Here is a 168118-nt window from a genome sequence, read left to right as displayed (position 1 = left end):
GCCAGGTAGGGGCAGCGCCCCCGCCCCCCAACGGCAAAATAGGCGCTGGTACTGAAACGCCCGATCAGGGAACAAACCGGGGGGCTACCCGCCCCTCCCCGGCTTACAAGATACCTTCAAGCCCTGCATTATCCTGGCAGCCCATCTCCCAAAGGGGGCTTCCAGCCCCGCCCCGGAAGGCAAAGTAATGCGGTGATGCGGCAAGGGCCCAGCAGGAGAAGCTTTTTCAGGAAACCGGAACCCCCGGGGACATACGCCCCCTTCCCCACAATGGCAATATATCCGCATATCCTGAAACTTCCTGGCAACCAGGATTCTAACGGGCCAGCTAACTGTACTGTTCAAAGCTGACGGTCATCGGGAGGATTGGAACACAATCCCGCTTCATGCTGACATTGGGGGGAAAGGCAGCCGGTGCAGGAGACCCGCATGAAAATCAAAAAGTGCCAGGGATCCTGATAATCTTTATTCCTCAGTTGTACCTTTGCCCACAAAAGGGGATAAATACGACCAACATGGCCCTCAAGAAGTGGAAAATCAGTTATAGGGAGGAGGAACACTGGAATACCGGGACCCATCTGTTGGGGATCCTATTGGGGATCCTGGGAGGAATTTTCATGATTCAGAAAGTTGAGGGAACCGATGCTCTGACGCGGCTTTCCGTATGGATTTACAGCGCCTCTGTAATCATCCTGTTTGCTGCATCCACCATTTATCACGCGGTGGCCCACCCACGGATCAAGCGCAGACTCCGGGTCCTGGATCATATTAGCATCTACCTGCTTATTGCCGGCACGTATACGCCCGTTGCCCTGATAACCCTTAGGGACGGAAGCGGGTGGTGGCTGTTCGGTGCCGTATGGGGAATGGCTTTGTTCGGCACAATCCTGAAATTATTTTTCACGGGCCGTTTCGAAATTTTTTCCCTGCTCCTGTATCTGCTAATGGGTTGGTTGGTGGTAATCGACCTGCGGGACCTCCTGGCTCACCTGAATCCGGAGGGCAAGTACCTCCTCATGGCGGGCGGGGCCTTTTATACCGTAGGGATATTATTCTACGCGATCCGAAAAATACCCTTCAACCATATGATCTGGCATTTTTTCGTGTTGGGCGGTGCCATCTGCCATTGGTGGTTTATTTACCTGGATATCCTTCCTTAGCCATATCCTTAAAGGAGGTAAGCCAGGATCATCCCCAGTGCGATAGCCCCTAGTTTCTTGAGGTTTACCGCATGTTCCCGGGAACTTTCAAAAAGGATGATGGTAGATACATGAAGGATCATACCGATCACCAGGGCCAGGAGGTAATTATAAATTCCTGAAATGACCTCGAAGCTTCCCACCCATGTGCCCAATGGGGTCATCAGGGCGAAAGCCAGGATAAAGCCCCATGCGGCCTTCCCCGACAGGCCTGACCGCAGCAAAAAGCCGCCCAGGATAAGGGCAACGGGAATTTTGTGGACAACTATTCCCCAGACTACAGGTTGGTTTTCCGACAGGGGGATCCCTTCCAGAAAGGCGTGCAGGCCAAGGCTGATGAATAGCGGCCAGGGGAAGTACTCCTGCCGGCGCTCCCCATGCACATGGCCGTGTTCGGCACCTTTCGAGAAAAACTCCAGAATGATTTGCACCAGGATGCCCAGGGCGATGAATACCCCGGTCAGCTTCGTATCCGCGGTCGTATAGACCTCAGGGAAAAGTTCAAAAAGGGTAACGGAAAGCAGGAAAGCCCCGCTAAAAGAGAGCAGTAACCTGTGGTCTTTCAATCGAAGCCCTGGCAGCAAGAGCAGCATTAGAAAGCTCAGGAGCACGGCCAGAGCCGGCAGGATCAGTTCAGGGGAAAACGGGGTTAATGGCATCATCGGATAGCGGTGGGCTAATTTAATGTATTTTTGGGGTTTCAAATGAGATTGCCATGGCGGAAAACTTCAAAATGCTTGCCAAGACCATGTATGGCCTCGAATCCGTGCTGGCTTCGGAACTTCGTTCCCTTGGGGCGGGTAAGGTTAATGAGGGGGTCCGCTCTGTCTTCTTCGAAGGGGACCAGGGGTTTATGTACAAGGCGAATCTTTGCCTGCGTACCGCCTTGCGCATCCTGAAACCCATACATACCTTTCAGATAAAGCGCCCGGAGGATTTATATACCAGGATCCAGGAGGTTGACTGGTCGCGGTATCTCGATCCGGGAATGTCCTTTGCCGTGGATACGGTATTGCTTAGCGACTATTTTACGCACTCCCTTTTTGTGTCCCAGAAGACAAAAGACGCCATTGTCGACCAGATCCGTAAGCAAACCGGCACCCGTCCAAATGTTTCCCTCTCAAACCCGGATGTGCGTATCCACCTGCATCTTCAGGGAAACACAGGACACCTTTCCCTGGATAGTTCCGGGGAATCGCTTCACCGTCGGGGGTATCGGACCGCCACAAACAAGGCCCCCATAAACGAGGTTCTGGCCGCAGGAATCCTGTTGCTGGCCGGCTGGAACGGACAATCGGATTTCCTTGACCCCATGTGTGGCAGCGGTACCCTGCTGGTTGAGGGCGCTATGATTGCCTGCAACATCCCGGCGAATCTCCACCGGAAACACTTTGGATTCCAGGGGTGGAAGGACTATGACCCAAACCTCTTTAAAACCATTTACGAGGCCTCCCTGGGACGCACCAGGGATTTCCCGCATACCCTTGTTGGATACGACAAAGCTCCCTCAGCGGTGCTTAAAGCGCAGGAGAATGTAAGCGGGGCGAACTTATCCGATTTTATCAGCATCATGCAGGAAGATTTCTTCAAAACTTCCAGGGACAGGGAAGCCCCCCTCTTCCTGGTATGCAACCCTCCCTATGGGGAACGGCTACCTGTAGAAACGGAACAATTTTACGCCCAGTTCGGGGATACCCTTAAACAGGGGTACCCTGACACCCGGGCCTGGCTGTTTACCGGGAACCTCGAGGCCATGAAGTGGGTCGGGTTGCGGCCATCGAGGAAAATAAAACTCTTCAATGGCAGCATTGAGTCCAGACTGCTCCTCTATGAAATATACGCGGGAAGCAAAAAGGGAAAATTCCAGTAGGCAAAGGGCCTATTTAGGGGGTGGGGCCGTTTTCTCCCGCGCTTTCCTGTATAGGGGCAGGAAGTAGCTCAGCGTGTAGTTAAAGCCTAACCCGAAACGACTCCCGTCCGTCTTACGGTTAAACCCGGGGATCCAAAGGTTAGACATTACCTCCGACTCCTTGTTGGTGATCAATACTCCAAGCCGTACACTGGCACCCAGGTAAAAATTGGCAAACAATTCGGCTTTAGCCCCCAGGACCAGTTCCAGCCAGGAGGCGTTCAGCCCGGAATATTCCCCCAGGGCCTCAGAACCGGGAACAAACCCCTCGGGGGTCCAATAACGGTTGCTGTCGTAGAGGGAGTAGTTATTGAGTGTTTTGGTAAAGGTGGAAAACGCATAGCGGGCCCCCACAAAAAGACTGTTGTTCATCCCATACCAGTTCTCGTAGGTATTGTAGTCGACCCCAACCTTGGCATAACTCCCTGAGCTGGTGAAGTCATACAGGGTGAGGACATTCACCTTGGGTTCATTGTCCAGAAGTTCCTCCACCGTCCGAGATTCATTCCCCAGTTCAGCCGCGAGGAACAGCCGTTGCCCGATCCGGAAATCCCCCGTGATTTCGATGCCCTGGTACTGGTCGTTAAGGGCCGAAATCAGTGGTCGGCTCAGGTCCACGCCTACCCGGAGCCCGTATTTCTCCGATTTTTTCAGGCTGTCGCGAGCCGCCTGCTGCCCATACCCCTGGAAGGCCAGGATAGTGCAGCAGAGCACCAGCAATTTAATGGAATACGAATACATGGGGTTGCAGGGTTTGTACGGTAGGGTTGACCACCTCAACGCTTTGGATCCAGTTTCCGTCCCCGGTTTGCACTTCGGCCCCCAGCTCATCATATTGGGCAACGAAGCCACACGCCCGGGAGATGAAGACCTCGCGGGTCTGGTAGTTGAAACGGACCGTGTCGGCATTCCCCGTTTCGCCCCCTTCCCCGTCCTGGGAGTTGAAAATAAGGATAAAGGTAGTCTCCGGTTCCCCGGGTCGCAGGGGTAGGGCAATGGAATCGCGGTTGGAGCGGTCTGCAAAGGTGTTTACAGGAGCATCCTGGCCGAGGCCGATCACGCGAAGCCTGGTTACGGCCTTTGAAGTTTCGGGTGATGCATTGTCAAAGAACCGCAGGACGAGCAGGGCGGTATCCCCATCCACGCAGATGTCGTCCTTTTCACAGGACCAGAAAGCGCCCAGCAAAAACAGGAAACAAAGCCCTGTGACCAGGAAAGCCCTGAAAAATCGGAAGGGGAGTCGTAGCATGAAGGGCAAATTACGGATTATTCTTCCGTTGTAAAAGTACAATATTTTCCACGTGGTGGGTCTGAGGAAACATGTCTACCGGTTGTACGCGGGTTACCCGGTACAGGCCTTTCATCAGTTCCAGGTCGCGGGCCTGGGTCGCGCTGTTGCAGCTCACATAGACGATCCTTTCCGGAGCAATGGCCAGGATCTGCGCCACCACTTCCCGATGCATCCCATCCCTGGGGGGGTCGGTAATGATCACATCAGGGGTTCCATGGGCGGAAAGGAAATCATCGGTAAACAAAGCTTTCATGTCGCCGGCAAAAAACGAGACATTTTCAATCCCATTATCCCGGGCATTGTTTTTTGCCGCTTCAATGGCTTCCGGCACCGCTTCGATCCCCACTACCTTCCCGGCCTGCCGGGCGATAAACTGTGCAATGGTGCCCAGTCCCGTATACAGGTCATATACCAGTTCATGCCCCTGCAAGGCTGCAAATTCCCTGACCTTGCGGTACAGCTCCAGGGCCTGGGCACTATTGGTCTGATAAAACGATTTTGGGGTGATCCGGAATTGAAGGTCTTCTATGTATTCGGTAATATAGGGTTTGCCGGAGTAGCAGACCAATTCCTGGTCATAGAGGGTATCGTTCTTCTTTTGGTTGATCACGTAATAAAGGGACGTTATTTCAGGGAATTTCCCTTTGAGATAGTCGAGCAGGACCTCCCTTTCAGCGGGTTGGTCGTCAAAAAACTGCAGCAGGACCATAAGTTCCCCGCCCAGGGTATTGCGGAGCATCAGGTTCCTGAGCATGCCCTCCTGCCGGCGCGGGTCAAAGAAGGAAAGGCCGTGTTTTTCAGCAAATTCCTTCACGGCCAATCGTATCGCTTCAGATGGGGGCGCCATCAGGTGACATTCCTTGAGGTCCAGGACCTTATCCCACATTCCCGGGATATGGAGCCCCAGGGCATTGCGGTTTTCAATGGCTTTCCCGCCTTCCAATTCCGCCGGTTCGAGCCACCGGTTGTTTGAAAAGGAGAATTCCATTTTGTTGCGGTAGCCAAATTGTTCGGCCGATCCCAGGATGGGTGAAATTTCAGGCAGTTCCAGCTTTCCGATGCGCTGCAGGTTATTTACGACTTCCTTTTCTTTGAATTTGAGTTGGGCCGGGTACCCCATATTCTGCCATTTGCAACCGCCACAGGTGCCGAAATGGAGGCAACGGGGTTCAATGCGCAATGTGGAAGGTTCCAGCAATTCCGTCACAAACCCCTCGTAATATCCTTTTCGTTTTTTGGTCACCTGTACCGAAACCCGGTCGCCCGGGACGGCATTCTTAAGGAAGACCACCCGGCCATCGGGGGCTTTGGCCACAGCCTTGCCCTTTGCCCCGGCATCTATGACTTCAAGGCCATGAAAAACCGGATTTTCTTTTCGTCGTGCCATAGCGCAAAAGTACTTCCTTTTCCCCAATCGGGTGGAGGAATTCACCATTGGAGGATCGGGCCGCCCAGCTCCCTGCAGGATGCCGATTTGAGGGCATTTTCTTGTACTCCGGAGGGAATAATTTGTACTTTTATCCCACTTCGCGGATGATTTCTCTCCCAAAGCAGGAATGGTAAACGGTTAATCTTAAATCTACGATTTCATGTCAGTAATGGAACAACTCAGCACGAAGGAGGCGATGGCCCTTGAGGCGAAGTATGGCGCGCAAAATTACCATCCATTGCCCGTGGTCCTGAGCAGGGGAGAAGGGGTCTTTGTCTGGGATGTGGAGGGCCGAAGGTATTACGACTTCCTGTCAGCCTATTCCGCAGTCAACCAGGGACACTGCCACCCGCACATCATTGGGGCCCTGAAGGCCCAGGCCGAAACCCTTACCCTAACTTCCAGGGCCTTTTACAACGACCAGTTGGGGCAGTACGAAAAATACATCACCGAATATTTTGGCTTCGATAAGGTCCTGCCCATGAACACCGGGGCAGAAGCCGTGGAGACCGCCATCAAACTGGCCCGGAAATGGGGGTACGAAAAAAAAGGCATTCCCGCTAACAAAGCCAGGATCGTGGTGTGTCAGAATAATTTTCACGGGCGTACCATTACCATTATTTCCGCTTCGAACGACCCGATCGCAACTGAGAATTTCGGGCCATTTACCCCTGGGATCATCGCGGTACGGTATAATGACCTCAGCGCCCTTGAGGAAGTCATGTCTGAGGATGTGGCCGCTTTTTTGGTGGAACCCATACAGGGCGAAGCCGGGGTATATGTACCCGACGAGAATTACCTGAAGGAAGCTTACCGTATCTGTAAGGAGCACAATGTGCTGTTTATTGCCGATGAAGTCCAGACAGGCATTGCCCGCACCGGCAGGCTGCTGGCCAGCTGCGGGAACTGCAGCTGCCCCGATAGGAACTGTTCGGGGACCCCGGAAGTAAAGCCCGATATCCTGATCCTGGGGAAAGCCCTTTCGGGAGGGGTATTCCCGGTTTCTGCCGTGCTGGCCAACAATGAAATCATGGAAGTCATCCGCCCGGGGAACCACGGGTCCACATTCGGGGGAAATCCAATTGCCTGTGCAGTAGCCATGGCGGCCCTGGAGGTGGTGCGCGAGGAGCGCCTGGCAGATAGGGCGGAGCGCCTGGGTAAAATCTTCAGGGAAAAGATGGAAGAAGTAATCGGGGAAACCGACCTGGTAACCCTGGTCAGGGGCAAGGGGCTGCTTAATGCCATTGTGATCAATGATACGGAAGACAGCTCCACCGCCTGGGACATTTGCATGGCCCTGAAGGAAAATGGCCTTTTGGCCAAGCCAACCCATGGGAACATCATCCGATTTGCACCCCCGTTGGTAATGACGGAGGAACAAATCCTGGATTGCGTGGGCATCATCAGGAAAACCCTCCTGGAATTCAGAGTTGATTAAAACAAAAAACCCCGAAGGAGCTCCTTCGGGGTTTGTTTTTTTTAGTTACGCTTAGGAACGTACTTCCTTGATCCGGGCTTTCTTCCCGGTCAGGCCTCGGAAATAGAAAATCCGGGCGCGACGCACCTTTCCGCGCTTGTTGATCTCAACCTTCTGGAGGGCGGGCATGTTGATCGGGAAAATCCGCTCGACCCCAACGGTACCACTCATTTTGCGGATGGTAAACGTTTCGGTGGCTCCGGAACCCCGACGCTGGATGACAACCCCGCGAAAGAACTGGGTCCGGGTTTTTTCCCCTTCCTTGATTTCGTAATACACGGTGATGGTATCTCCGGCAGAGAACTCCGGAAAATCCTTTTTGGCAACAAATTCGTTTTCAATAAAACTGACTAAGGATTCCATGGCATGGCTTTAAGTTTCCTCGAACCAACGTTCACGAGTTTCGTCAGAGGTTGATCCAAAATCGTGTGCAAAAATAATGCAATAATCGCAATTGGCAAGGAAAATCATTCCATTTTTGACCCATCCGGGAGGTTCAGCAAATCGGGCCGCCTTTCCATGGTCCTTCGGTAGGCCTGTTCTTCCCTCCAGTCCTCGATTTTATTAAAATCCCCGCCAAGGAGTACTTCAGGAACCTTTAAGCCTTTGAATTCCCTTGGGCGCGTATATACCGGTGGCGCCAGGAGGTTGTCCTGGAAGGTGTCTGTGAGGGCCGAGGTTTCGTCGTTCAATACCCCGGGGAGCAGCCTTATGACGGCATCGCAGAGTACTGCTGCAGCCAGTTCGCCGCCTGACAGGACATAATCCCCGATGGAAATCTCACGGGTGACCCAGAGGTCGCGGATCCGCTGGTCGATTCCTTTGTAGTGCCCACAGAGGATGAGCAGGTTTCGTTTCAGGGATAACCCGTTGGCCATGGCTTGTTTCAATGGATGGCCATCCGGGGTCATGTAGATTACCTCGTCGTATTCCCGCTCGCTGGTAAGGGCCTGCAAACAGCGGTCCAGGGGGCCTGGCATCAGGACCATTCCGGCCCCTCCGCCAAAAGCATAATCGTCCACCTGTTTGTACCGGTTGGAAGCATAGTCCCTGAGGTTATGCAGGTGTACCTCGACCAGGCCTTTTTCAATAGCGCGCTTAAGGATCGAGGCTTCGAAAGGACTCCTAAGGAGTTCGGGCAATACGGTAACGATGTCTATACGCATGGGAACTCGACTGGCTTCAGGCCCCGGGGCCGTGAACGATGGAAAACCCGGCCAAAGGCAGGAACAAGACCCCGGGGATTGGGGCTCCGGAAATCATCCGGGTTATCCCTCTCACCTGGGAACGCGCCCTCAGGGCTTCCCTTTTTTGTATTTGTTGATCTCGTCCTGTAACTGCCTGCTGATCCGCTGCTCCCGTTCCAGGGCCTTTCTGCGGTGCTCCTCATACTCGGCTTCCAGGTCGCCCAGTTTTATCTTGGCTTCCTGTGTCAGGACATTGCTCCTGTTGAATTTATAGACGAACAGCAACAGGAACAGCCCCAGGACCAAAATAATAGTCCAAAGGACCAGGTTATAAGTCGTCTTAGATACCTGGGCGCCGAAGAAGGACATACTGTCTTTTTCCCCGGTGACTTCCTCCAGCTGTTTTGTGGTATTTTCCAGTTTGCCATTGAGGTCTTCTATGGTACCCAATTGCCTGTCGATGGTGGCCTTGAGTTCGCCTACCCGGGTCCCATAGGCGCTTAGGCTATCCAGGATGTTTCCCTTTATTTTATCCAGATAGATCCGGCGCACCACCTCGTAGCTCACGCCCTCGGCATTGTAATTCCCCGACTTGGTATACAGGTATTCGAACTGGCTTTCAATGGGTCCCCCATCGAGAGAGGGCTCATCGGGTGTTTCCTGCCCGCGGGTGAGGGCGGCCCCGATCAGGGCACAGGCGAGGATGACTCTTTTTAGTGGCGTCATGTTAGTCTGTCATTAAGTCAATAAAGATTCAAGGAACTCCAAAAGTACTCCAAAGCCGGGGAATATTAAAGGTACCCCACCGGTTCTTACCTATATACGGCCGAAACCGCCATGTGGTTCACCGCAGGGGTTCAACTTTTAGTAGTATGTAAACCGGCGTACCCGGGCAATATACTTGGCCAGGCGGATGACCTGATGGGCATATCCGTATTCGTTGTCGTACCAGATATAGAGTACGATGTTTTTCCCGTCAGGGGAAATGATGGTGGCCCGGCTGTCGTAAATGGCAGGGGCCGAAGTCCCTATGATGTCCGACGAAACCAGTTCGTTGCTCAGGGAATATTTGATTTGTTCCACCAGGTCGCCCTCCAGGGCGTATTTTTTCAGGATGGTGTTAATTCCCTCCAGGGTGGTCTTGTTCTGGAGTTCCAGGTTCAGGATGGCCAGGGACCCGTTGGGCACGGGCACCCGGATGGCATTGGAGGTCAGTTTCCCCTCAAGGGCGGGAAGCGCCTTGGCTACGGCTTCCCCCGCCCCGGTTTCCGTGATGACCATATTCAGGGCCGCCGCCCGCCCCCTGCGGTATTTGGAATGGATGTTATCGACCAGGTTTTGGTCATTGGTGTAGGCATGGATGGTTTCAATATGCCCTCTTTCAATGCCCAGGCTGTCTTCCACCACCTTCAGCACGGGGGTTATGGCATTGGTAGTGCAGGAGGCGGCGGAGTAGAGGTTTACCTTTCCCGGATCGAATTCCCTGTGGTTGACCCCGTGGACAATGTTCGGTACGTCTTTACCCGGAGCCGTGAGCAATACCTTTGACGCCCCTTTGGACTTCAGGTGCCTCCCAAGGGCGGTTTTGTCCCTGAAAGCTCCGGTATTGTCTATGACCAGGGCGTCTTTTATGCCAAAGGCAGTGTAGTCTATTTCTTCAGGCGTATTGGCCGCAATCATGTGTACGGTGGTCCCGTTGATCACCAGGGCCATTTTATCGGGGTCTGCCTCGACCGTACCGCTGAACTGGCCGTGGACGGAATCGGTCCGCAAAAGGGCAGCCCGTTTTTCAAGGATCTCAGGGGTGAGCTTTCCCCGGGTAACCACAGCCCTCAGTCGAAGCTGGTTTCCCTTCCCTGTCTTGGCCATCAACTCCCTGGCCAGCAGCCTCCCGATACGGCCAAACCCATAGAGCACCACATCCTTGGGTTCAATACCCGGATAGGATTGTGCATCCCTTAGTTTATCCAGTATAAAGGCCTTTACATTGTGGTACACATTATGATGGTCGGAATGGTACTCAAAGGTCAGCTTTCCGATATCAAGCTTGGAGGGGGGCAGGGGGATATCGTTGATGGCGCGCAGCAGTTCCACGGAGTCAAAAATGGAAATGGGCTTCTGTACAAACTGTCCGGCGTATTCGTGCAGGTTGATGATATCGCTGACATTCCGATCTATGATCTGGTTCTTGAACAACACGACCTCGATGGATTTATCGTACCACAGGTCGCTGATGATCTTGATGAATTCGGTGGTGGCTTTCCTGCGGTCGGCCTGAAAGGCCAGTTCTTTCTCGTAGGTATTGTTGCTCATGGAACGGGTTTTAAGAATACTGCAAAAGTATATGTTTCAAACGTTCTCGCCATGCGAATTAGTGTACAAAAAACCCCACCGGTTCAGGGGTGGGGTCAGGTTTTTTTCAGGATGGGATTACTGGAAGATGAGCCGTTCCTTTTCACCCTTCTCGTCCATCAGGGTAATGCTGGTTTGCCCGTAGCGCGAAATTTCCCCAAAGTATTTGCCGGCGTCCTTTACATCCCTTATCGCCTGTCCGTCCACCGCCAAAATGACCTTGCCCACCAACCCGTATTTCTCGGAACTCGGCGGGACCGCCAGGATTTTCACCCCCTGATCGGTCTTGAATTTTTTGCGGTCGGCTTCAGAGAGATTCTTCACAGTAAAGCCCAACAGGGGTAGCTGCAGGGTTTGTCGTTCCCGGACCTCCACGGGTACGGAAACAGATTCCCCACCCCGCTCCAGGCGGACTTCAACCCTGTCCCCAGGGCTCTTGGAGGCAATATACCCGGTAAGGTCCGTAAAGGTCCTGATTTTGACCCCGTCGACCTGTTTGATGATGTCCCCTTGTCTGAGCCCGGCCTGCTCCGCGCCGGAGTCTTCCTCCACGCTTTCCACATAAACGCCTTCTACGGCGTCAATGCCCCTTTCCTTAACCAGGTCGGGCCGCAGGGTTTGTACCCCAAGCACGCCTTTGATGACACTTCCGTATTCCAGCAGGTCCTGCACCACCTTCCGGGCGATATTGCTCGGGACGGCGAAAGAATACCCGATATAGGAACCGGTCTGGGAAGTGATGGCGGTGTTGATACCGACCAGGTCGCCGCGGATATTGACCAAAGCCCCGCCGCTGTTACCGGGGTTTACCGCAGCATCGGTTTGGAGGAAGGACTGGTTCCTGCCCAGGTTCCGGGCCTTGGCACTGACAATCCCGGCCGTAACCGTGGAGGTGAGGTTGAAGGGGTTCCCCACGGCCAGGACCCATTCCCCCACTTTCACCTGGTCGGAATCGCCAAAGGCGAGGTAGGGCAGGCCCTCTTCTTCAATTTTCAGCAAGGCGATATCCGTGGTTGGGTCCGTCCCCACCACAGTGGCCTCATAGGTCTTGTTGTTGTTCAGGGTTACCATGAGCTGGTTTGCCTGGGCAATCACGTGGTTGTTGGTCACCACGTACCCGTCCGGGGAAATAATCACCCCGGAACCTGTACCCACCTGCGGGCGTGCCCGTTCCTCATATCCATAGAAGAACTCGAGGAGGCTGGGTCCCCGGCTCAGGGTAATGTTTTTGACGTGTACTACGGCATTGACGGTGTTTTCCGCCGCAAGGGTAAAATCGACGCCTTCAATGGCTGCCCCGGCGGGGTAGACCGGCAGGTTGCTGGTCTGGAAAACCGGCAGTTCCTGTCCGGAGGAAATACCGTGTGCAGAAGGATTCTCAAAAAGGAGTTTATAGGCTCCCAAGGTAAGGGTTCCCGCCAGCAAAGCGACGAGAAACAAGCTTCCGGTTCGCTTCATAATCTTGGTTTTTGAATGGTAAAGGTAACGGTTTTTGAAGGCATCCTATTTTCGTTTAACGACATTTTAACGGCTTGGGGGCATATGATAAAATGTATCTTTGCAGGGAACCCGAACGATGCAAATGACGTTTTACAAATACCAGGCAACGGGGAACGATTTCATCCTCATCGACAACCGTGAGGGCCTATTCCCAGGGGAAGACAGCGGCCTCATAGCGCGCCTGTGCCACAGGCGTTTCGGGATAGGGGCCGACGGCCTTATCTTGCTTGAAAGCCATGACTCGGCAGATTTCCGGATGGTCTATTTCAATTCCGATGGCAACGTGGGCAGCATGTGTGGCAATGGTGGTCGTTGCATTGTCGCTTTTGCCGGGCTGCTGGGCCTTACAGGAGATACCTGCAGGTTTATGGCAGTGGACGGACCCCACCTGGCCCGGGTCGAAAACGGAACCGTTTCCCTTCAGATGTCCGATGTAACCGAAGTCCATGCTACCCCCAGATACTTGTGGCTCGACACCGGGTCGCCCCACCATGTGCAGCTTTGGGAACATTGGGAGGAACTGGACGTACAGCGCGAAGGCAGGCGCCTTCGCTATGGCCTTTACGGCGCTTCGGGGAGCAATATTAATTTTGTGCAGGCCCTGGGTGGGAACCGCTTCCGCGTGCGCACCTACGAGAGGGGGGTGGAAGACGAAACGTATTCCTGCGGCACGGGGGTTACAGCGGTGGCCCTGGCCATGCATTATCTGGGCAAGCTTGCCGCTTCCCCGGCAAGGATAGATACCCCGGGAGGGGAACTCGAGGTGCGTTTTGTCGCTACGGGCGGCGGCTATTCGGATATCTGGCTCAAAGGTCCGGCCCAACTGGTCTTTAAAGGCGAATGGAAATGAACTACCTGCAGGGCGACACCGTATTGCTTAGGGCGTTGGAGCCGGGAGACCTGGAATTTCTCTATGCCATGGAGAATGACCCTGGCATTTGGGGGGTCAGTGGCACCCTGGCCCCGTATTCCAGGAAAGTCCTTAAGGACTACCTCGACAGGGCACACCTTGATATTTATGAAGCCCGTCAATTGCGGCTGGCCATCAATTCCCGCCGGGAAAGCCACCTTGTGGGCCTGGTGGATTTATATGATTTTGACCCGGTGAACCTCAAGGCAGGAGTGGGGATCCTCATCTCCGCCCGCCACCGGGGCCACGGCTTTGGGAGCCAGGCCCTAAGGGTGTTGTGCGATTATGCTTTCGGGGTGCTTCAGTTGCACCAGGTCTATGCCAGCGTGGGGGTTTCCAATGCCCCAAGCCTCGGGCTGTTTCGAAAGGCGGGATTCCGGGAAACCGGCATCCGCCTGCATTGGCTCCGGACCCCCGAAGGATTTGAAAATGAAGTTTTTTTTCAAAAATTCAGGGAAAATGTATCTTAAACGGATCCTGTTGTTTGTGGTATTCCTGGGCCTGCTGCTCGGTGGGCTGTTTGCGGCCATGGTGTACCGTACGTTTTTCAGCCCGAACACCGCTTTTTCGAATGAAGTCGCCTATATCTACCTGCCTTCGGATGCCGATTTTGCACAGGTAATGGAGCAGGTTGGCCCGTTGCTCAAAGACCCTGACGCCTTTGCAGCCGTGGCCCGGAGAAAACAGTATGCCACCCGCATAAAGGGCGGGCGGTACCCCATTGAAAAGGGGATGAACAACAACGAAATCGTCAACTCCCTCAGGAGCCGGAACACCCCGGTGAAGGTTTCCTTCAATAACCAGGAGACCCCGTCCCTGCTGGCCGGGAGGATTGCCAGCCAGCTTGAGGCCGATAGCGCCTCCCTGTACCAGGCGATTACGGACCCGGAATTCCTGAGGGCCAACGGATGGAGCCAGGACCAGGCCCTGTTGCCCTATATCCCGAACAGCTACGAATTTTACTGGAACACCCCGTCGCTTGAATTCCGCGAGCGTATGCTGAAGGAATACCAGCGTTTCTGGTCGGGGGAACGCCTGGAAAAGGCGCAGTCGCAGGGCCTGAGCCCGGAAGAAGTCATCGCGCTGGCGTCCATTGTCCACAAGGAAACCGCGCGGGTGGAGGAACGGCCCAGGGTGGCCGGGGTGTACCTGAACCGCCTGCGCGGGGGCATGCTCCTGCAGGCCGACCCCACGGTAATTTTCGCCCTGAAGAAATCAACAGGGAACTGGGATACCGTCATAAGGAGGGTGCTGTATCGCGACCTGGAGATCGATTCCCCCTTTAATACCTATAAATATGCGGGGATCCCCCCGGGACCTATTGCCATGCCCGACATTTCGGCTATCGACGCGGTATTAAACCCGGAAAAGCACCAATACCTGTACTTTGTGGCAGATACCTCCAGGCCCGGCTTTCACCTGTTTGCGCAGACCCTTGCACAGCACAACCGGAACAGGGAGCAGTACGTCCGTTGGATCAACGCCCAGGATATCCGCAGATAAGCAGATACCCTACGGTTTTGGGTAGTTCACCCGGGATTTTGCCCGTTTTAAGAAAAAATTGGGCTTTTCAGGCAAAAGAGGCCGTATCTTTGCCCCGAGAACGTTAAGCAGGACCGTCATGGTCCGTAAGTCTTAAGAAAGCCACTATATGAGAAGAAGGATTCGCCTTTTAGGTCCTTTTATCATGATCTTTGTTTTAGCGAGTTTTGACTCAGAATCCGGGGAGCATACTGCTGTCCGGGTACCTGAATCGCTGAAGGTTTTAGATCCCGTTGCCGTACTGCAACCCGCCCTACCCGTAGCTCAGCAATCCTCTATCATACATCCGCCCTTCCTGGGCACCTCGGTGATCGGCTTCCGCGAGGCCCTGGCCTTTAAGGAATCCAGGGGAGATTATTTCAGCACCAATACCCTGGGTTATTTGGGCAAGTACCAGTTTGGGATAGGGACCCTCCAGCTGATGGGGGTTTATAATGCCACCAAATTCCTGGCGAACCCCGAACTGCAGGAACGGGTATTTGAATCTAACCTGGCCAGGAACAAATGGATTTTGCGAAAAGATATCCCCCGCTTTGTCGGCAGGCGGATCAATGGGGTGGAGATTACTGAATCCGGAATTTTGGCCGCCGCCCACCTGTCGGGGCCGGGGAATGTGAAAAAATTCCTGAGGTCCAACGGGGCCCATGACGTTTCGGATGCCTTTGGGACTTCCATTACGCATTACCTGAAAAAATTCAAGGGATACGACACCTCCTCCATCCCCCCCGAGAAGAACCCCAGGGTACTACATTAGATTTCCTGCCTCCCTTCAGGCCTGAAGGGCAAAAATCGCGGGCCTTTTATGCAGGTCGGGGATTTCCCCGGGCCACTCCGATACCCTTAGCGTTCGGATCGTTTCGCTTTTAAGGGTAAGGTCTGCCGCCACACAGAGCAAGGTGTCGCGGTGCAGGGTTCGCAGGAGTTCCGAAAAAAGTTTGTCGTTGCGGTACGGGGTTTCCATGAAGAGTTGGGTTTGCCCGCTCTCCCTCGATTTCTTTTCAAGGGATTTCAGCGTTTTTTTACGCTCCGCCGGTTCGATCGGCAGGTAGCCGTTAAAGGCGAAGTTCTGCCCGTTCAACCCACTGGCCATGAGGGCGAGGATAATAGAGGACGGACCCACAAGGGGGACCACCCGGATCCCTTTCCCATGGGCCAGCCTTACGATATCCGCCCCGGGGTCGGCAATAGTGGGACACCCGGCTTCCGAAAGGACACCCACCGACTCCCCTTGCAGGCAGGGTTCCAGGAACCCTGGGATGGATGCGGGTTCCGTGTATTTATTCAGGAGGTAAAGTTTCAGGGAGGGCTGCGGTTTTCGCGGCGCTATTTTTTTGATGAACCTCCTGGCGCTTTTTTCGTTCTCCACGATGAAATGGGTGCAGCCTTCCACCACCTGCTTAACGATAAAGGGCAGGACCTCAAGGGGCTCGGTGTCCCCCAGGGGGGTTGGGATCAGGTAAAGTTTCCCGTATGCGGAATGTTCATTTTCCATAAGCTGTCTTTAGGGCAACAGGGCAGGCAGGAGGCGGTCACAGGCCTGATCGATCATCCGGAATACCGCTTCAAAACCCTCTTCACCCCCATAGTACGGATCGGGGACTTCCCCTTCCCGGATCCCGGAGGCCTCCAGGAGCAGGGCGGTCTTGGCCCGGTCCGATGGATTGCGCGCTAACTGGCGCAAGTGTCGTAAATTTTCCAGGTCCATGGCAAAAATATAGTCAAACCGGTCAAAATCGGATACTGTGAACCTCCTGCAGCGCTGGGCGCTTATATCTATGCCGTGTAGTGCCGCCACAGCCACCGACCTGGGGTCCGGTGGGTTTCCGATGTGGTACCCGGCGGTCCCCGCGGAATCCACTACGATATGGCCCGGGTCGGTTTTTGATGCCAGGATGCCTTCTGCCAGGGGAGATCGACAGATGTTACCCAGGCAAACCATCAGCACGCGTACCTGCATTATGGATCAGGAAAATTTCTTGTTGAGGTCGTCGATGTATTTTCGGAACTGCTTGTCCGTCTCCGCCAGATTGTCTACGGTTTTGCAGGCATGCAATACGGTGGCGTGGTCGCGTTTCCCGATTTGGGAACCGATGCTGGCCAGGGAGGCCTTGGTGTATTTTTTGGCAAAGAACATGGCCAGCTGCCTGGCCTGTACGATATGCCTCTTTCGGGTTTTGGACTGGAGGGTGGCCACATCCATTTCAAAGTAATCGGACACCACCTTCTGGATGTAGTCGATGGAGACCTCCCGCTTGGTGTTCTTCACGAATTTTTCTACCACCTGCTGGGCCAGTTCCAGGGTTACCTCCCTTTTGTTGAAGGACGACTGGGCGATGAGCGAAATAATCGCTCCTTCCAGTTCCCTGATATTCGACTTGATGTGTTTGGCCACGTAGTCGATGATTTCGTCTGGCATTTCCACCCCGTCGCGGTAGAGCTTGTTTTTGAGGATGCTGATGCGGGTCTCGTAATCCGGGCTTTGCAATTCCGCCGAAAGCCCCCACTTAAAGCGAGAGAGCAGGCGCTGCTCGATGTCCTGCATGTCCACGGGGGCTTTGTCGGAGGTCAGGATCACCTGCTTGCCGTTTTGGTGCAGGTGGTTGAAAATGTGGAAAAAGACATCCTGGGTCCCCGATTTCCCGGAGAGGAACTGCACATCGTCAATAATCAGGACGTCGATGAGCTGGTAGAAATGGATGAAATCATTCCGGGTATTTTTCTTGACTGATTCGATATACTGCTGGGTAAACTTCTCGGCAGAAATATAGAGGACGGTCCTTTCCGGGTATTTGTCTTTGATCTCCACCCCAATGGCGTGCGCCAGGTGGGTCTTCCCAAGGCCTACCCCACCGAAGATAAGCAGGGGGTTGAACGAAGTGCCCCCCGGCTTGTTGGCAACGGCAAGGCCTGCGGATCGCGCCAGCCGGTTGGAGTCGCCTTCCAGGAAGTTCTCGAAGTTGTACCCCGGGTTGAGCTGCGATTCTATCTTGATGTTCCGGATCCCGGGGATCACAAACGGGTTTTTGAGTTCCGGGTTTTTGGATTTAATGGGTACGTCCATCTCCTGGGGCATGAGCTGCCCCCTGTTGGCGCTGGGGATTTTTTCCGTAAAGGGTTCGCGGTTCCCGTAGGTATTCTCCATTTTGATCACGTAGACCAGTTTGGCCCCCTCACCAAGTTCCCGGGTGAGGGCTACCTTGAGCAATTTGATGTAATGCTCCTCGAGCCACTCATAGAAAAATTTACTGGGGACCTGGATGCTCAGGGATTTCTCAGAAAGCCGAACAGGCTTAATGGGCTCAAACCAAGTCTTGAATGCCTGCGGCTGGATGTTGTCTTTTATAAAAGCCAAACAATTTTCCCATACGGAATTCGCAGAAACATTCATTAGTAAGCTAATCTTGTATTGGTTAGTTGACGCTTAGTTGGTATAAAAAAAGACAGTAGATCTGTCTGGCTAGAGCGAGACAAATATGTGAACAAAAAACCTAAAAAAAAAATCAGAACAGGGTTGAAATTCTCCTTTTTTTTTCGCAAGTTCTAAAGCGTTCCAACATCATTTAAATATATCAAATTTCACCCGTCTTTTATGCATTCTCACCAGATTTCTTTCAGGGTCCGCTATGGGGAAACCGACCAGATGGGAGTGGTCTACCATGGCAATTACCCGCAATTCCTGGAGATGGGCCGGGTAGAGTGGTTACGCAGCTTCGGAATTTCCTACAAAAGCATGGAAGAAAACGGATGCATGCTGCCGGTAATTTCCTTAGAAATGCAGTTTAAAAAATCTGCCGTTTACGACGAGGTCATTACGGTGCATACCCGGTTACGGGAATTACCAGGGGTGCGGATCTCTTTTGACTATGAAATCCGGGGGGAAGACGGCTCCCTCCTGGTCACGGCCCAGACCGATCTTGCCTTTGTGGATATGCGTACCAAACGGCCCGTAAGGTGTCCGTCCTACCTTATGGAACGATTACAATAAGGGCCCGTTAGTCCCGGGTTCCGTGTATTTTGATCGTCAATGGCCCCAGCGACCGCAACCCTTCCAGGACGCGGTCCAGATCAGCCGGGGGCACCGCCAGCTCAAGGGCGCAGTCGAGTGCCATCTGCTGGGAACGAAGCTCCAGCTGGTTTTGGGCTATAAAGCGCATTACAGCGTCCAGGCGCTCATATTCGAATAGCAGGCCAAGCACTTCCACCGGTTCCACTTCCAGGACCACCGCGTTCTCAAGGGCCAGGCCAGCCGCATTCCGGTAGGCCTGAATCAGCCCCCCAACCCCGAGTTTGGTGCCCCCGTAATAGCGCACTACGCAAACGAGCACATCGGTAAGGCCTGAAGACTCGATTTTTCCAAGGATTGGGGCTCCTGCGCTGTAGGCGGGTTCCCCGTCATCGCTGACCCGCACCGCTCCGGGTAGGGGCCCGATCCGGTACGCATAGCACACATGGGTAGCCCCGTGGTGTTCTTTTTTCAATGCGGTCAGGGATGCCTCGGCCTCCTCCCGGGTTTTGGCCGGGAAGGCATAGCCCATGAATTTGCTCTTTTTTTCCCGCAGGGGAAACGGCCCGGATGGCCCGGCAAGGGTTTTATGGGTTTGGCCGCCTTCCGACATCAGAACAGACTGATTACAACAATACTCAGGACTGCCAGCGCGACGCCCATCCAGTTTTTGGGACTCATGGTTTCACGGAACAGCAGAATCCCCAGGAGGGTAGTCAGCATCACAATGGTCACGTTGTTTAGGGTGAACACCGAGGCACTGTTCAACCCGCCATGCTGCAAGGCCCTGAGCAGGAAATAGATCGAAAAGTAGTTGGGTACTCCAAGCACAATGCCCCCCAGCAGGTTCGCCGGCCGCCACCGGAGAAGGTCTGCCGGGCTCCTCAAGAGGAGCACCCCCAGCCCGGTAAGGGCGGCAAAGCCAAAAATAGTGGCGGAGAAAATGGGGTATTCCGCTTCCGGGACCTGTGTGGCCTGAAGGTATTTGATGCTGGTGTCGATAACGCCGGACCCCAGGAAGACGAAGAAAGGCAGGTAAAGCGCCCGCCGGCTGAACCGGAACTTTTCGTTTTTCAGGGAGGCAAAATACACGGCTACCAGGGCCATAAGGATCCCCAGGACCTTCATGGCGCTGAGGTGTTCCCCATAAAGCAGGAGACCCGCAATTACCGGGATCACCAGGGACATTTTGGTGGCGATGGAGGCGACGGAAACACCCAGCCTTTGCGAGGTCCGCGCCATCAGGTTGAAAATAAGGATAAAAATACCCCCCAGTATTGCGGCCCCTGCCAGCCAGGGTTGCTGTGGCAGTTCTGAGGGCCCGAGGCTTCCCCCGTAAAGGGCGAGCCCGGTAAGAAGGGCTGTGAGGTAATTGGCCACTATGGCGTGGAAGGTAGCGACCCTGTAGGTGTCGAAAAGTTTAAAGACCACAAAAATGAGGCTCGAGCATAGGATGCTCAGAAACAAATCCAACATTTACAGCAGTTTTTTTTCCAGTTCCAGGATGGAATCGACCCCTACCCGGAAATGCCAGGTGTGGATGCCCAGGCTGGCAGCGCCCAGGGTGTGTTCCAGGGTATCGTCGATAAAGAGGGTTTCCCCTGCCTGCAGCCCGTGCCTGTCAAGGACATACTCGAATATTTCCCGGTCCGGTTTGCGCATGCCCAATTCATGGGAGAGGTAAAACCCCTCAAAACAATTGCGAAACGCTACGAAACGGTCGGTGCCCATAATGCTTTCCACAGCTTCCATGTGGAGGGCATTGGTGTTGCTCAGCAGGAACATCCGATGCGATCCGGCAGCCTTCAACCTGCTGATGAATTCCTGCCTTTCGGGGGGGAAGTCTGCCACGGTGCCGTTCCAGATCTGCTGTACCTGGTCCCTCCCGATCCCCGGGAGTGCCTGCTGCACCCCTTTTAGGAAGCCCTGGGTGCTTACCATGCCTTTTTCGTATTGCCGGGCCAGGGGCAGGAGTTCCCCGGCCGCCCCGTGCCGGTTGAAAGTGCTGAGGCCCCTCGGAACCGATTCCATATCGAGGTTGATCAACACCCCCCCAAAATCAAAAATAAGGTTCTTAATCATGGCTGAAGATTTTGACGCGGTCCTGCCCGGCGGCGAATTCCCCGATCAGGGTTCCTCCCGACCGGGGCGCGGGCAGGCCGCCCCCAAGGGAACGGGGGCTTTCGATTACACGGGCCTCATCCCAAAGCCCCGCCTTGATAAACCCCCGGAGGGTTTCGGCCCCCCCTTCCACGATCAGGCTCAAAACCTGCTTTTCCCAAAGGAGGTGCATCAGATCCGGTAGGGGATCCCCCTCGAAATCCAGGGCCTGGTAGGTAATCCGCCCATTGGGTTCCCTCACCTGGTCTGGGGCACAACAAACCAGCGTGTCTGCCTGCCCGTCGAAAACCCGGTAGCCTGCAGGCACGCGCAGCGTGCGATCGAGCAGCACCCGCAAGGGGTTCCTGCCTTTCCATTCCCGGGTGGTGAGGGCCGGGTTGTCTTCAATGGCCGTGCGGGTGCCTACCAAAATCGCCTGTTCCTCGCTGCGCCACTGGTGGGCGAGTTGCCGGGCGCGAGGGCCTGAGATCCAGTAAGGGCGTGCTTCCCTGTCGCGCAGACCTTTTTCAGGGGCAAAGAACCCATCGGCGCTTTGTGCCCATTTTAAAATCACGTAGGGCCGACGCTTTTCATGAAAGGTGAGAAAGCGTTTGAGGTGTTCCCGGCATGCGGCCTCCAAAACCCCGGTCAGGACTTCGCACCCGCCTTCCCGGAGCTTTGCAATGCCCTTCCCGCCTACCTTGGTGTGGGGATCGGGAATGCCCAATACCACTTTAGGGATGCCTTTTTCCAGGATGAGATCGGTACAGGGCGGGGTTTTCCCATAGTGGCAACAAGGCTCCAGGCTTACATACAGGGTGGCTTCTTTCAGCAGGGACTGGTCTTTCACAGAGGCGATGGCGCGCACTTCGGCATGGGGCCCCCCGTAAGGGCTGGTGAAGCCTTCCCCGATGACCCGGTCCCCATGGACCACCACGGCCCCTACCATGGGGTTCGGCGCCGTGTTTCCAAGGCCGTTTTTGGCGATCTGCAGGCAACGGGAAAGGTATTTTTCGTGTATCTTCACCCCGCAAAAATAGCACATTGCCCATGAATCCCGACGGCCTTCTGATCCGCCCGGTTTTTCCGGAAGACAACCAGATGCTGGCTTCCCTCATCAGGGAAGTTCTCGTTGAACTGGGAGTGCCCAGGGTAGGCACGGCCTATGCCGATTCCGCCGTGGACCGGATGTATGAAACCTATCAGGCCCCCCGTTCGGCCTACTGGGTGGTGGCCGGCGGCTCCGGGGTATGGGGCGGGGGAGGCATAGCCCCCCTGGAAGGGGCTGAAAGGGGCATTTGCGAATTGCAGAAGATGTATTTCAGGAGTGCCCTGCGCGGCAAGGGCTGGGGAGACCGGTTACTCACCCGTGCCCTGGAAGAGGCCGTCCGGCTGGGCTTCGAAAAATGCTACCTGGAAACCATGCCCTACATGGAAGCCGCCCAGAAGCTATACCAGCGCCATGGCTTCGGCTATCGCGACCGGCCCCTTGGGCAAACCGGGCATACTTCCTGTACGGTCTGGATGGAAAAGGAACTTGTATAGCCTTTGCGATTGAAGGGTCTCAGACAGATACGGCAAGACTATCGGGAGCGACTAAAGGCCCAGTACCCGCCCGAGGAAATCGACCACGTGTTCAACATCCTCCTGGAACACTTCCTCGGATTGCCCAGGATTACCCTGGCCATGGAACCGGGCAAAACCCTTTCCGAAAAGCAGGCCCAACCCCTGCTGGATGCCCTTGACGCCCTTAAGGCGTACCAACCGGTCCAATACATAACGGGCAGGGCCCCGTTTATGGGAATGGACCTCAGGGTAACCCCTGAGGTACTGATCCCCAGGCCTGAAACCGAAGAACTGGTCCTTTGGATCCTTGAATCCCCGGGGTTTTTTCCCCGGGAATGCCGCTTTATGGATGTGGGAACGGGAAGCGGATGCATTGCCCTGGCCCTTAAGCAGGCCCTGCCCGCTGCAGAGGGCCACGCCATGGATATATCGGGGAACGCATTGGAAATAGCGCGATCAAACGCCATGGCACAGGAGGTGGAACTGGCATTCCACCAAACCGACCTGCGCCTCCCGGAGGGGGAGTGGCCCGAGTTTGACCTGCTGGTCTCCAACCCACCTTATGTTCCCCTGTCCGAAAAGGACCGGATGATGCCCCGCGTGGCCCTGTCAGAACCCCATACGGCCCTGTTTGTTCCAGATACAGATCCGCTTTTGATGTATCGACACCTCGCCCGTTTTGGTTCGGCACACCTCAAAACAGGGGGGTGGCTGTATCTTGAGGTCCATGAAGCATTTGGAAAAGGGGTGGCCGGCCTGCTGGAAGGGGAAGGTTTTGCCCATGTTATCCTGAAAAAGGATATTTTTGGCAAAGACCGTTTTGTAAGAGGCCAATGGCAGGGCTGGAGGCCTGCGGTGCCTGCCGGCGGGGGGAACACAAAATCAGACGATTAGGTTATGGCGCATCCGGAACAGGAGATAAAGGCCCTCAGGGAGGAATTGCAGCAGCACAACCACCGGTATTACGTTTTGGATCGCCCGGTGATTTCAGACTTCGAGTTTGACATGAAACTGAAGCGCCTGCAGGAACTTGAGCGGGCACACCCGGAATTTTATGATCCGACTTCCCCAACCCAGCGGGTAGGCGGCGGGGTCACCAAAAATTTTGAGACGGTACGGCATGATTTCCCCATGTATTCCCTCGACAATTCCTATTCCAGGGAAGAGCTCCTGGAATGGGAACAACGCATACAGCGCATCCTGGGGCAGGTAGACCTGACCTTTACGTGTGAACTTAAATACGACGGGGCTTCCATCAGCCTCACCTACGAGCACAACCAGCTTCAAAGGGCTGTTACCCGGGGCGACGGGGTGCAGGGAGACGATGTGACCCTGAATGTGAAAACCATCCGGTCAGTCCCCCTGAAGCTCCGGGAGCCCTACCCGGGTCGCTTTGAGGTACGGGGCGAAATCATCATGCCCCTGAAGGGATTCGAAAAAATGAACCGGGAACGGTTGGAAAGCGGAGACGACCCCTTTATGAACCCCAGGAATACGGCCTCGGGCAGCCTCAAGTTGCAGGACAGCGCCGTAGTGGCCGAACGACCCCTCGATTGCCTGGTCTATGGCATGTCAGGCAACGGCCTGGGACTGCCCACGCAATTCGAGATGCTGCAAACGGCGCGGAGGCTTGGGTTTAAAGTCCCCGATACCGCCCAGGTATGCCATAGTATGGAGGAGGTCCTCAACTTCCTTGAATTCTGGGAAACCCGGCGAAGAGACCTTCCCTATGAAACCGACGGGGTGGTGATCAAGGTCAATGAGGTGGTCTATCAGGAGGAGCTGGGGTATACGGCCAAATCACCCCGATGGGCCATTGCCTATAAGTTTAAATCGGAACAGGCCCTGACCCGGCTGCATTCCATACAATATCAGGTTGGCCGTACCGGGGCGATTACCCCGGTGGCGAACCTGGAACCCGTGCTGCTGGCCGGGACCACTGTCAAAAGGGCCAGCCTGCACAACGCCGACCAGATCGCCCGGCTCGATATCCGGGTAGGGGATATGGTCTTTGTCGAAAAAGGGGGGGAAATCATCCCCAAAATTACCGGGGTAGACCTCAGCCAGCGGCCCCCGGGAAGCCAGCCGACCCGGTATATTACCCATTGCCCGGAATGCGGCACCCCCCTGGTGCGCCAGGAAGGGGAGGCCCTCCATTTCTGTCCGAACGACACGGGTTGCCCCCCGCAGATCACTGGGCGGATACAGCATTTTATCAGCCGTAAGGCCATGGACATCGAAGGGATGGGCGGGGAGACGGTGGAACTCTTGTTTCAGCAGGGCCTGATCCACAATTACGCAGACCTGTATACCCTCACCCGCGAACAACTCCTCCCCCTGGAGCGGATAGCCGATAAATCGGCTTCCAACCTGCTCGCCGGAATTGAGGCCTCAAAGGAAATCCCCTTCGAAAAAGTACTGTTTGCCCTTGGGATACGCTATGTGGGGGAGACTGTGGCGAAAAAGCTCGCCCGGGCCTACCGGAATATTGACACCCTGATGGAGGCTACCCCTGAAGCGCTCATGCAGGTGGATGAAATCGGGGAGCGGATCGCCCAAAGTGTGGTGGCTTTTTTTTCCGATCCCCTGAAACGGGAGCTGGTCGAGCGGTTGAAGGCCTATGGGCTGCAATTTGCAATCAGCGAAGCCCATCTCGAAGGGCAAACCGAATTGCTGAAGGGCAAAACCTTCGTGGTCTCCGGGGTATTTCCGACCCTGGAACGCAACGAACTCAAAAAGCTTATTGAGGATAATGGGGGCAAGGTGGCCTCGTCCGTTTCCTCCAAAACCACTTTCCTGCTGGCTGGCGACAACATGGGGCCTAGCAAGCGCCAGAAGGCGGAGCAATTGGGGGTCCCGATCATCAGCGAAAAGGAATTCCTCGATTTGCTGGGATGAAAGAGAGACCATCACCCCCCGAAAACGGCCCTTCTTTAAACCCTGATTCCGCGGAAAGCTTCCGGAAAACATTGGGGGGTACCTCCCCTCCCGGCGGCTGGGATGCCCCATTCCGGGCCCTGTGGTGGGATGCCCGGGGCGACTGGGAGGCTGCCCATGCGATTGCGCAGGAGCTGCCATCGACCTGGGGATACAGGATGCATGCCTACCTGCACCGCAAGGAGGGCGACTCCTGGAATGCCGGATACTGGTACCGGATGGCAGGTATCCATCCCTGCACGGACCCCCTCGAAACAGAATTCGAACGCCTGCTCAGGGAACTCCTGTGACTTCCCCCCGGGGATCAGACCCGGATGGAACGACTGTCGGCACCACGACTTCCGTCGGGGTGAAAGTAAAAGTCGACCCTGCCGAGGTTTACCCCGTAACATCCGACCTGGTGGATCAGCACCGGCTCCCCGGCCCGGTTTGTGGTGATCTCCGCTTTTTCCATAAATGTGTGGGTGTGCCCGCCCAGGATCAGGTCGATCCCTTCTGTGGCTGCGGCCAGGGACTGGTCGCTTACCCTGTTGGCTTCCCTGTACCGGTAGCCCAGGTGCGAAAGGCAAACCACCAGGTCGCAGGCTTCCTGGCCCCGGAGGATTCCAGAGAATTCCTGTGCTGTTTCCACCGGGTCCAGGTATGCGGTCTCCCCGTAAAGTTCCCCGGGTACAAGGCCTTTCAGCTCAATCCCAAGCCCGAAGATCCCCACCCGGATCCCGTCCGCCACAAAAACCTCATAGGGTTTAATATACCCATCCAGTACCGTATTGGAAAAATCGTAATTCGCGGAGAGGAAGGGGAATCGGGCATGGGGCAGCTGCGCCAGCAGCCCGTCCAGCCCGTTGTCGAAATCGTGGTTGCCCAGGGTGGCGGCCTGGTACCCCATTTTGCTCATCAGCCGGAATTCCAGTTCACCCCCGTAAAAGTTGAAATACGGGGTGCCCTGGAAGATATCCCCGGCATCCAGCAGGAGGGTGTTGGGGTTTTCGCTGCGGATCTGCGCGATCAGGGAGGCCCTTCTGGCCACCCCGCCCAGGTTGGGAAACCGGGCATCCGTGGGGGGGAAGGGATCGATGTGGCTGTGTACGTCGTTGGTATGCAGGATGGTAAGCTGCCTTGGGGTTTTCCGGTAACAACCTTGCAAGGCAAGGCTTCCGGCCCCGAGGGCTGCCCCCCCGACAAATGAGGTTTTGAGGAATTTTCTTCTTCTCATGGTTGCAATGCCTGAACAAATCTCTGATCCACCGTTGCCCTGAGGGTGTCGGTTTCCTTAAAGTAATCCACCATGGCGTTGCGGATGGTATACCCGGTGGCGAAAACGGCTTCGTTTTTCCCCAGGAAATCCATATGGTCCCCACCGCCCAGAAGGTAATCGGAAGTAGCTACATAATAGGTGCGCGATGCTTCCAAAGGTTTCCCCTGTACCAGCAGGGTATCGAGGTTTCCTTCGGAATCGAGGGCGATCCGCAGGCCGGCCACCGGGTGGGGTTCCCCCGCCTGCCTCAGGAATTCCACCATTTCGCGGATCACACTGCCCTTTAAGGCCACTACAACCAGTTGGTTTTCAAAGGGCATTACCTGGTAGGCGGTTCGTTCCGTAACGGGGCCCCCGGAGATGGTGCTGCGGATCCCACCGTGGTTCATCAGGGCCATATCAACGGGAAGGCCTTCGCGCCGGCCGAGGACCACGGAGGCCCTTTCGAGGAGGATGTCGGCCATCAAATTCCCCAGGGAGGTATTTAGGTGGCCGTCTTCCTTGGTGAGAGGTTTCGGGGCGTAACAAAGCTGGGAATCGAGCACCGCGTTAAGGTGCTCCCTGTAGGGTGCTATGAAGGCGCGAAGGGAATCATCTTCGGCAAGGGTGCTGTCGATACGGACCTGGCTCACGGCAATACCCTGCACTTGGGGTTTGCCCTCCCGGCAACCCAGGGCCCAACCTAATGTTATAAATGCAACAAAAAGTTTTAAAAATTGCAAACGCATGGAATTACCTTTGGTTCGGGTTGGCCGGATTTCGATTAACTTTGCGCAAAATGCATTGCCACATGTCTCTGAAGGGGCTGAAAAGCAAATTTAAACACAAATCCGCTGAAAAATACCTCCGCCAGGAATTAAAGGGGTTTCCCCCTCCCTGGAAGCGCAAAGGGCCCATTGCTACTGTGGGTATTATCGTGGACCTGGAACGTTTTACCCGGGAGGAACGCTTCCATAGCCTCGTGGATATGCTTGGCCTTCGGCCCAATGCCATACGGATTATTGGCTACAGGGCGCAGTACGACAAAAATTCCCCCTATGCCACCCCGGTCTTTTCCGACAAGGACCTTGGATGGAAGGGGGCCATTGAGAACAGCTACGTGCTGGAGTTTTTGAGCCGTGAATACGACTTGCTGATTAATTATTTTGACGAGCCCCGACTCATGTTGCAGCTGCTGAGCCTGAAAACGCGCGCAGGGATGCGAATCGGTTTTCCCGGGATCAACCCCGTCTTTAATGACCTGATCCTGGAATGCTCCCTGGCCGATTTTGAAGTCGTCAGGGAGGAGATACTGAAGTACCTCACATTGCTTAAAAAATTGAAATGAACGAGCGGATCAAGGGAACCGGGGTGGCGCTGGTCACTCCCTTTACCCGGGACCTGGAGCCTGACCTGGAAGCCCTTTCGAAACTGGTGGAACACGTAGTCTCGGGAGGGGTCGATTACCTGGTGGTCCTGGGCACCACAGGGGAATCGGCAACCCTTGGGCGGGCTGAAAAGCAGGAAATTTTCAGGGCCGTGGCCAGGGCCAACAGGGGTCGGCTGCCCCTGGTAGCCGGGATCGGGGGAAACCATACCGCAGCGGTGGTCGCCGACCTGGCCGAAACCAACCTCGAAGGGTATGAGGCCATCCTTTCGGTATCCCCTTACTACAACCGCCCTACCCAGGAGGGTATTTTCAGGCATTTTAAAACGCTTTCGGAAAACAGCCCTCTCCCGTTAATCCTCTATAATGTCCCTTCCCGGACTGCAAGCAACGTGTTGCCCGAAACCGTCCTGCGGCTGGCCGCCTCTTGCGGGAACCTCCTCGGGATCAAGGAAGCCAGCGGCGACATGGCGCAAATAGAGGCACTGATCCGGGAAGCCCCGGAAGGTTTTATGGTGATCTCCGGCGACGACCTCACGGCTGTACCAACGGTGCTGGCGGGGGGTGCAGGGGTCATTTCGGTCCTGGCACAGGGAATTCCGGGCCCCTTCTCCCGGATGATCCGTCTGGCCATGCAGGGTGGGGCCCGCGAGGCGCTGGAAGCGCACCATCGCATCGAACCCCTTGTGGAAATGCTCTTCCGGGAAGGAAACCCGGCGGGCATCAAGGCATTGCTGTCCGTTCAGCAGATATGCCAGCCATGGGTCCGGTTGCCTTTGGTCCCGGCCGGCAAAGCCCTGCAGGATGACCTGGAGGCTTTCCTGCACAGGATCCTTAGTGGTAAAGGATAGTTAAAACATTCCCTGGCTCCCTGGGGGGATCACCGGATTGTGTACTTTAGGCCCGATTTTACCGTTTTATATTCCGTGAAATATCGCTACTTTTGCCCAATGTTTTGGAAAATAGCCCGATACGCCCTCTCTCTTGGTCTGGCCCTGGCCATCCTGTCCTGCAGTGAGTACCAGAAGGTCCTGAAGGAAACGGATATAGCCAAGAAGTATGAATTTGCCGAACGGCTATACGGCGAGGGCGATTACAAGAGGGCCAACAGACTCCTGGAGCAGGTGGCTCCCCAGTTTGTGGGCAAGCCGCAGGGGGAGCGGGTGCAGTTCTTTCTGGCAGACAGTTACTTCAAGATAGGGGACTACAATTTTGCGGGATATCAGTTTGAACGCTTTTTGAAGTCCTACCCGAAGAGCGACAAGGCGGCCGAAGCCTCCTTCCTCGGTGCCAAGAGCTACTACATGCTATCGCCCCGGTATTCCCTCGACCAGACCGACACGGACAAGGCCCTGACCAAGTTGCAGCTCTTTATCAACTCCTACCCGGAGTCGGAATTCCAGCAGGAAGCCAATGCCATGGCCCAGGAGCTTACGACCAAAAAGGAAAAGAAGGCCTTTGAAATTGCCAGGCAGTTTGTAAAGCTTGGGGAATATTTTATCCTGGATTACAATTTGTCGGCCATCGCGGCCCTTGACAACTTCATTTCGGACCACCCCGGGTCAGTGTTCAGGGAGGAAGCGTATTTTCTGAAATTCAAGGCAGCTACAAACCTGGCCATCAACAGTACCTTCCAGAAGAAAAAAGAACGGCTCGATGCCGCCCTGGCGGCCTATAACAACCTCCTGCGCAACTTCCCGGAAACCAGTTTTTCGGATGAGGCGGAGAAACTAATGAGTACCCTGCAAAAGGAAATTGACGCTTACAAGGAATTAGAAATATTGGCAAAATGACTATGAACGACCTGAAAAATTCTAAAGCCCCGGTGACCACGGTCACAGTCAACCGGGACGAATTCGACCAAAAGACCGGAAATATTTATGAAGCCCTCTCTATCGTAGCCAAAAGGGCTTCCCAGATCAATTCTGAGATCAAGAAGGAACTTCTTGAAAAACTCGAGGAGTTTGCCACCTACAGCGACAGCCTGGAAGAGGTATTTGAAAACAAGGAGCAAATAGAGGTCTCCAAGTTTTACGAAAAGCTGCCCAAGCCCCATTCCCTTGCCATCCAGGAATGGCTGGAAGACAAGATTTACTACAGGAACACGGAGAAAGACCCGGAATAGGATGCTGGCAGGAAAGCGCGTCCTTTTGGGGGTAACCGGGGGAATCGCTGCCTATAAAACTACTTTTCTCACCCGTTTGCTGATCCGGGCCGGGGCGGAGGTCAGGGTCGTGATGACGCCCAGTGCGTCAGACTTTGTCACCCCACTCACCCTGGCTACCCTTTCCAGAAACGAGGTCCTCCAGGATTTTGTCAGGGAAGAGGAGGGGAGTACCAACTGGAACAACCATGTGGAGCTCGCGCTATGGGCTGACCTGATGCTGGTGGCCCCGGCTACGGCCAACACCCTTTCCAAAATGGCCTCAGGCACCTGCGACAACCTGCTCCTGGCCTGCTACCTTTCCGCTAAATGCCCTGTTTTTGTGGCCCCGGCCATGGACCTGGACATGTATCGCCATCCGACCACTCGTAAAGCCCTCGATACCCTTCTTGGTTTCGGAAACCTGGTGATCCCGGCCGGGGAGGGGGAACTGGCCAGCGGGCTACGCGGGGAAGGCCGTATGGCCGAACCGGAGCAGATCATGGCCTTTCTGGAAGACCACCTTCGTGCCGGCCAGCCCTTTAACGGGATGAAATTCCTGATCACCGCCGGGCCCACCTATGAGCCGATCGACCCCGTCCGGTTTATCGGAAACTACTCCTCCGGGAAAATGGGATATGCCCTCGCAGAGGCTGCCGCGGCAATGGGGGCGGAGGTCACCCTGTTGAGCGGCCCTACCCACCTCCGGATAACAAACCCGCAAATCAGGCTGGTTCGGGTGAAAACCGCCCTGGAGATGTATTCGCATGCCCTTAACGCGTTTCCTTCTATGGATGTTGTGATCGGGGCTGCTGCAGTGGCCGATTACCGTCCCGAATCAAGGGCGCCTGAAAAATTGAAAAAGGACGGCGACACCATGTCGCTCCATCTGGTGCGGAACCCGGATATTATTGCCTCCCTGGGGGAGCGGAAAACCACCCAGTATATGGTGGGCTTCGCCCTGGAGACTGAAAGGGAACTGGACTATGCCCGGAAGAAGTTAAAGGAAAAGCACCTGGACGCCATTGTGCTGAATTCCCTCCGTGACCCGGGGGCCGGGTTTGCCTCCGACACCAATAAAGTGGCCTTCATAGACAAGAATTCGGAGATTACGCCGTTTGAATTAAAAACCAAGGGCGAGGTGGCCCTGGACCTTCTCCATGAAATACGGAAACGCCTTGCGAAATAACGGTATGGCCCTCTTGTTGGGCCTGCTGCTGTGCGCTCCCCTGAGGGGACAGGAGCTCAATTGCACGGTTACCGTAAATGCCGACCAGGTTTCCCAGACCAACCAGCAGGTGATCACCACCCTGGAGCGCTCCCTAACCGAATTTGTCAACAAGACGCGGTGGACCAACCGGGTATTCCGGGAAAATGAACGGATCAACTGCCGTATGTTTATCACGGTAACCAATTTTGAGTCAAGCCGTTTTCAGGCCACCATACAGGTGCAGTCTTCCCGCCCGGTGTACAATACCTCCTATGAAACTCAGGTCTTCAACTACAAGGATGACCAGTTCAATTTTGAATACATCGAATTCCAGCCCCTGGTATTCAATGAAAATGTCTTCAACTCCAACCTGGTGGGGGTGATCTCCTATTATGCCTACATGATCCTCGGCCTGGATGCAGACACCTTTGCCCTGGAAGGGGGCACGGAGTATTATAAAACAGCCCAGGGGATCGTCACCCAGGCCCAGGGGGGCAATTATGGAGGGTGGGGGCAAACTGCGGCCGACAACCGCACCCGGTTCCAGCTGGTGGACAACCTGCTTTCCAATACCTTCAGGGAATACCGCATAGCCCTTTACAATTACCACCGCAAGGGATTGGATATCCTGGCCGACAACAACAGTACGGGGAAACAGGTGATCGCCGGTACCCTACGGCTGTTCGAAACCCTTATCCAGCGGAGGCCCAATGCCTTTTTGATTCAGACGTTCTTCGACGCGAAGGCGGAAGAAATCCAGAATGTATTTTCCGACGGCCCGAAGATCGACATCGTGCAGCTAAAAGAAACCCTGAACCGCGTGGCCCCGTTCTACGCCAGTACCTGGAGCCAAATTACCTACTGACCGCATTTTTTTACAGGGGGAACCTGTATCTTTACGCTGCGCAAAATCCACAGACAGGTGCTTACCCGCTTAGCCATAAAGAACTATGCCCTGATTGACGACCTAAAGGTTTCCTTTAAGGAGGGCCTGACCACTATTACAGGCGAAACAGGGGCGGGCAAGTCTATTTTGCTGGAGAGCCTTTCCCTGGTCCTCGGAAAGCGTGCCGACCGGTCGGCCCTGAGGGACCAGGACCAGAAATGCGTGGTAGAAGCCGAATTTGACCTGCAGCGGTACCCGGCCCTCCTGGTTTTTTTCAGGGAACAGGACCTCGACTACGACCCGCGGACCATCCTCAGGCGTGAGATCCAGCCCAGCGGCAAATCAAGGGCTTTTGTCAATGACAGCCCGGTGACCCTCGACATCCTCTCAGACCTCGGCAAGCGCCTGATAGACGTACATTCCCAGCACCAGACCCTGGAACTTACCGAACAGGAATTCCAGCTGCGCGTGGTGGATGCCCTGGCCGGCAACGGGGAATTGCTCGCAGCCTACGGGAGTGAAAGGCAGGCCTACCTCGAAGCCAGCCACCGTTTGGAAACGCTAAGAAAGCAACGCGAAGAAGCGTTCAGGGAACAGGATTACAATGAATTCCTGCTCGATGAACTCGATAAGGCGGCCCTGAAACCGGGGATGCAGGAAGACCTGGAAACGCGGTTCAACACGCTGAGCAATGCGGAGGAAATCCTGGAAACCCTGGCCAGTGCCAACCGGTTGATGCAGGAAGACGATTATGGCCTGCTGTCCCTGCAGGCGCAACTGCGCCAGCTCACCGCGCGCCTGTCCGATTTTGGCCCCCGATTTTCCGAATTGCACCAGCGCGTGCAGTCCCTTTACATAGAGGCAGACGACCTGGCAGGAGAGTTGCAGGACCTGGTTGCCGCGCAGGAGGCCGACCCGGGGCAACTGGAAGAAGTGAACGCAGGGCTGCAACTGCTCTATGCCCTGCAAAAGAAACACGGGGTTGGCACCGTGGAGGAATTGGTCCAAATCCGGGAATCCCTCAGGGTAAAGGTAGACCAGACGGCAGACCTGGACCTTGAAATGGAACGTCTGGAAGCGCAGGTAACTGCGCGGCGGGCTGCCCTTGAGGACCTTGCCGGGAAATTGCGCCGGGAACGGGAAGCCGTCCTGCCCGGTTTCACCCGGGCCCTGGAGCAGCAACTCGGGGCCCTGGGAATGCCCAATGCCTCTTTCCAATGGCGGCTTTTGCCAACCGAGAACTTTACCCGTTCCGGCCGCGATTCCCTCGAGCTGTTGTTTACCGCCAATAAAGGGGGGCAGCATGGGTTGCTCAAAAAAACGGCTTCCGGGGGGGAGCTTTCCCGGATCATGCTGACCATCAAGGCGATCCTGGCGGCCTATGAACCCCTGCCCACGATGATGTTCGACGAGATCGATACCGGGGTATCCGGGGAGATCTCTGTCCGCATGGCCGAGATCATGCAGCAGATGTCCGGCCATATGCAGGTATTTGCCATCACCCACCTCCCGCAGGTCGCTTCCAAGGGCCACCGGCAATACAAGGTATACAAGGAAGTAAGCGCCGGCCGCACCCATACCCGGATCAAGGAACTCACCCAGGAGGAACGTATTATAGAACTGGCACAGATGCTTGGGGGCAGCGGGCTTTCCGATTCCGCCATCACGCATGCCCGGGAATTGTTGAATTGAAGTTTTGCCACCACCCTTTTGGCCGGCTTCTGCAACCGGGTTTATTCCCTATTTTTTAAATATCTTTGAGGCGTGCAACTTTAACAACACACCATGGCCTATAATCTATTGAAGGGTAAAAAGGGGATCATCTTCGGGGCCCTTGATGAATTTTCCATTGCCTGGAAAACGGCAGAACGCGTCCACGAGGAAGGGGGAACCTTTGTGCTGACCAACGCCCCCATCGCCATGCGGATGGGGAAAATAAACGAACTTGCCGAAAAAACAGGATCGGTTATCATTCCGGCCGATGCCACCAGCGAGGAAGACCTCGACGCCCTGGTTGCACAGGCCATGGAAACCCTGGGGGGCAAACTGGATTTTGTGCTCCATTCCATCGGCATGTCGATCAACGTCAGGAAGGGCAGGTCGTACACCGACCAGAAGTACGATTTCACCACCAAGGGATGGGATGTCTCCGCCCTCTCCTTCCACAAAGTCATGCAGTCGCTCTACAAGGCCGATGCCATGAACCCCTGGGGCAGCATCGTGGCCCTCACCTATATGGCGGCCCAGAGGACCTTCCCCGATTATAACGACATGGCCGACAACAAAGCCTACCTCGAGTCCGTGGCGCGAAGCTTCGGATACTTTTTCGGGAAAGAAAAGAAAGTGCGGGTCAATACCATTTCCCAGTCGCCTACCCCGACCACGGCAGGCAAAGGGGTCAAGGGCTTCGACGGTTTTATCGCCTACGCTGAGAAAATGTCGCCCCTGGGCAATGCAACCGCCCTGGAATGCGCCAATTACACGGTAAGCCTGTTTTCGGACCTGACCCGGAAAGTGACCATGCAGAACCTGTTCCACGATGGAGGGTTTTCCTCTACCGGGGTCAGCCAGGAGGTTATTGACGGGTTTACGGAATAGGAAGATATTTTTCTGTTGAAAAGCCATCCCGCCCGCGGATGGCTTTTTTATAAGCGTGTATGGAACGGTTTTATTCCTTTGTCATCCCGGTGTACAACCGGCCCGAAGAAACCCGGGAACTCCTCGGGAGTCTGGCCTTACAGGTGTTCCCGCGCCCCTTTGAGGTCGTAATCGTGGAAGACGGTTCGAGCCTGACGTCTGAAAAGGTGGTTTCGGAGTTCCGCGACCGGCTGGAGCTGTCTTATTTCTGCAAAGAAAATACCGGGCCGGGCGATTCCCGGAATTACGGCATGAAAAAGGCAAAAGGGACGTATTATATCCTGGTGGATTCCGATTGCCTCCTGCCCCCGGGCTATCTGGAAGCGGTCGATAAAGCCCTCAAAAAGGAATACGCCGATTGCTTCGGGGGTCCCGATGATGCGCATCCGTCCTTTAACGCCCTGCAACAGGCCATCAGTTATACCATGACTTCCGTTTTGACCACAGGCGGGATCCGGGGCAGGCGAATAGCCCGCAGGAACTTCCAGCCCCGAAGTTTCAATATGGGCCTTTCCCGGGAGGCATTCGCGGCCAGCGGGGGGTTTGGCAATATCCACCCCGGGGAAGACCCGGACCTTAGCCTTCGCCTTAAAAAACTGGGGTTTTCAATACGCCTGATCGAAGGGGCCAGGGTATACCACAAGCGAAGGGTCACCCTTCGCTCCTTTTACCGTCAGGTTTTTAAATTTGGGATGGCCCGCCCGGTCTTAAACCGGTGGCACCCGGAATCTTCCAGGCTGGTATACTGGCTGCCTGCCCTTTTTCTGGGAGGGCTGGCCGGCGCAATCCTGTTGCCCTTTTTCCGGGCAACCCCCCTGGCCTGGCTTCCCCTTTCCATGGCCTGCGCCTACCTTCTGGCGACAGGGGTGGGGGCCGGACTGAAGGCCGGGAGCCTTGCAGCGGCGGCTTTGGCTCCGGTAGCCTTGCTGGTGCAGTTTTGCGGGTACGGACTCGGTTTTCTTAAATCCACCATCTTGCTTACCTTTAGTAGGAAGAAACCGGAAGAACTGTTTCCCCGGTTGTTTTTCAAAACCTGACCCTTGATCAAGCGACTACAATCCGGAATGAAGCACAGGAAAGTTAGGGTTTTCCTGATTTTCCTTGCTTTTTCCTTTACTGCCTGGTTCATCAGCCGGCTTTCCCAGTCTTACAGCCACACGGTAAAGGTCCGCCTCGAATACGCACACCTGCCCCGGGAAATGGTACTTATGCAAGCCCCGCCCGAGGCGGTGGGTGTCCGTTTGAGGGCCAGCGGCTTTCAGCTCCTGCGGTACCAACTCAGCCCAAAAACCATTGCGATTGACCTGAGGGAAGCCCAGCAGGGCAGTCGGGGGTTTTACATCAGCCCCGCAGCCTACTGGGGACAGATTGAAGCGCAATTGGGAGAATCGGCCAGCCTGCTGCAGGCCCCTGGCGATACCCTGTTTGTGGATTTCCAGAAAGTGATTTCCAAAACCGTACCGGTCCGGGTCGAGGCTTCCCTCGACTTTGCCCAGAACCACATGCTCGACGGGGAGCTGGTCATTTCCCCCGAAACGGTTGAGGTCCTGGGCCCGCCCGCTGAAATTGACAGCCTGTATGAGCTGAGGACCGTTCCGCTGGCATTGGAGCAGATAAAGGAAGACTTTGAGCACACCCTTGCCCTGGCCGGCCGGGAGCACTTTCCGCATACCCGCTTTTCCGCAGAGCGCATTTCGGTGTCGGCAAAGGTGTTCCGGTTTTCGGAAGCCGTGGTGGAAGTCCCCGTGGAAGTGGTTAATGCCCCTGAAGACCTTCAAATTCAAATGTTTCCGAAAATCGTCGGGGTACTGTGCAGGGGAAGGATTGCAACGCTCAAGGACCTGAAGCCCGAAGATTTTCGGTTGGTGGCCGACTATGCCTCTTCGCAGGTGGAATCGGGCAGGCTGCAATTATCCCTGGAAAAGCAGCCCGGCGAGGTTTACGAGGCTCAGCCCCTGGAGACTTCCGTGGAATTTATCATCAAGCGAGAATGATGCGGGTCGGACTTACCGGGGGTATCGGGAGCGGGAAAAGTACGGTTGCCAATGCACTGCGTCAACTGGGGGTGCCGGTGTACGATTCCGACCGCAGGGCCAGGGATTTGATGGAAGGGGAAGATGGCCTTAGGGCAGCGATTACGGAATTGCTCGGACCCGGGGCATATGAAGGGAAAACGCTTAACCGGCCTTTTATCGCCTCCAGGGTTTTTGACGACCCCTCCATGCTCGAAGCCCTCAATGCCCTGGTTCACCCCGTGGTGAGGGCTGATTTTGAGTCCTGGGCAGAGGGGCAATCGGCCCCGTATGTCGTGCAGGAAGCGGCGGTCCTGTTCGAAAACGGCGGATACAGGGGGCTGGACCGGATGGTCCTGGTAACTGCCCCTGAAGATGAGCGGATCCGCAGGGTAATGCTCCGCGACGGGGTTTCCCGGGAGGCGGTGCGCTCCCGTATGCGGAACCAGTGGGGGGATGCAAAAAAAATCCCATTGGCTGATTTTGTAATCCGGAACACGGAACTTCAACAAACCCTCCGGGATACCCGGAAGGTACACCGGGAACTCCTCCAACTCGCTGGGAATGCGCTTAATTCCTAGTGTTAAGGTTAGGTTAAACCCCCCAGTCCCTAAATGTTAAATTTTTACTTTTACGTAGACGATGAATAGGAGGTTATTTGCGCTGCTGGTCACCCTGATGAGCCTTTCCCTGGTAGGGATCATCGCTGTTCAGCTCTACTGGATCCGCAGTTCGGTCGAAGACCGGGAAGAGCAGTTTTCCAATACGGTGACCGAAGTGCTGACCAGGGTTGCTGAAAAAATTGAAGAACGGGAAATGAAGGAGTATTCCGAACGTTTCCTGGACCTCAAGGACAGCGTGGGAGAGCTCAAGAGTTCCCACCTCAGCAATATTTTTTTCGTCGACCGAGATTTGAACTCCAATGAAATCCTGTTTTATTCCCATGGTATTTTAGAGGAGGATTACAATATCGCATCCACGTTCTTTGACAGCGAGGCCCCTTCGGATTCCTCCACCATTAAAAATTATACGAGCCGGCGGACGCGGACGATTTTCAGGGAAGAATACGGCCTGGACGGTACCACCTACCGGTTGAGCCCCGTGGAGAAATGGGAAAAAGTAGGGGGGATTTCCGCCATGGAAAAAGCCATGTTCGACGATGTTTATCGGGTTTACGCCAGCCGGGTGCCCATCCACGAGCGGGTGGGGAGGGAGGAAATCGAATTGCTCCTGGACCAGGAGCTAAAGGCCAGGAACCTTGACCTCGACTTTGAATATGGGGTCTACAGCCGCGGGCTGCCGACCAGGGTGAAGTCCATGAAATTCCGTTTTGAGAAAGACGGGCACTACCAGGCCCCTATTTTCAGGGACAGCGAGGGTAATACCGAATTTGCCCTGCTCATTTCCTTTCCGAGGAAAAAGAAATTCCTGCTGAACTCCGTACTGGGGATGACCGCCCTTTCTTTGCTCTTTACCCTTATCATCATGATCGCCTATGCGAGCGCCATCTATCAGCTGATCAGGCAGAAGCAGATTTCTGAGATCAAGTCTGATTTCATCAACAACATGACCCATGAGTTCAAAACCCCGATAGCCACCATAAACCTGGCCGTTGAGGCCATCAAGAACCCGAAGATCATGGAAGACCGCGACAAGACCCTGCGGTACCTGCAGATGATCCGGGATGAAAACAAACGGATGCACGCCCAGGTCGAAAACGTGCTGAGGATTTCCAAATTGGAAAAAAACCAGCTCGATATCAGTAAGGAACGGGTGGATGCACACGAACTAATCCAAAAGTCCATCAACCACGTGGAGCTCATCGTACAGGACCGGGGCGGATATGTAAAGGCCCACCTGGATGCTGAACGATCCGAGGTGCTGGCCAATGAAACCCATTTTGGGAATGTTATCGTAAACATCCTGGACAATGCGATAAAGTACTCCCCGGATGCCCCGAAAATTGACGTGTTCACCGAAGTGGCCAAGAATTTCCTGATTATCCGGGTCCAGGACCAGGGGGCGGGAATGTCAAAAGTGGTGCTGAAGCGGATTTTTGAAAAGTTTTACCGGGAGCATACCGGTGACATTCACAACGTCAAGGGCCACGGCCTGGGCCTTGCCTATGTCAAAAAAATTGTTGAAGACCACCAGGGAGAGGTCTATGCAGAAAGCGAGAAAGGAAAAGGAAGTACTTTCTATATCAAGCTCCCTTTAATTTGAAATAGTATGGAAACAGAAAATAAGAAAATATTGCTGGTAGAGGACGACCCGAATTTCGGGATTGTGCTTAAGGACTACCTTTCTATGAACGATTTTGAGGTCACGCTGGCCAAAAATGGGATGGAAGGGTTTGAAAAATTTAAAAAGGAGCATTTTGATGTCTGTATCCTGGATGTGATGATGCCCTATAAGGATGGCTTTACCCTGGCCAGGGAAATCAGGGAGAAAAATGAAAACATCCCGATCGTTTTCCTTACGGCAAAGACCATGAAGGAAGACGTTTTGAAAGGCTATAAGGCCGGGGCCGACGATTACCTGAACAAGCCCTTTGATTCCGAAGTGCTCCTGGCCAAGCTCAGGGCCATCCTGCAACGGAAGGAGTCCAGCAACCTGGCGGAAAGCAAGCAGCACGAATTCCAGATTGGGAATTTCCACCTGAATTCCAAACTGCGGTTCCTCAAATACAAAGAAGAGGAGCCCATAAAGCTTTCCCCCAAGGAGAATGAATTGCTGCGGTTGCTCGCCCTGCACCAGAACGACCTGATGCCCCGTGAACTGGCCCTGACCAAAATCTGGAGGGACGACAATTATTTCACCTCCCGCAGTATGGATGTGTACATTGCCAAGCTCCGCAAGTACCTGAAACGGGATGACAGCGTGGAAATCCTCAACATCCATGGGGAAGGGTTCCGCCTGGTGGTTAAAACGGATTCCGAAAAATAGGGTGTGCTAACCCGGTCGGCCTCCCTGGGCCAGTTGCGCCCTGAGGCTTTGCAGGGCTTCCTCCACGGAAGCGGATACCGGAATCACAATCGCCCGGGCTGGCGGCTGCAAGTCGTCAAATTGGGAACGAAGCAGGGAAGGGGGCATATAATGCCCCTTTCTATTTTTCAACCGTTCTGAAATTTCATCATAGGTTCCCTTGAGGAAGATCCAGACGACCTGCCTTTCAACCCCCTGGGCGAGCAGGTCCCGATAGTGTTCCTTAAGGGCCGAACAGGCGATCACCGCCCCCCTGGCCGTATGCTCCCCTGCCAGGGCGTTAAGCCGGCGCAGCCATCCTTCCCGGTCGGCATCCTGCAGGGGGATGCCCCGCGACATCCTGGCGATGTTCTCCGCAGGGTGGAAATCATCCCCATCGAAAAACGGGATTTTCAGCCTTTGGGCAAGTGCCTTTCCCAGGGTGGTCTTTCCACTGCCCGAGACCCCCATAACAAAGTAAATCTTCGCTTCTTCAACCATGGTTCGGGGCTTTCATTCGGATGTCGAGGTAATCGGTGGCCTCCCTGGTCGGGGCATCATAGGGCACCCAGTGGATTTCCGGGTGCTTTCGCAGCCAGGTCCCTTGCCTCCTGGCAAACCGCCGCGTATTTTTCTTTATTTCCGCAACGGCCGTAGCCAGGTCCCACCGGCCTTCAAGGTAGGCAAAGAGCTCCTGGTAGCCCACCGTTTGAAGGGCGGTTAGGTCCCGGGAGGGGTATAGCCTTTCGGCTTCTTCCAGAAGGCCTGCTGCCATCATCAGGTCGACCCGCTGGTCGATCCTGCGATAGACGATTTCCCTGGGGGCCTGTATGCCCAGGGGCAGGTGCGTGAAAAAGTCGGGGGCAGCCTTTTTCCCCCGGAAGGAACTGTAAGGTTGTCCGGAGGCCAGGCAGACTTCAAGGGCCCGGATCAGGCGCCTGGGGTTTTGTGTATCCACAATGCCGAAGTATTTCGGGTCGTGTTCCTGCAGCAGTTGCTGCAGGGCCGCTATTCCTTCGCGTTTAAGGAGGTCCTGAAGGTTTTCCCGGACCTCCGCGGGTACCTCCGGGAACTCATCCAGGCCGCCGGTTACGGCATCCAGGTAGAGCCCGCTCCCCCCGACCATGATCACTGCGTTCCGGGTAGCGAACAGCTCCCTGAGCTTTTGGAGGGCTTCCCGTTGAAAATCGCCTACCGAATAGGGCTCAGAAATCGAGCGGTGCTGTATGAAAAAGTGCGGGGCCTGCTCCAGTTCCGCTATTGAGGGAACGGCTGTCCCTATTCGCATTTCCCTGTAGAACTGCCTGGAATCTGCGGAGAGGATGCTGGTGTTGTAATGGCGGGCCAGGCGGATAGCCCAGTCGGTTTTTCCAATCGCGGTTGGGCCACTTACGGAGATCAGGTAGCGGCCTTCCATCAGAGTTTCGCCCCGCATTGATAACAGAAGGAGGCGTCGTCCCGGTGGCCTCCCACCCCGCAATGTGGGCAGGCCTGGGTGTTGGTATGTACCGGGGGATAGCCTTCCGGCCTGGACCCTTTGTTTTTTTCCTGTTTGGAAAATTCCACGGTAACGATCCCGGTTGGGACCGCAATGATCCCATAGCCCATGATCATCACCACTGTGGCGATGAGTTGCCCAAGGGTGGTCTGGGGGGCAATATCCCCGTACCCCACCGTGGTCAGGGTCACAATGGTCCAGTAAATACTGCGCGGGATGCTCGTAAAGCCTGCCTCATCACTCTCGATCAGATACATCAGGGTTCCCATCAAAATGGACAGAATCAGCACGGTATAAATAAAGACAGCGATCTTGGTCCGGCTGGCTCTAAGGGCTTCCCGCAGCATTGAAGCCTCCCCCAGAAATTGCACGAGCTTGAGGATCCGGAAAATCCTGAGCAGCCGCAGGGCCCGCAAGGCCAGGAGTACCTGTGACCCGGCTACGACGTAGGAAAGGTAGAGCGGGATAGTCGATAAAAGGTCGATGATCCCGTAAAAGCTGAAAATGTAGTGGGCTGGTTTTCGGATGCTGATAATGCGGGCGATATATTCCAGGGTAAAAAGCACGGTTACCACCCATTCCAGGGCCAACAGGGTCCTGTGGTACCTGGCATCTATGGTATCCACGCTTTCAAGCATCACCAGCACGACGCTGAAGAGGATCAGCGCGATCAGGACCAGGTCGAACCACTTACCCGCGGGGGTATCGGCCTCATAGATGATTTCATGAAGCCGGTCTTTCCAGTTTTCGCTTTTCGCTTTTTTTCCCAAAGCCCGGGGTTTAAAGTTCGATGACCTTCATAATCTTCTTTTCGCGCAGGAAATCCGCGATGAGTTCCAAAGCCCCGTCCTGCTTTTCCAGGGGGGTCAGCAGCGTTTCCAGGATTGGGAGGTTGCGCACCTGGTGGTTCAGGGAGAAATACCCCATGCCACGCACCTGCGTCCCGCTGAGCCAGATGGCGGCGCGTTCCCCCTTGTCGCGTCCATGGTCCACCAGGAGCAGGTCCCTGCCCTCCAGGGGATAGGGATCCCCATTGATATAAAGCGGGGTGCGGGCCTTCGCGGCCTTCCGCCTGGGCAGGCGGTTGTGCGAGGGCCGGTTCTGCAGGACCTCCACAAATGATTTCAGGCGGGCCATGAGTTCGCTGCCGGTTTGTTCGAACTGCACCTCCCGTATATCCTTCCGCAGCCGGCGCCCAGCCTGGTCCTGCCGGGTAAAGTGCTGGTTTACGGCAGCCCGCATGTTGCGGCTGTAATCGAGGTAAATCAATTCCCGGTCCCGGTTGAAGAGGTAGTACACGCCTGTTTGGTCGGGTACCGATTCCACAAGCTGCAACTGGCGCGAAGAAAGCTCCCCGTGCGCCTCAGATCGGATAACTTCCCTCAGGATGCCTTTTTCAGTGTCGCGGTCCAGGAGCACCTGGAGCAACTTCAGGGTGGCGAGGGCATCCCCGTTGGCCCGGTGGCGGTCGCTCAGGGGGATGCCCAGGGCTTTGACCAGTTTTCCGAGGCTGTGGGATTCCGCCTCCGGGATCAGGCGTTTGGAGAGGTCTACCGTGCAAAGGGTCTTCCGCTGGAACTCATATCCGAGCCGCTGGAATTCAGTCCTGAGGATGCGGTAATCAAACTGGGCGTTGTGGGCAACCAATACCGATCCTTCCGTAATCTCCACGATACGCTTGGCCACCTGGAAGAATTTGGGCGCGGAGCGCACCATCTGGGGGCTGATCCCGGTGAGCTTCTGGACATAGGGCTGGATGTCGCGCTCCGGGTTAACCAGGCTGATAAACGTATCCACCACCTGGTGCCCGTCAAACAGGTGGATGGCAATTTCCGTGATGCCTTCCTCCCCGAATCTCCCCCCGGTGGTTTCTATATCCAGTACAGCGTACACTGCGTTTTTGTTAATTTAAGGGTAATTCCTTTCCCCAAAGATACTACTTCCTATGCGGACCATGGTACTTCCCTCGCCAATGGCGATCCGATAATCGCCGCTCATCCCCATGGAGAGGATGTCGGCATGCTCCCGGCCGGCCATTAACCGGTCGAACAGGGATTTCAAGTACCGGAATTCAGAAGCCACCAGCTCCGGGTCATCACTGAAGGTGGCCATCCCCATCAGCCCCCGTATGCGGACATTCGGGAGGGACGATAAGACCCCTTCCTGCAGGACTCCTTCCAGTTCTTTTTCGTCAAAACCGAACTTTGAGGATTCCCGGGCAATATGGACCTGTAACAGGCAGTCGACGACCCTGTTGTGGGCGCCGGCCCGTTTGTCGATTTCCTCCAGCAGGCGTTGGCTGTCGACCCCGTGGATCAGGGATACGAACCCAGCAAGGTACTTTACCTTGTTGCGCTGCAGGTGGCCGATCATGTGCCATTCGATGTCTTTGGGGAGTGCCTCCCATTTGCCCACCAGTTCCTGGACCTTGTTTTCCCCGAAGGCCCGCTGCCCCGCATGGTAGGCTTCCATAATCTCCGATTCGCCATGCGTCTTGGAGACGGCCACCAGGGTGACCTGCGGGGGTAGGGATTCCTCAATTTTTTTCAGGTTTTCGGCAATGCTCATGACGGGTGGTTTTGAAAATCGTACAGGGTGAGCCCGCTGGGGAGTTTCGGTTCGATAAAGGTGCTTTTTGGGGGCATGGTTTGGCCTGCATCGGCCACAGCCTTCAGTTCTTCCATAGTGACGGGTTTCATCCCGAACCCAACTGCACAGGCGCCCCGGTCAATCAATTGACGCATTTCGGCCCCGCCGTGCCGATCGTGAAGATAGCGCACCCTCGGGTCATTTCTGGGGTCCGATACCCCAAAAACCGGTTTCAGGATGTTTTCGTACAGCAGCTGGGTATCGAGCCGGCCCAGGGGGTCTTTGGAAGCCTTGGGTTGCCGTCGGAGGTAGAGGGCAAAAAACTCCCCTTCGAGGTACATCGAAAACTGGTGCTTTTCCGTGGGCTCAAAATGGGCGGGGCCCATGTCATGGATTCGGAAATAATGGTCAAGGCGCACCAGGAGCTCATTTTTTGAAAGCCCGTTCATGGTGGTCAGCAGGCGGTAAAAGGAGTGTATCCTCAACTGGGATTCAGGGATCAGGTATGCCATGAAATAGCGGAAGGATTTATCCTGCTCCTTTCCACCGGGCAGGGTTTCCGTGCGCCGGGCCAGGAGGTCCGAGGAAGCACAGCGGTGGTGCCCGTCGGCGATATAGAGGGAATCCATGGTCCTGAAGGCTTCACGGATGGCGGCCACGCGTCCCTGCTGCCGGATCACCCAGAGGCGGTGGGTAACCCGGTCCGGGGTGGTGAAAAAATATTCCGGGGCCTCCTGCATGATTTCCCCAAACAGGGCTTCTAGGTTTTGCTGGTCGGGATAAGCCATCAGCACGGGTTCCGCATTGAAGCGGACTTTTTCCAGATAGTCGGCAAACAACTCCTCCCGTCGCAACAGGGTGTCTTCATGCCTTTTGATGAGGTTGCTCCGGTAGTCTTCCGTGCTGGCGGCACAGAATACCCCATAGGCCGAATCTGCCCCGCTCCGGGTATGGTACAGGTAGAAGGCGGGTTCCTGATCGCGGATGAGGATGCCTTCTTCCAGGAACTCCAGGTACCGGTTACGGACCATTTCAAAGCGCCTGGCCCCGCTGAATTCCCGGTGGAACTTAAACCCCGGCCTGATGATGTGGAGGAAGGAAAACGGGTTGTGCTTCATCAGGGCCTTGCGTTCCTTTCGCCCGTATTCCTCGTAAGACCGCGACACCACGTGTGCCACCTTGTCAGGGGCCGGGCGGGTGGCCGGGAAAGGGATCAGATCCGCCATGGGCCTCAGCTGAATTGTGCAGCCACTTTTTCGGCTTTTGCGGATTGGGAATAATCGTAAAAACCTTCGCCGGATTTCACCCCGAGCTTCCCGGCGGCAACCATCTTCACCAACAGCGGGCAGGGCGCGTACTTGGGGTTTTTGAAGCCTTCATGCATCACCTCCAGGATCGACAGGCACACGTCCAGCCCTATAAAGTCAGCCAGTTGGAGGGGCCCCATCGGATGCCCCATGCCCAGCTTCATCACGGTGTCGATTTCCGATACCCCGGCGATCCCGTGGAACAGGCTTTCGATGGCTTCGTTGATCATGGGCATCAGGATGCGGTTGGCGATAAAACCCGGGTAATCGTTCACCTCGGTGGGGGTTTTCCCCAGTTTTCGCGAAAGTTCCAGGATGGTACGGGTTACTTCTGCCGAGGTACTGTAGCCCCGTATCACCTCCACCAGTTTCATCACCGGTACCGGGTTCATGAAGTGCATCCCGATGACGTTTTCGGGCCTGCCTGTTGCCGCCCCGATTTCCGTAATGGAGATGGAGGAGGTGTTGGTGGCCAGGATGGCCCCTGCCCGGCAGTGGGCGTCCATTTCGCGGAAGATCTTTTTTTTGAGCTCGCGGTCTTCGGTGGCAGCCTCCACCACCAGGTCGGCCTGTGATACCCCGGTTGCCAGGTGGGTAGTGGTCGTTATGTTGCCAAGGGTGGTCTGTACTGCTTCCGGGTCGAGTACCCCTTTTCCGACCATGCGCTGGAGGTTCTTTTCTATGGTTGCCACCCCCTTCTTCAGGTTGTCAGGGGAAATGTCGACCAGGGTTACCTTGAACTGGTGCTGGGCAAATACGTGGGCGATCCCGTTACCCATGGTACCGGCCCCAATTACCGTTACGTTTGCGATCATTTTTTTGTTCTGGTATGTTTCGTTTACTTCGGTTACAGGGAATTGCCCCGCCCAAATGCTTCTATGATTTTAAGGGCCACATCCAGGGCCCGGGCCCCGGCCCCAAGTGGTACCGCCGGCTCCAGGTCCTTTTCAATCGCATCGGCAAACTGCTCGAGCTCGTCCAGGATGGGGTTGTTCGCTTTGATTTCCGGGTTTTCGAAATAAATCTGTTTCTGTTCCCCTTCGGCATTCTGGAGGATCATGTCGAATTCCCCCGGGGTGGCCGGGGCGTCCTTCATCCGAACGACTTCCACCTTCCGGTCGAGGAAATCGACGGAGATATAGGCATCGCGTTGGAAAAACCGCGATTTCCGCATGTTTTTCAGGGAAATCCGGCTGGCCGTGAGGTTGGCTACACAGCCGTTTTCAAAAGCGATACGGGCATTGGCAATATCGGGGGAACTGCTGATCACCGATACCCCGCTGGCCTGGATGTCGCGTACTTCGGAATCTACCACGCTGAGGATGATATCGATGTCGTGGATCATCAAATCGAGGACCACGGGTACGTCGGTACCCCTGGGGTTGAACTCGGCTAAACGGTGGGCCTCTATGAACATGGGGGTTCCGATCAGCCCCCTCACTGCCTGAAAGGCCGGGTTAAAGCGTTCCACGTGCCCCACCTGCCCTTTGAGCCCTGTTTTACGGAGCAGTTCCATCAGCAGGGCGGCCTCCTCGAAGGTATGGGTTACCGGTTTTTCGATAAACACGTGCCTTCCGGCCTCAATGGCTTTTTTTGCACAGTCGAAATGGGAAAGGGTGGGGGTTACGATATCCACCACGTCGACGGCCGCGATCAGGGCGTTCATGTTGTCGAAGTACGGAATGCCGAATTCTTCGGAAACCTTTTTTCCCTGTATGCTATCGGGATCGTAAAACCCCACCAGGTCGTACCTGGGGGATTCCCTGAGCAACCTCAGGTGTATTTTTCCCAGGTGGCCTGCACCCAGTACGCCGGCTTTTAACATATTCGAGGAGTTGGATTAGGATTCAAAAATAATCATACTTTGTGAGTTGACCTTCCGGGGGCCGAAGAACTTCTCGCCTTTCGAAGGGCGATGGCCCGTTCGGGGGCATTTTTCGCCGTTGGGGGCTACTGTGCCCAAGTTTTTCTAAATTCGCGAAAACATCACCGCCTTGAGGGATACGTTAAAGCACCAGGGAAAAAGGAACCAGCTGGCCGAGTTGCTCGAGGGAAAGGGCATTACCAGCAAGGCCGTGCTCGACGCCATCCGGTCCGTGCCACGGCACCTGTTCATGGACAGTGGGTTCGAGGACCACGCCTACCAGGATAAAGCCTTCCCCATAGCAGCCGGGCAGACCATATCCCAACCGTATACGGTGGCCTACCAGAGCGAACTGCTGGAGGTCAGCCCCGGCGACAAAATCCTGGAAATCGGCACCGGCAGCGGGTATCAGACAGCCGTATTGCTCAAACTCGGCGCCCGGGTTTACACGGTGGAGCGCCAGTTGTCCCTGTTTAAAAAAACCAGCCTGTTCTTCAAAAAAATGGGCTATCGCCCCAAACGCTATGTCTTTGGTGACGGGTACAAAGGCTTGCCGGAGGAAGCTCCCTTCGACAGCATCATTGTCACTGCGGGCGCCCCCATGATCCCAAAGCCCCTAATGTCTCAGCTGAAAGTGGGGGGGAGGCTCGTCATTCCCGTGGGCGGGGAAGAACAAACCATGCTGCTCATCCGCCGTACAGGTGAGCGGGAATTTGAACGCCGGGAATGCGGCAGTTTTCGTTTTGTCCCGTTGCTGGAAGATAAAAAAGGCTAGGGCAAACCCTCAGGCATTAAACTGTTTCTTTACCCGGTCCAGGTGCCTTTTGGTTTCCCGTGTTTTAATGGTTTCCCTTTTGTCGTACTGTTTCTTTCCCCGGGCCAGGGCAATCTTCATTTTCGCCAGGCCACGGTCGTTGATGAAGAGGTTCAGTGGCACGATGGTGTTTCCGCTGGTTTTGACCTCCTTGAAGAGTTTTTTGAGTTCCTGCCGGTGGAGCAGCAGTTTCCGGGCGGCTTTGGGCTGGTGGTTGTAATGTGTGCCATGGCTGTAAGGATCCACCTGCATGTTGATGACAAAAAGCTCACCCTGTTCGTTGAATTCGCAAAAGCTCTCCGCAATGGATGCCTTGCCCTCGCGTATGGACTTGATTTCCGTACCCGACAGCACGATCCCCGCCACAAAGGTGTCCAGGAATTCATAATCGAAGCGAGCCCGCTTGTTCTTTATGTTTATCTGCTTCTGCATCGCTGCAAAAGTAGCACAAAATCCGGGGTATCCCCGGGAATTTTCCCAACGGCCGTAAGGTTTTGGGCAAAAACCCCACCTTTGTACCAAATGTGTACAACATGAGAAAAGCCATTGTTTTTATCCTGATACTGCTGTCTGTCGGTTGCGGGGAAAAGCGACCTGAAACCCTGTCGGCCCAGGCCATCGTCGACCGGGCTATCGAAGCTGCCGGGGGCGACCTGTATGAGGGGAGCCGGGTCCGGTTTACGTTCCGGGACCGGCAATACGGGTATTACCGGGAAAATGGGCAGCGGGTGCTCATGCGGATCACTCCCACAGATACTGCCCGCATCGAAGATGTCCTTAGGGGAGGGACCTTTGAGCGCAAAATAGACGGGCAGCCCGTAACCCTGGCCGATTCCACGCAAAAAGCCGTTTCCGAAGCCGTGAATTCCGTGCATTATTTTGCCTATCTGCCGTATGGCCTGAACGATGCCGCCGTCAGGAAGGAATACCTGGGCAAGGTGCGCCTAAAGGGCTCCGAGTACCATAAAGTGAGGGTTACCTTCCGGGAGGAAGGCGGGGGGACCGATTTTGAAGATGTATTCGTCTACTGGTTCCATACCGGGAGCTTCCTGCCCGAATACCTGGCCTATGAATACCATACGAACGGGGGCGGCAAACGTTTTCGGGAGGCCTACAACGAGCGCCGTGCGGGGGGTATCCGCTTTGTGGACTACAAAAATTACAAGTACGAAGGTCCTTTGCCGGTAACGGCACTCGACAGCCTTTTTGAGAGGGGGGAACTGGAACTGCTTTCCCTGATCGAACTCCTGGACCTGGAAGTTATTCCGGGCAATTACAATTGAAATGCAGCCTGGTGACCGAGGGGTGCGAACCGACCAGGGTCACGATAAAAAGGCTTCCGTTGTCCTGGTCGTCCATGGAAGGGAAGCGCTCCTCCCCCAGGAGGCGGTTTACCAGTTCAGGGGTGGAATTGCTATGGCCCACCACGAGCACGTTTTTACCCCGGTTTTCCGCAAGGAAGGCCCCGGTGTCAAGCGTGGCCGGGTCGTAATACTGCACGGTAATGTCCTGTTTGACGGCTACCGGGGCCGCTGTCATGCTGGTCCTTTCGAAGTCGGTGGCATAGATGGCGTCCAAGCTGACCTCATCCAGAATCTCTGCCCAGTGCATGGCCCTTCCCAGTCCTTTCTGGTTCAATTCCGGATCAGAGTCCTCCGGATTCGTCCGGTCCTTTTCCGCATGCCGGATAAAATAAAAAGTGGTGACATCCGGGGAAGCCTCCTCAATCGTGACCGCGGGCTCCTCTTTGCAGGAGATAAGTGTTAACAGGCATATTCCGAAAAAAAAGGAGGGAAAAATTTTCATAGTTTTGTGCTTTACGTACATTACCCCACCCGAACGGGAAGCGGTCGCAAAGCAAATATAGCATTTCAAACCATTGTTTTAAAAAACCGGATATGGGCAAAAAAAGTTTTGCCGGTTTATTTTTTCTATTCGCTTCCGCGGCCTTTTCCCAGGCTTTGGACCTGCCGCCTGATTTTCGTCAGCACAACCTTACCGATTACAATGCCAACCTGTTCAGCCCCGTGCTTTCCCTCACTCAGGACCAGCAGCAGCGCCTGGCCCTTTGGACCCGATGGCAATGGCAATCGGTAGATGCAGACCCAACTACCCTTTACCTGAGTTACCTGCGACGGGAAAACAATGTGGCTTTCGGGGGCGGGTTCTTCCAGCATAATACAGGGTTGTTCCAGCAAAACGGGGGCGTCCTGAATTTCGCTTACCGGATCCCGGTGGGGGAAGGGTTTGGTATTGCCTTCGGACTTAACCTTTTCGGATACCAGCAGGAACTGGCCGATGACCGCCTGAACCCTTCGGATCCGATTCTGCCAATAGATAGGACCGTAAACGATTTTATCGTGCAAATGGCGCCTGCTTTGGAAGTCACCATCGAGCGCTTTGCCCTGGGCGTAGTGGCGGAAAACCTCTTTGACTACAACTTTACGGAAAGCCAGGCCGTGACCGAATCGGACCAGAAAACCGTTACCCTCATGGGGCGCTATGCCTTTCAGGTAGCTGAAAATGCGGCAGGCCAGGTCACAACCCTTGAACCCAGGGCGTATTATCGCCGAATCCCGGGTTTTGACAATCAGGTCGGTCTGAATGCTCTGTGGGCCGCGCCGACCTATTGGGCGCAGGCCGGATATAACAGTTACTATGGCCTCTCTGCAGGGGCCGGCATACGCCTGTTCCAGAAGGTATCCCTGGGCGGGCTTGTGGAGTTTGGTTCGGATGAGAGCCCCCTGGAAAGCGATACCTCCTTTGAGGTGGTGCTGGCCTTTTCCTTTGGCGGGAAGCAACCGGAGGCCCCGAAAGAAGCACCGCGGGAGGAACTTATCGTGAAGGGTGAGGACGACGCGGAAAAGGCCCGGGTGGCTGCCCAAATAGATGCCCAGGAAGAGGCTATCCGGCAGGCTGCCCTGCAAAGGGATTCCCTGGATGCCCGCGCCCGGGAGCAGGAGCTTGTGCTCCGGCAACGCCGGGATTCCATCAGGCAAATGCAGGAGGCAGCCCTCGCCCTGCGCCGCAATGAGGATTCCCTCCGTCAGCAGGCCGAAGCAGCCCTTGCCATGGAGCGCCGTAAAGACTCCCTCGATAAGGCAGCGGCGGCCCTCGCAGGGCGGGAGGCGAAAGTGGTCCCTGAGAAAGGCGAGAAGTATCAGGAAGTCAGCCGGGAAGAGGGACTGGAGCCAGGATTCTACCTGATAACCAATGTGTTCGGAACCAAAAAATACTACGACCTCTTTATGGAAAGGTTACAGGGTCGCGGGTTGGAACCCAAATCCTTCTACCGGAGCGCAAACCGGTTCAACTACGTTTACCTGGAGCGCTATGATACCATAGAGGAGGCCAGAAGGGCACGCGACAGCAAATTCAATGGAAGGTACCAGGGCGAACTCTGGATCTTCAGGGTCCGGTAAAGCCTGCCTTTATTTTTTGATTTCCCTTCGGATCAGGACCTCAAGGTATGCCATGGTGTTGTGCAGGTATTTGCGGTCAGTCATAATGCTGGCCATGGCTACAGCCCCCTGGATCATGGTGTAAAGTTGTCTGGCAAATTGCAGGGGGGGCACAGGCACCTTCATTTCCCCCTGCTTCACGCCGGTTTCCAGGACAAGCGCGATTTTTCCCTCGATGGTACGTGCCGTTTCCCGCGCAGCCGCAGAGAGGGTCCGGTGGTTGTGCAGGGCATCCATGCCGACATTCAGGACGGGGCATCCGCCCATATCCCTGGTAAAATGGTCGTAATGCCGGTAGAAATCCAGGAGGCGAAACAGCTTTTCCAGGGCGGTGCCTTCCCCTACCAACACGTCATCCAGGGCGCTGAGCAACCGGGTGCTGTTGTACTGGAAAGCGGCCAGGGCCAGGGCGTCCTTATTTTCAAAATTCCCGTATAAAGCCCCTTTGGTAAGGCCTGTGGCCCCGGTCAGGTCACTCATGCTGGTGCCCACGTACCCGTGGCGGTTGAACAGGGGGGCTACGGTTTCAATAATGTAGGCGGTGGTGCGTTCGGCCTTGGTGGTCATCAGGGGTGGATTTTTTACGAAGATAAAAAATAAGATACTGTGCGGTATAAGCGCCGGCAAAAAAGAACCCCGGGCCGCAAACGGCACCGGGGTTTTCAAGTTTTGCAAGGGCAGGCTTATTCCACCAGTTCATCCTGGTTCCTGAACACCAGTTCGTCATCGAAGCAATCGATCAGCACGATGCTCTCCGGATGGATGCTGCCACTGAGGATTTCTTTTGAAAGGGCGTTGAGCACCTCCCGTTGCAGCGTCCGCTTGATCGGGCGGGCCCCATATTGGGGATCAAATCCTTTTTTCGCCAGGTACCCAATGGCCTCTTCCGTGGCATCGATGGTGATATGCTGGCGGGCCAGCATCTTTTTCAGCGACTCCAGTTGCAGGCGCACCACTTCTCGGATGGCCTCCCGGTCGAGGGGGGTGAACATGATGATATCGTCGATCCGGTTCAGGAACTCAGGGCGGATCGACTTGCGCAGCAAGGCCAGTACCTCGTCCCGTGCCGCTTCGGAGGCCTGCTCCATATCGTTATATTCCTCGAATTTTTCCTGGATGATATGGCTGCCCATATTGCTGGTCATAATGATGATCGTATTCTTGAAATCGGCCAGCCTGCCTTTGTTGTCCGTCAGGCGTCCCTCATCGAGCACCTGCAGGAGGATGTTGAAGGTATCGGGGTGGGCTTTTTCGATTTCATCGAGCAGCACTACGGAATAGGGCTTGCGCCGCACAGCTTCGGTCAGCTGGCCGCCTTCGTCATACCCCACGTATCCCGGAGGGGCCCCAACCAGGCGGCTTACAGCGTGGCGTTCCTGGTATTCGCTCATATCAATCCGGGTAAGGGCGTTTTCATCGTCAAAAAGGTAGGCCGCAAGGGTTTTGGCCAACTCGGTCTTCCCCACCCCGGTAGTCCCCAGGAAAAGGAACGAACCAATAGGCTTTTTCGGGTCCTGCAGCCCGGCCCTGCTTCGCCGGATGGCATCGGAAACCGCCTGAATGGCCTCTTCCTGGCCCACGACCCTCTGGTGGAGCACATCCTCGAGCTTCAGCAGTTTTTCCCGCTCGCTCTGCAGCATTTTGTTCACCGGGATCCCGGTCCATTTGGCCACCACCTCTGCAATATCCTCTGCGGTTACTTCTTCCTTTATCAGGGTACCGGTCCGCTGTTGCTCGGCCAGTTCCCCCTGCAGTTTTTCAAGCCTTGCCTGGGCTTCTTTTATCTTTCCATAGCGCAACTCAGCCACCGTGCCGTAATCGCCATTGCGCTCTGCCCGCTCTGCCTCGAGCTTAAAGTCCTCAATATCTTGTTTCGTCTTCTGGATGGCATCCACCACCCCTTTTTCACTTTCCCACTGGGCAAAGATGGAGGCACGCTCTTCCTTGAGGTTCGCCAGGTCCACATTTAGCGCCTTCAGCTTGGTGTGGTCGTTTTCCCTTTTGATGGCCTCTATCTCAATCTCCAGTTGCATGATTTTCCGATCCAGCATGTCGAGTTCTTCCGGTTTGGAATTGATTTCCATCCGCAACCTGGCCGCTGCTTCATCCATCAGGTCAATGGCCTTGTCGGGGAGGAACCGGTTGGTGATGTAGCGTTGGGATAGTTCCACCGCCGCAATCACGGCTTCATCCTTGATCTGTACCTTGTGGTGGGTTTCGTACTTTTCCTTCAGGCCCCTCAGGATCGAAATGGCGCTCTCCGTATCGGGTTCATCCACGGTGATCTTCTGGAACCGGCGCTCCAGGGCCTTGTCCTGTTCAAAATATTTCTGGTATTCATCGAGCGTAGTGGCCCCTATGGCTCTGAGTTCCCCGCGGGCCAGGGCAGGTTTCAGGATGTTTGCGGCATCCATCGCCCCCTGTCCTCCGCCAGCCCCGACCAGGGTATGGATCTCGTCGATGAAAAGGACGATATTCCCCTCTGAGGACGTCACCTCCTTGATCACGGATTTCAGCCGTTCCTCGAACTCCCCCTTATATTTAGCCCCGGCAATCAGGGCTCCCATATCCAGGGAATAAATGACTTTGTCCCTGAGGTTTTCCGGTACGTCCCCCTGGATGATACGGTGGGCCAGGCCCTCCGCAATGGCGGTTTTCCCGGTACCGGGTTCCCCCACCAGCATCGGGTTGTTTTTGGTGCGCCTCGATAAGATCTGGAGGATCCTTCGGATTTCCTCATCCCGCCCGATTACCGGGTCCAGCTTTCCGCTGTCTGCCAGTTTGTTCAGGTTCCGGGCATACTTCTCCAGGGCATTGTAGGTTTCTTCCGCACTCTGGGAAGTTACCCTGTCCCCCTTCCGGAGGGCCTGGATGGCGGCCTTCAGGTCCTTTTCGGTCACCCCCTGGTCCTTGAGGATCCTGGCAATCCTGCTTTTGGAATTAAAAATCGCCAAAAGCAGATGCTCAATGGAAACAAAGTCATCGGACATGTTCCGGGCAACGATGGAGGCCTCGTTGAGCGTCTTCCCGGCCTCGCTCGAAAACATGAGATTTCCACCCGAGACCTTCGGGAAACTCTGGAATTCCTTTTCAAGGATTTGCCCCACAAGGGCTTCATTCACGTTCAGTTTTTTGAGCAGGAACGGCAATACGTTCTCGTCCACCATGGAAATCGCCTTGTAAAGGTGTTCGTTTTCCACCTGGGCATGACCGAGCTCCTGGGCGAGTTGCTGTGCCTGTTGCAGGGCTTCCTGCGCCTTAATGGTAAAATTATTGATGTTCATGACCCCTTAGTTTTTTATCTTTGGATATGCACTTTTATCCAATTCGGTCAATAACCTTACCAAGCTGCGGGGACAGACAACCTGGCAGCAAAATCCCTAAAAAACAAGACAATACGTCAGAGAAAATTAAGAGCAACCGCTTATGATCCAACACCTCCAATCCCTGTTTGGTGGCAGGGAACCCAATAGGCAATCGGCCCGCCAGGAGTTTCCCTGGAAGCCGCTTGAGGCTTCCCAAACCCTCGAAAACCTTATGGAATCGAGCCACGTGCGGCCCCAGGTGATTTTTAAGCATTCCACTTCCTGTGGGTTGAGCGCCATGATGCTGAAGCGGTTTGAAAACCAGTGGGACCAGGCCAGGGACCGGGCCGATTTTTATTTCCTGGACCTGATCCGGTACAGGGGGGTCTCAAACCTGGTAGCCGACCGGCTCAATGTATGGCACCAGTCGCCCCAGGTGCTGCTCCTGGAAGGGGGGGAAGTACGGCTCGCGGCCTCCCATGGGGAAATCGGAGACGTGGTGCCGGGCGAGGGACTAAAAAACCCGGCCTGAGCCGGGTTTTACATCAGTTGAACCGTTGACGGGTCATGATATTTTTTAGCCGGTTTTTGAGGTCTTCCCCGGCAAGGAAGACCATTTCTTCATTGGAAGGGAAGGGCACGGCTGCCAGGTCCAGCAAGGCGACCAGGTCATTGTCCAGGGCGCGCCGGTCCCCGTCAAAGTTGGCATAAACATGCTGGAATACGTATTGGCTCGACAGGGGGTACTGGTTAAGGGGCTGACGGCTCCGCAGGTCCACAAAATTGACGGTTCCCATTACCTCCACCATTTTTTGCTGGGTAAACTGGTAGAAATTGCAGCGCACCGTCCTTAACCGGTCTACTTCAATGCGGTTCCCCAGGCTGTCGCGCACTACATTCCCATCCCGGTCGCGCAGGAATTCGGTTCCGTCTGCAACCTGGCGCTCCTTGATCAGCTGCTTTTCCGAAACCTGCTCCGGTGAAATGAGGATCTCCCGGAAGGCCAGTTGCATCTCATAGTCGTAATCTACCTCATCCAGGGGGTTGGTGTGGTATTCGGTCCAAAGGTCGTTCAGGCCATAGGTATTGAAATTCAGCAGGTCGGCTTCGAGGCGTTCGGGAATGATCTGACGGGTATCGTTGATCATCTGCACCCGCACGTAGTCTAATCCGTTGCGGTAGGCCCGGTCCATCTGCTCCCTGGTATCGGCATACCCCGGGTTGATTTCATTCAGATAGCGGAAATCTTCGTATGCCTTGCGGAACTCCCCTTTTTGGGTGGCCTGTTCCAGCAGGTTGGAGGCATTGTCATAAAGGTAGGCCGACAGGTCCTGCTTTACCGACAGGATTTCCCGGTCGTATTCCCGGAAGGCGAAACGGGCTTCCCGGTTTTCTTCATATACCGGCAGCGGAAGCAAGGGGCGGATGCGGTTTTGCACCTCCTTCAGGCCGGTGTATTTGCGGTAGATGCGCTCCAGGTTCGCCGGGTTGCCCTCTTTTTCGAGGAAATTGATTTCCCGGAGTTCCGATTCCACAAATTTTCCATAGGCATCCTCCAGCAACACCACATAAGGCTGGTTGCCCCTTTTGGTTTTGTTGCCGGCCAGTTCCCGGATGGACTTGTCTATGGCTTGTCCGAAATTCCCCGTATTCAGGGCTTCCTGCGTTTTCTTTACCCCCCCGCACGAGATGAGCAAGGCCAGGGCGAGGGCTTGAAGGAATGCGTTTTTCATGGTTGATCACTTTAGGGGTTTGGCATAACCCATCCAACGGATGTGCCAAAACCGATCACCACTAAAACGAAAATCGACCGGATATCGTATATCCCCGACCAAATGCAAAGGGTTATCCCGGGAACGTTTCCGCTGGGAGGGCGGGCAGGAGTTGGGTGCTCACCTCCCCGAAACCGATGCGAAGCCCGTCCTTTTTACAATGCCCTTTCATCACAACCGTATCCCTGTCTTCCACAAAGGTACGGCGCTCACCGCCCTCCAAAACCAGGGGCTTGCTGCCCATCCAGGCGAGTTCCAGGAGGGAGCCATAGGAATCAGGCGTGGGCCCGGAGATGGTACCGCTTCCCATCATATCGCCGCTGTTGACTTTGCAGCCATTTACGGTATGGTGGGCCAATTGCTGGGCCATGGTCCAGTACATGTATTTGAAGTTGGAACGCGAAATGGTGTTTGCGGCCCCGCCTTCGGGGATCAGCTCCACCTCAAGATGGATATCGAAGCTTCCCGGACCCGGTTGCCTCAGGTAGGGCAGGGGCAGGGGATCCTGCTTCGGGCTTGGGACCCGGAAGGGTTCCAGGGCGTCCAGGGTTACGATCCAGGGGGAAACGGAAGAGGCAAAATTCTTTGCCAGAAAGGGCCCCAGGGGCACGTATTCCCACTTTTGGATATCGCGGGCACTCCAGTCATTGAAAAGGATAAGTCCAAAGATGTATTCTTCAGCCTCCGCAATCGGGATCGGTTCCCCGAGTTTATTGGCGTCCGTGGTAATGAAGGCCATTTCCAGCTCAAAGTCCACCCTTTTCGAAGGGCCGAAGACCGGGGTTCCGGATTCCCCCGGGTGGGTTTGGCCGTAGGGCCGTCGGATGGGGGTGCCGCTGGGCACGATGCTTGAACTCCTTCCGTGGTATCCTACAGGGATGTGGAGCCAGTTCGGGAGCAGCGCATTTTCCGGGTCGCGGAACATTTTTCCCACGTTGGTGGCGTGCTCCCTGCTCGAGTAAAAATCTGTATAATCCCCTATTTGTACGGGCAGCTGCATCTCGATTTCATCGAGGTCAAAAAGGATGATTTTTTTGTGTTCCTCGTGGTGCTGCAGTTCCCGGTTGTTGCGGTCGAAGAGCTCGGCGATCCGGTTCCGCACCAGCCTCCAGGTCTTTTTTCCGTCGGAGATGAAATCGTTAAGGGAATCCTGAAGGAAAATATCATCAGTCAGCGGGATTTCGTTGAAATACCCCAGTTGGTGGAGGGCCCCAAGGTCAATGGCCGTATTCCCGATACGGGTCCCGATAGTGATTACATCGTCCCGGGTCAGGAATACCCCGAAAGGGATGTTTTGTATGGGAAAATCAGATTCCGGCGGTACCGGAAGCCATGACTTCCGGCTGGGATCATTGGCTTTTATGGACATGGAATTTGTTAATTGACGTTTGATAAAATCCTGACCAAATATATCATTTTATCTGGTTTAACCCGAGGCAATTTGTACTTTTACCCGACTTAAAACCCGTCCGCAAGCATGGAAAGAGACCATCAGATATTTGACCTGATCGAAGCCGAAAAACAACGCCAGATCAATGGCGTTGAACTTATTGCCTCTGAAAATTTTGCAAGCCCGCAGGTTATGGAGGCCTCAGGTTCCGTGCTGACCAACAAATATGCGGAGGGGTACCCGGGTAAGCGGTATTACGGTGGCTGTGAAGTGGTGGACCAGGTGGAACAGATAGCCATTGACCGGGCCAAGGCGCTCTTTGGGGCCGTGTATGCCAATGTGCAGCCCCATTCCGGGTCCCAGGCCAATGCCGCCGTGTATCAGGCCATCCTCAAGCCCGGGGATACCATCCTTGGATTCGACCTTTCCCATGGGGGCCACCTAACCCACGGCTCCCCGGTAAACTTTTCCGGAAAGCTTTACAGGCCTGTCTTTTACGGGGTCGACCGGCAAACCGGGCGCCTCGATTACGACCAGATTGAGGCCCTGGCCAAAAAGGAAAACCCCAGACTGATCATTGCAGGGGCCTCGGCCTATTCCAGGGATATCGATTACCGCCGGTTCAGGGAAATCGCGGACCGGGCCGGTGCCTTCCTGCTGGCCGATATCGCCCACCCGGCCGGGCTGATCGCCAAGGGTATCCTGAATGACCCGGTGCCCCATTGCCATTTTGTAACCACCACCACCCACAAAACCCTTAGGGGCCCAAGGGGAGGGTTGATCCTGATGGGGGAGGATTTTGAAAACCCCTTTGGGCAGCGCCTGAAGTCCGGGGCCCTGAAGCGCATGTCGTCCCTGATTGACCTGGCGGTCTTTCCCGGGAACCAGGGCGGCCCCCTGGAGCATATCATTGCGGCCAAGGCAATTGCCTTTGGGGAGGCCCTTACGGATGGATTCCTGCATTATATGGTGCAGGTTCAGAAAAATGCCGCTGCGATGGCCCGGGCCTTTGTCGACCGGGGCTACCACATCATCTCCGGGGGTACCGACAACCACATGATGCTGATCGATCTCAGGAACAAGGGGATTACCGGGAAAGAGGCCGAAAAGGTCCTGGTAAGGGCAGACATTACTGCTAACAAAAACATGGTGCCTTTCGACGACCAATCGCCCTTTGTTACCTCGGGCATCCGTTTCGGGGTGGCAGCCGTAACCACCCGCGGGTTAAAGGAAGGGGATATGGCGAAGATCGTCACATGGATAGACCGCATTTTGCAGGATCCGGATTCGGAGGCAGCCGCTGCCGAGGTCAGGAAGGAAGTAAACGCCTTCATGGGCGGGCTTCCCCTGTTTGCGGGCTAAGCCCCCTGCCGGGCGCAACCCGGTTGGTGCCTCAGCCGAGGTTAAGGCTTAGGTCGCCCTCTACTTCCCGCATCAGGCATGAATCAAAAATCAGGGGTTCTTCCTTTTTTTCGCAATATATGGCCCAATAGCGAATGGGGTCATCTGAAAGCCCGGGGGTGTTTTTTCGATTGGCCAACCGTACCGGGGCATATATTTCAACAGGCCTTCCTTCAGCGCGGTCCCAAACCCTGGCATCCTGCAGGCCGAGGAGATGCAAGAGGGGGTAGAAGTCCTTTTGGACCCCTTCGGCCCGAATCTTTTGCAATACCAGGAGGGTGTCTGCACATTGTAATGAAAGCTCCTCCATTACGAGTTTAAGGCCACTCCGCTGTTCCAGCTCCCGGTGGAGGGACCCAAGGTTCCTGCATTCGGCCCCGTTTCCACCTTCGATCCGCTGATGCCCCCAGCAGCCGTTGCCATAGGCATCCAGCACCTCCCTTATGCTCAGGGGGCATTCAAGGGAGATGGTAAAGCTTGCGGACGACTTGCTTATGGCGGTACACTCCACCCGGGCCCGGGCATAAAACAGGCGCTCCAGGGAGCGGGTGAATTCATCCAGCCCATGAAGGTGGAGGGGGGTCCGTATGCCTGGTGCAAGAAGCCTTGGGAACATGAGGGAATCGCGCATAGCCTTCAGGATTAGCAATCTTTATTCAAAATTAGGCCTAATCCGGAAGGCGGGGTTATAGGAAAACCATAAAAGTTTTATGGTTTTTGTAAGAATTTACTTAAAATATCCCCGGGACTACGGGGCCGGTTTCAGAGGAATCCCCGCCTGCGCGCCTCTGCAATCAGGGCCTGGTCGTTTTGCTTTTCGATGCCGAAGAGCGCTTTTATCTGTCGTTTCCGATTTTCAATCGAGGGCAGGGAAAGGGAAATATGTTCCACCATGTCTTTGGTTTTGGTACCCTGGGAAAGGCAATACAGTATTTTCTTGTCGTTCTCATCGAGGTGGATGGTATTGGCCATTCGCTTCCGAATTGCGGTGAGTGCCCTTTGGGTATAGTAGGGTGGCGATTCCAGGACGGTTTCCACCATGGCCTGGAGCGAAGGCTGGTCGATTTCGGATTTCACCATATACCCTTCCGGGTCCACGCTTTGCATTACGCTGTTGATCCGGTAGTTATCGCTGAAGGAAGACATAAACACAATTCGCGTGTTCGGGGTGATTTTCCGCGCCAGGATTCCCAGTTCCTCACCGGATTTGGTGGGTCCGCTTTCTCCCTGCGACAACTGGATGTCGAGCAGGAGGATGCGGTAGGGAAGCCCGCGGGTACTCTGCTCCAGTTTGGTTTTGGCTTCCTCAAAGGTTTTTGCGGTATCGAGGTCGACCCGAAACCCCTTGAAAGCAGTGTCTTCCAGGATATACTTATACCCCAGGGTGGTCATCTCGTGGTCATCCACAGCAAGTATCCGTACTATTTGATCCGTCTCCATCATCCCGTTTCAAGTGTTTCAGTATTCCTGTATTTCCAGGAAGGATGGCTGCCTGCCAGGGGGTTTGCTCCCGGCCATGGCAGCAGCACCGAAAGCGTTGTCCCCTTTCCGGGTGCTGACGATACCTTCAGCTTGCCTCCGATGGCCCTAACCCGCGACTGGATATTTTTTAGGCCTATGCCCTTTCTGGCCAGCCTCGGGTTGAAGCCTTTGCCATCGTCCCTGACATGGATCTCCAGATGGGTGCTGTCGCCTTCCATCTGGAGGGTCACTTCCGAGGCGCTGGCGTGCTTTACCACGTTCTGCAGGCTTTCCTGGATTACCCGGTACAGGTTGATCTTCACCTCGCCAGGAAGGGCGTCCCAGTCAACATCCTGGTTGTACTGGCAATTAAAGTGCAGGCCCGATCCCAGGGAAATTTCTTCTGCCAACTCAGTAAGCGAATGGGTAAAATTATGGATTTTACGGTAAACCGCATTGCTCAACTCGTGGGATATCCCCCGAATATCCTCCTGCAGGCCCTGAAGCTTTTCTATGGCTTTGGTCCTCATGGAGAGGGAAGCCGGGTCTGATTTCCCGTTAAGCCCCAGGAGCACCATCCGTATGCCGTTCAATTCCCCCAGGACCCCGTCGTGCAACTCTTCGGATATGCGTTTTTGCACCTTTTGTTTTTCCTGTTCGATTTTCTCATTCTGGGCCAGCATCAGGTTGAAAATTTCCTGGTTTACCGCCTGTTGCTGCTGCTGGAACCGCAGTTTCTGGTTCCGGATGCGCTGCAGGATAATCACCACGGCCGCTGCCCCGAGCAGGAAAACCCCCAGGGCGATGCCCACCCACAGGAGGAGCTGTTGCTCCAGGGCCTCATTCTGGGCGATGTATTGTTCGGTATTGTAGCGGATACGGGCAAACCGGTTTCTTTCGTCCCTTTCATTTTCCAGTAATTCCTGGTTCAGGGCTGCATACTGTTGAAAAAAATAGGGCGCCTCCTGAGGAACGATTTGGGCGGCAAGCGGATAGAGCTCCAGCAGCCGTTCCGGGCTATTGCTGGCTTCCGCATATCCAAGGGCCTGTTCCAGGTGGTTTTCAGCAAGGGAATCCCTGCCTTCGCCCTGGTATAGACGGGCCAGGTAGTAATGGGACGAAGCCAGATCCACAGCATTCCCTCCGGATTGCCTGATCGCCAGGGCCTCCAGGTAGGCCTTTTCAGCTTCCTGTATTCGACCCAAAGCATAGAGCGCCGTCGCCAGGTTGGTTTTGTAAAGGCTGAATTCACGCGGGTTTTTGTATTCTAAACTGTCATTTTCAATGGCTTGCCGATAGTATTCCGCCGCCAGTTGATAATTCCCTGAAGCCCGGTACACGTTCCCAAGGTTGTTGTAGAAGGCATACCATTCATTGGGACCTCCGTCAATTTCCCGGAGGTATCCCCTGGCCCGTTCAAAATAGTCCAGGGCCTCCGGGTACAACCCCTGGTCTTTCAGGTTGGTGCCTAACATGTGGTAACTGCGGAAGAGCCCTCTCTTATCCTCCTCAATACCCGAAATTCTGATGGCCTCCACCAGGTTGGCCTCCGCCCCGGCGTAATCCTTTAAGAGGTTCTGCATCGAGGCCATCTTCCGGTAGAGGGAAGCCGTGGAGGCGAGGTCTCCCCGGGCCTGGAGGAGGTCTTTGGCCAGGAAGTAATAGTAGTAGGCGCTGTCGCGCTGCAGGGTTTTTTCATGGTACCAGCCCAGGTCCCAGTAGGCGCTGCCCAGGGCCAGGGTATCCCGGAAGGAGCGGGCCACCAAACGGGCCTCGCGGTTGATGGCGAGAAAGAGGGAGTCATCCGTTAGGTCCACGGCGTGGTAGGAAAGCCGGGCCAGAACATGCGGGAACAGGGTGTCGGGCCAGAGGTGGTCCCGGTTGTCGAAAATCCGGCCGATCAGCTCCCTTTTGACCCTGTCTTCGGTGGAGGGGCGTTCAAGGCTGTCCTTCCACACCAGCAGTTGGCGCGATATCCCGGGTCCGGGCTGCTGGGCATGCGCAAAAAAGAAGGCAAGGCTTGCGGTAAGGATGTGGACCACTCTACCCATGGCACGCTGTATTTTACCTTTAAGATATAAAAAAGCCCCGAAGTCTGGGGCTCTTTTAAATAGGAATATCCCTTAAAAAAGTTATCCATTCCGACCATTTACTTGATGGTTATCATCTTCACCGGCCTGTACTTCCAGGTTGTACAGGGCTTCGGTATCCTCTACGGAAGTTTCGGCCTCGCAGGAGGCAAAGGTTCCGGCAAACAACAGGCAAATCGCGGCAATAGGGACTAATTTTTTCATCTTCATCAGGGTTTTGGTTGAACATTAACTGGTCCTAAACTACAATCCTTCAGAAGGTTTATTGCATGATTTCCAACGCGTTTAGCCAATGGTGCGCCTCTGCGAGGATTTGACAGGGTTTTGGGAGAATCTGGTCATGAATGCCCCAGGTAGGCTTTCTGGGTGAGGAGTTCCTTCAGGGCATCCACATTTTTCCGGTAACCCCGCGAGAACGGGAGCTCCGTACGGCCGCCCCGGAGGGTACACCGGTTTTTGCCATAGTGGATGCGCGAAACGTAATCGCAGTTCAGGATGTAGCTCTGGTGGATCCGCACAAAGTTTGGCGGGAGTTGCCCTTCAAAACTCTTCAGGGTTTTATAGGCACTTACCCGGCGCCCGTCGGCCAGCACAAAATCAGTAGCATTGTTGTCGGCTTGCAGGTAGAGGATATCGCGGGTGTTCAGGTACTGGTAATCCTTGTAAGACTGCAGGCAGATGGTAGTGGGCACTTCAGGCCTGGGCAGGCGTTTCTGGAGTTTCAATAGGGTCTTCCTGATTTCAAATTCCTCAAGGGGGAGGATCCAGTAATCGAAGAACTGGCTTTTAAGGGCATCATAGGCGTAGCTGTTGGTCGACGCCAGGGCCACCCCTGCCGGGAGTGCCTCGAGGTATTGTGCCAGTTCCCCCCACATCCGGAAGCATTCGGCAGCCTGCCCGTCGAGGTCCACAAAGACCACATCGGGCTTGAATTTCAGCAGGTTTTTCATGCCTTCCCCGGCGGTGGGGTCTACGGATACGCAATAGAAGGCATCGTGCTCTTGCATGAAATGCTGGAGTTGCAGGCTTGTGGCCGCATTGGAGGATATGATGCCATAGGCGTATTCCACAGGGTGCTGAAATATCTCCCAAGGTAGTGATCCCCTGTATTTTGCGGCTATATAAAAACCATAGAATATTTATGGTTTTCCTCATTCGCGCCTGTCCCCGCTGCAAGCGGGTATGCCCTGAAGGGGGTAGGTACCTATGTAAAAGCAAGCCGGATCTCCTCCGGCATGCGAACGGGCCTGTTGCCGGCCCGGTCGAGCAGGACCCATTCGGTGGAACAATCTGCAAGGCAAACCCCCGTAGCTTTCTCTGCGACCTCCACTACCCGGCGGCACAGGGCACCACGGGCTTCCGGCACAAAGGTGGATAGCCGCAGCACCATTCCTTCCAGGGCAGGGCGGTGGTAGGCAATGGAATGGCTTTTCACCACCCAAAGGTATTTTTCGTCCCACCCGGGAAGGGCGAGTTGCTCCCAGTGCTCCCCGGAGACCTCCTGCACCCACTCGAGGTACCGCACATTGTTTACATGTTGCAGCGCATCGAGGTCCCCTGCAGTTACCACCAGGTCTTTATGGTATTTTTTCATTCCCCTTTTTTCACGATCCTGACTTCGAAAAGCTTGTCCCAGTGCTTGCCCGTCACAAAGAAGGTCCCCCGTTGCCGATGGTAGGCAACCCCGTTGAAAACATCCAGTTCCCGGTGAGGGGTTACCTGGTCGCGGAGCCCCCCGAAGTTCACTACCCCCTCAATGGCCCCGGTTTGCGGATCGATGATCATCATGCTTTCTTTTTGCCAGACATTGGCATAGATCTTTCCCCCCGCGTATTCGAGCTCATTGGCTTTATTGAATATAGAACGGTCCGTTACGGTCTGAATAAAGCCTTCTTCCCTGAGGGTAACCGGGTTTAGGCGCCATATTTTCTCGGTACCGTCACTTTTGTAGATGCTTTGCCCGTCGTTGCAGAGCCCCCATCCTTCGCGACTTTGCCCGTAAGAAAAGGACCCTATGGGTTCCAGGCTTTCCCGGTCGTACAGGAAACCAATGCCTTCCTTCCAGGTGAGCATGGCAATGGTGTCTTTCCAGATGGTAATCCCCTCCCCGAAGTACTGTTTGTCGAGCGCGACCGACTTCAGAACCCTTCCGCTTCGGTAATCTACCTTCCTTAGGGTAGAAGCCCCCTTGCGTCCCGTGCTTTCGTAGAGCGTATCGCCATGGAATTCCAGTCCCTGTGTAAAGGCCCCCCGGTCGTGGGGGTATGTAGCTAAAACCTCATAGGAATAAACCTCCGGTTTCGTGTTCGCGAGCAGGAGGATGTCCTTTTCGAGCGTAATCCATTTTCCCCCGGAGCGGAACCGGGCCTGCAGGGTTTTGCTGCCCAGGGTTTGGGACGCAAGGGTGACCCGGTTACCCTCGGCCCGGAGGGGGGTGCCTTCCAGGAAGTAACTGAGGGAATCCACGCCAAGGCCCTCCAGGTTCTCGAGGCGCACGCCAATCTGCGCCCCGGCGGTAAACTTCCCCCCGCCTTCGTCGAGGACCAGGGAGAACTGCTTCGACGGGTCGGTTTCCCCGCAAGCCAGGAACAAATTTAAGAATGCCAATGCCACTGATGATTTCCAAAGACCCATTTGCCTGTTTTTTTTGCCTTGCCCGATGTAACGCAAACCGGGCTATTTGGTGCTTTGCTAAATTAAGGAGGTATTCGCTTTGTCCCAAACCCAAAAAAGGTCTTATATTTGCACGCGGCAAGTCCTACACGACCAGCTCCTGCAGAATCCCCCAGGGCGGGAACGCAGCAAGGGTAAGCGGTCGTAGCGGTGCGATGTAGGTAGCTTGCCGTTTTTTTTACCCCATTCTCAGAGGTACCCCTCCTGGCAGGCAGCAAAAACGCTGCTTTTTTCATTTCTTTGCAGGTATGGCGCATCACAGTGAAGTTGTTCTGATCACGGGCGGGGCTTCCGGCCTGGGAAAGGCCACGGGCCAGTACCTGGCTTCGCGCGGTTACCGGGTTTATGGAACTGCGCGCAGCCCTGAAAAATATCCCGGTTTTGACCTGTTCCCCCTGCTTCAGATGGATGTGCGGCAAAGCTCCTCCGTCGAGGCGGCTATTGCGGAACTTATCGGGCGGGAAGGCCGTGTCGATATACTGATCAACAATGCCGGAGTCGGTATTACGGGCCCGATCGAGGAGACTCCCGGGGAGGCTGTGGGGGATGCCTTCGAAACAAACTTTCACGGCCCGCTAAGGGTAATCCGCGCGGTTTTACCGCACATGCGTCAGCACCGGAAGGGCTTCATCCTGAATATCACCTCTGTGGCGGGCTACATGGGCCTTCCTTACCGGGGGTTTTATTCGGCCTCAAAAGGGGCCCTGGGGATCATTACCGAGGCCTACCGGATGGAAATCCGGGAATTCGGCATACGGATGGCTAACCTTGCCCCGGGGGACTTTGCTACCAACATTGCCGCCGGCAGATACCATTGCCCGATGCTCCAGGGCTCCCCTTACCGGGAGCCCTACGGGCGCACCCTCGACCTCATGGACCAACACGTGGCCTCGGGGAAAGACCCCGTGGTACTTGCCCGAAAAGTATACCAGATTCTGCAGCAGCGCCACCCGAAAGTGCATTATACGGCCGGCAGTTTCCTGCAGCGTCTGTCGTTGGTTCTGAAAAAAATCCTCCCCGACAAAATCTACGAACGCCTGTTGCTGAACCATTATAAATTGTAGTTTTGCCCGGGGAACGCTCGTTTTTCCAGCTCATTCAAACCACATTTATCCATGAAATTCTTTATCGATACCGCGAACATAGACCAAATCCGTGAAGCCCAGGAACTCGGCGTCCTGGATGGGGTAACCACCAACCCTTCCCTTATGGCCAAGGAGGGGATTACCGGAAGGAACAACATTTTGAAGCATTATGTGGATATCTGCAACATTGTGGAGGGTGACGTTTCCGCTGAGGTGATTGGCACGACCTTCGACCAGATGGTGCGTGAGGGGGAAGAATTGGCTGACCTCCACGAACAGATCGTGGTAAAGGTCCCGATGATCCGCGACGGGGTAAAGGCCCTGCGGTATTTTTCCGAAAAAGGGATCCGCACCAACTGTACCCTGGTTTTTTCTGCAGGCCAGGCCCTGGTGGCCGCCAAGGCAGGCGCAAGTTATGTTTCCCCCTTCATCGGGCGGCTCGATGATATCTCCACCGACGGGCTGAACCTGATTGCGGAAATCCGGGAGATCTACGACAACTACGAGTTTGAAACGGAAATCCTGGCTGCTTCCATCCGCCATACGATGCACATCATTGCCTGTGCGAAGCTCGGGGCCGATGTCATGACCGGGCCCCTTTCCTCAATTGAGGGCCTGCTTAAGCACCCCCTCACCGATATCGGTCTTGAAAAGTTCCTGGAAGATTATCGCAAAGGAAATTCCTGAAGCGACCGCTTGTCCGGGCAAGCGATCCCCCGGTTAATGCGCATCTGAGAAAACTGCCTAGAATGAGGTATTCAGGTTGGCAAACCCGTCGATGATACGGCCGTCCTTGGTAAGGATACTTTTGAAGGGGTGGTAGACCACCAGCGTATGGGCGAAACTTTGGAAATCCCCGGTCCAGAACTGGTCTTCTTCTTTGAGCCCATGGTTCCCAAGTAGGGTTTTCCACCGGTCACGGCTGGTTCGCAGGCAAATCCCCACAAATCGGGTATCGGGATGTTTTTCGCTCAGGTCATGTACCCTGCGGGTGATGTTGACCAGGTGTCGCGGTTCTGGCCCCGACCAGAAATAGAAGACTACTTTTCCCCTGGAGGCGATATCCTTCAGGCTGAGGTTTTCCCCTTCGGTGTTTTCCACCAGAAGGGCGGGCAACTCCACATTGGGCCTGAGGTTGCGGATGGACTCGCTTAGATGGTTGATTTCCTCCAGGTGCCTGTTTTCGCCGGAGCGGGCATGGAAATCCTCCATGAAAATCTCGAAATTCTCTTCCGTGTCATTTTTTAGCAGGTATTCAAAGGCTACGGTCCGGAAAAGGTTATCCCGCAAGTCCTGACCGGTAACGAGGCTGTCGATCAGCTGGAGCTGGTGCTGGTTGAAGTGCAGCTGGTTCCTGATCTTTGCCTGATCCATATCACAGGATTTCTGGCATCCCATAAAGGCGAGGTTACCTATATGGTAGAGCATGAAATCGTAGTACGGTTTCAGGAAAGTCAGGTTCGGGTTGTCGTAGGAAACCTGGCTGCGGTAGTCGTAGAAATCGGCCGGAAGGTCGTGAAGGACACCTTCACCAATGACCTGCCGGTGCCAAAAGGGATACTTCTCCTTGTAATAGAAATTTTTATACAAAATACTGGCAAGGGCCAGTTCGTATCCGTTTTCTGAAAGGGTAAAGTCGTTGTGGAGTGATTCCAAACGACTGATTTTATTTGATTTAAGCGAATCAAGCTTTGCGCTGAAGGCCTGGGGTTCCAGGGGGACAAAGGAATGGCGGATCAACCCTTCCTCGCTTTCGGTTTCCAGGTAAAGGTCGATCAGGAAATTATTGAGGGTTTCGCCCCGGCCTGAAAAAACCAGGGATTCATCAAAGGAAACTGTATTGAGGCGGATCTGGAGGCTATCCCCTTTTTCCAGGTAGACATACTGAAACTCGGGTCGGTGGTAAAAATTGTACAACCCCTCCTCCAGGGAATCCAGTTCCATGAAGAAGCGGTTGTCGGCATCCAAAAGGGCCGAGTCCACGGGCTCTTCCCCTTTGTAAAGGATCACATAGGAGTCCGTTGGGTTCACGATTTCACCGGCGAAGTAGATCGCACCGGATGACTCCTGCTTTTGATTACAGCCAAATATCCCTATCAGTAAAAAAGCGAGTAGCGCTCGGTTCATAAAGTCTTTCGGCATCGGATCAGGACAAATCTAAACAAAGCCCTATTCCCGCTTTGTTAATGGGGAGTTAAAAAATGGAAATCAGGAGGTTACAGCCCGGGGTTTTAACAAAGCGTTATACTGGCCCCCCCGGGGTTATTTTTGTACTTTTGCCGAAATTTTAAAATTAAGGCCATGCTTTCTGTTTCCAACCTTTCCGTGCAATTTGGCAAAAGGGTTTTGTTTGACGAGGTTAACGTCACCTTCACCGCAGGCAATTGCTACGGGGTCATCGGGGCCAACGGGGCCGGAAAGTCGACGTTTTTGAAAATCCTATCCGGGGACGTCGACCCCACCTCGGGCAGGGTGCACCTTGAACCGGGCAAGCGCATGTCGGTGCTGGAGCAGAACCATAACGCCTACGACCCCTATCCGGTGCTGGAAGCCGTCCTGATGGGCAATAAGCCCCTTTTTGAGATCAAAACCGAAATGGATTCCCTCTATGCCGACTACAGCGATGCCAATGCCGACCGAATCGGGGAACTCCAGGTGGCCTTTGAGGAAATGAATGGCTGGAACGCGGAAAGCGATGCAGCCGCCCTGCTTTCGAGCCTTGGGATCCCCGAAAGCCTTCACTACAGCCCCATGTCGGATTTGGATTCCAAAGTCAAGGTAAGGGTACTGTTGGCCCAGGCCCTCTTTGGGAATCCTGATGTGTTGGTGATGGACGAACCGACGAACGACCTCGATTACGATACCATCCAGTGGCTGGAGGATTTTCTCGCTGCTTATGAAAACCTGGTGATCGTGGTTTCCCACGACCGTCATTTCCTCGATGCGGTTTGTACCCACGTGGCCGATATCGACTTCGGCAAAATAAACCTGTATTCCGGAAATTACACATTCTGGTATGAGAGCAGCCAGCTGGCTGCAAGGCAGCGGGCCCAGCAGAACAGGAAGGCAGAGGAAAAGGCCAGGGAATTGCAGGAATTCATCCAGCGATTCAGCGCCAACGTTGCCAAAAGCAAGCAGGCTACTTCCCGAAAGAAAATGCTCGATAAGCTCAAGATTGAAGACATCAAACCTTCGAGCCGCAGGTACCCGGCCATTATTTTCGACCGGGAACGCGAAGCCGGAGACCAGATCCTGCATGTGGAAGGCCTGGGCGCCCGGAGTGAGGAAGGGGAGTGGCTGTTCCGCAAAGGAGAACTAAACCTGGCCAAGGGCGATAAAGTCGCCCTGATTTCCAGGGATTCGCGGGCAACCACTGCATTTTACGAAACCATCACCGGGAACCGGCAGCCTGCGGAAGGTTCCTTTTCCTGGGGGGTCACCACTTCGGTTTCTTACCTCCCTGCAGATAACAGCAGCTTTTTCCAGGACGACATCAACCTGGTAGACTGGCTCCGGCAATGGGCGAAGACCCAGGAGGAAAAGGAAGAGGTATACCTGAGGGGATTTCTCGGGAAGATGCTTTTCAGCGGGGAGGAAGCCCTGAAAAAATGCACGGTGCTCTCCGGGGGCGAAAAGGTGCGCTGCATGCTGAGCCGGATGATGATGCTGCGGGCGAACATCCTCCTGCTCGATGAACCTACCAACCACCTCGACCTGGAAAGCATTACCGCCTTCAACAACTCCCTCAAGCAATTCAAGGGTACCGTGATCTTCACCACCCACGACCACCAGTTTGCGCAGACCGTGGCCAACCGCATCGTGGAGCTCACCCCTGGGCACACTATCGATCGCTACCTCTCGTTCGACGAGTACATGTCAGACCCTGCCATCCGGGAACAGCGCGACAAACTCTACCAGGTCACCGCCTGAAGCACGCAGGGGCAACCAGGCAAACCGGCTGCCGTCCCCGGGAGCGGGAACCTGATCAGGCATTAAAATACTTGCTATTCCAGATGGCGGGGTTGAAATTCTTGCCCAGGGCAAAGCCGTAGAAAATAGTTACTGCTGCCAGGGATTTAAACATAAAGAAGAAGATGATCCAGAATTCAGCCGAACTGTTGCTCCTGGAAAAAAGGCCTTCCGGAACCAGCAGGGTCAGAAAATAGCTGAGAACCACCACGAGCAGGGTGAGGTTCACCAGGCTTTTAAATGGCCAAACCATCCATCTTCTTAAGGGGTGCAGGTCGTTGCCCCATTGGTGGATAAGGTAAAAATACCCGTTCCCCATGGGGGCAAAAAGGAGGGGGTCATCTTTATCCTCCAGTTTGAAAAGCCGGGAGGGGGCAATGATTTTCAGCCCCTCCAACTGCGTCTGGTGTGTCCTTTCCAATTCGGAAACCGCCTTGCGGGCTTCTTCAGGCACCTCAGGTTTGAAATATGCAAGGTCCAGGAATCGAAGCCTGTAATCGATGCAGATTTTACGGATCTGATCGAGGTGGTATATCCGCGAAGTGTCGAGCAGGTCGAATTCGAACTGGTTTACGGGCAAGGGGCCACCCGACCCGGGATGGGGATTTAACAGGGCTTCCAGCCACTGGTCCAACGATACCTCAGCCAGCGCGGTTTCACGCACTCTCTGAAGTTCTTTTGCGATATTGGTCCTGTTGATCATTTCCTTTTCTTTAGCAATTGCTCAAAATTAACGAATGACAGGCATCATGCAAAGCCCATCAACGACCGCTTGATTGTTAAAGTATTGTTAAAAAAATAAGGTGTGCGTCTGAGGATTTCCTGAGGATTGTCATAAAACGGTATCTTATCGGGCTTTTTCGACATTTTGTCGAGAAGGCGGGCAACCGGTAATTCCACCTCCTTATGCGCCTTAGACTACTAATCCTTTGCCTTGGCCTCTCTGCCTCTGCCCCCACACTCAGGGGACAGGTGGTTGCTGAGGAAGGGTCATTGATGCCGATCCCGGGGCCCTATGAAACCCTGTCAAAAGCCATCGCCCTTTCTGAATTTAAGCAGGTATTGGAAGTCAGCGGGCCCTTTACCGTCTTTGCGCCTTCCGATACGGCTTTCCTCAAACTCGAAGGTTCCGGGTCCGCCCACCTCATGGACCCGGAGAACCGCGGGCAACTGAAAAGCCTTGTAGGGTACCATATCGTGGCGGGGGAGCTTACGGCTTCCCGGATCCTCAGGGCCCTCTCCCGTGGAAGCGGTACCGCCCTGTTCACCACCGTGCAGGGGGAACCCCTGCTCGCATCCCTTGAAGGTTCCGATATAGTCCTGACGGATTGTAGCGGAGCACAGGCCCGAATCGTGCATGCAGACCGCACCGTGGAGAACCTGGTATTACATGAAATAGACGCGGTGGTATCGCCCGAATCGCGGCCGCGTTAACGAAGCTCTGCGCCCAGGTCTTTCTCGAACCGGACCCGCAAGCGCTGCATCACCGCATCAATGCCTTTATCGGTAAGCGTTTTCCCGGGGTCCTGCAGGGTGAAGCTCACGGCGTAGGACTTTTTCCCAGGGGGGAGTTTATCCCCGGTATACACATCGAAAAGCTGGACTTTTTGCAACAATTTCCGCTCCTCGGCAAAAGCCAGATGGTGGAGTTGGGCAAACGTCACGTGCTGATCCAGCAGGAGGGCAAAATCGCGCTTCACTTCCGGGAACTTTGGGATTTCACGATACAGAAAGCTGCGGTCAGCAGCGGCATTTACCAGCTCCATCCATCGGATATCAGCATAAAAAACCGGCTGCCTGATATCCATCTCGCGCAGGATCCCCGGGTGGACCAGCCCGAAGTCTGCAAGGGTCCGGCCTTCGCGCACTGCCTTAAGCCCTTCCCCAAACCTCATGTCCGCCAGCGGTTCCTCCTGGTAGGGGCCCATGCCCACCCGGTCGAAAAGTTGGCAGATAACTCCTTTTAAGTGGAAAAACCCCAGGTCTTCCCCTGTACCGGTCCAGTGGTCTGCGTGCTTTTTTCCGGTGAGCAAAAGGGAAAGCCTTTCTTCTTCACGGAACGCATCCGCCCCACGGTGGTAAACCTTCCCAAATTCGAAGAGTTTTTGGTCCGGCTGCCTTCGGTTCAGGTTATGACGGACCGTTTCCAACCCACTGAACAAAAGGTCCATCCGAAGGGCCGATAACTCCTTGCTGAGCGGGTTCAGCAGGGTAACCTGCAACTCCGCCCCGGAGAGGGCCCTCTGATGGTCGGGGTTGGTAAGGCTGTTCCCGAGGATTTCAAAGAACCCGTTGGAGGTCAGCAGGCTTCCTGCGACTTCCTCAACCCGGTGGGGCTCCACGGGGGGAGGGGGCAAAATGGAGGCCGTAAGCTTTTCCTTATTGGGGATGTTGTTGTATCCGTATACCCTCAGGATTTCCTCAATCACGTCTACCTCCCGCCTTACGTCGGAGCGATAGAACGGGATAATCAGGCCGAGGCCAGACTCCGTAACGCTTTTCACCTGGATATCCAGGGAAGCCAGGATGGATTTGATGGAATCCCTTGGGATTTGATACCCGATCAGGGAATCGATTTTTTCGAAGGTCAGGAAGACCTGGAAATCTTCCCTTTTAACGGGGTACAGGTCGGTGACATCTGAACTGATGTCCCCCCCCGTAAGCTCCCGGATCAGGATGGCCGCCCGTATCAGGGCATATTCCACATTATTGATGTCCACCCCCCTTTCGAACCGGAAGGAGGCGTCTGTGCTCAGGCCGTGCCGCCTGGCGGTCTTTCGGATCGAAATCGGGTCGAAATAAGCACTTTCCAGGAAAATTGACCGGGTGTCTTCGGTAACCCCCGTATTGATGCCCCCGAAAACCCCGGCAATGCACATGGGTTTTTCGCCATCGCAGATCATGAGGTCTTCCTCGTGGAGGATTCGCTCTTCTCCGTCGAGGGTCATGAACGGCGTTCCCGCTTCCACGGTCTTAACGATCACCTTTTTTCCGAAAATGCGGTTGGCATCGAAGGCATGAAGGGGTTGCCCCAACTCGTGCATCACGTAATTGGTGGCATCCACCACGTTGTTTATGGGGTTCAGCCCTATGGCCCTCAACCGGTTTTTGAGCCAGTCAGGGGAAGGTTGTACGATCAGGTTGGTCAGGGTGATCCCGCAATACCGCGGGGCAAGCTGGTGGTCTTCCACCGATACCTCGATCCGCAGGGAACGGTTGTTGACGTTGAAAGAACTCACCGAAGGGGTTCGCAGTTCCTTGTTTATCTTCAACTGCTTCAACCCCGCCCTGAGGTCACGGGCCACGCCGAAATGGCTCATGGCATCGGACCGGTTCGGGGTGAGCCCGATCTCGAAGACCTGGTCGTCTTCCACGTTAAAGAGGGCATTCAGGGGCGTTCCGTTCGGTGCCTCGGTTTCCAGCACCATGATGCCGGCGTGGCTTTCTCCCAGGCCGATTTCATCCTCTGCACAGATCATGCCGTGGCTTTCCTCCCCGCGGATCTTCCCTTTTTTTATTTTCCAGGGTTTCCCCGCGGAATCGTACAGGGTTGTCCCTATGGTCGCCACGGGAACTTTTTGGCCTTTGGCCACGTTCGGCGCGCCGCAAACAATGGACACCGGTTCCGAAAGGCCGATAGCTACAGAGCAAACCTTCAGTTTGTCGGCATTGGGGTGTTTCTTTACCTCCAGTACTTCGCCTACCACGACGCCGTTAAGCCCCCCTTTTACCGACTCAAACCGGGAAATGCCCTCCACTTCGAGGCCAAGGTCGGTCAGGAGTTCTGCGGTTTTGGCGGGCTCCCAGTCAATTTCCAGGAATTGTTTCAACCAGTTATAGGAAATATTCATGCTGCCCCTTTAAGCGCTCAAAGATAACATAATGTCCCAAGATTTCCATAGTCCCCGGCCAGAATGGCCTAACCAAAAAACCCCCGGGGTCCGGAGGTTTTTGCAGTCATTTCAAAATCGGGAATCAAATGATGGTCGATTTGCCCAAACCGATATTTTCCTTGTTCAGTCCGCGATAATCCTCGCCGTCTGCGATATGGGTCGCAACGAAGTGGCCCACGTCATCCGTCCCGTATTTGGACTTCGGGTCCAGGTCGGGGGTAACGATCCCTTCCCTGAGCGACCGGTCCACGGCCTTGGATACAGCATCGGCTTCTTCCCTGAGCCCGAAATGTTCCAGCAGCATGGCGGCCGAAAGGATGCTGGCAAGGGGGTTGGCGATATTTTTGCCCGTAGCCTGCGGATACGAACCGTGGATTGGTTCGAACATCGAATAGCGTTCGCCCACGGAGGCCGAGGGAAGCAGTCCGATCGACCCGCCGATGACGCTCCCTTCATCGGAAAGGATGTCCCCGAACATGTTTTCCGTAAGGATGACATCGAACTGCCCCGGGTTCAGGATCAGTTGCATGGCAGCGTTATCCACAAACAGGGTATTTAAGGCCACCTCCGGGTAGCTTTCCGCAATTTTGGTAACCACCCTGCGCCACAGGCGCGAAGATTCGAGGACATTGGCCTTGTCTACCAAAGTGAGTTTCTTCCTGCGGTTTTTGGCCGCTTTGAAGGCCAGGTGGGCTATCCGGCTGATTTCATCCTCCGTATAGAGGCAGAGGTCCGAGGCCGAGGTGCCATCCGGGCTCAGGGTTTTCTCCCCGAAGTAAATGCCCCCGGTAAGTTCCCGGTAGATGACAAAGTCGGTATGCTCAACGATCTCCCGGCGAAGGGGAGAGTTCCCGATGAGGGTAGGGAAGACCTTTACCGGCCTGATGTTGCTGAAGAGCCCCAGTTCTTTCCTCAGTTTTAACAACCCCTGTTCAGGGCGGACCTTGGAGTCCGGGTTATTGTCAAACTTCGGGTCCCCGATGGCCCCGAACAGTACGGCGTCAGAGCGTTTGCAAAGGGCCAGGGTGTCTTCGGGGAGCGGGTCCCCGGTTTCCGCTATGGCCACAGCCCCAACGGAGGCACTGGCAAAAATAAATTCGTGCCCGAAAGTCTCCTCTACGGCCTGCAGGCAGGAAACCGCCTGGGCTGTGACTTCGGGTCCTATCCCGTCACCCGGGAGCAAAGCAATTTTAAGTTTCATCAGGCGATGCTTTCGATGTTGATGGCCGAGGCTTCCACAATCTGGTGGATGTCCTGGTCAAGGATTTCTTTTTTGCAGTCGGCAAATTTCAGGAATTGTTCGTACACGGCGTCCAGCTGTACCTTGGTCAGCTCATAGCCTACTTTTTTGGCCCGGTAAGCCAGTGCGGCCCTGCCGCTTCGTGCCGTAAGGACGATGGAGGATTCGGTGACCCCCACTTCTGCCGGGTCGATGATTTCGTAGGTCTCGCGGTTTTTGATGACCCCGTCCTGGTGGATCCCCGAGCTGTGCGCAAAGGCATTGGAACCCACAATAGCCTTGTTGGGCTGCACGGGCATCCCCATTTTCTGGGAGACCATCTGGCTGGTACTGTAGAGCAATTTGCTGTTAATGCCTGTATCCAGGTTCAGGTACGGATGCTGGCGGAGGATCATCACCACTTCCTCCAGGGAGGTATTCCCCGCCCTTTCGCCTATCCCGTTGATGGTGCATTCGATCTGCCGGGCCCCGTTGATTACCCCGGCAATGGAGTTCGCCGTGGCCAGCCCCAGGTCGTTGTGGCAATGGCAGGAAAGGATGGCCTTCTCAATCCCCCTGACATTCTCCTTCAGGTATTTCATTTTGGCGCCGTATTCCTCCGGCAGGCAATACCCCGTGGTATCGGGGATATTCAGGACGGTGGCCCCGGCTTTGATCACAGCCTCGCAGACCCGGGCCAGGTATTCGTTGTCGGTTCGTCCGGCGTCCTCCGCGTAAAATTCCACATCCTCCACAAAGCGCTTTGCGTATTTCACCGCAGCCACAGCCCGCTCCAGTATTTCTTCCCGGGTGGCTTTGAATTTGTGCTGGATATGGGAATCGGAGGTGCCGATCCCCGTGTGAATCCTGGGCCGCTTAGCGTGTTTCAACGCTTCGGCGGCCACCTCGATGTCTTTCTGCACCGAGCGGGTCAGGCCACAGACCGTGGCATTGACCACGATTTTCGCAATTTCCGAGACCGACTGGAAATCTCCCGGGCTTGAAATGGGAAAGCCAGCCTCTATCACGTCCACCCCCAACTGGTCAAGGCGCTCGGCGATAACCAGTTTCTGGGCGGTGTCGAGCTTGCAGCCTGGCACCTGTTCCCCGTCCCTCAGGGTTGTATCAAAAATCTGAACTTTCTCCTTGCTCATTGTAGAATTGCGTACTTTTAAACCTTGTACGAAGGTAACCTGACCTTTGGGATAGGAAGGGGTCGGTCGGGGCCATTTACAACGTTAACCCGCGGGAACCTTTATTTAAATGGTTGTAAATCAACAATATAAATTGTATTTTTTACGATGACAAGTGCCCAGAAAGACACTTTGTTTGTTTTGGTTAAATCGCTTTCCAAATCGGAGAAAAGGCAGTTTAAACTCTATGTGGGGCGTCTTGGGGTCAATACCGATGCCAAGTTCCTGGCCCTGTTCAACTTGCTGGACAAGCTGAGGGCCTATGATGAAGAAGCCATCCTGGCCAGTGGGATTGTGAAGAAATCGCAGCTTTCCAACCTCAAGGCCCATTTGTACAAGCAGATCCTGATCAGCCTGCGCCTGAACCCCGTGAACCAGAACATAAGGGTACAACTCCGGGAACAGCTCGACTTCGCCACTATCCTGTACCAGAAGGGGCTCTACCGGCAGAGCCTAAAAATCCTTGACAAGGTAAAAGCCACTGCCATTGCCAACGAGGAAAAGAACATTGCCTATGAAATCGTGGAGCTTGAGAAGATTATTGAGTCGCAGTACATCACCAGGAGCCTGCCCGACCGGGCAGGGGAGTTGTCCGATCAGTCGCGTTGGCTGTCGGAACTGAATGCCACTGCGAGCAAGCTCTCCAACCTTTCCCTGCAGCTCTATGGGATGATGCTGAAAATGGGCTATGTCCGCAGTGATGCCGACTACCGGAAGGTGACCGATTTTTTTGAAAGCAACCTTCCGCAATACCGGATGGAGGACCTGGGGTTTCGCGAAAAGCTTTGGCTTTACAAAACCTATCTCTGGTACAGTTTCCTGACGCAGGATTTCCTTTCATGCTACAAGTATTCCAGCAAGTGGGTGGATTTGTTTTACGACAACCCCGAAATGATCGACCTGAACCCGGTATTTTTCCTCAAGGGGAACAATTACCTCCTGGAATCCCTTTTTTTTGTCAAATACAGCTCCCAGTTCCGCGCTACCCTGGAAAAGCTGGAGCAGGTGATCGCCCGTGCGGAATTCCCGAAGAACGATAACGTCGCTTCCCTGTCTTTCCTCTACATCAATGCCAACAAGCTCAACCTGCACTTTATGGAGGGGACCTTTGAAAAGGGCCTGTACCTGGTGAAGGTGGTGGAGTACGGCATCGGCAAGCACAGGGACCGGATTGACCAGCACCATGTGATGCTGTTTTATTACAAGATCGCCTGTTTGTACTTTGGCATCGGCGACCACAAGGCCTGCATCCACTACCTCAATAAAATCATCCGCAACAAGACCCTCAAAGTCAGGGAAGACCTGATGTGCTTTGCCCGGGTGCTTTCCCTGGTGGCCCACTACGAGGCCGGGATGGACTACCACCTTGAGGTACAGTTGAAAAGCACCTACAAGTTCCTCCTCAAAATGAATGAACTCCACGCCGTGCAGCGGGAGATGATCAAATTCCTGAGGAAAATGGGCTCCATTTATCCGCAGGACCTCAAAGCGGCTTTCCAGGAGCTTTACGAGCGCCTGAAGCCCTACGAAAACCACCCCTATGAGAAACGGGCCTTCCTCTACCTCGATATCCTTTCGTGGCTGGAGAGCCATTTGCAGGGGAGGCCTGTGGCGGAAATCATCAGGGAAAAAGCCCTGGCGTTGACAAGGTAGACGGGTAGCCTGCAATGGCCATGCAGGTTCGGGGCAAACGTCTTTTTGAAGAAGGAGGGCCAAACCTTCCCGGGGGGATTTTAAGGATGGGGCCTAAGGGTACCCCGTCCATAAACAGGGAGAACATGATACAATTCTTTCGGAGGATTCGCCAAAAACTCCTTGGCGGCAACCGGCCTTACCAGGACAGGAGGGAAGGCAGGGCCAGCAGGTATGCCCTCTACGCCATGGGTGAAATCCTGCTTGTGGTTATCGGGATCCTGATTGCACTCTATATCAACAATATCAATGAATACAGGAAAGAGCGCGAACAGGAACAGGTGCTATTGAAACAATTGCGGTCCGAATTCAACAGCAATTTGCAGCAATTGGATCAAAAGATTGCTTTGAGGAACGAAATGATGGAGGCGGCCAAACAGTTTTTTGAACTGATAGACCATCCCAACCGCAGGGACAAGGATAGCATAGACCTCCTCATCGCAAAGACATTGCCTTATACCACCTTTGACCCCATTGAGAATGACCTGGCGAGTTCCGGGGAATTGATGTTGATCAAAAACATCGAATTAAAACAGTCACTTACGCGCTGGAGTTCCAATATCAGGGATGTAATGGAAGAGGAGGAAATTTGGAAATATTACCGCAATGAACTCTACATGCCCTTTCTGATACAACACTATCAGTTCAGGACCCTCAGGAACAAGGCCTTTAAATCCAACGTCCTGGGGCAATTTTCCATTGACCAGGACAAAGGCACCTTCCTTTATGCGGATGACGATATTGGATCGTCACGTCATAAAGAGGATTTCAATGCCCTTTTGGACCACCCGGACCTGGAAGATCATTTGTCTAGGTGTTACAGCATCAATCAATGGGCAAATATCCAGTCCCTGATCCTGAGGAAACGTATTGTTGAGATCCTCAGCCTGGTCGAAGGCGAAATTAGTTCAGAATAAATACCTCCCCTTTGGTTACAGGCACGCATTCCATAGCGGATCTGCGGGCGGGTCTGCCACGAGCTGCACCGGTTCTTTCCGGACCGGGTGGATGAATTCCAGGCTCCTGGCATGAAGGTGGATGCCCCCGTCGGGGTTGCTTCTGGGAGCCCCGTATTTCAGGTCGCCTTTGATGCTGCAGCCAATCGCGGCCAGCTGGGCGCGGATCTGGTGGTGGCGCCCGGTCTCCAGTTCGATTTCCAGCAGGGAATACCGGTCCAGCTGTTTCAGCAACCGGTAGCGCAGGGAGGCTTTTTTGCGCCCGGGGGCATCGGTCGGGTGGGCGTAGGATTTGTTCTGTTTGGGGTTGCGCTGCATGTAATGGACCAGCCGGCCTTCAGGTTCGGGTGGCGGCTCGTTTACCACGGCCCAGTAGGTCTTGCGGGTTTCCCGTGAGGCAAAGAGGGCATTCATGCGCTCCAGCGCTTTGGAAGTGCGCGCGAAGACAATAAGGCCGGTGGTGGGCCGGTCGAGCCGGTGCACCAAGCCCAGGAATACCTCCCCGGGCTTCCCGTACTTCTTTTTGATATATAGCTTCACGATCCCGCTGAGCGGGATATCGCCGGTCCTGTCGCCCTGTACGATATCCCCGGCCCTTTTGTTGACGGCGATCAGGTGGTTGTCTTCATAGAGCACCTGCAGGTTCTCGGGGGTACTGTGCGCGTCGGGTTTCACGTAAGCAAAGGTCTTGGCGGGGCGGGGTAAACCCGGTTACGGGTTAATACTGTTCCTGGGCGTTGGGGAAGTCACGGCGTTTAACATCGTCCACATACTGCCCGATGGCCTGGCTCATGTCGTCATACAGGTTCATATACCGCCTTAGGAATCGCGGATTGAATTCATGGGTCATCCCCAGCAGGTCGTGGATTACCAGCACCTGCCCGTCGGCATGTACCCCGGCCCCGATCCCGATGGTGGGGATGGTCAGGTTTTTGGAGACCTTTTCGGTGAGGCTGGCCGGGATTTTTTCCAGCACCAAGGCAAAACACCCGAGTTTTTCGAGCATCCGGGCATCTTGCATCAGTTTTTCTGCTTCCTTCTCCTCCCGGGCCCTTACGGTGTAGGTCCCGAACTTGTATATGCTCTGGGGGGTAAGGCCAAGGTGCCCCATCACCGGGATCCCCGCGTTGAGGATACGCTTGACGGATTCCCTGATTTCTTCCCCTCCCTCCAGCTTTACGGCATGGGCCCCGCTTTCCTTCATGATCCGGATCGCCGAGCGCAGGGCCTCCTTCGGGTCGCTCTGGTAACTCCCGAAAGGCAGGTCGACCACCACCAGCGCCCTTTTTACGGCCCGGATCACGCCGCTGGCGTGGTAGATCATCTGGTCTAGGGTTATGGGGAGCGTGGTTTCATGGCCTGCCATGGTGTTGCTGGCCGAATCCCCCACCAGGATGGCATCCACCCCGGCGGCATCCACAATTTTTGCCATGGAATAGTCGTAGGCCGTGAGCATGGATATTTTTTCCCCCTGCTGTTTCATTTCAATGAGGGATTTTACAGTGATGCGCTTGTATTCTTTTTTGGCGGTTGACATGAGGATCGGATTAGCCGGCTAAAGGTACATATTTTGAGGGGGAACGCGCCGTATTTTGAGGCAACTTTCGTCGCTGGTCCGCAGAATTGCCGTATCTTTTTCGGGTCGAAATGCAGTATGCCAATGAAAATACAATCGCTCCTGTTCAGTCTGTTTATCCTCGGTGCAACCCACGCCCAGTCCCCTGAAGAAGGGGAGGTACGGCAAACCATCGACCGGTTTTTTGAAGGGTTTCACGCCCGGGATACGGCGATGATGCGAAGCACCCTGGGCCAGGATGTGCTTTTGCAGACCATTGTCCGGGATGCCTCCGGGTCCCCGATGTTGCGAAATGAATCTATGGAGGATTTTTTGCGGTCCATGGCATCCCTCCCCGACACCCTGAAAATCGAGGAACGCCTCCTGGCCTACCATATCCGGACCGACGCCGACATGGCCCACGCCTGGACCCCGTATGAATTCCGCGTGCAGGGCGAACTGCGGCACTGCGGGGTGAATTCTTTCCAACTGTTTTACGACGGCACGGCCTGGAAAATCATTTACCTGGCCGACACCCGGCGCCGGGAAGGCTGCAGGCCCTGACCCGCTTTAGCAATCGCTGAGGTTCACCCCGACGGCCAGCCCGCCCTGGGAAGTTTCCTTGTATTTGGAGTTCATGTCCCTGGCCGTTTCCCACATGGTTTGCACTACTTTGTCAAAGGGGACTTTCAGCTGGGTGGGGTCCGACTCCAGGGCCAGTTCCGCGGCATTGATGGCCTTGATGGCCCCCATGGAATTCCGCTCGATGCAGGGCACCTGCACCAGCCCGCCGATAGGGTCGCAGGTCAGCCCCAGGTGGTGTTCCATGGCGATTTCCGCCGCGCAAAGCACCTGTTCGGGGGTGCCCCCCATAAGTTCCGTAAGCGCCCCGGCGGCCATGGCCGAAGAAACCCCGATTTCGGCCTGGCATCCCCCCATGGCCGCTGAAATGGTGGCTCCCTTCTTGAAAAGGCTCCCGATTTCCCCGGCCACCAGCAGGAACTTCCGGATGTGTTCAAACCCTGCCTGGTGGTTTTCGATGACCAGGTAGTACATCAGCACGGCCGGCACCACGCCAGCGCTGCCGTTTGTGGGTGAGGTCACGATGCGCCCGAGGGCGGCATTCACCTCATTGACGCTGATGGCGAAACAACTCACCCATTTGAGGATTTGCCGGAATTTAACCTCGGTTTTCCGGATCGATTCGATCCATTGCCCGGGGGTTTCGTACGCCACCGGCCCCCTGAGGTTGTTGTAAATGTCCGGTGCCCTTCGCCTCACCTTCAGGCCCCCGGGGAGCTCGCCTCCCGTGTGGCAGCCGTCGTACATGCTGGCGAGCATGGTGTCCCAGATCCGTTGCAGGCCGCGATCGATTTCCTCAGGGGTGCGGATGGAGCACTCGTTGGCCCAAACCACCTCTGAAACAGGCTTGCCCAGTTCATGGCAATAGGCCAGAAGTTCCTTTCCGGTTTGGATGGGGTAGGGGAAGGTTTGGAAGATAGCGGCTTTTTTGCGCGCCGACACCCTTTCCTTTTTGACTACAAACCCCCCTCCAATGGAGTAGTAGGTTTCCCGAAGCAGCCGGTCTTCCCCGCATTTGGCTTCAAAGGTCAGGGCGTTGGCGTGGAAGGGGAGGAATTTCTTCAGGAATACCAGGTGCTCCGATTCCACAAAGGGGACGGTCACTTCCCCACCCAGGAGCAGGGTCCCCTGGTCGCGGATTCTCGCAATGGTACGGGGGATCTCGTCCACCGGGATCCGCTCCGGATCGGCACCTGACAACCCCATCAGGATGGCCAGGTCGGTGGCATGCCCCTTGCCGGTGAGCGAAAGGGACCCGTAAACCAGTACCCTGATCCCGGTCACCTGCCCGAGGCGGCCGCAGGAAGACAGCTCCCGCAGGAAGCGTTCGGCCGCCCTCCAGGGCCCAAGGGTATGCGAGCTGGAGGGGCCTACCCCGATTTTGAGCATGTCGAAGACACTAATACATTCCATATTCTCTCACCAGGTGTTATCCCGGCTAAAATACAAATCCAAACCCCATTGCCGCAGCAGGCGGAAGGAATATTTTTCGTTCGGTTTTCGCGAAAACCCATCCCCCCGTGTTTCTCCAAAATGACAGTCTGTCAGTTTTGCTTGCTTGGCATGTTGTTTGTCCTTTAAAAGGCGACTGAAAAACCGAAACGCTAATTATAAAGTAAATAGGATGAGCAAAATTATCGGCATAGACCTGGGTACCACCAACTCCTGTGTTTCCGTGATGGAAGGGAATGAGCCCGTGGTAATCCCAAACGCAGAAGGCAAGCGGACGACCCCTTCAGTTATCGCCTTTGTAGAGGGCGGTGAGATCAAAGTGGGAGATCCGGCAAAAAGGCAGGCAGTAACCAACCCCGAAAAAACCATATATTCCATCAAGCGGTTTATGGGGAACAAATATTCCGAATCCAAAAAGGAAGCCGAAAGGGTATCCTATAAAGTAGAAAAGGGCGATAACGATACCCCGAGGGTGTCCATTGATGGCCGCCTGTACACCCCCCAGGAACTTTCGGCCATGATCCTCCAGAAAATGAAGAAGACGGCCGAGGACTACCTGGGGCAGTCGGTTACCCGGGCGGTGATCACCGTACCGGCGTATTTTAACGACTCCCAGCGCCAGGCGACCAAGGAAGCCGGCGAGATTGCCGGGCTCAAGGTCGAGCGGATCATCAATGAGCCCACGGCCGCATCCCTGGCCTACGGCCTGGATAAAAAGCACAAGGATCAGAAGATTGTGGTTTTTGACTTCGGGGGCGGTACCCACGACGTTTCCATCCTCGAACTGGGCGATGGGGTCTTTGAAGTACTGGCCACCGACGGGGATACCCACCTTGGCGGGGATGATGTGGATGAAAAAATTATAGACTGGCTTTCTGACGAATTCAAAAGCGAGGAAGGCATTGACCTGAGGAAGGACCCGATGGCCCTGCAGCGCCTTCGGGAAGCTGCCGAAAAGGCGAAGATCGAGCTTTCCTCCACCTCCCAGACCGAGATCAACCTGCCGTACATTACGGCGACAGCAAGCGGGCCGAAGCACCTGGTGCGGAGCCTCAGCCGTTCCAAATTTGAGCAACTGATCGAGGACCTGGTCAAGCGGACCATTGCCCCTTGCGAGTCAGCGCTGAAATCGGCCGGGCTTTCCAAAAGCGACATCGATGAAATCATTCTGGTTGGGGGGTCTACGCGGATCCCGGCAGTGCAGGAAGCCGTAGAGAAATTCTTTGGCAAAAAACCATCGAAGGGCGTGAACCCCGATGAGGTAGTGGCCATTGGCGCTGCCATTCAGGGCGGGGTGCTCACCGGGGATGTAAAGGATGTCCTCCTGCTCGATGTAACCCCACTTTCCCTGGGTATTGAAACCATGGGCGGGGTGCTGACCAGGCTGATCGAGGCCAATACCACCATCCCCACGAAGAAGTCCCAGATCTTCTCCACGGCTGCCGACAACCAGCCTTCGGTGGAAATCCATGTATTGCAGGGAGAGCGGCCCATGGCTGCAGACAACAAGACCATTGGCAGGTTCCACCTCGACGGAATCCCGCCGGCACCGCGCGGAACGCCCCAGATCGAGGTTACCTTTGATATCGATGCCAACGGGATCATCAAGGTATCGGCCACAGATAAGGCTACCGGCAAGTCGCAGGATATCCGTATCGAAGCTTCTTCGGGGTTGACCGAGGAGGAAATCAAGCGGATGAAATCCGAAGCGGAAGCCAACGCCGAGGCTGACAAGAAGGCCCGGGAGAAAGCTGAAAAGCTCAACGAAGCCGACAGCATGATCTTCCAGACCGAGAAACAGCTCAAGGAATTTGGCGAAAAGCTTTCAGCCGATAAAAAACAGCCGATTGAAACGGCCCTTGAGGAACTGAAGAAGGCCTACGAGAGCAAGGATGCCGAGGTAATCCAACCCGCGCTTGACAAAATCAACGAGGCGTGGAAAGCGGCATCCGAAGAGATGTACAAGGCGCAGGCCCAGGGCGGGGACGCCGGGGCCACTGCCGGACAGGAGGCCTCAGGAGCGGATACCCGGGAGGGTGATAACGTGGAAGACGTTGACTTCGAGGAAGTCAAGTAATCCGTAAACGATACCCCCATGAAGGGCAAAAGGGCAGAGCAATCTGCCCTTTTTTTTGTATTGCGGGCCTTTCCTTTTCTTCGCAGAATGGGCTACCTTTACCCTATGAAGTACCTTGCCCTGACGTTTTTCCTCTTCCTGCAACCCGGCTGCGCCTGGGTTTTGAGCGGGCAACCGGAAGTCTTTACCCGCAGGGATTTCGAACTCAGGGGCCCGGTTAAGGCGAGCACCATTCTAACGGACTACGGGGAAGAACTTTTTGAATTTGACCGAAAGGGCCGGCTGCTCAAATCGGTGACCCGGTATAGCGACACCGACTATGACGTCACCTATTACCGCTATGAAGGGGGAAAGCTGGGCGAACGCCGCGATGAGGTCTACCGCGGGAGCACCTTTGAAAAACAGACTTCCTTCGCCCGGTTTTATGAGCGGGATACCCTCAAGGGGACCCGGGTGATTGAAAAGATACTCTCTTACGACCAGCAGATCCAGGAGCAGGTAACCTATCACTACGGCCGGGATTCCCTCTTGCACCGGATTATCCGGATCCATGAAGAAGGGATTGATGAAACCCTGCTGGAATATGCGCAGGGAGGAAAGGAAGAAACCACCAGTTACTACCTGAACGGGCAGCTTCAGAAGTCCGTCAGGAAGTCTGTCGAGGGGTCAGGGGCGGATGCCCGCACCATAAGCCTGGTCAGGGAATATTTTAAGGGGACCCCCCAGAGGGCGGTGGAACAGACCCGCGATGCGAGCGGAAAGCTGTTGATCGAGACCAGGTTCACCTATGATGCGGCCAGAGAAACCTTCCGAAAGGAGGAATCCTGTGAGTACACGTATAATCCGGAGGGCCTTGTCGGACAGCAATCCACGACCTCCTGGACCCCAACCGGAAAACCCAGGGTGCAGGAAAAGGCATTCCTCTACCAGATGGATGGCCGCGATCCGGGAAACTGGATCAAAAAAATCGTCACCCCCGAAAACACCTACATCACCCGGAAGCTTACCTATTATCCGGAAGAAACAGCCCCCCGGAAAAACTAATTGGATAGCCCTGCTTCCGGCCTGAATCGGGGGAGGGCCAACCTGGAAGGCATCCCTGCCGGGCTATGCCCTGATGTAATCCCTGAGGAGTTCGTGACCCCCTTCATATTCCGTGAGGACCAAATTCCCTGGGAACAGGGTTTCCAGGCGGTCGTATTCGCCGGTGCGATTGTTCTCCAGGAAGGGGTCTGACCTGCCCGCAAAGGCCTCCACCCGGGTTTCCCGCCCCAGGTGGCTGAAATCAGCCGGGGTGAGTTCCCGGGGCACTTTTCCGGCATAAAGGACCAGCCGGGAACACCGGACCTTTTTCAGGGCAACCCACCGGCAGAGCACGGAGACCCCCTGGGAATATCCCATTAGGATCAGGTTTGGAGCGGTGTCAAGGGATTCGCCCAGGGAAAGGACATCGAGGTAATTCAGAAGGTTCGCCATGTGCTCGCGGGTGTGCTCGCGCGTGAGCCAGCTGGCCCCGACATTCCTGTACTCTGCATCCAGGTAATACAAAGACGGCGCCTGGGGGGCAATCACATAGTTTTCCTTCGGGTCCAGGTGGGTGAAGTACCTGAGGAAATAGCGCGAAAGGAAGCCAATGCCGTGAAAAACCACCCATACATTCCGGGTTTGCGGGGTTCGCGCAAAAAGGGTTTCATACGGATGGGTGGCGGGGTAGGTCAGCCATTTTTCACGGGTATTTTCGGGCGGAGTGGATTTCATGGGATGTTGCGGGAATGTTTACCTTTACAAAAATGTACAATGCATGGAGGAATACAAAGAAAAAATACTCCGGGTCTGCAACGGGGTGAGTAAAAATACCCTAATGGAAACCCTGCAGATCGAGTACATTGATGTGGGGGAGAATTTCCTCGTGGCCCGGATGCCTGTAACCCCGAGGGTACACCAGCCCGACGGGGTACTCCACGGGGGGGCTACCGTGGCCCTCGCTGAAAGCGTGGCCAGCGCAGCCTCTTATATTTTTATCGATGCCCAAAATTTTATGGTTCGCGGGATAGAAATTGCCGCCAACCATGTAAGGGGGGTTCGGGAGGGCTTTGTGTACGCAAAGGCTTCCCTGGTCCATAAAGGGCGGACAACCCAGTTATGGGAAATACGTGTAACCAATACAGCGGACGAATTGGTTTCCCTGTGCAAACTGACAACGATTGCCCTCCCCAAAAAATAAGAAATCCGGAAAATTCCTCCAGATTGCTGCGGACCAGCTCAGCGAAGACCTCCCTTTTGTCCTGTACAAAAAACCCGGGGCCTCAAAAGTCATGGCCGTCCTGCAGGACGATCCGGCATTGATCCCTGCCCTGGAAGACAATTCCCCGGGATTCCTTATGGTACCTTTCCACCGCGAGGAGGCCAGGCCTGTCATGCTTCGGGCCGACAGGCAATACCAAACCAGTTTCCAGGGTGTCAGGCTGCACAAGGTGCCTGCCCGGGCCATCCGGAACGCCGTGGCCCGGGAAATCCATCAGGAGTTGGTTGCCCGGGCCGTTACCGCTTTAAAAAATGGGAGCCTCGAAAAAGTGGTCGTGGCCCGCAGGTTTTCGGTGGAGGCCCCGGAAGACCTGCTCTCGGCTTATTTTGAACTCCTCCGCTGGTACCCTGACGCCTTCGGGTACTTCTGGCACCACCCGGAAATTGGCACCTGGATGGGCGCCAGCCCGGAACTCCTGCTCCGTTACGATTCCGGAGTGGCCGAAACCATTGCCTTGGCCGGGACCCGGCCGGCAGACCCGGATGAAGCCCTGCCCCGATGGACCGGAAAGGAACGCCACGAGCAGCAGCTGGTAACAGATTTTATCGTCAGTAAAATGACGGCCCTCGGGATACAACCCCAAACCGGGCAGGTCCGCAATGTACGGGCGGGAAGCCTGTGGCACCTTGGGACTTCCATCCGGGCCGGAACAGGGCTTTCCGGGGCGCTCAGATTACTGGCTGACCTCCACCCTTCCCCGGCGGTATGCGGCCTTCCCAGGGAAGCCGCCTATGACTTTATCCGCAAGAACGAAAATTTCAACAGGGAATACTACTGCGGCTTCCTTGGGGAAGTGGGCCTGGAGCAGGCAGACACCTTTGAATTCTTTGTAAACCTCAGGTGCCTGCAGTTCCGCAATGGCAAGGCCTTTCTCTACGTGGGCGGTGGCATCACCCCCGACTCAGACCCCGAAGCGGAATGGGAGGAAACGCAGCAAAAGAGCACCACCATGTTATCTATGCTGAAGAATTCCGGTTGACGGATTAGGGAGTGATCCCCCGGCTTCATACTTTTGTAGTCGCAATGAACTATTCCACAATCCCCCTGGCGCATACCCTGGTTTTTTTGTGCAGGTCTTTCGGCATCCGGCAGGTGGTGATCTCGCCCGGTTCGCGAAATGCGCCCCTGATCCTTGGATTTACCTCCGACCCTTTTTTTGAGTGCTTTAGCATCGTGGATGAACGCAGCGCCGGGTTTTTCGCCCTGGGCCTCAGCCAGCAGAGCGGGGAGCCCACCGCCCTGGTCTGCACCTCCGGCAGTGCCCTGCTCAATTATTATCCGGCCGTGGCTGAGGCCTATTACAGCCGGGTCCCTTTGGTAGTCCTTTCGGCAGACCGCCCCCCGTACAAGGTCGACATCGGCGACGGGCAGACCATTCGCCAGGAAGGGGTATTCGAAAAGCATATCGGGTTCCAGGCCAACCTGCTACAGGATGTTTCCCATGCCGTGGACTCCTATCGCTGGAAGGAAGGCGAGAGGCCTGAGGAGGCTGAAGGGCTCCTGGCATTGCAGGCTGAGAGGCAGGCCCTAAATGAACGGGAGATCAGCCGGGGCCTCCACCTCGCCCGCCGCGACCGGTTGCCCGTGCACTTCAACGCCCCCTTTGAAGAACCGTTATACGGGACTTCCGACACCCCGGTAGTGGCCCCGGTAGTCCACCGGGAGGAAACCCTGCCGGAATCAGAACCGGATTGGGAAGCCCTGGGGAAAAAGTGGCGGTCTTACCGCAGGAAAATCGTCCTTATCGGGGCGCTCCCGCCCGGGGGCGTGGGCGAAGAGGCGCTGGCTTTCCTTGCAGGGGATCCTTCGGTGGTGGTCTTTACCGAAACCACCTCCAATGTTCACCACCCTTCTTTTTTTCCAAGCATCGATACCATCCTCGCCCCGCTGGAGCGTTCTGAAAGCAGGGCTGACTTTTTTGAAGCCCTGCGTCCCGATCTGTTGCTGACTATTGGGGGGATGGTCGTTTCCAAGAAAATCAAGCAGTTCCTGCGCAGCTTCCCGCCTTTGGAGCACTGGCATGCAGACCCGTACCAGGCTTTTGACACCTTTTACGTCCTCACGGACCACTTCGGCATCGGGGCTGACCGCTTCCTGAAGGCCCTGGGGTCCGGGGTGCAGCCGGGGAGCAGTTCGTACCGCAAGCCCTGGGAGGCCTTCAGGGAGGCCTGCAGGAAGCAGCGGCAGGCCTACCTGAACCAGATTCCCTTCTCCGATATGGTGGCTTTCCAGGATATCCTGGCCAGGATTCCCCAGGGGGCACAGGTGCAACTGGCCAACAGTTCCACGGTCCGGTATGCCCAGCTCTTTGACATGCACCCCACCAACCCGGTTTTCTGCAACCGGGGGACCAGCGGCATCGAGGGGAGCACCTCCACGGCCGTTGGCGCCTCCGTGGGGTCTGGAAACCAGGTGGTCCTCCTCAGCGGGGACCTGAGTTTCCTCTATGATCGGAATGGCCTGTGGAATTCCTATCTTCGAGCCGATTTTCGCGTTATCGTGATCAATAACCAGGGAGGGGGCATTTTCCGCATCCTGCCCGGGAAGGAAGACAGTGCCGCCTTTGAAACCTATTTTGAAACCGTGCAGGACAGCCCTTTGGCTCCGGTGTGCGAGAGCCACGGCCTGGAGTATCGCTGCGCGGCCTCCAGGGAGGATTTGCAGAAGGCCCTGGAGGATTTTTTTTCACCCTCTGCAAAGCCCAGGCTCCTTGAGGTCAAAACTCCGAGGAAACTCAATGACCGGGTTTTGCTGGGCTACTTTGATTTTTTAACTTCGGCTATACCAGAATCACTTTAAAACCCCCAGAACCATGAGCAAAAGCAAAGAAGAACTACTCGAGAACTACGCGGAGCACATCCGCGAAAAGTTTAAAGAAACCCCCGACATGGAATTCCTTGACCTGGTAACCGTGGGCCTGGGACCGGCCATTTACAACAGGGATTCATCCCTGGTCTCCGGGACGGATGAATCTGAACTGGAAACGGTCAGGAAGAATTTCCTGGTCAAAAAACTGGGCCTTCCCGACGGGCCGCACCTGATGCACGCCATCAAGGAAGTGATGCGCGAGTACGGGGCTTCAGAGCGGAATAAGTACCGCGCGGTGGTGTATTACATCCTGGCGCGCCGGTTCAAGAAGGAGAATGTCTACCGCTAGGGGCCTCCCGCGGGTGGTATTTTCCCGGGCGGGGTATGCGCTAAAAAAGGAATCATGATTGCATTGGGAAAATACAATACCCTGATTATTGACAGGGACACCCGGGTAGGCCTCTTTCTTGCCGATCCGGAAGGGGAGGAAATCCTGCTGCCGGTAAAGTACCGGCCCGAAACTTTTGAAATAGGGGACGCCCTGGAGGTTTTCTGCTATCTCGACCACGAGGAGAGGCCGGTAGCGACTACCCTGACCCCGGGTATTACCCGGGATTCCTTTGCCGCCCTCAGGGTTGCAGAGGTCAATGATTATGGGGCCTTTCTGGAATGGGGCCTGGAGAAGCACCTTCTGGTGCCTTTCCGCGAGCAAGCCACCCCCCTGAGAAAAGGACAGACCTGCGTGGTGTATTGCTACCTCGACCCGAAGTCTTCCCGCCTGGTGGCCTCCACCCGCCTCGATCGGTTCCTCGACAACCGCGATGTGCGACTCGAGCCGCTGCAGGAGGTGGCCATCCTGGTCTACCGGGAAACCAACCTTGGGTACGAGGTGGTGGTCAATAACCGGCACAAAGGGCTGGTATACCGCGACCAGGTTTTCCGGGACCTGCAAATCGGCGATAGCCTGATGGGCTACGTGCAGAAGATACGGGAAGACCAGAAGCTCGACATCAGCCTCGAACCCATGGGCCACCGGAAGCTGGAACCCGCTGCAGCCCGCATCTATGAAGAACTGAAGCGGGCGGGGGGGAAGCTTCCCTTTCATGACGGCTCTTCCCCGGAAGACATCCAGGCGCGCTTTAAGATGAGTAAAAAATTGTTCAAGAAGGGGATCGGGATCCTGTACCGCGAGAGGCGAATCGAACTCGGGCCCGATGGAATCTCCCTTCGGAAAACGCACTGAGGCAGTACTTCCCGGCCAGGTTGCGCGAACCCGAGCTTTTAGTTTGCTGGATCGTAGCAATTTACTTACATTTAGGGCAGCAAAACGTAAAGCTTCCCAAACATGCCTTTTATCGAAGAAAGCGACCTGCTGGAACTGCATAAGGACATCGACAAGGCTCAGATTATCAATGAGCGCCTGCTCGACCAGATCAAGGTGAAAAACCGCGAATTGAAACGCAGCCGGATTCAGCGGAACCTTTTCGCTGCCATTACCGTACTTTTTCTGATTGGGGCCCTGGCCATTACCTCCTTTACCATTGGGTTGACCTCGAACCCCAACCAGGCGCAAACCCTCCCGAACATGGCCTGGGTTTCTGACAGCCTCGATATGGTCAACAAACGACTGGCCACCCTGCGGAAACAAAACGAAGAGTTGAGCCTGGTGAAGGAATTCTACCTTGCCAAGGAATTTATTGAAAAGGAAAAAATCTATTCCGTACAGGTGAAAGCCTTTATCGACAAGAATTTTAACCTGGCACCCCAGGCGCTGACCAATACGATCCTGGTGAAGAACAATCCCTTCTACGCGTATTCGCTTGGGAATTTCGAAACCCTCGAGGAAGCCAGGAAATTCCGCGAAGAGCTTGTCAATATGGGATTCACCGATGCGTTTGTGGCGTCGTACCAGGACGGCAAACGCATTGCGATAGAAGATCCGAATTAGCTTGGAGCTTTTTAAGACCTGGGTGAGGGCAGCCCGCCTTCGTACCCTGCCCCTTTCCATTGCCGGGATCCTTGCAGGGTCCGCCCTGGCCACCGGCCTTGGCTATTGGGATCCTGCGCTTTTCTTCCTGCAACTCGCCACCACCATCGCCTACCAGGTGACATCAAATTTTGCCAATGACTACGGCGACGGCATCCGGGGAACCGATAACGAACGCCGTGTCGGCCCTCAGCGCACCCTGCAAAGCGGTGCCCTGAGCGCAAAAGCCCTGCGCAGGGGCATCGCCCTGGCCGCGGCCGTAAGTGCCCTGCTTACCCTGGCGACCTTATGGCGGGCTTTTGGCCCGGGATCCTTCGGATATTTTGCCTTATTCCTGTTGCTAGGCGCCCTGGCCATCTGGGCAGCGATCAAATACACGGTCGGACCCGATGCCTATGGGTACCGGGGGCTCGGGGACCTTTTTGTTTTCCTTTTCTTCGGCCTGCTGAGCGTGCAGGGGAGCCAGTTCCTGTTCACCCGGCACCTCCTGGCGGAAGGCTGGTTGCCCGCCATCGCCATAGGTGCCCTGAGCGCGGCAGTGCTCAACCTGAACAACCTGCGCGACTGGGAATCGGACCGGGAGTCGGGCAAAAACACCCTGGTGGTCCAATGGGGTTATCGCAATGGGGTCCGGTACCATGTTTTTCTGTGTGTTTTCGCCTTAGTTGCTCTCGTGGCCTATTTGGCCACCCAGGCAGAACCCTGGCCCCAGGCCACCTGCCTGCTGCCATTTCTCATCGTAGGCCGGCATCTGGCTACCGTCCGGCGGGTCGCCCGGCCTGCGGACCTTGACCCGGAGTTGAAAAAGATCGCCCTGAGCACCTTTATGGTAGGCCTTCTCCTGTTCCTTTCCAATCATTATTTTTTGTAATTTTGAGAGGAATAACCCACTAAACCCCTGCCGTTTTGGAAGAACCGATTAAAATCCTGATCGTCGAAGACAATGTTATCATTGCCGACGATATGCAATCCATGCTGGAGGAAATTGGCTATGAGATTGTGGACAATGTGATTGTATATGAGCAGGCCGTGGAGGTCTTGAAAAACCACCAGGTCGATCTGGTACTGATCGATATCATCCTGGCCTCTGACAAAACGGGCATCGACCTGGGGAAGCATATCCGCGAACATTACGACATCCCCTTTATCTTCGTCACCTCAAACTCAGACCGGGCCACGGTGGAGAATGCCAAAACCGTGCAGCCCAACGGGTATTTGGTAAAGCCTTTTGAACAGCAGGACCTTTACACCTCTATTGAAATTGCACTTTCGAATTTCGAGCAGAGCAGGAAAAAGCGACTTTCCTTCCAGGAAGGGGAAGAAGAAGCCGCCGAGGGCTTTTCCTCGAATTCAGTGTTAAAGGATTCCATTTTTGTCAAAAAGCAACACCTGTACTACCGGATTTATTTTGACGACATCCGGTTCATCAAAGCCGATAATGTATACCTGGAGGTAAACACGGCCGACAAGAAATTCCTGGTGCGATCCCCGCTGAAGGACTACCTGGAGAAATTGCCCCAGAACAAATTTTACCGGGCCCACAAGTCTTATATCGTAAATGTTGACCATATCGATGCCATCAATACCCGGGATATTTTGGTAAACAATACCCTTATCCCGATTTCCAAGGATTTCAAGGAGTTCATCATCTCCGCCATGAATTCCTGACCCCGTTTTTGCGGGCAGCCCCGGAATAATCGCTTCTTCACCACAAAAAAGCAGGGTTTGGCAACAATTAGTTGAGCAAACCCGGGTGCGTTGCTATATTCGTCAATGAATTAACGGATTAGTTTTTTCATTTTCATATAGTGTTCTCGTAAAAGAGTCCTGCCCCGGCAGGGCTCTTTTTGGTTTAGGGCGGGGCAGGGGCCCTCCGGAAAATCCGATGAAATGCACTTTCAGGGCTGAAAGTCCCGGTTTACCACAACTTTTGGACCCTTCACAACAAATTGTAGGGGGCCTCGGGTCCAAGTGTTATTTTTGAAGTGTTTTAAAGTTAAGATCCCAAATCTTGCTATTTGACGAAAGGCTGTGTATTAAAAATACATGGCCTTTTTTAATGCGTATTTTGGCGGTCTGAAGGGTAGGGCGCCAACCTGGGAAGGGGCAACAAATACTTGGCTTTATCGTTAGATAAAAGTAAGTTTGACAGTGTCGTGCAGCCCCACCCGGAATGAATTGGGAAGCCCCATGGCTGGTTTTATGAAAAAGGTAATTTTTATAGTCATTTTTTCTGTAATTCTGGGCTTTTCCCAAACAGCCACCGGACAGGAATCCGACTCCCCCGGCCAACCTGCCCTGGATGCCTACACCAGCCAGGATACCCCTGAGGAAAAACTGCTTTTCTTTTTAGAAATCCCCTCGCGCTATCGCGACCACTCGATCTATCAGTGGATGGACCGGGTAAACGCCGACCTGCAAGATGCCGTCACAAATGGCGACTCCTCAGCCGTACAGGTGTATTCCATTATCAGGGCCCATCTGTATTACGATCTGGGGGATTACCGCAAAAGTGCCTCCCAGGCCCAGGAACTCTACCTGGATTTGGACCGATCCGACCCGGAGTACCCGAAATTATTGCTGGAGCTGATCGATAAAAACTACGGCCAGATGCGGCAATACGAAAAGCAAATTGAAGTAAGGAAGCGAAAGCGGGAGCTGGGCTTTTCGGAAAATATCACCTTCTACGATATCTACGCCAACCTTGGCCTGCATCGCAAGGCCATGGAAACCTATATCCTGGAAGTTAAAAAAAACCTGGACCCCTCCGATTTTTACCAGCTTGCAGATTACAACAACCACATCGGGCAATTCCTCCTTATGGATCGCTCAGGGGCTACGGCCATGTCTTATTTCAAAAAGGCCCAGGGCTATATAGTGGTGTATCTGAACGACATCAACCTGGTAAAGACCGAGCGGGAAATCCATCGGGCAAATATCCTCAAAGGCGCCATTGAGGGAAACATCGGGAAAGCCCATATCCTGGGAGCCCAGTACCGCGAGGCCCTGCCCTACCTGGAAAGCAGCCTGGGCTTGCTGCGACTCCCGGGAACCGACATGCACCGGGAGGAGATTGCCGAAAATACCCTGGCCCTGGCTGAGGCCTATATGGAACTCGGCAACATGCGAAAATCCCGGGAATACCTCGATCGCGACCTGGAGACCGACCGCCCGGACCTGGTTTCCAGGCAATACCGGCTGATGGCGGAATTTTTTGGGGCCCAAAAGGACTTTCGCAACGAAACCCTTTACCTGAGGCGTTTCCTCCGCCTGCAGGACTCCATTGGAAAGCTGGAGCAGGACAATGAGAAGGAGCGTTTGGCATCAATCGTTTCCAACGAGGAACTCGAAAGCATGAAGCTTAAAAGCAACCAGCAGGAACTGGAACTGGAACGGGGCCGCGCTGAAATGGAAGCCCAGGACATGCGGATCAACCTGGTCTTCATCTCCCTGGTGTTTACCTTGCTGGGGTTTGCCGGGTTGGTATATGCCTATTTGAAAAGCATCAAAAACCAACGCCTGATCGCCGAGCAGAAACGCATTATCGAGAATTCCCTGGTTGAGAAAGACTCCCTGTTGAAGGAAATCCACCACCGGGTGAAAAACAACCTGCAGATGGTTTCGAGCCTGTTGAGCCTGCAGACCAAGAATACCCGGAGCAAGGCAGCCATAGAGGCCCTGGAAGAGGGCAAGACCCGGGTGAAGGCCATGGCGCTGATCCATCAGAAACTCTACCAGAATGACGACCTTTCGGTTATCGAGATGCAGGGCTATATCGAAAGCCTGATCAACAGCATACAGTCTGTATTCCGCAAGGGCGGGCACCAGATCAATATTTCCATCGATGCCGAAGGGGTCGAACTCGATATTGACCGGGCGATCCCCATCGGGCTGATCCTCAATGAGCTGGTTTCAAATTCTTTTAAATACGCCTTTCCGGAAGAGGGGATGGAAGGAAACATCTATATCCACATCCGAAAGAATGGGGAGGGCGGCTTTTTTGAGTATTCCGACAACGGGGTGGGCCTGCCTCCCGACTCCGACGACCGGGAACAGGGCTCTATGGGCATCCGGCTCATCAAAAGGCTGGTCAACCAACTGCAGTCGAACCTGAATATCGACAAAACGGAGGAAGGGGTTCGTTTTTGGTTCCATTTTAAATAACTTTGGGGAAAACACCTTTCCCATGAAAATTACATTCCTGGGCCATGCAGCCCTGCTGATCGAAACCAGCGGACACCGCCTTGTGGTGGACCCCTTCATCACCGGGAATGAGCTGGCCGCGGGCAAGGTCAGCCTCGACGACCTTCGCCCTGACACCATCCTGCTCACCCACGCCCACCAGGACCATACCCTGGACGTGGAGGCCCTGGCCGGGAACCACGGGGCGCAAATCATCAGCAATTACGAAATTGTTTCCCATTACCAGAACAAAGGGTTACAGGGGCACCCAATGAACCATGGGGGGGAACGGGAATTCAGCTTTGGCTGGCTGAAATATGTGAATGCGGTACATACCTCTTCCTTTGCCGATGGCACCTACGGGGGGCAACCCGGGGGGTTCCTGTTAAAAAGCGGGGGAAAGACCTTGTATATAGCCGGCGACACCGCCCTGACCATGGATATGAAACTGATCCCGCTCTACGGGAGGCCCGACCTGGCCATACTGCCCATAGGGGACAATTTTACCATGGGGGTGGCCGATGCCGTAAGGGCTGCCGAATTCGTCGAATGCGACCGGGTGATGGGGGTGCACTACAATACGTTTGGCTACATCACCATTGATACAGACCAGGCCCGAAAGGCTTTTTCGGCGGCCGGTAAGACCCTGCTGCTGCCCGGGATCGGGGAAGCCCTGGAAGTCTGATCAGACCACCCGGCTCCGGAGGACCACCCGGTGGAGCAGTTTTGGAAAAAACCTTTTGAGGAAGACCCCTGAGGTTTCCCTCCCGCCAATACAGACCTCCCATTTCCCTTTTTCCAGGGCCCTGACCATTTTCCTGGCGAAAAGGTCCGGGGCCATGCCGCGTTGCGTTGCCCGGTCCTGTCGTCGCTGGGTGGAGCCGTCCCCCACAAGGGCATTGCGGGCGATATCGGTGCGCACAAACCCCGGGCATACCAGGGTTACCTGTACCCCGTCTTTTTGGTGTTCCATCCGCAGCACGTCGAAGAACCCGTGCAGGGCGTGCTTGGCGCCGCAGTATCCCGAGCGGTAGGGAGACCCGAATTTGCCCATCAGGCTTGTCACCACTGCGAAATGCCCATGACCGCGGGCGATGAAGTGGGGTAACAGGGCATTGCTCAGGGCTACCGTACCCAGGTAGTTCACCCGCATGAGTTTTTCATAGACCGAAAGCCCGGTTTCTGCAATTAGTGAGCGCTGGCTGATGCCCGCATTGTTGATCAGGATATCGATGTGACCGAAAAGCGCGAGGGCCTCCTCCACCTTTGGGGCGAGCACTTCCGGTTGCCCGAGGTCCAGGGGTAGGACGGCCGCCCGGTCGGGGTGGGCGAGGAGCTCCCTGACCTCCTGCAGGCGCTTCCCATCCCGTGAAGAGAGGATGAGCCGGGACCGCCTTTGGCTGAGGAGGCGGGCCAGGGCCGCACCAATACCGGAGGAGGCCCCCGTGATCCAGATTACTTTGTTGTCCAGAGACATTATTTGGCGTTTTTACGACTAAAAATATACGTAAATTTGAAAGCCCCCTATGAAAGCTGCTTTTAAAAAATACACCCTGAATTTCCTCCGTCCGGGGGGCACTTCCCGGGGTGTCCTTACCCGGAAAGACACCTACTTTATCTGCCTATGTGACGGGGACCACCTGGGGATCGGGGAAACCGGCCTCTTCCCGGGGCTCAGCGCCGATGACCGGCCCGATTACGAATCGCGGCTCCAGTGGGCCTGCGATCAGTTACAGATGGGTCGTGAGGGGCTGCCGGAAGCCCTTCGGGAATACCCCAGTATCGTTTTCGGTCTGGAACAGGCACAACTTTCCCTTCGCAGCCCTTCGCCGTTTGAACTCTTTCCTTCCGGATTTCTGAAGGGGGAGCCCATCCCCATCAACGGCCTGATCTGGATGGGCGACCTCCCGGCCATGAGGCAACAGGTTCGCGAGAAAATCGAGGCAGGGTTTCGCTGCCTCAAATTTAAGGTAGGGGCGATAGACTTCGAAGCGGAACTCGGCCTGCTCAAAGAAGTCAGGAAGGCGTTCGGGCCGGGGGACCTGGAAATCCGCGTTGATGCGAACGGGGCCTTTGCCCCGGGGGAAGCCCCGGACAAGCTGGGGCGGCTGGCCGCGCTCCACTTGCATTCCATAGAGCAGCCCATTGCCCCTGGCAACCGGGAAGCCATGGCCGACCTTTGTGCCCGCACCCCTTTGCCCATTGCCCTGGACGAGGAGTTGATCGGCTGCTTCGACCCATCGGAAAAGCGCCGGATGCTGGAAGCCGTTAGGCCCCAGTACATTATTTTGAAGCCCAGCCTGGCAGGGGGCTTTGCAGGGTCGCGGGAATGGATAGAGGCCGCGGGGTCCCTGGGGATTGGCTGGTGGGTCACCAGTGCGCTGGAAAGCAATATAGGCCTGAATGCCATTGCCCAGTGGACAGCAACCCTGGGGGTGGCCATGCCCCAGGGACTGGGTACGGGTTCCCTTTTTTCGAATAACTTTGCCTCACCTCTTGAAGTGGCCGGGGGAAAGCTCTGGTACCGGAATGACCAGCCCTGGGAGGCCAACATAAATGACAAACTATGTACATAGAACAAGGATATCGCGGGGACCTGGGCCTTTGGAAATACCTCTTCCTCCCCCTGGGCTTTATTGGCCTGATGGCGTTTAACTACGTGGCCACCCTGAATTCCCCGGTAAGCCTGGAGGAAATGATGGCCCAGATGATCGAGCAACTGGGGACCAATACCGTGCTGGTCATCCTGCTGGCCCCCCTGGCCCTCGGCCTGGGTGTGGTCCTGGGATGGACCAAACTGGTCCACCCCCAATCGATCCGGTCCCTGACCACCTCCCGTCCCAGGGTCGACTGGAACCGGGTCTTCTTTGCCTTCGGCCTCTGGTCGCTTATCGTGGTGGGCCTTACCCTGGCGGACTACCTGCTTTCCCCCGGGGACTATGTCCTGAATTTCCGGTGGGAGGCTTTCTGGAAGCTGGCGGTAATCGCCATCCTGCTCATCCCCCTGCAGACCAGTTTTGAGGAATACCTCTTCAGGGGGCATATGATGCAGGGGCTTGGGATCATGGCGGGGAACCGCTGGGTCCCCCTCCTTGTGACTTCCCTGGTCTTCGGACTCATGCACCTGGGCAACCCGGAAGTGGAAAAAATGGGATATCAAATCATGGTCTTCTATATCGGCACCGGGCTCTTCCTGGGGATCATTACCCTGATGGATGAAGGGCTGGAACTCGCCCTGGGCTTCCATGCGGCGAATAACCTGGTCACTGCCCTGCTGGTCACCGCCGACTGGACCGCCTTCCAGACAGACTCTGTCCTCAAGGACGTCTCCCAGCCGGGGCTGGGGTGGGATGCCCTGCTCCCGGTCTTTGTGGTTTTCCCCCTGTTGTTGTACTTCTTTGGGAAAAAATACGGCTGGACCCGCTGGAAAGAACGTCTAACAGGCCGTGTCCTGAGCAGGGAGGAAGCAATGGCCGCCTTAAAACCGGAAACGACATGAAAGAACATATGAACCCGGCATTTACGCTGGACGGTTTACCCATAGCCTACGAAGACCTGAGTGAAGTCGCCTACAGCCTGATCAAGGAGGGGGAGCCCTACGAACGCGAAATCGGCGATTTCCTGATGGATTGGATCTCGGCCAGCCCGGATATCCTGCAACAGACCTCCGGATCCACCGGCCCGCCCAAACCCCTCGCCATTTCCAAGGCGGCTATGGTGGAAAGCGCCCGGCTTACGGGGGAATCCCTGGGCCTGAAAGAATATACCCGCGCCCTGTTATGCCTGCCTGCGAAGACCATTGCCGGGAAAATGATGCTGGTGCGGGCCATGGCGCTCGGGTGGAAGCTTCACCTGACTGCCCCAAGCGCGAAGCCACTGGATGGCTTTGACCTTCCAGTGGATTTTGTGTCCCTGGTCCCCCTGCAGCTATTCCATTCCCTGGAACACCTGGGGGGGATATCGAAAATCCTGGTGGGGGGGGCGCCCCTTTCCCGGGAGTTGCTGTCGCTCCTACCCTCGGACGGGCCGCAGGTCTACGAAAGTTATGGAATGACCGAAACTGCCAGCCATATTGCCCTGAGGCGGCTCGCACCGGTACCCCTCTCAGAATCCCCGGAAAGCATACTGCCCCCTTTCAAGGCCCTTCCGGGAATCACCCTGGAGGTGGACGGCCGGGGCTGCCTCGTGGTACACGCGCCGTACCTCCCCACTTCCCCCGTGGTGACCAACGACCTGGTACTCCTGGAATCGGAAAATCAGTTCCGATGGCTGGGGCGGGTCGACAATGCGGTAAATTCCGGAGGCGTAAAACTGATCCCTGAACAGTTGGAGGCCCGCATTGCCCCCTTGATCCCCGGCAGGTTTATCCTGGGGGGGTTGCCGGATGCGGCCCTGGGGGAAAAGCTGGTCCTGGTGCTGGAAGGGAACCCCGATAGTGAGAGCCTGCTCGGGCGCATCAGGGAATCGGGTATCCCCGGTCCCCATGAAATGCCCAGGGAGGTTTTCAGCCTGTCCGAATTTGCGGAAACAGCCAGCGGGAAACTCGACCGCCCGGTCATCCTGAACCAACTTCAAAATCACTGATATGCCTATCCGACACCTTCTGCCGGCTTTCCTCGTTATTTGTTTTGGCCTTGCGGGCCGGGCTCAGCACGTCCTCCCCGAGGCCGAACGGGCCCGTGTGGTCGACGAGATGTTAAAGGAACGCCTCGACTCCCTGCTGCCTGTACTGATGGACCGGACCGGGATCGATATGTGGGTACTGATCTCCAGGGAGTACAATGAGGACCCCGTGCTTAAAACTTTTCTGCCGGCTACCTGGCTCAATGCGCGGCGCCGGACCATGTTGCTTTTTTACCGGGAAGCCACTTCCGGCCGGATGGACAAGCTGGCCGTGGCCCGTTACAATATAGGGGAAAGTATTGTTTCAGCCTGGGATAAGGAAGCGCAACCCGACCAGTGGCAACGCCTGGTCGACCTTATAGCTGAAAGGGACCCCAAACGAATCGGGTTGAATTTTTCCCGGGACCACAACATCGCCGATGGCCTCGACAAAACCGATTATGAGGCCCTGATGTCGTACCTCCCGGAAGCCTACCGGAAGCGGGTGGTTTCCGCCGAAGAACTGGCTGTGGGTTGGATCGAAACCCGGACCGAACGGGAAATGGTCCTTATGTCTCACCTGGTTGAAATCACCCATAATATCATCAGGGAGGCCTTTTCTTCCCGCGTGATTACCCCCGGGGTCACAACCACCACCGATGTGGAGTGGTGGATGCGGCAAAAAGTTACCGACCTGGGGCTCGAAACCTGGTTCCACCCCACCGTGGATGTACAGCGTTCGGCCGAAGCGCTGCAAGGTCATTTGTATTCGTTTTCGAACCGCCCCGAGGATATGGTCATCCTTCCCGGGGACCTGTTGCACTGCGATTTCGGCATTTCCTACCTGAGGCTCAATACGGACTGCCAGCAGCTGGCCTACGTCCTGCGCCCCGGGGAGGACCGGGCCCCCGACTTCCTGGTGGACGCCCTGAAGCAGGGCAACCGGGTACAGGATTTCCTGACCGCAAACATGCAGGAAGGCCGCACGGGGAACCAGATCCTGGCCGGTGCCCTGGGGGCCGCCCGTCAGGACGGGCTGCGGCCTGCCATCTATACCCACCCCCTCGGCACCTATGGCCATTCGGCAGGGACGACTATCGGGATGTGGGATGCCCAGGAGGGGGTTATGCGGGACGATGGGGAGAAATATCCCCTCCACCCCGGTACTGCCTATGCCATAGAGCTGAATACCACCGTATACCTACCCCAGTGGAAGCGGGATATCCGCGTCATGCTGGAAGAGGCCGGGTATTACGGGCCGGAGGGGTTCCGTTATGTCAACGGCAGGCAGACCGCGCTCCTCTTGATTCCCTGAGGGGTTCACTTACCTTCATTCCACACAGGTCCCCGGTCGGGAGGCCTGCTATTTTTTTGTTTTTGACCCTTGCTTATTTTGGAATATTTTAACAGATAAAACCTTATATTTGAATTAGTTAAAAAAATTGTCATGAAAAAGCTATGGGTATTGTTACTTCTTGCAGGCCCCCTGATGTGGGGCCAGCAGGACATAAAAAGGATCACGGGTCGCGTAACCGACGGGCGCGAGCCCCTTGGCGATGTCGCCATTGCGGTTGAAGGGTCCGGCGCGAGCACCTTTACCGCTGGCGATGGCACTTATGCCATTGAGGCCGCAACCGGGGATGTACTTCGGTATACCTACCAGGGGATGAAACCAGTTCGGATCCGCGTGGAAGACGTCACCCGGGTGCTGAGCCCCTCCATGGTTCTCGATGTGGAGGAACTGGAAGAGGTGGTGGTCATCGGCAGCAACCGCAAAACCCAACGGGAACTGGAAGCGGAATACCCCGTGAACAAACGCCTGATCCGGACCGCGTATGGGATGCTGAATGCAGATACGGCCCCCGGGAACATCCGGTTTATGGATGAAACGGAAATAACCCCGATTTATGTGTGTATCCTTGACCTTTTGCGCAACCGCTTTGCCGGGGTACGGGTAGTAGGGGACTGTACAGGTTCCGGTGGCCCGGCAGCCGAGGGGCAGCTCACCAACATCCAGGGGGTTCCCCAGCGCGATGCCGATTCCTTCCGGGAATTTGACGACCTGGGGCCTCAGCGCGTCTTCATTCGAGGGGTTTCCTCTATCTTCCAGCAACGGGCAGCCATTTTCGACGTGGATGGCCAAATCTTCACCGAGCCGCCCATCTGGCTCGATATCAACCAGATCAAGCGCCTGGCGATCCTGAACAACTTTGCCACCTCCACCATGTATGGGAATTTGGGTGCCGGGGGCGTCATTGTGATCAATACCCTGTCCGGAAGCCCCCGGGGAGGAAAGCTTACGGACCTGGCCAGGCTTCGCAACAATTACGAAACCGGCCCGGTGATCAGCGTGCAGGCCCTGGAAATGAGTGAACCCACCTATTTACAGGAACTTCGAAAAGCGCCTTCCAGGGAGGCGGCCCGGGAAGTGTACGAGTCCTACGCGGACCGCTACGGCAGTTCCCCTTACTTTCAACTCGATGCCTACCGCCATTTCCACGACCAGCGGAACGACCCGGACTTTGCCGATGGCATCCTGGCGCAAAAAGCACACCTTTTTGACCGGAACCCGGTCCTGCTGAAGGCCCTGGCTTACACCTATGAAAGCCAGTCGAGGCATGGGAAAGCGCATGAAGCCTATAAAAAGGTCATGCAGCTCCGCCCGAATTACGGACAGTCGTACATGGACCTGGCGAACAGCTACCGCAGCCTTGGGGAGTATGACAAGGCCGCTGCCCAATACAAACGATACGATTACCTTGTGGAAGAGGGGATGGTACCCTCCGACAGTTCAGCCTTTGCGCCTATCCTGAACCGGGAGTACAACAACCTGCTATTCCTGCACCAGGCCGCCCTGGTCAGTGCCGAGAAGCGCCCATCCCTCTATGTGGAGGAAGAGGATTTCCAGGGTACCCGCGTGGTCTTTGAATGGAACGACGGGGAGGCCGAATTCGACCTGCAGTTCGTAAACCCTGATGGCCAGTACCACCTTTGGAAACACTCCCTGGCCAACGATGCGGAGGCCATAATGCTTGAAAAGGAGATCGGCTTCAACGCCCAGGAATTCCTGGTCGATGATTCCCTCCCGGGTACCTGGCAGGTAAATGTCCGTTACCTGGGCAACAAAAGCCTGACCCCCACCTACCTGAAGGTATCCATTTATGATAATTACGGGACCACGGCCCAGCGCAGGGAGGTCCGTGTTTTCAAGCTTAGCCTGAAGGATGTAAACCAACGGCTGTTTACGCTGACCAAAGGAGCCACGGTGGCCCTGAACTGATTCCCCATGATACACGGCTGCATTTACGGGCATTACCTGCCCGGGGCATTTTCGTGCTATACCCTTGAGGGCCAGCCCGGAGGGTTTAGGACTTAAGCTTGAAGGCGTGAGGTTTCCGGAACGGTTTTTGTTGTGCAATTATTGACGAATGCTCCAGAAGGACCGGGAACGCATCCTGGGTTTAACGGAGCGTTCACCAATTGAGCCTTGCGGACCTTATTGTCCTGTGGATGCTGTTTTACCCACTGGGAAAAAAAGGAAAAGCGGGCATTATGGCCGCTGCCGAACTCAAAAATCACTGTCATGAAAAAATGTGTCCCAACCCTCGCGCTATTGTTTTTTGCCATTGCCCTGGCCGCCCAGGAAACCCGTTTGGTCCAGGGGACTGTCACTGATGGCGCCCAGCCGCTTAAGGATGTCCGGGTACAGGTCCTTCAGGGTTCGGAAACCCAGGCCTTCACAGATGCTGACGGGAAGTACCAAATCCGCACCGGCGTGGGGAACCTCCTTCAATATTCCTATAACGGCATGAGGGATTACGTTGTACGGGTGGAGGAAGGCACCCGCTACCTGAACCTGATGATGCTCCCGTACGTGGAGGAACTGCCCGAGGTTACGGTAACGGGGAGCAATAGGAAAACACAGAAAGACCTTGACATTGAATATCCTGTCAATCCCCGCATCATAAGGACGGCCTTCGGATACCTAAATGCGGATACTGCTCCGGGCAAGGTAAGGTTGCTATCCGAGGAGGACATTCAGCCGATCGGTCTCTGTATCCTGGATGTAATTCGGAACCGGTTCGCAGGAGTATGGACAACCGGGAATTGTCAGGAAGGGGGAGATATTGTTATCAGAGGTCCCGGATCCGTTTCCAATCAGCGGGTGGCCGTATATGATGTGGATGGACTGATCTTAAGAGATGCCCCTATATGGCTGGACGTGAATCAGATTAAACGATTAGCCGTAGTTTCTTCTATCGCCTATTCAGCGCGATATGGAGCGCTGGGTAGTGGAGGTGTAGTGATAATCAACACGATAACAGGGAACCCCCAGGGCGCTAAGATCAAGGACCAGGCCCGCCTGCGGAACAATTACTACAAAGGTGATGCATTGGATGGGGCGGCGGTACAAAACGACCTTCCCACCTACCTGACGGAGCTGCAAGAGGCCACCACCTTTGATGCCGCCCGCGAGGTATACAACCGGTACGCCGGTCCTTACCGAAGCTCCCCCTATTTTTTCCTGGATGCCTATCGCCATTTTTACGATACCCTTGGGGAGACCACTTTTGCCGACGGGATCATAGAATCGAATTTCTCGAGGTTCGAAAGCGATGCAGCCCTGCTTAAGGCCCTCGCCTATAACTACCAGGAGCAGGGGCGGGCCGAAAAGGCCCTGGAGCTTTACAAGGATATTTTCATCCTGCGGCCGCAGTACGGCCAGTCGTACCAGGACCTCGCGGTGGCCTACCGGGAAATGCGTTTTTATGACAAAGCCGCGGGCATGTATGCCCGGTACAAATATTTGATCGATGAGAATTTCCTGGTGGAATCGCAGGAATTCTCCAGGATCGTCCAGAACGAAAGCGACAACCTGCTGAAGGTCCACGGCAACCAGATGGGGACGGATGTCCGCAAAATCAAGACGGATCCCTATGTAGAGAATACCACCCGGGTAGTGGTGGAGTGGAGCGAGACCGAGGCGGAGTTCGAATTACAATTTGTTAACCCGCAAGGGCAGTACCATACCTGGAAGCACACCTATGTGGATAATGAAGTACGGCTGCTCGATGAAAAACTCAAAGGGTATTCGATGGAGGAACAAATTATAGACAATGCCCTGCCCGGATTGTGGCAGGTCAACATCAAATACCTGGGCAACAAAAGCCTGACCCCCACCTACCTGAAGGTCACCACCTATTACAATTATGGGGAGCGGGACCAGAGAAAAGAGGTGCGGGCCTTTAAGCTGGCGGTTGAAAATACCTGGCAAAAATTGTTGAGCATCAATAATCCCGGGAATGCCAGTATCCGCTAAAGCCTATGAAGGAGATACTCCTGAGCGTATTCTGTATCTGGACCCTCGCCATCCAGGGCCAGTTGGCCTATGAGGGCCAGGTGGTGGATGCCCAAAGTGGGAACCCGATCCCCTTTGTAAACATTGGTGTGGTCGGGAGGGGCATTGGAACGGTCAGCCGCGAGGATGGCCGGTTTTTGCTTGAATTCCGGCCCGGGGAGGTCGAATCCGGCGATCTCCTGCGGATTTCCTCCCTGGGGTATACCCCCCGGGAAATCCCGCTGGCCCACCTCGATACCCGCCTAAAAGTTTTTGTGTTCCGACTGGAACCAGAACCCATTTCCCTAAGCGAAGTGGTTGTTTCAAGCGCTGAGCTTATGGAGGTGGAGGAGGAACATGGCTACCCGGACCTGATTGGAAAAGGGATTGGGTACTGGAAGGACAGTGTGGCCCTTGGGGGCGAGTTGGCTTCCCTGATCAGGATGCGAAAGGGGTTGTACCGTTTGAACTCCCTCTTCTTCCATATCCTCGAAAACCCATCGGATAGCGTGCAGTTGCGGATCAATTTTTACAGCCCGAACCGCAATGGTGGCATCCCGGGAGAAAACCTCAACAAAAGCGGCAAAAATATGCTCCATACCGTGAAGGCCGGAACTATATTTTCGGTCATTGACCTGAAACCCTACGACCTGTGGGTACGGGACGATTTTATTGTAAGCCTCGAGCTTTTGGGGGTCCACGGGACCCCGCAGGTAATGCTTTCCCTGCCGGCAGGCGAACAGCCATCCGGCAAGTCGTACAGGCGCTATGCAAGTCAGGGTGACTGGGAAACGATAGATGGGGCCGTAGTGGGGTTTTCGGTCCAGGCCACCCTTTTCACGGACAACCCCCGGAGGATGCCTTCGCCCAGGGAAGTAAGGAAGCGGTTGCGCAGTGAAAGTGAAATCTCGGGGATTGTTTTTAGTGCAGGGCCTGCGCTGAGGGGCCAGAAAATCAGCCAGCCGATGGAAGGCGCAACGGTTATCAATTACACCCGAAATACCACCGTGCAGACCGACAAGTGGGGCCGGTACCGGATGAAGGTAGCCAAGGGGGATATCCTTGGGGTTTCCTACCCGGGCAAATACCAGTTAATCGTGGAGGTTACAGAGCCGCGAAACTTCAATTTCCAGCTGCATTCGAGCCGTGAATTGAATATGCAACGGATCGATGCAGAGTAATCATACCTGCAGCACCCCCATATTAAACCGGGTTTCAATCGGGGCCTGGTTGGCAGCCTCAATCCCCATGGAAATCCAATGGCGCGTAGCCAGGGGGTCGATGATGGCGTCCGTCCAAAGGCGGGCGGCTGCGTAATACGGAGAGATCTGCTGGTCGTACCGCTCCTTGATTTTTTCATAAAGGGCTTTTTCCTTGTCCGCATCGAAGGATTCCCCGGCCTTCTCCAGACGGGCTTTCTCGATCTGCAACAGGACTTTGGCCGCTGAATTGCCGCTCATCACAGCCAGTTCTGCGCTGGGCCAGGCCACGATCAGGCGGGGGTCGTAGGCTTTCCCGCACATGGCATAATTCCCTGCCCCGTAACTGTTCCCGATAATGACCGTGAATTTGGGTACCACCGAATTGCTGACGGCATTTACCATCTTCGCCCCGTCTTTGATGATGCCGCCATGCTCGCTTTTGCTGCCGACCATAAAGCCGGTCACATCCTGCAGGAAGACCAGGGGGATTTTTTTCTGGTTGCAATTGGCGATAAAGCGCGTGGCCTTGTCGGCGGAATCGGAATAAATGACCCCTCCAAATTGCATCTCCCCATTTTTGGTTTTCACCACCCGGCGCTGGTTGGCCACGATGCCCACGGCCCAGCCGTCGATTCGCGCATACCCGGTTAGCAGGGTCTTTCCATAGCCCTCTTTGTACTGTTCGAAGGAGGAGGCATCCACCAGGCGTTCGATGACCTCAAGCATGTCATAAGGCTCTGAACGGGAAATTGGCAGCAACCCGAAGAGTTCCCCCGGGTCCTTGGCCGGCGCCTGGGGGTCGATCCGGTTGTAGCCCGCCTGGGGAAAGGCCCCCATTTTGGCGATTAGTTTTTTGATCCGGTCCAGGGCGTCCTTGTCGTCTTTTGCCTTATAGTCCGTCACCCCGCTGATCTCGCAGTGGGTGGTGGCCCCGCCCAGAGTTTCGTTGTCCACGCTTTCCCCTATGGCCGCCTTTACCAGGTAGCTGCCCGCCAGGAAGATACTTCCTGTCTTGTCCACGATGAGGGCTTCATCGCTCATAATGGGCAGGTAAGCCCCCCCGGCTACACAGCTCCCCATCACAGCAGCGATTTGCGGGATGCCCATGCTGCTCATCCGGGCATTATTCCGAAAAATGCGCCCGAAGTGTTCCTTATCGGGAAAAATCTCATCCTGCATGGGGAGGAAAACCCCGGCGCTGTCGACCAGGTAAATGATGGGCAGTCGGTTTTCCATGGCGATCTCCTGCGCCCTCAGGTTTTTCTTTCCCGTGATCGGAAACCAGGCCCCGGCCTTAACCGTGGCGTCATTGGCTACCACCACGCAGAGGCGCCCCTGTACGTGCCCCAGCTTTACGACCACCCCCCCGGAGGGGCACCCCCCGTAATCGGCATACATGTCATAACCGGCAAAGGCCCCGATTTCCAGGGCATCGGCAGGGTCATCCAGCAGGTATTCGATGCGTTCCCTTGCGGTCATCTTTCCCTCGGCATGCAATTTTGCGATGCGCTGGTCCCCCCCTCCTTTTTTGATCCGGGCATATTTTTTCTTAAGGTCGGAGCGCTTCAGTTTATGGTGGTCTTCGTTCTTGTTGAAGGTAAGGTCCATGGCGGGTTTCAGGCTTATAGCGGTTTGCGGCTTAAAGATACGCAGGATTTATGATTACCTTTAACCGTTAACATAAGGGAAACATGAACAGCACCATTGGTTGGGGCATTATTGGCCCCGGGCACATTGCCGCAAAATTTGCGGGTGACCTGGCCCTTGTTCCCGGCGCGGAACTCCGGGCAGTAGCTTCCCGGGATCTCCAAAAAGCCCGAACATTTCAAGCGCAATACGGGGCGCTAAAGGCCTATGGATCCTATGCGGAGCTCTTTGCAGACCCCGCTGTGGAGGTGGTCTATATCGCCTCCCCCCATAACCTCCACCACGCCCATACCCTGGAAGCTCTGGAGGCCGGCAAGCACGTGCTTTGCGAAAAACCGATGGGCATCAATTCCGGCGAAGTAAAAAGTATGCACGCCCTGGCTGAAAATAAAGGCCTTTTCCTGATGGAGGCCCTATGGAGCCGTTTTAACCCGGTCATCCGGGAGGTATGCGACTTTGTCCGGGATGGAGGGTTGGGCGCCCTGGCGTACCTGAAGGCCGATTTTGCCTTCCCTGCCCTGGACCGGGACCCCGGGGGCCGGCTCCTGAACCCGGAATTGGCCGGTGGTTCCCTCCTCGATATCGGGATTTATCCGGTATTTCTGGCCTACGTGTTGCTCGGCGTCCCGGGCGAGGTCAGGGTCCTGGCGCACTTCCACGAAACCGGGGTTGAAAAGCAAATCGGCATCCTGTTGGGTTACCCCGGGGCCATGGCCTTGTTGTACAGTGGCTTTACTTCCCGGTCCGAAATGCGGGCCGAAATTTCAGGGGAAGCCGGAAATATTTACCTCAGCCCGAGGTGGCACCAGGCAGAATCCTATCAATTGGACCTGGGAGGGGAAGTCCGGACTATCCGCCACCCCTTCCAAGGGGCAGGCTATACCTACGAAATTGAAGAGGTGCACCGTTGCCTGGCTGCGGGATATACCCAGAGCCCCCTTTGGTCCCGGGCCGACAGCGCAGCCCTTCACTCGATCCTGGACCAGATCCGGGACCGGGCGGGGATTGTTTTCCCGGGAGCGTCCTGAAGGTTAAACCAGAGGTTCCCCGGGCCCGAAAAAATTCCGATATTTGCCTACTTACCAAACTAGCTGAAACATGGGAATGAATAAGAACACTGTACTGGCCTGGGCAACCCTGATCATGATCATTGTTGGGCTGGGCCTGATTGCCCTGGGGGCCTTCCGGTACGACGACGTGGCCGGATGGGGTTTCGCGGCCGTGGGGATCGGATTTTTTGCTATTGCATGGGTGTTTAACGCCCTGAAAGGGAGGGTCTGACCCCCTGTTTTACTCACTGCTAATTTTTTAAGGATATGTCTGACGACAAGAAGGTTATATTTTCCATGTCGGGGGTGACCAAAACCTACAAGAACGCCAATACCCCTGTACTCAAGAACATCTACCTCAGTTTTTTCTACGGGGCCAAAATTGGCATCCTGGGGCTTAATGGGTCCGGGAAGTCGACCCTGTTGCGCATAATTGCCGGGAAGGACACCAACTACCAGGGAAATGTCGTTTTCTCCCCGGGGTTCAAGGTGGGCCTGCTGGAGCAGGAACCCGAACTGGACCCGGATAAGACCGTGCTGGAAGTGGTCCGGGAAGGTGCGGCGGAAACCGTGGCGGTACTCGACGAATACAACAAGATCAATGACATGTTTGCCCTGCCGGAGGTCTACGAAAACCCCGACAAGATGCAGCAGCTGATGGACCGGCAGGCAGCCCTGCAGGACCAGATCGACGCTTCCGGCGCCTGGGAACTCGATTCAAAATTGGAAGTGGCTATGGATGCCTTGCGCACCCCGGAAGCAGACAAGAAGATTTCTGTGCTTTCCGGGGGGGAACGTCGCCGGGTGGCTTTATGCCGCCTGCTGCTGCAGGAACCGGACGTGCTCCTGCTCGACGAGCCGACCAACCACCTCGACGCCGAATCCGTCCAGTGGCTGGAACACCACCTGGCCCAGTACCGGGGTACCGTCATCGCAGTGACCCACGACCGGTATTTCCTCGATAACGTGGCGGGCTGGATTTTGGAACTCGACCGGGGCGAGGGCATCCCCTGGAAAGGGAACTACTCCAGTTGGCTGGAACAGAAATCCAAGCGGCTTGCCCAGGAGCAGAAACAGGCCAGCAAACGGCAGAAGACCCTGGAGCGGGAGTTGGAATGGATCCGCCAAAACCCCAAGGGAAGGCAGGCCAAACAAAAGGCCCGCCTGAACAATTACGACAAGCTCTTGAGCCAGGACCAGAAAAAGCTCGATGAAAACCTGGAGATCTACATCCCGAACGGGCCCAGGCTGGGGACGCATGTGATCGAGGCCCAGGGGGTGAGCAAAGCCTACGGGGACAAACTGCTTTACGAAGAGTTGAACTTCAGGCTCCCGCAGGCGGGTATTGTTGGGGTCATTGGGCCCAACGGGGCCGGGAAAACCACGATATTCCGCATGATTATGGGGGAGGAGCAACCCGACAAAGGGACCTTTACCATGGGGGACACCGTAAAAATAGCCTATGTGGACCAGGACCATGGAAATATAAAACCGGACAAGACCATCTGGGAGAATTTCAGCGACGGGCAGGAGTTGATCCTCATGGGCGGGCAGCAGGTCAATTCCCGGGCCTACCTGAGCCGCTTCAATTTCTCGGGCAGTGAACAGAACAAGAAGGTCAACATGCTCTCCGGGGGGGAACGCAACCGCCTGCATTTGGCCATGACCCTGAGGGAAGAGGGAAATGTCCTGCTCCTGGACGAGCCGACCAACGACCTAGATATAAACACCTTGCGTGCGTTGGAGGAGGGCCTGGAAAATTTTGCCGGATGTGCGGTCATCATTTCGCACGACCGCTGGTTCCTGGACCGGATATGTACCCATATCCTGGCTTTTGAAGGCGATTCCCAGGTGTACTTTTTCGAAGGGTCCTTCTCGGACTACGAAGAAAACAAGAAAAAACGCCTGGGGGCGGAGGCCACGCCCAAGCGCTTTAAGTACAAAAAGCTCGTTCGCGAATAAAAAAACTCCCGGGGAACCCCCGGGAGTTTTTGCTTTTGGGCCGAAAGGCCTATTGTTTCAGCGGTTGTTCCAGGGTTTGCTCCAGCTGGCCCTCGATTTTTTCCTTGTCGCCCACCACGATCAGGGTCATGTTTTCGGGACGGATGTATTTGCGGGTCAGTTCAGATACCTGTTCCGGGGTCACCGCATGCATGTTCGCAACCTTGTTCTTCAGGAAGGATTCATCCAGGTCGTGGGTATTGAGGAAAATCAATTGCCCGATGATCCCTGAAGGGGTGGAATTCTGCAGCACGAATATCCCGGATTCGTAATTGATGATGCCTTCGAGTTCTTCCGCCGTAGGGGGTTCCTGTTGCAGGCGTTCGATTTCACTGGTGATTTCGCGGATCGATGCCCCGGTGTGTTCCGTGGTTACGTCAGCAACCTCAAACCAGGCCCCCGAACGGTAATTGGTCGCCAAAACGGAGGTAGGGGAGTAGGTATACCCTTTGTCTTCCCGGATATTGCTGGTGATGCGGGAAGCGAAAGAGCCCCCGAGGATGGAGTTGGTCACGTCCAGGGCCAGGAAATCGGGATCCGAAGGACCGGGTACCGGAAGCCCGTAATAAATGGTTGACTGTGGCGCCCCGGGCCGGTCGATGATCTTCATGGAAGGTGCCGTTACCGGCTCGGCTACCGGATAATTAGCCGGGTTGCCTTCCTGCCAGCCGGCCATGGAAGCTTCCACAGCTTCCTTAACGGCCCCGGCATCGAAATTTCCTGCCACATAGACGGTGGTCCTTTGGGCCCCCAGGTTTTCCTGGTAAAACTGTTTCAGGTCTTCCACCCCATAGGAGTCAATTTGTGCTTCGGTTGGAAAAACCCGGCCATAGGGGTGGTCGGGATAGAGGGCGGCATAAAAATCGCGTCTTGCCTGCGACTGGGGCCGGGAAAGCTGTATGGCCAGGCTCCGTTTCATGTCGCTTTTGAGGCGGTCGAGTTCTTCCACGGGCCATTTTGGGTTACGCAGCACATCGGCCATCAGGCGAATGGCTTCCGGGGCAAACTCGTACAGTACCGATGCGGAGAGGGAAGAGGTATGGGTGCCCACCCCGATGTTGAGGTTGCCCCCCATGGCTGCCATTTCATCGGCAAGCTGACGGGCGCTGCGGGTGGAGCTTCCTTCTTTCATCAGGTCGGCCATAAGGTCGGCGAGCCATACCTGGTCGGGCCCTTCGTGGATGTTCCCGGTTTTGATGCTGAACTGAATGGTTGCCTTTGGGATGGAACCGTAGGGTATCATCACCAGGGTAAGCCCATTGTAAAAGGCGATTACCTCTTTCTGCGGCAGGGTGAAATTCTTTGGTTCCCCGCCTTTGGGCGGTTCCTCCTTTTGTTGCGCATTGATCGGCCCCAGAGGCAGCAGCAGGGCCAGTGCCATGGAATACAGGAATGTTTTCATCGCTATTCGGATTTTTGGTTGTTGGCCAGCAGCGGGTTTACCACAAGGATGGTCCGGTTGGTCGGCCTCAGGTATTCATCGATGGTACGTTTGACGGTTTCCACATCCACCTTCCGGAATTCTTCCTCCAGGCTGTTGATGCGGGAAGGGTCATCATCAAAAAGGGCGAAGCTGCACAGCAAGTCTGCCCGGCCCAGGCCAAAGAACCCCCCCACGTCATCGTAAAGCCGGGACCGGATTTTCACCAGGGCCAGGTCGAGCATTTCCTGGTCCACCGATTCCTTAAGGCCCGACATGACTTCTTCGATGGCCCCGAGCACATCTTCCCGGCTGGTCTCGTTGTCATAGGTGAGGTCATACATCCAGAGCATGGGGCCTTTGTAGTTAAACATGTTCCCCAGGTAGTTGATCCCTCCGCTGACGTCAGAGGAGAAGCCTTTTTCCTTTTCCAGTTTCTGTACGAGCAGGCTGTTGTCGCCCTGCACCAGTATTTGGTCCAGCAGGCCCATGGCGAAGTACTCGGGGGAATTGCGCTCTGGCATATGGAAGGCGACGGCAAGTGCCGGTTTGTTGGCCAGGGAATCATTTTTTACGAACTCCTTAGCCGTTTCCTGACGGGGCTCCGAAATGTCGGGTTGAGGCGGGAGCTCTGCCGCGGGAATATTCCCGAAGTATTTTTCGATCCAACCCCTGGTTTGTTCCTCGTCAAAATCGCCAACGACTGCAAGGGCTGCATTGTTTGGGGCATAATAGGTTTTGAAGAAGGCGAGTACATCTTCAAGGCTGGCGGCATCCAGGTCTTCCAGGTCCCCATAGAAATTATGGGCATTGTACCAGTTTTCATTGGCATACTGTGGCATATCGAGCCATGGGAATCCGCCGTAGGGCTGGTTGAGCACATTCACCTTTACCTCGTTCTTAACGACGCCCTGCTGGTTGGTCAGGTTCTCCTGGGTGATGTCGAGGCCCCGCATCCGGTCTGCCTCGGCCCAGAGCATGGTTTCCAGTTTATGGGACGGAACAATCTCGAAATAATTGGTGAAATCAAAGCGGGTGGAACCATTCAGCACCCCGCCATTTTGTTGCACAAGCTTTATGAACTCCATTTTCCCCAGGTTTTCCGACCCCTGGAACATCATATGCTCAAACAGGTGGGCAAACCCGGTGCGGTCCTTCGGTTCGATCCGGAAGCCGATATTGTAATAGACGGCCACAATGGCGGTGGGGGAGGTGTCGTCCTGGGAAAGGATCACTTTCAACCCGTTGTCGAGGGTGTAATAGGTAACCGGGACCTTAAATTCAGAGGTAGTCTGGGTCTGGGCCTTGTCCTGCACACATGCGCCGAGCAGCAGCATCAGGACGCCAAGGGCGCTGGTGCGCCAGAGAAGCGTTTTCATGGAAGTGTGTCAATTTAGGATAATGTACGTTCATTGGAAGATAACCGCCTATTGGACGCTTGAGGCCATAATTTGTTACAGCCTGAAACGTTAATACGGGGCGTCCGGATACCAGTCGAGTTGTACGACCCTGATATCGGCATTACCCCCGGAAACCAGCCCGGCAAAACGCCCGACATCGCTTACGTCCGGGCGCCCGCGGTAATGGTAGGGATACACCTCCTTCGGGGCGAATTCAAGGACAGCATTGGCGGCCTGTTCCACGGTCATGGTATAGGGCAGGTTCATGCAGACAAAGGCCTTGTCTATGTTTTCCAGGGCACGCATTTCAGGGATGTCTTCCGTATCCCCCGAAAAATAGATGCGCATGCCACCCTTTTCCAGCACATAACCATTCCCCCGGCCCTTTACGTGGAAATCCCGGGCTTCCTCCCGCAGGTTGTACATGGGGATCGCCGTTACGGTAATCCCGTAGCGTTCTTTCTGTTCCCCGTTTCCAAGGACATCAATCTGGGGTGCAAAGGCATCGGGCATTTGTTCGGCAACGGCCTGGGGCATTATGAGTTTTGCCTTTTCCGTGGGCAGTTGTTGAAGGGTTTCCAGGCTGAAATGGTCGCCGTGGATGTCCGTGATCAGGATCAGGTCTGCCGGACCAAAAGCCGCAAAGGCGGCGGGGTCCCCCACCGGGTCTATGTAAAGGGTGGTGCCCCCCCATTGCAGCACGGCAGTGGCATGGGAAACCGGGGTGACCACCAGGGATTCATTCGGGGGGTTGGGGCCGGTATCGGCAACGGCCTGGTTCCGGGCCCCGGTTTTGGTACCCTCCCCCTTACAGGAGAAAACCATCAGGCTGCCCGCCAGGCAGGAGGCAAAAAGTCGTCTCAGGGTCATGATATTCGAATTGAAAATTTCATAAAGCACCTGAAAGATACAAACTACCCCTGCTGGTCGCAGGCAATCCGAATATTTTTTTCCGGTATCGAAATCTAAACCTTCGATTGGCCCGTATATAGAGCACAAACAATGTACTTTAAACAAAGTAATCAATTCGTACACTTATGGCAGAAACAAAAAACAATAACGGATTAAAGGTGCTTGCCGGTCTTCTCGGAGTCATCCTTTTGGGTACGGTGATTTACACCGTAAACCTCTATCAGGACAAGAAGAAGAACGAGGCCATCCTCCAACAGGAAAAGGAACTTGTGGTGGATGACCTGAACAACCTTAAAAGCGAATACGACAAGGCGATCATGGAGAGCAATGCCACGAACGAGGAACTTGTTAAGGCGCGTGACGAAATCGCCAAATACATCGATTCGGTAAGTGTCATGAAAGCTGATCTTGCCACCCTGTCCCGCTACCGCAGGCAGGTTGCCGTCCTGAAACAGGAACGCGAGCAATTGCTCAGGCAGGTAGACTCCCTGAAGCAGTCCAACACCATGATCGCCATGCAGCGAGACAGTACGTTCGCCGAACTGGAGAAGCAAACTGTTTTCAACGATTCCCTGGTGGTTCAGAACACCCAGCTGGCTGATGCCGTGGAACGCGGGTCCGCCCTGAACCTGACCTCCTTTGTGGTGGATGCCGTTCGGGAACGCAACAATGGCAGCCTGGTATCGACCAACAGGGCCCGCCGCACCGAAAAGTTGAAAGTATGCTTTACAGTGGCCGATAACGTGATTGCCCAGGCCGGTGACCGCGAATTCTATATCGAGGTGCTCGATCCCCAGGGAAATCTAATGGGGGGCGCCAACACCAAATCCATAGAGGACGGCCCCTCCATTACCTATACCAAGAATACCAACTTTTATTACGAAAATGCATCCCTGGATGTGTGTGACTATATCAGCAACTACGCAGGCCAGTTCCAGGACGGGAACTATATGGTCAACGTTTACGACGACCGCCTGAAGCTGCTCGCAACCTCCAAGTTTGAGTTAAAATAAGGGCTGTAGCCTGAAATGGAAAAAGGGATCCCCGATGGGATCCCTTTTCTTTTTTTGGGTGGGGCTTTAGTTCCGAAGGCTTCCCACCATATCCCCGGGTTTTACCCATTCATCGTATTGTTCCCCGGTGACATACCCCAGGCGAATCGCTTCTTCCCTTAGGGTGGTCCCGTTCTGGTGGGCGGCGTTCGCAATTTCTGCAGCCTTGTAGTACCCGATCCGCGTGTTGAGGGCGGTCACCAGCATAAGCGAATTATTCAGCAGCTTTTCGATGGTTTCCCGGTTGGGTTCGATCCCCGTAGCGCAATGGGCCTCAAAGCTCGTGCAGGCATCGCCCAGGAGCTGGGCCGATTGCAGGGCGTTTGCCGCCATCAGGGGTTTAAAGACGTTCAGTTCGTAATGCCCCTGCGTCCCACCTATAGTAATGGCCACATCATTCCCCATAACCTGAGCGCAGACCATGGTCAGGGCCTCACATTGGGTGGGGTTAACCTTGCCCGGCATAATGGAGCTTCCCGGCTCATTGGCGGGAATGAGGATCTCCCCAATCCCCGAGCGGGGCCCCGAGGCCAGCATCCGGATGTCATTGGCAATTTTATTCAGGGAAACGGCCAGTTGTTTCAGGGCTCCATGGGTTTCCACAAGGGCGTCGTGGGCGGCCAGGGCTTCGAATTTGTTGGGGGCCGTTTTGAAGGGATGCCCCGTGAAGGTACTGATGTATCGGGCCACCAGTACGTCATAGCCCTTTGGGGTGTTCAACCCCGTGCCCACGGCAGTGCCGCCCAGCGCCAGTTCGCTGAGGTGGTCGAGCGTGTTTTCCACGGCCCTGATACCGTGGTCGAGCTGTGATACGTATCCTGAAAATTCCTGTCCGAGCGTCAGGGGGGTGGCATCCATCAGGTGGGTACGGCCGATCTTGACCACATCCATAAAGGCTTCCGATTTTGCTTTCAGGGTATCCCTTAACCGGCGGACCCCTGGAAGGGTTACCTCCACCACCTTGCTATAGACAGCAATATGCATCCCTGTTGGGAAGGTGTCGTTGGAAGACTGCGATTTGTTTACATCGTCATTGGCCTGCAAGGCCTTTTCCCCTTCGCCTATCTTGCGGCCGGCCAGTTCCTGGGCGCGGTTTGCGATCACCTCATTCACGTTCATGTTGCTCTGGGTACCCGAACCGGTCTGCCAGATCACCAGGGGAAACTGGTCGTCGTGCCTTCCTTCCAGGATTTCGTCGCAGACCCGGGCGATCAGGTCCCGCTTTTCCGCGGCCAGCACCCCCAGCTCGCAGTTGGCGTATGCCGCCGCTTTCTTCAGGTAGGCAAAGCCATAAATGATGTCCTTCGGCATGGAAGCCTCCGGCCCGATTTTGAAGTTGTTCCTCGAGCGTTCAGTCTGGGCGCCCCAGTACTTGTCGGCGGGTACTTTTACCTCGCCCATGGTGTCTTTTTCTATTCGGAATGACATGGGTAGTTTCTTTTGGGTAAAGATACGGATTCAGGGGCCAGCGCTCCAAGGCCACGCCGCGAGGGGGCGAATTTTTTGCGAATGATTTGCGCCTTTTTGGGAAAACCGCCTATCTTTGTGCCTCAAAGCGCCTGTCCATGTTTGAATTTGACCAATACCTCGGCTTTTTGGCTTTTCTGACCATCCTGACCATAGGGTTCTGGCTGATGATGTTCCTCATCCTTTTCGTAGTTCCTTACTGGCTGGGAGGAAACCTGATGGAGCTCTGGAAGGAGCGGCGGGAAGCCAGGAGGGCTAAAAGAGAAGCATAAAAAAAAGCGGGATAGCCCGCTTTTTTTATGCAATGTCTTTCCCGCAAGTCTAGCCGCTGAATTCGCCTCCTTCTTCGTCGTAATCACCCCCCTGGCGGCCCCTGCCGTTTCGTTTTTTCGCTTCGTTAAACCGGTAGATAAACGAAAAGGTGATCGTCCGTACCCTCCACTGGAATTCGCTGTCTGAAGTGAAAAAGTCTGTTTGGGTAAAGGAGCGGCGCTTCCTTGAATTAAACAGGTCGCTTACATTAAACAGGATGGTCCCGTTGTCTTTCATGATATCCTTGCTGAAGGCGAGGTTAACGGAAAAAATCCCCTCCGTCTTCGTTTGCGCATTCTGGTTGGGTCCCTGGTAAAAGGCATTGGTCTGCCAGTCTATTTTTGCGGGAAGGGTAACCTTTGAGCTGAACCGGGCAAACCAGCTGTTGTTTTCGGCCCCATAATCCACCCCATTGAACTCTCCTTCCGTAACGAACCGGAAAAAGTTGAAGCTGCTGTTGATGCGGAGCCACCGCGTAGGATTGTAAAGGACAGCGGCTTCTGCACCATACCGCTGATTGGTCGAGAGGTTGATCGGGATGGAACGCACGATCTCAATCCCGTCTGTTGTGGTCTCCCCCGTGGGCTCCTGAACCCTTTCGAAGGCCCCGGATTCCAGTTGGTAGTAGACAGAAGAGGTAAGGGTGAGCTTGTCCCAGCGTTTCAGGTACCCCAGGTCGAAGGCATTGGCGAAGGCGGGGTCAAGGTCCGGGTTCCCCTGGAAGATATTCGTACGGCTGCTCCGGGAAGGGAAGGGGTTAATAAACCAGCTCCTGGGCCGGTTGATCCGGCGGTTGTAACCCAGGGAAATGTTTTCTGTATCAGTAAGTTCGTAGATCAGGTTAACTGTGGGAAACAGGCCCACAAAATCTTTATCGAAATTCAAATCCACATCCTCCCCCAAAAGGTCCTCCAGTTCCGAAAGGTCGAATTCCGTGTCTACTTTCCCTTTCAACTGGGTGTATTCCAGCCGCAGTCCGGTAAGGAAGGAAAACTTGCCCAGCTTGTTGCCGTATTGCGTGTACACGGCGTGTACATTCTGGTCGAAAGTAAAGATGTTGGTCAGCTGTTCATTGATCACCAGGTTCCCGGAGGCCTGGTCCAGGGAGTCCAGGCGGTAATCGGTGATTTGCTGTTCCAGGTTGGACCGTAACCCGGCTTCGAACTGGGCCTCACCTATGGGGAGTACGTAGTCGGCCTGGAACAGGAATTCCTTCTGGTCCTGGGTTTGATCCACGTTTTCAAGGGCCAGCAACCGGTCATCGGGGAGGGTGTTGCGCTCTTCGATCAGGGCAACGGAGGTTTCCCCGTCTATGGAGTATTGCAGGTCGGCCGTTAGCTCGTGGCCTTCATCGTTAAAGTTATTGCGGTAATTCAGTGAAAACTGATAGCTCTTGTCGTCCTCCTCCTGGTCTTCTTCCCTGAGCGTACGGCTTTGAAGTACCGCCTGGTCAAAACGCTGGGTCGCATTTTCCGTCAGATCCCGGTCCCTGGAAAAGCGCCAAAAGAAACTTCCCGTAAGGCTGGACCGTTCTGTGAAAAAATACTCCAGCCCGAGGTTGGTGTTGAAGCTGCGGTTCAGCCTTTTGGTATCCCGGTCTTCGATGATCCGGTCGAAGGAACCGGAGGTGTAGGTGTTGTCGAAAAAGGCATTCCCCGGGGCATCTCGATACCGGAAACCGGTGGTGTTAAACAGGTTGAATTTGTCGGAACGCAGGTTCACGTTTGCGGTGAGCCCGCTGTTTGTGGGGTATCCGATAAAGGTGTTGACTGAACCGTTGAAGCCCAGGGTCTTTTCCCGCTTCAGGATGATGTTGAGGATGCCCGCAGTACCTTCGGCGTCGTAACGGGCCGAAGGGCTGGTGATGACCTCTACTTTTTCAATAGCCTCGGCAGGAAGCTGTTGCAGGGCATCCGTGGAACCAAAGCCGGCCAGGGCCGAAGGCCGGCCGTTAATCAGGATACGGACATTCTCGTTCCCCCGGAGGCTGATGTTCCCCTCTACGTCCACGGCAACCGAGGGGACGTTGTTAAGCGCATCCGAAACCGTCCCCCCGCTGGTGGTGATGTCCTTACCAATGTTGTAGATTTTTTTGTCGAGGCGGACTTCTACCGTAGTGCGCTCCCCGACCACTTCCACGGCCTCCAGTTCCTCCACATTGAGGCCCAGGCGGATCACCCCAAGGTCCGTCGAGCGGATATAGCGCTGGTTATCTTGTGTATAGGTAGTGTATGAGATGTACTCGGCCCTGATGTTGTATATGCCCGGGGTCGTCTCCACGCTGAACTTTCCTTCCAGGTCTGTAATACCCCCGGTAACTACGGAAGGGTCATCCGCTTTTTGCAAAACGAAGGTTGCATATTCCAGCGGGGTTCCCGTGTCGCGGTCCACAATCGTTCCTGTAAGAGTTATGTTTCGATCTGTTGGACCCTGTGGCCTTTGGGCCTGCCCGGTTAGACTGAGCAAAGCCATCAGCGGCACGAGAAATTTTTTCATTCAGGTTTAAGTTTTGTCTTTTTTCTTTTTTTTGCGCTCTTTTTTGGCCTTTTTGCTGTCGAAGCCGTTTTCCATCAATTCCATGAAGAGCTCAAACTTTTCTGCCGGTAACCCCTGTTCGAGGTCGGCCTTCTGGTTTTCCGCAATGCGCTCATGGGCCTCGCGGGTCTGCTCTGCAGGAAGGGCGAGGATTTGCAGTTCAATGCGCTGCTGTACGTATTTGGTCAAAACGGAACTTACAACGGCTTCCTCAAAAGCGTTGAGCTCAAGGGCCTCTATAATTTTGGGCATTTCTGCAGCCACGAGTTCTTCCGCCGTTTTGGGTTCTTCCTTCTGGGCTTCAGGCCCTGGTCCGCGAGGGATGGAAGACCGTTGCGGTCCGAAAGTCCCATATTGGCCCATTTGGGAATGGCCCCACTGGGAGGCAGCCATAAAGACGATCAAAAGAAAAAAGAATTGTTTCATGGTTTCCTTCTTTAGATTGGATCAAACGGGGAACGTTTAATCCGGTTTGGTTAAATGTTTGTTAAATGAATTCGCTTAAAGCTTAAACAAATCCAGGTTTCCTTGTTATAATAACTCCAGGACCTTTTCAGGCGGACGGCCAAGGATCGCCCGGTCACCCTTTACCACAACGGGGCGTTCCATGAGGATGGGATGGGCTTCCATAGCAGCCAGGATTTGCCCGTCGGTCAGGTCTTTTCCCCGGTATTTTTCCTTCCAGAGCGCTTCGCCGGTGCGCACCAGGGCGGCGGGCTCCATTTTCAGCTTATTGAGCAGCGCTTTGAGTCCGGAAGTGTCCAGGGGGGTCTTGAGGTATTCTATAATTTCAAAGGTTTCCCCGCTCTGCTGCACCAAATCGAGGGTTTCCCTGGATTTGCGGCACCTGGGGTTGTGGTAAACAATAATCATGATAAAAAGGTTTTTGTAAGCTGCTAGGCGGGGTCTTTTTGCCCCATCATCATCAGGTAGGCCTTTAGGAACATGTCGATTTCCCCGTCCATCACGGCATCGACATTCCCGGTTTCCGCCCCGGTGCGCACATCTTTGACCAGTTTATAGGGGTGCATGACGTAATTCCGGATCTGGGAGCCCCATTCGATTTTCATCTTGGAGGCCTCAATCTCGTCCCTGGCTTCTTGTTTTTTGCGCAGTTCTATCTCGTAGAGTTGTGATTTGAGCATCTTCAGCGCCGTTGCCCGGTTGTCGTGCTGAGAGCGCGAATCGGAACACGATATCTGAATGCCGGTGGGCTTGTGTACCAGTTGCACCTTGGTCTCGACCTTATTGACGTTTTGCCCGCCCGCCCCGCTGGAGCGCGCCGTGGTAATTTCGATATCAGCCGGGTTGATTTCAATTTCGATGGAATCGTCTACCAGGGGATAGACATAGACCGAGGCGAAAGAGGTGTGTCGTTTGGCGTTGCTGTCAAAAGGCGATATGCGCACCAACCGGTGGACCCCGTTCTCCCCTTTGAGCCACCCAAAGGCGTAGTGCCCTTCGATTTCCAGGGTTACCGTTTTAATTCCGGCCACGTCGCCTTCCTGGTAATTCAATTCCCGGATTTTATACCGGTTTTTTTCCGCCCACATGAGGTACATCCGCATCAGCATGGAGGCCCAGTCACAGCTCTCGGTCCCTCCGGCCCCTGCCGTAATCTGGAGCACTGCAGTCATTTCGTCCCCTTCCTCGGAAAGCATGTTGCGAAACTCCAATTTTTCGATAGCTTCCGTAGCCTTGTCCAACTGCTGCGAAACCTCCCTCACAGAGACTTCATCTTGCTCAAGGAAATCCACAAGAACCTCCAGGTCCCCGACCAGGCGCTCAGATTCTTCAAAGTCTTCGACCCACTGCTTCCTGGACTGGAGGCTTTTCATGACTTCCCGTGCCTTGACAGGGTCATCCCAGAACCCGGGCTCCATGGTTTTTTCCTCTTCGTTTTGAATTTCGATGCGTTTGGCATCTATGTCAAAGATACCTCCTTAACGCACCAAGGCGCTCCATAAGTGACTTCAATTTCTCCTTCATGAAAATGGATTTTAATGGTGTAAAAGTAAGGCGTTTTCAACAATTACCCACCGACTATTGCACTATTGTTGTTGGGTCTCGACCTGAACCCTGTGTCTGGTGGCATTCCCCCCCATCCCGGTAAAGACCCCTTTTAAAGGGGCACAGTCCGAGTAATCCCGTCCATGGGCCACTTTAATATGATCGGTGGTGGCGAGGATATTATTTGCAGGGTCGAATCCCACCCAGCCGATGCCCGGAAGGTGGGCTTCTGCCCAGGCATGCATCTGGGCGTCTCCGAAATATCCGAGTCCCTGGTGAAGGTATCCCGAGACATACCTGGCGGGGATTCCATGATGACGGGCAATTGCGAGGAAGAGGTGTGTAAAGTCCTGGCACACCCCCATACGATTCTCAAGAACCACCTCCAGTGGAGTATCGACGTCAGTCGCACCACTGGTATACTTCAGGGTTTGGAATACCCACGAATTCAACCCGATAAGGTTTTCAAAAATGTGATGCTTCGGGTCGAAGTCAAAAACTTTCACCCTATTGGGGAGCCGGCTCAACGGAGTATCTTTCAGGTACCTGCTAAACCGGATCCTGAAAAGCAGGAGTTCATCAGGATTTTCAGGTAAGCCCCGGAGTTGCCCCAAATCAAATTCAAAAGGATTTGCTTCCGTCTTTTCGAGATGGAATACGGCCCGGAAGGAAATCGTTTTGAAGGCTCCCTGACAACGCACCCGGATTGTGGTAAAATCGAATCCATTACGGGAAAATTCCCATGGGGCATTTTCACTGTTTTCGAAAAAGATTTGTATTCGCTGCTGATGGGCATCTTCCCGGGGAATAATCAGGAATTGCCAATTCGCCTCAAGCACGGGGTGCTCATAGGTATTTTCCGCAACGTATTCAATAGTGTAGTGTTCCGTCATTCCACCCTGTCCTTTCCAGGCCCTTAAGGTAAGCTGTTTTTAAAGTCTGCTAGTAATAGAAAAATTCCCCTTCGATCCTGGATCCGATCGCAGAAAGGGACGACAGGGTTTCCGTGATGAATTCCCTGTGGTTGTTATCGATGTCTTCAATGCTTTTGAACTGATACTCAGCCCTGATTTTTCCAATCAGAAAGGCCGAGGAGTCCTTGTCCCTGATTCTAAGGGGGTCCAGGATGGAAATATGCCGGTATATTTGGTTCAGGCTGTTCATCACCGACCTGGGGCAGTTGGGGTTCAGAATAAGGAATTCGAGCGTGCTCGTGCTCGTCGGTTGTTTTTTGTACAGCCGGCGCATCATATCGTAGGATTCTGTGCATTTCAGCAAGGTAGTCCATTCGTAACTGTATCGGAATCCCTCCTCTTGTTCTCCCTCTGCATGAAGCGCATCGAGGTATTTAGCCTGGATGATCCTTGTAATCTGCAGGGCCCGCTCCAGGTTAACCCCCAGCATGATGATGGCGTAAATGGAATCGTGAAGCAGTGTCCCCCGAATTTTTCCCCGGATGATTGCCGTCATCTCCGTCACCTGTGTGGTGAAATCGAAAAGCCCCGTCCTGACGAATTTTCCGGTGGGATAATCTACGGCGAAGTGGTAAAACTTATTGATGGACTCATAGAGTTCCGTGGAGATTAAATCCCTGGCAGATTGTGCATTTCCCCGGGCATTTTTTATGGAGTTTACGATGGAGGAGGATTCCCCGGGATCCGTGCCGATCCGATACAGGACATCCTGTTCCTTAAGGACGCCGGAGGACGCCATGGATAGCCCCGTCATGTTGACCATTGACCGGAGCACAAACTCCCTTGACTGGGAAGTCGAACTGGGGGCATCCAGGGAGGAAAAGTAGTTCACGTTCATGAAGCGCGCCATGTGTTCGGCCCGTTCAATATAACGCCCCATCCAAAATAAGTTATCGGCTACTCGAGCAAGCATGGTCTTTATTTTTGAAGTACCCAGGTATCTTTGGATCCGCCGCCCTGGGAAGAGTTAACAATAAGGTTGCCCTTGCGAAGCGCAACCCGGGTGAGGCCGCCTTTCAAAACATATGAGGAATCGGGACCCAATACCGTAAAGGTGCGCAAATCGATATGGCGTTGTTCGAAGGACTGTGATTCCTCAATAAACGTTGGGTGCACAGAAAGCGACAGGATGGGCTGGGCTACATATTTCCTGGGAGCATTCCGGATAGATTGCCGGACCTCCTCCACTTCAGTGTCGGTAAGGCAGTTTCCTATGGAGATTCCATAGCCCCCGGCTTCATCTACGGGTTTTACCACCAGTTCCCGGATGTTGTCGAGCACGTATTCCAGATCCTCCTTGCGACTGCAATGGTAGGTTTGAACATTTTTCAGGATGGGCTCTTCACCCAGGTAGAATCGAATAATATCCGGAACATAGGTGTATACGGCTTTGTCATCGGCCACTCCGGTCCCCGGCGCATTTACTATCGTGATATTCCCCTTCTTATACGCTGCAAAAAGGCCAGGAACTCCGAGGGCAGAATCCTGCCGGAATTCCAAGGGATCGATAAAATGATCGTCGATTCTTCGGTAAAGGATATCGACCCTTCGGGGGCCCATAATCGTCTTCATGTATACAAAATCATTTTCCACGTAGAGGTCCCTTCCTTCAACCAGTTCCACACCCATGGTCTTGGCGAGGTAGCTGTGTTCGTAAAAGGCCGAATTGTACATGCCCGGGGTAAGCACTACGCAGGTAGGCACGTCGACCCCACCTGGTTTTACCCGTTCCAACTGGTCGAGCAGGTTTTCTGCATAGTTGGTTACTGTATGGACATCATAGTGGTTAAAGACCCCGAAAAACGCCCTTTTAAGGGCTGCCCGGTTGCTCAAAACGTAACTAACTCCGGAAGGGCACCGGATGTTGTCTTCCAAAACGTAGAATTCGCCGTCCTTGTGCCTGATAATATCGGTTCCGGAAATGTGGTTGTAAATGCCTCCGGGCGGGTCGAGCCCAACCATTTGCTCCAGGTAATTCTCGGAGGAATTGATAAGTTCCAGGGGAACAACCCCTGCCTTGAGGATCTCTTTTTCGTGGTAGAGGTCGTGCAAAAACAAATTCAATGCCCGGCAGCGCTGAACCACCCCTTTTTCGATATGTGCCCACTCCTCTGCACCAATAATTCTGGGGAACAGGTCGAAGGGGAAAATCTTCTCCCTGGTGGTTGCCTCATTGTAGACCTGAAAGGTAATCCCCTGGTTAAAAAAAGAGGCTTTCGCCTTATTGTTCAATTCGAGGTAATCGGAGATGGAATTCTTTCCGTAAAGGTTGAAAAGCTTGCTGTACACTTTGGTTACCTTTCCCTCCTGGTCGAATAGTTCGTCGAAAAGGCCGGGGTCTCGTGGATAAGACGAAAAAAGGGTATTTCGCTTTTGCATCGGGCAGGGTTTGGTGAAAAGGTACATTTTTTATTAGAATTAATTAATCTTTCCCTTTACAGTAAAGAGGGTGTTGCATTTTTTAAAGCGAGCCTTTGGAAGCGTAGCCACTTAAATGTATTTTAGGGCACCTTATCTAATGGACTAATAACTTTCCTATGAGATTCCTGCTTTCGTTTTCCCTGTTGGTTATGTTCCCCCTGCTCCTGGTCGGGCAGTTTGCGGAAAAGCGCAAAAACCTTGAAAAATCGGAAGGGTTTTTTGACTACTACTACGACGCTTCAGACGACAAAGTATACCTGGAAGTGGAGGAGCTGGAAAAGGAGTTCCTGTACGTATATTCCCTGAGCAGTGGGATCGGCAGTAATGATATCGGCCTTGACCGCGGGCAGTTGGGCAACGAGCAGGTGGTCTTTTTCCGAAAGGCCGGGAATAAATTGTTGCTGATACAGCCCAACCTGCAGTACCGCGCCCTCACCGACAACCCCCTGGAAAAAAAGTCGGTGGAGCAGGCCTTCGCCAAATCCATCCTTTTTGGCTTCCCCATCGTGGAAACCCGCGGGAATACCCATGTGGTGGACCTCACCGGTTTTCTGATGCAGGACGCCCACGGGGTTTCCGACCGTCTCCGGGATACCGGGCAGGGGTCTTACACCCTGGATACTTCCCGGAGCGCCATGAACCCGGAGCGCACCCGGGCCTTCCCTAAAAATGTCGAATTCGATGTGTTGCTCACCTTTAAAGGCGAACCCAAAGGCGGGTATGTTCGGTCCGTGACCCCAAACCCAAAACTGGTTACTGTGGCCCAGCACCATTCCTTCATCGAACTCCCCGACCCGGGCTTTCAGATGCGCGAGTTCGATCCGCGATCCGGGTCCTACCCGTTTTCTTTTTACGATTATGCGACCCCGGTGGAAAAACCAATCCTGAAAAGGTACATCCCGCGGCACCGGCTGGAAAAAAAGGATCCTTCCGCTGCCCTAAGCGAAGCCGTGGAGCCCATCGTCTATTACCTCGACAACGGCACCCCGGAACCGGTGCGATCCGCCCTGCTGGAAGGCGGGCGGTGGTGGAACCAGGCGTTTGAGGCCATCGGCTATAAAGATGCGTTCCAGCTGAAAATGCTGCCCGACGATGCAGATCCCCTTGACGTGCGGTATAACGTGATCCAGTGGGTGCATCGCTCCACCCGGGGCTGGAGTTACGGCAGCAGCGTGACTGACCCCCGGACCGGGGAAATCATAAAGGGACACGTAAGCCTTGGTAGCCTTCGGATCCGCCAGGATTTTATGATTGCCCAGGCCCTGGCGGAAAAACCTTTTGAAACGGCAGACGACAACGACCGCGCCCTGATGGAGTTGGCCCTGGCGCGGATCCGCCAGCTCTCGGCCCATGAAATCGGCCATACCCTTGGCTTTGCCCATAATTTTGCGGCCAGCAGCAATGACAAAACTTCGGTAATGGACTACCCACATCCCGATATTCGCCTGGTGGATGGAAAAATAGATTTTTCCGGGGCCTACGAAACGGGGATCGGCTCATGGGACAAAGTAACGGTGGCCTATGCCTATTCCGACTTTCGGGAGGGGACTGACGAGCGGGCCGCCCTGCAGGAGATCCTGCGCAAGGCAGAAGCCTCCGGCCTCCGCTATATTTCGGACCGGGACGCCCGTGCCCCGGGTGGATCGCATGCCTATGCCCATTTATGGGACAATGGGCGCAATGCCGCCGAAGAACTCGGACGCGTTCTGGACCTCCGCGAAAAGGCTATGGAATCGTTTTCCCCGGCCAATATACGGACCCTGGAGCCTTATGCCGTTCTGGAAGACGTTTTTGTCCCGCTGTATTTCTTCCATCGCTACCAGACGGAAGCAGCAGTAAAGTCCGTGGGGGGAATGGACTATAGATACGGGGTGCGCGGCGACGGGGCTGACCCGTGGAAAGCGCTCCCCAGAAAGGAGCAGGAACAGGCCCTGCAGGCGGTACTCCAAACCCTGGAAGCAGACCAGCTTGCCATTCCGGGGCGAATCCTCCAATGGTTTCCCCCCCGGCCGATCGGGTACGACGCGACCCGGGAATCCTTCAAAGGGAAAACAGGGGTTAGTTTTGATCCCCTTGCGGCCGCTGAAACGGCCGCCGACATGACCCTTGGCTTCCTGTTGCATCCGCAGCGGGCTTCCCGACTGGTAAACCAGCACAGCATGGATGCGGGACAACTCAGCCTGCAGGAGGTGCTTTCGGCCCTGGTGGCAGGAACGATAACGGATAAATTGCCTAAGGACAGCTACATGGCAGGGGTACAGCAGGTGATCAATTTCAGGGTGCTCGAACACCTGATGAACCTGGCCAGCCAGCCGGAAGTACACCCGCAGGTGAATGCAGCGGCCCACGCGGCCCTATCCGACCTGAAAACGTCCCTGGCCCGGCAAGGCACAGGACAACCCCTGGCGGCAGAGATCCTCCGTCGGATAAAGCGCTTCGAGGAACACCCGGAACTGTTCAAAGTGACAGAGGCCCCTAAAATCCCTGATGGATCGCCTATCGGGATGGACTGCTTTCAGTAAACACGGACCGAACCCATGGATGTAAACCTGATCAGCGACACGGTTACCAGGCCTACCCCGGGCATGTTGCAAGCCATGATGGAGGCCCGGGTGGGGGACGACGTCTTTAAGGAAGACCCCACGGTAAATGCCCTGGAAGATGAGGTAGCGCGCCTTTTCGGAAAGGAGGCCGCCCTGTTTTTCCCCAGTGGGACCATGGCCAACCAGACCGGGATTAAACTGCATACCCAGCCCGGGGAACAGCTCATTTGCGATAAGTTTGCCCACATCTATAACTATGAAGGGGGAGGGGTGAGTTTTAACAGCGGCGTCTCCTGTAAGCTGGTGGACGGCGAGCGCGGGATGATGACTGCAGCCCAGGTGGAGGCATCCATCAATCCGCCTGATTTTTACCACAGCCCCCGTACCACGCTGGTCTGCATTGAAAACACGACCAATAAAGGGGGAGGGGCATGCTGGGATTTTGAGGAGCTTCGACGCATCCGGGAGGTTTGTGACCGCCACGGCCTTAAGTACCACCTCGATGGGGCCCGCATTTGGAATGCCCTGGTAGCCAGAAAGGAGGTTGCCTCCGATTATGGCTCCCTTTTCGATACGATCAGCGTTTGTTTGAGCAAAGGACTGGGATGCCCGGTTGGTTCCCTATTGGTAGGCTCCAAATCGGACATGGATAAGGCCCTTCGTATCCGCAAGGTGCTGGGCGGGGGGATGCGGCAGGTCGGATACCTGGCTGCTGCCGGCCGGTATGCCCTGGAGCATCACCTTGGACGCCTGGAAGAAGACCACCGACGGGCCCGTGAAATCGGGGCTATGCTCTCTTCCAAACCTTATGTGCGTTACGTGGCCCCGGTGGAGACCAATATTGTCATCTTTGAACTGGATCCGGCGGCAGCGACCGATGCGGAAATGGTTTCGGCCCTGAATGCCCGGGGGATACGCCTGATCGGGATGGGTCAGGGCAAGCTCAGGCTGGTGACCCACCTCGATTATACCGAAGCCATGCACCAGTATACCCTCTCAGCCCTGGATGGGCTTTCCTTCGGACGGGCCTGATTCCCGAAGGCGTGCAAGGGTGTTTTTGATGCCGTTTTCCATCCCCGCTTCCGAGCGATACGGGCCACTGAAACCCAAAACCCGCCCATTCAGGCTTTTCAGTGCAAATTGAAACTGCCCCCTGTGGTTGGTACGGCGCTCAAAACAGGCCGGGCTTCCCAGGTGCCCGCGCACTTCGCTCAAACAGGCCCGTACCTCGGAAAGGGTGGAAAACCCCACGCTTTCGAGCAAAAGGTGCCCTTCCCGGCTTTTCACCAGGAAACGATACCCGTTATTGCCATTTTCCTGTACTTCCAGCACCTGTACGCGTTAAGGGTTATTTCAGAAAGGAATCCAGGCCCGGGATGTTTGGCATCCCTTCCCGGGCCACAGCAGAGAGTTCAGCATCGTGTACCTGCCCGGCTTTTTCGAGTGCCTGGTTCAGCGCAATGACCAGGGCGTCCACCAGGTGTTCCTTATCGTTCAATAAGTGGTCTGCCAGGTGGATTTCCCTAATTTCGCGGTTGGCCGTAAGCACCACCTCAACGTCACCCCCCGGGCCGGTTTCTTTGAGGGTAACCGAATCAAGGCGTTTTTTGGTGGCCTTTACTTTTTCCTGGGTTTCCCTCAGTTTACCCATCATTCCCATCAAATCTCCGAACATATTATAGGGCGTTTAAGGGTTAAAAATAGTAAATTCACCGGATTTTACCGGTCACCCCATGAGAAACCTACTCCCCTTAACCAGTCTTGTTTTAAGTAGTATTTTTGCACTTTCCTGCAACCCCCAAAACAGCACCATGCAAGAAGCCCAGCCACCTGTTGCCCTGAGGAAACCCCAAACCCTTGAAAAACACGGCGATGTACGCGTAGATGACTATTACTGGCTCCGGGACCGGGAAGATGAAGAGGTGTTGCAATACCTGCGGGACGAAAATGCCTATTTTGAGGCCGGGACGTCCCATACCCGTGAATTTGAAAAGCAGCTCTTCGAGGAAATGAAAGCCCGGATCAGGGAAGATGACGAATCGGTGCCGTATAAATTCAACGGCTACTGGTATATTACCCGTTTCGAACAGGGGAAGGAATATCCAGTGTATACCCGCCGGAAGGAACACATGGAAGCCCCTGAAGCGCTGTTGTTCGACGCAAACCAAATGGCGGAGGGCCATGAGTATTTCGACCTTAAGGGGATTTCCGTAAGCCCCGACAACCGCCTCGCCGCCTTTGGCACCGACACGGTTTCCCGCCGGCAATACACCATCCGGATCAAAAACCTGGAAACCGGGGAGGTCTATCCCGACCTGTTGGAAAATACCACGGGAAGCTCGGTTTGGGCCGCCGACAACAAAACCCTTTTCTACACCCGAAAAGATCCGGTCACCCTCCGTTCCGACCGCATTTACAAGCATATTGTGGGGACCGACCCGGCCCGGGACCAGCTGGTTTACCATGAGGAGGATGAAACATTCAACACGTACATCTATAAGTCAAAGTCCAGGAAATACCTCATTATCGGGTCGGTCAGTACCCTGACCAGCGAATACCGCATTTTGCCGGCAGACGAGCCCGGGGGCGATTTTCAGGTTTTTTCCCCCCGGGAACGCGGGGTGGAGTATTCCATTTACCACTTTGGGGACCACTTTTACATCGTAACCAACCGGGACGGGGCCTGGAACTTTAAGGTGATGAAGACCCGCGAAGGGCAGACGGGGTCGGCCCACTGGGAGGAATTCATCCCACACAGGGAACACGTGCTGATCGAGGACCTGGAAATCTTCAAAGACTATTATGTGCTGGCAGAGCGGGACGAAGGGCTTACCAAAATGCAGGTAACGCGCTGGGATGGGAGTGCGAGCTATTCGCTTCCCTTTGACAACGAGACCTATGTGGCCTATCCGTATGTAAACCTCGATTTCGATACGGAAACCTTCCGCTATGTCTACAATGCCATGACCTCCCCGTACAGTATCCTGGATTTCAACATGAGGACGCGGGAAAAAACCCTCCTGAAACAACAGGAAGTGCTGGACCCGGAATTCAGGGAGGAAAACTACCGCTCAGAGCGGGTCTGGGCCACGGCGCGAGACGGCTCAAGGGTACCCGTTTCCCTGGTCTACCATAAAGACACCCCCCTTGACGGGAGTAGCCCCCTGCTGCAGTACGGGTACGGCTCCTATGGGAGCACCATAGACCCCTATTTTTCGAGCCCGCGCCTTAGCCTGCTCAACCGGGGGTTCATCTATGCCATTGCCCATGTGAGGGGAGGGGAGTATCTCGGACGCCCCTGGTATGAGGATGGGAAATTGCTGCGGAAGATGAATACCTTTACCGATTTTATCGATTGTTCCCGGCACCTGGTTGAAAAGAAATACACCAGCCCCGACCGTCTTTACGCTTACGGGGGTTCCGCGGGGGGCCTGCTGATCGGGGCGGTAATCAACCTGGAACCCGAACTCTACCATGGGGTGATTGCCGCCGTGCCCTTTGTAGATGTGGTGACTACCATGCTCGACGAATCCATTCCCCTGACCACCGGGGAATACGATGAATGGGGTAACCCCAACGACCCTGAGTACTACGCGTATATGAAATCCTACTCCCCGTATGACAATGTGCGTCCTGCGGAATATCCCCATATGCTGGTGACCACGGGCCTCCACGATTCCCAGGTCCAGTACTGGGAACCGGCCAAGTGGGTTGCCCGGCTCAGGGTCATGAAAACAGGGCCTAACCGCCTGTACCTGCACACCAACCTGGAAGCAGGCCACGGGGGCGCGTCGGGGCGTTTTGAAGCCCTTAAGGAAACCGCAAGGGAGTATACCTTCCTGCTCGACCTGGCAGGTAAAATACATTAATTCAAAAAAAATAGTACTTTTGTAAGCGAAACCGGACGCTTCCGAAAGCGGCCAACCCCTAACCAAACGTGCATGGATCCAAAGATACAGGCCCACGCGAATATCCTTGAACTTATCGGAAACACCCCCCTGGTTAGCCTCAGCAGGATAACCGCTGGCTTTAAAGGGGAATACTACGCCAAGCTTGAGGCCTTCAACCCGGGGCACTCCTCCAAGGACCGTATTGCTCACCATATTATAAATGAAGCGGAAAAGCAGGGAATCCTCAGGCCCGGCAATACCATTATTGAAACCACCTCGGGCAACACAGGCTTCAGCCTGGCCATGGTTAGCATCATAAAGGGATATGAATGTATCCTTGCGGTAAGTTCCAAGTCGTCCAGGGATAAAATTGACATGCTGCGGACCATGGGGGCCAAGGTATATGTGTGCCCGGCCCACGTCAGTGCAGATGACCCCCGTTCCTATTACCAGGTTGCCAAAAGGCTGCACGGGGAAATCAAGGGGTCGGTCTATATCAACCAGTATTTCAACCAGCTGAATATCCAGGCCCACTATGACTCCACCGGCCCGGAAATCTGGCAGCAGACCGGTGGGCAAATCACCCACCTGGTGGCCTGCAGCGGGACGGGGGGTACCATCTCAGGAACCGCGCGGTACCTGAAGGAGCAAAATCCGGCTATCCGGATCCTGGGAGTGGATGCCTATGGTTCCGTACTTAAAAAATACCACGAGACCGGGGAGCTCGACACAGAGGAAATCTACCCGTACCGTATAGAGGGGTTGGGCAAGAACCTGATTCCCGACGCCACCGATTTCGATATTATTGACCAGTTTATCAAGGTCACCGATGAGGAGAGTGCCCATATGGCCCGGGAACTCTGCAAGACGGAAGGTATTTTTGCCGGATATACCTCCGGGGCGGCCATGCAGGCCGTCAGGCAGCTGGAAGCCGCAGGGGAATTTACGGCCGACAGCCGGGTGGTGATCATCTTCCCGGACCACGGGTCCCGCTACATGAGCAAGGTCTACAGCGACCAGTGGATGGAAGACCAGGGCTTTTTCGACAGCCAGAACGTGGGGGAACCTGAGAAGGTGCAATACGTGAAATAAGGCTGCTCGCCAGGCCCGGGGCCGTGCTTTTTTCCGCCCCCCAATTTTATGATTCCTTTGTAAAATTCTGTACTTTTGCGCATTGATGTTGCCTGCGGTCAGCAAGCGGACGTACGGGGGCACACACATAACCAAGCTACTATCCATGAGAGACTTATTCGACAGAATAATAGAGAACAAGGGGCCGTTGGGGAAATGGGCTGCCCAGGCCGAAGGGTATTTCGTATTTCCCAAGCTGGAAGGACCCATATCAAACCGGATGAAATTCCAGGGGAGGGAAGTAATCACCTGGAGTATCAACGATTACCTGGGGCTGGCCAACCTGCCTGAAATAAAAAAAGTGGACGGGGAAGCAGCCATGGAACACGGAGCGGCATACCCGATGGGTGCGCGCATGATGAGCGGGCAGACTGATTTCCACGAACAACTTGAGCAGGAACTGGCCGATTTTGTAAACAAGGAAGCCTCTTACCTCCTGAATTTCGGTTACCAGGGGATCATGTCGGCCATTGACGCCCTGGTTTCAAAAGACGATATTATCGTTTACGACGTGGATTCCCATGCCTGCATCATTGACGGGGTGCGCCTCCACGTCGGCAAGCGGTTTACCTTCAAGCACAACGACATCGAATCCCTGGAAAAAAACCTGGAGCGCGCCACCAAAATGGCGGAACAAACCGGGGGCGGCATCCTGGTCATCTCAGAAGGGGTTTTCGGCATGCGGGGCGAACAGGGAAAGCTCAGGGAGATTGCAGCCCTAAAGAAAAAATTCCGCTTCCGCCTGCTGGTCGATGATGCCCACGGATTCGGGACCCTTGGCGCCACGGGGGCAGGGGCAGGCGAAGAGCAGGGCGTTCAGGATGATATCGATGTCTACTTTGCGACTTTTGCAAAATCCATGGCAGGGATCGGGGCATTCCTCGCTGCCGATAAGGAGATCATCGACTACCTGAAATACAACATGCGTTCCCAGATGTTTGCCAAATCGCTGCCGATGATTTATGTCAAGGGAGCGCTGAAACGCCTGGAAATGCTGCGCACCCGTCCGGAACTGAAGGAGAAACTCTGGGATAACGTCAATGCCCTTCAGAATGGCCTGAAGGAACGCGGGTTTGACATTGGCACCACTTCGAGCTGCGTTACCCCTGTCTACCTGAACGGAAGCATCCCCGAGGCCATGGCCCTGGTAAAGGACCTGAGGGAAAACTACCGCATCTTTTGCTCTATTGTGGTTTATCCGGTTGTCCCCAAGGGACTGATCCTGTTGCGGATGATCCCCACCGCCACGCATACCGCAGAAGACATTTCGGAAACCCTGGAAGCCTTTTCGGCGATTCGGGAGCGGCTCCAAAACGGAACCTACAAGCGGCTGTCAGCCGCAGTGGCCGCCGCTATGGGGGAATAGGCCCCTTCCGCCCAAAACATCCGAAACCCCGGTTCTACCCGGGGTTTTTCATTTCAGGGACTTTCTGAACGTACAACGGCGTTTGTATACCTCGGGGCTGAAGTGCTTCCAGATTTGCTGGACCGCCAGGTTATCGGCCAGTTCCGGGGTCCTGTAGCACATCTGCACCCCCCTCTTTTTAAAGGCGTGGTAATATTCGTTGAAAATAATGGAAGTCACCCCTTTGTTCTGGTAATCGGGATGGATGCCGATAAGGTAGAATACAGCATCCCTGTTGTTTTTGCGCGCTTTCAGCAAATGGTAGAAACCAGTGGGGTAAAGGCGTCCACGGGCTTTTTGAAGGGCCCTTGAGAATGAGGGCATCACAATGGCAAAGGCAATGACCCGATCCTCGGAATCGAGTATGAATTTTATAAATTCCGGGTTGATCAGCGAAATATACCGCTTCTTGAAATACGCCTTCTGCGACTCCGACATGGGTACGAAGGAAGACAGGCGCGCGTAGGTGTCATTGAAAAGGTCGAACATCTGGTCTACCCAGGGGAGGATTTCCGAGGTTTTTTCAAAATTCAGCGGGCGTAGCCCATAGCGCTTTCGGATCACCTCCTGGATACGCACAAAATATTTGGGGTCGGCGTTGGCGTTGGGGAACTTGCTTTCAATGTATTCCTTCTCCAACTGGAAGCCATGGGATTTCAGGTGCTCGGCGTAGTACGGGTAATTGTACCAGGTTACCATGGTACCAATATGGTCGAAACCCTCGGTGAGGACCCCCACCTTGTCGAGGTTGGAAAAGCCCATCGGTCCTTCCATAAACTCCAGCCCATGGCCTTTCCCTATTTCGGCCACGGTCCTGAGCAGGATCCCCGAGATTTCCATGTCGTCTTCGAAGTCGAACCACCCGAACCGCATTTTGGGGATTCCCTGATGGCGCACCTCAGTCCAGTTCACAATAGCCGCAACCCGCCCCACGATGCGCTTTCCTTTAAAGGCCAGGAAGTATCGCGCTTCGGCCTGCTCGAAAACCGGGTTGACCCCGGGATCCAGGGCGTCGAGTTCATCGTTGATCAGGGGGGGGACCCAGTAGGGGGAAGATTTGTACAGGGTAAACGGAAAGCGCACAAAGGCTTTCATTTCACTCCGGTTACGTGCTTCCTGGATACGGATCATGGCATCTTTATTCCCGCATCAATATTAGGAATATTTGGGCACAGGAGAAAAGGAATTATCGGAAAAGCGGTCCCTGATCGCGTGAAGCGACACGTGCATCCGCCCAGTTCCCGGGGGGGTCAGCCCCTACGATGGATCGGGCAGGACCCCGTCACCGGAATCCTTCGATTTCTTCCTTTTATTCTTTTGGGCTTTTCGGCCAATGCGGCTTTCCTGCTCGTCAATCGGTTTCACCTTGTCCTGGTGGTAATCGAGGCGGTAGGAAATACCTGCGGCCACAAAGGCCCTGGCGGGGGTGTTCTTAAAGCCGGCGCCGACCAGCAGGTCTGCCTGGAAATTTTCATGGAACAGGTGGGCGATCCCGCTGCGCAGCAATACATCGGAGTACCGGTCGCTCTGGATGCCCTGGTTTTCGACAAAAACACTCCATTTGGGATTCCTGAAGGCATGGCTCAGGGAGACCAGGTAACTCCATTCGGGAAAATCGGTACCGATCCGGTCGTACGCGACGTTGGTGATCAAAACAAACCTGGGTGTCAGGCGGCTTTGGGTGGCGGCCATCACCCTGGGGGAAACCGTCGGATCCCCGGGGTAAAAGGGGTTGTCCCCGAGGGTAAAGGTAGCCCCCGCATACACCGATACGGCAGGGATAAGGTTCCTCAGCTGAAAAACGTTGTTGGCCCGCCAGCTGTACAGGTTGGGTTTGTTGCGTTCCGGATCTTTATACGGGTCGTAGAGGAGGAACTTCAACCCCAGGCGGTTGGTCGTGAAATCAGTAAGGGTTTCCTTCTCCCCACCCGGGTTGAAGGTAAGGCTTTCACTTACATAGGTCCCTTCCCAGTGGAGTTCCAGGGTTTCGAACAAAAGGCCGTACCTCAGGGCGATATCGGCCCCAAAGACCCCGGATTCGGTATCCAGTACGGAATGCTCGCGCCGTTCGTATAGGAGGCCCGACTCGAGCTGTATGACGCCGGTGCCCACGGCATAGGCGCTCACCGATTTCCCGGGCCGGTTGGAATTGATCACATCCGTATACTGTGCCCGTGCCGAAAGGCCAAGGCACAAAAATGCGAGGAGCACTCCGATTAGGGATGCATAGGGCCTGACACATCCTGCTTTGGGGGTCATATTCGTATTATTTTAAGACATTTGTACTGCTATAACAACGTGGGAATTGTACTTTTGATATACGCTGAAGCCGGATTATGGGTATTTTGAAAACGATTTTATGGATTCTCCTCGGGTATTACCTCCTGAAGCTGGTCGCCCGGCTGGCCCGGCCCTGGGCCAGCAGGTACGCGCAGCGTAAAATGGAGGAAGCCTTCAGGCGGGCTGCCCCGTACCGGGACCCCTCACCCCGCAATGACACCAGGGCAGGGGAGGTGAGCATCGACAAAAGGCCTCCCGCCCGAAGGCCATCGGGTAACAAAGTGGGGGAATACATTGAATTTGAGGAGATTGAATAATTCGACACGACCTTACGCATGAACCGAGGATTCCGAACCTTCCTGTCCCATTTCTTTGCCCTTGTTTTTTTTGCCCTGGTATCGCTCCTGTATTTTTACCCGGTCCTCAAAGGGGAGGCCATCTACCAGTCCGACATCGTGCAGTACCAGGGGATGGCCCGCGAACAGGACGGCTTCCGGAAAGCATTCGGGGAGGAACCCTACTGGACCAATAGTGCCTTTGGCGGCATGCCGACCTATCAACTGGGCGCGCGCTACCCCCACGAATACCTCAAAAAACTGGACCGGGCCATCCGCTTCCTGCCCCGCCCGGCGGATTATTTGTTTTTGTATTTCCTGGGGTTTTACATCCTGATGTGCTGTATGAAAGTCGAATACCGGCTGGCCATCCTCGGGTCGCTGGCGTTCGGGTTCTCCACCTACCTGATCGTTATCCTTGGCGTGGGGCACAATGCCAAAGCCCATGCCCTGGGCTACCTGCCCATGGTGTTGGGGGGGATTCTGCTTACCTTCCGGGGAAAGTATCTGTGGGGCTTCCTCCTTACGGCCCTGGCCATGGCCCTTGAAATCCAGGCCAACCATTACCAGATGACCTATTATTTTATGTTCCTGGTCCTGGTGTTGGGGGTGGCCTACCTGGCAGATGCCATTCGGAAAGGGCATTTGAAATCGTATTTTGGTTCCGTCGGGTTACTCCTTTTAGCGGTGGCTATGGGGGTGGCCGTAAACGCCACGGCCCTGCTGGCGACCAGGGAGTACGCCCAATGGAGTACCCGGGGCCCATCGGTACTTTCCATAACCCCGGACGGCACCCCAAAGGAAAATGCTGACGGCCTCGACAGGGAATACATCACCCAGTATAGTTACGGGATATCGGAATCCCTGAATTTGCTGTTTCCCAGGCTCTTTGGCGGGGGCTCCGTAGAACAGCTCGGGGAGGATTCCAAAACCTTCCAGTATCTGGTAGACCAGGGCGTACCCAGGTCACAGGCCCTGGATTTCAGCAACAACCTCCAGCTGTACTGGGGGGACCAGCCCATTGTGGCGGCCCCTCCCTATATTGGTGCCGTGGTCTTGTTTTTGTTCTTCCTGGGGCTCCTCCTGGTCCGGGGGAAGGCACGGTGGTGGCTGGCAGGCGTTTCCCTTCTCGCCCTGATGCTCTCCTGGGGGAAGAATTTCCCTCTGTTAACCGATCTGATGATCGATTATTTCCCGCTCTACAATAAATTCCGGGCGGTTTCTTCCATACAGGTACTCCTGGAGCTCTGTGCCCCCCTGATGGCGGTCCTGGCCATCCAGGCCTGGGGGCGGGCAGACCGGTCGGCTGCGGAAAAGGGTCGGGCGCTTTTGATTGCGTTCCTCGGTATGGCCGGCCTGGGCCTCCTGCTCCTGGCCTTCCGGTCCGGGTTTGATTTTGTAGGGGGCAGCGACGAGGTCCTGAAACGATATTTTACAGAAGAACTGGTGGAGCTTTTGCGACGCGACCGCGAAATGGTCTATGTACAGGATATCCTGCGCTCCCTGGTCTTTATAGGCCTCACCGCAGGGCTGCTCTGGGTGAACCTGAAAAAGGGCCTGGGATATCCCTGGATGGTCTTCGGGCTGGGGGTACTGGTGGTATTTGATTTGGTCGGGGTAGACCGCCGGTATGTGAACCAGGAAGATTTCCTCCCCAAAAGGCGGATGGACAAGGCCTTTGCGATGACCCAGGCCGACCAGCAGATCCTCAGGGACAGCAGCGTATACCGGGTGCTGAACCCGGGCGAAGGCCTGAACGGGGCCCGCACTTCGTATTTCCATCACTCCGTGGGGGGCTACCATGCGGCCAAGCCCCAGAGGATGCAGGACCTTTTCGAATTCCATATTTACCGAAACAACCGGAGGGTGCTGGATATGCTGAACGTAAAATACGTGATACAGAATGACGAGGAGGGGAACCCCCGGGCATCCCTGAACCCCGATGCCCTTGGCAATGCGTGGTTTGTGGAGTATGCCGCATCGGTGAGTTCCCCTGACCAGGCCATTCAGGCCCTCGATACCCTACAGGTAGGAAGGCATGCCGTGGTCAACACCAGTGACTTCCCTGAATTTTCGCCACGCCCTTTTGCCGTTGATTCCACAGCTGGTATCGAACTGGTCTCGTACCGCCCCAACTACCTGGAGTACCGTTCTGAGAACCCTGGGGCAGGGCTTGCCGTTTTCTCTGAAATGTACTACCCACATGGCTGGCAGGCGTATATTGACGGCTCGCCTGCCCCCCACTTTCGGGTTAACTATGCCCTGAGGGCAATGGAGGTTCCTGCCGGGTCGCACCGCATCATTTTTAAATTTGAACCGGATGTCATCAGGGAGGGCAGCACCATCAGCCTGGCTGCCAGCGCACTGCTGGGAGCCCTCCTATTGGGTGCAGGGGGGTATGAACTGTTCCGAAGGAGGCGGCAGAAGCACTAAAGGGCCATGCAAAAAGTACTCATTGTTACCTATTACTGGCCTCCGGCCGGAGGACCCGGGGTACAGCGCTGGCTGTATTTCGCGTCCTATTTGCCGGAGTTCGGGGTAGAACCTGTGGTGTATACCCCGGAAAACCCCCACTATCCGTTGCGGGATGAAGGGTTTACGGACCAGGTACCTCCAGGAATCCGGGTGCTGCGAAAAAAAATCTGGGAGCCCTATCACCTTGCGAAGTGGCTCAGCCGCCGGAAAACCCAGAGGATCAGCGCCGGGATTATCAACCGCGACAGGCCTTCCCGGGTGGAGCGCCTCCTGCTCTGGATCCGCGGCAATTTCTTTATTCCCGATGCCCGTCGGTTCTGGGTCAGGCCCTCGGTGCGTTTCCTTTCCAAAGTCCTCCGGGAGGAAGGCATCCACACCCTGGTAACCACCGGGCCGCCCCATAGTATGCACCTTATCGGGCTGGAATTAAAGGAAAAAACCGGGGTCCGGTGGGTGGCCGATTTCAGGGACCCATGGACTTCCATTGGCTATCACGAGGCGTTGCTCCCCGGGAAACGGGCTAATAAAAAACACCGGGCCCTGGAACAAAAAGTACTCCGGCAGGCCGACCACATAATTACCACCAGCGAGACTACCCGGGACGAATTCCGGCACCTGACCCGGCGCCCCATACAGGTCATCACTAATGGCTTCACAGGGTCCCCGAACCGGAAAGAGCAGCCAGAGGGACCGTTTATCCTGGCCCATATCGGCAGCCTGCTCAGCGGACGCAACCCGGTGCCCTTGTGGCAGGGGTTGAAAAACCTCCTGGCAAGGCATGATGGCCTGCGCCAGGACCTGCGCATTGAGCTTACGGGCCTGGTAAGCGACGAAACCCAAAGGAGCCTCAGGGCCCATGGCCTGGAACCTTATGTAACGATAACTCCTTATGTGTCCCATGGTGAGGCCCTTGAATTGCAGCGTAAGGCCCAGGTGCTTCTTTTGCCGGAGATCGATTCCCCAAAGACGGTGGGAATCATCCCGGGAAAGCTTTTCGAATACCTCGCCGCTTCCAGGCCGATCCTGGCCATTGGCCCCCCGGGGTGGGAAGCCGGACGCATAGTGGTCGAATGCGGGAGTGGGGCGGCGTATGGGTACGGGCAGGAAAATGAGATAGAATCCCAGTTGCTTCAGTGGTACCGGTCTTTCCGGAACGGGACACTTGAGGTCGCAGGGGTGGGGGTATCCCGATACCACCGCAGGGAGCTTGCAAAACGACTGGCAGAAGAGGTCTTATGGGAATAGTTCGAAAACAGTCGGTAATCAACACAGCCATAACCTATGCAGGGTTTGCCCTCGGGGCCATCAATACCCTGGTCCTGTATACCCGCTTCATGTCGGCTGAATATTTCGGCCTGGTAGGGGTAATCCTGTCTACCTCCGCCCTGTTGATGCCCCTGATGTCCTTTGGCATCCCCAATACCCTGGTTAAATTTTATTCAGGCTACAGGGAAAGGGACGACCTACAGGGATTTTTAAGTATGGCCATCCTGCTGCCCTTCCTGGTCATCCTCCCCCTCGGGATCTATAGTTTTACGGCCAACGCAGCGATTGGCGAATTTTTGGCCCGCGAAAATGAGGTGGTGCGCGATTACGTTTGGCACATTTTCCTGGCCGGGGTGTTTATGGCGTATTTCGAGGTCTTCTTTGCCTGGAGCAAGGTATGCCTGCAATCTACTTTTGGTACCTTCCTGAAGGAAGTATTCGTGCGCGCCGGGATAACAGCCTTGCTGGTTTTGCTATACATGGGGTGGATTGGGGAAACCCAATTCCTGATCGGGATGGTTGGGCTATACGGCTTGCGCATGCTCCTGATGGCCTTCTATGCCCTCCGGTTACAGCCCCTTCGCCTGCAGCTCTCCCTGCCCGGGGGATCCGGGGAAATTTTGCAGTATTCTGCCCTTATTTTGGTCGGGGGATCCGTCTCTGTGATCCTGCTGGAAATTGACCGCTTCATGATCAACCAGTACATCGAGATAGAGAATGTAGCCTATTATACCGTGGCCATCTTTATCGCCACCGTCATTATCGTTCCATTCAGGGCCCTGAACCAGATTGCTTACCCGCTAACCGCATCCCTCCTGCACAGCGGTGACCTCAGGGGCCTGGAGCAGCTTTACAAAAAGAGTTCCCTAACCCTGCTTGCGGTTTCAACCCTGGTTTTCCTCGGGATCCTGCTGAACCTGGAAGAGCTTTACCGCCTGCTCCCGGAAAATTACCGGGGCGGCTTCCAGGTGGTTTTGCTGATAGGAGGGGTGCGGCTGTTCGATGCTTTCCTGGGGATCAATACGGCCATCCTGTACAATTCCAGGTATTATACGGCCTTGCTGGCCATGGGGGTTTTGTTGTCGGTGCTGACCGTGCTGCTGAACATCTGGCTGATTCCCGAAATGGGGATCCTCGGGGCTGCCGTGGCCACGTTTCTTGCCGTAACCCTTTACAATGTCCTGAAACTGGTGTTTGTCGGGTGGAAGTTCGGCTTATCGCCTTTCAGTTGGGGTACCCTGAAAGTCCTGCTCCTCGCGGCAATTACCTATTTGTTGTTTTTTTGGTTTGAATTCCCTTTCCACCCCCTGGTGAATATCCTGCTGAAAAGCCTTCTGATTGTGCTGTTTTACGGGGGGGTGGCATATCAGCTCCGGATTTCTGAGGACCTGAACGCCCTGGGCAGGAACCTGTTCAAAAAATAGACCCCGGGAAAACAGGTTTTCCACGGGGTCTTATTATTCCCGGCGTTGCCCGGGCAGGATCCATTATTGCCTTGGGGACCCGCTTCGGCCGGAACGCTCCTTGCGGTTGGTATCCGATACCCGGGTGTGCGTTCCGCGCTCATTGCTCCTTCCCGGTGTTGCCTGGCGGGCTGTCACCGGCGTACTCCGGCTGCTGCGGGAAGCCCGGGCAGCGGGTTTATCGGTCCGCGGAGCAGGCCTTTGGGACACCGCATCCCGTTGCGGGGAAGCCTTTGAAACCCTGGCGGGCTGGCGGGGCGCCGGGCGCCGGCTTACCGCCTCTCTTGAGGTCCCCGGGGAACTGCGGGCAACGCGGCCTTGGTCGTTTCCTGCAGGATTCCTCCCGTAGGTTGAGCGGGTAACCGGGGTGGCCCGGTTTTCTTTCCCGGTGGTACGGGCTACATATTCCCTGGTGGCCTGGCTGTTAGCAGAGGACCTCCTGGTTACGGTCTTGTTGGTGCGGGCCTCCAATTCCCTGCCCTGCATACCGGAAGACCTTCCTGATCTTTCCTGCCGCGCCACTACGCGGTGGTCGTTACGGTAGATCCTGCTCCTTTCGGCCCTGGGCTGGTAGCGGTAGGTGTCACCGACCCTGGCGTACGCCCTCCTGAGGTTATTCCGGTAGGGCTGGTACCAGGTATAGCGCACGGGCTGGTAGTATCTCCTGTACGGATGCCGGTAGACCATGCAAAAATCAGGGGCCGGCCTCAGAAAGTAGCGGTGGAAAGGCCTGAAGGCATAAACCCGGTTGAAGGGGTTCACAAACCCAAGGTGATAGTCATATCCTCCCCAGGAATTGTAGAAGATACGCATACCGCCCAGGCGGTAAAGCCTTCCGCTGCGGTAATTTACCCCAACAGTGCCTATGCGGCTCACCCTGCCGTAGAAGTCATAGAATACCGGCACGTTCTCGACCTGTATGACCGCGCCGAAATCGTCGAATTGTACGAAGGGGTTGTAGTTGAACCCGGAATTGAAAGTGATGGCTGCCGGGCCTATCTGTACCCCGGCATTCACCTGAAGGCGGGAATCGATGTAGAAATCGAATTCGCCATCCGGATACAGGGCAAAGGTAACCCCGTCTTCCACAAAAATGAAGGCGTTTGAAAAAACAGGGGCTAAGGCGGAAGCCCCGGAGGTACGGGTTTCGGCCCGGGAGCTTCCCATTCCGGTCAGCAGGGCCGCGAGAAGGAGGATTACATGTTTCATGGCGATTCCGTTTTAAGGTTCCGGATGCAACTATTTACATTCCACCCTAACCTTTGCAAACAGCGTGCCAAAAGAATTTAAAACAATGTAATGCTCTGATAAACAGAATTATAAATCGTTAGTATTTTTGATTTTGCAGAAATCTAACCCCGGGAAAGCTACAGGCCCAACTTCCCTTTCAGGTATTTCCCGGTCAGGGAACCGGGGTGCCGGGCCACTTCTTCCGGAGTGCCAACAGCCACCAGCTGCCCCCCGCTGTCCCCGCCGTCCGGTCCGAGGTCAATGAGGTGGTCCGCGCATTTGATCAGCTCAATATTGTGCTCAATAACAATGATGGAGTGTCCTTTGTCGATGAGGGCGTTAAAGGAGGTCAGCAGCTTGTGGATGTCGTGAAAATGCAGGCCGGTCGTCGGCTCGTCAAAGATAAACAGGGCTTTCTCCCTGCTTTGGCCCCGCCCCAGGAAAGAGGCCAGCTTGATCCGCTGGGCCTCCCCGCCCGACAGGGTGGAAGAGGGCTGCCCCAGGGTAACATAGCCCAGGCCGACGTCCTGGAGCGGCTGCAGCCGGGCGGCTATTTTGGATTCCCCATGGGTGCTGAAGAACGCAATAGCATCATCCACGGTCATTTTGAGGAGGTCGTCGATGGAAGCCCCCTGGAAGGCTACTTCCAGGACTTCCTTTTTAAACCGCCTGCCGCGGCACTGGTCGCACTCCAGGTGGACATCTGCCATGAACTGCATCTCCACGGTGATTTCTCCTTCCCCCTTGCACTTTTCACATCGACCCCCATCCACGTTAAAGGAAAAGTGTTTTGACTTGTACCCGCGGATTTTGCTAAGTTTTTGGGAGGCAAACAGGTTGCGGATCTCGTCATAGGCTTTCAGGTAGGTAACCGGGTTCGACCTGGAAGAACGGCCGATGGGGTTCTGGTCCACGAATTCCACATGCCGGATCTCGCTGTATTCGCCTTCCAGGGCTTTGTATCGGCCAGCCTTCTCTCCATACCCCCCCAGCTTTTTTTGCAAGGCCGGGTACAGGATTTTGTTTACCAGGGTGCTCTTTCCACTCCCGGAAACCCCGGTCACCACCGTCAGGACCTGCAAGGGGAAGGTAACATCGATATGGGCCAGGTTGTGTTGTCTCGCCCCGGTGACCTTTACAAACCCTTTTGGTTTCCTCCGCTTTGCGGGAACCGGGATTTTAAGGCTGCCATTGAGGTAACGGGCCGTATAGGAATCTGATCGGAGGAGGGTTTCCATGGTCCCTTCCGCTACCACCTCGCCCCCGAGGGTCCCCGCCTCAGGGCCGATATCGATGATCCAGTCGGCAGCCCGCATCATTTCCTCATCGTGTTCCACCACGATGACCGTATTGCCCAGGTCCCTGAGCGCTTTCAATACCGTTATAAGGTTCTCCGAATCCCTGGGGTGCAACCCCACGCTGGGTTCATCCAGGATATACATGGAGCCCACCAGGCTGCTCCCCAGGGAGGTGGCCAGGTTGATCCGCTGGCTCTCGCCCCCGGAAAGCGTATTTGATTTTCGGTTCAGGGTGAGGTAACCCAACCCTACTTTCAGCAAATAAGACAGCCGGTTGCGAATCTCAACCAGCAGCCTCCGGGCAATTTCTTCTTCATGCGTGTCGAGGCGGAGGACCTCAAAAAAACGGGCGAGTTCATGGATGGGCAGGTCCACCAGCTCGGAAATCGCTTTCCCCCCAACTTTTACGTAGGAAGCCTCCTTGCGCAACCTGCCGCCCTTGCAAATTGGGCACCGCGTTTTTCCCCGGTAACGGGAAAGCATAACCCGGTTTTGGATTTTATAGCTCTTTTCTTCCAGGTGCCTGAAAAACTGGTTCAGGCCGGTAAAGTATTCATTCCCTTCCCAAACCAGTGCTTTCTGGGCTTCCGTAAGTTCAAACCAGGGTTTGTGGATGGGGAAATCGAACTTGTAGGCGTTGTTTACCAGCTGGTCGCGGTATTCCCCCATGGTTTCCCCTTTCCAGGGGGCAATGGCGTTATCGTACACGGAAAGGTCGCCGTTGGGGACCACCAGGTCCTCATCGATGCCGATGATGTCCCCATATCCCTCGCAATTGGGGCAGGCCCCAAAAGGGTTATTAAAGCTGAACAGGTGTACGTTCGGCTCCGGAAAAGCGATTCCGTCCAGCTCAAAACGGTTGCTGAATTTGGTTTGGTTTCCCGAATCGACTTCCTCCACCAGGCAGCTGCCCTTACCTTCAAAAAAGGCCGTATCCACAGCGCCGGCAAGGCGATTCAGGAAATCCTCATCGTCCTTTTTGACAACCACCCGGTCCACAACCAGGTCAAAGTTGCGACCCACTTCCGGCATTTCGGGCCGAATCCGGAGGATTTCGCCCTGGTGCCGGATCCGGGCATAGCCCTGCTTGGTCAGCAATTGCAGGGATTTCTGGACATCCCGGTTTTCGGGGAGCTCTATGGGGGCGAGCAGTAACAGGCGGCTCCCTTCCTCAAACCCCGATATGAAATCGACCACATCCTGCACGCGGTGCTTCCGTACTTCCTTTCCCGACACCGGGGAGATGGTCCTGCCCACCCGGGCGAACAGGAGTTTCAGGTAGTCGTATATTTCTGTGCTGGTGCCCACCGTGGAGCGGGGGTTGGTGGAGTTGACTTTTTGCTCGATGGCAATGGCAGGGGCAATCCCATGGATATAATCCACCCTGGGTTTATCCAGTTTGCCCAGGAACTGCCGGGCATAGGAAGAAAGGCTTTCCACATAGCGGCGCTGCCCTTCGGCATACAGCGTATCAAAGGCAAGGCTCGATTTCCCCGAGCCGCTCATACCCGTAATAACCACCAGCTGGTTACGCGGGATGCGCACGTCGATATGCTTGAGGTTATGAAGGTGCGCCCCCTTAATGAATATGGCTTCCTTCGGGTCTGCTGTTTTGACTCCTTCCATGCCGCTGCGGGTAAGCCGCAAAGATACGATTTACGGGGGGCAATTGCCAGCAGATGTTTTGGGATAACTCGCCCGTTTGAGGAGGGTTTGTTTTTGGCGGGAAGAAAAAATTTCTATATTTGGGGAGTCAATCCATAAATCGACAACGCCTATACAGCACTATTACTTTTTTAGTTGAAGCCCGAAAGGCGGTGAACGGGAGAAATCCCGGGCCGCCAGATGTAATCAAAAAAAGTATAGTGTATGGAACTCCATGTCGATGACGCTTCCCTGGTAAAGAACTATTTAAACGGTGATGAAAAGGCCCTTGAATGCCTGATCGCCCGCCACAACCAGCGCATATTCAATTTTATTTACTCCAAGGTTTTCGACACGGAAATCACCGAGGACCTTTTCCAGGAGACCTTTATTAAGGTTATCCGCACCCTGAAGCTTGGCAAATACAATGAGGAAGGCAAATTCCTTCCCTGGGTGATGCGGATCGCCCACAACCTGGTGATGGACCACTACCGGAAGAATAACCGCATGCCCCGCTACGAGGGCAGCGAGCAGTTCCATGTCTTCGCTATCCTGGAAGACGATGGGGTGAATGCCGAAAAAAGGCTGATCCGCGACCAGATCGAATCGGACCTCGGGGTTTTGGTCGACCGGTTGCCCGGCGAACAGCGCGAGGTGGTGCGGATGCGTATGTACCAGAACATGAGCTTCAAGGAGATTGCCGAGCGCACCGGGGTAAGCATCAATACCGCCCTGGGCCGCATGCGATACGCCCTGATTAACCTCCGCAAATTCATCGAAGAGAACCAGATCGTTTTAACGGATTAATTGGCAGCAGGTCGTAAGGATCGCCCAAGGCGTATTTTTAAACGAATTATTGGGCCATAGGTCGAGCCGGGAAACGGGTTCCGGTGGGGATTGCGTTATTTTGACAAACAAAGCAAATCCCCATGAAGCACCTTTACCCCATTAAGGAATCAAAACAGTGCGAACTTAGAAAGGCTTCCCCGGAAACCATCCGTTTCCTGCTCGACTACTCCAAATCCCTCAAAATCGTTTCCTCAAGGGGCCTCACCTTTGAGAGCAACCTGAACTGACCCGGTGACCTTCCAGGTTCTTCCCGCTCCCGGCCATTCTGTGGCCGGGCTTTTCTTTTCCCGCTGATTTGCAGCCAGCTCCGGGCTTCGCGATCAGGTCGGCATCCCCTTAAAAGCTAAAATCCGGTGTTTACATCAAGAATCCGTGGTTTGACAACAATGTTTTTCCGCAGGCAACCCCTTTGGCTACTTTTAAATTGTGTTTGAGGCAAAACAGACGCAACGGACGAAACAAAAACCAGCCTAAGGCCACCACTGAACAAAAAAATGCGCTCTATGGAATTACAGATCGACGATTCAATCCTGGTACGGGAATACATCAGCGGCGATGAAAGGGCCCTGGAAACGCTCATCAACCGCCACAACCAGCGGATCACGAGCTTCATTTACTCCAAGGTCATGGACCGCGATGTGACCGAGGATATCTTCCAGGATACCTTTATCAAGGTGATCAAGACCCTTAAAAAGGGCAATTACAATGAGGAAGGGAAATTCCTTCCCTGGGTCATGCGCATCGCCCATAACCTGATCATCGATTACTTCCGCAAGAACAAGCGCATGCCCAAATTTGAAGGGGGCGATGACTTTAATATCTTTTCCGTGATCGGCGACGATAAACTCAACGCAGAAAAGCAAATGATCAAGGATCAGATTGAGAGCGACCTGGAAGTACTGATCGATGAATTGCCCGATGACCAGCGCGAGGTTCTCATCATGAGAATCTACAAAGACATGAGTTTTAAGGAAATCTCCGAATGTACCGGGGTGAGCATCAATACGGCCCTCGGCCGGATGCGCTATGCGCTGATCAACCTCAGGAAGATCATCCAGAGGAACAAGATCACCCTGACCAATTATTAAACCCTAAACCAACAGACAATATTTCCCCTGGGGTTGCGTTATTTAGGTGTAACGAACTCTAGGTATATGGAAAAAATTTACTCAGAACCGGCCCGAGCGTGCGAGGGTTGCCACGTCAGGAAAGAAACTGTGGACTTTTTGCTGCAGTTCTCACGCACCCTCCGCGTGCTGAATTACAAGGGGGTACAATTCGAAACAACATTGAATTAGCGCAACAGGCCCGCTTTTAGCGGGCCTTTTTTTTTGCCCGATAATTGCGGAGCACTTCCTTTCTCCCTGCCTTCTGGGTGATCGGGTCCCGTTCCAGGTCCCACCCCCGCGCCGGGCAGTATTCCCTCCCGTACCAGATGATTTGAAGGTGGAGTTTATTCCACAATTCCTTTGGGAACAATTTTTTGGCGTCCTTTTCGGTTTGCACCACATTTTTGCCCGAAGAAAGGCCCCATCGGTACATGAGCCTGTGGATATGGGTGTCCACAGGAAAGGCAGGGATGCCGAAGGCCTGAGAAACCACCACGCTGGCAGTTTTGTGCCCTACCCCCGGCAGGGCTTCCAGGGCTTCCAGGGTTTGCGGCACCTGGCCCCCGTGTTTTTCCAGCAGGATACCCGACAGGGCATGGATGGCCCTGGCCTTGGTAGGCGACAGGCCCACCGGGCGGATAATTTCGCGGATTTTGTCAACCCCCAGGGCTACCATATCGGCAGGGTTATCGGCCAGCGCAAACAATTCCGGGGTGGTTTGGTTGACCCTGACATCGGTACTCTGGGCAGAGAGCAATACGGCGATCAACAGGGTATACGGATCTTTATGGTCCAGAGGGATGGGGATGGCCGGGTAGATTTCCTCCAGTTTCTCCACTATAAAAGCCGCCTTTTCTTTTTTGGTCATTATGTTTAATTTTACACTAAAATAACTAAACAATCAGAATGCTTATGGACACATTGAAAGCAGGGGATAAAGTTCCGGATTTTAAAAGCACGGACCAAGATGGGAATTCGGTTTCCCTATCGGACTACCGCGGCAGGAAACTCGTGGTGTTTTTCTACCCCAAGGCGAATACCCCCGGGTGTACCCAGGAAGCCTGTAACCTCCGGGACCACTATGGCGAACTTCAAAATGCCGGATACAGCCTTTTGGGGGTCAGTGCCGATTCTCCCAAAAAGCAGGCCAGTTTCAGGGATAAATACGAATTTCCCTTCCCCTTGCTCGCCGATGAGGACCGCAAGGTTATTGAGGCCTTCGGGGTTTGGGGGCCCAAAAAATTCATGGGTCGGGAATTCGATGGCATCCATCGCAAGACCTTTATTATTAATGAAGAAGGGATAGTCGAACGCGTGATCGACAAGGTGGTCACCAAGGACCACGCCGCGCAAATCCTGGAAAGCGCATAAGGGGGGAACCGGATAGCACGCTATCCGGTTTTTTTATTTCACAGACTGGGGCGACTTGTCTTTTTTGGGGAGGAAAAGTTGTTTTTCCCTGATGACTTCAGCAATCCCTTCAGGCAGCATTTCTTCCCAACCTTCTTCGTGGTTGGTGATTTTTTTCAGGACATCCCTGGAGTAGATATGAAGGATATCCGGGTCGTAATCAATGATGTCCATTACCTTGCCATTATACTTGAAGAACTTGTAGAGTTCCTTCATACGGGGGTGAACCTTGATATTGTTGCTGGTAAGGATCTGGCCGGTTTCCGGGTCGCGCATCGGATAGAGGTATACCTTGAGGTTTTTGAAGAAAAGTTTCCCAAAAGCCTCCAGGATACCGCCGCTGAGGTGGCGGTAGTACTTTTCGTCGAATACTTCCACCAGGTTGTTTACCCCCATGGTCAGGCCCATGCGCTCCTTGGTGTAGTTGTTCAGGAACTCTACCAGCTTGTAGTATTCCTGGAAATTGGAAATCATCACCATATGGCCCAGGGAACACAGCAGCTCGGCCCTGTCCATGAAATCCTGTTCATCGATTTCCCCGGAAGCTTTCAGGTTGGACAGGGTAATCTCAAAGATGACGATGGTGTTTTCAGGGTCTACGGTTTGTTCCCCTATAAAAATATCGTACGATTTCTGGAACATGTCCATGTTTACCATGGTCACGGGGCGGAAGCTTCCCCTCAGGGCGAGGATATTCTTTTTATAGAGTACGGCGGCTGGCAGCAGGTTGTTGCCGTCCGGACCGAACATCACTGCATCCGTCATATTGTTGCGGACCAGTTGGAGGCTGATCAGGCGGTTGTCGACCTGGGCAAAATTCGGCCCTGAAAAATTGATCATATCCACCTCAAGGGTGTCCTTGTCGATATGGTCGTAGAGGTATTTCAGGAGTTTCCGCGGTTTGTCGTACTTGAAGAAAGCCCCGTAAATAAGGTTTACCCCGAGGATTCCAAGCGTTTCCTGTTGCAGGCGGGCCTCGTTCTGCTTGAAGCGGATATGCAGCACGATCTCGTCGAATTCCTTCTGTTTGGGATCGAGCTGGAACCGGATACCGACCCAGCCATGACCCTTATAGCGCTTGGTAAAATCGATGGTGGCCACGGTATTGGCATAGGAGAAGAACAGCCGATCGGGGTGTTGTTCCCGGGGGATACGCTCCTCCATCAACCGCATTTCATGGGCCAGCATTTTTTGAAGGCGGCTCTGGGTGACGTATCGCCCGTCTTCCTCAAGCCCGTAAATCGCATCGCTGAACGCTTTGTCGTAGGCACTCATCGCCTTGGCGATGGTTCCGGAAGCCCCCCCGGCCCTGAAGAAATGCCTCGCGGTTTCCTGGCCGGCGCCAATCTCCGCAAATGTTCCGTAAATATCCGGGTTCAGGTTTATGCGCAGGGTTTTTGCTTTGATGGAGGGGACGTTTTCAAACGCAAAATCGTTCTTTTGAACCGTGGGCATAGTCGGCAATTTACACAAAACAAAGGTAAAAAGATTGGCTGATCCAAATAATAAATAAGTTATAAATTTGGATAAAACAGACCATCGGTTGGAGATCATTTTTTTGGGTACAGGCACCTCGCAGGGAATCCCGGTAATCGGGAGCACGCATCCGGTATGCCTCAGCCGTGATCCCAGGGACAAGCGGCTCCGGGTCTCGGTGATGATCCGGGCAGACGATAGCGTTTATGTAATTGATTGCGGGCCGGATTTCCGACAACAGATGCTGCGCCACCCCGTGGAACGGCTCGACGCCATCCTCTTCACCCACGAGCATGCCGACCATACGGCCGGCATAGACGACATCAGGCCCTTTTTCTTTCGCCAGGGCGACATCCCCATATTTGCGCATGAGCGGGTAGTGCGCTCCCTGGAGCGCCGTTTTGACTATATTTTCGCCGATGGCGACCGGTACCCGGGGGCCCCGGCCGTGGCGGTGAACCTGGTGGAAAAAGGCACCCCCTTCCGGGTCGGCACCCATTGGTTTACCCCCATCGAAGCCCGCCACAACCGCCTCCAGGTTTTTGGGTATCGCCTGGGGGATTTCGCGTACCTTACCGACGTGAAGTCTGTTGAACCGGAAGAGATGAAACACCTTGAAGGGCTGGAAGTACTGGTAGTCAACGCGCTCAGGCAGGAACCCCACCATTCCCACTTCAACCTGCAGGAGGCTCTTGAATTCATCGAAAAAGTTAACCCGAAACGCGCTTACCTCACCCACATCAGCCATATGATGGGGTTCCATGAGGAAGTGGAAAAGCAGCTTCCCGGGCACGTCCGCCTGGCCTATGACAACCTTACCCTTACCCTTTAAATAAAAAACATGCGACAGCAAATCTTCCTGTACCTTTTTGTTTTTTCGGCCCTGCTGGCCCTTTATCTTGCATTTACCGGCTCCAGGAATCTGGAAGGACTCGAAAAAAAAATAAACGCCTTGGAGCAGGAACAGGAGGCGCTACGGGACTCCCTGAAAGACAGCCGGCTCGACCTGCTGGACCTGCAGTATTTCAGCCTCGGGAACAATGATGAGGCCCTTGCCTATTACGACCACCTTGGCCTGGAAGACCCTTCCCGGTACATCGCCGATAAGCTCCTGGAAACCAATGAAGCTTCCGGGAATAATCCCCTGGTCCCCTATGAGGGGATGGAAGGCGATTTTAAGATCAACAAGATTGAGATCCTGAACCACCGCTGGATTATCGCCGATTTTTCAGACGGGAAATACTGGGGGGAGCTCCTGATCCAGTACGAACTCAGGGACGACCTTGGCGTCGACTTTACCCTCCTCGGCCACCTGCTCTATACCCGAAGCCAGTAATCAGTACCTGCCGTTCATCCATTCCCTGAACGAGTACAGGTTTTCGGGGCAGACACCGTGCCCCACGGGATATTCCTCATACTGGTGTTTCACGCCCAGCTCCTTCAGGAATTCCGAGGTGTTGCGGGCCCAGGATACCGGGATCACCATGTCGGTTTCCCCATGGGAGGCATATATGTTCAGGGACCCAAGGTCGTTGCTGGCAAAGCCGGGGGGAAGCATGGCAGGGTCCAGGTACCCGCTCAGGGCGATCACCGATTTAATCCGGGAGGGGTACGAAAGGGCCAGGGCATAGCTCAAAATACTCCCCTGGCTGAAGCCCAGCAGGCTTATGCGGCCCGGGTCGAGGCCGTAGGCTTCAATAGCCCGGTCTATGGTTTCCAGCACCAGATCCCTGGAGGCAATGGCCTGTTCCACATCGTTCCATTTGCCCCGGGATGCACTGAAATCTATGGCGTACCAGGCGTGCCCGAACGGCTCCAGTCTGTAGGGGGCCCTAAGGGAAAAGATATGGAGGTCCCCGGGCAACTCAGAGGCAAAGGAGAATAAATCTTCCTCATTGCTTCCGTATCCATGCAGCATGAAAAGGGCCGGCCCAGGTTTTGAGATCACGCGGGCGGGTCTCCACCTGTGGGTTAAAGGCAGATTGGCTTTGGGGGTATCGTCCATTATTTAATAAATAAAAACCAACGCTGGAAATGGGCCCCAACCAGGGGAACCAGCCGTTTCCTGCCCTGAAGGGCTGCGGTGATCCCATAGATCCATAAGGTGAAGTAACTCACATATAACCCCACCCAGGCATAGGGGTGGAACCACTGGCTCAGGAACAGGGAAAACCCAAGGAAGCCCAGGTGCAGGCCAAATGCCTGCCGGGTGTGGAACCGCCCAAACTCGTATTTGGGGTCCAGGTTCATGGTGATGGCGATCAGGGCGCCCACCAGGGTCAGGTAGGCGATTACGGCAATGGTTTTGGCTTCCCGGCTCGGTGCGCTCATTTAAAGGCTGTTACGTTCTCCCACAATCACCCCGTAGGCTTTTCCAACCAGGGGAACCCCGAGGAAGATGGCATTTTTGGAACTGCTCAGCAGGGTGTCGGCTTCTAAAACCGACTGCTGTTCGGGGTTGAACAGGGTCAGGACGGCTTTTTCCCCTTCCTTCAGGACCGGGCGCCTTAGCCCGAAACGTTCCCGGCCCCGGGTGAGGATCTCCACACTGGCCTCGGTGCCGAATATTTGGTTCAGGACTCCAAAGGCTCCTTCCAACCCGACAGTCCCAAAGGAAGCCAGGTCAAACTCCTTCCGCTTCTCCTCAATATCCATGGGGCAATGGTCGGTGGTTACAAAATCGATCACGCCCTCCTTTAATGCCTTTCGAAGGGCTTTTACGTCGCGTTGGCTCCTCAGGGGAGGGAGTACCTTAAACCGGCTGTCAAACCCTTCCAGGGATTCCTCGGTAAACCAGAGGTTGTGTATTGCAACGCTGCAGCTGACATCCAGGCCCTTTTTCTTTGCTGAGGCAATCAGGGCCACGGAGTGGGCCGAGGAAATCGTTGGGATATGCAGCCTGCCCCCGGTGTATTCCAAAAGGGCGAGGTCCCGCGCGATGCGGAGCTCTTCTGCCAGCGCCGGGATCCCTTTCAGCCCCAGGGTCACGGAAACGTTGCCTTCATGGACCTGACCTTTTGCGCTTACCTGGGCATCCATGGGGAAGGAGTGTGCCAGGCCTCCGAAATGCTGTACATAAAGCAGGGCGAGCTTCAGCAGGTTGGGGTTCTCCAAAGGCGTTTTATAGTCGCTGAAACCTACGGCCCCGGCCTGGTGCATATCGTGCATTTCCGAGAGGTCTTCGCCCCTGGATTTTACGCTCAGGGTGCCCATGGGGAATAATTCCGAAACCTGCCCGCGGGCAGCGTCTTTCAAAAACACGATATCGCCGCTGGTATCTGGGGTGGGGTTGGTGTTGGTATTCAGCACAACCCCGGCAAAGCCGGAGGCTGCGGCTACCTTAAGGCCATTGGCTATGGTTTCCCGTTCTTCGAACCCGGGCTCCCCGAAACTCACCCCGCTGTCGAACCAGCCGGGGGAGACAAAGAGGTTCTCCAGCCGTATTACCCGGGTATTCCCCCCTTCCCTCAGCCCGGTACCGATGGCCCGGATCTGTCCTTTTTCGATGAGAAGATCCCGCTTTTTGAGGTGCAGTGCCGGTTGGGTTGGGTCGATGAGGGTGGCGGATTTAATCAGTAGGTTCATCGCATCAATTTTTGCAGGAATGTTTCAACCAACACAAATAGCAGTGCTAAAATAACAAACCATTTCCAAAGGGAGGTTATCGCCATGCTGTTTTGATATTGGGCCACCAGACGCTCCACATCCGGATAAATTTCAAAGCGATCCGGCAGGCCTGCGGGGGTGTCCCTTCCCAGGCTTTCGGTGCGCGGGTAATTGAAGCTGGCCTGGCGGATGGGTCCCCCTTGGTATTCGATGAGGTAATTCCCTGCCAGGCGCGGCTCATCGCCGAAAATCAAACGCGTTTTCCGGGAAAAGGATTGCTGCAGGGGGATGAAGGAATACTCCGCTCCACGCATTTCCACAATATTGTCCTCTTCTAGGGTGAGGTCCAGGTCCAGTGAGGCTTCTTTCCCAACCTGGTAATAGAGATCCGATCCCGGGAGGCTTCCCCGGCCGATGCTGTAAAGAGTGGGCACGATTAAGGGGGAAAACCTGAAGTTGCCCGATGCATCGCCCAGGGGGGCCGCGCACACATAAAGGCCGTCAATTCCCGAGAGGAAGGCCTGTCCGTCCTGGAACTTCAGCATGGCCGGTAGGGTGCCTTCCAACGGAAAATAAAGGCCAGCCCTGGGGTATTCGAAATTTTCGACCTGTTTCTCAAAAACCCCCTGGAACCTGGGGTGATCGAATACGATGCCCGTGATGGGGTTGTCGCCCTCCACGCGGGGCTGCAGGCCGGCCCCGAGGGGGGCTAGCAAGGTGTTGTAGCTTTCAATCCGGGCATCAGCGGCCGGGATGACCAGCAAAACGCCTCCCTGGGCGGAGAATTCCTGAAGGGCCCTGGCCAGGGGCTCCGGCACGGCCTCAAGTTCATTCAGTACCACCAGGTGCTGCCGGTTGATAAGGCCGTAATCGAGTGTCCTCAAATCGCTTTCGGCATACGCGAATTCAGCAGGGGAAAAAATACGGGCCAGGTATGGGGAAGGGGAGGGGCCGATCCCGAGCACCCTGATCTTTTCGGGCGGATTGTGAGAGAGGTAAAGCACGTTGTCGTAGGGCAGCCCGTTGTCATTTATTTGTACGATGCCATTTAGCCCCTCTCCGGCCGGGATCAGGAAACGGGCCAGCACGGCGCCATCGTCCTGGATTTCCGCTGTGGTTTTGGCGACCAGGCGTTGCCCGTCGTAAAGGGAAACCGGGGTATTCTGCCAGGGGCCTTCATAACTGAGGGAAACCAGGAGTTCCAGGGTTTCGGGGTTTTTGTTCCCGAAAAAGGCGGTATCTAGAGAAATATTGACGGGGTTCCCGGCTGTAGCCCTGACGGCACGCACCCGGGCGTTGTTCCAGGATGCCCAGGCCTCCCGATCCCATCCGATGAAGTCGGAAAGCAGCCAGAGTTCCCGCTCCGCGGAATCCCTGCTTGCAAAATAGGCATCAGCCCGAAGTTGTACTTCGGCAGGGTCTGTACTCCCCGGATCAAAGCCCAGGTCGAGGAGTTCTTGCTGGATGTCCCTGACCTCCACTTCCCGGTAGGTCCGGCTCTGGGTCATCAGCGTAAAGCGAAGGTCTTCAGGCAGGAATTGCAGCAGGTCCTGTACCGTATTCTGCAACAGGCTTGAATTGCCTTCCTGTACCTGCATGCTAAAAGAATTATCGAGATAAACGAGTATATCCTTTGGTTTTCCAACGGTTTGCGAAGAAAGGAAGGGTTGGCAAAATGCCAGCACAAGGGCTGCAATTAGCCCCAGCCGGGCAAGGAGCAACAGCCATTTTTTCAGCCTGCTGCTCCGGTTGGCTTCGACCAGTATTTTTTTGAGGATCCGAACATTGGTGAAGGGCGTATCCCTGAACCTCCTGAGGCGGAGCAGGTGCACCAGGATTGGGATTAGGAGTAGCAGGAGGCCCCACAGGAGTTCCGGATGCTTGAACTGCATAGTTTGAATTGCTTGGTCAAATATAGCCAATTCAAAAGGCCTTTGCAGGGATGGAGCGGGAAATACTGCCCCAAAGGAAGGCTGGGGGCACCCCCGGCCAAAACCGCAGGGTCAGCAAAAAAAGTAGAAATCCCTCATGGATAGCTGCCCAAGGGCGTGAAGGTGGTTCCTGATCGCTTCCTGTGCCTCCTCATTGGCCACGGTGATTATGCTCTGGGCGTTTTCAAGCTGGCCGAGGAAGGTGTAGTGCTGCAGGGGTACCCCGTAGATCTTCCTGCCTATTTTCCTGGGGTTGTCGCACAGCCAGTGGAAAGGTTGTCGGGCGGCCTTTAGTTTACGGGCAATGGTTTTGCCCTTGAATCCGGCCCCCCAGACCACCAGGGGCCTTCCCGGCACACGGTCGAGCCTCAGGAAGTGATACAGTTTCAGGTCCAGGAAATAATTCTGGGCATAGTGGGGCGACGTCCTTGAGGTGCGCTGGTCGTAATCCCTCCAGTAATGCAGCAGGTGTTCCGAAGGCAGGCATTTCAACCCCCCTTCATAAAAGCGGAAGCACAAATCGTAATCCTCAGGGTACCGATCGGGGTTGAAGGCACCACACGCATCCAGGTCCCGTCGGTAGGCCATCCAGCAAGGCGATGGGATGACGCATTCCTTATAGATCTCACTGAAGTTCTCCCCCCGGGCGGTCAACCCATTGATCCAGGCTTCATATCGGGCATACCCGTTGGAAATCCCACGGTGTGAAAAATAGCGTACCCGGCCAAGGGCAAGGTGGCCGGGGCCATGGGAGGTTAACTGGCCTGCCATGAGTTGCAGGCGGTGGGGGGCCATCAGGTCATCCGAATCCATCCGCGTAATAAGTTGTCCCCGGCTCAGCCGATAGGCTTGCCTTAGGGCGGGGATGATGCCCCTGCCCTCCGCGTCCATGACCCGAACCCGGGCATCGAGGGCAGCGAGTTTCTCCATGAATTCCCGCCCCGTGTCAGTGGAATGATCGTCCACTGCAAGCAATTCCCAATCCTTCAGGTCCTGTTCAAGGATGGAATGGAGGCATTCGGGAAGGAAGCGGCCTGTATCCCTGAAGGGCATCAGGATGCTTACCAGAGGGTTTGTTGCGAAAGATTGCATTTGGGTACCGAAATTTTCGGGGCAGCAAGGCCCGGGTACCCCCATCCCCAGCCAGCACTTCTAATAGTTCACCGAAATATTATTCCGGCGCTTCCTTAGGGGGGGTGATCATGATGTGTGCCCGGTGGGTGCCAGGATCCATAAGCCAGGCATGGCCCGGGGGCGTCGGGGTGGTCGGGAGACCTGTGGAAGCCCCGGTGGCAAAAGGCATATAAAAAACATACCGCACATAGGGGTCTTCGATCTCCAGGGATTCAGGGTTCACCTTTCCCGTAAAAACACAGAGGGTGGCCTTGTCGGGCATGCTCAGGGCCCCGGAGCGCACCTCGGCTTCCCGGATATCAAAAATCTCCTTTCCGTCTTTCCCCTGCGCTTTCAGTTCCCGGCCCCGGGCCATAAAGGCATCCAGGTCCCTGTGATAGGCAGCCGTGGAGAAATTCGGGTTTCCGGGGTCGTCCGCCAGGGCGATATAGGCGTTGGTGCCTTCCCTCAGGGTGACAAAATTCCCCCGGGGGTCGTAGCCGTATACCGTGGCCCCATCCCGGTAGTCGCCGGGTACGGCCATCAGTGCGGTTTTGATCTGCCACTGCGCCGGGGGGATCTCCTGGGCTACCATCCCGCAGGTGGCCATCACTGCCATAAAGGCTAACATTGTTTTTTTCATGGGGTGGGGATTAGTATTTTGCGCTTTTTCCGACTGCAGTAGTCCTCACGATAAAAGCCCTGAGGTCTTCATTGGCCTGTTTAAGGTCTTCCCGCCTGAGGTACATCATATGTCCGCTGCGGTACCCTTTGAATTCAAGCCGGTCCTTCATGCGCCCGCTCGGGTCGATCTGCCAAAGGGTGTATTTGGCGTTGAAATAGGTGGTGGCGCCGTCGTAATAGCCCGATTGCACCAGGACGTTCAGGTAGGGGTTTTGGGCCATGGCCTGCCTCAGGTTGTCCCGCGTATTGTCGTTTTCGTCATTCCAGGGGCGTACCGGGCCAAACATGTTGTATTTGATGTCTGTTTTGAATTTCAGGACCTCCTGGAGGTAATAGTTGATGGCCGGGGTAAAGCTATGGAGCCAAGAGGTGATCTCTGCGTTATAGTCGGGCGAGGTGCCTGCCAGGGTTTTGTCAATCCCCAGGTACCGGCTGTCGAGACGGCCTACGGTGTATCCGCCCCGGTCGCGGAGCAGGGCTTTCCAGAAATAGGAGGTGGGCACATCCAGGTTGTGGTCGAGGATTTCCTTTACGCCGAGCCCTGAATACAGGGCCATTTTTTCAGCAACAGCTTTTCGCTCCGATTCCCCGATGAACCCGCCCCTGGCGATTGCCGGGATAAGGGTGTCTATGGTAAAGGCCTCGGCCTCAGGGAGGATCTCCAACAGGTCCTTCTGTTGCAGGGCGGGCGAGAGGGCTTTCTGGTGCCATGCAGCTGCAGTGTAATAGGGCAGGTTCAGCGCGCTGCTCACCGGTCCGTCCTGCCGGATAACCTTATAATCTGCCGGGGATACCATGATGACCCCGTTCAGGTACATCCATTGCTGGTTCTGCAGGGCCAGCGACAGGCCCATGACCCGGGTACCTCCGTAGCTTTCCCCAATGATGTATTTGGGCGACCTCCAGCGGTTATGCCGGGTGACAAAGGTATTCAGCCATTCCGCCAGGTAGGTGATGTCGGCATTGATACCGAAAAACTTCGACCGGTCCACTTCCTTTCCCGTTTCGGGGATGGTGCGGGAATACCCGGTGTTGGCCGGATTCACATAAACGATATCCGTCACATCCAAAACCGAATAAGGGTTTTCCTCCACCCCGTAAGGCTGCACAGGGTACCCTTCGTCGTCGATCCGCAAAATCCTGGGGCCGGTGTAGGCCAGGTGCATCCAGACGGAACCGGAACCGGGGCCCCCGTTAAAGGAAATCAGCAAGGGACGGGAGGCCCTGTCCTTTACATTGTCGCGGGTGTAATAGGTGTAGTGAAGGGCTGCTATGGGTTTTCCCGTTTCGTCCCATACCGGCTGGGTCCCCGTTTCGGCCGTGTAGGGGATACTTTGACCGGCTATGGTCACGGTGTGTTGGGTTACAATGGCTGTGTCGATGGGGATTTTCCGTTCCTGTGCGCTCAGGGATAGGGTCGGCAGAAAGGCAAGCAGCAGGAGGGCGGGCAGTGGCAATTTCATGGAGTATAAGAATTAGTGTCCCCTAAAATAGCAATTTCTGCCGGAGCACAGGTGGGCAGGGATCGAAAAATGGCCCCAGCCATACCCCGGGGGCTCCTTCGGGAAAAAGGTGTAATTTTAAGAAAATCAATTCCATGAAACCGTACAGTCGAAGAATGTTCAATACCACCCTGGCCGGGGGGCTGCTGGCAATGGGCATGCCCCTGCCACTCACCGGCCAGGGCGGCGGGTCCCAGGTGAAAAAGTTGGGAGTGGCCCTGGTCGGCCTGGGAAGTTACAGCACCTACCAGTTGGCGCCTGCCCTTCAGCAAACCGCATATTGCCACCTCGCAGGCATCGTAACGGGTACCCCGCAAAAAGCCAGGCAATGGATGCAGACCTACGGCATTGGGGCAGAACACGTCTATGATTACGACAGCTTTGACCGCATAGCCGCCGACAAGGCCATCGATATTGTGTATGTGGTGTTGCCCAACAGCATGCACGCCGAGTTTTCCATCCGGGCTGCGAAGGCGGGAAAGCATGTGATTTGTGAAAAGCCCATGGCCATGAATGTAGGGGAATGCGATGCGATAATGGCAGCCTGCAGGGAGGCCGGCGTAAAACTCGGGGTTGGCTACCGGCTGCACTCCGAGCCGTATACCCGGGAAGTCAAAAGGCTGGTCAGGGAACAGGCCTTTGGCCGCGTTCGTTTTGTAGGGGCCGATGCAGCCTACATTTCTGCCGGCAACCCCGACCAGTGGCGCCTGGATAAATCGCTTTCGGGAGGGGGAGCCCTGATGAACATGGGGGTATATGCCATACAGAGTTGTATTTATGGGTGCGGGAAAAACCCGGTTTCGGTAAGCGCCCGGGAATTCAGCACCCGCCCCGATTATTTCAGGGACACCGATGAGACCATTACCGCCCAGTTCGAGTTCCCTGGCGGGACCGTAGGGCAGATGATGACTTCCCACAATGCCCAGGCCAACCGGCTTTATGCCTCCTGCGATCGCGGGTGGTTTGAGTTGCAGCCGGCCAATAATTACGGCCCATTAAGCGGGCGCACCAGCGAAGGGCCAATGTCCTTTCCCCATGAAAGCCAGCAAAAGCTCCAGATGGACGACTTTGCCCGGCACATCCTGGAGGGCACCCCAAACCGGGCCCCGGGGGAAATGGGAAAAAGGGATATGGTGGTAGTGGAGGCCATTTACCGTTCGATTCGGGAAGGGGGGAAAGCTATACCCATCGACCTGCCGGAAGGCTATGGCATGGGGGGGTGACCCGGGAACCCCAGGGTTAACCGAATTGCTCAAAAACCCCCAGGCCAAAGAGGGCGAAATCGTATTTGACGGGGTCTTCCGGGTCCAGTTTCCGCAGGGCCGTATCGAGTTCCTTCACGGCTTTGGCGTCATCCTGTCTGCGCTGTAGCAGTCCAAGGGCGCGGGCTACCTTGCCCGAATGCACATCGAGGGGGCAGGAAAGCCATGATGGGGAAATTCCCGGCCAGATCCCGAAATCCACCCCGGACTTTGCCGGGCGTACCATCCACCTAAGGAACATGTTGATGCGTTTGGCAGCGGACCCCCGCAAGGGGTCTGAGAAGTGTTTTTCCGTCCTTTGGAGGTGCCCGGGCTCAAAAAAGTGTGCCCTTACCCTGGAAATGGCCCCCTGAATTCCTTCCGCTTCGGCATACCGTTGGAAAAGGGGTTCCATGCCTCCATAGGCCCGGTAGAGGTGCCTGAGGCCGATAATAAAAAAAACCAGGTCCTGACCATTGAACGTCCGGTGGACAAAGGGACTCAGTTTTTGGAGGTCCCTGGCCGTGGCTTCCATGGTAAAGTCATAGGGGGAATCATCCATGAGGGCCATCATGCTGCGCGCGCTCCGGATAATGCTCTGTCGGTTCCCCCAGGCTATGGTCGCGGTCAGGAATCCGGAAACCTCCCGATCTTCTTTACGCAGAAAGGCATGGGGTACCTGAATGGGGTCCGTTTCCAGGAACTCTGGTCCCTGGTATTGAAGGGTTTTTTCGTCCAGGAAATCTTTCAGTTCGCTCCAGTCCATCGGGGCAGGCCATTGTTCATTTGTCGCAGTGGTGCAGGGGCGGTATATCCCCGGGGAGTTTCGCCTTTACGGCTTCCCGGGATCATCATTTTCGTCCACAATCCGCCCATCCACCATGGTGAGTTTCCGATCCGCCATCTCCGCCAGTTCTTCGTTGTGCGTCACGATGACAAAGGTCTGCCCGAAGCGCTCCCTGAGTTCAAAAAATAACCGGTGTAACCGGTCTGCACTCGATGAATCCAGGTTCCCGCTGGGTTCATCGGCCAGGACCACGGAAGGCTGGTTGACAAGGGCCCGTGCCACAGCCACCCGTTGTTGTTCCCCCCCGGAAAGCTCAGCCGGCTTATGATGGAGGCGGTGCCCGAGGCCCAAAAATTCCATGAGTTCCCGGGCCCTGCCTTCAGCTTCCGAACGGGGAGTGTCCCTGATAAAGGCGGGGATGCAGACATTTTCCATGGCCGTAAATTCCGGGAGCAACTGGTGAAACTGAAAAATAAAACCGATATGCCGGTTGCGGAAAAGAGCGAGCTGTTTTTCCCCGAGCAGGGTTATGTCCTGCCCGTCGATCGTGATCTTGCACGGGGGGGAAGGGGAGGGGGTGTCCAGGGTGCCCAGGATTTGCAGCAGGGTCGTCTTTCCCGCACCGGAGGCTCCCACCACGGACACGATTTCACCTTTTCGGATGTTAAGGCTCACCCCTTTGAGGACTTCTACTGCCCCGTATGATTTATGGATATTTTCGGCCAGGATCATGGAATGCGTTCAGGGGTTGAAAGTACGCATTCGACCAGAATTGTCAAAATGGAGGCCGGTTAGCCATAGGCGGAGAAAGGGACCATCCTTTCCGGGCGTCCTTTCCTCCCCGGGACCCCGGGCAAGTCATATTTTTTTAGCATCTTTAAAAAAAAATCGCAGCGCCATGCCCTACAGATATTTGGAAGAATACAATATTGAAATTACCCAGGAGGTACGGAATTCATACGAGCGTATCCTCGGGGAGATCGGGGAGGATACCGGCCGCGAAGGCCTCTTGAAAACCCCGGAGCGGGCAGCAAAGGCCATGCTTTTCCTCACCCAGGGGTACCGGCAGGATGCCGTGGAAATCCTGAAGGGGGCCATGTTTACGGAATCTTACAGTGAAATGGTCATCATCAAGGACATTGAAGTATATTCCCTCTGTGAACACCATATGCTCCCTTTTTTCGGTAAGGCGCACGTCGCCTATATCCCTGACGGGCATATTGTGGGCCTGAGCAAGATCCCCAGGGTGGTAGATGTCTTTGCACGCCGCCTTCAGGTTCAGGAACGCCTGACCGATGATATTGTGGAATGCATCAACCAGACGCTCAAGCCCAAAGGGGTCGCTGTGGTCATCGAGGCAGCCCATATGTGCATGATGATGCGCGGGGTACAAAAACAGAATTCCGTGACCACTACTTCCGGCTTCAGGGGCCAATTCGAGAAAATCGAAACCCGAAACGAATTCCTTAAACTGATCAGTTCAGACCTTTCCTGAACTCCTGATTTGAAGAAATCTCAAGAGGATGGACGGTAAATACAAAAAACTGGTGCTGGGTCTCGTGCTCGACGGGGTGGGAATGGCTTCGCTGCTCTTACCGGGCCTTGGGGATTTCCTGGACGTGCTGTGGGCCCCTGTGGCCGCCTGGTGCATGACCCGCCTGTATCCGGGCAAAAAGGGACGGGTAGCCGGTATCATCGCTTTTGTGGAAGAGATTTTCCCCGGACTGGACCTGATTCCCACCTTTACCCTGATGTGGGTGTACACTTACCTGCTTAGCCGGACTAAAGGCGCTCAGCCCGCTTAGCAGCCCATGGCCCCAGGGATGCAGGAGGCTCAGTTCCGCCTCAGGAGCGCAAAAGGAACCCAAGGCCCATGCGGCGAAGCATCTTCTTTTCAAAGTTCCAGAAAAAACTGAACTGGCCAAAAACCCAACCTATGGCGACCAGCAGTACCTGGTATATGGGAAAAAGGATCAGGATCCGCAAGGTCCAGTAGATCCAGTCGCCCCACCAGGCCTCTGTAAGGGTTCCGGGACGCAGGCCGATCCACTCCAGTACTGGGCGGGCGACATATACTGAGGACGATCCGGTAATGGCAAAGACGACCAGGATCAGGGCAAGCTGCCAATTCGAGGTGATCCCCCACCGTTGCTTGAGTCGATTCATCTGCAGGATTTGGAGGTCAAAGGTATAGAATTACAGCCTTCAAAGAAAATGCCGCCGGCCTGCTTTTCCGCAAGGGAAAGACTGCTCCCTTCGCACAGCCACGGACAAACCTGCCTTATGGCCGTAGACACCCGTTGAACTCATACAGGCCAACAGGGAAGAGGGAAGTTCTTATTCCATTTACCGGTTTCAGGGGCTTCAACACCCCACAGGACAAAAAAAACCGCCGGCTCATAGCAGGCGGAATAGGGCTTAACGGTTCGGGAACGAAGGATTACTTCCCGAAAAGGCCCCCCAGCAATCCGCCAAGGCCTCCTTTCTTTCCCTGGACCATGTCGGAAACGTCATCGATGATGCTGCCGTCCCCATCGGCATCGAGCAGGGCGGAGAACATGTCCATGCCCTGGCTTTGTTGTCCGCCGAGAAGGCTTCCGAGAAGGGCATCCATCCCCCCGGCGTCGGCGATATTGGCCTGGCTCTGTTGCCGCCCGAGATAGCCCATGACTATGGGGGCCGCAATTTTCAGGATATTGGCAATGGTAGAAGCATCGATCCCCGATTTCTGGCTTAGGGCATTTTCCACCATCGGCTGCCTGCCCCCCAGGACATGGCCGAGGATCCCTGCCCCGTCATTCAGTACACTCTGGTCGATACCTCCCCCGAAAAGGCCCCCGAGGTTATCCAGGATACTCCCGTCGTGCTTTGAAGACAGGGCCTTCATCAGCCCTTCTGCCCCCTGGGGGGTGGACGCATTTTTTTTCATGGCCCCCAGCAGCAGGGGCATGGCCATTTGCAGCACATCGGCCGTTTTGTCTTCCGGCTGGCCGGTTTCGCGGGCAACACCCCGGATCATTTCACTTCCAAGGGAACCCTTCAGCAGGTTCAGGATTTCAGACATTTTCAGATATTTTTTTGACGCCAGAAATCTAAGGAATCTATTTAAATACGCCGGGGTTCAGCAGGTGATTTTAATCTTAAATCTCTAAAAAGTACCGTGGAAAGGGCCAAATGGTGTTGGTTTTAGGTACAATTTATATATTTACCCAATGCAGTTTTCCATGATCCCGAGGCAACCGCATCCCCTGGTATCCTATTACCGGGTTGGCCGCCTGCTGCACGGTGCCCTGCTGCTCTTCCTGCTGGAGTCCCTGGTGTACTGGGAAATGCTCAAGGCCGCCCTGGCCCTGGGTAACATTTTCTGGATCGGGTTTTGGATCTGGTCATTTATGTTTTCTTTTATCCATATCTTCCTGGTAATCATGGACGGGTGGTCGCGCTTCCAGGACTATAAAAAGGCCAAAGACCTGTTTTATGCCTATGGCTTCCGCCCGCGGCTGGCCGACCGGTTTATCGGGTCCAAATGCCAGCGGGCTGCTGCCCTGCAGGCCGCCCGCGAACTGGGCCTGGAAAAGGAAGTGGCAGATTACTACCAGCATCGGGGCGTCAGGTGGTATCATTATGTGCCCTATTTCATGATTCGAGACCCTTTATTCCTGATCCGAAAAGCCTTTTGGAAGCGCACCTTCCTGGAGAAACATTACCGTCCTAAATTCGAGTACCGGAATCTTCAATGGCAGGCAGAGACATGATCGTGGCCGCCAGGGAGATCTGTAAATCCTATGGAACGAGGGCCGTACTGCGCGGGGTTTCCCTTTCTTGCCTAAAGGGCGAAATCGCGGGGTTGATCGGACCCAACGGAGCCGGAAAGACCACCCTCTTCCGCATCCTTCTCGGGCTGGTGAGCCGCGACTCCGGCCAGTTGGTGGTGCATTCACAATCGGCCAAACCCCTGGGGGGGATTATCGAGAAACCGGCCCTCTACAACTACCTTTCAGCCTATGACAACCTCAGGGTATTCTCCCGGATCCAGGGCCTGGATTTCGGCCGGAAAGCCTATGAAGGCCTAATGGAACGGGTAGGGCTGGCGCCAGGGAGGAAGGACCCGGTGCGGAACTACTCCATGGGGATGAAACAGCGCCTGGGCCTGGCCGTGGCTTTGCTGAATTCCCCCGAATGCGTAATCCTGGATGAACCTTTTTCCGGATTGGATCCCATTGGGATCCGTTCCCTGCAGGATCGGATCCGTACCCTGGCCCGTGAACAGGACATGGCCATCCTGCTTTCGTCCCACAACCTGGCAGAACTCGGGGGCCTTTGCGATACCCTTTCCGTAATCAACCATGGCGAAATTGTGCGGCATGGCCCTGCAAGCGAGGTCTTTGGAAAGGCTGTTGGCGGATACCTCCTGTATGGAACCGGATTACAACATTCCCGCCTTCTTAAGGCGCTGGGGGCCGAGGTTGGCAGCACAGCAGCCATGCTTACCCTAAATGGCAGGGAAATATCGGATGTCTTAAGGGAATTGTCGGCGGAGCAAGGGGTGAATGTAACGGCGTGTATTCCCCAGACCAACCTGTATGCACTCTTTGAAAAGGAGATTCCATGATGCAGCTTGTCCTTATGGAATTGTTCAAAATAAGCAGA

General features: G+C 55.0%; 162 protein-coding genes and 1 other RNA gene (1 of these 163 cut by a window edge). 83 read left to right on the top strand and 80 right to left on the bottom strand.

Going from position 1 to position 168118, the window contains the following annotated elements:
• The first annotated feature begins 515 nt into the window (after positions 1–515).
• A complete protein-coding gene (gene trhA, locus NG653_RS02790; RefSeq protein WP_252740134.1) occupies positions 516–1160 on the top strand; it encodes a PAQR family membrane homeostasis protein TrhA in 645 nt (214 codons plus the stop codon).
• A gap of 8 nt (positions 1161–1168) precedes the next feature.
• Here the strand turns inward: trhA and NG653_RS02785 are convergent, their stop codons facing one another.
• Complete coding sequence (locus NG653_RS02785) at positions 1169–1861, bottom strand: ZIP family metal transporter (RefSeq protein ID WP_252740133.1); 693 nt, start codon at positions 1859–1861, stop codon at positions 1169–1171.
• A 53-nt stretch (positions 1862–1914) separates the two neighbouring features.
• Here NG653_RS02785 and NG653_RS02780 point away from each other — a divergent pair, with 53 nt between their 5' ends.
• Positions 1915–3069 carry a THUMP domain-containing class I SAM-dependent RNA methyltransferase gene (locus tag NG653_RS02780; RefSeq protein WP_252740132.1) on the top strand — a complete coding sequence of 385 codons (1155 nt, stop codon included), beginning with the start codon at positions 1915–1917 and terminating at the stop codon, positions 3067–3069.
• Positions 3070–3078: 9 nt separating this feature from the next.
• Here NG653_RS02780 and NG653_RS02775 read toward each other — a convergent pair whose 3' ends face one another.
• Genes NG653_RS02775 through rlmD form a run of 3 tightly spaced genes read right to left on the bottom strand, consistent with a single transcriptional unit; the run spans position 3079 to position 5786 of the window.
• Positions 3079–3849 (bottom strand): DUF6048 family protein, encoded by a 771-nt coding sequence (locus tag NG653_RS02775; RefSeq protein WP_252740131.1) that lies wholly within the window; start codon positions 3847–3849, stop codon positions 3079–3081.
• A complete protein-coding gene (locus NG653_RS02770; protein WP_252740130.1) occupies positions 3830–4357 on the bottom strand; it encodes a DUF6452 family protein in 528 nt (175 codons plus the stop codon). Before NG653_RS02770 ends, NG653_RS02775 begins: the two co-directional genes overlap by 20 nt.
• A gap of 10 nt (positions 4358–4367) precedes the next feature.
• Entirely contained in the window at positions 4368–5786 is a 1419-nt protein-coding gene (gene rlmD / locus NG653_RS02765; RefSeq protein WP_252740129.1) for a 23S rRNA (uracil(1939)-C(5))-methyltransferase RlmD, read from the bottom strand.
• Between the two features lie 202 nt (positions 5787–5988).
• Here rlmD and rocD point away from each other — a divergent pair, with 202 nt between their 5' ends.
• Positions 5989–7266 carry an ornithine--oxo-acid transaminase gene (gene rocD, locus NG653_RS02760; RefSeq protein WP_305882145.1) on the top strand — a complete coding sequence of 426 codons (1278 nt, stop codon included), beginning with the start codon at positions 5989–5991 and terminating at the stop codon, positions 7264–7266.
• A gap of 51 nt (positions 7267–7317) precedes the next feature.
• Here the strand turns inward: rocD and rplS are convergent, their stop codons facing one another.
• The 5 genes from rplS to NG653_RS02735 all read right to left on the bottom strand — a co-directional run bounded on the left by rplS (position 7318) and on the right by NG653_RS02735 (position 12302).
• A complete protein-coding gene (rplS, locus tag NG653_RS02755; RefSeq protein WP_252740128.1) occupies positions 7318–7668 on the bottom strand; it encodes a 50S ribosomal protein L19 in 351 nt (116 codons plus the stop codon).
• 104 nt (positions 7669–7772) lie between these two features.
• Positions 7773–8471 carry a tRNA (guanosine(37)-N1)-methyltransferase TrmD gene (gene trmD / locus NG653_RS02750; RefSeq protein WP_252740127.1) on the bottom strand — a complete coding sequence of 233 codons (699 nt, stop codon included), beginning with the start codon at positions 8469–8471 and terminating at the stop codon, positions 7773–7775.
• 129 nt (positions 8472–8600) lie between these two features.
• The gene (locus NG653_RS02745) at positions 8601–9218 is read right to left on the bottom strand and encodes a tRNA (guanine-N1)-methyltransferase (RefSeq protein WP_252740126.1); all 618 of its coding nucleotides are present in this window, start codon (positions 9216–9218) and stop codon (positions 8601–8603) included.
• 138 nt (positions 9219–9356) lie between these two features.
• Positions 9357–10805: a glyceraldehyde-3-phosphate dehydrogenase gene (locus tag NG653_RS02740; RefSeq protein ID WP_252740125.1), complete on the bottom strand. Its 1449-nt coding sequence runs from the start codon at positions 10803–10805 to the stop codon at positions 9357–9359.
• 117 nt (positions 10806–10922) lie between these two features.
• Positions 10923–12302, bottom strand: a complete 1380-nt coding sequence (locus tag NG653_RS02735; protein ID WP_252740124.1) for a trypsin-like peptidase domain-containing protein — start codon at positions 12300–12302, stop codon at positions 10923–10925.
• A 118-nt stretch (positions 12303–12420) separates the two neighbouring features.
• On the opposite strand from NG653_RS02735, the gene dapF reads away from it, so the two are divergent.
• From dapF to NG653_RS02715, 4 genes are all read left to right on the top strand, one after another.
• Positions 12421–13194 carry a diaminopimelate epimerase gene (dapF, locus tag NG653_RS02730; RefSeq protein ID WP_252740123.1) on the top strand — a complete coding sequence of 258 codons (774 nt, stop codon included), beginning with the start codon at positions 12421–12423 and terminating at the stop codon, positions 13192–13194.
• Positions 13191–13724, top strand: a complete 534-nt coding sequence (locus NG653_RS02725) for a GNAT family N-acetyltransferase (RefSeq protein WP_252740122.1) — start codon at positions 13191–13193, stop codon at positions 13722–13724. Before dapF ends, NG653_RS02725 begins: the two co-directional genes overlap by 4 nt.
• Positions 13714–14757, top strand: coding sequence for an endolytic transglycosylase MltG (mltG, locus tag NG653_RS02720; protein WP_252740121.1), 1044 nt, complete (start codon positions 13714–13716; stop codon positions 14755–14757). Before NG653_RS02725 ends, mltG begins: the two co-directional genes overlap by 11 nt.
• A gap of 148 nt (positions 14758–14905) precedes the next feature.
• The gene (locus tag NG653_RS02715; RefSeq protein ID WP_252740120.1) at positions 14906–15550 is read left to right on the top strand and encodes a hypothetical protein; all 645 of its coding nucleotides are present in this window, start codon (positions 14906–14908) and stop codon (positions 15548–15550) included.
• 15 nt (positions 15551–15565) lie between these two features.
• Here the strand turns inward: NG653_RS02715 and NG653_RS02710 are convergent, their stop codons facing one another.
• Genes NG653_RS02710 through dnaA form a run of 3 tightly spaced genes read right to left on the bottom strand, consistent with a single transcriptional unit; the run spans position 15566 to position 18184 of the window.
• A complete protein-coding gene (locus tag NG653_RS02710) occupies positions 15566–16288 on the bottom strand; it encodes an SAM-dependent methyltransferase (protein WP_252740119.1) in 723 nt (240 codons plus the stop codon).
• A gap of 9 nt (positions 16289–16297) precedes the next feature.
• Positions 16298–16753 carry a low molecular weight protein-tyrosine-phosphatase gene (locus NG653_RS02705; protein ID WP_252740118.1) on the bottom strand — a complete coding sequence of 152 codons (456 nt, stop codon included), beginning with the start codon at positions 16751–16753 and terminating at the stop codon, positions 16298–16300.
• 6 nt (positions 16754–16759) lie between these two features.
• On the bottom strand, positions 16760–18184 hold the full coding sequence (gene dnaA, locus NG653_RS02700) for a chromosomal replication initiator protein DnaA (protein WP_252740117.1): 1425 nt from the start codon (positions 18182–18184) through the stop codon (positions 16760–16762).
• A 201-nt stretch (positions 18185–18385) separates the two neighbouring features.
• Between dnaA and NG653_RS02695 the strand changes: the two genes are divergently transcribed.
• Positions 18386–18781 carry an acyl-CoA thioesterase gene (locus NG653_RS02695; RefSeq protein WP_252740116.1) on the top strand — a complete coding sequence of 132 codons (396 nt, stop codon included), beginning with the start codon at positions 18386–18388 and terminating at the stop codon, positions 18779–18781.
• Between the two features lie 7 nt (positions 18782–18788).
• Here NG653_RS02695 and NG653_RS02690 read toward each other — a convergent pair whose 3' ends face one another.
• The 4 genes from NG653_RS02690 to ribD are packed head-to-tail and all read right to left on the bottom strand — an operon-like array spanning position 18789 to position 21926.
• Positions 18789–19412, bottom strand: a complete 624-nt coding sequence (locus NG653_RS02690; RefSeq protein WP_252740115.1) for an IMPACT family protein — start codon at positions 19410–19412, stop codon at positions 18789–18791.
• Positions 19412–20275 carry an EamA family transporter gene (locus NG653_RS02685; RefSeq protein ID WP_252740114.1) on the bottom strand — a complete coding sequence of 288 codons (864 nt, stop codon included), beginning with the start codon at positions 20273–20275 and terminating at the stop codon, positions 19412–19414. Before NG653_RS02685 ends, NG653_RS02690 begins: the two co-directional genes overlap by 1 nt.
• The gene (locus NG653_RS02680; RefSeq protein WP_252740113.1) at positions 20276–20881 is read right to left on the bottom strand and encodes an HAD family hydrolase; all 606 of its coding nucleotides are present in this window, start codon (positions 20879–20881) and stop codon (positions 20276–20278) included. It abuts the gene before it with no gap.
• On the bottom strand, positions 20874–21926 hold the full coding sequence (gene ribD, locus NG653_RS02675) for a bifunctional diaminohydroxyphosphoribosylaminopyrimidine deaminase/5-amino-6-(5-phosphoribosylamino)uracil reductase RibD (protein WP_252740112.1): 1053 nt from the start codon (positions 21924–21926) through the stop codon (positions 20874–20876). Before ribD ends, NG653_RS02680 begins: the two co-directional genes overlap by 8 nt.
• 23 nt (positions 21927–21949) lie before the next feature.
• On the opposite strand from ribD, the gene NG653_RS02670 reads away from it, so the two are divergent.
• Genes NG653_RS02670 through NG653_RS02655 form a run of 4 tightly spaced genes read left to right on the top strand, consistent with a single transcriptional unit; the run spans position 21950 to position 25692 of the window.
• Positions 21950–22444, top strand: a complete 495-nt coding sequence (locus tag NG653_RS02670; RefSeq protein WP_252740111.1) for a GNAT family N-acetyltransferase — start codon at positions 21950–21952, stop codon at positions 22442–22444.
• Between the two features lie 9 nt (positions 22445–22453).
• Positions 22454–23359 (top strand): peptide chain release factor N(5)-glutamine methyltransferase, encoded by a 906-nt coding sequence (prmC, locus tag NG653_RS02665; RefSeq protein ID WP_252740110.1) that lies wholly within the window; start codon positions 22454–22456, stop codon positions 23357–23359.
• Between the two features lie 3 nt (positions 23360–23362).
• Positions 23363–25363, top strand: coding sequence for an NAD-dependent DNA ligase LigA (ligA, locus tag NG653_RS02660; protein ID WP_252740109.1), 2001 nt, complete (start codon positions 23363–23365; stop codon positions 25361–25363).
• A complete protein-coding gene (locus NG653_RS02655) occupies positions 25360–25692 on the top strand; it encodes a hypothetical protein (protein WP_252740108.1) in 333 nt (110 codons plus the stop codon). Before ligA ends, NG653_RS02655 begins: the two co-directional genes overlap by 4 nt.
• 14 nt (positions 25693–25706) lie before the next feature.
• Here the strand turns inward: NG653_RS02655 and NG653_RS02650 are convergent, their stop codons facing one another.
• A complete protein-coding gene (locus NG653_RS02650; RefSeq protein ID WP_252740107.1) occupies positions 25707–26618 on the bottom strand; it encodes a bifunctional metallophosphatase/5'-nucleotidase in 912 nt (303 codons plus the stop codon).
• On the bottom strand, positions 26615–27307 hold the full coding sequence (locus NG653_RS02645; RefSeq protein WP_252740106.1) for a 5'-nucleotidase C-terminal domain-containing protein: 693 nt from the start codon (positions 27305–27307) through the stop codon (positions 26615–26617). Before NG653_RS02645 ends, NG653_RS02650 begins: the two co-directional genes overlap by 4 nt.
• 143 nt (positions 27308–27450) lie before the next feature.
• Between NG653_RS02645 and NG653_RS02640 the strand changes: the two genes are divergently transcribed.
• The 13 genes from NG653_RS02640 (at position 27451) to NG653_RS02580 (ending at position 39860) form a co-directional block, all read left to right on the top strand.
• Complete coding sequence (locus NG653_RS02640; protein ID WP_252740105.1) at positions 27451–27987, top strand: DUF6913 domain-containing protein; 537 nt, start codon at positions 27451–27453, stop codon at positions 27985–27987.
• The gene (gene dapA / locus NG653_RS02635; RefSeq protein ID WP_252740104.1) at positions 27984–28877 is read left to right on the top strand and encodes a 4-hydroxy-tetrahydrodipicolinate synthase; all 894 of its coding nucleotides are present in this window, start codon (positions 27984–27986) and stop codon (positions 28875–28877) included. Before NG653_RS02640 ends, dapA begins: the two co-directional genes overlap by 4 nt.
• Before the next feature lie 99 nt (positions 28878–28976).
• Entirely contained in the window at positions 28977–29819 is an 843-nt protein-coding gene (locus NG653_RS02630; protein ID WP_252740103.1) for an outer membrane protein assembly factor BamD, read from the top strand.
• Complete coding sequence (locus NG653_RS02625) at positions 29816–30151, top strand: DNA-directed RNA polymerase subunit omega (RefSeq protein ID WP_252740102.1); 336 nt, start codon at positions 29816–29818, stop codon at positions 30149–30151. The genes NG653_RS02630 and NG653_RS02625 overlap by 4 nt, the downstream gene beginning before the upstream one ends.
• A gap of 1 nt (position 30152) precedes the next feature.
• Positions 30153–31358, top strand: a complete 1206-nt coding sequence (gene coaBC / locus NG653_RS02620) for a bifunctional phosphopantothenoylcysteine decarboxylase/phosphopantothenate--cysteine ligase CoaBC (RefSeq protein WP_252740101.1) — start codon at positions 30153–30155, stop codon at positions 31356–31358.
• 4 nt (positions 31359–31362) lie between these two features.
• Positions 31363–32244 carry a type IX secretion system protein PorD gene (gene porD / locus NG653_RS02615; protein ID WP_252740100.1) on the top strand — a complete coding sequence of 294 codons (882 nt, stop codon included), beginning with the start codon at positions 31363–31365 and terminating at the stop codon, positions 32242–32244.
• A gap of 57 nt (positions 32245–32301) precedes the next feature.
• Complete coding sequence (gene recN, locus NG653_RS02610) at positions 32302–33957, top strand: DNA repair protein RecN (RefSeq protein WP_252740099.1); 1656 nt, start codon at positions 32302–32304, stop codon at positions 33955–33957.
• Between the two features lie 93 nt (positions 33958–34050).
• Entirely contained in the window at positions 34051–34863 is an 813-nt protein-coding gene (locus tag NG653_RS02605) for an enoyl-ACP reductase FabI (protein ID WP_252740098.1), read from the top strand.
• Between the two features lie 59 nt (positions 34864–34922).
• Entirely contained in the window at positions 34923–35939 is a 1017-nt protein-coding gene (locus NG653_RS02600; RefSeq protein WP_252740097.1) for a glycosyltransferase family 2 protein, read from the top strand.
• A 3-nt stretch (positions 35940–35942) separates the two neighbouring features.
• Positions 35943–36896: a YbbR-like domain-containing protein gene (locus NG653_RS02595; RefSeq protein ID WP_252740096.1), complete on the top strand. Its 954-nt coding sequence runs from the start codon at positions 35943–35945 to the stop codon at positions 36894–36896.
• Complete coding sequence (gene coaE / locus NG653_RS02590; RefSeq protein WP_252740095.1) at positions 36893–37495, top strand: dephospho-CoA kinase; 603 nt, start codon at positions 36893–36895, stop codon at positions 37493–37495. The genes NG653_RS02595 and coaE overlap by 4 nt, the downstream gene beginning before the upstream one ends.
• Before the next feature lie 61 nt (positions 37496–37556).
• Positions 37557–39137 carry a sensor histidine kinase gene (locus tag NG653_RS02585; protein ID WP_252740094.1) on the top strand — a complete coding sequence of 527 codons (1581 nt, stop codon included), beginning with the start codon at positions 37557–37559 and terminating at the stop codon, positions 39135–39137.
• Between the two features lie 6 nt (positions 39138–39143).
• The gene (locus tag NG653_RS02580; RefSeq protein WP_252740093.1) at positions 39144–39860 is read left to right on the top strand and encodes a response regulator transcription factor; all 717 of its coding nucleotides are present in this window, start codon (positions 39144–39146) and stop codon (positions 39858–39860) included.
• A gap of 6 nt (positions 39861–39866) precedes the next feature.
• On the opposite strand, the gene NG653_RS02575 is transcribed toward NG653_RS02580, so the two are convergent.
• From NG653_RS02575 to NG653_RS02540, 8 genes are read right to left on the bottom strand one after another with little or no spacing between them, the layout of a single operon-like run.
• Entirely contained in the window at positions 39867–40379 is a 513-nt protein-coding gene (locus tag NG653_RS02575) for a gluconokinase (protein ID WP_252740092.1), read from the bottom strand.
• Positions 40372–41295, bottom strand: a complete 924-nt coding sequence (gene miaA, locus NG653_RS02570; RefSeq protein WP_252740091.1) for a tRNA (adenosine(37)-N6)-dimethylallyltransferase MiaA — start codon at positions 41293–41295, stop codon at positions 40372–40374. The genes NG653_RS02575 and miaA overlap by 8 nt, the downstream gene beginning before the upstream one ends.
• Positions 41295–42146, bottom strand: a complete 852-nt coding sequence (locus NG653_RS02565; RefSeq protein WP_252740090.1) for an ion transporter — start codon at positions 42144–42146, stop codon at positions 41295–41297. The genes miaA and NG653_RS02565 overlap by 1 nt, the downstream gene beginning before the upstream one ends.
• Positions 42147–42156: 10 nt before the next feature.
• On the bottom strand, positions 42157–43269 hold the full coding sequence (locus tag NG653_RS02560; protein WP_252740089.1) for an exonuclease domain-containing protein: 1113 nt from the start codon (positions 43267–43269) through the stop codon (positions 42157–42159).
• 15 nt (positions 43270–43284) lie between these two features.
• Entirely contained in the window at positions 43285–43944 is a 660-nt protein-coding gene (locus tag NG653_RS02555; RefSeq protein WP_252740088.1) for a YggS family pyridoxal phosphate-dependent enzyme, read from the bottom strand.
• Entirely contained in the window at positions 43941–45191 is a 1251-nt protein-coding gene (locus tag NG653_RS02550; RefSeq protein WP_252740087.1) for a DUF1015 domain-containing protein, read from the bottom strand. The genes NG653_RS02555 and NG653_RS02550 overlap by 4 nt, the downstream gene beginning before the upstream one ends.
• Positions 45192–45196: 5 nt before the next feature.
• The gene (locus NG653_RS02545; RefSeq protein WP_252740149.1) at positions 45197–46084 is read right to left on the bottom strand and encodes a 3-hydroxyacyl-CoA dehydrogenase family protein; all 888 of its coding nucleotides are present in this window, start codon (positions 46082–46084) and stop codon (positions 45197–45199) included.
• A 35-nt stretch (positions 46085–46119) separates the two neighbouring features.
• Entirely contained in the window at positions 46120–47097 is a 978-nt protein-coding gene (locus tag NG653_RS02540) for a Gfo/Idh/MocA family protein (protein ID WP_252740086.1), read from the bottom strand.
• Between the two features lie 169 nt (positions 47098–47266).
• On the opposite strand from NG653_RS02540, the gene NG653_RS02535 reads away from it, so the two are divergent.
• The gene (locus NG653_RS02535; protein WP_252740085.1) at positions 47267–47911 is read left to right on the top strand and encodes a protein-L-isoaspartate(D-aspartate) O-methyltransferase; all 645 of its coding nucleotides are present in this window, start codon (positions 47267–47269) and stop codon (positions 47909–47911) included.
• A gap of 9 nt (positions 47912–47920) precedes the next feature.
• On the opposite strand, the gene smpB is transcribed toward NG653_RS02535, so the two are convergent.
• Positions 47921–48382 (bottom strand): SsrA-binding protein SmpB, encoded by a 462-nt coding sequence (gene smpB, locus NG653_RS02530; RefSeq protein WP_252740084.1) that lies wholly within the window; start codon positions 48380–48382, stop codon positions 47921–47923.
• Between the two features lie 101 nt (positions 48383–48483).
• Here smpB and NG653_RS02525 point away from each other — a divergent pair, with 101 nt between their 5' ends.
• Entirely contained in the window at positions 48484–49233 is a 750-nt protein-coding gene (locus NG653_RS02525) for a DUF6503 family protein (protein ID WP_252740083.1), read from the top strand.
• Here the strand turns inward: NG653_RS02525 and NG653_RS02520 are convergent.
• A complete protein-coding gene (locus NG653_RS02520; protein WP_252740082.1) occupies positions 49211–49756 on the bottom strand; it encodes a SixA phosphatase family protein in 546 nt (181 codons plus the stop codon). The genes NG653_RS02525 and NG653_RS02520 overlap by 23 nt on opposite strands.
• Before the next feature lie 92 nt (positions 49757–49848).
• Here NG653_RS02520 and NG653_RS02515 point away from each other — a divergent pair, with 92 nt between their 5' ends.
• Entirely contained in the window at positions 49849–51372 is a 1524-nt protein-coding gene (locus NG653_RS02515; protein WP_252740081.1) for a PorP/SprF family type IX secretion system membrane protein, read from the top strand.
• 9 nt (positions 51373–51381) lie between these two features.
• Here the strand turns inward: NG653_RS02515 and NG653_RS02510 are convergent, their stop codons facing one another.
• Complete coding sequence (locus NG653_RS02510) at positions 51382–51978, bottom strand: TetR family transcriptional regulator C-terminal domain-containing protein (RefSeq protein WP_252740080.1); 597 nt, start codon at positions 51976–51978, stop codon at positions 51382–51384.
• A gap of 116 nt (positions 51979–52094) precedes the next feature.
• Entirely contained in the window at positions 52095–54695 is a 2601-nt protein-coding gene (gene clpB, locus NG653_RS02505; RefSeq protein WP_252740079.1) for an ATP-dependent chaperone ClpB, read from the bottom strand.
• Positions 54696–54837: 142 nt separating this feature from the next.
• Between clpB and ytxJ the strand changes: the two genes are divergently transcribed.
• Positions 54838–55248 carry a bacillithiol system redox-active protein YtxJ gene (ytxJ, locus tag NG653_RS02500; protein WP_252740078.1) on the top strand — a complete coding sequence of 137 codons (411 nt, stop codon included), beginning with the start codon at positions 54838–54840 and terminating at the stop codon, positions 55246–55248.
• Between the two features lie 13 nt (positions 55249–55261).
• Here the strand turns inward: ytxJ and NG653_RS02495 are convergent, their stop codons facing one another.
• The gene (locus NG653_RS02495; protein WP_252740077.1) at positions 55262–56449 is read right to left on the bottom strand and encodes a hypothetical protein; all 1188 of its coding nucleotides are present in this window, start codon (positions 56447–56449) and stop codon (positions 55262–55264) included.
• Positions 56450–56561: 112 nt separating this feature from the next.
• Entirely contained in the window at positions 56562–57857 is a 1296-nt protein-coding gene (gene fahA, locus NG653_RS02490; RefSeq protein ID WP_252740076.1) for a fumarylacetoacetase, read from the bottom strand.
• Between the two features lie 108 nt (positions 57858–57965).
• Here fahA and glyA point away from each other — a divergent pair, with 108 nt between their 5' ends.
• Positions 57966–59240, top strand: a complete 1275-nt coding sequence (gene glyA / locus NG653_RS02485) for a serine hydroxymethyltransferase (RefSeq protein ID WP_252740075.1) — start codon at positions 57966–57968, stop codon at positions 59238–59240.
• A 31-nt stretch (positions 59241–59271) separates the two neighbouring features.
• On the opposite strand, the gene NG653_RS02480 is transcribed toward glyA, so the two are convergent.
• The 7 genes from NG653_RS02480 to NG653_RS02450 form a co-directional block, all read right to left on the bottom strand.
• The gene (locus tag NG653_RS02480; protein WP_252740074.1) at positions 59272–59910 is read right to left on the bottom strand and encodes a hypothetical protein; all 639 of its coding nucleotides are present in this window, start codon (positions 59908–59910) and stop codon (positions 59272–59274) included.
• Positions 59911–60041: 131 nt separating this feature from the next.
• Positions 60042–60722: a response regulator gene (locus NG653_RS02475; protein ID WP_370281062.1), complete on the bottom strand. Its 681-nt coding sequence runs from the start codon at positions 60720–60722 to the stop codon at positions 60042–60044.
• A complete protein-coding gene (locus tag NG653_RS02470) occupies positions 60719–62791 on the bottom strand; it encodes a tetratricopeptide repeat-containing sensor histidine kinase (RefSeq protein ID WP_252740073.1) in 2073 nt (690 codons plus the stop codon). Before NG653_RS02470 ends, NG653_RS02475 begins: the two co-directional genes overlap by 4 nt.
• 81 nt (positions 62792–62872) lie before the next feature.
• Positions 62873–63034: a hypothetical protein gene (locus NG653_RS02465; protein ID WP_252740072.1), complete on the bottom strand. Its 162-nt coding sequence runs from the start codon at positions 63032–63034 to the stop codon at positions 62873–62875.
• A 134-nt stretch (positions 63035–63168) separates the two neighbouring features.
• Entirely contained in the window at positions 63169–63900 is a 732-nt protein-coding gene (locus NG653_RS02460) for a LytR/AlgR family response regulator transcription factor (protein ID WP_252740071.1), read from the bottom strand.
• Positions 63901–64034: 134 nt separating this feature from the next.
• A complete protein-coding gene (locus tag NG653_RS02455) occupies positions 64035–64424 on the bottom strand; it encodes an acyl-CoA thioesterase (RefSeq protein ID WP_252740070.1) in 390 nt (129 codons plus the stop codon).
• A complete protein-coding gene (locus NG653_RS02450; RefSeq protein ID WP_252740147.1) occupies positions 64421–65443 on the bottom strand; it encodes a glutaminyl-peptide cyclotransferase in 1023 nt (340 codons plus the stop codon). Before NG653_RS02450 ends, NG653_RS02455 begins: the two co-directional genes overlap by 4 nt.
• Positions 65444–65579: 136 nt before the next feature.
• Between NG653_RS02450 and ffs the strand changes: the two genes are divergently transcribed.
• The 3 genes from ffs to fsa all read left to right on the top strand — a co-directional run bounded on the left by ffs (position 65580) and on the right by fsa (position 67275).
• An RNA gene (ffs, locus tag NG653_RS02445) (signal recognition particle sRNA small type) lies at positions 65580–65678 on the top strand.
• Positions 65679–65751: 73 nt separating this feature from the next.
• The gene (locus NG653_RS02440) at positions 65752–66567 is read left to right on the top strand and encodes an SDR family oxidoreductase (protein WP_252740069.1); all 816 of its coding nucleotides are present in this window, start codon (positions 65752–65754) and stop codon (positions 66565–66567) included.
• 51 nt (positions 66568–66618) lie between these two features.
• Positions 66619–67275, top strand: a complete 657-nt coding sequence (fsa, locus tag NG653_RS02435; protein ID WP_252740068.1) for a fructose-6-phosphate aldolase — start codon at positions 66619–66621, stop codon at positions 67273–67275.
• A 57-nt stretch (positions 67276–67332) separates the two neighbouring features.
• Here the strand turns inward: fsa and NG653_RS02430 are convergent, their stop codons facing one another.
• Positions 67333–68619, bottom strand: coding sequence for a transaldolase (locus NG653_RS02430; protein ID WP_252740067.1), 1287 nt, complete (start codon positions 68617–68619; stop codon positions 67333–67335).
• 270 nt (positions 68620–68889) lie between these two features.
• Here NG653_RS02430 and NG653_RS02425 point away from each other — a divergent pair, with 270 nt between their 5' ends.
• Positions 68890–70518: an ABC-F family ATP-binding cassette domain-containing protein gene (locus tag NG653_RS02425; RefSeq protein ID WP_252740066.1), complete on the top strand. Its 1629-nt coding sequence runs from the start codon at positions 68890–68892 to the stop codon at positions 70516–70518.
• Between the two features lie 55 nt (positions 70519–70573).
• Here the strand turns inward: NG653_RS02425 and NG653_RS02420 are convergent, their stop codons facing one another.
• Entirely contained in the window at positions 70574–71260 is a 687-nt protein-coding gene (locus NG653_RS02420) for a hypothetical protein (RefSeq protein ID WP_252740065.1), read from the bottom strand.
• Positions 71261–71463: 203 nt separating this feature from the next.
• Between NG653_RS02420 and NG653_RS02415 the strand changes: the two genes are divergently transcribed.
• The gene (locus NG653_RS02415) at positions 71464–71991 is read left to right on the top strand and encodes a fasciclin domain-containing protein (protein WP_252740064.1); all 528 of its coding nucleotides are present in this window, start codon (positions 71464–71466) and stop codon (positions 71989–71991) included.
• On the opposite strand, the gene pheT is transcribed toward NG653_RS02415, so the two are convergent.
• The 3 genes from pheT to NG653_RS02400 form a co-directional block, all read right to left on the bottom strand.
• Complete coding sequence (gene pheT, locus NG653_RS02410; RefSeq protein ID WP_252740063.1) at positions 71988–74408, bottom strand: phenylalanine--tRNA ligase subunit beta; 2421 nt, start codon at positions 74406–74408, stop codon at positions 71988–71990. The genes NG653_RS02415 and pheT overlap by 4 nt on opposite strands.
• Positions 74409–74532: 124 nt before the next feature.
• Positions 74533–75651, bottom strand: coding sequence for a 3-isopropylmalate dehydrogenase (leuB, locus tag NG653_RS02405; RefSeq protein ID WP_252740062.1), 1119 nt, complete (start codon positions 75649–75651; stop codon positions 74533–74535).
• Positions 75651–76823 carry a 2-isopropylmalate synthase gene (locus NG653_RS02400; RefSeq protein WP_252740061.1) on the bottom strand — a complete coding sequence of 391 codons (1173 nt, stop codon included), beginning with the start codon at positions 76821–76823 and terminating at the stop codon, positions 75651–75653. Before NG653_RS02400 ends, leuB begins: the two co-directional genes overlap by 1 nt.
• 147 nt (positions 76824–76970) lie before the next feature.
• On the opposite strand from NG653_RS02400, the gene NG653_RS02395 reads away from it, so the two are divergent.
• On the top strand, positions 76971–78515 hold the full coding sequence (locus tag NG653_RS02395; RefSeq protein WP_252740060.1) for a hypothetical protein: 1545 nt from the start codon (positions 76971–76973) through the stop codon (positions 78513–78515).
• Between the two features lie 125 nt (positions 78516–78640).
• The gene (locus tag NG653_RS02390) at positions 78641–79471 is read left to right on the top strand and encodes a DUF6090 family protein (protein ID WP_252740059.1); all 831 of its coding nucleotides are present in this window, start codon (positions 78641–78643) and stop codon (positions 79469–79471) included.
• 15 nt (positions 79472–79486) lie between these two features.
• On the opposite strand, the gene NG653_RS02385 is transcribed toward NG653_RS02390, so the two are convergent.
• Positions 79487–80185 carry an RluA family pseudouridine synthase gene (locus NG653_RS02385; RefSeq protein ID WP_252740058.1) on the bottom strand — a complete coding sequence of 233 codons (699 nt, stop codon included), beginning with the start codon at positions 80183–80185 and terminating at the stop codon, positions 79487–79489.
• Between the two features lie 43 nt (positions 80186–80228).
• Positions 80229–81047, bottom strand: a complete 819-nt coding sequence (gene panB, locus NG653_RS02380; protein WP_252740057.1) for a 3-methyl-2-oxobutanoate hydroxymethyltransferase — start codon at positions 81045–81047, stop codon at positions 80229–80231.
• Positions 81048–81170: 123 nt separating this feature from the next.
• Here panB and NG653_RS02375 point away from each other — a divergent pair, with 123 nt between their 5' ends.
• Entirely contained in the window at positions 81171–81629 is a 459-nt protein-coding gene (locus NG653_RS02375) for a Cif family virulence factor (protein ID WP_252740056.1), read from the top strand.
• 6 nt (positions 81630–81635) lie between these two features.
• Here NG653_RS02375 and NG653_RS02370 read toward each other — a convergent pair whose 3' ends face one another.
• The gene (locus tag NG653_RS02370; protein WP_252740055.1) at positions 81636–83060 is read right to left on the bottom strand and encodes an L-serine ammonia-lyase; all 1425 of its coding nucleotides are present in this window, start codon (positions 83058–83060) and stop codon (positions 81636–81638) included.
• A gap of 211 nt (positions 83061–83271) precedes the next feature.
• Here NG653_RS02370 and dnaK point away from each other — a divergent pair, with 211 nt between their 5' ends.
• Both dnaK and NG653_RS02360 read left to right on the top strand, forming a co-directional pair.
• On the top strand, positions 83272–85176 hold the full coding sequence (gene dnaK / locus NG653_RS02365; protein WP_252740054.1) for a molecular chaperone DnaK: 1905 nt from the start codon (positions 83272–83274) through the stop codon (positions 85174–85176).
• Between the two features lie 105 nt (positions 85177–85281).
• Positions 85282–86220, top strand: coding sequence for a hypothetical protein (locus NG653_RS02360; protein WP_252740053.1), 939 nt, complete (start codon positions 85282–85284; stop codon positions 86218–86220).
• A 63-nt stretch (positions 86221–86283) separates the two neighbouring features.
• Here NG653_RS02360 and NG653_RS02355 read toward each other — a convergent pair whose 3' ends face one another.
• A complete protein-coding gene (locus tag NG653_RS02355; RefSeq protein ID WP_252740052.1) occupies positions 86284–86934 on the bottom strand; it encodes an alpha/beta hydrolase in 651 nt (216 codons plus the stop codon).
• Positions 86935–86977: 43 nt separating this feature from the next.
• On the opposite strand from NG653_RS02355, the gene NG653_RS02350 reads away from it, so the two are divergent.
• The 10 genes from NG653_RS02350 to NG653_RS02305 all read left to right on the top strand — a co-directional run bounded on the left by NG653_RS02350 (position 86978) and on the right by NG653_RS02305 (position 97143).
• Positions 86978–87400: a PaaI family thioesterase gene (locus NG653_RS02350; protein WP_252740051.1), complete on the top strand. Its 423-nt coding sequence runs from the start codon at positions 86978–86980 to the stop codon at positions 87398–87400.
• Positions 87381–88460, top strand: coding sequence for a chorismate-binding protein (locus NG653_RS02345; RefSeq protein ID WP_252740050.1), 1080 nt, complete (start codon positions 87381–87383; stop codon positions 88458–88460). Before NG653_RS02350 ends, NG653_RS02345 begins: the two co-directional genes overlap by 20 nt.
• A 44-nt stretch (positions 88461–88504) precedes the next feature.
• Complete coding sequence (menD, locus tag NG653_RS02340; RefSeq protein WP_252740049.1) at positions 88505–90280, top strand: 2-succinyl-5-enolpyruvyl-6-hydroxy-3-cyclohexene-1-carboxylic-acid synthase; 1776 nt, start codon at positions 88505–88507, stop codon at positions 90278–90280.
• A gap of 13 nt (positions 90281–90293) precedes the next feature.
• Positions 90294–90638 (top strand): DUF2853 family protein, encoded by a 345-nt coding sequence (locus NG653_RS02335; RefSeq protein WP_252740048.1) that lies wholly within the window; start codon positions 90294–90296, stop codon positions 90636–90638.
• A gap of 54 nt (positions 90639–90692) precedes the next feature.
• A complete protein-coding gene (locus tag NG653_RS02330) occupies positions 90693–91532 on the top strand; it encodes a CvfB family protein (RefSeq protein WP_252740047.1) in 840 nt (279 codons plus the stop codon).
• Positions 91533–91634: 102 nt separating this feature from the next.
• Positions 91635–92237 carry an SPOR domain-containing protein gene (locus NG653_RS02325; RefSeq protein ID WP_252740046.1) on the top strand — a complete coding sequence of 201 codons (603 nt, stop codon included), beginning with the start codon at positions 91635–91637 and terminating at the stop codon, positions 92235–92237.
• Between the two features lies 1 nt (position 92238).
• A complete protein-coding gene (gene menA, locus NG653_RS02320) occupies positions 92239–93147 on the top strand; it encodes a 1,4-dihydroxy-2-naphthoate octaprenyltransferase (RefSeq protein ID WP_252740045.1) in 909 nt (302 codons plus the stop codon).
• 35 nt (positions 93148–93182) lie between these two features.
• Positions 93183–93944 (top strand): LytR/AlgR family response regulator transcription factor, encoded by a 762-nt coding sequence (locus tag NG653_RS02315; protein WP_252740044.1) that lies wholly within the window; start codon positions 93183–93185, stop codon positions 93942–93944.
• Positions 93945–94478: 534 nt separating this feature from the next.
• Positions 94479–96440: a sensor histidine kinase gene (locus NG653_RS02310; RefSeq protein ID WP_252740043.1), complete on the top strand. Its 1962-nt coding sequence runs from the start codon at positions 94479–94481 to the stop codon at positions 96438–96440.
• 22 nt (positions 96441–96462) lie between these two features.
• Positions 96463–97143, top strand: coding sequence for a metal-dependent hydrolase (locus NG653_RS02305; RefSeq protein ID WP_252740042.1), 681 nt, complete (start codon positions 96463–96465; stop codon positions 97141–97143).
• Here NG653_RS02305 and NG653_RS02300 read toward each other — a convergent pair whose 3' ends face one another.
• Entirely contained in the window at positions 97144–97935 is a 792-nt protein-coding gene (locus NG653_RS02300) for an SDR family oxidoreductase (protein WP_252740041.1), read from the bottom strand. It abuts the gene before it with no gap.
• A 49-nt stretch (positions 97936–97984) separates the two neighbouring features.
• On the opposite strand from NG653_RS02300, the gene NG653_RS02295 reads away from it, so the two are divergent.
• The 7 genes from NG653_RS02295 to NG653_RS02265 all read left to right on the top strand — a co-directional run bounded on the left by NG653_RS02295 (position 97985) and on the right by NG653_RS02265 (position 107579).
• Positions 97985–99034 carry an o-succinylbenzoate synthase gene (locus tag NG653_RS02295; protein ID WP_252740040.1) on the top strand — a complete coding sequence of 350 codons (1050 nt, stop codon included), beginning with the start codon at positions 97985–97987 and terminating at the stop codon, positions 99032–99034.
• A complete protein-coding gene (locus NG653_RS02290) occupies positions 99025–99957 on the top strand; it encodes a CPBP family intramembrane glutamic endopeptidase (RefSeq protein WP_252740039.1) in 933 nt (310 codons plus the stop codon). Before NG653_RS02295 ends, NG653_RS02290 begins: the two co-directional genes overlap by 10 nt.
• Entirely contained in the window at positions 99954–101042 is a 1089-nt protein-coding gene (locus NG653_RS02285) for an AMP-binding protein (protein WP_252740038.1), read from the top strand. Before NG653_RS02290 ends, NG653_RS02285 begins: the two co-directional genes overlap by 4 nt.
• Before the next feature lies 1 nt (position 101043).
• On the top strand, positions 101044–102375 hold the full coding sequence (locus tag NG653_RS02280; RefSeq protein ID WP_252740037.1) for a M24 family metallopeptidase: 1332 nt from the start codon (positions 101044–101046) through the stop codon (positions 102373–102375).
• 132 nt (positions 102376–102507) lie between these two features.
• Positions 102508–104340 carry a DUF2135 domain-containing protein gene (locus NG653_RS02275; RefSeq protein WP_252740036.1) on the top strand — a complete coding sequence of 611 codons (1833 nt, stop codon included), beginning with the start codon at positions 102508–102510 and terminating at the stop codon, positions 104338–104340.
• 303 nt (positions 104341–104643) lie between these two features.
• Complete coding sequence (locus tag NG653_RS02270) at positions 104644–106380, top strand: DUF2135 domain-containing protein (RefSeq protein WP_252740035.1); 1737 nt, start codon at positions 104644–104646, stop codon at positions 106378–106380.
• A 5-nt stretch (positions 106381–106385) separates the two neighbouring features.
• Positions 106386–107579, top strand: a complete 1194-nt coding sequence (locus tag NG653_RS02265) for a carboxypeptidase-like regulatory domain-containing protein (RefSeq protein ID WP_252740034.1) — start codon at positions 106386–106388, stop codon at positions 107577–107579.
• Here NG653_RS02265 and NG653_RS02260 read toward each other — a convergent pair whose 3' ends face one another.
• Complete coding sequence (locus tag NG653_RS02260) at positions 107580–109208, bottom strand: acyl-CoA carboxylase subunit beta (RefSeq protein WP_252740033.1); 1629 nt, start codon at positions 109206–109208, stop codon at positions 107580–107582.
• An 83-nt stretch (positions 109209–109291) separates the two neighbouring features.
• On the opposite strand from NG653_RS02260, the gene NG653_RS02255 reads away from it, so the two are divergent.
• The 3 genes from NG653_RS02255 (at position 109292) to ettA (ending at position 112258) form a co-directional block, all read left to right on the top strand.
• Positions 109292–110275, top strand: a complete 984-nt coding sequence (locus NG653_RS02255) for a Gfo/Idh/MocA family protein (RefSeq protein WP_252740032.1) — start codon at positions 109292–109294, stop codon at positions 110273–110275.
• Between the two features lie 70 nt (positions 110276–110345).
• Positions 110346–110528 (top strand): CAL67264 family membrane protein, encoded by a 183-nt coding sequence (locus tag NG653_RS02250; protein ID WP_252740031.1) that lies wholly within the window; start codon positions 110346–110348, stop codon positions 110526–110528.
• A gap of 35 nt (positions 110529–110563) precedes the next feature.
• Complete coding sequence (gene ettA, locus NG653_RS02245) at positions 110564–112258, top strand: energy-dependent translational throttle protein EttA (RefSeq protein ID WP_252740030.1); 1695 nt, start codon at positions 110564–110566, stop codon at positions 112256–112258.
• A gap of 49 nt (positions 112259–112307) precedes the next feature.
• Here the strand turns inward: ettA and NG653_RS02240 are convergent, their stop codons facing one another.
• The 3 genes from NG653_RS02240 to NG653_RS02230 form a co-directional block, all read right to left on the bottom strand.
• Positions 112308–113699: a M16 family metallopeptidase gene (locus NG653_RS02240; RefSeq protein WP_252740029.1), complete on the bottom strand. Its 1392-nt coding sequence runs from the start codon at positions 113697–113699 to the stop codon at positions 112308–112310.
• A 2-nt stretch (positions 113700–113701) separates the two neighbouring features.
• Positions 113702–115096 (bottom strand): M16 family metallopeptidase, encoded by a 1395-nt coding sequence (locus NG653_RS02235; RefSeq protein WP_252740028.1) that lies wholly within the window; start codon positions 115094–115096, stop codon positions 113702–113704.
• Positions 115097–115186: 90 nt separating this feature from the next.
• Positions 115187–115987, bottom strand: a complete 801-nt coding sequence (locus tag NG653_RS02230; RefSeq protein WP_252740027.1) for an MBL fold metallo-hydrolase — start codon at positions 115985–115987, stop codon at positions 115187–115189.
• Between the two features lie 167 nt (positions 115988–116154).
• Here NG653_RS02230 and NG653_RS02225 point away from each other — a divergent pair, with 167 nt between their 5' ends.
• The gene (locus NG653_RS02225; protein ID WP_252740026.1) at positions 116155–117042 is read left to right on the top strand and encodes a DUF8428 domain-containing protein; all 888 of its coding nucleotides are present in this window, start codon (positions 116155–116157) and stop codon (positions 117040–117042) included.
• A gap of 66 nt (positions 117043–117108) precedes the next feature.
• On the opposite strand, the gene fumC is transcribed toward NG653_RS02225, so the two are convergent.
• Positions 117109–118509, bottom strand: coding sequence for a class II fumarate hydratase (fumC, locus tag NG653_RS02220; RefSeq protein WP_252740025.1), 1401 nt, complete (start codon positions 118507–118509; stop codon positions 117109–117111).
• 137 nt (positions 118510–118646) lie between these two features.
• On the opposite strand from fumC, the gene NG653_RS02215 reads away from it, so the two are divergent.
• Positions 118647–118820, top strand: a complete 174-nt coding sequence (locus tag NG653_RS02215) for a hypothetical protein (RefSeq protein ID WP_252740024.1) — start codon at positions 118647–118649, stop codon at positions 118818–118820.
• Positions 118821–118869: 49 nt separating this feature from the next.
• On the opposite strand, the gene NG653_RS02210 is transcribed toward NG653_RS02215, so the two are convergent.
• The 7 genes from NG653_RS02210 to NG653_RS02180 form a co-directional block, all read right to left on the bottom strand.
• Entirely contained in the window at positions 118870–121356 is a 2487-nt protein-coding gene (locus NG653_RS02210; RefSeq protein WP_252740023.1) for a TonB-dependent receptor, read from the bottom strand.
• A 6-nt stretch (positions 121357–121362) separates the two neighbouring features.
• Complete coding sequence (locus NG653_RS02205) at positions 121363–121821, bottom strand: hypothetical protein (RefSeq protein WP_252740022.1); 459 nt, start codon at positions 121819–121821, stop codon at positions 121363–121365.
• A gap of 105 nt (positions 121822–121926) precedes the next feature.
• Positions 121927–122268, bottom strand: coding sequence for an arsenate reductase (glutaredoxin) (arsC, locus tag NG653_RS02200; RefSeq protein WP_252740021.1), 342 nt, complete (start codon positions 122266–122268; stop codon positions 121927–121929).
• A gap of 23 nt (positions 122269–122291) precedes the next feature.
• Positions 122292–123384 (bottom strand): peptide chain release factor 2 gene (gene prfB, locus NG653_RS02195; protein ID WP_256470385.1). Its coding sequence is split into 2 segments (ribosomal slippage): positions 122292–123326 and positions 123328–123384, totalling 1092 coding nucleotides; the frame shifts between segments, so codons are not numbered across the junction.
• Between the two features lie 62 nt (positions 123385–123446).
• Positions 123447–124298, bottom strand: a complete 852-nt coding sequence (locus NG653_RS02190; protein WP_252740020.1) for a transglutaminase-like domain-containing protein — start codon at positions 124296–124298, stop codon at positions 123447–123449.
• Between the two features lie 49 nt (positions 124299–124347).
• Positions 124348–125292 (bottom strand): alpha-E domain-containing protein, encoded by a 945-nt coding sequence (locus tag NG653_RS02185; protein ID WP_252740019.1) that lies wholly within the window; start codon positions 125290–125292, stop codon positions 124348–124350.
• Positions 125293–125297: 5 nt separating this feature from the next.
• On the bottom strand, positions 125298–126758 hold the full coding sequence (locus NG653_RS02180; RefSeq protein ID WP_252740018.1) for a circularly permuted type 2 ATP-grasp protein: 1461 nt from the start codon (positions 126756–126758) through the stop codon (positions 125298–125300).
• 158 nt (positions 126759–126916) lie between these two features.
• Between NG653_RS02180 and NG653_RS02175 the strand changes: the two genes are divergently transcribed.
• Entirely contained in the window at positions 126917–129322 is a 2406-nt protein-coding gene (locus tag NG653_RS02175) for a zinc-dependent metalloprotease (protein WP_252740017.1), read from the top strand.
• 15 nt (positions 129323–129337) lie between these two features.
• Complete coding sequence (locus tag NG653_RS02170) at positions 129338–130375, top strand: threonine aldolase family protein (RefSeq protein WP_252740016.1); 1038 nt, start codon at positions 129338–129340, stop codon at positions 130373–130375.
• Here the strand turns inward: NG653_RS02170 and NG653_RS02165 are convergent.
• Together NG653_RS02165 and NG653_RS02160 are read right to left on the bottom strand one after the other, a co-directional pair.
• The gene (locus NG653_RS02165) at positions 130340–130675 is read right to left on the bottom strand and encodes a YegP family protein (RefSeq protein WP_252740015.1); all 336 of its coding nucleotides are present in this window, start codon (positions 130673–130675) and stop codon (positions 130340–130342) included. The two genes, NG653_RS02170 and NG653_RS02165, sit on opposite strands and share 36 nt — an antisense overlap.
• Positions 130676–130691: 16 nt before the next feature.
• Entirely contained in the window at positions 130692–131018 is a 327-nt protein-coding gene (locus NG653_RS02160) for a YbaB/EbfC family nucleoid-associated protein (RefSeq protein WP_252740014.1), read from the bottom strand.
• Positions 131019–131154: 136 nt separating this feature from the next.
• Here NG653_RS02160 and NG653_RS02155 point away from each other — a divergent pair, with 136 nt between their 5' ends.
• The 3 genes from NG653_RS02155 to capB all read left to right on the top strand — a co-directional run bounded on the left by NG653_RS02155 (position 131155) and on the right by capB (position 135730).
• On the top strand, positions 131155–133212 hold the full coding sequence (locus tag NG653_RS02155; RefSeq protein ID WP_252740013.1) for a S9 family peptidase: 2058 nt from the start codon (positions 131155–131157) through the stop codon (positions 133210–133212).
• Between the two features lie 72 nt (positions 133213–133284).
• Positions 133285–134325 (top strand): cysteate synthase, encoded by a 1041-nt coding sequence (gene capA / locus NG653_RS02150; RefSeq protein ID WP_252740012.1) that lies wholly within the window; start codon positions 133285–133287, stop codon positions 134323–134325.
• A gap of 145 nt (positions 134326–134470) precedes the next feature.
• Entirely contained in the window at positions 134471–135730 is a 1260-nt protein-coding gene (gene capB, locus NG653_RS02145) for a cysteate-C-fatty acyltransferase (protein WP_252740011.1), read from the top strand.
• Positions 135731–135778: 48 nt separating this feature from the next.
• On the opposite strand, the gene NG653_RS02140 is transcribed toward capB, so the two are convergent.
• Entirely contained in the window at positions 135779–136900 is a 1122-nt protein-coding gene (locus NG653_RS02140; protein WP_252740010.1) for a GTP cyclohydrolase, read from the bottom strand.
• A gap of 126 nt (positions 136901–137026) precedes the next feature.
• Complete coding sequence (locus NG653_RS02135) at positions 137027–138028, bottom strand: transporter (RefSeq protein WP_252740009.1); 1002 nt, start codon at positions 138026–138028, stop codon at positions 137027–137029.
• A gap of 86 nt (positions 138029–138114) precedes the next feature.
• Between NG653_RS02135 and NG653_RS02130 the strand changes: the two genes are divergently transcribed.
• From NG653_RS02130 to NG653_RS02115, 4 genes are read left to right on the top strand one after another with little or no spacing between them, the layout of a single operon-like run.
• Positions 138115–138366: a DUF4834 family protein gene (locus NG653_RS02130; protein ID WP_252740008.1), complete on the top strand. Its 252-nt coding sequence runs from the start codon at positions 138115–138117 to the stop codon at positions 138364–138366.
• Between the two features lie 18 nt (positions 138367–138384).
• Positions 138385–140817 carry a YfhO family protein gene (locus NG653_RS02125; RefSeq protein WP_252740007.1) on the top strand — a complete coding sequence of 811 codons (2433 nt, stop codon included), beginning with the start codon at positions 138385–138387 and terminating at the stop codon, positions 140815–140817.
• Positions 140818–140823: 6 nt separating this feature from the next.
• Complete coding sequence (locus NG653_RS02120; RefSeq protein ID WP_252740006.1) at positions 140824–142104, top strand: glycosyltransferase family 4 protein; 1281 nt, start codon at positions 140824–140826, stop codon at positions 142102–142104.
• Positions 142095–143549 (top strand): oligosaccharide flippase family protein, encoded by a 1455-nt coding sequence (locus tag NG653_RS02115; RefSeq protein WP_252740005.1) that lies wholly within the window; start codon positions 142095–142097, stop codon positions 143547–143549. Before NG653_RS02120 ends, NG653_RS02115 begins: the two co-directional genes overlap by 10 nt.
• 63 nt (positions 143550–143612) lie before the next feature.
• On the opposite strand, the gene NG653_RS02110 is transcribed toward NG653_RS02115, so the two are convergent.
• Together NG653_RS02110 and uvrA are read right to left on the bottom strand one after the other, a co-directional pair.
• Positions 143613–144797, bottom strand: a complete 1185-nt coding sequence (locus tag NG653_RS02110) for a hypothetical protein (protein WP_252740004.1) — start codon at positions 144795–144797, stop codon at positions 143613–143615.
• Between the two features lie 158 nt (positions 144798–144955).
• Positions 144956–147742 carry an excinuclease ABC subunit UvrA gene (gene uvrA / locus NG653_RS02105; protein ID WP_252740003.1) on the bottom strand — a complete coding sequence of 929 codons (2787 nt, stop codon included), beginning with the start codon at positions 147740–147742 and terminating at the stop codon, positions 144956–144958.
• 243 nt (positions 147743–147985) lie between these two features.
• Between uvrA and NG653_RS02100 the strand changes: the two genes are divergently transcribed.
• The 3 genes from NG653_RS02100 to NG653_RS02090 all read left to right on the top strand — a co-directional run bounded on the left by NG653_RS02100 (position 147986) and on the right by NG653_RS02090 (position 149697).
• Entirely contained in the window at positions 147986–148567 is a 582-nt protein-coding gene (locus NG653_RS02100; protein ID WP_252740002.1) for a sigma-70 family RNA polymerase sigma factor, read from the top strand.
• Between the two features lie 122 nt (positions 148568–148689).
• Positions 148690–148836 (top strand): hypothetical protein, encoded by a 147-nt coding sequence (locus tag NG653_RS02095; protein ID WP_252740001.1) that lies wholly within the window; start codon positions 148690–148692, stop codon positions 148834–148836.
• A 276-nt stretch (positions 148837–149112) separates the two neighbouring features.
• Complete coding sequence (locus NG653_RS02090) at positions 149113–149697, top strand: RNA polymerase sigma factor (protein WP_252740000.1); 585 nt, start codon at positions 149113–149115, stop codon at positions 149695–149697.
• Between the two features lie 226 nt (positions 149698–149923).
• Here the strand turns inward: NG653_RS02090 and nth are convergent, their stop codons facing one another.
• Positions 149924–150586, bottom strand: coding sequence for an endonuclease III (gene nth, locus NG653_RS02085; RefSeq protein ID WP_252739999.1), 663 nt, complete (start codon positions 150584–150586; stop codon positions 149924–149926).
• 44 nt (positions 150587–150630) lie between these two features.
• On the opposite strand from nth, the gene bcp reads away from it, so the two are divergent.
• On the top strand, positions 150631–151089 hold the full coding sequence (gene bcp, locus NG653_RS02080; RefSeq protein ID WP_252739998.1) for a thioredoxin-dependent thiol peroxidase: 459 nt from the start codon (positions 150631–150633) through the stop codon (positions 151087–151089).
• A 33-nt stretch (positions 151090–151122) separates the two neighbouring features.
• Here bcp and NG653_RS02075 read toward each other — a convergent pair whose 3' ends face one another.
• Entirely contained in the window at positions 151123–152583 is a 1461-nt protein-coding gene (locus tag NG653_RS02075) for a TonB-dependent receptor (RefSeq protein WP_252739997.1), read from the bottom strand.
• An 88-nt stretch (positions 152584–152671) separates the two neighbouring features.
• Here NG653_RS02075 and NG653_RS02070 point away from each other — a divergent pair, with 88 nt between their 5' ends.
• A complete protein-coding gene (locus NG653_RS02070) occupies positions 152672–153436 on the top strand; it encodes an MBL fold metallo-hydrolase (RefSeq protein ID WP_252739996.1) in 765 nt (254 codons plus the stop codon).
• 9 nt (positions 153437–153445) lie between these two features.
• Positions 153446–153940, top strand: a complete 495-nt coding sequence (locus NG653_RS02065; protein ID WP_252739995.1) for a hydrolase — start codon at positions 153446–153448, stop codon at positions 153938–153940.
• Here the strand turns inward: NG653_RS02065 and NG653_RS02060 are convergent, their stop codons facing one another.
• The 7 genes from NG653_RS02060 to NG653_RS02030 all read right to left on the bottom strand — a co-directional run bounded on the left by NG653_RS02060 (position 153941) and on the right by NG653_RS02030 (position 161401).
• Positions 153941–154552, bottom strand: coding sequence for an alpha/beta hydrolase (locus NG653_RS02060; RefSeq protein WP_252739994.1), 612 nt, complete (start codon positions 154550–154552; stop codon positions 153941–153943). It lies immediately after the preceding gene.
• 56 nt (positions 154553–154608) lie between these two features.
• Positions 154609–154935, bottom strand: coding sequence for a hypothetical protein (locus NG653_RS02055; protein WP_252739993.1), 327 nt, complete (start codon positions 154933–154935; stop codon positions 154609–154611).
• Complete coding sequence (locus NG653_RS02050; RefSeq protein ID WP_252739992.1) at positions 154936–156189, bottom strand: dihydroorotase; 1254 nt, start codon at positions 156187–156189, stop codon at positions 154936–154938.
• Positions 156186–158102 carry a BatA domain-containing protein gene (locus NG653_RS02045; RefSeq protein ID WP_252739991.1) on the bottom strand — a complete coding sequence of 639 codons (1917 nt, stop codon included), beginning with the start codon at positions 158100–158102 and terminating at the stop codon, positions 156186–156188. Before NG653_RS02045 ends, NG653_RS02050 begins: the two co-directional genes overlap by 4 nt.
• A 111-nt stretch (positions 158103–158213) precedes the next feature.
• Complete coding sequence (locus tag NG653_RS02040; RefSeq protein ID WP_252739990.1) at positions 158214–159233, bottom strand: glycosyltransferase; 1020 nt, start codon at positions 159231–159233, stop codon at positions 158214–158216.
• A gap of 79 nt (positions 159234–159312) precedes the next feature.
• Positions 159313–159897 (bottom strand): hypothetical protein, encoded by a 585-nt coding sequence (locus tag NG653_RS02035; protein ID WP_252739989.1) that lies wholly within the window; start codon positions 159895–159897, stop codon positions 159313–159315.
• Positions 159898–159907: 10 nt separating this feature from the next.
• Positions 159908–161401, bottom strand: a complete 1494-nt coding sequence (locus NG653_RS02030; protein ID WP_252739988.1) for a S10 family peptidase — start codon at positions 161399–161401, stop codon at positions 159908–159910.
• A gap of 134 nt (positions 161402–161535) precedes the next feature.
• Here NG653_RS02030 and NG653_RS02025 point away from each other — a divergent pair, with 134 nt between their 5' ends.
• Positions 161536–162663 carry a Gfo/Idh/MocA family protein gene (locus tag NG653_RS02025; protein WP_252739987.1) on the top strand — a complete coding sequence of 376 codons (1128 nt, stop codon included), beginning with the start codon at positions 161536–161538 and terminating at the stop codon, positions 162661–162663.
• Positions 162664–162679: 16 nt separating this feature from the next.
• Here the strand turns inward: NG653_RS02025 and NG653_RS02020 are convergent, their stop codons facing one another.
• On the bottom strand, positions 162680–163447 hold the full coding sequence (locus tag NG653_RS02020) for a TIGR02757 family protein (protein ID WP_252739986.1): 768 nt from the start codon (positions 163445–163447) through the stop codon (positions 162680–162682).
• Between the two features lie 66 nt (positions 163448–163513).
• The gene (locus tag NG653_RS02015; protein ID WP_252739985.1) at positions 163514–164200 is read right to left on the bottom strand and encodes an ABC transporter ATP-binding protein; all 687 of its coding nucleotides are present in this window, start codon (positions 164198–164200) and stop codon (positions 163514–163516) included.
• A 166-nt stretch (positions 164201–164366) separates the two neighbouring features.
• On the opposite strand from NG653_RS02015, the gene folE reads away from it, so the two are divergent.
• Entirely contained in the window at positions 164367–164963 is a 597-nt protein-coding gene (folE, locus tag NG653_RS02010; protein WP_252739984.1) for a GTP cyclohydrolase I FolE, read from the top strand.
• A gap of 28 nt (positions 164964–164991) precedes the next feature.
• Positions 164992–165273 (top strand): hypothetical protein, encoded by a 282-nt coding sequence (locus tag NG653_RS02005; protein WP_252739983.1) that lies wholly within the window; start codon positions 164992–164994, stop codon positions 165271–165273.
• Between the two features lie 40 nt (positions 165274–165313).
• Here the strand turns inward: NG653_RS02005 and NG653_RS02000 are convergent, their stop codons facing one another.
• Together NG653_RS02000 and NG653_RS01995 are read right to left on the bottom strand one after the other, a co-directional pair.
• Positions 165314–165634 (bottom strand): DUF6787 family protein, encoded by a 321-nt coding sequence (locus NG653_RS02000; RefSeq protein ID WP_252739982.1) that lies wholly within the window; start codon positions 165632–165634, stop codon positions 165314–165316.
• Positions 165635–165908: 274 nt separating this feature from the next.
• Entirely contained in the window at positions 165909–166532 is a 624-nt protein-coding gene (locus NG653_RS01995; protein ID WP_252739981.1) for a DUF937 domain-containing protein, read from the bottom strand.
• 160 nt (positions 166533–166692) lie between these two features.
• Here NG653_RS01995 and NG653_RS01990 point away from each other — a divergent pair, with 160 nt between their 5' ends.
• The 3 genes in view from NG653_RS01990 to NG653_RS01980 are tightly spaced (each overlapping or abutting the next) and all read left to right on the top strand, a layout consistent with a single transcriptional unit that may run on beyond the window.
• Positions 166693–167223: a hypothetical protein gene (locus tag NG653_RS01990; RefSeq protein ID WP_252739980.1), complete on the top strand. Its 531-nt coding sequence runs from the start codon at positions 166693–166695 to the stop codon at positions 167221–167223.
• Positions 167205–168080 carry an ABC transporter ATP-binding protein gene (locus NG653_RS01985; RefSeq protein WP_252739979.1) on the top strand — a complete coding sequence of 292 codons (876 nt, stop codon included), beginning with the start codon at positions 167205–167207 and terminating at the stop codon, positions 168078–168080. The genes NG653_RS01990 and NG653_RS01985 overlap by 19 nt, the downstream gene beginning before the upstream one ends.
• Positions 168077–168118, top strand: partial view of an ABC transporter permease gene (locus NG653_RS01980; RefSeq protein WP_252739978.1) — the beginning only. 789 nt of this gene lie beyond the right edge of the window; 42 of the gene's 831 nt are visible here — the first part of the coding sequence; it begins with the start codon at positions 168077–168079; the stop codon falls past the right edge of the window. Before NG653_RS01985 ends, NG653_RS01980 begins: the two co-directional genes overlap by 4 nt.

The sequence above is a fragment of the Robiginitalea marina genome, from assembly GCF_024006985.1.
Classification (GTDB): Bacteria; Bacteroidota; Bacteroidia; order Flavobacteriales; family Flavobacteriaceae; genus Robiginitalea; species Robiginitalea marina.
This window is presented reverse-complemented; position numbering and strand designations above follow the sequence as displayed.

What these genes read in the sequence shown, in the direction of transcription:
- NG653_RS02480 (WP_252740074.1), bottom strand. Translation starts at nt 59,910, where the DNA reads ATGCGCGATTCCCTCATGTTCCCAAGGCTTCTTGCACCAGGCATACGG.
- NG653_RS02110 (WP_252740004.1), bottom strand. Translation starts at nt 144,797, where the DNA reads ATGAAACATGTAATCCTCCTTCTCGCGGCCCTGCTGACCGGAATGGGA.
- NG653_RS02520 (WP_252740082.1), bottom strand. Translation starts at nt 49,756, where the DNA reads ATGAAAATTTTTCCCTCCTTTTTTTTCGGAATATGCCTGTTAACACTT.
- NG653_RS02170 (WP_252740016.1), top strand. Translation starts at nt 129,338, where the DNA reads ATGGATGTAAACCTGATCAGCGACACGGTTACCAGGCCTACCCCGGGC.
- NG653_RS02375 (WP_252740056.1), top strand. Translation starts at nt 81,171, where the DNA reads ATGAAAATACAATCGCTCCTGTTCAGTCTGTTTATCCTCGGTGCAACC.
- capB (WP_252740011.1), top strand. Translation starts at nt 134,471, where the DNA reads ATGAGAGACTTATTCGACAGAATAATAGAGAACAAGGGGCCGTTGGGG.
- NG653_RS02580 (WP_252740093.1), top strand. Translation starts at nt 39,144, where the DNA reads ATGGAAACAGAAAATAAGAAAATATTGCTGGTAGAGGACGACCCGAAT.
- NG653_RS02050 (WP_252739992.1), bottom strand. Translation starts at nt 156,189, where the DNA reads ATGAACCTACTGATTAAATCCGCCACCCTCATCGACCCAACCCAACCG.
- NG653_RS02295 (WP_252740040.1), top strand. Translation starts at nt 97,985, where the DNA reads ATGAAAGCTGCTTTTAAAAAATACACCCTGAATTTCCTCCGTCCGGGG.
- NG653_RS02160 (WP_252740014.1), bottom strand. Translation starts at nt 131,018, where the DNA reads ATGTTCGGAGATTTGATGGGAATGATGGGTAAACTGAGGGAAACCCAG.
- menD (WP_252740049.1), top strand. Translation starts at nt 88,505, where the DNA reads ATGAACTATTCCACAATCCCCCTGGCGCATACCCTGGTTTTTTTGTGC.
- NG653_RS02575 (WP_252740092.1), bottom strand. Translation starts at nt 40,379, where the DNA reads ATGGTTGAAGAAGCGAAGATTTACTTTGTTATGGGGGTCTCGGGCAGT.
- NG653_RS02255 (WP_252740032.1), top strand. Translation starts at nt 109,292, where the DNA reads ATGAACAGCACCATTGGTTGGGGCATTATTGGCCCCGGGCACATTGCC.
- NG653_RS02585 (WP_252740094.1), top strand. Translation starts at nt 37,557, where the DNA reads ATGAATAGGAGGTTATTTGCGCTGCTGGTCACCCTGATGAGCCTTTCC.
- dapA (WP_252740104.1), top strand. Translation starts at nt 27,984, where the DNA reads ATGAACGAGCGGATCAAGGGAACCGGGGTGGCGCTGGTCACTCCCTTT.
- NG653_RS02065 (WP_252739995.1), top strand. Translation starts at nt 153,446, where the DNA reads ATGCGACAGCAAATCTTCCTGTACCTTTTTGTTTTTTCGGCCCTGCTG.
- NG653_RS02325 (WP_252740046.1), top strand. Translation starts at nt 91,635, where the DNA reads ATGCCTTTTATCGAAGAAAGCGACCTGCTGGAACTGCATAAGGACATC.
- ytxJ (WP_252740078.1), top strand. Translation starts at nt 54,838, where the DNA reads ATGATCCAACACCTCCAATCCCTGTTTGGTGGCAGGGAACCCAATAGG.
- rplS (WP_252740128.1), bottom strand. Translation starts at nt 7,668, where the DNA reads ATGGAATCCTTAGTCAGTTTTATTGAAAACGAATTTGTTGCCAAAAAG.
- NG653_RS02095 (WP_252740001.1), top strand. Translation starts at nt 148,690, where the DNA reads ATGAAGCACCTTTACCCCATTAAGGAATCAAAACAGTGCGAACTTAGA.
- NG653_RS02075 (WP_252739997.1), bottom strand. Translation starts at nt 152,583, where the DNA reads ATGCCCACGGTTCAAAAGAACGATTTTGCGTTTGAAAACGTCCCCTCC.
- NG653_RS02395 (WP_252740060.1), top strand. Translation starts at nt 76,971, where the DNA reads ATGACAAGTGCCCAGAAAGACACTTTGTTTGTTTTGGTTAAATCGCTT.
- NG653_RS02725 (WP_252740122.1), top strand. Translation starts at nt 13,191, where the DNA reads ATGAACTACCTGCAGGGCGACACCGTATTGCTTAGGGCGTTGGAGCCG.
- NG653_RS02260 (WP_252740033.1), bottom strand. Translation starts at nt 109,208, where the DNA reads ATGGACCTTACCTTCAACAAGAACGAAGACCACCATAAACTGAAGCGC.
- NG653_RS02020 (WP_252739986.1), bottom strand. Translation starts at nt 163,447, where the DNA reads ATGGACTGGAGCGAACTGAAAGATTTCCTGGACGAAAAAACCCTTCAA.
- NG653_RS02540 (WP_252740086.1), bottom strand. Translation starts at nt 47,097, where the DNA reads ATGTTAAAAGCCGGCGTACTGGGTGCAGGCCACCTGGGAAAAATACAC.
- NG653_RS02125 (WP_252740007.1), top strand. Translation starts at nt 138,385, where the DNA reads ATGAACCGAGGATTCCGAACCTTCCTGTCCCATTTCTTTGCCCTTGTT.
- fsa (WP_252740068.1), top strand. Translation starts at nt 66,619, where the DNA reads ATGAAATTCTTTATCGATACCGCGAACATAGACCAAATCCGTGAAGCC.
- NG653_RS02015 (WP_252739985.1), bottom strand. Translation starts at nt 164,200, where the DNA reads ATGATCCTGGCCGAAAATATCCATAAATCATACGGGGCAGTAGAAGTC.
- NG653_RS02630 (WP_252740103.1), top strand. Translation starts at nt 28,977, where the DNA reads ATGTTTTGGAAAATAGCCCGATACGCCCTCTCTCTTGGTCTGGCCCTG.
- NG653_RS01995 (WP_252739981.1), bottom strand. Translation starts at nt 166,532, where the DNA reads ATGTCTGAAATCCTGAACCTGCTGAAGGGTTCCCTTGGAAGTGAAATG.
- NG653_RS02215 (WP_252740024.1), top strand. Translation starts at nt 118,647, where the DNA reads ATGTTTGAATTTGACCAATACCTCGGCTTTTTGGCTTTTCTGACCATC.
- capA (WP_252740012.1), top strand. Translation starts at nt 133,285, where the DNA reads ATGGATCCAAAGATACAGGCCCACGCGAATATCCTTGAACTTATCGGA.
- NG653_RS02350 (WP_252740051.1), top strand. Translation starts at nt 86,978, where the DNA reads ATGGAGGAATACAAAGAAAAAATACTCCGGGTCTGCAACGGGGTGAGT.
- NG653_RS02420 (WP_252740065.1), bottom strand. Translation starts at nt 71,260, where the DNA reads ATGATCAACAGGACCAATATCGCAAAAGAACTTCAGAGAGTGCGTGAA.
- dnaK (WP_252740054.1), top strand. Translation starts at nt 83,272, where the DNA reads ATGAGCAAAATTATCGGCATAGACCTGGGTACCACCAACTCCTGTGTT.
- NG653_RS02525 (WP_252740083.1), top strand. Translation starts at nt 48,484, where the DNA reads ATGAGAAAAGCCATTGTTTTTATCCTGATACTGCTGTCTGTCGGTTGC.
- NG653_RS02425 (WP_252740066.1), top strand. Translation starts at nt 68,890, where the DNA reads ATGCTTTCTGTTTCCAACCTTTCCGTGCAATTTGGCAAAAGGGTTTTG.
- NG653_RS02745 (WP_252740126.1), bottom strand. Translation starts at nt 9,218, where the DNA reads ATGACGCCACTAAAAAGAGTCATCCTCGCCTGTGCCCTGATCGGGGCC.
- NG653_RS02640 (WP_252740105.1), top strand. Translation starts at nt 27,451, where the DNA reads ATGTCTCTGAAGGGGCTGAAAAGCAAATTTAAACACAAATCCGCTGAA.
- NG653_RS02280 (WP_252740037.1), top strand. Translation starts at nt 101,044, where the DNA reads ATGCCTATCCGACACCTTCTGCCGGCTTTCCTCGTTATTTGTTTTGGC.
- NG653_RS02225 (WP_252740026.1), top strand. Translation starts at nt 116,155, where the DNA reads ATGGCAGAAACAAAAAACAATAACGGATTAAAGGTGCTTGCCGGTCTT.
- NG653_RS02180 (WP_252740018.1), bottom strand. Translation starts at nt 126,758, where the DNA reads ATGCAAAAGCGAAATACCCTTTTTTCGTCTTATCCACGAGACCCCGGC.
- panB (WP_252740057.1), bottom strand. Translation starts at nt 81,047, where the DNA reads ATGTCAACCGCCAAAAAAGAATACAAGCGCATCACTGTAAAATCCCTC.
- NG653_RS02335 (WP_252740048.1), top strand. Translation starts at nt 90,294, where the DNA reads ATGAGCAAAAGCAAAGAAGAACTACTCGAGAACTACGCGGAGCACATC.
- NG653_RS02370 (WP_252740055.1), bottom strand. Translation starts at nt 83,060, where the DNA reads ATGGAATGTATTAGTGTCTTCGACATGCTCAAAATCGGGGTAGGCCCC.
- fumC (WP_252740025.1), bottom strand. Translation starts at nt 118,509, where the DNA reads ATGTCATTCCGAATAGAAAAAGACACCATGGGCGAGGTAAAAGTACCC.
- porD (WP_252740100.1), top strand. Translation starts at nt 31,363, where the DNA reads ATGGCCCTCTTGTTGGGCCTGCTGCTGTGCGCTCCCCTGAGGGGACAG.
- NG653_RS02555 (WP_252740088.1), bottom strand. Translation starts at nt 43,944, where the DNA reads ATGAGCATTGCCGAAAACCTGAAAAAAATTGAGGAATCCCTACCCCCG.
- NG653_RS02510 (WP_252740080.1), bottom strand. Translation starts at nt 51,978, where the DNA reads ATGACCACCAAGGCCGAACGCACCACCGCCTACATTATTGAAACCGTA.
- NG653_RS01985 (WP_252739979.1), top strand. Translation starts at nt 167,205, where the DNA reads ATGGCAGGCAGAGACATGATCGTGGCCGCCAGGGAGATCTGTAAATCC.
- NG653_RS02495 (WP_252740077.1), bottom strand. Translation starts at nt 56,449, where the DNA reads ATGAAAAACGCATTCCTTCAAGCCCTCGCCCTGGCCTTGCTCATCTCG.
- NG653_RS02030 (WP_252739988.1), bottom strand. Translation starts at nt 161,401, where the DNA reads ATGAAATTGCCACTGCCCGCCCTCCTGCTGCTTGCCTTTCTGCCGACC.
- NG653_RS02290 (WP_252740039.1), top strand. Translation starts at nt 99,025, where the DNA reads ATGTACATAGAACAAGGATATCGCGGGGACCTGGGCCTTTGGAAATAC.
- NG653_RS02415 (WP_252740064.1), top strand. Translation starts at nt 71,464, where the DNA reads ATGCGCCTTAGACTACTAATCCTTTGCCTTGGCCTCTCTGCCTCTGCC.
- NG653_RS02100 (WP_252740002.1), top strand. Translation starts at nt 147,986, where the DNA reads ATGGAACTCCATGTCGATGACGCTTCCCTGGTAAAGAACTATTTAAAC.
- trmD (WP_252740127.1), bottom strand. Translation starts at nt 8,471, where the DNA reads ATGCGTATAGACATCGTTACCGTATTGCCCGAACTCCTTAGGAGTCCT.
- dapF (WP_252740123.1), top strand. Translation starts at nt 12,421, where the DNA reads ATGCAAATGACGTTTTACAAATACCAGGCAACGGGGAACGATTTCATC.
- NG653_RS02240 (WP_252740029.1), bottom strand. Translation starts at nt 113,699, where the DNA reads ATGAAAACATTCCTGTATTCCATGGCACTGGCCCTGCTGCTGCCTCTG.
- NG653_RS02190 (WP_252740020.1), bottom strand. Translation starts at nt 124,298, where the DNA reads ATGACGGAACACTACACTATTGAATACGTTGCGGAAAATACCTATGAG.
- folE (WP_252739984.1), top strand. Translation starts at nt 164,367, where the DNA reads ATGCCCTACAGATATTTGGAAGAATACAATATTGAAATTACCCAGGAG.
- NG653_RS02605 (WP_252740098.1), top strand. Translation starts at nt 34,051, where the DNA reads ATGGCCTATAATCTATTGAAGGGTAAAAAGGGGATCATCTTCGGGGCC.
- NG653_RS02285 (WP_252740038.1), top strand. Translation starts at nt 99,954, where the DNA reads ATGAAAGAACATATGAACCCGGCATTTACGCTGGACGGTTTACCCATA.
- NG653_RS02250 (WP_252740031.1), top strand. Translation starts at nt 110,346, where the DNA reads ATGGGAATGAATAAGAACACTGTACTGGCCTGGGCAACCCTGATCATG.
- NG653_RS02265 (WP_252740034.1), top strand. Translation starts at nt 106,386, where the DNA reads ATGAAGGAGATACTCCTGAGCGTATTCTGTATCTGGACCCTCGCCATC.
- miaA (WP_252740091.1), bottom strand. Translation starts at nt 41,295, where the DNA reads ATGGAAGGCCGCTACCTGATCTCCGTAAGTGGCCCAACCGCGATTGGA.
- NG653_RS02400 (WP_252740061.1), bottom strand. Translation starts at nt 76,823, where the DNA reads ATGAGCAAGGAGAAAGTTCAGATTTTTGATACAACCCTGAGGGACGGG.
- nth (WP_252739999.1), bottom strand. Translation starts at nt 150,586, where the DNA reads ATGACCAAAAAAGAAAAGGCGGCTTTTATAGTGGAGAAACTGGAGGAA.
- dnaA (WP_252740117.1), bottom strand. Translation starts at nt 18,184, where the DNA reads ATGAATGTTTCTGCGAATTCCGTATGGGAAAATTGTTTGGCTTTTATA.
- NG653_RS02705 (WP_252740118.1), bottom strand. Translation starts at nt 16,753, where the DNA reads ATGCAGGTACGCGTGCTGATGGTTTGCCTGGGTAACATCTGTCGATCT.
- coaBC (WP_252740101.1), top strand. Translation starts at nt 30,153, where the DNA reads ATGCTGGCAGGAAAGCGCGTCCTTTTGGGGGTAACCGGGGGAATCGCT.
- leuB (WP_252740062.1), bottom strand. Translation starts at nt 75,651, where the DNA reads ATGAAACTTAAAATTGCTTTGCTCCCGGGTGACGGGATAGGACCCGAA.
- mltG (WP_252740121.1), top strand. Translation starts at nt 13,714, where the DNA reads ATGTATCTTAAACGGATCCTGTTGTTTGTGGTATTCCTGGGCCTGCTG.
- NG653_RS02045 (WP_252739991.1), bottom strand. Translation starts at nt 158,102, where the DNA reads ATGCAGTTCAAGCATCCGGAACTCCTGTGGGGCCTCCTGCTACTCCTA.
- clpB (WP_252740079.1), bottom strand. Translation starts at nt 54,695, where the DNA reads ATGAACATCAATAATTTTACCATTAAGGCGCAGGAAGCCCTGCAACAG.
- NG653_RS02305 (WP_252740042.1), top strand. Translation starts at nt 96,463, where the DNA reads ATGAAAATTACATTCCTGGGCCATGCAGCCCTGCTGATCGAAACCAGC.
- NG653_RS02230 (WP_252740027.1), bottom strand. Translation starts at nt 115,987, where the DNA reads ATGACCCTGAGACGACTTTTTGCCTCCTGCCTGGCGGGCAGCCTGATG.
- NG653_RS02775 (WP_252740131.1), bottom strand. Translation starts at nt 3,849, where the DNA reads ATGTATTCGTATTCCATTAAATTGCTGGTGCTCTGCTGCACTATCCTG.
- NG653_RS02205 (WP_252740022.1), bottom strand. Translation starts at nt 121,821, where the DNA reads ATGAAACAATTCTTTTTTCTTTTGATCGTCTTTATGGCTGCCTCCCAG.
- NG653_RS02695 (WP_252740116.1), top strand. Translation starts at nt 18,386, where the DNA reads ATGCATTCTCACCAGATTTCTTTCAGGGTCCGCTATGGGGAAACCGAC.
- NG653_RS02715 (WP_252740120.1), top strand. Translation starts at nt 14,906, where the DNA reads ATGAGAAGAAGGATTCGCCTTTTAGGTCCTTTTATCATGATCTTTGTT.
- pheT (WP_252740063.1), bottom strand. Translation starts at nt 74,408, where the DNA reads ATGAATATTTCCTATAACTGGTTGAAACAATTCCTGGAAATTGACTGG.
- ligA (WP_252740109.1), top strand. Translation starts at nt 23,363, where the DNA reads ATGGCGCATCCGGAACAGGAGATAAAGGCCCTCAGGGAGGAATTGCAG.
- smpB (WP_252740084.1), bottom strand. Translation starts at nt 48,382, where the DNA reads ATGCAGAAGCAGATAAACATAAAGAACAAGCGGGCTCGCTTCGATTAT.
- NG653_RS02735 (WP_252740124.1), bottom strand. Translation starts at nt 12,302, where the DNA reads ATGAAGCGAACCGGAAGCTTGTTTCTCGTCGCTTTGCTGGCGGGAACC.
- NG653_RS02600 (WP_252740097.1), top strand. Translation starts at nt 34,923, where the DNA reads ATGGAACGGTTTTATTCCTTTGTCATCCCGGTGTACAACCGGCCCGAA.
- NG653_RS02650 (WP_252740107.1), bottom strand. Translation starts at nt 26,618, where the DNA reads ATGAGAAGAAGAAAATTCCTCAAAACCTCATTTGTCGGGGGGGCAGCC.
- uvrA (WP_252740003.1), bottom strand. Translation starts at nt 147,742, where the DNA reads ATGGAAGGAGTCAAAACAGCAGACCCGAAGGAAGCCATATTCATTAAG.
- NG653_RS02040 (WP_252739990.1), bottom strand. Translation starts at nt 159,233, where the DNA reads ATGCAATCTTTCGCAACAAACCCTCTGGTAAGCATCCTGATGCCCTTC.
- NG653_RS02310 (WP_252740043.1), top strand. Translation starts at nt 94,479, where the DNA reads ATGAAAAAGGTAATTTTTATAGTCATTTTTTCTGTAATTCTGGGCTTT.
- NG653_RS02690 (WP_252740115.1), bottom strand. Translation starts at nt 19,412, where the DNA reads ATGTCGGAAGGCGGCCAAACCCATAAAACCCTTGCCGGGCCATCCGGG.
- NG653_RS02685 (WP_252740114.1), bottom strand. Translation starts at nt 20,275, where the DNA reads ATGTTGGATTTGTTTCTGAGCATCCTATGCTCGAGCCTCATTTTTGTG.
- NG653_RS02235 (WP_252740028.1), bottom strand. Translation starts at nt 115,096, where the DNA reads ATGAAAACGCTTCTCTGGCGCACCAGCGCCCTTGGCGTCCTGATGCTG.
- NG653_RS02090 (WP_252740000.1), top strand. Translation starts at nt 149,113, where the DNA reads ATGGAATTACAGATCGACGATTCAATCCTGGTACGGGAATACATCAGC.
- NG653_RS02550 (WP_252740087.1), bottom strand. Translation starts at nt 45,191, where the DNA reads ATGGCGGATCTGATCCCTTTCCCGGCCACCCGCCCGGCCCCTGACAAG.
- NG653_RS02360 (WP_252740053.1), top strand. Translation starts at nt 85,282, where the DNA reads ATGAAGTACCTTGCCCTGACGTTTTTCCTCTTCCTGCAACCCGGCTGC.
- NG653_RS02475 (WP_370281062.1), bottom strand. Translation starts at nt 60,722, where the DNA reads ATGATGGAGACGGATCAAATAGTACGGATACTTGCTGTGGATGACCAC.
- NG653_RS02210 (WP_252740023.1), bottom strand. Translation starts at nt 121,356, where the DNA reads ATGAAAAAATTTCTCGTGCCGCTGATGGCTTTGCTCAGTCTAACCGGG.
- NG653_RS02470 (WP_252740073.1), bottom strand. Translation starts at nt 62,791, where the DNA reads ATGGGTAGAGTGGTCCACATCCTTACCGCAAGCCTTGCCTTCTTTTTT.
- NG653_RS02035 (WP_252739989.1), bottom strand. Translation starts at nt 159,897, where the DNA reads ATGAAAAAAACAATGTTAGCCTTTATGGCAGTGATGGCCACCTGCGGG.
- NG653_RS02120 (WP_252740006.1), top strand. Translation starts at nt 140,824, where the DNA reads ATGCAAAAAGTACTCATTGTTACCTATTACTGGCCTCCGGCCGGAGGA.
- NG653_RS02455 (WP_252740070.1), bottom strand. Translation starts at nt 64,424, where the DNA reads ATGAAAAAATACCATAAAGACCTGGTGGTAACTGCAGGGGACCTCGAT.
- NG653_RS02330 (WP_252740047.1), top strand. Translation starts at nt 90,693, where the DNA reads ATGATTGCATTGGGAAAATACAATACCCTGATTATTGACAGGGACACC.
- NG653_RS02135 (WP_252740009.1), bottom strand. Translation starts at nt 138,028, where the DNA reads ATGACCCCCAAAGCAGGATGTGTCAGGCCCTATGCATCCCTAATCGGA.
- NG653_RS01990 (WP_252739980.1), top strand. Translation starts at nt 166,693, where the DNA reads ATGATCCCGAGGCAACCGCATCCCCTGGTATCCTATTACCGGGTTGGC.
- NG653_RS02440 (WP_252740069.1), top strand. Translation starts at nt 65,752, where the DNA reads ATGGCGCATCACAGTGAAGTTGTTCTGATCACGGGCGGGGCTTCCGGC.
- NG653_RS02465 (WP_252740072.1), bottom strand. Translation starts at nt 63,034, where the DNA reads ATGAAAAAATTAGTCCCTATTGCCGCGATTTGCCTGTTGTTTGCCGGA.
- NG653_RS02140 (WP_252740010.1), bottom strand. Translation starts at nt 136,900, where the DNA reads ATGATCCGTATCCAGGAAGCACGTAACCGGAGTGAAATGAAAGCCTTT.
- NG653_RS02275 (WP_252740036.1), top strand. Translation starts at nt 102,508, where the DNA reads ATGAAAAAGCTATGGGTATTGTTACTTCTTGCAGGCCCCCTGATGTGG.
- NG653_RS02740 (WP_252740125.1), bottom strand. Translation starts at nt 10,805, where the DNA reads ATGAGCAACAATACCTACGAGAAAGAACTGGCCTTTCAGGCCGACCGC.
- fahA (WP_252740076.1), bottom strand. Translation starts at nt 57,857, where the DNA reads ATGTCCATAAAAGCCAATGATCCCAGCCGGAAGTCATGGCTTCCGGTA.
- rlmD (WP_252740129.1), bottom strand. Translation starts at nt 5,786, where the DNA reads ATGGCACGACGAAAAGAAAATCCGGTTTTTCATGGCCTTGAAGTCATA.
- ettA (WP_252740030.1), top strand. Translation starts at nt 110,564, where the DNA reads ATGTCTGACGACAAGAAGGTTATATTTTCCATGTCGGGGGTGACCAAA.
- arsC (WP_252740021.1), bottom strand. Translation starts at nt 122,268, where the DNA reads ATGATTATTGTTTACCACAACCCCAGGTGCCGCAAATCCAGGGAAACC.
- coaE (WP_252740095.1), top strand. Translation starts at nt 36,893, where the DNA reads ATGATGCGGGTCGGACTTACCGGGGGTATCGGGAGCGGGAAAAGTACG.
- NG653_RS02680 (WP_252740113.1), bottom strand. Translation starts at nt 20,881, where the DNA reads ATGATTAAGAACCTTATTTTTGATTTTGGGGGGGTGTTGATCAACCTC.
- NG653_RS02390 (WP_252740059.1), top strand. Translation starts at nt 78,641, where the DNA reads ATGATACAATTCTTTCGGAGGATTCGCCAAAAACTCCTTGGCGGCAAC.
- glyA (WP_252740075.1), top strand. Translation starts at nt 57,966, where the DNA reads ATGGAAAGAGACCATCAGATATTTGACCTGATCGAAGCCGAAAAACAA.
- NG653_RS02055 (WP_252739993.1), bottom strand. Translation starts at nt 154,935, where the DNA reads ATGAGCGCACCGAGCCGGGAAGCCAAAACCATTGCCGTAATCGCCTAC.
- NG653_RS02355 (WP_252740052.1), bottom strand. Translation starts at nt 86,934, where the DNA reads ATGAAATCCACTCCGCCCGAAAATACCCGTGAAAAATGGCTGACCTAC.
- trhA (WP_252740134.1), top strand. Translation starts at nt 516, where the DNA reads ATGGCCCTCAAGAAGTGGAAAATCAGTTATAGGGAGGAGGAACACTGG.
- NG653_RS02005 (WP_252739983.1), top strand. Translation starts at nt 164,992, where the DNA reads ATGGACGGTAAATACAAAAAACTGGTGCTGGGTCTCGTGCTCGACGGG.
- NG653_RS02000 (WP_252739982.1), bottom strand. Translation starts at nt 165,634, where the DNA reads ATGAATCGACTCAAGCAACGGTGGGGGATCACCTCGAATTGGCAGCTT.
- NG653_RS02625 (WP_252740102.1), top strand. Translation starts at nt 29,816, where the DNA reads ATGACTATGAACGACCTGAAAAATTCTAAAGCCCCGGTGACCACGGTC.
- NG653_RS02515 (WP_252740081.1), top strand. Translation starts at nt 49,849, where the DNA reads ATGGGCAAAAAAAGTTTTGCCGGTTTATTTTTTCTATTCGCTTCCGCG.
- NG653_RS02175 (WP_252740017.1), top strand. Translation starts at nt 126,917, where the DNA reads ATGAGATTCCTGCTTTCGTTTTCCCTGTTGGTTATGTTCCCCCTGCTC.
- NG653_RS02710 (WP_252740119.1), bottom strand. Translation starts at nt 16,288, where the DNA reads ATGGAAAATGAACATTCCGCATACGGGAAACTTTACCTGATCCCAACC.
- bcp (WP_252739998.1), top strand. Translation starts at nt 150,631, where the DNA reads ATGGACACATTGAAAGCAGGGGATAAAGTTCCGGATTTTAAAAGCACG.
- NG653_RS02025 (WP_252739987.1), top strand. Translation starts at nt 161,536, where the DNA reads ATGAAACCGTACAGTCGAAGAATGTTCAATACCACCCTGGCCGGGGGG.
- NG653_RS02655 (WP_252740108.1), top strand. Translation starts at nt 25,360, where the DNA reads ATGAAAGAGAGACCATCACCCCCCGAAAACGGCCCTTCTTTAAACCCT.
- NG653_RS02115 (WP_252740005.1), top strand. Translation starts at nt 142,095, where the DNA reads ATGGGAATAGTTCGAAAACAGTCGGTAATCAACACAGCCATAACCTAT.
- NG653_RS02670 (WP_252740111.1), top strand. Translation starts at nt 21,950, where the DNA reads ATGAATCCCGACGGCCTTCTGATCCGCCCGGTTTTTCCGGAAGACAAC.
- NG653_RS02270 (WP_252740035.1), top strand. Translation starts at nt 104,644, where the DNA reads ATGAAAAAATGTGTCCCAACCCTCGCGCTATTGTTTTTTGCCATTGCC.
- NG653_RS02785 (WP_252740133.1), bottom strand. Translation starts at nt 1,861, where the DNA reads ATGATGCCATTAACCCCGTTTTCCCCTGAACTGATCCTGCCGGCTCTG.
- NG653_RS02780 (WP_252740132.1), top strand. Translation starts at nt 1,915, where the DNA reads ATGGCGGAAAACTTCAAAATGCTTGCCAAGACCATGTATGGCCTCGAA.
- NG653_RS02155 (WP_252740013.1), top strand. Translation starts at nt 131,155, where the DNA reads ATGCAAGAAGCCCAGCCACCTGTTGCCCTGAGGAAACCCCAAACCCTT.
- NG653_RS02300 (WP_252740041.1), bottom strand. Translation starts at nt 97,935, where the DNA reads ATGTCTCTGGACAACAAAGTAATCTGGATCACGGGGGCCTCCTCCGGT.
- NG653_RS02185 (WP_252740019.1), bottom strand. Translation starts at nt 125,292, where the DNA reads ATGCTTGCTCGAGTAGCCGATAACTTATTTTGGATGGGGCGTTATATT.
- NG653_RS02770 (WP_252740130.1), bottom strand. Translation starts at nt 4,357, where the DNA reads ATGCTACGACTCCCCTTCCGATTTTTCAGGGCTTTCCTGGTCACAGGG.
- rocD (WP_305882145.1), top strand. Translation starts at nt 5,989, where the DNA reads ATGTCAGTAATGGAACAACTCAGCACGAAGGAGGCGATGGCCCTTGAG.